Origin of the sequence: Microbulbifer sp. GL-2, from assembly GCF_007183175.1 — a bacterium.
Classification (GTDB): domain Bacteria; phylum Pseudomonadota; class Gammaproteobacteria; order Pseudomonadales; family Cellvibrionaceae; genus Microbulbifer.
Genome location: NZ_AP019807.1, coordinates 2,529,727 through 2,760,412, shown reverse-complemented (window position 1 = coordinate 2,760,412; position 230,686 = coordinate 2,529,727). Strand labels below are relative to the sequence as shown.

Here is a 230,686-nt window from a genome sequence, read left to right as displayed (position 1 = left end):
CCATTACCGGCTTCATGTTCACCTCGTTAAAGGTGGTCAGCATGGCGGTGGACTGGGAAGCGTCGAGCAGGCGCTCGGCGATTCGCTTGCGCATACGGGTCATGGGAACACGTTTTTCTACACGCTCACCCGGTGCAACCGCAACCTCGGCAGCAACCACAGGCGCCGCTGCCGCGGGTGTAGTGCCGGCCTTCATAACGTCTTCTTTGAGAACGCGGCCACCCTTACCAGTGCCTTCCACACCAGTCAGGTCAACGCCTTTTTCCGCCGCCATTTTCTTGGCGGACGGCATAGCGATTTTCTCGCCAGCAGCAGGTGCTGCGGCGGCAGGCGCCTCAGCCTTCTCTTCTGCCGGAGCGGCTGCGGCACCGGCACCCGCCTCAAACTTGGCGATCACTTCATTGGAGAGAACGGTATCACCCTCTCCCTTGATGATCTCGGAAAGTGCACCGTCTGCCGGTGCAACCACTTCCAGTACCACTTTATCAGTTTCAATATCCACGATCAGTTCATCGCGGGACACGGCTTCACCGGGTTGTTTGTGCCAGGTGGCGACAGTACCGTCCTGAACGGATTCCGGGAAAGTTGGCGCTTTAATCTCGATCGTCATTTTTCCTGTTTCCTGAGATTGTCTCTGCTTAAAATACTGCCGCCCGTTACTTGACGGTCAGCGCCTCGTTGATGAACTTATTCTGTTCTTCCAAGTGCGTGGACATATAGCCCGCCGCAGGTGCCGCTGATGGAGCGCGGCCCACATATTCCAGATCCAGCTTCGGATGCGTTTCCGCCAGCAAGCGACGCAAATGGTGCTGGCTGGCATACCAGGCGCCCTGGTTCATGGGCTCTTCCTGACACCACCCGACACTCTTGATCTTCTTGAATGCTGACACCGCTTCCACGAACTCTTCGTCCGGGAAGGGGTACAGCTGTTCGATACGCACGAACGCTACATCTTCCTGCTCGCGCTCCATGCGCGCTTCCAGCAGGTGGTAGTACACCTTGCCGGAACAAAGGATCAAGCGCTTGACCTTGGCCGGGTCCACGCCCTGATCCTGTATCACATTGTGGAAACGGCCTTCGGCCAGTTCTTCCAGACTGGACGTGGCCAGCTTGTGACGCAGAATCCATTTCGGGCTCATAATCACCAGCGGGCGACGCATTGGGCGCACCGCCTGGCGGCGCAGCAGATGGAAAATCTGTGCCGGGGTGGTGGCATTACATACCTGGATATTGTGCTCGGCACACAGCTGCATAAAGCGCTCCAGGCGCGCGGAGGAGTGCTCCGGGCCCTGGCCTTCATAACCGTGTGGCAGCATCAGCACCAGACCGCACATACGGCCCCATTTGTGCTCGCCGGAGGTTATGAACTGGTCGATTACGACCTGAGCACCGTTGGCGAAGTCACCGAATTGAGCTTCCCACACAACCAGGGATTTCGGTGTGGTAGTGGCATAGCCGTACTCAAATGCCAGTACCGCCTCCTCAGACAACAGGGAGTCGTACATGTAGAACGGCGGCTGGTCCTCAAACATGTTCTGCAGAGGCACGTAGCACTGACCGTCTTTCTGGCTGTGAATTACCGCGTGGCGGTGAGAGAAAGTGCCGCGACCTACGTCTTCCCCGGTGAAGCGGACCATGAAGCCCTCTTCCAGCAGGGTGCCGTAGGCCAGGGTTTCCGCCATGCCCCAGTTGAGCGGCAGTGCGCCACCAGCCATCTTGCGACGGTCGTCATAAATCTTGGAAACCTGGCGCTGCATCACTATGCCATCGGGCACAGTAGTCATGCGATTGGCCACGTCCTGCAGCTTCGGCATTGCAAAGCTGGTATCCGCAGGCACCTGCCAGTCATGGCCCAGGTAGGGGCTCCAGTCCACAAACATGGATGAGTCCGGTTTTTTTACCAGACCAGTGGCCACATCTTCACCGGCATCCAGCTTATCGCGGTAGTCGTTCGCCAGCCTGTCCGCAGCCGTTTTGTCCAGGATGCCCTCACCCACCAGTTTCTCAGAGTAAAGAGTGCGAGTGGTTTTATGCTTGCGGATGGTCTGATACATCAACGGCTGGGTGCCGGACGGGTCGTCAGTTTCGTTATGGCCGCGACGACGGTAGCATACCAGGTCGATAACAATGTCTTTCTTGAATTCGTAGCGGTAGTCCACAGCCAACAGCGCCGCTAGCACGACCATTTCCGGGTCGTCGCCATTTACGTGCAGCACCGGCGCATCGATCATCTTGGCGGGGTCGGTAGAGTACTCGGTGGAGCGGGCGTCTTCGCGCTTACTGGTGGTAAAGCCCACCTGGTTGTTCAGCACAATGTGCACAGTACCACCGGTGTAGTAGCCGCGGGTCTGTGACATCTGCAGGGTTTCCTGCACAACACCCTGGCCGGCAAAGGCCGCATCACCGTGGATGTTGATCGGCATAACCTTCTCGCCGGCAGCATCTTTGCGGCGGTCCTGACGGGCACGCACGGAGCCAACCACTACCGGCGCACTGATTTCCAGGTGTGACGGGTTAAAGGCCAGTGCCAGGTGCACTTCACCACCGGGAGTCATCACATTGGAAGAGAAGCCCTGGTGGTACTTCACATCACCGGAGGTATCCAGGGTTCTCTTACCCTCAAACTCCTGAAACAGATCCGCAGGGTTCTTGCCGAGGATATTCACCAGAGTGTTCAGGCGGCCACGGTGTGCCATACCAATCACAATTTCCTTCACCCCATAGGTACCGGAGCGACGGATCAGTGCGTCCATCATCGGAATCAGGCTCTCACCACCTTCCACACCAAAGCGCTTGGTGCCGGGGTACTTGGAGTCCAGATGGCGCTCCAAGCCCTCTGCGGCGGAAAGTCGCTGCAGGATTTCAATCTGGATATCGGTGCCGAAGTTGGCTTTGGACTGGCTGCGCTCCAGGCGCTGCTGAAACCACTGCTGCTCTTCCAGGTTGGAGAGATGCATGATCTCCGCACCCAGGTTGCCGCAGTAGGTGCTCTCCAGTCCCTCTACGATTTCACGCAGAGTGGCCTCTTCCTTGCCGAGAAACAGACTGCCGGTATTAAAGGTGGTATCGAAATCACCTTCAGTAAGGCCGTGATAGCTCAGCTGCAGATCGGGCACCTGTTCGCGAGCCATCAGGCCGAGCGGGTCCAGGGTGGCCTTCTTGTGACCGCGGTGGCGGTAGGAATCGATCAGCTGCAGAACCTTGATCTGCTTGCGCTCATGCTCAAGGTTGACAGAGCCGGAACCGGAGCCCGGCGCCGCTACCGGGCGGGCGCGATGCTTGCTGAGCAGTTCGAAGTGCTGGCGCACCGCGGCGTGGGAAACGTCACTGCTGCCACCAACGCGGGGGAGGCTATCAAAGTAATTGCGCCACTCCTCCGGTACACCGTTGGGGTCGTGCAGATAGGTCTCGTAAAGCTCCTCCACGTAGGCGGCATTGCCCCCGGAGATATGGGAGCTACGCCACAGCTGCTCCATGGTACTTTCGTGCATTTTGATGCCTACCTCGATTGCAGTGGGCTTCTGTTTGCCTAAGCCACTGCGCTTTCCTTTCACTCACAAAAGGGGAGGCGCATAAAGCCACCTCCCCTTTTCAATTAAGTACCGGCTTTCACCGGCTTTGTCATTAGATAAGCGCCTTACCTGGCACCGAACCCGCTACAAGCGGGCTCTAACGGGCCAATTGATGGCCCGGAGATCCCCTATACCGCACGGGTCAGAAGCATATTGCGAATATGACCAATGGCGCGTGTCGGGTTCAACCCCTTCGGACACACATTTACACAGTTCTGGATACCGTGACAACGGAACACACTGAAGGGGTCGTCCAGGTTGGACAGACGCTCGTCAGTAGCCAGGTCGCGGCTGTCCGCCAGGAAACGGTAGGCCTGTAACAGGCCGGCCGGACCGATGAACTTGTCCGGGTTCCACCAGAAAGAAGGACAGGCGGTAGAACAGCAGGCGCATAGAATACACTCGTACAAGCCGTCGAGCTTCTCGCGGTCCTCAGGGGACTGCAGGCGCTCAATGGCCGGGGCCGGAGTGTCGTTCTGCAGGTACGGTTCGATTTTCTTGTACTGCTCGTAGAACTGCTCCATATCCACAACCAGGTCGCGCACCACCGGCAGACCGGGCAGCGGGCGCAGCACCAGCTTATCTTTAGGCGCGGCCTCAGACAGTGGCGTAGTACACGCCAGGCCGTTGCGACCGGAAATATTCATGCCGTCGGAACCACACACACCCTCGCGGCAGGAGCGGCGGAAGGACAGGGTCGGGTCCTCGGCCTTCAGCAGTTCCAGTACGTCCAGCACCATCAGGTCTTTGCCCTTGGTGTCCAGCTCGTAGTCCTGCATGTACGGCGCTTTATCAGCTTCCGGGTTGTAACGGTAAATGCTTACTTTCAACATACTCTATTCCGCTCCCGAATCAGTAGGTCCGAGCTTTCGGTTCAAAGGCTTCCATGGTGTTCGGTGCAAAGTTTACCGCACGCTTGCCGACACGCTTTTCGGTCGGGAAGTACATGGAGTGACACAGCCAGTTTTCATCATCGCGTTCCTGGAAGTCTTCGCGGGCATGGGCACCACGACTTTCAGTGCGAGTCTCTGCGGCAACTGCGGTGGCTTCGGCAACTTCCAACAGGTTCTGCAGTTCCAGGGCTTCAACACGGGCAGTATTAAAGGCGCGGCTTCTGTCATCCAGGCGAACATTTTCGATACGCTCGCGCAGATCGGCCAGCTTCTTAACACCATCCGCCATATAGTCACCGCGACGGAATACACCGAAGTGATTCTGCATCACACCCTGCAGCTCTTTGCGCAGGTCTGCAGCCTTTTCACCGGTCTCATTTGTTTCGAGGCGATTCAGGCGCGCCATTGCTGCTTCGATATCAGACTCGGAAGCTTCGCGGTGCTCGATACCCTCACGCAGGGCTTTTTCGATAAACAGGCCAGAGGCGCGGCCAAACACGACCAAGTCAAGCAGTGAGTTGCCGCCCAGGCGGTTGGCGCCATGCACGGATACACAGGCAACCTCGCCACAAGCGTAGAAGCCATCGATAACCTGATCATTGCCGGCGGCATCCTGGGTCAGGGCCTGGCCGTGAACGTTGGTGGGAATGCCGCCCATCATATAGTGACAGGTGGGGACAACCGGGATCGGCGCTTTGACCGGATCGGCATGAGCAAAAGTCTTGGACAGCTCACAGATACCGGGCAGGCGGCTGTTCAATAATTCTTCGCCCAGGTGGTCGAGCTTCAAGTATACGTGATCGCCTTCCGGGCCACAGCCGCGGCCATCGAGGATCTCGAGGACCATGGAGCGGGCCACAACGTCGCGCGAGGCCAGGTCTTTGGCATTGGGCGCATAGCGCTCCATGAAACGCTCGCCATCCTTGTTTACAAGGTAGCCACCCTCACCGCGACAGCCTTCTGTCACCAGTACACCGGCACCGTAAATACCGGTCGGGTGGAACTGCCACATCTCAATGTCCTGCACGGGCATTCCCGCACGCAGGGCCATACCTACACCGTCACCGGTGTTGATGTGCGCATTGGTTGTGGAGGCGAAGATACGGCCTGCACCACCGGTGGCGAATACGGTCGCCTTGGATTTGATAAATACCACTTCGCCATCTTCGATGCACATGGCGATCACACCAACAACGGCACCGTCCTGGTTCTTCACTAGGTCAATCGCGAACCACTCGTTGAGGAACTCGGTTTTGTGCTTGACGTTGTTCTGGTACAGGGTGTGTAACAACGCATGGCCGGTACGGTCAGCCGCCGCACAGGTGCGCGCAGCCTGGCCGCCACGACCGAAGTCTTTGGACTGGCCACCAAAAGGACGCTGGTAAATACGACCTTCTTCGGTACGGGAGAAAGGCAGGCCCATATGTTCCAGCTCGAACACGGCTTCCGGGCCAACAGAACACATGTACTCGATTGCGTCCTGGTCACCGATATAGTCGGAACCCTTGACGGTGTCATACATATGCCAACGCCAATCGTCATTGGGGTCGGAACTGGCGATCGCACAGGTGATACCGCCCTGGGCGGATACTGTGTGTGAACGGGTCGGGAATACTTTGGTGATTACCGCAGTCTTATAGCCCGACTGGGCCATCTGCAGGGCCGCGCGCATACCCGCACCGCCGCCACCAATTACAATTCCGTCAAATGAAATAGTACGCATGTTCGCCATTGCTTATACACCCCAAAGAATTTCAATGCCCCATACCGTGTACAGCACGGCAACGGCAGCCAGCACCACCTCTACGAGCAAACGCAGCACAGTGGCTTTACCGCCCATCATCCGATTGGTGATGTAATCGGTAACCACAGACCAGAGGCCAATCCAGGCGTGAATAATGGTGGACAACAGGGCAACCAGACTGAATACGCGCATCCAGCGCTGGGCGAACAGCTCAGACCAGGCCTGGTAGCCAAAGTCTTTGGTGAAGAGGATAAAGCCCACTATAAAGAGGACATACGCGAGCAGTATAACTGCGGTAACTCGTTGATAGAGCCAGTCGAAAGTACCACTACGGCCAAAGCTGGTTACTGTTCTTACCACAACCATACCCCCACTAAAAGAATAAGGATTACACTCACCACCAGCACTGCGACGGCACTGCGGCGACCACCTTCGAGGCTCTCACCCATCCCCATATCCATAAACAGGTGACGCACACCCGCCAATAGATGGTAAATGAGAGCTGCCAGGGAGGCCCACAGGATGAGCTTGGCTGGGATACTATTAAATGCTGCCGCAACATCGGCGAAGCCCTGCTCTGATTCCAGGCTGGCATCGAGCATGCAGAGCAGAAGCGCTACAACGGCGAAAAGAACAACGCCGGAAATACGATGCAAAATGGAAACCAAAGCGGCAGCGGGAAGCTTTATAGTGGAAATGTCTAAATTGACAGGTCTGTTTTTGTTCACAGGAAAAACACCTTGTTGCCCTGAACGACCGGGCGCCCGTTAGCTTTTCAATGGAGGGACGAGCGGCTTGCTGATCACTTTGTACTCGACCTGATGAAGCCTTGTACAAAGTAGCCGTACCATGGCGCAAGCCGCGCGGATTATAGGCATTCAATACTCAAAACACAACGAACGCCTTGGAAAGTACTGGCTTTGAGTCGCCTGAAGACCTGTCATTTGGCGCCGCGGGATTTCCGCAGATTTTCACGCCTCACTCCAGGCAAAAGCTCTACAGGCCTGCCCCGTCGCCGGATATCCTGTTGCCCGCAGACTGATGGTCCACTCCTTTTGGTTTGACAATTTGAGGCCCGGCACTTAAGTTTGGCCCGCTCAAAAGGCTGCCAGCACCCGAAAAGACTAGGAAAAGGCTGCCATAAGAACAGTTTTAGGAGTCCGCAATGTCCGATAAAAAAGCGCAACTCACAGTCGATGGTATCGACGGCGCAATAGAAATGCCCGTTCGCTCCGGCACCCTCGGCCCCGATGTTGTCGATGTCGGCAACCTGACCGGCAAAGGCTTATTCACCTACGACCCGGGCTTCGTATCTACTGCCTCGTGCGAATCCAAAATTACCTTTATCGATGGTGGCAAGGGCCAGCTGCTGCACCGCGGCTACCCCATCGAACAACTTGCAGAAAAATCCGACTACCTGGAAACCTGCTACCTGCTGATGAATGGCGAACTGCCAAGCGCTGAACAGAAGAAGACCTATGTAGACACCATCATGTCTCACACCATGGTGCATGAGTCCCTGGTGAGCTTCTTCAAAGGCTTCCGCTACGACGCACACCCCATGGCCATGATGTGCGGTGTCGTCGGTGCTCTGGCCTCTTTCTACCACGACTCCCTGGATATCAACAATCCAGAGCATCGTGAAATCTCCGCCCATCGTCTGATTGCCAAAATGCCAACCCTGGCAGCAATGTGCTACAAACACTCTCAGGGCATGCCCTTCATGTACCCGGATAATAGCCGCAGCTATTCCGAAAACTTCCTGCACATGATGTTCGGCAACCCTTGTGAGACTAGCAAGATCGATCCGATTGTCGCCAAGGCAATGGATATCATCTTCCTGCTGCACGCAGACCACGAACAGAACGCCTCCACTTCTACAGTGCGCCTGGCAGGCTCCTCCGGTGCCAATCCATTCGCCTGCATCTCCTCCGGTATTGCCGCCCTGTGGGGACCAGCTCACGGCGGCGCCAACGAAGCGGTATTGAATATGCTGCAGGAAATTGGTGACGAGAGTCGTATTGATGAATTCGTGAAGCGCGCCAAAGACAAGAACGACCCCTTCCGCCTGATGGGCTTCGGCCACCGCGTCTATAAGAACTTTGATCCACGCTCCCGCGTAATGCAGGGCATTTGTGACGAGGTTCTGGGTGCCATGGGCGCTGAGAATGATCCACTGCTGAAGATCGCCAAGAAGCTCGAGAAGATAGCCCTCGAAGATGACTACTTCGTGGAGAAAAAGCTCTACCCGAACGTAGACTTCTACTCCGGCATTATTATGAAAGCTATCGGCATTCCCACCGACATGTTTACCGTGATCTTTGCCACCGGCCGCACCGCCGGCTGGATCGCCCACTGGAATGAAATGATTTCCAACCCGTACAAGATTGGCCGCCCTCGCCAGCTGTACACCGGCTACCCCCAGCGCGACTACACCCCATTGGAACAGCGCTAAACAGACCTGAAAAAAACCCGGCATTGCCGGGTTTTTTTGACTTCACGAAAATTATATATTCAAGACTATTTCAATAGCGCAACAACCATTCCCCAGGGGAGTGTGACGCACATCTCATTTTGTAAATTTTGCCCAAATCCTCTTATCTACCTGGCAGTAAAACTGCTGTCATCCAATGTAAAATCCGCGCTCCCGGGCTATAGAGAAATAGCGCTGCACTCCCACCAGGCAGCTGCTTTCCATCCGCGGAATTCCTTACTCGTACAAACAAAAAAGCACAATATCTATTAAGGGCACAGCACATGCTTAGCTTCATCTCCGGTATGTTCCGAAGTAGCAAGTCGGAAGAATCTACCGACCTGGAAGAAAAATACACCCGCAGTACTTATGCCAGCCCCAAAGGCGCACGTACAATTTCCTACGACCCAACATTAATTAAGGCCCTGGAAGATGATCACCGTCACCTCATCGGTATTTTCCAGCGTATGTGGTCCGAAGGCTTTGAGAAGCAAAACTATCGCCAGCTTTCACAGCTGTTGACCCAGTTTAAGTCCGGTTTCCAGGCACACCTGATCAAGGAGAACGTGCGCTTTTACGTTTATCTTGAGCAGGCCCTGGCCGGGGATGCCCATACCCTGCAGGTAGTCAAAGACTTCCGTACAGATATGAATGAAATTGCCAACGCCGTAGTACAGTTTTGCAAGCGTTATAATCACGAAGCGTTTACCCAAGAGATGGTGCGCGACTTCAAAATGGATTACCAAAAAATTGGCGAAGCTCTTACTCGCCGCACGGCCCTGGAAGAAAAAGAACTCTACGTGCTCTACCAGCCCTCCTAGCAAATACCCCTTAGGCCAGTGGGGTGTACTATTACTTCAGCCCCGCAGAAATTGAGCGCAAGCCGCTAAGTAAGCAACTACTCATTACACAAAATTCCACTGGTAAACCTCTGCAGCCCACAAGGACGGGGCGCATTTTTTCAACCAGCAACACCACTCCCACACTTTCGTTAATCAAATTTTCCCCGGAAATTAATTTTTCGCAAGCTTGCGAGCAAAATAGATTTTCAAAATCCATCACACAGGTATCCGCACAACTTTTTTTTGCAGCTTAACCAGGCCCCAAAAAAGTGCGTAATTACAAGAACTTAACAAAACTTTCCATCCAGACCTCCCTAAACTTCCTATTCTCTATCGTCATTACCATTCAACACTAGACGTTTATTTAATTTTGTTTAAACATAGAGGAATTAGAATTTAAAAAAACTTTTCGCGGTGGGATATTGGTCTAAGAAGTTCTGATAGCTTTATGGCTTAAAAACAAGAATGACAAACAGGCCAGTAGTAGAAGCCGGAGTACTTGGGGGAAACATGACTGAACTAGAAAGTTCAGCTGCTCGACAATATTCACCAGATAGCACCCACACTAATGACAGCAGCTATCCAATTTACGTGGTTGTTGGAACAGGACCTGTCGGTGTCCGATGCGCACAAAAACTTCTGGAATTCTGTGATGAAGCTCAAATTGTTATCTACGGAGCAGAAATAGAATCACCCTATAACCGGGTAAAGCTATCGCAGTACCTCTCCCGTCACGTAGACCGCGAGGAGCTCGACAACCCAATACTTGGTAAAAGTGACCATAGGCTCGCCGAATATATTGATCGCAAAGTTGTTGCTATAGACCGTGCAAAAAGAACGGTGACCGATGCCGAAGGTAACATACAACCCTATACCAAGCTGATCCTAGCTACAGGCTCCAACCCGACAATCCCCAAAATTCCCGGGGCGGACCTGCCAAGCGTTTACCCCTTTCGCAGTCTGCGCAACACCAATGACCTTATTGATTTGCGTGAGCGCCATGCCGATATTTGTGTTATCGGCGCCGGCGCGCTCGGCCTTGAGGCAGCAACCGCATTAAAGACCCCCAAAAATACCGTCACCCTGCAATCGCGCGGCAAATTACTCAGCGGACTGCTTGGCGAAGAAGGTGAAGAGTTCCTGCAGTCCTCCCTGTCAGCACTCGGTGTTCAGCTGAGAGTCGGTGATGTACTGGAATCAATTGAGCAGACTGGAGAGAAGTCCACGCTCTTTTTTGGAAACGGTGAAACCCTCAGAGTGGATGCCATAGTTCTCTGTACAGGCATTCAGCCCGAGGTAACTCTCGCCCAGCAAAATGGACTCGAAACCGATCGGGGAATTATCGTCAATGAGTGGATGCAGACCTCCGATCCGGATATCTATGCCATTGGCGAGTGTGCCGAATACGATCGCAAGGTTTACCAATTGGTCCGCCCGGGATATGAACAGGCCGAGAGTTGCTGCTCACATATCCGTCGCAATCACGGCGGTGAAATACTAGAGCGCCCTTACTCGGGAAGCTATACGGATATCCAACTCAAAATTGCCCATATTCCCTGCGCAATTATCGGTGATGTTGCCTCCAACAATCTCGAACAACAAGAAAATATGTGGAGCCATGTCTACCGGAACCGCTTCAAGGGAATTTATCGCCGCCTGTTCATCCGCGATGGAATTATCCTCGGTGCGGTATATATCGGCAGCTGGGATGAGGCCGTCAACCTGCGCCAGGCGGTCGCCCAGGAAGAAAAAGTCAGCCAGCGCGCGCTGAAGCACTTTGAAAGCGAAGGCCGTTTATTTGCTAAACAGCCAGCCAATAACATCAAGAGTTTCCCAGATAGCTATCTCGTATGCCAATGTAATTCCGTTAGCAAGGGCGAACTTTGTAAAGCTATCTCGGACGGCAAGCGCACTTTGAATGAACTACAACAGGCCACTACTGCCGGCTCGGTATGCGGCAGTTGTCGCCCACTAATGGCTGAACTGCTGGATGCCCCTGTTCCCAACCTGGTGATGCGTCATGCGAAAGGTATATTGATTACCTCAACTGTGTCACTACTACTAATTGTCCTCGCGATCTTGATGCCAGTCCCACCAGTATCCGAGTCAGTACAATCGGGACTATTCTGGGAAAAATTGTGGTATGACAATTTTTGGAAACAGGTTACCGGCTACAGTATTTTAGTGCTGTGCCTGTTTACTGCCGCTCTCAGTGTACGCAAGCGCTGGAAAAAACTTAGCGCAGGGCACATGGATCACTGGCGTTATGCGCATAGCCTGATCGGGGTAATTGCCCTCGCCACACTGTCAGTGCATACAGGGTTTCGCCTGGGACAAAACCTCAATCTGGCCCTGATGCTGGTATTTCTCGGCGTAACCGCAACCGGTTCACTTGTCGGTGTCTTTATGGCACGCAACCACCACTGGACAGATCTCAGGCTTCGCGAACACCGTAAATGGTGGTCTCGCGTTCACTACGCCCTGCTTTGGGCGCTGCCGGTACTCCTCGCTTACCATATTCTTGCTGTTTATTACTTCTAAATGAAATCTTATCAATTTAAATTCTGGCATTACGGTCTGTTACTGACATTAGCAGTTGGTTCCCTGGCAGCATATAACCTGAGTATTGCTGATAAGTCCCTGTTTATTACCGGGGAACCCACACATGGACATCACCAAATAGAGCTGGCCTGCACTTCGTGTCACGCCGATGGCTTCGCAGGAGAGGAGGCTATACAGCAGTCCTGCCTGAACTGCCATGCACAAGAGTTGGAACTCGCCGACGACTCCCACCCACGTAAGAAATTTCTCGACCCAAGAAATGCGCAATTATTGGAGACACTTGATGCGCGCCTGTGTGTCAGCTGTCATACAGAGCACAAACAGGAAATCACCCGGGAAATGGGCGTAACCCTGGCTGGGGATTTTTGTTATCACTGCCACAGTGATATCGCCGAGGAGCGCAGTAGTCACCAGGATATGGGATTTGAAACCTGTGCCAGTGCCGGCTGCCACAACTACCATGACAATGGCACCCTGTATGAGGATTTCCTACTCGCCCACGTAGGGCAGCCCGATCTCCTCGAGGATGCAAAGTTACCCGCACGCACGGCGATGCACTCCTGGCTACAGGGAAATCCAGACAAAAAACCCCTATCGTTGGAGCAAGCGGACCTGAAAACGAAAAGTAACACTGCGGAAATCACATCCGCCTGGGCGCTAAGTGCCCATGCGCAGGCAGATGTTAATTGCACCAGTTGCCACGCTGATGGAAAAATGCAATTTAGCAGTGTAGAAATTCTCGAGCAGTGCGCCGACTGTCATAGCGAACAGAAGGAGTCCTTCACCCAGGGCAAACATGGCATGCGCCTCTCCTCCAAACTTCCGGAGAATTTTACCGAACGGGTCGGGGCAATGTCCCCCCACTTGGCCCGGGTTCCCATGCAGACCGATGCTTCTGGAGAACTGAATTGTGTCAGTTGCCACGGCGCCCACGAAGTGGATGTGCAATTTGCTGCGGTAGAGGCATGTTTGAGCTGCCACAGTGATGAGCATAGCTTGGCCTATAAGGAATCCCCGCACTTTAATATCTGGAAAGCCAGTCCCGAGGACGGTGTCAGCTGTGCCAGCTGCCACCTTCCACGAGAAACTCATGGCGAACAAATCGTGGTAAACCACAACCAGAACCATAATCTCCGCCCCAACGAAAAAATGTTACCCGTTTGCCTGAGCTGCCATGGGGCGGAATTTTCCCTGGCAGCAATGGCAGACAAAAAGCTGATCTCACAAAATTTTAAACATAAACCTGCGGATAAACATGAAACATTTGACTTGATTCGTGACCGTATTGCGAAAATTTCCAACAGCAAAAATAAGCAAACCAAATCCCAATAGGAGGGGAACACTATGCGTATTACCGCTTGTTTTATCGCCGGACTGGCACTGCTCACTGGCTGTGAAAAAAACCAGGGAGTAGCGCCTGAGCGAATGGCGGATGCCATCTTTGCCGTTATTGAGGCCGATCGAGCGAACTACACTAACAAGGTAGTTAACCGTTTGCAGAATGAAGAAAAAATTCTGGATGCAGATGAGCACTGGCAGGATAAAAAATTGTTACCACTGCCCGCACAGATGATGCGGATGGGCGCAGAACGCGTTGCGGAAAAGGAATCCGGCTTTAACTACGCACTGTTATCGCTTTGGCCAGTGAACAAGCAAAATAAGCCACGCACCGAAATGGAAAAGGAAGGACTGCAATTTGTAATCGACAACCCCGGCAAAAATTTTTACGGCCGTGAAAATCTCGGCGATACCGAGTACTTTACTGCTGTTTATGCCGATGTTGGCGTTTCCCCGGCCTGTGTCAGCTGTCACAACGATCATGTGGATAGCCCGCGTGACAACTTCGAACTCGGTGAGACTATGGGTGGGGTTGTAATTCGCATCCCGCTTTAATCCAGGATTTCAAACATCGGGGGCTGTATAAAGCCCCTGACCTGCCGTTTTGGTCCGATACAGCAGCAGCCGGGCCCCAGTTTCTTTGCACCGAACCTCAGCCTGCATCACTATTTTCCATGCAACTAATGAAATTGTAAAAAGAACTTAAAAGCTTCGGGGAAAATTGAGGAGCTGTATTTTGGCGATCTGGAGTAGGAACTTATGATCCGGTTTTAACCCCTGGAATTAATTAGCGGCCGAAATCATTTCGACCGCTCCCTCTTTCAACTGACTGGCTCTACTCCCGCTGCTACCTCGCTGAAATCATTCAGACCAGTGGTCACCCGCTGTGGGCCTATTTCCGGGTAAGTCCAGTCTCCATTACGGACCGCTTGTTGTTAAGCTTCGCTCCGCGAAGCGCACCTAGGCATAACTATATTAGTCATACAACAGAGGGGATCAAAGACAAGCGCATTGGCTCAAGGCGCTCACTAACATCGCCTTCACTTCAGCGGGGTAATAAGGCCCTGCAACCCTTCAATCTTGATTTCCAGAGTCAAAGCCATCAACTGCCCCAGCCTGCCCACAGGAAACCCCTCCTTGGAAAACCACAGCAAATACTCTTCAGGAAGATCAATTAGCGGCCGCCCGGCATACTTGCCAAATGGCATGGGTGTTCGTGCTATCTCCACTAAGTGTTGTTTTTCAAACATCGCAAAACCTGCTAAAACTCCAATTCTGTGCTATGGCGGGTCTCCGCCCTAGAAATTTGTTGCTGCTTTCAGCCCACCCTACACTGGCTCCGAAATTGCTCGGCCTAATTCGCCGTTCCTATACCTCAAGCAATCAGTGACAGAGGTGCCTATGCGCATTAAAGCCATCAAATATCTCAGCCTGGCCGCAGTGCTCACTGCGAGTCTTGGAGGCCAGGGCTGTGCCAACATGAGTGATACCGACCGCCGAATAGGCACCGGAGTTGGCATTGGGGCCGTTACCGGTGCCCTGATCAGTGGCGGACGCCCCGGAGGTACCGCAGCTGGTGCGGTTATCGGTGCTGGAGCTGGTTATCTCTACGACAGGGATCGCAAACGTAGAGATTACTATCGCTACCGTGGTCGCTACTACCGTTATTAATTTCCAGGAAGGGATTAGACAGCCAGTCAATGCTGATCTACAAGCGGGTGTGGTTTAAGACCACACCCGTGCCCTTTCGATAAGTTCCACCTGTGCAATCAGCTTGAGAGGAGTACTGCCCTACATACAGGGCACTGCATTTCTGCGGGACACAACCTTTTTTAGAGCAGTTGTGTTTTGACTTTACCGCAACGCTCACAGCGGTATTCAGTGACCAGTTTTCCCTGTTTAACGTCAAACTTTCGCTCAGTAATCACCTTCCATTTATGAAAACCTTCACGGCATAGGGTTTTTCCCTTGTGCTTTTGCCAGGCGGTTTTTTTCTTGAAAGGAATTACATTCCCCATCAGGCAACTTCTCCTGCGGCATGTCCAGAGGCCCAGGCCCACTGGAAGTTAAAACCACCTAGCCAACCAGTAACATCGAGTACTTCCCCCACGAAATAGAGTCCCGCCTGATTTTTACACTCCATGGTACGCGAGGAGACCTGCTCAGTATCTACGCCACCCAGAGTAACTTCAGCCGTGCGATAACCTTCAGTGTCTGCCGGCACCAGCTTCCAGGTCTGCAATCCGCTGCCGATTTCACGTAGCTCGCTTTCCCCAAACTGCTTCAGGGGGCCGCTGGTAAGTTTTTTCCTCTGCAGGAAAAACTGTACCAGCTTTTTACTCCAGATATCCGCCAGCACACTGTGCAGGTGGCTTTCCGGATTCTGCTGGCGCCGCTGTTGTAACCAGTCTGGTAGATCGAAGCTAGGAGCCAGGTTAAAAACCACCTCCATTCCCTCCTTCCAGTGACTGGAAACCTGTAAAACCGCCGGGCCACTCAAGCCCCGATGGGTAAAAAGCATTTGCTCGTTAAAACTGCCCTCTCCACAGGATGCCGTTACCTCGAGGGAGCTTCCCGGCAGGAGGTTTTGCCATTCCAGTTGGCGCTTGTGCTGGGTAAAGGGCACCAGTGCCGGACGGGTGGCTACGATATCCAAACCAAATTGGCTCGCAATCTCATAACCAAATCCAGTGGCTCCCATAGTAGGAATGGACAAACCGCCAGTGGCCACCACCAGGGATTCACAAGTGACTGTACCCAGACTGGTTTTTACGCGGTAACCACTTGCCTTTGCTTTTATCGCGGAAACTGAACAGCGGGTGCGAATCTGGGCTCTGGCTGCACGACACTCAGCCAGCATCAGGTCAACAATATCCTTGGACTTGTTATCGCAAAAAAGCTGGCCAAGGGTTTTTTCGTGGTAAGGCACCCCATATTTTTCCACTAATGCAATAAAATCCCACTGGCTATAGCGCGCCAGTGCAGACTTACAAAAGTGGGGGTTGCGACTGTAGAAGTTATCCGAACTGGTATAGAGATTGGTGAAATTACATCGGCCACCGCCGGACATAAGGATTTTCTTGCCGACTTTATTGGCATGATCCAGCACCAGCACACTGCGGCCCCGCTGACCAGCGGTTGCCGCACACATCAAGCCGGCTGCCCCGGCGCCAATAATCAATACATCGACATGCTCGGGCAGCTGGCTGATCGGTACTTCGGTCATAGAAAGGTAGTTTGCCTAGCTGAATCGCTATTGCGATCAGGTACGCGGCAAAGTCACGCCGCGCTGTCCCTGGTACTTGCCACCACGATCTGCATAGGACACATCACAGACCTCATCGGATTCAAAAAACAGCATCTGTGCCACACCTTCATTGGCATAGATTTTCGCCGGCAGATTGGTGGTATTGGAGAACTCCAGGGTCACATGCCCCTCCCACTCAGGTTCCAGTGGAGTGACATTGACGATAATGCCACAGCGAGCATAAGTGGACTTACCCAGGCAAATGGTCAGCACAGAACGGGGAATACGAAAGTACTCCACAGTGCGGGCCAGGGCAAAAGAGTTTGGCGGGATAATACAGTACTCACCCTCTACATCGACAAAGCTGTTCTCGTCGAAGGTTTTGGGGTCCACGGTAGCAGAGTGCACATTGGTGAAGATCTTGAATTCACGGGCACAGCGCACATCATAACCGTAACTGGAGGTGCCATAGGATATGAGTCGCTCACCGTCATTACCATGGCGCACCTGACCCGGCTCGAAAGGCTCAATCATGCCGGACTGCTCAGCCATACGGCGAATCCACTTATCGGATTTGATACTCACTCCATCCCCCTGAAGACAATAGATTGGTGCTAGCTAAAAGAGGCGGAATCATAGCCGGTTTGCGCTGTGCAAAAAAGTGCCAATCCACCCTTTACACTCTTGTTGCCACCAACCAATTACTGTATAAATCAACAGTATAACTGTATGAACATACAGCCCACTGCCTGACAGTGGGCCAGGATGGAGTAGTGGAGTCGTGAGCAACGCAGAAAATCTCATTCAAAACAATCAGTTAGAATCCCAGTCAAAACACCAGAAGCTCGAACAGTTACTGGCCAGGGCAGATATATGGCAAGCGGCTAACGAGCAGCGACGCCAGCGCAATGGCATCCCAAGTGGCTTTAGAAGCCTGGATGCCTTACTCAGCGGCCACGGCTGGCCTCGTGGTGCCACCACAGAACTACTACTCGACCATACCGGCATTGGCGAAATGACCTTGTTGCTACCTACCCTGGCTCAGCTTACACAAACTGGGCAGATAGTGATTCTGGTCAATCCCCCCTTTACCCCCTACGCCCCATCATTGGCCAACAGTGGCATCCATCTGGAAAATTTACTGCTTTTGCACCCACGTGGCCAAAAGGACACTCTCTGGGCAATAGAGCAATCCCTGCAGTCTGGTAGTTGTGGTGCCCTGCTGTGCTGGCAGGGAAGAGAAACCCTTGGGGACAAGCAGCTGCGCCGGCTGCAACTGGCAGCCCGCAGCGGAGAGTGCCTGCACTTTCACTTTCGCCCTGTTTCCGAGTCCAGCAGCCCCTCTCCCGCCAGCCTGCGCTTGCAACTGGGCAGTGATGGGGAACAACTGGCCATAAAGCTACTGAAGCAACGAGGTGGCACCAGCGGCCAGCGCACGTATCTGGCACGGACAGCCAATTTGGTCCGCCGTGACCAGCCAATACACTGACTGCCACTGCGAGATTCAGCCCCATGCTTTGGCTCTGTATTCAATTCCCCAAACTTCCCTTGGAGGTTCTCACCCGCGCCCTGGATCAAGACATCCAGACAGCAAATCTCGCGGTGATAGAAAAACAGCTCGTTGTCGAGTGCAGTAAACCAGCTTGCGAGCTCGGTATTGAGCCCGGCCTCAGTATCGCCACCGCCTGTGCATTGAGCACCGACCTCCAGCTACTAGACCGGGACTTACAGCGGGAACAACAACAGCTTGAGCAACTGGCACAATGGGGCTACAGCTTTACTCCTGTCATCTCCACCCGGGCTGCAAGTACTATCGGGGATGGTGACAGCCACCCGGCTTGCTTGAACCTGGAGCTAAGCGGGTGTTTGAAAGCAAACGGTGGGCTCAGAATCCTGCTGGATCAGCTACAGAATGAGCTAAACCAGATGGGGATTGGCTGTGTTATGGGACTGGGGCACAGCCCCAGTGCGGCCCGCATGCTCAGCCAGCTGAAAGAACATCGCCTGTGGTTAGCACAAACTCATACCGTTCCCAGCCCACAGCAGTGGAAGCAATGGATCAGTTTTTCCCCAAGCAAACTACTCGACTGCGACAATAAAACCATTACCAAGCTCTATGCCTGTGGCATTAAGCGGGTAAGCCAATTACTGGCCATTCCCCTATCCGAAGTCGGCTCCCGTTTTGGTCGCTCCTTTGTGGATTATTTGGCCCGCCTGAATGGTAGCCGCCAGGACCCGATACCCAGCTATCACCCTCCAGCCAGATTTGATAGCGAATTGTTTTTCCCCAGCCCACTGGATAACAGTGAACAACTGCTTTTCCCCGCTGGCCGCTTGCTCAGAGAACTTTGCCAGCAGTTACAACGCCGCCAACTTTACACCCAGAAACTACACTGGTTGCTGGATTATGGCCAGGGTAAGAGCAAAGAGGTACTTTTAGAAATTTCCCACCCACAGCTCGATCCCCAACGTTTAATTGCATTAACCAGATTGCAGTTCGAGAGAACATCCCTGGAACATCCAGTACAAACACTGCGTTTAAGTAGTCAACAATTACATCCTTTGGTAGAAAGCGAGATAAGTGAGGATCTTTTTGATGAAGCCAACCAGGGCAAACATAGCCAGCAGCTTCTGGACAAACTCAAAGCCCGTCTCGGACATCAGGCCCTCTCTGGTATTGCCCTGAAAGAAAGTTATCTTCCCGAACAGGCCTGGCAGAGTGCCGACAGCTTATTATTGAGAAATAATCCGAAGAAAAAAGCTCATCAGCTTTATCCAATAAAAGCTCAACGCCCCACCTGGTTACTCTCCCGTCCCAACAAGTTACTGAGCCGTAATCAAAAGCTGTTTTATCAAGGAGAGTTACAACTGCTGCAAGGTCCGGAACGTATTGATGGCTACTGGTGGCAACACGGTCGTCATGGACGGGATTACTATATCGCGAGAGAGGGAGATGGCAGCCTCTATTGGATTTTTCAGGACCTGACGACCGAAGAGTGGTTTTTACACGGTATCTTTTCTTAAGAAAAGGTAGATGGCACTTATTAAGGTACTCGGGGAAAGCTTATTTTTTATGTAGGGCAAATATAAATTTTGGCTGAATTTTAGAACAGACAAGAGCATCAGCATGAGGTACGCAGAACTCTTTTGCCAGAGTAACTTTTCTTTTTTACAAGGGGCATCACACCCTTGGGAGCTCATTAAGACGGCTCACTCCCTGGGCTATTCGGCACTGGCGATAACCGATGAATGCTCCCTCTCTGGAGTAGTTCGCGCCTACAAGGAGCTAGGCAACATCAGGCACTCCCAAGAAAGTGAGCATAACAATAAGAAGGAGCCTTTCCCCTTTAAGCTAATCTGTGGAAGTTATTTTCACCTGCAAAGTGGCGAAAAGATTGTACTACTCGCCCCCAACAAAAGTGCTTACAGTGAGCTCTGCCAAATTATCTCCACCTCTCGATTAAGAGCAGAAAAAGGCAAATATAAAACCTTCCAGGAGGATCTAATAAAAATCAGCAGCAAGCTCATTGCAATCTGGCTGACAGGAACTGAAGAAATCAGCATACCCAAAGCGATTAAACAGCACTTTCACGATAGGTTGTATATCGCACTGAACAACAACCTGAGTGCAGACAGTAACCAAAAGACTCGGAGTCTTATCCAGCTCTCTAATCGAGAGAAGCTTCCCCTGGTGGCTACTAATTCTGTATTAATGCACTGTCGCCGAAGGAAACCCTTACAGGATGTGCTTAATGCCAATTTCCACAATTGCACTCTGGAGCAACTCGGTTACCAATTACAGCAGAACGCTGAACGCTATTTACGAAGCCTTGATGATATTGAAACTCTCTACCCTAAGGGGGCTATCGCTAATACTTTAGCTATCGTTGAGCAGTGTACCTTTTGTCTCAGTGAGCTGCGCTACCGATACCCATCTGAAGTTATCCCCTGCGAGAAATCTCCAGCAAGCTATTTACGGGAACTGGTAAAGCTAGGCCGTAAAATTCGCTGGCCTAAAGGGCCTGAAGAACGTATTGATATACTAATCGAAAAAGAGCTATCAATGATCGCCGAATTGGGGTATGAGCACTACTTCCTCACCATCTACGATATTGTCCAGTTCGCAAGAGATAAAAATATCCTCTATCAAGGGCGAGGATCTGCCGCCAATTCAGTTGTTTGCTATTGCCTGTTTATCACTGAAATTGACCCACATAAAATCGGTCTTTTATTTGAACGCTTTATCTCTCGCGAGCGAAATGAACCACCGGATATCGATGTGGACTTCGAGCACGAAAGACGCGAGGAAGTCATCCAATATATTTACCAGAAATACGGCAGGGATAGAGCTGGTCTGGCTGCCAGTAAGATTACCTACCGTTTTAAAAGCGCCCTGAGAGATATTGGCAAGGCACTCGGCATAGGTTCAGCTACGATTGAACAACTTATTGTCGAACGAGCCTGGTGGGACTCCCTGGACGACTTCCCTAAACAAATGCAAAAAGTCGGCATAGACCCGCAAAGTATTACTGGTAAAAAACTTCCCCAACTACTACAGCAGATATATGGGTTTCCCCGGCATCTATCCCAGCATGTGGGCGGCTTCGTAATAACCGAGCAGCCGCTACACCACTTGGTTCCTACTGAAAATGCCGCAATGGAAGGGCGCACTTTGGTGCAATGGGATAAAGAGGATATTGAAGACTTAAAGTTGATGAAGGTAGATGTACTCGCGCTGGGCATGCTGACCGCGCTACGTAAGTCCTTAAATTATATGGCACTTTATGGTCCTAAAATGTGCTTGCAGGATATCCCGACAGAAGATCCAAAGGTATATGAAATGATGTGCCGCGCAGATACCGTGGGGGTTTTTCAGATCGAATCCCGCGCACAAATGAGTATGCTGCCTCGGCTACAACCACGTAGCTTCTATGAACTCACCATAGAGATTGCCATAGTCCGCCCAGGACCAATCCAGGGTGGTATGGTACATCCCTACCTGAAACGTAAGCAGGGTCTGGAAGGAGTCAGCTACCCCCATAAAAACCTGCGCCCAGTACTGGAGCGCACCCTCGGCGTACCTATCTTCCAAGAGCAGGTTATCCAGCTTTCGATGGTTGCTGCTGGCTTTAGCGGAGGTGAAGCCGATGAATTGCGCCGCGCTATGGCCAGCTGGGGAAAAAATGGAGACCTGTATAAATTTAAAGACAAGCTGGTTAAAGGTATGCTGAAAAGTGGTTATAGGGCTGATTTTGCCAAACAGCTGTTTAACCAGATGAAAGGCTTCGGATCTTATGGCTTCCCCGAATCACACTCCGCCAGCTTTGCCCTCTTGGCTTATTTTTCTGCCTGGATTAAGTTTCATCACCCAGCGGCATTCTATTGCGGCCTGCTTAACAGCCAGCCTATGGGGTTTTATGCACCGGCACAGCTGGTTTACGATGCGCAAAGGCATGGAGTAAAGGTGCTGCCTATTGATGTACTTTATAGCTACTGGGATCACTGCCTGGAGCCACAAAAGCAAACAAAACCCACACAAAATAAAACCAAAGGCACACAGCCCGAAAAAACGAATCAAACAACGGTTTGCGAGGAATCAAAATTCTCCCCACCCTCACTACGGCTCGGTATGCGTCTGGTAAAAGGACTCAATGCTACTAGCGCTGAAACACTTATCGAACTCCGCAATCGTCAACAGCTTGAATCTCCCACTCAGCTTTACCAGTGCAAGAATCTATCAAAAGAGCAAATCGCTTTACTGGCGAGCGCCAATGCTTTTCAAAGTTTTAAGAGGGGGCGCTATCAAGATACCTGGTCATCTTTCGATAAAGACAACCACACTGAAAAAAGTACTTTCTTACCCATTACCACCGCTAAAGACAGCACTTACAGCGACTATACAAGCACCAGCCTAAGCTTAAATGAACACCCAATCGCACTGTTGCGTAGACATAAACAATTTCAAAACCATATCTCAGCAAGACAAATCGCTTACTGCAATGATGGACAACAAGTAATAGTAATCGGCCTGGTTACTTGCCGTCAGAGGCCAGAAAGTGCTTCCGGGGTAATGTTTCTTACTTTGGAGGATGAAAGCGGGACGACAAATATCGTTCTTTGGGAAAAAAAACAGGAGCGCTATAAGTCAGAACTTAAGCGAGGAAGTGTTCTGGAGGTGAGGGGAACTATTCAAATCAACCAAGAAAATAGGTTACGAGAAAGCGGGGTAACTCACTTAGTAGCACGGGAAATTTCTTGTATAAGCTGGCAAGAGATACAATCCATCAGAAGCTTTCACTAATACAATGCCAAGAACTATAGGAGACCCAGCCAAAGATGCAGGTAGTTGATCAACTTACCCATCCTCAATTTATCTGCTGATCTCCATACTGGTCCACTCTTTTCCGATAAGCTTCAACTTTAAATGGGTAGCATAACTGGCCTATCAAGCTAGCACCCACTCTATTAGAAACCCCTAGTCGTTTATTACATAAGCCCGGCACTCTATATGTGCCAAACCATTGGTCAAAAACAGAGAAAACGGTGGCAAAATTAGTGTGATGTGCGGCTTTTTCTTCCGCATGGTGCCAGCGATGCATTACAGGGGAGACAAAAATCTTCCCCCACCAGCCATAAGTCCAAGGTAAGTCCGCATGAATAAAAAAACCGTAATAATGACGGATCAGGCTATTTGCAATGACCGCATAAGGGGGAAAGCCAAGAAATAATAATAATGAACCATCAATCAAAAAAGTGGTTAGACGATTTACTGGATGAAAACGCTCAAGTGTAAGCCATGACATTTTCCTGTCGGAATGATGGATCAAGTGGCCCGGCCACAAAAATCTCGTATGCTCCAGCCTATGACGCCAATAACCTATAAAGTCTCCACAAAAAACAGCACAAAAAACCACGATAAAACTTGGCATACTCGACCAAAGCATCTCCATATAATCCAGTGTCACACCTGACAAACTCACCCAGCGATAGAGTAAAACCAATAACGGCGTCACGAGTACTGTGTTTAACGTCAACCAAAAAAGATTCTGTATATTCTCAGAAAAACAACCTTTTATAGCCTCAAAAGTATCTCTACCCTTAACAAGCAATGAAAAGAGAAAAAAAATAACTGCGGGAAGCAAAAGACTCGACAATGCCTTAGCAAGCGCCTCTGACGACATCACAAGTAGTTCAAACATCAGCTTAGCTTCTCCATCGGAGACGATCATCAACTAAAAAAAATCCCCGGAAGCCGGGGATTTTTTTAACTCGTTACTAATAGCCGCTTGCTAAATTATAAGCAACAACTAGGAAATTACGGAGTTGTTAGCGCAACACCAGCACCTTCTTCACACTGGTTTTGAGTAGCAGCTGCTGCATCTTTTGTATTGGCGGTATAAGTAACAGCACCATCTGCAGTAACAGCAGCAGTTACAGTACAAGTGCCATCATCCCAGGTCAAATCAACAGGTGTAGCTTCAGCTACAGTTGCTGACGCAGTCAAAGTGGCTTTATTGGCCGTGATCTCATCTCCCAAAGTTTTACATCCAATACCAGTCTGGATACAAGCCTGAGCCTTGGTGACAAATCCGCCCACACCTTTCATCGCCGCACCACCGTGAGAGGTAGCAACATACTCACGATATGCTGGAATCGCTACTGCAGCCAAAATACCGATAATCGCTACTACGATCATCAATTCAATAAGAGTAAAACCCTGTTGCTTTTTCATTGTAACCGTCTCCATACAGACTTTTTAAAAGTGAATCCCGTGAGGAAGTCGCCAAACAAGATACAAGGTTTGTGCCAAGTTTGGCAAGACGAGACACTCGCTTGTTTTCACAAGTGAGATGGCAATCACTGATACGGAATCTCACTTACAAGTTACAAAATTATTGACAGCCCAACTCAATAGCTGACAAAAAACGTCACTTTTCGACATCCATCGTATGTTGCAAGGTCCGCACAAATGCTTAGATTGGCTCAATAAACTTTATTCGCTATATTTGTCTCACTCTTAGCTCCTTTGTCACAATCATCATTGGAACAAAAATTAGACAGCAGCACCCTCGACTTAACTCAGCTTGAGAGTGCGGCAAAATAACAGCGGTTTCCTCCATGACTAGCTCCCCCCTTAGTGGCCTGGCAAAACGCCTGGTAGCAGACCAAATCCTCGATGAAACCACTGCCGCCTCCGCCTCAAAGGCAGCCCGCCGGGCAGGTCAGTCTTTTGCCCAGCATGCCGTTGAAGCCAAGCTGGTAAAAAGTCGCGAACTTGCCAATATTGCCTCCCTGGCCTTTGGCACACCGTTATTTGACCTCGGTTGTTATAACTTCGAAATGATTCCCAAGGGAGTGGTTGACGAGAAGTTGATCAGCAAGCATTTCGCCCTCCCTCTATATAAGCGTGGAAATCGCCTCTTTGTTGCGGTAGCAGACCCAACCAACCTGGCAGGGTTAGACGAGATTAACTTCAACACCGGCCTCAGCACAGACGCTGTTTTGGTAGAAGCCGACAAGCTTGGAAAGGCGATTGAAAGCTACCTCTCCGACGGCGGAGACATTAGTGCCGGCCTAGATGGTATCGATGATGAGGATCTGGACTCGCTCAATGTGGGGGGGAGCGAATCTGAATCCGACGATGAGAGCGAGCCGGGAGGAGATGAAGCCCCGGTTGTTCGCTTTGTCAATAAAGTTCTACTTGACGCCATTCGCACCGGAGCCTCCGACATCCACTTCGAGCCTTATGAAAAATCCTACCGGGTTCGCTTCCGCACCGACGGTGTACTGCATGAAGTTTCCAAGCCACCCATTCAGCTGGCCACAAGGCTATCTGCCCGTTTAAAGGTGATGTCGAAAATGGACATCTCAGAACGGAGAGTACCTCAAGACGGCCGGATTAAAATGAAGCTGTCCAAAACCAAGGCTATCGACTTCCGGGTAAACAGCCTGCCGACACTTTGGGGGGAAAAGATTGTTCTGCGAATTCTCGACCCCTCTTCAGCAAAACTGGGAATCGATGCGCTCGGTTATGAGGACGAGCAAAAAAAGATCTATATGGATGCCCTGGCCCAACCCCAGGGTATGATCCTGGTTACCGGGCCAACAGGCTCAGGCAAAACAGTTTCCCTCTATACCGGTCTCAACATACTCAATACTGCTGAACGGAATATATCCACCGCAGAAGACCCGGTGGAGATCAATCTGGAAGGGATTAATCAGGTCAACGTCTCTTCCAAAGTAGGCCTTAATTTTGCCGAGGCCCTGCGTTCATTCCTGCGGCAAGACCCTGATATCGTGATGGTGGGGGAGATTCGGGACCTGGAGACCGCGGAGATTGCCATTAAAGCGGCGCAGACTGGGCACTTAGTACTCTCAACATTACACACAAACTCCGCCCCGGAAACCCTCACACGCCTGATGAACATGGGAGTGCCTACTTTTAATATCGCCACTTCTGTCAGTGTTATTATCGCCCAGCGCTTGGCAAGGCGTTTATGTAGCGAGTGCAAAAAGGCCGCTACTCTTCCAAATGAAGTGCTGGAAGCAGAAGGCTTTTCTGCAGTAAGCATCCCCAATAGCGAATGGACAATCTACCAGCCGGTTGGCTGCGAACACTGCTCCAAGGGCTACAAGGGGCGCGTAGGCGTGTATGAAGTGGTTCGCATCACTGATAGCATCTCCAGAATTATAATGGAGGGCGGCAACTCGATTCAGATTGCCGACCAGGCTCGCAAAGATGGCTTTAACAACCTAAGAACCTCAGCACTGCGCAAAGTGGTGATGGGTATTACCAGTTTGGAAGAAGCCAACCGAGTGACCAAGGATTAAACATGTGAAGTAAGCCTCTACAAATTGAATTCTGTAGATAGATGAGGCAGGTATCTACACTGCTCGCCTTATCCCTGAGCTTCAGGGCTCTCCAGAGCAAAATAGATATCAGATATGGCGTAAGCTCCGCCAGAGAAAGAATCAGGAATAAATACTATGGCCAATGCTGCAGCAGTAGCGTATATCTATAAAGGCGTGGATAGCAAAGGGGCTAAGGTTCAGGGAGAAGTCAGCGGGACCAGTCCGGCACTGGTAAAAGCGCAGCTACGCAAGCAGGGCATTATCGCCAGTCGCGTACAAAAAAAACCTAAACCGCTATTTGGTGGGGGCAAGAAAAAAGTAAAACCGGGAGACATAGCCCTATTTACTCGGCAACTTGCCACTATGATGAAGGCTGGTGTTCCCCTGGTGCAGAGTTTCGAAATCGTCGCGGATGGTCTCGATAACCAAGGATTGAAAGACCTGATTTTTAAAATTCGTGATGATGTAGCTTCTGGTACTGCTTTTGCCGATGCCCTACGTAAACACCCACTTTATTTCGATAACTTATTCTGCAATTTAGTAGCCTCCGGAGAGCAATCAGGTGCCCTTGAAACCATGCTCGACCGTATTGCCACTTATAAGGAAAAAACGGAATCACTCAAGGCGAAAATTAAAAAGGCAATGACGTACCCTCTTGCGGTAGTTGTGGTCGCGATCATTGTTACATCAATCCTTTTAATAAAGGTTGTACCTCAGTTCGCTGAAACCTTTGCGGGCTTTGGTGCGGATTTGCCTGCATTTACTCAATTTGTAGTTAACATCTCTGAATGGATGCAAGCCTACTGGTTTATAGCTCTATTTAGCATAGTTTTTTCAGTGGGGGGGATTATCGAAGCTAAAAAGCGCAATAGAGGTGTAGCGCAATTTTTTGATAAGTTGATGCTTAAATTACCAGTGTTAGGGCCAATTACCTACAATTCTATTGCCGCTCGGTTTGCCAGGACCCTATCCACGACTTTTGCTTCAGGTGTTCCCTTAATTGATGCACTTAAATCCGTTGCAGGTGCCACTGGTAATTGTGTTTACGAAGAAGCAACTCTAAGAATACGCGATTCAGTTGCCACAGGTATCCCCCTCAATAGCGCAATGCGCCAATCTGGTCTTTATCCCGTCATGCTGGTGCAGATGACCTCTATCGGTGAGGAATCCGGAGCACTGGATGAGATGCTTAGTAAAGCTGCAGACTTTTATGAAGAAGCTGTTGATAATGCCGTTGATAATTTAACCACGCTTCTTGAGCCTATGATTATGTCTATTCTCGGTGTATTAGTTGGTGGCCTTCTTATTGCCATGTATCTTCCAATCTTCCAGCTCGGAAAAGTAATCTAGTTATTCATGATAGAACTTATCTCTAACTATCCTGCGCTGCTATTGAGCAGCGCTTTTATTTTTGGCCTGTTAATAGGTAGCTTCCTCAATGTGGTAATCCTGCGCCTGCCAGTTATGATGGAGCGGGAGTACAAGCGGGATTTTTACAGTTACTTCGACACAAAACCTGATTCCGCATCGCAGGAAGAGTTGAGTAAACCTTTCAATCTGGTATTGCCCCACTCCCATTGCCCCAAGTGCAAAACTGAGATCAAACCCTGGCAAAATATTCCGTTAATCAGCTACTTATTTTTGCGTGGCAGGTGCAGCTCCTGTGGTACAGCCATTTCCAAGCGTTACCCCATGGTGGAACTGGTCACCGGTATTCTCACCGCAGTTGTGGTGTGGCAACTGGGCTTTACTTGGCAGGCATTGGCTGGATGTGCGTTTACCTGGGTCTTGATCGCCCTCACTGGTATCGATTTTGACAAGCAGCTATTACCAGACAACCTGTCTCTGCCACTGCTCTGGGGTGGGTTGCTGATCAATTTGTGGGGCACTTTTGTTCCATTGCAGGATGCGGTTATCGGGGCGATCGCTGGCTATCTGTCGCTGTGGCTGGTATTCCATATCTTTAAGCTGGTTACTGGCAAAGAGGGGATGGGAGCTGGGGACTTCAAGATCCTCGCCGCTATTGGGGCCTGGTTTGGCTGGCAGATGCTGCCGTTGGTGATTCTTTTGTCTGCCGCCGTGGGCGCTATTGCCGGTATCACCTGGAGCCTGGCTGTGGGGCGGGACCACAGACTACCAATTGCCTTTGGGCCCTATTTGGCCGGAGCTGGTTGGATCGCCATGTTGTGGGGTGAGCAGATAGTAAGCTGGTATATGAGCTTCTCTGGACTTGGCAGCTGACGAGACCTGCCCAATTAGCTCTCACAGAGTAAGTGATTTAACATAAACCCGGCCCGGCAAAGGCCGGGTTTATTATTTTTTAGCCTCAAGTTTTCAGTTCAGGGAGACCGAATATTGTTTCGAGTAGGCTTAACCGGCGGAATTGGTAGCGGCAAGTCGGCCGCTGCCGAGTGCTTTCGCGAGCTGGGTATCCATGTAGTGGATGCAGACTGGGCCGCTAGAGTGGTTGTGCAGCCCGGCAAACCTGCATTGGAGCAGATTGCCCAGCATTTCGGCGCAGGTGTTTTACTGGATAATGGCGAGCTGAACCGGGCGCAGTTGCGTACCCTGATCTTTGACGCCCCAGAGGATAGAGCCTGGCTTGAGAGCCTGCTGCACCCCCTGATACGCGAGGAGATCCTCTCTTCCCTGGAACAGGGCTCAAGTCCTTATGCGATACTGGAGTCGCCACTGCTGATTGAATCGGGCCAGCACCAGCTGGTTGACAGAATCTGTGTGGTGGACCTGCCGGAGAGCTTGCAGGTAGAAAGGGCCAGTGCCAGGGATAAGAATCACAAGGAGCAGATTCGCAAAATTATGGCGGCTCAGTTGAACCGACAGGAGCGACTGGAAAAGGCTGATGACGTTCTGGACAACTCAGCTGGCTTGGCGGAGTTACGCAGTCAGATTGAAATACTGCATCAAAGATACTTACTGCAGGCGGCCTCCATTCAAAATTAGCCCCAAGGAAACTCTTGGCCCAATAAAGGCCGAAACTTCAATCTACAACCAAGTTAACAATACCCAGATCATATATGTCCAAGAGTAAAGAAACCCCGTCCCTGAACTGCCCCACCTGCAAAAAGCCCATTGAGTGGAGTAGTCAATTTCCGTTCAAACCTTTTTGTAGCGAGCGCTGCAAGTTGATTGATTTGGGGGAGTGGGCCAGTGAGGGCCACAAAATTCCAGGGGAATCCGTTTTCGATGACGTCCTCAGTGACGATCTGGACCCAACAAAGCAGCGCCCTAACTGAACATGACGCCTTGCAGGCTGGGCCTGCTGGGCGGTGCGCTGTTACACATGACACATTTATAGACTACAAAGGTTCAGCAGCTTTAATCGCCTCAATAATTGCCTGGTTGGCATCTGGAAATTGGAAATGGTCCAACTCCTGGACAGCCACCCAGGCAGTCTCCTGCCCTTCCTGGCCGGCGGCCTCGCCGGAAAATGCCGTTACCTGCCAGGTATCGAGCAGGACCGTCTTTTCCGGGTATTCGTGGCGAATTTCCACCAAGGGGGTCAACTCAATTACCTCAATCGCCACTTCTTCGTGTAGCTCACGGGAAAGCGCCTGCTGAACACTTTCCCCTTTTTCGACCTTGCCACCGGGAAATTCCCAGCGCCCCCCCATATGCACGTGATCAGGACGGCGGGCAATCAGGATTTTGCCATCACGGCGACGCACAACCCCCACGGCAACATGGATAACACGGGTCACTACAACTTCCTCAGGTCCGGTATTCGGCGTTGATGGTGACATACTCATGGGAGAAGTCACAGGTCCATATATGCTCATTACAAGCACCGCGGCCAAGTTCGATAAGGATGGTAAATTCGGGTTTAGAGAATACCTGCTCGCCCTGCTCTTCCCTGTAATTACCTGCTCGACCTCCCGCCTCTACCACCAGTACCCGATCCAAATAAATATTGACTTTATCTGTATCAAGGTCCCCCGGAATAGCATTGCCGATCGCCATTACCAGGCGCCCCCAGTTGGGATCGGAGGCGTAGAGTGCCGTTTTCACCAGAGGGGACTCTCCCACCTCAAATGCAACACGTAATGCCTCCGCACCGCTCCGGGCCCCCTCAACCTGCACAGTCACGAACTTGGTTGCACCCTCACCGTCTTTCACAACCGCTTTGGCCAGTTCTATATGAAGCTGGGTAATAGCTTCCATCAATTCTGGATAGCCATCATCTTCACAGGTCTCAATCCGGCTGCTACTGGCTCCGGTAGCTATAAGTACGCAGGCGTCATTGGTTGAGGTGTCTCCATCCACACTAACCCGATTAAAGGAGGCATTCACAGCATCTGTAACCATCTTGTCTAATAACGGTTGGGCAATATGTGCATCTGTGGCGACATAGGCCAACATTGTTGCCATATTCGGCTTGACCATACCGGAGCCTTTGGCAATACCAACGATAGTGATTTTCTCTCCGCCTATTTCCAGTGTGCGAACGACCGTCTTGGGACGGGTGTCAGTGGTCATAATGGCCTTCGCGGCCCTATTCCAGCCGCTTTCCGATAGCTGACCGGCAACACTGGGAATGGCATCCAGCAGCCGCTGCAGCGGCAGGTGCTCGCCAATCACACCCGTGCTAAAAGGCAGTACCTGCTCGGCACGAATGCTCAGCGCCTCAGCAACAGCCTCACAGCAAGCCTTGGTATCGCTGAGCCCCCTGGCTCCAGTTGCTGCATTGGCATTACCCGCATTTACCAACAAAGCGCGCACTGCCCCTTGAGAGAGATGCTCCCTCGCTACAATCACAGGCGCTGCACAAAAAGAATTCTGGGTAAAAGTGGCGGAAACCGACGCTCCCGCATCAATTTCCATCAGAAGCAGATCGTCGCGCTGCCAGTCTTTAATCCTGGCGGGTACGCTGGCGAGGCGAATGCCTCTTACTGGGGGAAGAGATAAGTCTGACATAACAGTAGCGCTTTTGAGGCTCCGAGGAGACCTGCTCCAAGGTCAAGAGTGGGTGAAAGGGCGCATTATTAAAGCCTATCGGGGGATAGGCAAGAAAAAACAGAGCTTAATGCGGAATTAATACCCATATCCGCAGAATATTTTTTACCGTATGTAAAAAATACCCCGCTAAGGGCGGGGTATTTCTCTACTCAAAGCTCTCTATCAAAACGCTTATAGACTGCTAGCTCTGAGGAGAGGAAGCCAGCTTGCCGTGGCATTGCTTGTACTTCTTACCAGAGCCACAGGGGCAAGGGTCATTGCGGCCTACTTTCGGCCCGCGGCGCTCAGGCACAAGAGCTGCCTGCTGCTGCGGTTCACTCTCAGGCAGGGCGGAAGCCTCAGCGTGCTGCAACTCTAGCTGCTGCTTGCGCTGCTCTTCCAGGCGACGCTGCTCCATTTCTTCCATCTGCTCGCGGGTCATCGGCTCTACATGGGCGAGGATACGCACCACTTCATGCTTGAGATTCTCCAGCATGCTCTGGAACAGGTGGAAAGACTCGCGCTTGAACTCCTGCTTGGGGTTCTTGTTCGCGTATGCACGCAGGCCAATGCCTGCTCTCAGGTGATCCATGCTGGAGAGATGCTCTTTCCACAACTGGTCCAATACCTGCAACATAATCTGGCGCTCAACCGTAGGCATCAGGTTTTCATCACCAGAGGATTCGCTGATACGTGCCACCTTGGTTGCATAGGCTTCCTGGGCCGCGGTAACTAGCTTCTCACGCAGGCTCTCTTCGTGTAGCGTGCGATCTTCATCCAGCCATTGCTGTACCGGCAACTCGATACCCAATTCGCCAGAAAGCTGCTTCTCCAGCGCTGGGATATCCCACTGCTCTTCCACGCTCTGCGGTGGCACAGAAGCAGAAATCACTTCGTTGACCACATCTTCGCGAATAGCGCTAATAGTATCGCTGATCTTGTCTGCTTCCAGCAGTTCATTGCGCTGGCTGTAAATTACCTGGCGCTGGTCGTTGGCCACATCATCGTATTCCAGCAGCTGCTTACGGATATCGAAATTGCGACCTTCAACGCGACGCTGCGCTTTCTCGATAGCATTGGAAACCATGCGGTGCTCGATGGCTTCACCGCGCTCCATACCCAACATCTGCATAAAATTTTTCACCCGATCAGAGGCAAAAATACGCATCAGGTTGTCTTCGAGGGACAGGTAGAAGCGGGTCATTCCAGGATCACCCTGGCGCCCTGCGCGACCACGTAGCTGGTTGTCGATACGGCGGGATTCATGGCGCTCGGTACCGATAATATGCAGACCACCAGCCCCAATTACCTGGTCGTGGCGTTTCTGCCAGTCCTCTTTTACTGCGGCGATTTCAGCCTCGGCCAACTCACGCCCTTTCTCCTGAGCCAGTTCAGCGGCTTCGGCCTCCCAATTACCACCCAGCACAATATCGGTACCGCGACCGGCCATATTAGTGGCGATAGTAACCGCGCCTGGGCGCCCCGCCTGGGCAATAATCTGCGCTTCCCGTTCGTGGTATTTGGCGTTTAGAACCTGATGCTGAATGCCCGCCTTTTGCAGCATGCGCGACATTTCTTCAGAGGTTTCAATTGAAGCAGTACCCACAAGGATCGGCGCCTGCTTCTCACGGCAGTGCTTCACATCCTCAATGATTGCTTCCATTTTCTCTTCTTGACTCAGGTAAACCAGGTCGTTGAGATCTTCCCGCTGAATATCCACGTTAGTGGGGATTACCACCACATCCAGGCCGTAAATCTGCTGAAATTCAAAGGCCTCGGTATCCGCGGTTCCTGTCATACCAGAGAGCTTTGGATAGAAGCGGAATAAGTTCTGGAAGGTCGTGGAAGCCAGAGTTTGGCTCTCGCTCTGGATCTGTACATTCTCTTTCGCTTCCAGAGCCTGATGCAGACCTTCAGACAAACGACGTCCCGGCATGGTACGACCGGTATGCTCATCAATCAGCACCACCTGGCCATTCTGTACGATATAGTCCACATCCTTGTTAAACAGTACATGCGCACGAAGAGCGGCGTGAACATGGTGCAGTAAACCCAGGTTACCGGGTGCATAAAGGGATTCATCTTCCTTCATCAGGCCACTGCGGGAAAGCAGCTCCTCAATCAGCAAATGCCCCTGCTCGGTCATTTCCACCTGGCGCGATTTCTCGTCCACGGTATAGTGGCCTTCACCACCCTCTTCTGCACGCTCCAGCTGAGGGATCAGCTTGTTCATGGCCATATAGAGGTGCGAGGAATCTTCAGCGGCACCGGAGATAATCAGTGGTGTGCGCGCTTCATCAATCAGGATGGAATCCACTTCATCCACGATGGCAAAATTCTGTGGGCGCTGGGTACGATCCTCCTTGCGCAACACCATATTGTCACGCAGGTAATCGAAGCCGAATTCATTATTGGTGCCGTAGGTAATATCGGCCTCATAGGCAGCTTTTTTATCGTCAGGGTGCTGCTGGGAAACAATGACGCCCACACTCAGGCCGAGGAATTCAAAAACGGGGCGCATCCAGTTGGCATCACGGGAAGCGAGGTAATCGTTCACCGTTACAATATGTACACCTTTGCTTTCCAGCGCATTCAGATAGGCTGGCAAAGTTGCCACCAGGGTCTTACCCTCACCGGTACGCATTTCAGCAATGCGACCTTCGTGCAGCGTCATACCACCGATCAACTGGACATCAAAATGGCGCATGCCCAGGGTGCGACGGCCCGCCTCGCGCACTGCAGCAAATGCTTCAGGCAGCAGCTGGTCCAGTGTCTCGCCATCCGCTATACGCTTTTTGAATTCATCTGTTTTAGCGCGAAGGGCTGCGTCATCCAGCTTTTGGAAATCCTCTTCCAAAGCGTTGACTTTTTCCACGACCCGTCGCATGCGCTTCAGCTCGCGGTCATTTTTTGAACCAAAGACCGATTTAATCAGTTTGCCAATCATTATCTAGAAACCACTTATCTTATGTGCGCTGTCGGCGCCAATACTGGGCAGATTGCTGCACCGACACTCCTTTATGCGTGGGGTGCAAGTAAACAGGAAGGCGCAACCGCTGGCAACTCTTATGCCAAGCTGCCGGCAATTACGCGTAAAGGAAGAATAGTTGTTATCTGCCGGTGCGGCGGATGTAGCTGGCCGGATCGACCGTGCGATTGTTCTTGAAGATTTCGAAGTGAACATGGGGCCCGGTTGAGCGGCCACTGGAACCCATCTGGGCGATAACCTGCCCCTTTTTTACAACATCACCAAGGCCAACCTTGAGGTTGTTATTATGCCCGTAGCGTGTTGAATAACCATTGCCATGGTTAATCTCCACCAGCTGACCATAGCCGTGACGCTCGTCAGCCCAGGTCACTACGCCAGCGGCAACAGAAACCACATCTGAACCCATTTTTCCGGCGAAATCGACTCCCTTGTGCCAGGTGCGACGCCCGGTAAATGGGTCGGTGCGATAGCCGTAGCGGGAGGACATCCAGCCCTTGGTAATCGGGCGCCCGGCGATAAACTGCTCATCCTCAAGCTTGAGATTTGCCATCAGGGACTCAAGCGTATTGAGCTGCATCTGACGATCATCAATCTGGTGTGACAAATCACCGATGACATCAATAAATTCGGGGGGGTGGTATGGGAGTTCTGAGGCACCGGCAATTCCGGGATCTTCTGGCCCACCGATAGCGGGGGCAGCGCTGAACTCGAACTCGCCCTCATCCAGATTCGCTGCCGCTGTGAGTCGCTCACCAAGGGCATCCAGACGGGTGAGGCGGGCCTGTAGCTCCGCCAGCTTTACTGTCAGGGCTGCCAGCTGCTCACGCGCTTCCTGGTCGGCTCCCTCAATCTCCTCCTGCTGCTTACGCAGGGCGCGCTCCCAGGCCTTGGCAGTACGCGCATCGAACAGGTCGCTTTTAGCTACCGGCAGGTTGGCGCCGAGAAAAAATGCACCGACAGGGAGACCGAGCAGGCACAGCCCCAGCAGCGCCTTACTCAAGCCGCCAAAATTTAAGCTGCGGGTTGCACCGCGCTCATTGACCAGGATTACTTTCATAGCAAGCGGGAGAAGTTCGACATATTGTAATTTTGATCGCCACTGATATGAGACGTTATCTCAGCGCTATACCTCATACCAATGATTTGGCAATTCCAATTAAATTAAGGATACCAGAATTGTCGCCGGCTTCTCTGTGAATCATGCACGTAAAAAAGCCGGCAATATGACGCCGGCTTTTTGCGGGAGCATCAAACTGCCAATATCGGTTTGATATAGGAGATAGGTGCCTCCTGCTCGCCCTCAAAGGTTACCATTTCCCAGGCATCCTTCTGAGTCATCAGGTGGCGCAGGGACTTGTTGTTCAGTGAGTGGCCGGATTTAAAGGCCTTGAACTCACCGATCACACTGGTTCCCAGAAGATAGAGGTCACCGATTGCATCGAGAATTTTGTGCTTCACAAATTCGTCTTCGTAACGTAACCCACCCTCGTTCAGAATACGATACTGGTCGATCACAATGGCATTGTCCACTGATCCACCCTGTACCAACCCCTTGGAGCGCAGGTATTCAATCTCGTGCATAAAACCGAAAGTGCGCGCCCGGCTTACTTCTTTAACAAAAGAGGTGCTGGAAAAATCCACAGAGGAGGTCAGGTTACGCCCCTGAAACACCGGGTGATCGAAGTCGATAGTAAAAGACACTTTGAAGCCGTCGAAGGGCAGGAAGCTGGCAACTTTATCGCCCTCTTCAACTGTAACCGGCTTTTTGATGCGCAGGAATTTCTTCGCTGCAGATTGCTCCTGGATACCTGCGGACTGAATCAGGAATACGAATGGGCCTGCACTACCGTCCATAATCGGCACTTCCTGGGCGGACAGCTCGACAATCGCATTGTCGATACCAAGTCCAGCCATGGCCGAGAGCAGGTGCTCAACGGTAGCAATACGTACATCGCCCTTGACCAAGGTGGTGGAAAGCAGGGTATCCCCAACATTCTCCGCACGGGCCTCAATCTCAACCACCGGGTCCAAGTCGGTTCTACGGAACACGATGCCGGTGTCTACGGGTGCTGGTTTAAGGGTCAGGACGACCTTTTTACCAGTGTGCAGACCTACGCCAGTGGCGCGAATAGCATTTTTAAGCGTGCGCTGTTTGATCATGAAACTATCTTTTCCCAGTCGGTGGTCTACGCATAAAGCGCAGCAAGCCGCCGATATTAGCATAATTGCGACGCCAATACCAATTATGAGCGGGTGGTCACTTCAACACACCGCCACCTACCTTTTAGGATAGCTCAAGCAAAGATTGGAGCGCCACGTCTCAGTCGCTAAGACAGCATTCTAAGATCTCAAGCTCCACGGGCACTGTAAAAAATTGTTAATTATCTTATTTTTATCGACCTGTCGGTCCCAGGGCTCTCGGAAGAACCACTATTTGAGAACCTTCTCACACTAAGGCCTGGAATAAGTCTGTACAGGTCGCACCACAGAGGCGACACCCGATTCTGGAATCGGGTGGACATGAGCGGTGTACTGCCTCTGTGGTACAGACGCTTAATCAGCCTGGCGACGAAGGAATGCTGGAATATCCAGGTATTCCATGTCAGCGTCAGCCGGATTGAGCGCAGGCGCAGGGCGCTTAGGGCGCTCAACATCCACCCGTGGGCGTGTATCTGCAGTTTCACGAGATACAAGCCCCGCAGCGCCATGGCTTTCACGCATATCACGCATATCACGCATATCGCGTGTTTCACGAGGCTCTCGGGCTTCAGCACGACGAGTGTTATCTACCACTTTTGCCGGGCGCGCCGCAGGAGTTCCTTCACCCAAGCCAGCAGCAACCACGGTCACGCGCATCTCGTCACCGAGCTTGTCATCTACCGCGGTACCGATCACCACAGTAGCTTCATCGGAAGCGATGTCCTGAACAATCTCACCGACTTCGGAGTATTCACCCAGGGTGAGTTCCTGACAGCCAGCCTCTTCACTGCCAGTAATAATATTTACCAGGATACCGCGAGCGCCAGCCAAATTGACATTATCCAGCAGCGGGCTACGTACGGCCTTTTCTGCGGCTTCGCGGGAGCGGTTCTCACCAACAGCCGAACCGGACCCCATCATCGCCATGCCCATTTCAGACATCACCGTGCGCACATCGGCAAAATCGACGTTCATGATACCCGGGCGGATCATCAAGTCGGCAATTCCCTGCACTGCACCCAGCAACACGTTGTCAGCCTCTTTATAGGCAGACTTCATAGTGATCTTACTGCCCAACACTTCAAGCAGGCGGTCATTAGGGATAGTGATCAACGAGTCAACTTTGTCACGCAGCTCGAGGATACCCTCTTCGGCTACCACAGTGCGTTTGCGCCCCTCAATTTTAAATGGACGGGTAACAACTGCGACCGTAAGAATTCCCAACTCTTTGGCAATCTCTGCAACAATCGGGGCACCACCGGTACCGGTACCACCGCCCATACCCGCAGTGATAAACACCATATCCGCTCCGGTCAATACCTCGGCAATACGATCACGATCTTCCAGTGCTGACTGACGGCCAACATCGGGGTTGGCTCCGGCACCTAAGCCCCGGGTAATTGTATTACCCAGCTGCATTATCGTTTGTGCCTGAATATCCTTCAGCGCCTGAGCGTCGGTGTTTGCGCAAATAAAATCCACGCCCTCAACGTCACTGGCAATCATATGCTTTACAGCATTGCCACCGCCGCCGCCGACTCCTATTACCTTGATGACAGGTTTATCCTGTACGCTATCAACTAGCTCGAACATCGCTGTTCCCCTTTCTTGCTCATGTCGAATTTTACAGCCACGCCTAAAAAAAATCCCTTATGGGACGGCTAATTCTGGTTGCACGCTATTACAAATTACCGCGAAACCAGTGCTTTACTTTATCCCACCACGGATTATCGTTACGCGTGGGCTGTATTCTGCCCTCAGCGGCCTCTTCCTGCTGCATCGCGTACATCAATAACCCAACCCCTGTGGAGTAAATCGGATTGCTCACAATATCAGTCAATCCGGCAATTCCCTGTGGTATTGCGAGTCTTACCGGCATATGGAAAATTTCTTCAGCCAGTTCAACTGCACCTTCCATTTTTGACGACCCCCCGGTTAAAACCACACCCGCTGCGCAAAGGTCTTCAAAACCACTGCGGCGCAACTCAGCCTGCACCAAAGTGAAAAGTTCGTCATAGCGCGGCTCGACTACTTCCGCCAGTGCCTGCCGGGATAAATCCCTCGGTGCCCGGTCTCCAACGCTCGGCACCTTAATGGTTTCACCTTCCCGTGCGAGTTTTGCCAGGGCGCAGGCATATTTTATTTTCAAATCTTCCGCATGGGGTGTCGGCGTACGCAGGGCCATAGCAATATCGTTGGTGACCTGATCACCCGCAATAGGAATCACCCCAGTGTGGCGAATCGAACCACCGGTAAATACTGCAATATCAGTGGTACCACCACCAATATCCACCATGCAAACGCCCAACTCTTTTTCATCCTCAGTAAGTACGGCATAGCTGGAAGCCAGCTGCTCGAGAATGACATCCTCAACTTCAAGGCCACAGCGGCGAATACACTTTTCAATATTCTGTGCTGCATTAACCGCACCGCTGACCAGGTGCACTTTTGCTTCAAGGCGCACACCGGACATCCCCAGAGGCTCCTTTACCCCTTCCTGACTATCAATCAGATACTCCTGGGGTAGCGTATGCAAAATTTTCTGATCGGCCGGGATAGCAACCGCCCGTGCCGCATCAATTACCCGATCGAGATCCTGCTGGGTCACTTCACGATCTTTAATGGCAACAATGCCATGGGAATTTAGGCTGCGAATATGGCTACCGGCAATCCCGGCATAAACAGAGTGAATCTCACAGCCTGCCATCAACTCCGCTTCTTCCACTGCGCGCTGAATAGATTGCACTGTGGACTCAATATTGACCACCACACCCTTTTTCATACCTGTCGACCGGTGGGAGCCAATACCGACAATATTCAGCTCTCCACTCGCGGATGCCTCTCCGACAATGGCGACCACTTTGGAAGTGCCAATATCCAGTCCTACAATCATGCGCTGATCGGATACTTGTGTCATTTTTGTTCCAACCTCGCTCGGCTGTCACCCAGAGCTATTTCAAAATTCCAACCGGGTACAGACTTCGCTTTTAAATTCTATATTCACCAGCAGCTTTCACTGCTTCCCTGTTTACTCTTGTTCGTTCTTCCACTGAACCGCTACCGCATTACCGTAGCGGGTATCTACCCCCGCTATCTTGTCTAAATGCGGCGCGAGCAATCCGCGACTCAGGAAAAGAAAGCGATTAACTCGCTCCAGTAGTGCATCATGCCCGAGTTTTAATTCAATTCCCGACACTAACTCCAGGTGCCAACCGCTAAGGTCATCAAATGACAAGCGTTTAACCTCCATATCCCGCGTAGTTAAAAGCCCCGCGAGGGCCTGGTACTGGGACATGATCTGTTCAACAAGCTCTACGTCTCCGGCGAGTTCAGGCAGTGCACCAACACGCATATGTGCTGGTCTCGGCAACAAGGCTCCACTGGCCACCAATAAGCGGTCTTTACCCCAGACTGCCAGCGGCTGGACCTCTGTAACCTCAACCACAACTCCCCTGGGCCAGCGCCGGTTGATTGTCACCGTAGATATCCAGGGATTGCCCATCATCGCCGTACGCATCGCGCGAATATCCGCAGAAAAAAAACCCTCCTGCAAATAGGGCAGCAAAATTTCTTTCAGCTGCTCCTCAGCCACTGCATTAAAAGGGCCGCGAACCTCGACCTGCTCCAACGCATCCATTTTGCTCAGCTGGATCGCTGGGAGACGCTGCCATAACCAATACCCACCACCCAACAGCCCAACTGCCAGGCTTACCATCAATAAAAATAACAGCCAAGGGCGCCAATTAATCGTACCTGCACTACCCTCGTCCACCAGTGGCCTGGCTCCACGAAGCGACTGACCCTTCTTTCGAGCTGGCTTTTTTCTCGCGGGCTTCACCTTTCATCAAGCCCCAGTGGTTTTTTCACCCAGGCGCCACTGTGCCAGTTTCTGGGACAATGCCCCCACATTACCTGCACCCTGGGTCAAAACTATATCGCCAGGCTCTAATAAATCCGCAAGCACTGGCGGAACCTGATCAATAGTTTCGACAAATATCGGATCAACCTGGCCCCGATTACGTAAGCTACGCGCCAGGGTACGGCCATCAGCTCCGGCGATCGGCGACTCACCCGCGCTATATATATCCAGCAAAATTAGCTTGTCCACCTCGGACAGAACCTGAACAAAGTCTTCAAACAGGTCCCGGGTTCGCGTATAGCGATGCGGTTGATAGATCATCACCAGCCGCCGCTCCGGCCAACCATCGCGCACAGTTTTTACCGTTGCAGCTACTTCTCGGGGATGGTGACCATAATCGTCCACCAGCATCACTTTTTCTGCGTTACCGTCGTCACTAATAGAGAAATTTCCATAAATCTGGAAGCGCCGCCCCACCCCCTGGAAACCCTCCAACCCTTTGCAAATCGCTTCATCGCTGACCCCCTCATCTGATGCCACAGCTATCGCCGCAGTAGCGTTGAGAACATTGTGGATACCGGGGGTATTTACCGATACCTGTAACAGGTCACCACCGGGTCGCTGTACAGTAAAGTGGCTTCGCAACGGCTCCTGGTTTACTTCGACGATACGGAAGTCATTACCCTCAGAAAATCCGTAGGTGAGCACAGGACGGGAAAACTTCGGTATCACTTCCTGCACATTGACATCGTCACCACAGACCACAGCAAGGCCGTAAAATGGCAGGTTGTGAACGAAATCAATAAAAATCTGTTTTACCTTTTCGAAGTCGCCACCGTAGGTTTCCATGTGATCCGCATCAATATTGGTAATTACGGTCACCATGGGTTGCAGGTGAATAAAAGACGCATCACTCTCATCGGCTTCAGCGATCAAGTAGCGGCTTTCACCCAGTGCCGCATTGGCACCGGCTGCATTTACCAACCCTCCGATTACGAAGGTCGGGTCCTTTTTATCTGCGGCAAAAATAGACGCGATCAAACTGGTTGTCGTAGTTTTACCATGGGTACCCGCCACGGCAATGCCATAGCGATAGCGCATCAGTTCCCCTAGCATCTCCGCTCGGCGTACCACCGGGATACGCTTTTCGTGGGCAGCTACCAGCTCGGGATTGTCCCCCTGTACCGCCGACGAATTCACTACTACATCTACACCATGAATATTCGCCTCACTATGCCCGATCTGAACCTTGATACCGAGTTTGCGAAGTCGCTCCGTCACAGAAGATTCGCGCAGATCTGAACCAGAAACCTCATAGCCCTGGTTTTGTAATACTTCCGCAATGCCACTCATGCCAGCACCGCCAACACCGATGAAGTGGATACAGCGGATGCGGCGCATCGCTGGAACAGCGTAGCTTTTATCTGCGTTTGTACGCTCAGAAGACATTCTTTTAACCTTCGTCCACTTATTATTTATTACCTAGCCAGGGCCAGTTCTTCACTGCAGGCGGCAATTACCTGATCAGTTGCATCAGTTTTAGCAACACGCCGTGCGGCCTCAGCCATCTCCAACAATTTCTTTGGGTTCGATAGAAATTCCTGCAGCTTTGCTGACAATTTCTCCGCATCCATTGCATTCTGCTGCATTACAACAGCGCCGCCCGCATTTTGTAGCCACTCACCATTGCGAGTTTGGTGATCATCAATCGCAAACGGAAACGGCACCATAATCGCACCCACACCAGCAGCTGCGATTTCAGAGACAGTCAGGGCACCGGCCCGGCAAATAATCAAGTCGGCCGAACTGTAAGCCTCAGCCATATCCTCAATAAAAGGCACAACTTCTGCGTCAATACCCGCTGTGCGATACGCTTCCCGGGCCAATCCCAAATGACGTTCGCCCGACTGATGTATCACCACTGGCCGCAGGGAAACCGGCAATTGCGCTATAGCTTTGGGCACCAGCTCATTAATGGCCACTGCCCCCAGGCTGCCTCCAAGTACCAATAACCGCAAAGGCGACTGGGTACCTATACGCAGTTGGGGCTCTGGCAAACGGACAATTTCGTTGCGTACGGGATTACCAACCTGTACAGCACGCGGCAAGCCACTTGAAAATGCTTCGAGAACCCGATTGGCGATTCGTGAAAGCAAGCGGTTAGTAGTACCGGCCACTGCATTTTGTTCATGAATAATCAGCGGAATTCCGCTGAGGCGCGCTGCTACCCCTCCGGGACCAGTAGCAAAGCCTCCAAAACCAAGTACTGCATCCGGCTGCACTTTTTTAACTACGGCACGCGCCTGAGCCAGTGCACGCATTATCTGCAGGGGCGCTTTTAACAGGGCCAATTTGCCTTTGCCACGCACTCCTTCTACAAGGATAAAGTGCAGCGGAATATCGGCCTCGGGAATCAAGCGAGCTTCAATGCCACGCTGGGTTCCCAACCATTCAACACTAGCGCCTTGCTCTTGCAGGGCCTTGGCAACCGCCAGCGCGGGGAAAACATGTCCCCCTGTTCCGCCGGCCATCACCAAGAATGTCTTGCCGGTAAATGCCATATTGCTTTGGGACATCAAGCCGCCTCCCCACTGGTCATTGAGCCGTTGGAGTGCTTCTGACCGAATATTGATAGCTGTCCGAATAGGCCAAGACTTTCATTACTGCCATCGGTTTGTTCGCGCAACTCATTGCGAATCCTCAACGCCAGCCCCAATAAAGCGCAGCAGATGATCAGGCTACTACCGCCGGAACTGACAAAGGGCAGGGTCAACCCTTTGGTTGGCAGCAGCCCCGAAGCCACTCCCATATTCACAAATGCCTGTCCGGCCAACTGCACGGCCATGCCAAATGCCAGTAGCGCAGCAAAGAATTTCTGCTGGGCCAAAGCATCACGAACCAGATTCAACAGCGCACAGGTCAAGGCTACAAAAAGACCTACCACTACCAGGCCGCCAACCATGCCCCATTCCTCAGCGAGAATGGCAAAAATGAAATCTGTATGTGCTTCGGGCAAATAAAATAATTTCTGCACACTATTTCCCAAGCCCACGCCAAACCACTCCCCGCGACCAAAAGCGATAAGTGACTGGGTCAGCTGATAGCCGCTGGCAAATTGATCGCCCCAAGGGTCCAGGAATGTCAGCAATCGCTGTAACCGATAGGGACTCATCAAGGCCATCAGGGCGAGCCCGCAGGCCGCCGCCGCCACCAGAAGAAAAGTATGTGGTAGTCGTGCCCCCCCCAGAAAAACCATCGCCAATACCGTGCCAGATAACACGACGACAGAACCGAAATCCGGTTGTAATAGCAGCAACAGCGCGACAATGCCCAAAATAACCACCGGCACCATAAAGCTACTCCAGTGGTGAAGCTGCTTGTTGCGACGAGTCAAAAAGCTGGCAAAAAATATCAACATGCAGAACTTGGCCACCTCAGCAGGCTGGATCGTAATTCCTGCAAAAACTAGCCAGCGGCGACTTCCATTTACCTCACGCCCGATACCCGGCACCAATACAACAACCAGTAACAGGCAGGAGAACAGTAACAGTGGCCAAGATAAGCGCGACCAAATAACCAAGGGGATCTGACTCACTATCAGTGCCGCTATAGCGCCGATCGCCAGGAATACCAAATGCCTCTTGAGGAAGTACCAGGGGTCCGCATAAATATCCGTCGCGAAAGCAATAGAAGCTGAAGCAACCATCACCACACCAATGCTGACCAGAGCCATTACGCTGAAAGGCAACAAACTGTCGAGAAAATCCCGGCGGTGGGAAAGTGGAAGGTACTCGCTCATTCGTTACCTCCGCATTCACACAAAGCGGTAACCACATTGCGGAATTCATCACCACGGGCTTCAAAATTGCGGTACATATCAAAACTGGCACAGGCTGGCGACAACAGTACATAGTCCCCGCTATGGGCCAGCTTTCGAGCTTCAGAAACAGCATCTGCCATCGACTTAGCCCGGCGGATTTCGCACCTGCGTTCAAAAACCTGTGCAATCCGGTCACCATCGACACCGATAGAAACCATTGCTCGCAACGTATTAACGCTACTGCGTAATGCGGAAAAATCCGCTCCCTTACCATCGCCGCCGGCGATCAAAACAATTTTACGAGTCTCTGTTGCCAGACCATCCAGCGCTGCCTGGGTTGCTCCAACATTGGTACCTTTGGAGTCATTGACATAAGTCACTCCGTCCAAGTCGGCAACCCGCTCGCAGCGATGTGGCAATCCACGGAAAGTATGCAACACTTCCAGCATTGCCCGCATAGGCAACTCAACCGCATTACCCAGCGCCAGAGCAGCGAGGGCATTGGCAATATTGTGCTTACCCACCATCGCCATTTCAGCTACCGGTATCAGAAGCTCAGTGCCCTGCACCAACCAACTCTGCCCATCGACAAGGCGAACACCAAACTGATTAAGGTCGGGCTGATCCAAGCCAAAACTCCACTCGCGTCTCTCCCGTGACAGGGGTCCCTGAGTCAACGGATCAGCGCGGTTGACCACAAACTGTTCGGCACCGCGATAAACCCTCTGTTTGGCACGGTGGTACTCCACCATACTGGGATAGCGGTCCATATGGTCCGCACTCATATTCAAAATGGTGGCAACGTTGGCGGCCAGTGAGTAGGTTGTCTCCAATTGGAAGCTGGAGAGTTCCAGGATAAACAACTGCGCTAATGGCTCCTGCAACAGGTCCAACACCGGTACGCCAATATTTCCCCCCACACGAGCATCTACACCGGCGGCTTCAGCCATCTTGCCAAGTAAAGTAGTTACGGTGCTTTTACCGTTGGAGCCTGTAATCGCCACCAGCTTCGCGGTGGACTTTTCCCGAGCGAGGGCCTGCGCAAACAACTCAATATCCCCGATCACAGGAATACCCTCGGCAACAGCCTGTTGCAGCACAGGTTCCGCCAGCGGAATTCCCGGACTGGCAATAATCAAACTGGCCGAGAGCAGAGTACTTGGCCGCAGTGAGCCGGTTTGCACCGGTACTTGAGGAAACTCTTCGTGAAAAGTATCAAGTCCAGGAGGGTGTTCACGGCTATCGACAACAATCGGTGTATGACCGTGACGCAGCAGGTAGCGCACCACCGATTTTCCGGTAGCGCCCAAACCAATTACCACTTTCTGCTGCGAAGAAGTCGCGATCAGGCTCATTTGTTTTATCGAAGTTTCAGTGTTGCCAGCCCAGCCAGAACCAGGATTACGGTGATAATCCAGAAACGCACAATCACTCGCGGTTCTGGCCAGCCTTTCAATTCAAAGTGATGGTGCAATGGCGCCATCCGGAAAATACGCTTACCGGTCAGTTTGAATGACGCTACCTGCAGGATGACGGAAACAGTTTCCATTACAAAAACGCCACCCATAATGAATAACACGATTTCATGTCGGGTAATTACTGCGATAATTCCCAGTGCAGCTCCCAGTGCGAGTGCGCCCACATCCCCCATAAATACCTGAGCCGGATAGGTGTTAAACCATAAAAACCCAAGCCCTGCACCACACAGGGCGGCACAGAACACCGCCAACTCACCAGCCCCGGCAATCGCAGGGATATGCAGGTAATTGGCAAACTCCACATGCCCAGACAGGTAGGCAATAATTCCCAAAGCCCCACCTACCATCACCGTAGGCATAATGGCGAGGCCATCGAGGCCATCGGTCAGGTTGACAGCATTACTGGAACCCACCACGACAAAATAAGTCAGCAAAATAAAACTTACCGGACCCAGGTTAATCGCAATATCTTTGAAAAAAGGTACAAAAAACTGTGTTTCCGCCGGGCTTGTTGCACTCATATACAGGTAAATTGCCGCACCCAGACCAGCAATGGACTGCCAGAAATATTTCCAGCGGGCAATCAAGCCACGTGGGTTTTTATGGACAACTTTTTTATAGTCATCCACAAACCCGACAGCACCAAATACAAAGGTCACCAATAGGGTTACCCACACATAGCGGTTACCCAGATCTGACCACAGCAGCGCAGAGGAAAAAATCGAGGCGAGAATTAACGCACCACCCATGGTTGGGGTACCGGACTTGCTGAGGTGGCTCTGAGGTCCATCATCACGAATGGCCTGCCCTACCTGCAAGTGGTTCAACCAGTTGATCATGCGCGGGCCCACTATCAGGGAGATCCCCAGGGCGGTCAAAGCAGCCAGAATTGCGCGCACAGTTAAATAATTGAACACCGCAAAGGTGCTCACATGTTGTTGTAATAATTCCGCTAGCCAAAGCAGCATTACACCTCCTCTCTGCTATTGCCAAGCAATGCTTGCGTTACCAGTTCCATACGGGCGCTGCGAGAACCCTTCACCAGTACAGTGGTATTGTTATCAAGTTCATGGGTCAGCGCCGCAATTAACGGCCCCCTATCCCGGTAATTGCGTAGAGACTCATCGCGCCCCTCGCTAAAAGCCATACTGGCGGCAGTACCCAGCGGTCCAAAAGTAAACAATGCATCGAGCCCGCGCTCACGTGCTAAGGCGCCGACACCACGATGCATTTCCTCGGCATCCGGGCCCAGCTCCCCCATATCGCCAAGCACTAAAATTTTCTTACCCGGTCGTTGCGCCAGTAATTCAATTGCAGCACCTACCGAACCTGGGTTCGCGTTGTAACTGTCATCAATCACCGTTGCCCCAGCGATCCCACGTTGCTCCTGTAAACGCCCGGAAACTCCACTGAGTTTTGCCAGGCCCTGGGCAATTTCCGCAGCCGGAATACCCGCGGCAAAAGCGCAACCGGCGGCAACCAGGGCATTGTGCACATTATGCTCACCCAATAATTTCAATTTGACCGGGTGTCTAACACCCTCGATAACCAAATCAAACGCAGCACAGCCGGTTTTATCCAACTCAATATTTTCAGCGTATAGCGCACATTGATTGGCGAGACCCACTTCTAAAATGCGCACACCTTCGGGTATCTGCCCTCGCCAATAGTCAGAATAGTTATCGTCAGTATTGATAATTGCAGTACCACCAATTTCCAGCCCGGTGTAAATCTGCCCTTTTGCCCTGGCAATGGCATCCACCGAGCCAAAACCCTCTACATGGGCAGGCATCACATTGTTGACGACGCTGACCAGGGGCTTGCCAACACTGCATAAGTACCCAATATCGTCTGGTCCACTGGCTCCCATTTCCAGAATCAGCACGTCGTGCCGATTTGAAATTCCAAACAGTGTCATCGGCAGGCCGAACTGATTATTCAAATTACCCCTGGTCACGCAGGGAGTATGGCGAAGGGAAAAAATAGCCGAGAGCATTTCCTTGACAGTGGTCTTGCCGCAGGAGCCAGTAATAGCGATTACCGGCCCCTGAAATTGCTCGCGGCACATCATGCCAATTTGGCCCAACGCCACCGTAGTATCTTTCACTCGCCACTGTGGCAGACTGCAACTGGACACTTCGCGGTCTACCACCAGCCCCAACACCTGGCCATCCAACTCGCCGACAAAATCATGCGCATCAAAGTTCTCACCCACCAATGCCACAAACAGGGCTTGGGGATTGAGCTTCCGGGTATCAGTACACACCTGTGAGAACTCGACAGAACCATTAATCAGTTCGCCACCAAAGCGTTTTTGTAATTCCAGCAGAGACAGCGACCTGATCACTGGGTTTTCCCCTCTATACCCTCGGCTTGCTCTGGCTTGCCCGCACGTAATCGCAGAGCCGCCGCAGCTTGCTCACGGTCACAGAAGTGAATTTTTTTACTGCCGATAATTTGGTAATCCTCATGCCCCTTGCCTGCGATCAGGACAATATCCCCTGGCTCCGCCGCAGCAACAGCTAGGGCAATCGCTTTAGCACGATCAATCTCCACCTCGATATTACTGGCGGCGCCTTCGAGAATATCGTCAATAATTTTTTGTGGCTCTTCACTGCGCGGGTTATCGCTGGTCACAATTGCGCGGTCAGCCATTTCCGAAGCTATGCGCCCCATTGAAGCGCGCTTGCCGGTATCCCGGTCTCCACCACAGCCGAATACACATAACAAATTGCCCCGGCAGTAGGGACGGGCCGCCGCCAGTGCCGCGCGCAGGGCATCGGGGGTGTGGGCGTAATCCACAAGCACTCCAACCTCATCGGCACCTTTTACCTGTACTCGCTCCATTCGGCCAGGCACCGATTTAATTGCGGGGAAAACGTTAAGGATTTCCTCAAAAGGCATGCCTGCTGCCGCCGCTGCCGCCACTACCGCAAGAGCGTTGTAAATATTGAAATCCCCGATCAACGGCGCGTTCAATTCACCGCGCCCCCAGGGTGAGTCGAGTTCAACAGAGAAGCCCTTTTCATGGCGGCGTAGATCGGTCACATGCAGGTCACCGGCCTGTAATCCGTACGTCAGCACGCGCAGACCTCGCAATTTGCAGCGCTCCGCCAGTTGGGCTCCAAAGGGATCATCCAGGTTAATAATGCCGCGCTTCAATTTCGGCAGGCCGAACAGTTTTTCCTTGGCGGCACCGTAGGCAACCATATTGCCGTGATAATCCAAATGGTCACGGGACAAATTCGTAAAGATGGCCGTATCAAAAATCAGCCCATGTACTCGCCCCTGAGAGAGCGAGTGGGAAGAAACCTCCATTGCCGCCGCACGCACTCCACGGTCCCGGTAATCGGCAAAGTCTGCCTGCAAGCGAACAGGGTCAGGTGTGGTAAGTCCAGTCTCTTGCAGCTCGATCTCACTATCATTCCAAATGCCATTACCGATTGTGCCAATCACAGCAGCACTACCAAAGTGATGGGCCAGCAATTGGGAGGTCAGGTAGGCGCAGGTAGTTTTACCGTTAGTGCCGGTCACTCCGACAAGATGCATCTCACCACTGGGATTACCGTGAAAACGGGCAGCAATCTCACCGACTCGCTTGGCCAGCCCTGGTACACTGACCACCTGAGTATCGCCGCGGCTTTTGTATTCCAGTTTGTCACCATCAGCCAGTACCGCAGCGGCACCCGCTTCTATCGCAGCATCAATATATTCGCGCCCGTCCACCACAGAACCGCGCAGCGCCATAAATACATCGCCGGCTTTCACTTTGCGACTATCCAGGGCAACACCACTAACGGCTATATCGGGAATACCCGCATAACCGGGCACTAATTCCTGTAAACCAATAAACTGTTTTTCGCGCTGAATCACGATTTTGAACCCCTCTCGCTTAGCTGCGCGGCCAGCCGCCGTTCCGCCGGCTCTACTCGTTCTGGCGGCACCTGTAGCAGTCGCATGGCCCCAGCCATCACCGCCCCAAACACCGGCGCGGCCACTTCACCGCCGGAATATTTGTCATGGCTGAGATCGTCAATCACTACAACCGCGGCAAGACGCGGTTTGTCGGCGGGTATAAAGCCCGCAAATACCGAGCGGTAGCGACTATCCTCATAACCACTGCGACCAACTTTATGCGCCGTGCCGGTCTTACCCGCCACGCGATAACCTTCGACCTTCGCACGACGGCCGGTACCACTGGCACCAATCACCGTCTCCAGCATGGCCGTCACTTGCTTTGCCAACGGGCCATCAATCACTCGCTCCGGCTCAACGTCAGCTTTATCCCCAGACAAAACCAGAGAAATCGGGCGCTTAAGCCCCGCATTAGCCAGTACGCTATAGGCCTGAGCCAACTGCACTGCATTTACTGTTAAACCGTAGCCGAAGGCAAAAGTAGCCCGCTCGATTGGATGCCAGCGGCTGCGGCTGGGTAGAATACCCGCTGTCTCTCCGGGAAATCCGCTGCCAACCGTCTCCCCCAAACCCAAGCGGTAAAAGAGTTCGCGCACTGTATTTGGTTCCAAGTCCAGAGCAATTTTTGTGATTCCCACCTGGCTCGACTTGGTGATAATCCGTGTCAGGTCCAGCTTGCCGTAATTTACCGGGTCCACCAGGGTTTTGCCTGGTACACGGATATAGCCGGGGCTGGTATCGATCTGGGTATGAGGCTGGTAGCGACCGCTTTCCAAGGCTGCCAGCACAGTAAGCGGCTTTACGGTAGAGCCGGGCTCAAACTGGTCGATCAAGGCACGGTTCCGCATGGCCGCTGCTTTCACACCCTGGCGATTATTTGGGTTGAAAGAAGGTTGATTGGCCATAGCCAGTACATCGCCACTGAGGGTATCGAGAACTACCATAAAGCCAGAGGCGGCACCATTTTCTGCCACAGCCCGCTTCAGCTCCCGATAGGCAAGATACTGCAGGCGCATATCGATCGACAGGCGCAAGTCCTGGCCCGGCTGCGCCTCCCGCTGGATCGCCAGTTCCTGCACAGTGCGGCCTTTCAGATCCTTGACCACTTGCTGAGCACCAGGTTGACCGGAAAGCCAGTTGTCGTAAGCCAACTCAAGCCCTTCTTGGCCGCGATCATCAATATTGGTAAAGCCCAAAACCTGCGCAATCACCTCGCCAGCAGGATAGAAACGCCGGTATTCCTTTTTGCTGAAAACTCCAGAAAGCTCCAGATCGAGTACCTTGTCAGCCTGCTCTGGTGTCAGGTGGCGACGGAGATACATGAACTCTTTATGGCGATATTTTTCCAGACGCGCGGCGAGCTTAACTGGACTTAGTTCCAGGGCCCTGGCTAATTGGCTTATCTTCTCGGCGCTGCTACCACTCAGGAGCTTCGGATTGGCCCACAGGCTGTGTACCGGTGTACTGACTGCCAGTAATTCGCCATTACGATCGACTATGGAGCCCCTGTAAGCGGCAATTTCCTCACTGCGAATAGTACGCGCGCGCCCCTGATCCTGCAGGAACTGGTAACCGCGCTCTGTGGCAGGAACAACCTGTAGGCGCGCCAGGTGTAATATCAGAGCCAAAGCAAGCAGGCACAACAGAGCTGCCACCAGCACAAAACGCCAGCGGGCAATTCCCGGTTGAACCTGTTCTTTCTTGACTGCGCCCATATCTTTCCAGTTGGCGTTATATTTTCACCCTGAGGTCTATTTCCTTGGGAACGCGGCTTGAACACTACGTCCCAAAAAACGCTTTTAACGTAAAATTCTTATGTTTATTCCAGTGACTGGTATTCAAAGCCCACAGGTGCATTAAATTCCCGCACCAACTCGTATAAAGCACACCGCGTTTAAATCAATCGAGTATTACCAACACCTGATCAGAGGGCGTTGGTACATGCATTTTCAACTCTTCTCGAGCTACCTTCTCAACACGGCTATAGGCAGACCAGGCTCCCCGCTCCAACAACAAACGTTCCTGCTCGTAGCGCAGTTCATCCTGGGCTTTTTGCGCTCTACCCAGCTCAGCGGTTAATTCCCTGCTGTGCTGAGTGGAATAAACCACAGATAGAGCCGAGGTTATTGCTGCCAGCCACAAACACCCCAAACCAACCAGTGTTTTGCCGCGCATACCCCTCAGTTCCCTGACAGCTTTTCCGCAACCCGCATCACGGCACTACGCGAGCGCAGGTTTTCATCAACTTCAACCTCTTTGGCCTTTACTGCTTTACCGACAGAGCGCAGGGATTTGGCAATCTGACTGTCCATCACCGGAAGCCCACGGGGCAGCTGCGGCCCACGCTCTTTTTCGCGAATAAAACGTTTGACCATGCGATCCTCCAGGGAGTGAAAACTGATGGTGACCAGTCTGCCTCCCGGCTCCAGCAGCTGCAGCGACTTCTCCAGCGCATTCCGCAGGTCATCCAACTCTCCATTGATATGGATGCGAATTGCCTGGAATACCCGAGTGGAGGGGTGCTTGCCTTTCTCCCACGCAGGATTGGCTTCCTTGACTACTTCAGCCAGATCCAGTGTGCGCTCAAAAGGTTTCTCTGCACGGCGACGCACGATAGCAGCAGCCATTCGACGGGCGAAACGCTCTTCTCCATACTCCTTGAATACCCTGACCATCTCGGCCTCATCCTCGGTATTCACCCACTGGGCCGCACTGATACCGCTGCTGGTATCCATACGCATATCCAGCGGACCATCCTGCATAAAACTGAAACCGCGCTCGGCCTGATCCAATTGCGGCGAGGAAACCCCCAGATCCAACAAAATGCCCTTGACCCTGCCCGCCTGTTCGGCGGCGGCGCTGTCCATATCGGCAAAAGAGCCGTGCCAAATTGAAAACCGCGACTCAGACTGGAAGCGTTGTTTTGCGTATTCAATCGCTTGGGGGTCCTTGTCGACCGCCAACAATTTCCCGTTGGGACCCAGCTGTTCGAGGATGGCGGCACTGTGACCGCCGCGCCCAAAGGTACCGTCTATGTAAAAGCCGTCCGGATCAGTTACCAGGGCGTCCACGGCCTCGCGCAACAACACACTGCGGTGCAATTCTTGAGACACCCGCTGTACTCCTTATAAAGAGAGGGAAGCCATTTCCTCAGGCATTCCCTCCTCGTCTTCACTGTCATCAAGCCAGGACATCCAGCGTTCCTCGCCCCAGAGTTCTAATTTTTTGCCCTGCCCAACCAGCATCAGTTTTTTTTCCAATCCGGCATATTCGCGCAGGGTGGGTGGAATCAATACACGGCCATTGCCATCCACCTGCAGCTCGCAGGCATAGCCGATTAATAGGCGCTGAGCGCGACGTGCCACTTTATTGAAGCTGGGCAGGGCCTCGATCTTTGGCAAAATCTGTTGCCATTGGGGCGCAGGGTAAACCAATAGGCAGCGCTCTTCGGTGTGAGCAGTAATCACCAGACAACCGGCGCACTCGTCCAGCAGCCGGTCGCGGACCCGCGCAGGTATCGCCAGACGCCCTTTGGCGTCCATATTGATTGCATGGCTGCCCAAATACACTTTGTGATTTTCGCTCGCTATCAGTTGCGCTTATCGCAGCAGATTCCATTTTGGCGGGCCGCTGACAGGAAAAGCCCAAACCTTGCTCGCGCGATGTAAACACCCACTTACTGGCCGCGAATAAACCACAAAGTTCCACGATTTTCCACTTTTCCCCACCTTTGACACTATAAAACTGGCCATCGCAAAGTCAAGGAAATCGACTCCAAAGTCCCCATAAGCCCCTGTAAATTCGCGGTATGTAGAAGAAATTTGGCGAGTGGCGGAAAAATCCTTTATGTAAGGCGCTGAAATAGTGCAAGCGCTCACTTACAAAATGATCGATTATTTTATGCTAACTACCAGAGGCGGGCGACACACGTCACATACTCCTAGTGCAACCCATTTACATGAATTAAGTGCCAGGTGCGAATTCCGGGACATGGAAAAGAAAAAGCCCGGCATATGCCGGGCTTTAAAAATTGTTGAGCTGGCCTGTAAGCCGGGTTCTGTCGAGGACAATCATTCATCTGGGATGCCTGTCACCAGACACCTCAAGCGACCTACCCGCCCTCAGTGCGGGTCACACCTGTAGAGGGCCTATTTGGTCTTGCTCCGAACGGGGTTTACCATGCCGCGAACTGTTACCAGCCGCGCGGTGCGCTCTTACCGCACCCTTTCACCCTTACCTGTGCTCCCAAAGAAGCCATCGGCGGTCTACTCTCTGCTGCACTTTCCGTAGGCTTACACCCCCCAGGCGTTACCTGGCGTTCCACCCTATGGAGCCCGGACTTTCCTCCATCGCACAAGGCGACAGCGATTGCCCGGCCAGCTCGCGGCGAAGAGTAATGAGGCGACAGCGGGATTGCAACAGGCAAACCCCAATTACAGGGAAATACGTGCGCCTTATTTCTGTTGCAGACTCCAGTTATACAGAACCTTCTTATTAACCCCTGTAATTTCCGCAGCGATAGCGGCGGCCTTTTTTGGTGGCAGCTCTGCAAGCAGTATTGACATCACCCTTTGCGCCTCATCATCCAGCTCGCTGTCGCGGCGACGCTCCGCGCCACGTACCAGTAAAACAATCTCTCCCCGCTGCTGATTGCTGTCCGAACGTACCCAGCTGGCCAGCTCACCTAACGGCATCAACTGGAAGGTTTCGAAGGCTTTACTGAGCTCGCGGGCAATTACTGCTTCGCGTTCAGCACCGAATACCTCCGCCATGGTGTCAAGGGTATCGGCCACCCTGTGTGGAGCCTCATAAAAAACCAAGGTACGGGTATCCCCTGCCAGCTCCTGCAGTACCCGTTCACGCGGCCCGGCTTTGGCCGGTAAAAAACCCTCAAAACTGAAGCGATCACTGGGCAGGCCAGCCGCACTCAGGGCCGCAACGAAGGCACAGGCCCCTGGAATTGGCACTACGCGAATGCCTTTCTCACGCGCCTCACGCACCAAACGATAACCGGGGTCCGAGATCAGGGGCGTGCCCGCATCGGAAATTAACGCTACCGTCTGTCCCTGTTCCAACCGGTGCAAAATTTGACTGGAGCGCTTGTTATCGGAGTGATCGTGGTACGCCATTAGTGGCGTATCGATATTAAAATGAGAAAAGAGTCTCTGACTGTGACGTGTGTCTTCCGCCGCAACCAGATCGGCGCATTGTAGAACTTCGACAGCTCGCGGTACCATATCGGCCAAATTACCAATGGGCGTAGCGACAATGTAAAGCAGCGCCTGATCCGGCCCCATAGTTGTTCACTCCAAATATAAATATTGCGGGAGAAGAATATGTCCGCCTCTTCCCGGCGCACCTCTACTGTGATCACCAGCATGGCAGCAGCCACACTGGTCCTGGCTCTGGCCGCCTGCCAGACTCCTGCCTCCCGACCCGGGGGGCACCAGCCAACCTACCCGGCGGGCCACAAGGCCAGCCGCGGTGATGCCGTGCGCATGCTGCGCAGTGCTGAAACACTGCCCGCACCAGCGCGCGATCAGCAGCGACTGCAGGCGGCCGCCATTCTATACGAGCTGGGAGAGAAAGAGACGGCCAAAGAGGCTGTTGTGAAAATTATTCCCGAACAGCTTGATAACGCCCTCTATGCCAGTTATGCACAGGTGTATGGCAGCCTGCTCGCAGATAGCGATGACTTTTTCGAAGCCCTAGATCTGGCCACCTCCCCGCGCCTTGATGATGTTTGGGCGGAACTGCCAAAAGCCACCTCATTACCGCTGCGAAACCTGCGAGCCAACCTCTGGGGGCTCCTGGGCAATCTCGATAGTGCCATTACCGAGCGCCGCGAGATTTCCTACCTGGCGCAATCCGATGAGGCAATCACCGAAAACAACAACGGTTTCTGGCAGCTGCTAACCCAACTGCCCTCCAGCGAGCTGCGGGATCGCGCCAACAAAAGCAGTGACACCCAGATGCGCGGCTGGTATCAGCTTGCACTACTCGGCCGGGATACCCAGACGGATATCAGCTCGCAGCTTTCCGCCTTGAGCCGCTGGCGTGAGCGCTGGCCGGCACACAGCGCGAACACACATGCCCCACAAGCATTGCAATTGCTTGAGCGCCTGGCGGCCCAGCGCGCAGACAGCATCGCCCTGCTACTCCCCCTAACTGGCTCACTTGGCAGTGCTGGTCGTGCAATCCGCGACGGTTTTATGGCAGCCCACTACACAGCCCTGAACGCCGGTGCCGCTACCCCAAGGGTCATGGTCTACGACACTGGCATCCAACAACCTTTCGAGAAGGTCTACCAGAGCGCTGTCGATGCTGGCGCCCAAATCATTATCGGTCCCCTGGACAAGAGTAAGGTTGCCAATCTCCTGGCCACGGAAAAACTGCCAGTACCTACCCTGGCACTCAACTATGGAGACCAGGGGCGACTCACCGATGACCTAGTACAGTTCGGCCTGGCCGTTGAGGACGAAGCTCGCCAGATTGCACAACATGCCTACCGCCAAGGTCACCGCCAAGCGATGGTACTGACGACCAACAGCAGCTGGGGCCAGCGGGGAGCAGAGGCATTCGAAGAGGAATGGCGAAACCTGGGAGGCTCAGTCAGTATCGGGAAAACTTTCTCTAACAACAGCAAATTTGCCAATCTGGTGAGTGATGCGCTGCTCATCCCCGCCAGTAAAGCGCGCAAGAAAGAACTGCAGGGCCGCATGGGCACATCATTGGAATTTACTCCACGCCGCCGCGATGATATCGATATGGTGTTTGTTGCCGCCCTGCCCCAGCAAGCGCGCCAGCTCAACCCCATGCTGACCTATTATTACGCCGGTGACCTACCGGTTTACGCCACCTCCCACGTATTCGGTGGCAGCGTCAATCCCAATCGCGATCGCGATCTCAATGGTGTGCACTTTACCGCCCTGCCCTGGCTGTTTGAGAACAATCAGACCAAGCAGGAAATCGAGCAGCAGGCCTCACCGGCACCGGCATTTGCCCGTCTCTATGCATTGGGCGCTGACGCCTTCCGCCTCTACCCGCGTATTCCCATGTTGCGCCAATTCCCACAACAGAAAGTACACGGTCTTACCGGCGCACTCAGCCTGAGTGCCGACGGCCGTATCGTACGCGAACAAATGTGGGCGCGGATCGAGAAAGGGGTGCCTGTTCCAGTCACAACCATAGAGCCTTTATCGATACCTCGCAAAGACACCCAGCTGACAGGGAACAGTGAAACTTTTTAATCGCTCCGCCAGTTCTGTTGGTGCCAGCATGGAGGACGCCGCAGCACATTACCTGCAGCGTGCAGGGCTCTCTGTGGTTGAACGCAATTACCGCAGCCGTCACGGAGAGATAGACCTTATCGCCCGCGAAAGCGATACTGTCGTGTTTGTGGAAGTACGCTTCCGCCGCAGCAACCGTTTTGGCGGTGCCGGAGCCAGCGTGGATACGCGCAAACAGCAAAAATTGCTGGCCACCGCACAAAGCTATTTGCAGCAACACAAACTGGACTGTCCCTGCCGCTTCGATGTCCTGGCCATAGACGGCGATGCGCAAAACATTCAGTGGATAAAGAACGCCTTTGAAGCCTGAGGCAAAAACCGAGATTTACCTTGCCAAGTTATGGCGAACTCAAGTTCGCCTGAATTAAGGACACAATGGAACAGCGAGTCGTAACCCTTTTTCACCACAGCCTGGAAGCCACCATGAACGCCGGAGAGATACTGGCGCCCCTGATTGCGGAAGCCAGCGAAATGGTGGTGCACACACTACTGGCGGAGAGCAAAATACTGCTCTGCGGCAATGGTGTCAGCGGCGCCCTGGCGCAGAGTTTCAGCTCGCAATTGACCGGTGGTTTCCAGCGCGAGCGCCCCGGCCTGCCGGCTATGGCGCTGAATAGCGACGGCGTCTCAATGGGTACAGTCACACAAAATCACGGTAGCGCGGATAGTTTTGCCCACCCGGTACGCGCTTTGGGCCAGCCTGGAGATCTGCTGGTAATCATCAGCAGCGACGGCCGCGACTCCAATTTAGTGCAAGCCATGCGTGCCGCGCGCGATCGCGATATGGGTATCCTGGCCCTGACTGGTGGGGATGGCGGAGATTGCGCCGCTTTATTGGATAACCACGATATTGAACTGCGCGTGCCATCTGATGTCGCAGCAGAGGTACACCAGGTACACCTTTTGACTATTTTCTGCTTGTGCGACCTGATCGACAGCAGCTTGTTCGGTGGCTACGAGGACTGAACCATGAAAAAAAAACTATCGACTGTTGGAATACACATCCTGGCTGCACTCGCCATCACTGCCCTGCTTGGCGGCTGCAGTACAGTTATGGAGGCCACTCATGATGGCCCCATCCAGCAAGACCCGGGCAAACGTTCTTTCGGCACCTATATCGATGACGAGAGAATCGAAACCATTGTCACGGTCAATATCAATAAGGCGCACCCCGACCTCAAAGCATCGAATGTTGATGTCACCTCCTTCAATGGCGTAGTGCTGCTCACAGGCCAAGTACCTGATCAGGAGCTGCGTATGCTCGCCGGACGCACCGCTGAACAAGTGCAGAATGTACGCCAGGTTTACAATGAGACCCAGGTGCGAGGAAAAGTCACCATACTCGCCTCCACCAGCGATGCCTGGCTGACGACCAAAGTCAAAACCAACCTGCTCGCCAACAAGGAAATCAATGGGGGCCGCATCAAAGTGGTTACCGAGAATGGTGTGGTCTACCTGATGGGACTACTGACTCCGGCTGAAGCGGAACGCGCGGCGGATGCAACCCGATCAATTGGCGGAGTACAGAAAGTAGTGAAAGCCGTAGAGTACATTAACTGAGACACTAAATACTGACTCTCCAGGCAACCTATTAATAAACCAATAAAAAACGGAGGCAAAGCCTCCGTTTTTTATTGGTAAAACACCAACGGGGAAGTTAAGGGCGCTCGATAGCAACCGCTGTAGCTTCGCCCCCGCCAATGCACAGACTGGCAACTCCCTTCTTCACATCGCGTTTCTCCATCGCTGCCAGCAGTGTGGTCAGGATACGTGCACCACTGGCACCCAGTGGGTGCCCCAAGGCACAGGCACCGCCGTTCACATTGACCTTGTTCCATGGCAGATCCAGCTCTCGCATGGCCGCCATGGTCACCACGGCGAAAGCCTCATTGATCTCAAACAGGTCCACATCGGCAGCTGACCAGCCGGCATTTTCCAACAACTTATGCATAGCGCCTACTGGGGCAATCGTGAACCACTCGGGCTCGCGGGCAAACTGGGCCTGCCCCTTGATAACTGCCAGCACTTTGAGGCCGCGCTTTTCCGCCTCACTCCTGCGCATCAGCACCAATGCTGCTGCGCCATCGGAAATGGAGCTGGAGTTGGCTGCGGTCACAGTGCCATCCTTTCTGAACGCCGGCTTCAGCTGCGGGATTTTATCCGGACGGGCACTACCAGGAGCCTCATCCACGCTGACCACGACCTCTCCACGACGGGAAGCCATGGTCACCGGAGTAATTTCACGGGCAAAATCACCGCTTTCAATTGCCGCCTGGGCACGCGCCAGGGATTCCAGGGCGAAAGCATCCTGCTCTTCACGGGTAAACGCATACTTGTCGGCGGTGCCCTCGGCAAAGGTGCCCATCAACTTGCCATCTTCAGCATTCTCAAGTCCATCGAGGAACATGGAGTCCTTAACCTCAGCATGGCCCAGGCGCATACCTGACCGAGCCTTGGGCAACAGGTAAGGGGCGTTACTCATGCTTTCCATACCACCGGCGACAATAACCTTGCCTTCCCCCAACAACAGTGCATCGCGGGCCATCATTACGGTCTTCATACCCGAGCCACACACCTTATTGACGGTGGTACAGGGAGTACTGCTGGGAATACCCGCCCCCAGAGATGCCTGGCGCGCAGGCGCCTGACCTACACCGGCGGGAAGCACGCAACCCATCAGGACTTCATCGACATCTGCGGGAGCCACACCGGCATCCTCCAATGCTGCGCGAATTGCTGCAGCGCCCAGCTTCGGGGCACTCAGTGCCGACAAGCTACCCTGCATAGCGCCCATTGGGGTACGCGCCATTCCGACGATCACTACAGGATCTGAAGTTACATCACTCATTCTGTCTGCTCCCAGTTCTGCACCGCCATTCCTGTTGTGGCGGCAATTGTTTTTTAGTCGCCGCATTATAGCCGAAGCACTACCCTGCTCCACCAGCGCCAGTTTCACTACCGCCGTCGCCTCATCAAGGGAGCGTGTTACTATCGACGCCAAGGATAAGAAGAATTGGCGAGGGAGTTTATGGAGATATCAAGCATCGTCGCGCTGGTGGTTGTTGCCGTGCTTTTATTTTATGGAATAGGGATTTACAACAAACTGGTTTCCCTGAAAAACCGCAACGAGAATGCTTTTGCACAGATAGAAGTACAGCTGAAGCGGCGCCACGACCTGATTCCCAATCTGGTGGAAACCGCTCAAGGTTACCTGAAGCATGAGCGGGAAACCCTCGAAGCGGTAACAAGTGCACGCAACACTGCCATCAGTGACCTCAAAGCGGCCGCATCCAACCCCTCGAGCGCCAGCGCCATCGACAAGCTGGGCCGAGCAGAGAGCACCCTAAGCGGAGCCCTGGGGCGCTTTAATGCGGTTATGGAGGCCTACCCGGACCTGAAGGCCAACCAGAATATGATGCAACTTAACGAAGAGCTGAGTAGCACAGAAAACAAGGTCGCTTTTGCCCGGCAGGCATTTAACGACTCGGTGACAAGCTACAACATCTATAAACAGAGCTTTCCCCCAGTAATACTGGCCGGTGTTTTTGGACATCGTGCCGATGCCCAACTGTTGGAATTTGCTGACTCCGAGGCCATTCAGGTTGCCCCTCGTATTGAGTTTTAAACGATGAATTTCTTTGAGTATCAGGACCGTGCCAAGCGCAATAGCGGCCTACTTGTGGGGTTATTTGCCCTGGCGGTAGTCCTATTAATCGGCCTCACCACAATGGTCGCCGCTGCCGCAGTCTCTCTCTCCCGCGGCCAGGCTTTCTCTCCTACCGACATTGATCAACTGCTCGGCTGGCAAACTGTAATCTCAATCGCCCTAACCATCGCTGCAGTTGTCACCCTGGGCAGCCTGTACAAGCTACACCAGCTCAGCGCCGGCGGCAGCGCAGTAGCCGAATCGCTGGGCGGGCGCAAACTCAACCTTGCACCGCAGAATCCTGGCGAGCGACGCGCCCTGAATGTGGTTGAGGAGATGGCAATTGCTTCGGGCACACCTGTGCCAGATGTTTACCTGATCGAAGATGAGGCTATCAATGCATTCGCCGCTGGCTCCAAATCCACCGATGCAGTGATCGGCCTCACCCGTGGCTGTGTTGAAAAACTTAACAGGGATGAGTTGCAGGGTGTAGTGGCACATGAATTCAGCCATATCCTGAATGGCGATATGGGTTTGAATCTTCGTATTGTGGGGCTGTTGAACGGTATCCTGATCATTGGTCTGCTCGGCCATTGGCTGGTACGCGGAGTTTACCTTGGCGAGCGCGACAGCCGAGGGCGCGCCGCACTGTTTGGGCTCGGTGCCGCATTGATGGTCGTGGGCTATACCGGGACTTTTTTGGGCAACCTGATTAAATCCGCAGTTAGCCGCCAAAGAGAATTCCTTGCAGACGCCTCCGCCGTGCAATTTACCCGTGACAATATCGGCATCGCCAGTGCCCTGAAAAAAATCGGTGGCTATGGTTCCAGCTCGACACTGGCCAGCGGCAAGGCAGCGGAATACAACCATATGTTTTTTGCCAGCGGCCTGAAGCGCTCTTTGTTTAACCTCTTTGCTACTCACCCGCCGCTGGCAGATCGCATAACCCGCCTTGACCCCGGGTGGAACGGTCTCTACCGCGATACCTGTGCCGGGACCTCCACTTCACAGCCACAAACCCTGCGACCTAGTGCCCCAGCACCGCTTTCCGCTGTCACACAATCTACCCCATTTCAGGTTGCCCTGGACGCTGTTGATAACAGCATTGCCAACCCGAGCGAGCAACAGGTGCAATACGGCTTCCAACTACTTCAGTCCATCCCTGCCAGTATTCAACAGGCTGCGCACGAACCCTTCACCGCGCGCGCACTGGTTTATCACTTGCTGCTGCACAAAGAGCCCTCCGAGCGACAGGCCCAGCGCCTGTTGCTGAATAATATTGCCCACCCGGCAGTGGTGCGCGAGATGCAAAAAATAGAAGCACAGTTGGAGAGTCTTCCCAACAGTGCGCGTCTGGCCTTACTCGATCTCTGCGTTCCCGCCCTGCGTGCGCTGGTCCCACAGCAATACCAGATTTTCAAGAGAAACCTGATCAAATTACTGCACAGCGATGGAAAGATTGAGATTTGGGAGTGGGCCCTGTACCGGGTATTGATGCATGCACTGGAGGGCACTCCTGATCGTCAGCGCCTCTCCAACAAAAAGGGCGCCAGTAAAGATGCCAGCCGCTTTCTTCTCGCCGCTATCGCCCATTCAGGTAATAGCGATTACCTGCCGGCGAAACGTGCTTACGAGCAGGGGCTTAAGGCATTGGGGATGGAGGCTACACCGCTGCCTAGCCACAAGGACATCAATTTACCGAGGCTGGACAAAGCTATCGCTATTGCCGGCCAAATGAAGCCACTGGTAAAACCTCTACTGCTGAAAGCGATGGTATTCACTTTAAGTCATAACGGTGTGATTAAAGCAGAGGAAATTGAATTGCTGCGAGCCGTGGCCGATAGCCTGGATTGCCCAATGCCACCGCTACTGCCCGTGCGTAAGTAAAGTAGTTTCCGTGAAAAAAAGCCTGCAATGCGGACTTTTTTATGCCTGCTGATATACAGGCCCTATTCCCACACTCCATAAAATCACGGATGTGATCAGTACAGTAACCATCATGACCAGTGCTACAGTCAGCACCGCACAGGCATAGAGAAAAGCCCGCTCCTTATTCATTTTCATCAAAATCGGAATACCAGCAAACACCAAGTAAATGGAGTAGATCCCGGCAATTCCCACTGCAGCCATAGTGAGCCAAGGGTGAGGGAATAAAACCACAATACTGGCGAGGAAAATCGGCGTAGAGATAAAAACTGCAAGCGCTGTGCCCTCATAATGCCGAGTAGGCTCATCTCCTTCGACACCGTAAGATCTGGCCATCCAGTTAATAAACTCCCCCAGGCAATACACGCCTGCCAACAGCGCGAAGTATGTAACTATCGACAAAACTGCCGCGCTCTCCGGGGTTAATTTAGCCAGATGCCCACCCACTTCGAACCCGACTCGGGTGACACCGAAATAGCCGGCAACCGTTGGAATCAGGGCAAGAAACGGAACATGAGTCAGGAAAACCTGGAAAAATGAATGGCGATCCGCCCGTATGGCTTTCCACTCTTTTTCCGGATTAGTAAGAATACCAATTGTGTGACTGAGTAATCGCACGCTGAAGCTCCCTTCAATACCCTGCTTTGCAGTATCGGGGGCCGGCGCGAAAATAACCAATGCGAATAAGAAATTAAGCGCCACTTTTAAATCAGGTTGATTTATATCAAGTGTGGACACACAGGCGATTTCGACCGCTCCGCTTCGCCTTATAAAGGGCTTGGTCCGCCACTTTGAGGACAGAATCAGACCTTTTTAGCTGCTTGCTCCGCTGGGCTAAACCGATGCTGACCGTCACCTTTATCTGTTGGCCTGAGCGGCGCTTTAAGCGCCAAAGTTGGCGCCCAGTAACACGCCCTCCTGAACGCATATACATGGGGTAAGTCGCTATTTTCTGCCTTATGAACTCCAGCTGCTTCTCTGCGGATGAGAGGTCACGACCCGGCATCACCAGTGCGAACTCCTCCCCCCATAACGAAATACCTGCCCATTAGCGTACCGGTTGATTTGTGTTGCCACCATACGCAACACCTGATCGCCAACCTGATGCCCAAAGCGATCATTCAGTTTCTTGAAATAATCCACATCAATCATGGCAATACAGTAGTGCCGACTTGGAGTAAGCATCTGATAGCGAAAAGCCCGTCGGGAGCACACTCCAGTCAGCTCATCTCGGAAAGCCAACTCATAGCTACTTCCCAGCAGTGAAACAATAAGAAGGAAACCCGCCACAGACATCAGAGGGATCAGGGGAATACCACTCCAAACCCCATAAAGTATTAACAAGTTGCAACTAAACAGACCCACAGCAGTGGGGACTGGGTAAAGAGCCACCAGCGCCAAAGCACCAACCGAAGCTGCCACACTTAGCAGAAGAGGCAGTGAAGGGGATAATTGTTCAAAGACTAACGGCCAGGCAGGTATATGCTGAAGTGAGAATTTATGTGTCAGAGGTCCACAGCATTCCTGCAACCAGAAAAGGCCCGCTCCCTGCACGAGCAGCACCAACAACCAAACAAAACCAAAATAACTCCAAACACTGCGATCGCGACTGCAGCTAAACAGCATCAGGTTAAGGCTTATCAACCCCAGATAGAGGGATTGGTCTTGCTCCTGGCCAGAAAATAAATCTAACCTGGCGAACCCATAAAAAATCATCAGTAGAATTGCAGCCAGGGCAACTCTACTTGAACGGAAGAAAAAGCTGAGTAGCAGGGCAGCGCCTAACAGAAGAATGGGCAAATTGAAGTTGTTTAAGAAGGCCAGATCAAGCCACGGTAATTTTTGGGCAAGCGGCAAAACCAGGAGCAGCCCAGGTAACCAGCTATAGCGTAGCCATTGCAAATACGACGGCATAACGAGTTGAGAGCAAGAAGTAACTGCCCATTGTACGCGCTTGTCACCAGTGCGATCCCAGACAGAGCGCACAAAAGCAGAAATCGATAGGAGTCAGGGAGAAAAAAGGGAGCAGAACTGCCCCCTGAAAAAATTGGTGGACTTACTTCACAACTCGCAATGCGGGCTTTTTCACAGACTTCTTACCCAGACTGGTGGGTGGGGTAGGCTCTGGAGGCTCCGGAGTCTCCTCCGCCTCGAATACCATGCCCTGGCCGTTTTCACGGGCATAAATTCCGACAACAGCACCAACTGGCACTTGAATATCAGTGGGAACCCCGCCAAACCGCGCATTAAACCGGATCGCATAGTTATCCATGGTGAGACCTGCGACAGCACTCTCAGAGACGTTCAGCACTATCTGGCCGTCATCATTCACATGCTGCTGTGGTACAAGCACCCCGGAAAGGTGCGTATCGACAAGAATATAGGGAGTGCACCGGTTATCGGTAATCCACTCGTAGAACGCCCGCAAAATATAGGGGCGATTGGATGTCATGTCCGGCTTACTCACCTAATTATCCTCAACGCATTTCCCGTTCATACTCGGTAAGACTTTGCTGGAAGGCTTCGCGAGCAAACAGGCGATCCATATAGTCCAGCAATGGCTTCACCTGTTTGGTCTTCGGCAGACTGATTTCAAACTGCTCGAGACGCCACAGCAGCGGAGCCATACAACAATCCACCAGAGAGAACTCTTCATTGAAGAAATACGGCAGTTCAGTAAACATAGGCGCTATGCCAACAAAACTATCACGCAGTTCCTTACGAGCGGAAGCTACATCCTTACCACCAGCAAGAATCTTATCTACCAGTGGGCACCAGTCACGTTCGATGCGGTGCATGATCTGGCGACTCTGAGCGCGGGCAACCGGATAGACTGGCAGCAGCGGTGGGTGCGGAAAACGCTCATCCAGGTATTCCATCATGACCTTGGTTTCAAAAAGCACCAGATCGCGATCAACCAAGGTAGGTAGCGAATTGTAAGGGTTGAGGTCAGCGAGCTCGGCAGGTTTATCATCCGAGTCCACATCTATGATTTCTACGGACACCCCTTTCTCGGCAAGCACAATACGCACTCGATGGCTGTAATGGCTGCGACCATCAGAGAAGAAGGTCATAGAGGAGCGCTTGTTGGTAGGCACACCCATGTTCAAACTACCTCAAACTTGTTGGTCGGCAAACGCCGACCTTTTATTCAAAATATAAAAGGGCGGCAGAGTTACCCCACCACCCATCAAAGAAAAACCTGCGAATCTTAGTGGTGTATGTCTTTCCAGTACTCGCGGTTCAGCAGCCAGGCGAAGATAAAGAATACAAAAATAAACGCCAACACATAGAAGCCAATGCGCTTGCGGTCTTCGGCCATAGGCTCTGCAATGTACTCCATAAAGTTAACCAGGTCATACATAGCCTGATCAAACTCTTCAGGATTCATGGAGCCCTTCACACTGCCGACCTTCAGGCTACCACAATTAGCGTCCATTATCGGATTACCCAACTCATCGCGGACAATTTTACCGTGGTCGCGCTTGGGGCCAGGGGCACACTCGGGCAATCCCTGCAGCTCCATCAATACATGCGGCATGGCTACACTGGGGAATACCAGGTTATTTACCCCTGTAGCACGACTGTCATCCTTGTAGAAACTGCGGAGGTAAGTGTAGAGCCATTCTGGTGAGCGAGAGCGGGCAACCAGTGTCAGGTCGGGCGGCGCGGCACCAAACCACACTTTGGAGTCATCCGGACGCATGGAGATCTCCATCAGGTTACCGATCTTGTCATTCCCCAAGATCAGATTCTCCATCATCAACTCTTTCGGGATATCCAGGTCAGTGGAAACACGCTCCCAACGGGAATAGTTGGCACTGTGGCAGCCCATGCAATAGTTAACGAAGTACTTGGCACCACGCTGCAGGGAAGGCTTATCCTGAAGGTCGATATTGATGTGATCCAGCTCAACACTGGACTCAGCACCCACCGCCTTGATCGGGATAAAGGTCAGCAGAGCAACAACAACAATACCGATAAACAGAATACCAAAGGTCTTACCACCAGATGGGCTGGTTACACGCTCGGGTTCCGGGTACACCTCATCGCGACTGGTAATCCAGGGCAACGCGGCAAAGAAAGCAGCAAGCAACAGAGCCGAAATACCCACAAAAGTATTTACAAATCCGTTTTTCTCTGGATCTTCATTACCAAAAGTAAAGTTTGCGAATGCCATCCATAGGAACAGTACACCAAAACCAATACTTACTACCCAGGAACCAATACCTTTACGGCTCTTCGGATTGGTCCAAACCGGCATGGTCAGGAAGAAAGCGAAGTAGAACAGAGTAGCCAACTGGGACAGGAAGTTACGATCTGGAGTTGGGGATTTAACACCCAGGTAACCCAGGATGATAAATACCGCAGCAAACAGGAGTAACAGACCTTTGGGCAGCCAGCCCTTATAACGGATCGAGCGTACCGGACTCTTATCCAGCCACGGTAGTACAAACAGCACCGCAATAGCAGCACCCATAGCTACCAGGCCAAGGAACTTAGCTGTAAGCGGACCAATGTCCATGGTTACAGCACGCAAAATGGCATAGAAAGGCGTAAAGTACCAAACCGGAGCGATATGTGGTGGTGTCTTCAGGGGGTTCGCTTCTTCGAAGTTAGCGTACTCCAGGAAGAATCCGCCCATCTCAGGGAAGAAGAACACCACGGTCGCGAAGATAAACAGGAAGACCGCAATACCCACCAGGTCGTGGACCGAGTAGTAGGGGTGGAAAGCAATTCCATCTTTGGGAATGCCATTCTCATCCTTGTTCTTTTTAATCTCGATACCGTCAGGGTTATTGGAGCCCACTTCATGCAGCGCAAGAATATGCAACACTACCAACAGCACCAATACCAGCGGCAGAGCGATTACGTGCAAGGAGAAGAAACGGGTAAGGGTAATACCGGAAATCAGGTAGTCACCACGAATCCACTCTACCAAGCTGTCGCCAATACCGGGAATTGCCCCAAATAGAGATACAATTACCTGCGCACCCCAGTAGGACATCTGCCCCCAGGGCAGTACGTAGCCCATAAAGGCTTCGGCCATCAGCACCAGGTAGATGCACATCCCGAAGATCCATACCAGCTCGCGTGGAGGCTTATAAGAGCCGTACATCAAGCCGCGGAACATATGCAGGTAGACCACCACGAAAAACGCCGAAGCGCCTGTCGAGTGCAGATAGCGTATCAGCCAGCCCCACTCCACATCACGCATGATGTATTCAACGGAAGCAAAGGCTCCTTCGGCCGATGGGTTAAAGCTCATAACCAGCCAAATGCCGGTCAGCAGCTGGTTAACCAGCACGAGCAGGGAAAAAACACCAAAGAAGTACCAGAGGTTAAAGTTTTTGGGCGCATAGTACTTGCCCATGTGTTTGTCCCAGGCCTGGTAGATCGGCAAGCGCTGATCTACCCAGTCACCGAAATCTGCTAGCCATTTCATGCAGTGCCCTCCTGGTCTACACCAATCACGATTACCTCATCGCTTTCATAGGAATAAGGCGGAACTTCCAGATTGGTAGGCGCGGGGACACCGGTATAAACGCGTCCAGCCATATCGTATTTTGATCCATGACATGGGCAGAAGAAGCCACCCATCCACTCTGCTCCCCCCAAATCTGCGGCGCCCACTTCCGGGCGGTACATAGGTGCACAACCGAGGTGGGTACACAAACCAACCAGAACTAACAGCTTCGGTTTGATAGAACGGTTTTCCGGATCTACATAAGCCGGCTGGATGGACTCCTCGGAATTGGGGTCGCGCAGCAATGGCTCCACCTTTTCCAGGTCTTGCAGTATCTCGTCTGTACGACGCACTACATACACCGGCTTGCCTCGCCACTCGACAGTGACCATCTGGCCCGGCTCAAGTTTGCTAACATTGTATTTAACCGGAGCGCCCGCGGCCTTTGCCTTGGCACTCGGATTCCAGGAAGCGACGAAGGGCACGGCCACCCCAACCGCACCCGCACCACCGACAACAGAGGTGGCAGCGGTTAAAAAACGGCGCCGTCCTACATTTACACCGTCATCACTCATGACGTAGTTCTCCCATCACAGCGACTCCGGACACACCGGAGATGCTGGCCCAAACCCAAAAAGTCTTGAAAGAAGTCCCGCTCCGGCAGATTGCCTGCGCGAATAAACCCCACAAATCAAGCGGATACAAATCCGCGCAATGTTAAAGAAAATGCCAATTTGATACAAGGCAAAGACACGGGGAACGTCGGGAATTGCGCGGCGAAACAGCGAGAAATCGAGCAAAGTCGTATGAGAACAGCTCGATACACACAGCGCCGGAAATAAAAAAGCCCGGCAGATGCCGGGCCAAAAAGAAAGCTTAACGCTTGGAGAACTGCGGCTTCTTACGCGCTTTGCGCAGACCCACTTTCTTGCGCTCAACCTCGCGAGCATCGCGGGTAACATAACCCGCAGCACGCAGCGGTTGACGCAGCGCTTCGTCATATTGCATCAAGGCGCGCGTCAGGCCGTGACGGATAGCGCCCGCCTGACCAAAAGAACCACCGCCCTTTACAGTTACAGTGATGTCGAATTTTTCGACCATATCGGCTCTTTCCAGCGGCTGACGCACGATCATGCGAGCCACCTGGCGACCGAAGTATTCATCCAGGGTACGGCCATTCACGCTGATCTTGCCTTCACCCGGTACGATAAATACGCGAGCGGTAGAGGTCTTGCGGCGGCCGGTACCGTAGTATTGAGTAGTTGCCATCAGATTTATTCCCGTTTAGATCGCCAGTTCAGTCGGCTGTTGAGCCGTGTGAGGATGTTCACTACCGCTGTATACTTTCAGCTTCTTGAACATGGCGCGACCCAGAGGACCCTTCGGCAGCATACCTTTAACGGCGCTTTGGATGGTGCGCTCTGGCGCTTTCTCGATCAACTTTTCAAAGCTGATGGACTTGAGACCACCGGGATAGCCTGAGTGGCTGTGGTAGATCTTGTCTTTGGCCTTATTGCCGGTCACGCGAACCTTCTCAGCATTGATTACAACGATGTAATCACCAGTGTCCACGTGGGGCGTGTATTCAGGCTTGTGCTTGCCGCGCAGGCGGTGGGCGATCTCGGCAGAAATACGGCCGAGGGTCTTGTCCGCAGCGTCAACAATGAACCAGTCGCGTTTTACCGCTTCTGGCTTGGCACTGTATGTCTTCATGTTATAAACACCTGTAATATGACCCCCTAACTCAGGGGCCGTCCCACAAAAGAGCGCGGATAGTACAAAACGAGTGCTCGCTTTTCAAGCGATTTCTCGCGCCCCCTCAAACCGTTGCTAATCGGGGCGATGCGCCCTTTCCAGGTACTCGCGAGACTGCATCTCCAGCAAGCGACTGACTGTACGTTCAAACTCAAACTGCAATTGGCGTCCGCCATAAAGCTGATCCGCAGGCACCTCCGCTGAAACCACCAACTTGACACAGCGATCGTAGAATTCATCTACCAAATTAATAAAACGCCGCGCCTGGGCATCCATCCTTTCATCAAACCTGGGAACGGCTGCGAGCAGCACGGTCTGGAACTCTCGGGCCAATTCGATATAGTCATTCTGTGAGCGCGGCCCATCACAGAGGTCGGTAAAGCTAAACCAAGCCACATCATCCGCCACCTTAAGTGCGCGAATAGGGCGCCCCTCCACCTGTAAATTCACATCACTACGAACCTCACAACCATCCACACTCAGCTGAGTAAAGCTGTGAGACAGGTTCACATCCGCCGCTTCATCCAAAGGCGCATGATAAAGCTCTAGCAGCTCAAGGGTTCGCAGGCGGTAGTCGGTGCCCCCGTCAACATTCACCACCTTGGTATGGCACTCAAGGAGTGCGATAGCCGGCAGAAAGCGCGCTCTCTGCAGGCCATCCTTATAAAGGCCCTCCGGCTCGATATTGGAGGTGGCCACTAAAGCCACCCCGCGGCGAAACAGCGCCTCCAGTAAACCAGCCAGAATCATGGCATCGGCGATATCGGAGACAAAAAATTCATCGAAGCAAAGCACCTGGGCCCGACCTGCAATCTTCTCGGCCACTTTTTCCAGCGGGTTCTTCTCACCGGCATACTGCTTCAAATCTCCATGCACTTGCCGCATAAAGCGATGAAAATGGGTGCGCTGTTTCTTGGCAAAAGGCAGGGACTCATAAAACGCATCCATCAGATAGGTCTTACCGCGCCCCACCCCACCCCAAAAATACAGGCCCCGTTCGGGGACAGCGTCGGCCCCGCGCAGACGAGTGAGAAGATTTCCGATAACACCCTTCCCTGCTTTCGCAACCAGGCGCTGATGCAAGTCCTGTAACTCCTGCACCGCCGCTCTCTGTGACGCGTCTTCAATGAAGTCAGGGCGCTGCAGGTCACTCTCATAACGCTCAACAGGGGTAAGAAATGGCGGATTGGCAGGGGGCATAGAGGAAAATATCTTCAACAACTGGATTACTGGCGCGCACTCTATCAAATTCAGCATAGAACCGCCTAGCTCATAGAATGGCCACCCAAATCCCTCCCCAGTCCAGACAACCCTGTACAATTCGCCAGGTGCCAGCGGAAATTCGGAACCGCAGACAAACCTGCGTGTCGCAACTTACCAACAGTGTTAATTGTCAGGTTAATAATCGCGTATACTGGGCCCACTAACATGGGGCTGATAGTCACTTGAGGGGGACTATCCGAGGCATGGGCAGTACCACTACTGCCCCAGCATCCATCGCGGATCGTCAGTGCCATATAAAAGCAAGTTGAGGAGGTAGTAAGTGCACTCTACATCGGTATTAATTCTAGTCGGCATCTTAGGTATGACCCTGGGCGCACTGCTGGCATTCCTCGCGGTTCGCGGGCGCACCAGCGTGGGCCGCTCCCAGGAGCTCGAGCAACGCCTGCGGGAAGCCAATAACAAAATGGAAGACTTCCAACTCCAGGTTAACGAGCACTTCGACCAGACATCTCAACTGGTTCACAACCTTACCGAGAGCTATAAGGAAATTCACGAATACCTTTCCAATAGCGCCTTGCGCCTCTCTAATCAGGATATCGGTCGGCAAATGCTTGAGGCTGGTAGCGGAAAACTGAAAGAAGACGATCAGCAGCTTCAGGAAATGGAGCCGCCGCGGGACTGGGCACCCAAAGAGCCCGGCGCCAAAGGCACCTTGGCCGAGGACTATGGCCTGGAAAAAGAAGCGCATGCTGGCAACTAAACCCGCTCACCCACAATAACTTGAGCGGTAAAACATAAGAAAAAAGGCGGGAAATCCCGCCTTTTTTGTTGAGGCCGTTACAGACTCTGGTAGTAGTCCATCAGAATCTGGGCCACTTCAGGGCGGGAGAACTCTGGAGGTGGAGCAACACCATCGCCCAGCATCTCGCGCACCTTGGTGCCTGACAACAGGATAAAGTCCTCCTTTGTATGATCCGGCACATCTCGCATCATCACTACCTTGTTTAGCTTCTTCGAGTAGGCGGTATGGTCCGCACGGAAGATCTCAATTTCCAATGCACCCTCCGGGACCTTTTCATCAAAGATTACCTGAGCATCGAAGGCGCCATAGTAATCACCAACACCGGCGTGATCGCGCCCTACGATCAAGTGGCTACAACCGCAGTTTTGACGGAATACAGCGTGCAATACCGCTTCTCGTGGGCCGGCATACAACATATCGAAACCATAACCCGTGACCATCACGGTATTTGCGGGGAAGTAGGCCTCTACCATTTTCCGAATTGCTGCATCGCGTACCGGGGCCGGTATATCACCGGGCTTTAACTGACCCAGTAGCATATGAATCAGCACCCCATCAGCTTCTACCGCTTCAAGAGCCATTTTGCACAGTTCTTCGTGGGCTCGATGCATCGGGTTACGGGTCTGGAAGGCTACTACTTTGCTCCAACCGCGCTCAGCAAACTCATTGCGGATCTCAACTGCTGTACGGAAGGTATCCGGAAAATCATTCTGGAAATAGCTAAAGTTAAGCACTTCAATCGGGCCAGAAATCAATTTGCGGCCTGCCGACTTAAAGGTGGATACGCCGGGATGCTTCTCATCAAGGGTCCCGAACACCTGCTCGGCCATCCTGTCCATCTGCTCTTCAGTAACGGGCTCGATAGACTCTACATCCATCACCGCCAGTACAGGGTTACCTTCAACATTGGGGTCGCGCAAGGCGATCCGGGAAACCCCCTCAATAGCACTGGTATCCTCAACCATGTTCAGGACAGGTACCGGCCAGAAAAGACCATCAGCGGTGCGCAAGGTCTCAGCCACACTCATGGCATCAGACAGATTCATATAACCGTGCAATGGATTGAAGTAACCAGCACCCAGCATCACCGCATTAGCCGCTGCAGCAGAACTGACCACAATAGAGGGCAGCGACTCTGCTTCGTGCATCAACTGGTGATGTCTTTCACTGTCGTACACAAAACGCGGCTGCAGCTCAACGCTACCATGAGGGCGAACTAGGGACATTCTGGTCTCCAAATACAAAAATTGCCGGTTAGTCTAAAATTTTCAACGGCTATTATACGCACTTGCAAGGATTGACCAATGCCAACCCATCACAGGAGATCTACCTCGTCAATTTTATATTTAAAATCACCTATCGGTACCTCAGATAAAGCAGAGGTCTATAAATATTTGATAACCAGCATTTTCTCAAAGCACAGAAACAACATTTAACCACTCCAAAACACCGATAGTTAAATCATCTCCTTCCACCCCCAAAAACCTACCTAGCCCCCCGGAGGGAGAGTTATACAAATTCAATTTGAACCGCTATTTAAAGTACAAAAATAAGGAATCACCAGCTTTATTGAATGTAAAAAACTGGTAATTAGTATTGAAAAACCCCCAGTTAAGATAACAGAACCACCTATTTTCTTAGGAGGCCTGAGTTCAATAAAGACATGGATCTTTAGCACTACTTAGTACCAGAGGTAAATCTATCGTGTGTTGGAATGGTTTGCCGCCAAACTAAAAGGTAAACGCTTAACAGCTATGCGTAAGCCTTGGGAAAAGCTCAAACTATCGTGCCCACCCTCAAAGTCACCGAACTCCAACCTATATTAAACACAGGCTCCACAAGCCAGAATCTATCGCAAACCATGGTGCCTCGATCGTTTATGTACATAAAGCTTTATCGAAGAAGCTGCAATAATAGACAGTGGACACAGAATCAGATGAGCCATTAAGGCACAAAATAGCCAAGTGCAGATCCCGCTTCCCTTCCCAAAACAGGAAACAACATCCCGCATCCCGGCGATTCCGCTCCGAGACGTGTGTATAATCAGCGCAAAGAGGAGTCGAGAGTGTCCCAAAATCGCTTTATTCAGGACTGGGCCTTACCCATTCTGGTAGGCCTGGCCATGGCGGCCTTGCTGTTAGTTCTATTCCCGCAATTGCGTGGCGCCGCTCCAGCCCCCAAAGAGGGGGAGTGGCAAGGCCCCGTATCCTATGCCCATGCAGTCAATGTTGCAGGACCCGCCGTGGTCAACATTTATACCCGCATGGCCCTGCCTCAGCGGCAGCACCCACTATTCAATGACCCCCTTTTCCGCCGTTTGTTCGACAATATGAATGTTCCCCAGCGGGAAAGAATGCAGTCAAACCTGGGGTCTGGAGTTATCGTTAGCGATAATGGTTACATTCTCACCAATCACCATGTGGTGGATCAAGCTGATGCCATAGTCATTTTATTGGCCGATGGCCGTGAAGCCCAGGCACGAATGGTGGGTAGTGATGCCGACTTTGACTTGGCAGTTTTAAAAGTCGAGCTTGATGGACTCACCTCAATCTCTGTTGGTGAACCACAATCCGCCCAAGTGGGTGACGTCGTTCTGGCTATCGGCAATCCTTTCGGAGTCGGCCAGACTGTCACACAAGGGATTATCAGTGCCAAGGGGCGCCATCTGGAAAACTCAGGAACCGGCAGTCATCTGCAAAACTTCCTGCAGACGGATGCCGCAGTCAACCCTGGCAACTCAGGTGGTGCATTAGTGGATTCCCGCGGCCGACTACTCGGCATCAATACTTCTATCCTCAACCAGTCCGGCTACTCTGGAGGGATCAGTTTTGCGATTCCCGCCAATATTGCCTTTAAAGTAATGCAGGACATTATTGCCTATGGCCGAGTCGTACCGGGCTGGCTCGGAATTGAAGCCAGCGCAATCAGCCCGCAGATGGCAAAAGAGTTCAATCTCACCTCTATAGGTGGGGTGATGATCACCGCTATCTACAATGAAAGCCCCGCGCATAACGCAGGCCTTAAGCCCGGGGATGTTATTACCCATATTGATGCCCTGCCCATTGGAGACGGCAAGCAAGGTGAGGCCACCATGGCTACTCTGCGCCCTGGGGATACAATTTCCATCACTTTTACCCGTGAAGGTGCTTCTCACACGGTGGAAGCAACAGTTTCCGTGAAGCCCGATACGGCAACAACAACTGAGTAACCACTGGAAGGAAGAAAAATGCGTGCAACTATCCTATTCATCCTCCTGTTACTGGCCTCCGGACAGTCCCATGCCGGTGATCGTGAGGAGCTACAAAAACTCCTGCATAGCTTTATTGGTAATGCCGCTGATAGCGTAAAAGCCCATAAACACTTTTGGGCGGAAGATCTTATCTATACGAGCTCTTCTGGCCAACGTTTCGGCAAAAGCCAGATTATGCAGGGGATGGAAAACCCTTCAACTGAACCGGTGACGGTAAGTTATACGGCAGAGGATGTAGATATTCGCTTACTGGGCGATACCGCAGTCATTGCGTTTAAGCTGGTAGCTAATGACACAGCTAAAGTTGAAATCAGCAATTATTTCAACACCGGCACCTTTGTAAAACGAAATGGTAAGTGGCAAGTACTCGCTTGGCAGGCGACAAAGATTCCCAGCAATGGAATAAAAGACTAACCTCCCCTCCGGGGCAGCGGAACCCAGCGGCTACCCCGTTTATTTCTTTTTAGTTGGCAGCTTGTTTCTCACGCCAATTCGCCCGTACCTTTGCCATAAATTGGGACTCACTCGGGACACCTGCCCTGGTAATCAAACCACGTGCAAATGCCTCCACCTCATCCCGGTTTCTCCCCACACCGGCAAATGATGCACGGACCTTGATAAATTTATCTTTTCTTACAAACAAATAAGTGTGAGTATCAAAACGCTCCCCATCAGCTGCCAGGAAATAACCGGAAAGACGTGTTACAGGCGTTGTCTCCCCCTGAACACTCCAAGTTTCAGAAACTTCTTCACCAAGATCTAGCCCCTGCCAGTGCGCCTCCTTTTCGACCAACGCCAACTCCCGCCGAATCCTATCCACTTCGCGAGTTTGCACCGACCGTGGATCCTCCCAGTCCCAATTGGGTATCGGATAAACAAAAACATCCACTGAGTCAAATTGAAATTGGCGATGCACGTAACGGGTCTGAGCACCAAAGAGAGGGTGATTAGCAAGAACTACGGGGTTGCTTACATATTCACCCACTGACTCCGGCAAATTGAGAGTGCGATGATAATCGCTGGCCCCTATCGTTTGATACAAATACTCAGGAGCCATAACCTGGTCCTGCTGCAGTCGAGAGATCAGCTCCGATGCAATTGACTTGGCAAGATCCTGTTCGGCCTGCCCGAGCGGGGTAAGTAAGCTTACCCTTGAGGTAAATGGGACTTCAAACTGGTAGCGCCTTAAGGGCAACCCATGCCATGTGAGTGTTGCATCGATATGGATATCCTGAGTAGTACTTAAAGGCGCCAGCATCATAGTTGCGCCTGCAATAACTGCTTCGCCGATATCCTCAACACCCTCCTCCATATATCCGGCCGAAGCAATCAGCAACTGGTAGGCAACCTCATCATCTCCCAATCGAACCAAATCAAAGATATCCGAGCCCTGTAGCTCCCGGTGAAGTTCCCGGTAATCAACAACATCGAACTGGCAGTGCTTGAGCAGAGACTCGCTGGCAAAATTATTACAACTTTGTTCAAAGTCCGCTTCTGGAATCTTGGCAAACAGTGTAAGAGGAGGCAGGCTTTGCTTGTCCTGTTTATATTCAGCAAGCACGAATTCATTGGTTGTCGCACAACTGACGACCAGTAGTGCGACAAAGCACAGAAGAGCTTTTTTCATCTTATGCCTTCCGGGAAGCAGTTTTCGCAAGGAAGCTGGCTGGATATCTAGCGCTTTACCCGAAAATCGGCAGAGCGCGCATGAGCCTCAAGTCCTTCACCACGAGCAAGGGCAGCGGCTACACGACCGAGCTTATCAGCCCCCTCTGGCGAACAGTAAATGATCGAACTGCGCTTTTGGAAATCATAAACTCCCAACGGAGATGAAAAGCGCGCAGTCCCACTGGTAGGAAGTACATGATTGGGACCAGCACAATAATCTCCCAGCGCCTCAGCAGTATAGCGGCCCAGGAAAATTGCACCGGCGTTGCGGATTTGCGGAAGCAGAGACTCCGGATCAGCAATTGAGACTTCCAGGTGCTCCGGGGCAATCCGATTGGAAATCTCGACTGCTTGCTCCAATGAATCAACCAAAACCAAGGCACCGCGATCAGCGAGAGACCTGGCAGCAATTTGGGCCCGCGGCAATTCCATCAACTGAGACTGCAGGGAGGCTTCTACAGTATCGAGAAACTCAGCATCTGGACACAGCAGGATTGACTGGGCCTGCTCATCGTGCTCGGCCTGGGAAAGGAGATCCATGGCAATCCAGTCCGGATCAGTGGCGCCATCACAAATCACCAATATCTCCGAGGGGCCAGCGATCATATCAATAGCCACATGGCCAAATACCGCTCGCTTGGCGGCGGCGACAAAGATATTACCGGGGCCAACGATCTTATCTACCGCTGGTATCGTCTCAGTACCATAGGCCAGAGCAGCCACCGCCTGGGCCCCACCAATGGTATACAACTGATCCACACCGGCGATTGCCGCAGCTGCCAGAACCAGATCACTAAGCTCTCCCTGTGGAGCAGGCACGACCATAATCACGGAATCAACACCGGCAACTTTTGCCGGAATCGCATTCATCAATACTGAAGAGGGGTAGCTGGCCTTACCACCGGGCACATAAATACCCACTCGCTCCATCGGCGTAATTTGCTGGCCGAGCACAGTGCCATCCGACTCAGTGTAACGCCAGGATTCCTGCCGCTGGTGCCGGTGATATTCGTCTACACGCTGTGCAGCTAGTTCCAGGGCTTCGCGCTCAACGACACTGATACGCTCAAGCGCTTCAGCCAGCGAAGCTGGTCCCAGTGCGAACTCTTCTGCCCGAACCAACTCGCGATGGTCAAACCGATTGGTATAATCGATTACCGCGGCATCGCCGCGACTCCGTACCTGCTGCAGAATCTCGGCAACAGTTGCCTCAACTCCCTGGTTCGCTACAGCCTCCCAGGCAAGCAGTTGCCCCAGCTGTATATCAAAATTCTTATCAATGGCATTCAGCCGGCGGATACTCTTGCTAGTCATGGCTTCCCAAGTTTTTCAACTTTATGCGACTGCCGCTGCCAGCTTCTCAATCAAGTCACTGATCGGCTTGTACTTCATTTTCATGGCCGCCTTGTTAACGATCAGACGGCTACTAATCTGCGCGATAGTTTCACGTGCCTCCAGGCCATTAGCCTTCAGGGTATTACCGCTATCGACAATATCGACAATTTCATCGGCCAGATCCATCAACGGGGCCAACTCCATTGCACCATACAGTTTGATAATGTCAGCCTGACGCCCTTTGGCCGCATAGTGGCGCTTGGCGCTCTCCACAAACTTGGTAGCCACCTTGATCCGGCCGTGGGGCAGTGCAGCCCCCTTTACTCCGGCAGTCATCAGGCGGCATCGGGCAATACCCAGGTCCAAAGGCTCGTAGATACCGTCGGAGTGGTGTTCGAGCAAAGTATCCTTACCGGCCACCCCCATATCCGCAGCGCCATGCTGTACGTAGGTAGGTACATCTACACCTCGAAGGAGAAGCAGGCGAACGCCTTCACAGTTGGTGGGGAAGATCAGTTTACGGCTCTTGCCGAGGTCCTCCAGCGGCTCCAGTCCTGCAGCGGCGAGTAACGGTAGGGTTTCCTGCAGAATTCGCCCTTTGGTCAGAGCGATAGTGATTTGCATAGTCATGATCAGGTCGGATTATTTTGGCTGCCGCCCCCGAAAAGAGACGGCAATTTTCCCTTTAACCGGGTACGCGGCGAATATTCGCCCCCAGCTGCTGCAATTTTTCCTCGATGCACTCATACCCACGGTCAATATGGTAGATACGATCAACAATAGTAGTGCCTTCAGCAACCATACCCGCAATCACCAAGCTCGCGGAAGCCCGCAAATCAGAAGCCATCACTGGAGCCCCCTTGAGTTTCTCAACACCGGTAACAAACGCTGTATTACCTTCCAGGGTGATATTGGCCCCCATGCGGTTTAGCTCATGTACCTGGATCAGCCGATTCTCAAAAATGGTTTCAACCACTGCACCTTTGCCCTCCGCCACTGCATTCATCGCCATGAATTGAGACTGCATATCTGTCGGAAATGCCGGGTAAGGGGCTGTTCGGAAGCTGACTGCCTTGGGTCGATTACCTTTCATATCCAACTCAATCCAGTCATCTCCGCAGCTCAGGTGCGCACCGGCCTCCTCAAATTTGAGTAACACAGCATCGAGGATATCGGCACGAGTATGCAGTAAGCGCACTTTTCCACTCGCCGCTGCAGCAGCCGCCAAAAATGTGCCGGTCTCGATACGATCAGGCATTACAGTGAACGTACAGGGCGCCAATTTTGGAACTCCATGTACACGCAAGGTATCGGTACCCACACCCTCAATTTGAGCACCCATGGCAATCAGGAATTCCGCCAAGTCGACAATCTCGGGCTCCCGCGCTGCATTGTGCAGAACGGTAGTACCCTCCGCCAATACAGCGGCCATTAGCAGGTTCTCTGTGCCGCCTACAGTCACTTTTTCCATGACAATGTTGGCACCTTTCAGGCGGCCATTGGAGCGCGCCCGGATAAAACCACCATCAATTGTGATCTCCGCCCCCATTGCCTCCAACCCCTTGAGGTGGATATCAACAGGGCGACTGCCGATGGCGCAACCTCCAGGGAAGGATACATTTGCAACCCCGTGACGAGCCAATAATGGGCCCAGCACCAGAATCGACGCGCGCATGGTTTTAACCAGCTCGTAAGGCGCCGTCAGGTCATTAACCGAACGGGGGTCTATTTCCACACCCAGTTTTTCATCAATTGTGACATCGCACCCCATGCAGCGCAGCAGGGTGATCATAGTGGTGATGTCATTAAGGTGCGGCAGGTTGTGGATATGTACAGGGCCATCAGCCAGTAGGGCTGCGGCTAAAATCGGTAGCGCAGAGTTCTTCGCACCAGAAATTCGCAATGTTCCAGATACTGGGCTGCCGCCCTCTATTATTAACTTATCCATTCGGCCTCATATTTCGGATGTCGCAGGTTGTACAGCAACAGGTTAACGACTGGCTTCTTCTGGAGTAAGTGTCTGCATCTGCACGGCATGCAGGGTACCGTCAGCAATTTTTTCATTGAGCGCAGCGTAAACAAGCTGCTGCTTTTTTAGACGACTCAAGCCTTCAAAGGCACTGCTGACCACAGTTACCAATACGTGACTGCCCTCAAAAGTGACATCGACATTACTCTCAGGAATATGACCCTCAATCAGGGCTTTGATTTCATCAGGTTGCATAGGCGGGATTTGCGTTGAGTTGAAAAAACAGCACGCAAGTGTACTTGAATCAAGCGGAGCGCGCAGCTGCGCGCCCCAAAGATCGCTAACTAGCTCACTTTATCAACAACATCCTGGCCGGCAGACCAGTTGGAAATGACCTTGTCGATATCACCATAGGTTTGCATGGACTGGGCAAACTGGCTGCGGAAGGTTTTCCCCAAATTGACCCCGTTCAGAATTACATTAATCAACTTCCACTGCCCAGCACGGTTCCGCACCAGTGTATAGGATACTTTGGTAATACCCTCTTCACTGCGCACTTCCTGCAAAACATTAACCCGGTTTCCCGAGGGGAGAGTACCGGGGTTGACCACCTTCACATCGAGGTCGCCAAAGTTTGCCACGCCTCGGGCAAAAGTGGCCACCAGATCGCGGCGAAATGTGCTGGTAAAACGTGAGCGCTGGGTTGCTGTAGCCTGCTTGGCATAGCGCCCCATTACTCCGCGCGCAATAAAATCAAAATCCACAACCGGGTTCAGGACCCCCTCAACCGCAGTGTAATATTTTTGTGGATCGGAATTGGCATATTGCGAATTTGTACGAATCACACCCAGCAACTTTTGGGAAACCCCTTCAATCATGGTGTAGGGATTTTGGTTGGCGTGCGCCACAGGAACCACAGCAGAAACCAATACTGCGCAGAGTAAAAAATTTAGCCACCGGGAAAAACCGTACCGACCAGCCCAAAATGATGTGTTCACAAATAATCTCCAATTAGCAAATCATTCCTTGGACGCACATAGCGTAAATAAGTGCCATGACGATGCTACTGCCCATTTCTCCCGCAGGAACTCCAGGAGCCTTGTCGATCGTCCGTTGAGTGACAGAGCTGACAGCAGCGGCGGCAGACTATACCATGGCCACGCCCGTAGTTGTGGCAGTGTACGAGCGTGTCATTTGGCGCCTATTGAACAGTCTGCAGACTCTTACAGAGTCAGTTATCCGCTAGTAATATAGATTAGCACGACAACAACAATGACCTGGCCACAGCCGAGACCTGGCTCCTGAGTTCGTCAGGGTAAAAGGCTGCTTTGATCAATACCTTACAGCTAACAGTGTTTAACCAGAGGTACTCGATGACCCAAGATCTCGTATTGCAAGCAGGGCGACGCACCGTCCGTATGGAGACGGAAGCTGTTGCCGAACTGGAACAGAGAATTAACAACGAATTCCAACGCGCTTGCGAGATGATTTTGCAGTGTCGTGGCCGCGCTATTGTCACCGGCATGGGGAAGTCCGGGCATATCGGCCGCAAGATGGCTGCTACACTGGCCAGCACCGGCACACCGAGCTTTTTCGTTCACCCCGGTGAGGCCAGCCACGGGGATCTAGGCATGATTACCCGTGATGACTTGGTAATCGCTATTTCCAACTCAGGCTCCTCTGCAGAAGTCCTTACCCTGCTCCCTCTGCTGAAGCGGCTGAGCATCCCGATGATTAGTATGACAGGTAAGAGGGACTCCCCTTTGGCGCAGGCGGCCGATGCCAACCTGGATATTTCCGTGCAAACAGAGGCCTGCCCTCTGAATCTGGCCCCGACCTCTTCGACAACTGTCACTCTGGTAATGGGCGATGCCCTGGCAGTAGCCTTGCTGGAAGCCAGGGGATTTACTGCCGAGGACTTCGCCTTCTCCCACCCTGGCGGGGCCCTGGGACGACGCCTGCTTCTAAAGGTAGAGGACGTGATGCACGCAGGGGACGAGCTGCCTCAAGTAAGCACTGATACCTTACTGTCCAAGGCCCTTCTGGAGATGACCAGCAAGGGATTCGGCATGACGACTATCGTCGACCCCAAAGGGGGACTTCTCGGCGTCTTCACCGATGGTGACTTGCGACGTGTCATCGACCAGAAAGTTGAGCTGGATAAGGCCACCATGGAACAGGTTATGAGCCGCCGGCCAAAGACAGTCTCCGCCGACACTCTAGCCGCAGAGGCATTGAGAATCATGGAGGATTATAAAATCACCGCCCTGGTGGTAGAGGATGAAGCGCACTTTCCAATCGGCGTGTTGCATATGCACGATATTCTCCGCGCCGGAGTAATCTGAGATAATCAACAGTTACTAAGCGGATAAGTACCGCCCACCGACAGCATGTAAGGACTACCTGGTGATTTCTGATCAAGAATTGAATATCGCACTTAAAAAGGTGCGCTGGCTGGTACTGGATGTAGATGGTGTTCTCACCGACGGCAAACTCTATTTCGATAACAGCGGCAATGAACTGAAGACATTCAACACACTGGATGGGCACGGCATTAAAATGCTGCAGAACTCCGGTGTGCGGGTGGCCATTATCACAGGGCGACGCAGTAATGTGGTCGAGCGCCGTGCTCACGACCTCGGAGTTCATAAACTGATCCAGGGGCGAGAGGACAAATTTACCGCTTTGCAGGAACTTCTGACCGATGAGCCATGCCGCCTGGAGGACATTGCCTACATTGGCGATGATTACCCCGATCTTCTGGTGATGACACGTGTTGGCTGCCCGATTGCGCCACCCAATGCTGCTCCGCCGGTTCGGGACCGCGCCCTGTGGATAACCAGTTCACGTGGAGGTGAGGGCGCCGTACGCGAAGCCTGTGATCGGATTATGCAAGCACAGGACACTTTTGACGCAGCACTTGCGCCCTATACCGGAGAGAAATAATGCGCACCTGGTTGCCACTATTATTGGTGGTAGCGCTTATTAGCGCCGGGCTATGGTTCTCTGAGAGCCCACCTGAAGAGCTGTTGGGTATACGCCCTACCCCCAGCAACATAGCCGCGCAGCCGACCTGGTTATCCGTGACGCCAAAACCCGCCATTTCAATGAGGACGGGAACCTTGCCTATCGGGTAGATGCCGAGCAGATCACCTATTACCAGTTCAAACGTCGAGACAGGGCTGAACTGACTGAGCCGCGCATGCTTTTCTACCAGGATGATCAACAAAAATGGCGCACAGAATCCAGGCAGGGGGCGGCATATAACCGCGGCGAGCGCATTGTTTTGAGCGGCGATGTAGAAATTGATGAACTCCCATCTCCTGGGGGCATCAAACTACAAACCCCTAGTATCACTATCCTTCCGGATAAGGAATTCGCCGAAACGGACAGAGTTGTTACTATTAGTTCCGGCCCCAACCAGACTAAAGGGAAGGGAATGCGCGTATACCTCGATAAAGACCGGGTGGAAATCCTATCCGATGTAAAGAGCAACTATGACCCCGACTAAACTTCGCCACTGGCTACTGAAGAGTTCTGCGTTAACTGTACTCCTGACCGTAACCTCGGTGGCAAATGCATTGCCAGAAGATCGCCAGCAACGTATTAATATCAGTTCAGATGCAATGAATGCCGGCTTAAGCAGCAACCTAGTTGTTTACAACAATAACGTAGTAATAACCCAGGGATCCCTGAAAATAGAAGCCGATAGAGTAGAGGTCTACTTCACCCCCGAAAAAGAAATTAGTCGTGTTATAGCAATCGGGAGGCCCGCACGCTTTCAGCAAAAGGTATTGGAGGGGGAAAATCCCGTTAAAGCCCGCGCCGAACGAATTGTATATGCAGTCAGCTCTGAAGAACTGCAACTTACAGGCAAGGCCTACGTGGACAGGGATGGCAACACCTTGACTGCGGAAAAAATTGACTATGACCTATCTACCGAGCAGATGAGTGCAGAGGGCCAAGCCGGTAAGCGAATAGAGATGATCTGGCAACCTGAGAAAAAAGAAGACAGCCAAGCTCCTGGCAACGGAGACAGCCCATAAAGGCTCCACCCGAATTCGCAAACAATACAAGATAATATTTAAAAATTTCTACACCCGTGGGCGCCCTGTACTCACGGCATGGATAGATTTCGGTACACACTATGCCAACGCTAAAAGCGTTACACCTAGCCAAGCAATACAAGAAAAGAAAAGTCGTTCAGGATGTGTCTGTCAGCGTCTCCAGCGGCCAAGTAGTCGGCCTGCTTGGCCCCAATGGTGCCGGTAAGACAACCTGTTTTTACATGATCGCCGGCCTGGTTCAGGCGGATGCTGGCCAGGTGCTGATTGACGACGAAGATATAACCCGCTTATCCATGCATGGACGCGCCAGGAAGGGAATCGGCTACTTACCCCAGGAGGCTTCTGTATTCCGCCGCCTGTCCGTAAGAGACAATATCCTCGCCATCCTGGAGACCCGCAAAGACCTGTCCCGTACCGAGCGCCAGCAACAGGCCCAGGAACTCCTCCAGGAGTTCAACATCACCCATATAGAGCACAGCCTGGGAATGGCCCTTTCCGGCGGGGAGCGACGGCGGGTGGAAATTGCTCGCGCCCTGGCAACCAATCCTAGCTTCGTCCTCCTGGATGAACCCTTTGCTGGGGTGGATCCCATCTCCGTAAATGACATCAAGGAAATCATCCGCCACTTGCGGGATCGAGGTATTGGCGTCTTAATTACCGACCACAATGTTCGCGAGACCCTGGATATCTGCGAGACCGCCTATATCGTCAGCGAGGGCCACATTATCGCTGCTGGCACCCCGGATGAGGTACTTGCCAACCAGCAGGTTCGCGAAGTGTATTTGGGACACGAATTTACTATTTAGGGATAGATCACTGCATTTGTTACCGAATACCGCAAAGAAACACAGCTTTGTCATAAATTTTTTCACTTTGCCATAAAAAGACAAACCCTGCCGGCACGCTTATTGCTTGTAATACTTTGGGGGGCGGGGTAGTCTGCGCCATCTCAGGTTACATAGATAAACCCCCTGTGGTATCAGTCTGCAGCACCCCAATATGAAGCAGTCTCTTCAGCTAAAGCTCGGCACCCAGCTGACCATGACACCCCAGTTGCAACAGGCGATACGCCTATTGCAACTATCGACATTGGATCTTCAGCAAGAGGTTCAAGCCGCCCTTGATGGCAACCCGATGCTTGAGACTGAAACTGAAGAATCAGCTCCCGATTCAAACACTCCAGAACCCCAAGCCAAGATTGAATCTCCAGCTGAGCCAGATACCCCTCCTGAGCAGGCCATTGAGGAGAGGGAGCTCGCCGAGGGTGACTGGAACCAGAGCATCCCTGACGAGCTACCCGTAGATTCCCGCTGGGATGATGTGTACACCAGCCACAATGGAGGTATGGAGAGCGAAGAATCCGGCTTTGAGCGCAACTCAACCACAGACAGCCTGCAGGATCATCTGCGCTGGCAACTCAACCTGACCCCCCTATCCGAACTAGATAAATCGATCGGTGAGAACCTGATCGATGGCATAGAGCCCAGCGGGCTGTTAAGCGCAGCCATCGAAGATATCGCAAAATCCCTTTCAGTAGATGAAGACGAGGTTGTCGCGGTATTGCGGGCCATCCAACAGTTTGAGCCCGCAGGCTGTGGAGCCCGCAACCTGCGGGAGTGCCTGCTGCTGCAATTACAGCAACTCCCCGTTGAAACGCCCTGGATAAAACAGGCGCAAAATATTATTGAGCGCTACCTTGAGCTGCTCGGCAAACGGGATTTTCGTCAGTTGAGCCGACGTACACGCCTGAATGAGACCCAGCTCGGCGAAGTCATCCGGTTGATCCAGACCCTAAACCCCAGTCCGGGCGATGGCTTTGCGCAGCAGGAAACAGCTTATGTGATTCCAGACATCATTGTTTCCCGCCGAGAGTTTCGCTGGCAGGTGGACCTGAACCCGGAAATCACCCCCAAAATCCGTATTAACAGTCATTATGCGTCCATGGTTAAACGGGCGGACAATTCCCGTGACAACAATTTCCTGCGAGATCACCTGCAGGAGGCGCGCTGGTTTTTAAAAAGTCTGCAAAGCCGCCATGAGACTCTGCTCAAAGTAGCAAACTGTATCGTCGACAAACAACAGGGGTTTTTTGAGGAAGGGCCTGAGGCCATGCGCCCTATGGTGCTGGCCGATGTGGCTGAAGCCATTGGTATGCACGAATCCACCATATCCAGGGTGACCACACAGAAATACATGCTCACTCCTCGCGGAGTCTTCGAGCTGAAGTACTTCTTCTCCAGTCATGTGAGCACCGATTCCGGTGAGGATGCCTCCTCCACCGCCATTCGAGCGCTGATTCGCAAACTTATTGATGGAGAAACACCCCGCAAACCCCTCTCCGACAACAAAATCACCCAGGAATTGGATAATCAGGGTATCAAGGTAGCTCGCCGAACCGTGGCAAAATACCGGGAATCCATGGGTATTCCCTCTTCCAGTGAACGAAAACGGCTGGTCTAACCTTTCATAAGCAAGTTTGCGACCTGACTTAATTCTTGAGTCACAAGCTGCCTGGCGTCATTTACCCCCTCCTCTACAACCAAACTCCAAACTTTGAGTGTATCCTTCCATTCTGGCCCACTTCCTAGTAGGGTTGCGACCCGAATGGGAGGCGCGCCGGTATGTGATGCACTCGATTAGGAGAAATCCATGCAGATCAACATTAGTGGTCACCACGTCGACGTTACCTCGCCTATGCGCAACTACTGCGAAAGTAAGCTGGAAAAGCTATCCCGGCACTACGACAACATCACTAACGCTCAGGTCATCCTGTCCGTTGAAAAACTGATCCAAAAAGCTGAAGCTCGAGTACATATTAATGGTCACGATCTTTGTGCCGGTTCGGAAGACAAAGACATGTACGCGGCCATTGATGCGCTTACCGACAAGCTGGACCGCCAACTGAAAAAGCACAAAGAGAAGTTGCAGAACCATCGCTAAACTATGACACTCGAAGCATTACTCTCCCCCCGCCTAAGCCTTTGCCAACTGGCGGGGAGCAGCAAAAAAAAATTACTGCTCAATATTGCCCAGGCTATCGCCGAACAATACCCGCAACATGATTCCGATACTACGTTCAACCAGTTGATCGCTCGTGAGCGCCTGGGCTCGACCGGAATTGGAGAAGGGGTAGCCATCCCCCACTGTCGCTTGCCTGGTTGTGAACGCCCCATTGGTGTTCTCTGCACCATTGAGCCGGCAGTTGATTTTGATGCTATCGATCGTCAACCTGTCGACTTGTTGTTTGTCCTGCTCGTGCCCGAGGATGCGGAGCAACAGCATCTGGAAACACTGGCTGAAATCGCCGCATTATTTTCCAATAGCCTGGTAAGAGATAAATTACGACAAGCCAAAAACAGCGATGAACTTTACGCGCTGGCCGTAGATAGCGCCGCAGCCGCCTAAGCCTGGTACTGAGCTTTACCACGGGCAATGCAGGGATAGATTGTGGAATCGGTAACAGTTATTTCGCGAGTAATATTAGCGAGACAAGAATTCCAACGAACAGTGGTGTACAGGCCTGACAAAGGGGATCTTCATGCGTTTGGTGATTATCAGTGGTCGTTCCGGCTCCGGTAAAAGTTCCGCCCTGCAACTTTTGGAGGATGAGGGCTATAACTGTATCGACAATCTACCTACCAGCTTACTTCCCGAGCTGGTCAAGCGGGTTGAAGAGCAACCACCAGGAGAAGAAGCCCGCTTGGCACTCGGTGTCGACGCCCGCAACCTGTGGCAGGATATTAAGCAGGCTCCCAGGGTTATCGAATCCCTGCGAGCCAGCGGTATAAAATGTGATGTGATATTCCTGGACGCGCGTGAACCCGTACTGGTTCAACGTTTTAGCGAAACCAGGCGCAAACACCCACTCAGCAACGACTGTACCCACCTTCTCGAAGCACTAAACAAGGAAAAAGAACTACTCACTCCTATCTCGGCAATCGCGGATATGGTGATTGATACCAGTAACCTGAGTTTGCACGAATTGCGTGGACTGATGAAAAGCCGGGTAGTAGGTGATAAGTCAGAAGGCATGGCAATACTTTTCCAGTCTTTCGGTTTTAAATATGGTGTTCCCGTTGACGCGGACCTGATATTTGACCTGCGCTGCCTGCCAAATCCTTACTGGCAACCAGCCCTGAAAGAAAAGACCGGCCTGGACCCGGAGGTTGCCGAATTTCTGCAAGCCCACCCCGAAACCAGTAAAATGCAGACGGACATCGCCAACTTCCTGGATAATTGGTTGCCTTTCTACCAGAAAAGTAATCGCAGTTATACCTGCATATCCGTTGGCTGTACCGGAGGGCGCCACCGCTCGGTGTATATGGTGGAGCAATTGGCCCAGATCTTCGCAAAAAAATTTAACAACGTTCAAATCCGCCATCGTGAGCAGCAGAAATAGCCCTCTATCAAGCACAACTCTCCTATGCAAAAACAGCGCCTCACCATTATCAACAAGCTCGGCCTACACGCACGTGCAGCCAGCAAGTTCGCCCAGACATCGGCACGCTTCTCTGCAGAGATCAAAGTACACTGCCAGGGTAAGTCAGTAGATGGAAAGAGTGTTATGGCGCTAATGCTGCTGGCTGCTGCAAAGGGAACTGAACTTGAATTGGAGGTTGAGGGTCGCGATGAGGACGATGCACTTGGCGCAATCTGTGAATTGGTAACGGATCGATTCGGCGAGTCCGAGTAGTTTGCAAAAGCAAACATCTCTGGATAGAGTCCCGCCATGGGCATAAAATCTCTGCTACCTCCCGGCAGCCAACGCCCCAACCACCGCTAAGCAGTAAGGATTAGTCGTGTCCAGCCCACCCCAAGCCGAAATCAAGTTCCGCGCCCAAAATCAGCTCAGTGAGCTGTTCGCCGCACTCGATAGTGGCACTGGGCAGGAAGTGCGGCGCATGCTCAAAACTCTGACTCCACAGAGCATTGCGCAATTGCTGGAGAGCTCTCCCCCACGCATTCGCCAGGTTCTTTGGAACTTAATCGACCGGGATGTCGAAGGTGAAGTACTGCAGGAGCTGACCGACGAAGTACGCAGCCAAATCCTCGACACCATGGATACCGAGGAGATGGTGGAGATTATGGAAGGGCTGGATGCGGATGATATTGCCGACATCCTCCAGCAACTCCCTGAGCGTGTGGTCTCGGAGGTCCTCTCCTCGATGAGCGAGACCGACCGTCTGCGGGTGGAAAGTGTACTCGCCTACGACGAGAACACCGCCGGCGGCCTGATGGACACCAATACCATCTCGGTGCGCCCGAACCTGAGTCTGGACGTCGTCCTTCGCTACCTGCGCCGCCACGAGCAGCTACCAGAATCCACCGACAGTCTGTTCGTAGTCAACCGTAAAGGGCAGTACATCGGGTTGCTGCCACTATCCAAGCTGCTTACCACGGACCCATTAGTAACTGTTCGCGAAGTTGTGAATACCGATGTGGAGCCCATCCCTGCGGATATGCGCGATACTGAAGTCGCCCGACTATTCGAGAAGTACGACTGGATTACAGCACCAGTAGTTGATGAGGATAACCGCTTGCTGGGGCGTATCACCATTGATGATATCGTGGATGTAATTCGTGAAGACGCCGACCACTCACTGATGAGCCTGGCGGGCCTAGATGAGGAAGAGGATACATTTGCTCCTGTGAGGCGAACCGCACGCAGGCGGGCACTGTGGCTGGGTATCAACCTGCTCACTGCCCTTCTCGCCTCCTGGGTTATCAGCTTATTCCAGAATACCCTGGAAAAAGTAGTCGCACTGGCTGTATTGATGCCCATTGTCGCCAGTATGGGAGGCGTGGCCGGGAGCCAGACTCTCACTGTTGTCATCAGGGGGATGGCGCTTGGGCAAATTGGTAAGAGCAATCTCAACTGGTTACTCTCACGCGAATTGGGTTCTGCTGCCCTAAATGCCCTTCTCTGGTCCCTGGTTATGGGAGGTATCACTGCCCTCTGGTTTAGCGATATCGCTATCGCCATTATTATTGTCGCTGCAATGGTGATTAATCTGGTTACAGCGGCGTTGGCCGGTGCGATATTACCGGTTGCTTTGCGCGCTATGCGCATCGATCCCGCGCTGGCAGGTGGTGTAGCCCTGACTACGGTTACCGATGTTGTGGGATTTATGTCCTTCCTTGGCTTAGCCACCTGGCAGTTTGGATGAGCCGAAAAAGCAATCCTACAGCGGCGCTGTAGGCTCGAACAATACCGGGGAGTCCCGGGTAAACACGCGGAATTCGAGATGTACGAATACGACGATTATGAAGATGACCTGCCGAAGAGCAAGACCCAGGTCAAACAGGAGATGCACGAATTACAAAAGTTGGGCAAGCAGCTTACCGAGCTACCCAAAGCACAGCTTGCCGAAGTGCCTTTGGATGAGGATCTGCGTGAAGCTATTGATACCCTGGCGCGTATCAAGTCCAACGAGGCTCGCCGCCGACAAATGCAATATATTGGCAAGCTGATGCGCAATACTGACCACGAAGCTATTGAGGCAGTTCTGAACAAATTCAAAGATCGAGACCAGCTTCATTTGCGCTTCGACAAAATGGCCGAGGAATGGCGCAAACGCCTGCTGGAGGAGGGCAACAGTGCACAGGGTGTATTGTTTGATCAGTACCCTCAAGTGGATCACCAGCAATTGCGCCAGCTGGTACGGGACTCCCACCGGGAGATCAAAAACAGTAAGCCCCCCACGAATCAGCGCAAGTTGTTCCGCTATTTGCGGGACTTCTTTATGCAAGACTCCTAGAAGTCCACAACAGTCCTATGGGGGCGGCTTCACTCCCGCCCCCATATCCCTCGTCGACAGAGCGAAGCTCCCACCGACCACTTGTCGCAGTTATTGCTTTTTCATTACTGCAGGCACGAAGTCCAGGGCAAGGGAGTTCAGGCAATAACGCAGGTTAGTTGGCGCAGGACCATCCTTAAACACATGCCCCAAATGTTCTCCGCACTTGGACAATACTTCGGTGCGGCGCAGGCCCCAGCTGAAATCATCCTTTAACACTATATTTTGCGGGTATGCCACCTCCCAAAAACTGGGCCAACCCGTGCCCGACTTGTATTTGTGTTTTGAACTGAACACAGGGAGACGACAGCCAGCCGTGACATAAGTCCCCTCCTCCTCGTTATAAAGCAGCTTCCCGGTAAAAGCTCGCTCAGTGTCCTTTTTCCACAGGACCTTATATCGATCCTCAGGGAGTATCTGCTTCCACACTGATTTGGGGATCTGCTCCAGACCTTTGCCATCGGAAATACGCTCTTTGGCTTCTCCAACTGTCATAGTCTGGATGCGTTGGTCATCGGCTTCTGAGCAAGCCGATACTGCCAGGGTCACCACCAACAGGGAGCCTAATAACCGGGATCCTGCCATCTGCAAAACTCCTTTCTCCAAGTGTGTTGTTATCACCATAAGATTAGAGCGCCCTGGACCGGTGCGGTTCAAAGAGGTTAATCGACTACTAGCTGCCGGTGCTCGCGCTCACCGGAGGTGCAGATTGGCTGCCTGGCCTCATCTCTTGAGCAGGTACGGCACTATCTCTTACAGAAGCGGCCCCTTGGCGCTCGGCTCCGCCCCCATCAAAGAGCCTTTCAAAGCGCATCTGCGGGTCTGCCCAGTCGCCACTAATACGGTAGCTGACACTCGCCACCTTTTTCACCTGCTTCTTAAAAGCTTTGCTAATCAGGTAAACCCCCGCTGCGGCAGGAAGGCCCCCAGCCAAGGCTGCCACCAGCGCGAGGTTATTACTTACTGGCAGGGTCGCCACCAAAGTAAGGTCCAAATCTTCACGCAGCAGATTTACCCTGCCCGCCATCTGCAACTCACTGGTGGGGCCTTCAACCTGAATCGGCACCGCAATCAACAATTGCCCGTCGCCTTCAAAAACCACCTCCCCTCGCACCCGATCAAAGGCCATGCCACTTTTGTAGAGATCGGAAAAATCCAGGCGCAAGCGGCGCGCCCAGGTATCAAAATTAAACAGGGACAACAGGCGTAATACCGTAGAGCCCGCAGTTCCTGTGGAGCGCAGGAAGCGCCCATCCCTGATATCGATCTTGAGTTCCCCAGACAAAAGACTTCCCTTAACCAGGGCGGGAGATCCATTCCAGCGCAGGGCGGTATCGAAGCTGGCGGACTTGCTCTCGATCAAGGGCTCATGCCCCATCAAGCGTTGGAAGTCGGCGAGATCATCGGCCACCAGGCGACCGATAAACTCAGATGAACTTTTGCCCTCAGCATCGCGCATCCAAATCAGCTGCGCATTCTGGCGTTTTTCCCCTTTGCCACGCCCTTCAATACGGAAGCCGCGCACGCTGCCGCGAATATCGCTCAGTACCAGCCGCTCTTTGGAGGGGCGCACATTGAAGGACCAGCGCCCCAGCTCCTCATCACCCAGCAGGAGACTCTCAGTACTGAAATCAATAGCAGGTAAGCTCTGAAAATCGAAGCCCGCCCAAGGGTCAGGGGCCTCTTCTGCAAAGGGCTCCAGGGCAAAAGGATCCTGCTGAATCACGCCCTTTTCCTCCGGGGTTGGCAGGCGCAAGTGGGCCAGTTGTAATTGTAAAGGCGCCTCACCTCCCAGAATTCCGCTCAACTTGCCCGCCGCCATCTCGCTGTCAAATTCCAGCCGCCAATCGGTCCCTGTACCGTTGCCGGTAATGTGTATATGTTCAATATTCACAGTACCCAATTCCAGGAGGTCAGAACTGAGGTCGATACTCACTGGCAATGGTTCAGCAAAATTAGCAGCTTCATCACTCGCGGGAGTATCAGCCAGTTTTCCAAGGCCAGTGAAACCTGCCACCCGGCTATCTACAGCTTCAACTTCGAATTGGGAGTCGCTCTTTCCAGGGGAGGATAGGTCGTCACTGTATACGCTCAGCAGCTGCTCCCAGCGGGGCAAATCAATGCTGGAAATATCACCCGTGATCGTCAGCCCCCGCGCCTTGGGAAGCTTTGCCTCTGCATTCAAGCCGATAGCGGCTCGATCAAGCGCCCCTTGCACCAACCAGAACTGTCCCTGCAGGTGCTCACCATAGTCAAGGTGAAACAGGCTACCCTGTTCACCAATCGGCGCCCGCAGTACAAAGTTCGTTTCGGTTTCAGAGGGTTTTCCCAATGGCTCAGGCAGCTTCACTTCGACACCGGCAAGGCTTGAAGTCAGCTCGAAAACTGCCGAATAGGGGGCTTCCTTTGCCTTAGCGGGAATGGTAACCAGGGCCTGGTAGTCCATGGCACCATCCAGCCATTTGAGCTCCGGCCTTTGACTCCAGGAGAAAATAGAATCTGTAGTGGCATTTCCGTCTACCACTACCTGGGTGTCCCGTAGTGTCCCCTTACCAAAATGGCGGATATGTGCGCTAACTGGCCTTCCCCACAACTTGCCACTCACTCGTGTACCTGTAAGACCGTTCTCGCTGTCATAGATTACTTTACCGAACAGCTCATCAGTTTGCAGACGCAGGTTTTTAAGCTCGAGTTCTCCACCACTTAACTGCAATTCAACCCGCTGGCTGACGTTTATATTCGCACCACCGAGAGCTTGGGTCAGGCTCAGCCGGCCATCGATATTCCCCGCCAGGCGCCAGTCATCGAAGGCACTGCCCAACTGTTGACGCAGAGGAGACTCCCTCAGTAGACGCAGGCCATCGGCTGCAGGGCCGGATAACTGGGCCTGCACATCCAGGCGCGACCCTTTGCTGGCAACTGGGGAAACCTCAACAAAAATATCTTCAGCATCAATATTCCAGAGTTTGGCCCGCTCAGCGCCGACAGAAACCACCCCATCATTGATCAATAAGCGACCATCTACATTATTCGCAGAAGGCCACTCAACAGCGTATTTCAGGCTGGCATCGACAAAATCCGCAGCTAACTGTACGGTTTGGCGGTTGCGGTGGGCCCCCAGAGCACGCAGTGAGTCCTCCTTACCATCAGAACGATAACTACTACCCCGGTAGATAAATGCGGCGCTCTCTACTCGACCGGAATTATCCACTCCCAAGCCCGTATTGAGCCAACTGCGCAAATCCTTGCTGACAGTAGTTGGTACCAACTGCTTTTGGGCGGTAACCGCAGCATCGCGCAAAGACAAAGCCAGTACCAGATCGACCGGACGACTCTGCGCACGAACAGGCAGGGACAGCAGGAACTGGCCATTAACTTCACCCAAGGCTCCATTCAGCCGGAGGGGACCTGACAGTATGCTTATCTCGTTTCCATCCCTGTCCAGACTCCAGGCCACGGTTCCGCTGGCTTGTTCAAAAGCAAAAGTATTTCGATACAAATTTGGGAACTGTGCCGTTAGAGGTGAACCATCCAGTTCGACCCGGCCATTTGCACCATCGAGCTCCAAATAACCACTCAGATCGGTAACCGCTGGCGCGCCACGAAATGCTTTGGCCTGTATACCCTGCAAGTTGGCCCGTAAACTAACAGTACCTTCTACAGTACGTAGCAGCTGAATCCGGCGCAGCTGGCCACTGGGGTCGAGAGCCCGCAACCAGTCATCCGCAGCCCCCTCAAGGACATTAAGCCGCTTGAGAATGTCACCCCAGCCGGCCAGATCAACCACATCAGCATTCAGGGACAAGCCTTGCTGGCCACTGCTTACTTGCAGATTCAGCGGGGGCATTTGTAGGTTTTGCCACTCGATCTGAATATCCTGTAAAGCCAGTCGCCAGTGCTTACCAGGCAACCAACGTCCTGATAGATCCCCAGAGAATGCGCGAAGTGGAGCCATAACATAGGCACCGGAGGGTGCAGCCTCTCCCTTGTCTTCCAGAACTTTGTCCAGGTTTTCCACTTGGGCGAGGTCGACTTGTCCAACCAAGCGATAACCACTTTTGGCATCGCTGTGTAACCACAAGCGGCCATCTGCCCATTTGCGACCGCTCCAGTGGAATCGATCCGGGAGTGGTGTCAACTCGTGCAGTAGAGTGACGATATCCTCATCCAGCAATAGCTCATTAAGCTGCATATAGCCACGCAGAGAGAAATGCTTTTTATTTCTCGGGTTCCCACGACCCTCGAGAACCAGGCGCAAGGTCTCAGAGTGCACATTTTCACTGTCCCCTTCACGGGAGATAAACGCACGGGCCACCAGGCGGTGGAAGTCACCCTGGTTTTCCAGCTGTATCTGCGGCAGGTTGATCTCGGCCAATTGGTCGTCCTGGAGCCGAATAGTAATGGCAGCATCCCGAATCTGGATTTTGGGGCTCAGCTGGAAAAGTCTCGCAGGATCTGCCGCTTCTGGATCGGCAACAACCCTGCCATCGGGCTTCAAGGAAATATCGGGGAAACCATCCAGGCGCCACTCTCCCTGCGCATTGCGACTCAGGCCGGCGGCAAAAGCGTTCATTTGCAGGTCTTTCCACACCAGTTCGCGATTCCACAAACTGGCGAGTAAATCCAACTGGAACAGACCGTGTCCCATACGAAGCTCGCCATTTTTGCCCAGCCGCAAACCATCCAACTGCAGGGCTACCTGTAATGCCTCCCAGCGCAGAGAAATCCTGTCCATCTGCACCGGCACACCCAGCTGGCCAGACAGCCAGTGGCTGATTTGCGGCCTGTATTCCTCCACCTGTGGGGACAACAGGCGGCCGGTCTGCACCAGTATCGCCAGGGCAATGACCAGACTGACAGATAGTAACCAGAACTTACGGGCAAGCCAGCGCATCACAGCCATTACCACTCTCCCCGGAGCGCGGGGCAGCCGTGAATATCTTCATAGTCCACGCTAGGTATCGGGGATAAAACGACTGGTAACTCACACAAGAACAATGTCGTACTGCTCCTGGTTGTAGATAGGCTCAACCTGAAATTGTATTGGGCGGCGAATAAACTCCTCCAGGTCGGCTACATTGGCCGATTCCTCATCCAGCAACAGGTCTATCACTACCTGACTTGCCAGTACCATAATTTTTTCACTATCGTAGGCTCTCGCCTCGCGAATGATTTCGCGGAATACTTCAAAGCAAACAGTCTCTGCACTTTTAAGGGTGCCACGGCCCTCGCATACCGGGCAGGCTTCGCACAAAATCTGCCCAAGAGACTCACGCGTGCGCTTGCGTGTCATTTCAACCAGCCCCAGCTCGGAAACACCGGTAATGCTCGACTTGGCATGATCCCGTTCCAGAGTCTTTTCCAGTGTGCGCAAGACCTGACGCTGATGTTCGGGGTCCTTCATATCGATAAAGTCGATAATGATAATGCCCCCCAGGTTACGCAGACGCAGCTGGCGGGCAATTGCCGTCGCCGCCTCCAGGTTGGTCTTGAAAATAGTTTCTTCCAGGTTACGGTGACCAACAAAGGCACCGGTATTTACATCGATTGTGCTCATCGCCTCAGTCTGTTCGACGATGAGATAACCGCCAGACTTCAGTGTTACCTTATTTTGTAAGGCGCGGCGAATTTCTTCTTCCACGCCATAAAGGTCGAACAGTGGCCGTTCACCGGGATAATGCTCCAGACGGCCGGCAATTTCCGGTGCATATTTACCGGCAAATTCCGCCGCGCGGCCATGTGCCTCGCGGGAGTCTATACGAATCTTTTCTGTATAGGGGCGTGCAAGATCACGTAGGGCGCGCATAAATAGCGGCAGGTCCTCATAGATGACTGAAGGCAGAGGGCGCACTTTGATACGTTGCTCCAGCTCCCCCCAGAGTTTGTAGAGGAAGGGGATATCCCGCAGCAGCTCTTCCTCGCTAACCCCTTCAGCCACCGTGCGTAAAATAAAGCCGCCATCTGCCGACAGCCCATCGTCGGCGAGACGGGACACAGCGGCCTCCACCAACTGCCGCAGGCGCTCCCGCTCGCTCTCATCTTCAATTCGATTGGAAATTCCAATATGACGAGTCTGCGGCATGTACACGAGGTAACGTGCTGATACAGACAAATGCGTGGTTAATCGCGCGCCTTTGCTGCTTATCGGATCCTTGACCACCTGCACCACCAGGGATTGCCCCTCTCGTACCAGTGCACGAATATCAGCGACTTCAGCATCCCGCGACTCCATCCCCTCATCATCCAGAGGGGCAATATCTGAGGCATGGATAAATCCAGCGCGCTCCAGGCCGATATCTACAAAGGCCGCCTGCATCCCAGGAAGAACCCGAATCACCTTGCCTTTGTAGATATTGCCAACAATCCCACGGCGCGCGCTACGCTCCAGGTAGACTTCCTGCAATACGCCATTTTCTACCAGCGCAACCCGGGTCTCTGTAGGCGCAACATTAATCAGCAGCTCTTCACTCAAGACCGAGTCTCCTGCCAGTAAGGGATACCCGCATTTTCGAGCATTGGAACCAGTGCCTCTAAGGGCAACCCTACGACATTGCTATAACTGCCGCTAATGGACTCCACCAGTGCAGCTCCCATTCCCTGGATGCCATAACCACCGGCTTTATCCACGGGTTCACCGGTCAGCCAGTAGGCTTCAATCTGCGCTCTGGACAAGTGGCGGAAACGAACACGTGTCTCAATCAAGCGGCTGAACTGCTGCTCCTGACTGCGCAAGCAGATTGCACTCAACACCGAATGCTCCACACCGGAAAGAGAGAGCATCATGGACTTATAGTCAGCATAATCTTGTGGCTTTTCCAATACTCGCTCACCGGCAAGCACTATTGTGTCAGAGCCCAATGCCCAGAGGCCATCGGGGCTTGCTGCCAGCCCCAGGCCGACAGCAGCCTTATCATGGGCCAGGCGCTGGATATATTCCTGGGGAGTCTCATCCGACTGTTTCTGCTCAGGGACAGAAGGGGTTACTTGACTAAAGGAAACGCCAATCTGCGCCAGCAGCTCGGCACGACGCGGAGAGCCCGAGGCGAGGAGAAGTCGATTTGAAATCGTGGTATTTGTCACTGTACTACATATTCCCTGTGGGCCAGCGGCTGATTATAGCGATATCGTTCGAAAAATGATCAATTTTTACATTGATTTACAGTGCTGACGCAATAGTCAGCGTATGTGAAGGCGATTACACAGACCTCTTAGGGGAGGTGTGACACAAGGCCAAAGCAGCGCTGTCGTGAGCGCCGGCCAAAGAAAGGTTAACCCTGGCACTGTTTTTCCCTCCAGCCCGTGTACCCAGTTACCTACCACCTGATTGATACCTACCAGCACAAAAACCCACAAGAGTTGTTGCGCCGGGTTGAAAACCCTGGTGCGCTGGTAGGTCAACAAGCTGAAATAGGCCAGCACAGACAATGCAAGGGCATGGGTACCCAGGCTTGCTCCGGTCACCAGATCCTCCAGGATCCCCACCAACCAGGCAAAACCCACACCGAGGACTTGAGGCATACGCGAGACCCAGAATATGACCAGTAAGGCAGGAAATGCCGGGCGAAACCAAAGCCACTGCTGTGGCAGGGGCATAACCACAAGCAGCATAGAGAGAAAAATGGTAGTGGCGATAAACCAGCGACTACTCGCTTGCAAGGCCCGACCCCCTGTCACTGATGACAGCCAGAACAAAGCGGCTGCGATTCATACGCCCACGGGGCAGCACTTCTGCCTCGGCAAAGGGCTTACCCGGATCTCGGGTGACCGACATCACCTCCCCCACCGGGTAGCCAGCCGGGAAGCGCCCCCCCAAGCCAGAGCTGAGTAGCAGGTCTCCTTCACGGATATCACTGGTATTAGCCAGATGCCGCAGCTTGAGCCGGTATAGGTCCCCAGTACCTTCGGCCACTGCACGCATGCTGTTGCGTAACACCTGCACAGGGATGGCATGGCTGGAATCTGTGATCAATAGGATTCGGCTGAATGAGTTTCCCGCTTCAATGACCTGACCAAGTAATCCGCCGGCATCCATCACCGGTGTGCCCACATCAATACCGTCATCCCGACCTTTATCGATCAGCAGCACATGTTCCAGAGGGTCCGGGGAAACACCGATAATTTGCGCGACCAGGACTCGATCATCGACCATTTCGGCCGAATTCATCAACTCTTTGAGCTGGGTATTTTCCGCCTTTACCGCAGCCAGCAGCTGGCTGCGCTGCTCCAGCAGTAATACCTGGCGCTTCAGACGATCATTTTCTTCCAGCAATTCGTCGCGGGAACGAAACTGCTCGCCCGCCCAGTCAGTCACGCGTTCTGGCGTGCCGGTTATCCAATAGAGGGGAGCGACAGCATCGAAAAGGCGCTCTCGGGCCGAATGGAGCCAGTCGGTGTAATAGCTCATCGCAAACAGGGAGATCGCCAAAATAGCCAGAGTAATCAGGCGGGTCTCTTGGGAGGGGCCGCGGGTAAATAGCGGTTTCAAAGGCAGCCCCCTTTGGACAGAACAGTTTTTATTGGTTTCACAATATATCGGATGTCACTGCAACGTGAAACTAACCGCCAGTGCGGAAGCCCGCTGATAAAATTGAGGACCGCCTTGGCCTCGATTAACTCAGTTAGACATCAGGTACAGGCGGCTGCGATCCAGCATATCCAGTGCCTTGCCGCCACCTCGGGCCACACAGGTCAAAGGATCGTCAGCGACGATCACCGGCAAACCGGACTCCTCCATCAGCAGCCGATCCAGGTCGCGCAACAGGGCACCACCTCCGGTCAGCACCATGCCACGCTCGGCAATATCCGAAGCCAGCTCAGGTGGAGACTGCTCCAGGGCACTTTTCACCGCCTGCACAATGCCGGTCAGAGGCTCCTGCAGGGCCTCAAGAATTTCATCGGAGTTGAGGGTAAAACTGCGAGGCACCCCTTCCGCCAGGTTCCGGCCGCGCACATCGATTTCACGAACTTCACTACCCGCATAGGCACAGCCAATTTCTTCTTTTATGCGCTCAGCAGTGGCATCACCAATAACACTGCCGTAGTTACGTCGCACATAATTGACGATGGCCTCATCAAAACGGTCACCACCAATGCGTACCGAGTCAGAGTACACCACGCCATTCAGGGAGATAATAGCGATCTCAGTGGTACCACCACCGATATCCACCACCATGGAACCGCTGGCCTCCTCCACATTCAGGCCTGCACCGATCGCCGCAGCCATAGGCTCTTCAATCAGGGACACTTCGCGCGCACCTGCACCCAGGGCAGACTCGCGAATCGCGCGGCGCTCCACCTCGGTAGACTGACATGGCACACATACCAGTACGCGGGGGCTCGGACGCATCCAGCTGTTTTCATGCACTTTCTTGATAAAGTGCTGCAACATTTTCTCAGTCACCTGAAAGTCAGCGATAACGCCGTCCTTCAGTGGGCGGATGGCCGTGATATTGCCAGGAGTCCGACCGAGCATACGTTTGGCTTCTACACCGACAGCCTCAACGATTTTCTGGCCATTGTAGTGACGGATAGCGACGACTGATGGCTCGTCGAGAACTACGCCGCGATCGCGAACGTAAATCAGCGTATTGGCGGTTCCCAGGTCAATAGAGAGATCACTGGAGAACATGCCCCGCAAACGTTTAAACATGGAATTCAATTACCTTGTACTAATTGTCAGCCCCCAGGTAGGGCACTGCGGGCGCGGCTTATATTATGGATACAAATCCTAGTTAGTCCGCGCAAATAATTCTGAGTTCCGAGCCGCATTTCGAATCGGAATTTACGCAACACGCCGGAGTCTCTCATCGCCCGGCAGGATTCGGCAAACTCTAACAACGGCACCGGTTCAGGGCAAGGCTGAAGCAGGGCTAATCGATTGCAACGAGCCGAGACCACTAGGATCGATGAGAATAGTGGACTGTTGTGCTAAATTTGCCGGTTCTGTTCGGGCGCCTGCCTGAGGCAGTCACAGATAGATTCGCAACTCATGCTGGAGGAGCCCCATAGCCATGGCAGTGGATACGCAAACCGTAGAAAAACTGGCGGAACTGGCCCGCATCGCCATATCCAATGAAACGATTGAGGAAGTCAGCGGCCGCCTTGGCGACATCCTGCAACTGGTCGACCAGCTGCAGGCTGTTAATACCGACGGCGTCGCTCCCATGGCACACCCACTCGATGAAGTGCAGACCCTGCGCAGCGATGCCGTAACAGAATCCGACCAGCGCGAGAGCCTTCTGGCTCTGGCACCCCTGGCAGAAGAGGGACTCTATCTGGTACCCAGGGTGATTGATTGAACCGCAGGTACCACCGTAAACCCACCTGAATACCAATAGTCCCCAGTCTGCCCAGAGTCTTTAAGGGAATAACATGCATCAGCTTACTATCGCCGAGATTATCCGAGCACTTCGGAGCAAAGAATTCTCCAGCACTGAGATAACCCGCCATTTGCTTGACCGCATCCAACAGCTGGATAGCAACTACAACAGCTTTATAACCGTAACCGAAGAGCTGGCCATGGCCCAAGCAAAAAAAGCCGACCAGCGTCTGGCAAAAGGTGAGGCACCGGCATTGTGTGGCATTCCCATCGCCCACAAGGACATTATCTGCACCAACGGAATACGTACCAGTTGTGCTTCAAAAATGCTAGATGACTTCATTCCTCCCTACGACGCGACCATTGTGGAAAACCTGAATACGGCGGGTACAGTCACTTTGGGTAAGACCAATATGGATGAGTTCGCCATGGGCTCTTCCAATGAAAGCAGTTACTACGGCCCAGTGAAAAATCCGTGGAATACCAGCTATGTACCCGGCGGTTCCTCCGGCGGCTCAGCCGCTGCGGTGGCCGCCTTACTGGTACCGGGTGCCACTGCTACCGATACCGGTGGCTCTATCCGCCAGCCGGCAGCCCTGACTAACACTACCGGGCTTAAGCCAACCTATGGCCGCATATCTCGCTGGGGCATCGTCGCATATGCCTCCAGCCTGGACCAGGCTGGACCTATCGCACGCAATGCGGAAGATACTGCCTACCTGCTGTCAGCAATGGCCAGCCACGATCCTAAAGATTCGACCAGCCTGGATCATCCACCGGCGGACTTTACCGCTGGGCTGAACAACTCTATTGACGGCATCAAGATCGGTATCCCCCGGGAGTACTTTGGCGAAGGGCTGAATACCGAAACTGCAACCCGCATTCAGAATGCGCTCAAGGAGCTTGAACAGCTCGGTGCACAATTGGTTGATATCAGCCTGCCCCACACTGAGCTGGCGATCCCCGCTTACTATGTAATCGCGCCAGCTGAAGCCTCTGCCAACCTGTCCCGCTTCGACGGTGTGCGCTACGGATATCGTTGTGAAAAGCCGTCTGACCTGCGCGATCTGTATATGCGCTCCCGCGGCGAAGGCTTTGGCGAGGAAGTTCAGCGCCGAATCCTGGTGGGTACCTATGCTTTGTCAGCCGGCTATTACGACGCCTACTACAACAAAGCACAGCAGGTGCGCCGCCTGATTAAACAGGATTTCGTACAGGCTTTTGAAAAAGTGGACGTCATTATGGGCCCCACTACCCCCTCCCCGGCCTTTGAGCTGGGTGCCAAAAGTGCAGACCCAGTAGCTATGTACCTCGAGGATATCTACACAATTGCCACCAACCTGGCCGGTCTGCCAGGAATGTCTATACCCTGCGGGCTGGTGGACAATATGCCGGTTGGCCTGCAAATCACCGGCAACTACCTGGATGAGGCACGCATGCTCAATATCGCGCACCAGTACCAGCAGGTCACCGACTGGCACAAAGCCAGTGCCGTATAAGGAGAAATATTGTGGAATGGGAAATTGTTATTGGGCTGGAAGTTCACGTACAGCTCTCCACCGAATCGAAACTTTTCTCCGGCGCGAGCACCCGTTTTGGCGCAGCTCCCAATACCCAAGCTTGCGCGCTGGACTTGGCAATGCCTGGAACCCTGCCTGTACCCAATGAGGAAGCCTTTCGCTATGCCGCAATGTTTGGCCTGGCTATGAATGCGGAAATCGGCAAGCGCTCCGTTTTCGAGCGCAAAAATTATTTTTATCCGGACCTACCCAAAGGCTACCAGACCACTCAGTTGGACCAGCCGGTTGTTGGAGACGGTGAAGTGGAAATTCACCTGGAGGATGGCAGCAGTAAGAAAGTACGTTTGCACCATGCCCACCTCGAGGAAGATGCCGGTAAATCCCTACATGAAGACTTCCATGGCATGTCTGGAATCGACCTCAATCGCGCCGGCACCCCGCTGATTGAGATTGTCTCCGAACCGGATATGCGCAGCGCCGCCGAAGCAGTCGCCTACCTGAAAAAAATTCACAGTATAGTGACCTACCTGGGAATCTCTGACGGAGATATGTCACAGGGCTCACTGCGCTGCGATGCCAATGTCTCCGTGCGCTTAAAAGGCGAGGAGAAACTGGGCACCCGCACCGAGTTGAAAAACATTAATTCATTCCGCTTCGTCGAGCGCGCAATTAAAGTGGAAGCTGAGCGCCAGATTGACATTCTCGAGGACGGCGGCAGCATCACTCAGGAAACTCGTCTCTACGATGCTGACAAAAATGAAACCCGCTCCATGCGCAGCAAGGAAGTCGCTAATGATTATCGCTACTTTCCGTGCCCTGACCTCCTACCGGTAGTACTCACCGAGGAGTACATCGAACAGCTGCGCAAGACGCTGCCGGAGTTACCGGATGCCAAGGCCAAGCGCTTCCAGTCCGAGTACAAACTCTCCGCCTATGACGCAGACCAACTGACCCAGGAGCGCGTCAGTGCAGATTATTTTGAAATCGTATGTAAGTCCTGTGACGAACCCAAGCTAGCCGCTAACTGGATAACCGGAGAGCTGGCAGCACTGTTAAATCGCAGGGAGATCGGCATTACCCAGTCCCCTGTTTCTGCCGAACACCTGGCTGGATTAATTTCACGTATAAAAGACAATACAATTTCCAGCAAGATCGCCAAACAGGTGTTCGAAGCAATGGCAGAAGGCGAAGGCAGCGCAGATACAGTGATTGAAAAGCGCGGCCTGAAACAGGTATCCGATACCGGCGCCCTCGAAAAAATGGTGGATGAAGTTATCGCCGCAAGTGGTGCCCAGGTGGATAATTATCGCAAAGCTGATGAATCTAAGCGCCCGAAGATGATGGGCTACTTTGTTGGCCAGATAATGAAGGCCTCCAAAGGGCAAGCAAACCCGCAGATAATTAATAAGATACTCAAGCAAAAGCTGGAAGCCCTGCTTTAAATATCAATTTTTTAAATACACGAGCCGGGCTTCAACCCAGTGACATTGAGAGAAGTAAGGATAAAATTTTGAGCCTGAAGAAAGACAAGCAGAAAGTCCTCGGGGAAGTTTTCGATAAAGAGCGCATCGCTGGATTCCTGATTGGTGAAGCTCCTGAAGGGGTCAATCGGGATTACCACCTGCTTGAGCGTGCCTATCGCAGTATGAAAGCGGAAAATTTCGCCACCTTTGTTCAACTATTCCTTGCCGAAAGCATGGATCTCAACAGCCTGGGCCCCGATGGCAAAACACTGCTTGCCCGAATTGATGAGCATCGCCAGAGTAGAGAGTACAGTGACATACTGAAAGCCGCCGGTGCTGGACAATAAATCCTGGCTCCACGCTAGTTAGAGGTAGATTTATGACATCAAATCCCGTTCACGGTATCAACGCATTGGTGCGCGGCGTCCATCTTATAACCAGACGCGAACTGCGACCCTTTATCCTGGTCCCACTACTGATCAACCTGGTGTTGTTCATTATTATTAGCGGCATCATGATTTCTCAGCTGGGCGGTCTCAGCGATTATATCGGCAGCCTGCTCTCTCACACTCCCGTCGATACGGAAAACATGTCATGGTGGGAATCTATCATGGCCAATGGCGCAGCCTGGACAGCCAGTATTTTTCGCTGGCTAGCCTGGATCATTGCGTTTCTGGTGCTATTTCTTTTTTTCCTCATCTACGGCTACCTGTTTGGCATTATCACTAACATTATTGCTGCGCCTTTTAACGGCATTCTCGCGGAAAAAGTGGAAGAACTCCTAACCGGCAAGGCCCCACCGGCAGAACCATTATTACAAATGATATGGCGAACCCTCGGGCGGGAACTGCGGAAACTGGGTTACTTTATTTTTTGGGGCTTGATTATTTTACTGGTTGCCACAGTCACTAGCTGGACAATTGTGATTCCGGCGCTATTAACCGCTGTCTGGGGCGCCTGGTCCATGGCCATCCAATACGTGGATTACCCTCTCGACAACCATCAACGGCCATTTGACGAGCTTAAAAAGGTATTGCGTCGTCGCAAACTGACCAGCCTCGCTTTTGGCGGTACCGTGATGCTGGCGAAGATGGTGCCCATTGTAAATATCTTTGTGATGCCTGCCGCTGTAGCCGGTGGTACTGCATTGTGGATCGAACGCCTGCGTAAGGAAGGGGATCCCGGCACAGATACTTTTCCCACACAGCAACCGGGTAACTCATCAGGCAAAAGCATTACCTGATTTCCTACACGGGGCTCACTATGGGCCCCACTTTCAAGTTTCTTCAATACAATTCGCGCTTACAGCAACTTCCATCTACCTTCCCGAGCGTTTTTTCTTTTTGAGCAGTCGATACCAGGGCTCTTGCACCTGGGCAACATGTGCTGTTGATGCAAGACATTGCACTAGTCCCTCCAATTCTTCCATCAAGGCAGCATCCATAAACTTTTCAGTCATTAGTGCCTGGATTCGACCTATCAACAGCGCATCGCGCAAACCAGCCGGATCCTTGATGCCAGCCACAAACATCTCGGGAAGCCATTGAGCCAGATCCTTCGCCCGCAGCCGGTCATTACCCTGATCGGGATATGCGCTGAAGTCGTTACTGAATGCCAGGCCTGACTTGTGTGGCAGAAAATGATTATTTAAAAGGTGATTTGAGGCCTTAAACCTCAAGAAAAACTGTTCTGCATCCCGACGGGAGGGGTATAACTCAGAGTCATCCGCTTTCATCATTGGTTTCAGCTTATTGATCTCCGATTCAGCAACTCCCAACTCAAGTAACTTGTGAGTTAACAAGAACTGCTTGCGACCAACCCCTTCATTGACGCGACAGCTGGGAATTTCTACTCGAGCCCCCAATAGCGCAGAAAAATCACTAACAATATCTCCCCCAACCAAAGCACTGCGTGAAAAATCCCTGACATGTAAAGAACCCCTGCCAAACACTTCCTCCCATAGTTTCAATTTTGCAAAATAGTCATAGTAGATTTTGATATTTTCATCAGAATCAGGAAAAGCCCCTTCTGAATGCCCCAATAACTTGCTGGAAGAGCTTAGGTTCAGAACCGAACTTCGCGCAGCCTGTTTTTTAAAGGAGATTGCTTGCAGATCCTGCCTGCGCAGATAAACAACGATCTGGATATGATCAAAATACTTCATGCAGATCTGGCGAATCCGCTCTATATCCTCATGGCGATAGAGAAAGCAGAGGTGCTCGGCTGAAACTATTGCCTCCTCACTACCACCCTTTGCTGCAGCAAAAAGCTCCTCAAGACGCCGGTTGGGTTGATACAACAGCCGGCCATCTTTTTTGGATACATCAATACAACCCGAAGAGTTGCCCCTTTTTCCAAGGGAAAGAAATTCAACTCCCGCAGACCTCAACTGTTGCGAATACTCTTTCATGGCGAGCTGTAGTGAGCTGGAGCCGGTTTTATGAAAACCGATATGCAGGTGCAGGGTTCGCATCCTAGATACAACAACTCTACATAGGGGAAAGAAAATCGAACGCAGATAAGCCGAGCTGCAACCTGCGTATTATTTGAGTAACAGTATTCAATTTAATTCTAGGACAAAACTGGAAGTTTAAATAGGCGACAAAAGTAAAGCTGGTACAGACGTCACAATCTTAGCCTTGAAGAATATTGGACCAACATTGGGAGGCCAGCAGGCCTAATCTTTTTTACCGAAAAGCACCAGACTGGTCTGCCGAAATATGATCCCGCAACCAGAGCAAAAGGAAAAACCTGATAAATGCTCCCGAACCGGGAGCGGCCAGGCATGTAGAAGAGGTTACGGCGGTAAACCGCAACTGGGGCACCAGAACCGTAAACAAGGCAGGTAGGATACGGTGAGCGCGACGCCCTTAAAGGTGTGCCAGGGAAAAACTACCCGCCAGTCCTGCATGGGCCAGCAGAACCGCTAAAGCACACAACCCGTCAGTGTCGCGCCGGCACCCAAGAATACTCACAAGCTAAAATCACTAACGCTCAAAATCGGTAGCAATTTCCGCTTTGGGATTCGCGTCATTCCTTAGTGGCGGCGGGGCCGGCGGTTGCCGCCACTGCTATGGCGCCCACCTCTATTATCATGGTGACTACGCTGCACTTTCACTCGCGGGGGTTCCACCAGCAACTCCTCAGGCGGCACCTCACACTTAAGCTTTCCACCCAGCAACTGTTCAATCGGCTCAAGTCGCATAGAATCATCTTCACAGGCAAAGCTGATAGAAGTACCGGTTTTACCGGCACGACCTGTACGGCCTATGCGGTGAACGTAATCTTCCGGCTCCTCCGGCAGGGTGAAGTTGACCACATGACTGATACCATCGATATGGATTCCACGGCCGGCAACATCAGTTGCTACCAATACTTTGGTTTTTCCTGATTTGAAGTCATCCAGGGTACGCACACGCTTATTCTGAGCGACTTCCCCGGATAGCAGGCCGGCGGAAATACCATGGGCGATAAGGTGCTCGTGCAAACGTCGGCACTGGTCGCGGCGGTTGGCAAACACGATCAGGCTGTCCACATCTTCACGCTGCAAGATGTTGTAAAGCAACGTATATTTTTCTTCGCTGGCAGCCAAGTAAACATGTTGCTCCACACTGTCGGTGGCAACACGCTCAGGCTCAATTTCCACAATCACCGGATCATCCGTCCACTGTTCAACAAGGGAGTCGACCTCTGGAGTGAAGGTCGCAGAAAAGAACATTGTTTGGCGGTGGGTTTTGCGGGGGGTTTGACGCACGATCCGGCGCACCTGGGGGATAAAGCCCATATCCAACATACGGTCCGCTTCATCAATCACAAGGACTTCTACCTGATCCAGATAGCAATCACGATTGCCGACAAAGTCCAGCAGGCGCCCCGGTGTAGCAACCAGAATATCTACCAAGCGCTCATTCAGATTGCGTTGCTGCTTGTCGTAATCCATACCGCCAACCAGAGTATGTATTTCCAGGTCGGTGTACTTACATAGAGCTTTAGCGTCGTCGGCGATCTGCATCACCAGCTCACGCGTAGGAGCAATAATCAGTGAGCGGGCCTCACCAGCGTAGCGCTCCCCCTCAAAAGGGTGGCGCAACAAGTCTTCAATTACAGTGATCAGGAAAGCAGCTGTCTTACCTGTGCCCGTCTGGGCCTTGCCCACCAGGTCGTGACCATTCAGCGTGTGGGGCAGTGAGCGCCCCTGGATAGGCGAGCAGTACTGGAAGCCGAGATCGTGAATACCCCGCATCAACTCCAGAGGCAGACCCAGGTCATGGAAGCGAACCTTGCCCTCCTCCGCGTGAACCTGGAACTCCTCAATAGACCAGGGAGTGGCCGCCATTTCCGCCTTTGGCTTACGATTGCGGTAGCGGCCCTTGTGGGAAGCTTTGCCGCTGCTCCGGCGCGAATTCCCCTCGCCTTGACCAGATTTACCCCGAGCGGATTGGCCTTTTGAGGCCCGATCAGTCGGGTTCTGGTCGTCTTTACGGCGCTTGGAGCGCTCGTCTCCCTGGCGGGGGCTCTTGTCCTCATTGGAGGAGGAACGACGGAACAACTTTCCTATCAAGTGATATACTCGCTCAAATGTTCAAATAATCGGCGAGTATACTATCACCCTAAGTGGATTCCCGCCTGCTTAAGTGGCGGCACAGCCAATAATCGAGGCTGAAGAAACGCCCCGCTCCACTGCAAAGCAGTGCTAGCAGCATAATGAAGTAGGTCGCTGAAAACTCAATACCATTCTTCAGGATCGTGACGCCGCCCGCCTCAGACAGCCACTCGTAGTTGCCGTGTTCTTTCAAGAGTTCAACAACCCTGTCCTTGCGGGTAATGGCTTCATCAATCAGATCTTCACGCCACTCCCAGGGAGCCACTAAAGTCTTGTCCGGCAAAGCTGACCACCCATTCTCCCAATGTGCTGTTACAGCGGCCACCGCCATCACAAACATCAGAGGAATCGCCACCAAGCGGGTAGCGAAACCAAACAGTAAAGCAATACCACCAAAGAACTCGACTAATGCAGCTGCCCAGGCCATAAACATCGGAGCCGGCAGGCCCAATCCCCAGTCGGGATTACCAAACCAGGCTGCCACATCATCAATACTGCCCATCTTATTGAGCCCGGCCATGATAAATATCGGTGCCAAGTAGATTCGCAGCGCCAAGGGCCCGAGCCAGTCGATTTTACACACGAAATGCAGAAAGCAACCGTACCAGCTGCTCAGGATATTCATCGCACTACTCATCCTTTTTCACTCTCTTTTCAGTATATTTGTTCACTTTAGTCGAGCGAGCAGGACACTTCTTACACAAGGGATCGAGCCCCCTGCTTACTATGCTTGTTCCTCTATAAGGCGAAATGGGAGCTGCGGGTGGGGAATACCTATCTACTGGTCCACGGTATGTTTCTCGGGGGCTGGTGCTGGGCGCGTGTAGCCAAGCACCTGACTGCTGCAGGGCATCGGGTTTTCACCCCCACACAGACGGGCCTGGGCGAGAGAAACCATTTACTTTCACCTTCTATAGGCATGGATACCTTTGTGCAGGATCTGGTGAACGTGATTGAATTCGAGGAGTTGGAACAGGTAATCCTGGTGGGACATAGCTTCGGCGGCATGGCGGCTACCGGGGCTGCCGATGCCCTGCCGGAGCGTATTCGCCACCTGGTCTACCTGGATGGTGCCATTCCGCAATCCGGTCACGCTTTTGCCGAACAATTACCCACAGAAATCCGCTCCAAACGCCTGGCCGCCTCGCGGAAAATAGGTAGTACCCTCTGTTTTATGCCAATGGCCCCCAGCCTGCTGGGAATAAAGGCCCCCGCCGATATCCACTGGTTAGCCAGGCGCATGACCCCCCACCCAGTCAAAACCTATCTGGACCCCATTCATTTGCGCCAAACAGTAGAGCAGGGCCCTGCCTGTACATATATCCGCTGTACCAACCCGCATTATTTACCAGCCAATATAAGCGGAGAACACGCACGCAGGATCCCAGGTTGGCACTATCGGGAAATTGCGGAAAACCACGGTTGCATTATCAATGCGGCACATTCAGTCGCCGAATTATTACAGGAAATTCCTCCGTAGCCGCTGGGCGGGAAGTGGTTTTCGCCGTAAAATAGCCGACCTTTTTGGCGACGGGTTACCTGTGCTGTAGATTCCCTTCAGCCACCCACCCAGCCTTGAAGGCCATTTGGCAACGCCAATAAATCCGATAAAACTGTATTGCCACAGTCTTCTGTTGGAATTGGCTGATACCTCACAATTATCCATAGACACAGTCCCAAGAAACCTGGTTCTTCCCTTGTTTAAGCTTTATCGACGCGCCATTTCAACCGAGCTATCCCACCTGACCACACTGGGCGGGCCACTAGTGGTCAGCAACCTGGCGGTGGTGAGCATGGGAGTTGTGGATACTATCGTTGCTGGTCGCGCTGGCGAGGTGAACCTGGCGGGTCTGGCACTGGGCTCCAGTATCTGGGCGGTGTGTGCGGTGACCCTGATTGGTCTCCTCGCCGCAATCTCTCCAGTCGTTGCCCACCTGCGCGGCGGACAGGATGAAGAAGGCTGCGCGAAACAACTGCACCAAGCCCTGTGGATCGCTCTTGTGGGGGGTATCCTTGTGCTCCTCGCTTTGCTTGCGGTACCGGTATGGAGCCAATGGATAGATACAGAGGAGCCCGTGCGCAAGGTTTTACAAGGCTATATTCTGGCCCTCAGCATCGGCACACTCCCCTTTGCCTTGGGCACCGCTCTGCGCGGTTACTGCGAGGGTATGGGACAGGTGCGCCCGGTGATGCGTATATATCTGGCTGCTGCCGTGCTCAACCTGCCGCTGGATATCCTCTTTGTATTTGGTGCCGGACCGATTCCCGCCATGGGCGGTGCCGGCTGTGGCTGGGCCACAGCCGTGGTCAGTTGCCTGATCGCCCTGGCACTGTTTTGGCATGCCGGCAACGATCCGGCCTATCACTCCCTGAAACTCAGATTGCTGCCTTCCAAACCTCACTGGCCAACCCTGCAACACTTGCTCGCTGTGGGCTTGCCGGTATGTGTGGGTGCCGCCGGCGAAGTAACATTCTTTGCCAGCCTCACGATATTGTTGGCGCCCTATGGCGCCGCAATTGTGGCCGCACATCAGATCAGCATGAGCGTTGGTTCTATTTTTTACCTGGTGGCACTCGCCCTGGCACAGGCACTCAGTATTCGCACGGCGCAACTACTCGGCCAAGGCCGCCCCAAGCGGGCTCTGTTTACCGGCAAGGTCGGTATCGGCACAGGAATGATTTATGCGTTGTGTACCGGCATTCTGCTGATCACCTTGCGTAGTCTGTTCGTGCAAGCCTATACAAGCAATACAGAAATAATCGCGGTAGCCACTAACCTGCTGCTACTTTGCGCCGCCTTCCAACTGGTGGATGTAGCCCAGGCCATGACCTGGGGGGCACTGCGAGGCTACAAGGACACCCGTGTTCCCATGTATATCCAACTGTTTTCATACTGGCTGGTGGGGCTCACCAGTGCTTACTGGCTGGGGGAAAACTACTGGGGTGTTTACGGCTACTGGACCGGCGTCTGTATTGGGCTTGGCACGGCTTCCATTTTAATGGTACTGCGACTTCGGCGCACCGGCCGCAAGGCAATACTCAGTGCCCATAGGGCTCAATAGTCCGCGATCTGTCACATTCTTGGGGAACGCTTTGACTATACTGGCGCTCAAAGTCCCCATATGTGCCGAATGCAAGTCAATAATCGACACAGCCTGCAATAAGAAGTTGACCGGAGTTACCGAATGATTTTGCGCCTCTCTCAGGCCAGGCCGCGCCGCCTGCTAAGCCTCGCCCTGTTTTTGACCTCGACCCAGGCAGCTGCCCTGAATGAGGGTGACAAAGAGCAGGAACAGGTTGTGCCCAAGGCGGAAAACCTGCAGCTGGACCAACCGGTAATTTCAGAGCTGGGCCCGCCAACAGGTACCGAAGACCGTGCCGAGCCTGTGGCAGCACCTGTAGAGAGTTCAGAAAGCGAAGAGCAACAAACCCTGCCAAAGGCAGAAAACCTGCAGCTGGATCAGCCGATCAGTGAGCTTGATGCTACCTCCAGCACGAAAAAAGAGCCGGAAGCTAAACCCACTGTGGAGCCAGCCACCCAGGCAAGGGAAACCTCAAGCGGAAGCCTCTCCATAGAAGTAGAGAAAGCCAAGCCACTGCGCCTGCTCGGCGCTGAGGTACCACCGGCCACCTCCACCCGACTGGCCTGGTCCCCAAGCCAGCATTTCGAAGGGGTTTACAGCCCTACAGCCGTGCTGGTGGTCAATGGTGCAAAACCTGGGCCGGTACTCTGCCTGACTGCTGCGGTTCATGGGGATGAGCTTAACGGCGTAGAAACAGTGCGAAGGGTTATGTATGACCTCGATGCCGAGCAGCTAAACGGAGCTGTTATCGGCGTACCTATTGTCAATCTACAGGGGTTCCACCGCAGCTCCCGCTACCTCACTGATCGACGCGATCTCAACAGACACTTCCCTGGCGACCCCAATGGCTCTTCCGCCTCTCGCATCGCCAATTCGTTTTTTCACGAGGTGATCAGCCATTGCAATGCGGTGGTCGACCTGCATACAGGCTCCTTTTACCGCACCAACCTGCCGCAGCTGCGTGGTGACTTGAGCAATCCCAAGATTGTGAAGATGACCAAGGGCTTCGGCTCCACCGTAGTGCTGCACAGCGCAGGGGCCAAAGGCACGCTGCGCCGCGCCGCTGTGGAGGCAGGCATTCCCACAGTGACCCTGGAAGCCGGTGCACCGATGGTTCTGGACGAGCGCTCAGTCAGTCACAGCGTGAAGGGGATACGCACCCTTCTGAACCAGCTGGGGATGGTGAGCAAATTCCGTTTGTGGGGGGACCCGGAGCCGGTGTACTACAACTCCACCTGGCAGAGATCCTCCAATGGCGGCATTATTTTCAGCGAAGTACAGCTAGGGGAGTTTGTACGTAAAGGGGATCTGCTCGGTACAGTCACCAACCCCATCACCAATGTGCGCACTGAGATTCGCTCAGAGCACAACGGGCGTGTTCTCGGTATGGCCCTCGATCAGGTAGTACAACCCGGCTTTGCCGCCTATCACATAGGTATCCAGGCTCCACAGGAACAGATCAGTAGGCCCCAGGAGGTAGTGGCGGAAGAGCCTATCAGTGAAAAACCCCCGGTGCAGGCGGGTAAAGCAGTGACAGCGCCCTCCTCCACTGACACCCCTGCGGAGTTACAGATCGAGGATGATTAAAAAGCCGTGAGCTTGGCCTAAGCCCCGCTAACCTTGTCGATAATAATGGCCTTGGCCTGCTCGATAGGCTCTGGCTGCAGGGTAATATGGTCGATACCAAAGCGCTTGATCAGGGTTTCCCGCAAGCGCTCCAATACCGCTGGCCAGGCTTGCAGGTCATCCACCACAATATGTGCTGACAGGGAGATGGTGCTGGAATCCAGGCGCCAGATATGCAGGTCATGCACCGAGCGCACCCCGTTAACCTGTGCCAGAGTTTCCCCCACCACCGGCAGGCTCAACTCGCGCGGCACTCGCTCCATCAGAACATCTACCGCATCGCGCAGCAGGCGCACACAGGATATCAGGATCAAAAAACAGATCAGCAGCGACAACAACGGATCGATGGGTACCCAGCCGGTAAAATAAATCACCGCACCCGAAATAAGTGCCGCCACTGAACCCAGCATATCCCCCATCACATGCAGTAACGCACCACGGATATTGAGTGTGCGTTCGCCACGATAGAGGACCCAGGCAGCCACAATATTAATCAACAAACCCACAAAGGCGATCAGCATTACTGTGCCGCCGTGTACCGGCTGTGGATTGTGTAAGCGATTGATCGCCGCAAAGGAAATAGCCGCAACAATTAACAGCATAATCAGGCCGTTGGTGACCGCCGCCAGTACCTCAGCTCGCCCCCAACCAAAAGACAATTCTCGGTCAGCTGGTTTTTTTGCCAATACTGCAGCAACCGCGCCAAGCGCCAGGGCAAAGGAATCCGTGAGCATGTGTCCTGCATCACTGAGTAGCGCGAGGGAACCCGACAGCCAGCCACCAACAGCTTCGACAAACGAAAATCCCAGCGTGAGAATCAGGGCAATAAGCAGCGGGCGCAAAGCGCCGTTGCCATTGCGATGGTGGACGTGATCGTGCATAGGTTCCCTCCCAATTCCCCTCGGGGACTGCTCATCTCTACTTATCGACCGCGGGCTATTTGCGCCCCTGCGTTATTCTCTCCCAGCCGGAGAAATCCTTGCGACTCTCCACATCCCGGTAACCGGCAGCAGTAAAGATTTCTCGAACCGCCTGAGCTTGCTGCCAGCCATGTTCCACCAGCAGCCAGCCATCTTCCCCGAGAAAGTCACCAGCCTGCGCGGCTATATGCTCGATATCTGCAAGCCCTTGCCGCTCCGCTACCAACGCTGTACTCGGCTCGAAACGCACATCGCCCTGGCTCAGATGGGGGTCGGCCGCATCGATATACGGGGGGTTGCTGACGATGAGGGAAAAATGCTGAAGTGGTAATTGTGCAAACCAATCGCTTTTAACAACTTTTACATTGGTAAAGCCAAGGCGTTCGCGATTGTCCTCGGCCAGCACCAACGCCGCCTCAGATTTCTCCGCAGCGACAATTTGCCAGCCCGGTTTTTCTGAAGCCAGTGCCAGGGCAATCGCACCGGTCCCAGTGCCCAGGTCGAGGGCATGCAAAGTACTTTGTGGGCAGAGCCGCAAAGCGGTTTCCACCAGCAACTCGGTATCTGGACGGGGAATCAGGGTGGAGGGATCGACCTTTAAAGTAAGTGACCAGAACTCCCGCTCACCGGTCAGGTGCGCCACCGGTTCACCCCTCTTACGCCGGGCCAGTAACGCCTCGAACTCACCCTGCTCGGCAGCAGTGAGTTCATATTCCGGCCAGGTGTAAAGCCAGGTCCGCTCACGGCCGAGAACATGGCCGAGCAGCACTTCTACATCGAGTCGCGCCGATTCACTATCGGTCAGCTCAGCACTGCGAGCGACATTTTCCTTGACGCTGGTCACCGGAAGGAGCTACCTGCAATGCACAAACTCACCATTACTGCCCCATGGCGGCCAGCTGATCCGCCTGATGCTCAGTGCGCAGCGGCTCAATCACTTCTTCCAGAGCGCCCTGCATCACTTCATCCAATTTATACAAGGTCAGGCCGATACGGTGGTCAGTCACCCGCCCCTGGGGATAGTTATATGTACGGATACGCTCGGAACGGTCACCGCTACCAACCAGGCTTCTGCGCGCATCGGAAATCTCTTGCGCCGCTGCCGCCTCTTGTTCGCTTGAGAGCTTGGCCTGTAACAGCGCCATCGCTTTGGCCTTGTTTTTATGCTGGGAGCGTTCGTCCTGGCACTCCACCACAATTCCCGTAGGCAGGTGGGTCAGGCGCACAGCAGAGTCAGTTTTGTTTACGTGCTGGCCACCGGCACCGGAGGCGCGGTAAGTATCCACACGCAGATCAGCCTTGTTAATTTCAATGGCATCACGCTCATCAGGCTCCGGCATCACCGCTACAGTGCAGGCAGAGGTGTGAATGCGCCCCTGGGACTCTGTTTCCGGGACCCGCTGCACACGGTGAGCACCGGATTCAAATTTCAATTTGGCGTACACATCTTCGCCGGCCACACGAGAGATAATCTCCTTGTAACCTCCGTGCTCACCAGCATTTTCGCTGACGATCTCGAGACGCCAGCCCTGTTTTTCCGCATAGCGGGAATACATGCGAAACAGATCGCCAGAGAAAATTGCCGCCTCATCACCACCTGTGCCAGCGCGGACTTCCAGGAAAACATTCTTGCGGTCATTGGGGTCGCGGGGCAGTAACAATGTCTGCAGCTCATGCTCCAACGGTTCTACCTGGGTCTCCGCCTCGCGCAGTTCCTCCTGGGCCATCTCACGCATTTCCGGATCGCTCTCGTTGAGCATTTCACGCGCAGCGGTCATGTCTTCCTTCAGCTGCTTATAGCGGCCATAGCATTTAACCACTTCCTCCAGCTCCGAGTACTCCCGCGATAACTCGCGGAACTGCTCTTGGTCGGAAATCACACTGGCATCGCCGAGCAGTGCGGACACTTCCTCGTGACGCTCCTGCAAAGTCTCCAGTTTATTCAGTAGCGATTCTTTCATCTGTGTTTTTTCTCTGATTCGATATCGGCGAGATCGTCCAGCCCGACAACTTCACGGGCGATACGCAGCCGCTCCAGGTCGCCCTCGGCAGTCGCTTTTTTGATGCTGATCGTAGGCGCGTGGATCAATTTATTGGTCAATGAGCGTGCCAGCTGCTCCAGTAGACGGCGCGGGTCCTCCCCCTTGTCCAGCTGCAGCATCACCCGCTCCAATTCAGTGCCACTAATCTGCTGAGCACGCTGTCGGTAACTGCGAATGGTATCCACAGCGCCAAGCGCACGGCTCTCTTTGGTAAATTCTGCCGCAGCGACATTGATAATTTCCCTGGCGGCCTCCGCCGCTCGCTCGCGGGAGCGCATACCCTCGTCGATTACACCGCGCAGATCATCCACGGTATACAGGTAAACATCGTCGAGCTCACCGACTTCGGACTCGATATCCCGTGGAACCGCGATATCCACCATAAACATCGGGCTATGTCGACGTTTGCGCAGAGCCGACTCCACCGCTCCCTTGCCCAAGATCGGCAACTGGCTGGCGGTAGAACTAATCACAATATCCGCACGGGCCAGGTGCTCGGGAATATCGGCGAGCAGGATGGCCTCGGCACCAAAATTCTCCGCCAGCAATTGCGCTCGACTCAGAGTCCGGTTGGCTACGATCAGCTGCTTGATGCCCTGGTCCAGCAGATGGCGAGCAACCAATTCCACGGTCTCGCCCGCACCGATCAACAGTGCGGTTTGTTTCTTCAGGTCGGTAAAAATACGCGAGGCAAGGGAAACCGCGGCATAGGCAACGGACACCGGGTTTTCGCCGATGGCCGTTTCTGTGCGCACCTTCTTCGCCACCGTAAACACTCGCTGGAACACTCGGTGCAACTCACTGCCAACACTACCGGACTCACGCGCCACCGCATAGGCAGACTTGATCTGCCCGAGGATTTGCGGCTCCCCCAAAACCATTGAGTCGAGGCCACAGGCGACGCTCATCATATGGCGTACGGCTTCTTCCCCGCTGTGGATATAACTGCAGCCTTTCAATTGCTCCAAGGGTACCTGGTGATATTCCGCCAGCCAATGCAGAAGGGGCTCAGCTTCCAGGTTCCCGTAGATCTCCGTGCGGTTACAGGTAGAGAGAATTGCAAGCTCCCGGCAATCGAGCGCCTTGCGCGCATCCCCCAGGGCACCGGGCATCACCTCGGGAGCGAAAGCGACCCGCTCGCGCACCTCAATGGGTGCACTATCGTGGTTGATCCCCAGGGTAAGAATTGGCATAGAGTTCCGTCGGCGTTAAATCTAGGAGTACATCATCCGTATTGGGGGCGCATTTTCACGGGCCGCCGCTTTGCTTGCAAGGTCGAAGGGCGGTTTAATTGTGCGCTGATTTGACCGAGCCGGCCGGAGCCCAGCGTCCAAAAGCGGATTCGCGACTAGAATTATATGGCGATAATCGTTTAAAACACGCCACTCGTACACCGCTTATGCGCAGCAGCAACGTATGGACACGATCTATGCTCCCACCCCGAAAGCCCAAATCGAACCACAAAGCCACTACCCCGCTATTCCTGCTCCTCTGCCTGCTGCTGGCATCCTGCTCACAGGTGCATCCGCAAAAGGTAACCTCAGACGGGCAGCCAGACATAACGCAGAACCAGATAGAGGATAGCGCCGCTGAATCCAGGGAGATTGAACCGCGCACTTTTCCCATTGATACCTTCTACACACTATTGGTGGCGGAGGTCGCCGGTATTCGTGAACGCTACGATGTGGCACTGGCCAACTACTACCATCAAGCGGAAATCACCAAAGATGCCGGCGTTGCAGCGCGAGCCACGCGTATCGCCCGCTTCCTGAATGCCCGCCAGGCCGCACTGCGCTCAGCACGACTCTGGGTTGAGCTGGAACCAGGCAACGCCGATGCCCAGCTGGCACTGACCGCGGAACTCACCTTGGCTGGAGAGCTGACACAGGCCCTGGTCCACGCAGAACAGGCACTCAAACTTGGGGGCAAGGCACCATTGCAGTCCCTCGCCGCCACCGCGATCGGTCATGAAAAACTCGACGAGCAGATCCGTGCAGAATTTGCCCGACTGGCACAGACTTACCCAAAAAACGACGAGGTAGCCCTGGCTCACGCCATGGTGCTACGCGCCAGCAAACAGTACAACCAAGCCCTGACCCTAGTGCGCCGTATCCAGGAGAACAATCCGGGGCAACTGGATGCCCCACTGTTACAGAGCCACCTGCTGGTAGATCTGGGCAAGCGGCGTGAAGCTATTGAGTTACTGGAGAAATTGGTCAGCGTACACCCCAGTGAAACTCGACTGCGCCTGCAATATGCGCGCCTGCTGATTCGGGAAGATCTTGCTCTGGCGCGCCAGCAATTTGCCGAATTAGTTAAGCAGCGCCCCGAGGATGGCAACCTGATTTTATCCTTGGCCCTGATCCAGTATGAAACCAACCAGCTGGATGCGGCCAAACCACTTTTCGACAGACTGCTGGAATTGGAACAACACCAATCGTCAGCCCACTTCTACCTGGGTGGTCTCGCCGAAAAACAGGGGGAGATCTCCACCGCTGTTAGGCACTTTCGCCAAGTGGAGCCCGGCAACGATTATGTGGAAGCCATTACTAAAGGCACAAAGCTGCTTGCCTCCACCGGTGAGCACGGTGAAAACGAAAAGTGGTTTACCAAACTTCGCCAGCAACATCCCAGACAGGAAGAACATTTCTTTCTGATGGAGGTCGAACTGCTACGCAAAAACGACGAGCCGCTGATGGCCCTGAAGCGGGTCGAACAGGGTCTCGCCGCGATAAGCGGTAGCGGCCGCCTGATGTACACTCGCGCGCTGCTCAATGACCAGCTTGGTAATGCTGCGGCTTTCGAACAGGATTTGCGTAACTTACTGGAACGTGATCCAGAAAATGCCACAGTGCTGAACGCCCTGGGTTACAAGCTGATCGATGATGATGCCCGCCGTGAGGAGGCTCTTGATTTGATCAGTAAGGCATTGGAGCTGGAACCTGAAGACCCTGCCATTATCGACAGTATGGGCTGGGTTCAATACCATCTCGGAAATTACCCTGCCGCGGAAAAATATTTACGCCAGGCCATGGAGAAATTGCCCGATCACGAAATTGCCGCACACCTGGGCGAGGTACTCTGGATTCAAGGTGATCGCGAGGGGGCACTGAAAATTTGGAACGACGGATTGAAAATCAATCCGCAGAGCAAGATTATTCCGGCTGCAATGAAACGTCTGCAAATTAAAGAGTCACTGGAACAGCATGTATCTGACAACTGAAACCACTGTCACGCGAAAATTTTATTTTTTACTGATAGCCGCTCTCACTTTGCTGGTATCGGCTTGTGCCGGGCAAAAAACCAAAGAGCAACCGGCTGCGGACACCCCGCAGGAGACTGCGGCGCCCACCTCCGTGGCCCAACTCAAACAGTGGACAATCAAAGGCAAACTCGGGGTGCGCTCCCCAGCGGATAACGGCAGCGCAAACCTGACCTGGCAGCAGAGCGGAGCACAGAATTTCCGCATTCACCTAAGCGGCCCACTCGGCGCCGGCACTACGGTAATCTCCGGTACCGCCGGTGGCGTCAGCCTGGTGCGCGGCAATGAAGCACCAGTTGTCGCGCGCAATGCGGCACAACTTACTCAGCAGACTTTGGGCTGGCCCCTACCCGCCAGAGAGATGTTTTACTGGGTGCGAGGCCTGCCCGCTCCAGGCCCAAAAGGTGCGGAGAGACACAATGACCAGGGTCAATTGCAGAGCTTGCAGCAGTCTGGCTGGACCCTGAGCTTCAGTGACTATCGTCAGAATGGCCCCTTCACCCTGCCCACCCGTATCAAAGCGCAAACCAACGCCGCTGCCGGGCCGGTCAATGTAACCCTGGTGATCAAGGAGTGGGGGTTTTAAATGCCTAAACCCCAGCATGCGGGTATTATGGGCCACCCTGAATTAACCGGCCCACCCCGTCCGTATGCTGAAGTTACCTGCTCCTGCAAAACTTAACCTGATCCTGCGCATTCTCGGCCGTCGCCAGGATGGCTATCATGAGCTGCAAACCCTTTTCCAGTTACTCGACTACGGCGATACGCTGGAGTTTTCCACGCGCGAAGACGGCATCATCAGCGTAGATGCCGGGGATCTGGATGTTCCCGAGCAAGACAACCTGGTTTACCGAGCAGCGCAATTACTTCGAAGGGAAGCCAGCTCCACAGTTGGCAAACTGCCGGGCGCTCACATCCACCTGACAAAAAATCTCCCACATGGTGGTGGCATCGGTGGCGGTAGCAGCGACGCTGCCACCACACTGCTCGGCCTCAATCACCTTTGGCACTGTAATCTGTCCGTCGAAACCCTGTCCGGGCTGGGACGTCAACTCGGCGCTGACATTCCCGTTTTTGTGCGCGGGCACACCGCCTGGGCCGAAGGTATCGGGGAAAAATTAACTCCGGTCGCCACGGAAAAACGCCACTATCTTGTGGTGTCCCCTGGTTGTGAGGTAAGCACCGCGAAAATTTTTCACGATTCACGTTTGACAAGAGATTCCGTCACAATTACATTAGCGGCCCTTCGCGAGGGGCAGCTCACAGAAATGCCGCTCAGCAGTGAAAAACTGGAAGCTTTTTCCGGTAACGACTGCCAGGCACTGGTGGAAAGTCTCTACCCTGAAGTTCGCGATGCCAGAGAATGGTTGCAACAATTTGCACCAGCATATCTCACCGGCACTGGAAGCTGTGTTTTTACAGCCTTCCAAACTAAGCAAGCGGCTCAAGTGGCACTTGCCAGGCTACCGCGAAAATGGCAGGGTTTTATAGCGAACGGTATCCAGGTTTCACCTGTACACCAGCAGCTCGCGAAATTAACCTCAAACAGTTGAGGAAAAATACTGGGGCGTAGCCAAGCGGTAAGGCAGCGGGTTTTGATCCCGTCATGCGAAGGTTCGAATCCTTCCGCCCCAGCCATTTTCTTTTGTATGCAGTGGCACAAGCATAAACCGGTCCCGACATGTTTCAGTCGACACTGACCCAACCGGCCCAGGCCACTTATACAGGGCTGAGAGCAGCCTCCCCCAACTCTATAAAGATGTCATAGACAAGCTTGTTAGCAAGCGCTCTTCGACAACCCGGAGGCCCCCCAAAGCTCAAAGCAACCACCTGGGTGATCAGGCAAAGCAGGGAAACAACTCTAACTTTGCCTCGCCTAACCCGGTATCCCCCAACACAAAAGTGGTGCTATCGCATCCCAACTGCTAGCGGAAAATGCAGGCATCTACACTTCAATTCACATCAAAACAGAATCAAAGGAACTCGCAGTGGCTGACTTAATGGTCTTTACCGGCAACGCAAACCCGGAACTGGCACAGAAAATTGTCGACCATATGGCGATCCCCCTGGGCGAAGCCGCGGTCAAGCGCTTCTCCGACGGTGAGATTGCAGTAGAAATTACCGATAACGTACGCGGACGCGACGTTTTCGTAGTGCAGTCCACCTGCCAGCCCACCAACCGCAATCTGATGGAGCTGATCCTGCTGGTAGATGCCCTGCGCCGCGCTTCCGCCGGCCGCGTCACCGCCGTAGTCCCCTACTTCGGCTATGCACGCCAGGATCGTCGCGTCAGATCCCAACGCGTCCCTATTTCCGCAAAAGTGGTTGCCGACATGATGGTGAGCGTGGGCATCGACCGCGTACTGACTGTCGACCTGCACGCTGAGCAGATTCAGGGCTTCTTCGACGTACCTGTGGATAACGTATACGGCTCCTCAGTACTGCTTGACGATATCGAGCGCCGAAAGTATGAAAACCTGGTGGTTGTATCCCCGGACATCGGCGGCGTTGTGCGTGCCCGTGCTGTGGCCAAAAGCCTCGACTGCGAACTAGCCATCATTGACAAGCGCCGCCCCGCCGCCAATGTTGCCGAGGTAATGAATATTATTGGTGAAGTCAGCGACCGCACCTGCCTGCTGGTTGATGACATGGTCGACACTGCGGGCACCTTGTGCAACGCTGCCAATGCCCTGAAAGAACACGGTGCACAGAAGGTTGTTGCCTACTGTACTCACCCGGTACTGTCCGGCAACGCCATCAGCAACCTGAACAACTCCGTACTGGATGAGCTGGTAGTCACTGACTCAATCCCTCTGGGTGACAAGATGGAGAAGGCCCCGAAAATCCGCCAGCTAACCCTGTCTGCCATGCTGGCCGAATCCATGCGCCGTATCAGCAACGAGGAATCCCTCTCTGCGATGTTCCGTTAAGGACGCGCAGCAGAGATTTCCCCAGGCAGATAGCAAAATGCACCGGCATCGAGACACTTTGCCTTTGCCCCCAATTCCCGTAGAATACGCGCCCGCCCGGCTCTGCCGGGCAATTACTTTTGGGCCAGAGGCCCAATTTACTTCAATACCAGAGCGGTCCGGTCGCAGGTCTCTCTGGACAGACAACCCGAGGTTTATCCCATGTCTGATATCAAACTGAACGTCAATGCCCGCAGCGATGAAGGGAAAGGTGCGAGCCGCCGCCTGCGTCGCCTGGAAGGCCGTGTACCCGGCATCGTTTACGGTGGTGAAGCTGAACCGCTGTCCGTTTCCATGCTACAAAAAGATCTGTTCAAAGCTCTGGAAAACGAAGCTTTCTTCTCTTCCATGCTGACCCTGGACATCGATGGCAAAGAACAGAAAGTCATCCTGCGCGATCTGCAACGTCATCCTGCCAAGCAACAGCTGCTGCACATTGACTTCCAGCGTGTTTCCGCCAGCACCAAGGTAAGCGTTAAAGTGCCTCTGCACTTCCTTAACGAAGAATCCAGCAAAGGCGTAAAAGCCGGTGGTATCGTTTCCCACACCCTGACCGAGCTGGAAGTGAATGCTCCTGCCGGTAAGCTGCCCGAGTTCATCGAAGTGGACCTGGCAGACTTGGATCTGGACGGTATCCTGCACATCTCCGACTTGAAACTGCCGGAAGGTGCCGAGTCTGTAGACCTGAGCCACGGCGAAGACCACAACCTGGTTGTAGCTTCTATCCACAAGCCTCGCGGCGCTGTGGAAGCTGATGCTGAAGCCGAAGCTGGCGAAGGCGAAGAGTAATTCGCCTTGGCTGCAGCACCGGACACCCCGATCCAGTTGATCGTCGGCCTGGGAAATCCTGGGCCGGAATACGACCGGACACGGCACAATGCCGGTGCTGACTTTGTTGTCGAGCTGGCCCGCCAACACGGCACCCAGCTCAGCCAGGACAGCAAATACCACGGCCTCACGGGCCGTGTGCGGATCGGCAGCCAGGATATACGGTTGCTGATTCCCACTACCTATATGAATCGCAGCGGCCAGTCTGTCGGCCCACTGGCGAACTTCTTCAAAATTCCCCCGGAAGCCATACTGGTCGCTCACGATGAGCTGGACCTAGCCCCCGGTGTCGCACGCCTCAAGGCTAGCGGCGGTCACGGAGGACATAATGGCCTGCGGGATATCATCGCCGCACTGGGCAACAACCGGAATTTTATGCGTTTACGACTCGGTATCGGCCACCCTGGCAGCTCGAGTGACGTATCCCGGTTTGTACTCCAGCGAGCCCCCAGGGCGGAACAGGAAACGCTGGCTGACGCCATCGATCGTTCAATCGATGTGTTGCCCATCGCCGCCTCCGGCGACTGGGGCGCAGCCATGAAATCGCTGCACACCGCCAAATAGATCCCACCGGGCGGCTTGCCTTTTGTCCCGGAAATCTCGATAGTGTGCTGCGCCAAATTGCCGGTATCTTCCCGGCTGGCCCGGACCATTTGGTGGCCGCGATACCCCGCCCACCCAGACTCCCGCCAGCGCAATCACTACCGGACCTCAAACGCAATTAGCAGAGCGCGCAATATGCGCCTCAGGCAAACGGAAAAATATCACCATGGGTTTTACTTGCGGTATTGTCGGCCTGCCTAACGTGGGCAAATCCACCCTATTCAATGCGCTGACCAAAGCGGGCATTGATGCAGAGAATTTCCCCTTCTGCACGATCGAGCCCAATGCCGGCGTAGTGCCAGTGCCGGACACCCGCCTCGACAAGCTGGCAGACATCGTCAAGCCACAGAAAGTTATTCCAACCACGATGGAGTTCACCGACATCGCCGGTCTGGTCGCGGGTGCGTCCAAAGGCGAAGGCCTCGGTAACAAATTCCTCGCCAATATCCGTGAAACTGATGCCATCGCTCACGTCGTACGCTGCTTTGAAGATGACAACGTAATCCACGTAGCCAATCAGGTTCATCCGGTAGCCGATATCGAAGTGATCAACACTGAGTTGGCCCTGGCCGACCTGGATACCGTGGAAAAGGCCCTGCAGCGCTTTACCCGCGCGGCCAAGGGACAGGACAAGCACGCTATCAAGATGAAAGCGCTACTGGAAAAGATCCAACCGCACCTGGATGAAGCCAAGCCGCTGCGCTCCTTCAGTCTGTCCGAGGATGAGCTGGCAGATTTGCGTGAGCTGAGCTTGCTGACCATAAAACCAACCATGTACATCGCCAACGTACATGAGGATGGCTTCGAGAATAATCCGCATCTGGATGCCGTTGCCGCCATTGCCGCGGAAGAGAATGCGGTATTAGTGCCTATCTGCAATAAACTCGAAGCGGAAATCGCCGAGCTGGAAGATGACGAAAGGCAGGAGTTCCTGGAAGAGCTGGGTACGGAAGAACCGGGCCTGAACCGCGTAATTCGCGCCGGTTATCAACTGCTGGGCCTGCATACCTACTTCACCGCCGGTGTAAAAGAAGTGCGCGCCTGGACCATTCCCCTGGGGGCTACCGCGCCCAATGCAGCCGGTAAAATTCACACCGACTTCGAGAAGGGCTTTATCCGCGCAGAAGTGGTCAGCTACAACGACTTCGTTACCAATAATGGCGAGGCGGGTGCCAAAGAGGCAGGAAAGTGGCGCTTGGAGGGCAAGGATTACATTGTTGCTGACGGCGATGTGGTTCACTTCCGCTTTAACGTCTAACCCCCTCTTCCTTTTCGCCTCCCCGCCAGCGGGGAGGCCTTTTCCACCAGCGTAGAAGCCATGGCGCAATCAAACTGGAAAGTGGGCCTTCCACTGGCCCTGATCACCGTGTTTATGTGGGCGGCACTGCCCATCGCCCTCAAAGGGCTACTGGAACACATCAGCCCCGGCACTGCCACCTGGTATCGCTTTGCCGGTGCAGCAGTACTGGCTGGCCTCTACTACGGCTCGGCACACAAACTGAAACTGGGACCGCTGTTCAGCCGCGGGCTCCTACCTTTCACATTGCTGGCTGTAACCGGCCTGCTGGTAAACTACCTTTCCTATGCCAGTGGATTAGATTACATCACCCCAGGTGCCGCCCAGGTGGTTATCCAGCTGGCGCCACTGTTGCTACTGAGCTCCAGCGTGTTGTGGCTGGGGGAGCGCTTTTCACCGCGCCAGTGGAGTGGTGTGGTTCTGGTGGTAATCGGCCTGCTGCTGTTTTTCAACCAGCGGCTGGAAGAACTCACTAGCGGCACTGGTGGCGACTACCTGCTCGGTCTCGGCTACATCCTGATTGCCGCCGTTACCTGGGCAATATATGGCTTCTTCCAGAAAAAGATTTTGAAGAGTGCCACGCCCCAGGACCTGCTGGTGGTGATTTATATCGCAGGCACCCTGTGCTTCCTGCCAATGGCAGATCCGATGAAAGTAACGCACCTGGGCTGGCTCGAATGGTCACTTATAGCCTTTCTTACCGCCAACACTTTGATCGCCTATGGAGCTTTCAGCAAGGCCCTTGCGCACTGGGAGGCATCCAGCGTAAGCGCTACTCTGTCCCTGGTGCCAGTCATTACTCTGTTGTTCAGCACCCTGATCAGTAGTATTTGGCCAGATTATATTGCGGTGGAGCCCCTCAACTGGATCAGCTGGGCCGGTGCAGGTGCCGTGGTAGTGGGCTCCGCCCTTGCTGCGATCCGCTCCAGGCGCAGTTCCAACCACTCCCCGGGTTCAGATAAAAAAAATCGCTAACTAACTGAAAAGAATACAGAAAAAGTATTGACACACCCGGCCCATCGATTAATAATGCGCGCCCTCGGTTAGGCCGAGACGACAAAAGAAATGGCAAGGTAGCTCAGCCGGTTAGAGCGCAGCACTCATAATGCTGAGGTCGGGAGTTCGAGTCTCCCCCTTGCTACCATTTCAAATCACAGAGACTATTCTTTGTGAATCTTGAAACTGGGGCGTAGCCAAGCGGTAAGGCAGCGGGTTTTGATCCCGTCATGCGAAGGTTCGAATCCTTCCGCCCCAGCCATATTCCAGAATTTATCCCGCAGGCCCGATCCAGGGCAGCAACTCAAATATCTAAAGCAGCATCTCAGGGACACACCTCTGCACCCTGTTACTTAAACCCCTGTACCAGTACCGTATCAGCTTCCACAGATTCATACTTCCCGTGCCCATGGTCCAACACTTGCCTACCCCGCTCGCGGCGCAAGCCCAGTGCCCGCAACCACTCAAACCCTGCCAGGCAGATTAGCAGCGCCAGTATTACCAGCACACCGCCGTAACCGCGCAGCGCCTCTTCTTCAGAGATACATGTCCATACGAGCTGCACCACGCACAGGGAAGCCACAATCAGCAGCGTGGGTTTGCGCCCAATTAGACTGACCACAAAAACGCCCAGGGGAGCCCCCAGAGCCACTACCGGCGCCGCTGCCAGCCAATTGCCAAACACCCCCGGCTGCCAGTCACCGGCCAGCGACTTCACCAGTACACCGAGTACCGAGCAAAAGGCCATAATCACAACCGACGTGGGAATCGCTACCTTGAGGTCTACACGGCTCAGCAGCACCAGCGCCGCATACACCAGCATATCTACACCCACCCCGGTCACCGCGACTACGCAAAACCCCGCAAAAGCCCCGAGTAACAAACCGACCCGGAAATCTGTTGGGCACTGCGGATCACCCTCATGCTCACAGTCGGTGATCTCACTGAGTCGATACAGGTGGAAAATCCCAAAACTTCCCCAGAGCACGGCAAAGGACAACTTTACCCACAACTCCGGGATCAACGGTGCAAACAGCAGGATACCTGCGGGTGTAGCCAGCAGGGAACCCAGCAGCGCCCCACGCAACATCGACCAGGCCAGCTGCTGGCGCCGGCAGAGAATAAACAGGCTGGCGCTGACCATACCGATGGACTGCACCGCAAAACTGAAATCACGGCCGAGACTGGCCGGCATATCAAACAGCAGCACCAAAACAGGAAACCCAACAGTGCCACCGCCCATTGGCGTAGACCCTGCGGCATAGCTACCGAGCGCCATGGCCAGCGCCATAGACCAGTTTTCCAAGGCCAAAGCCAGATTGTCACCCTGGGCAATCAGGAATAACCATACCCCATAAAAAAGGACCAACCAGGCAAACCAATAACGGAGAGAGAGCCGCGCTAGGTATTTCATCTTATTATTCGCGAACTAAAACATCAGAAGGGGCTAATAGTGGTACGACTATGAGAAGGGATCAAGACGGGATACAGAATGCTGATAACTGTATCCCGAAAACCTGGCAGAAGCGGACCGCCCGACAACCACAGTTACCGGGCAGATCAGGATCAGTTCAGGCGCTTCCTGCGGATCAGGTTTTGGACCTGCATGGAGGACATCATGGAGGCGTAGATTGCTGGCAATGCGCCACGCTTGCGCAGTTCCAGGAAATCCTCATCAGACAGGTTATTTAGTTTTTCCTCATCGATCACATAGAAACCGGTGAGGTCATAAGGTTTCTCATCTTCGCTAACACGCAGAGTCAGTTTTTTCTGGGTGAACAGATCCTTGGATTCCAGAAACTCAATAAATGACTCGGTAACGGTTACACGCTGCGCGGTTTCAACCACCGCCTGAGCGCGATTCTTCAGGTAATCAGTTTGTTCGCCCTCACCATCGAACAGAGCCTCACCTTCAGACTCGCTCAGCATGCTGGAATCCTCATCAATGCAAAGCACTGCCTGATCAGCATTTTCCGGGTTCTTAACCAGTACGAATGGGTAGGTACGAACCTGTAGCGGGACGTAGCTGCCGTTCCAGCCTTCGGCACCGGAGAACAGGTTCTCACCCGGACGCAGGCCAGTGAGCGCAACCACTTTGAACTGCTCGGTATTCTGGTCTTTTACAAACAGGATCGGGTAGCTCTGGGCCGCCTGCACAATCTCCTGAACCACCAACGGCAGAATATGATTGCCGCCTACATGATCAAAAGTGATGTCCTGGGTGAGTTTTAGGTTGGCATGTGCCTTTTTATCCAAAGCTTTGATCTGTGCCATAAATACAACTCCTAGCTACTTTTATAGTTACTTAATTTTCAGAGATACCCTAACGTACCACTTTATTGGCGCATTAACGATGACAAGTGCTTTCCCGCAGTCGCCGGAAACCAAAGCCAGCATTAAACAGCTAAGCGGGCCAACAGGCAAACACAGCCTGCGGTGAGCACCTTAAAGCAAAAATTAGTCGATTATAAAGGCAACTTTCAAGACATTCGTACCAATTACAATCACAGGCATCTCACGGAAACGGAACATAACCGATAAGCTGGTAATTCTTGTGCAAAGCTGCTGCATGTACATTCAAAACCTCTGAAGTACACTATCTAGCCCACTCAAGCATCCCGAGCCCCCATAACAACTAGGTCAATCCTTACGCACATAGAAAGAATGCAGCCTGCTAACCGAATTAACAGACACAGGCCAGCAGCTCACACCAGGGTGAATTAAAGCTCAGCCTGAAGCTCTCTCAGCGCCCTGTCGAGCACCTCATCCTCATCGGAACGTACAGTGGCCAGGGTACTCTCGACCAGGATATCGGGCTTAATACCATAGCCGACGAACTCCCGCCCATCAGGGTATGTATCCCGCTTGGTACATACCCTGAAAGTACCACCTCCCGGAAGATCTACAAAAATTGGCTGGCCGGTGCTGCCATATGTGGGCTCACCAACGGTTGTAAAGTGTTCGAGAGAATCCGCATACACCAAGAAATCTTCAGCTGCAGAAGCCGTATTTCGGCCAATCAGGACATAGGTTGGCACTATATGGCTGTTCTCCAGTTTGGCTTTAAGTACACCTGAAGAATCTTCGCTAAATTCACAGGAAGTACCCTCTACATAGGGTCAATACTCCTCATATTCTTCGAATTGATCAGCAATTGCCCCCAAGGCCTTGCAGGCAGCCACATGCTTGGGCGATTTCCAGATAGAGCCTGGCAAGTTCTGGTTGGCCAGATAGGAGATAATTTCTCCAGCGTTAATAGTACTGCCGCCCCCATTAAAACGCAGATCAAAAATCAAGCCTTTGGATTTGCTGATCTCACCATAGTGGGACTGAAATTGCTTAACGATCTCTTTATCATCGAAGCCATTTAAAGCCACATAGGCAATATCACTTCCCAACCACTTAAATTCCAACAACTCACCATTGGAAGCAGACTGCTTAATAAAGATATGTTCGATCTCCCTGCTACGGGCATCCCGCTTAACCAGAACATCTTTCACCCTGCCACTGGAGTCTCAATTGTGAATTCCTCTATGGTTTCCGGCTTGCCATATAGAACATTCCGAACTGCAGTATTCCAGAGAATATGCTGGGTCGAGCTGGCAATATAGGGCATGACTCGCTCCATTAAATAGGCCTGTAAATCCTGCCCATTTACCGCAACAATAATTGAACCCGGTGGGATTTCTGACTCCACCCCTTCTCAGCCCCTGTGACTATTGCTTGATGCCCAGCCTCAGCCCAGTGAACGGTTGGCCAACCCAAATACTGGACAGACAGGCCCTTGGAGTAATAAATCTTGGTGTGACCATTCTGCAGAAGTGCATTAAAACGCGTTAGCTCACGATAATATTCATAGGTATTTTGTGCAGCCAAGACCCACAGAATAAACTCCTGGTACCTCGCATCAAAATTAAGCTCAGAAACTTGATCAAAGAAAGCGAAGTTATAGCTAACCCCTTTCCAATAGAGAGATAAACCATATAACTTTTTTGCATTTATTGAACCGAGGGTGGTGAACTCTTATTAAAGATGCATCTGTGCCCTCCAGCCATTTGATAAGAAATGACCTGAAAGTGCCAAATCTGTGGGTCAGCCGGGGACTTGCGCGGCCATACGCACACCGCCGAGTTTGCCGTTGACAAATAATTCTGCATAAAAACTGTACAGGCTGTCCCAGTATGCGAAATGACTTTCACCGAATTTTGCAACTGTGGTATCTCGCAATGCTCGGTAGGACTCCAGGCGATCGATCAATTCCTTGGCCCAGGTTTTGGACAGGTCTTCACAGCTGAGAATCGTACACTGCTCAGCACATAATAATTCGGGATAGGTCTCAGCCACGGCAATGGATGCCGTGGCCAGCTCGCCACTCAATCGGTGTTTTTGCTCATCTGTCAGGGTGGACAGCAATATGATATCGGTAAAGGCCATTCTTGCCCCAGGTTTCAATACCCGGACACACTCCTGCACAAGCCTCGCCTTATCCGCAATATGTAACCATGACTCCTGGCTGATCAAGGCATCGTAGCTTGCATCGGGTAGCGGCATCGCCGTAGCATCACCGCAGACATAATCGACCAGTCCATCAAGTTGTACACGCCTGGTCAGACGCCTGGCAGATTCTACTCGGCTCACGGTTAAATCAACCCCGCTAACATGACAACCAATGGTGTGGGCTAGCCAGCGAGCCGGGCCACCCATACCACTACAAACATCAAGCACATGACTCGAATTACCTACCGCAGCCAATTCCCCCAGGGTCTCCACTGCCTGCACACCACAGTAGTGATCCTGGTCAAAATCCTTTAAATCCTCCTCGCTGAGCGCATCGAGATCCAGGCCTCTGGCTGCGAGTTCTGCCAGGATTTCCTCTTCGTTGATAGGATGTTCGTCATAAAAACGACACACTTGTTCTTTGTGGGTATCAGGCATTGCACACTCCTCGGGGCCTTTCACTGAATACCTTCGACCTTGGCCTGATATAGGCCGTTGGCGCTGACCAGACCGTGTCCTGAACCTTTGTGGCGCAATGCTTCCAATATTTGTGAATGGCATGCAGAGAGTAGTTGTTGCCAGGACCAGCGAAGAAAAGCAGCCCTTCGCTTAACGTGACCCTCTGGGATCAAGGGGCTAGATGCCCATAGCCTAGCAGGCAACCCGAACCGCACCGGGAAAGTAGCTGTATATGTCAAAAAAAATCGATAGCCTGCAGGGATAAATTGGTATGTTCCAGCAGAGTTGCGCTAGCCAGCTCAATTGCCGGTGGCCGATGCAGGGCATCACGCTCGGATATAAACCAGATATCGTCAAAGTCTACCTCCCTCGCAGGCAAATCAACTGAAGGAGATCGATGGCCATAATCACGGGCTTTACCCGCAATGTCCTCAGCAAGCAGAGGATTCATCTTCTTAGGATAGGGATAGCTTATGTAGCAATATTCAGTGGTTATGGTGCCGATGGATTCTGCCATCATCGCCTGACGTTGCTAGGCAACGGCGTCGGGTCGCCCCCTTCTTCATGGCGCAAGGTATTTCAATTAAGGGGTAGATATTAATGTGCTCGTAGAAGCCATGGGCCTGCTCGGCCGTATTGAGAGCACCTTTGTCATTCCCTAGGGCATCCGGCAAGCCTCGATCTATCTCCCACCTGGAGAATAGATCGAGGCTGTTGCATAGCCCGCCGAAAAAAGAGTTGAGCGTTTCCGCATCGGCGATCAACACTGCCTGGGCCTTTTGTCCTTGCCAACTATTTGCAACCTCTAGCAATAAGCGCTAGCACTTCTTTTACTACCATTTCAGGCTCATCATTTTGGGGATAGTGATAGCTCTTCTCAGTCAAAACAGCTTTACCTCGTGGAAACGCTTTAGCCCAATTCGAATGCAACTCCCCCCACATATCCCGGGCTTCATCAGTAAAGAAAAGAAGAGGAGGATTGTCATACTTTTTGACGGAGACAATTACTGTGACGGGGATGTCAGGGATTTGTGGATAGTCAGGTAAAGGGCGCTTGGACCAAAAATCCAGGTACTGATTCGACATGCCGTTTTTCATATCATCCAGTTTTACCTGAGCAATTTGTTCCTCGGCCAACTTCAAATCCTGCGAGCGCATAATATCCACATCATGTTCAGAAGAAGGTTCTATCAGCATCAACGCTGCCATTTTTTCAGGGTATTGCGCGGCAAAAGTTCGTGCTACATAAGCGCCATAGGAGTGGGCAATATAAGTAACTTTCCCTTTAACCCCCAAAGCCTCCAATAAAGCCCTGGCCCCTTGAGCATAATCCTCAGAGCTAAAGTGTTTCTTAATGGCCGTTGATTTTCCGTTGCCGACACGAGAATAACGTATTACTCGTGCATACTTCGCCAAGTCATCATAGATGGAGTCCCAATCCTGCATCCCGGCCGAACCCCCGGCTTCGAGAAACAAGGTGGCCTTACCAGAGCCTTTGATCTCATATTCAATATGATATTCACCAACCAATATTGTCTCTGAATTTACAAGTGCACTTAACGGCAGAGTAAATATCATTATTAAGAGAGCTACACGCATAAGAATTCCTATTTATTATTAAAAGTCCTGATCAAGAATTAGTACGGAGCAATTAAGTTACAGCTACTCCCTGCCCCAGACGCGCTTCGTTGCCTGGTCCAGGTTGCTCAGGCACTAATTGGGCCAAACCCAGAGAGACCAGAGCCATCAAAGATCCGGCAAAGAACACCATAGCTGGAGAGGTAAGCCAAATCAGGCCAAACAACACCGGGATAATAACTGCCGCAATGTGATTAATGGTAAAGCTGACGCCGGCTGATGAGGCAATATCCCGCTCATCAACAATCTTCTGGAAATAGGTTTTGATGGCAATGGCCATGGAAAAGAACAGGTGATCAATAACATAGAGCGCCGCTGCCAACATCGCGCTTTCCACCAGAGCATAACCGGCAAACACCAAGATCAAACCGACATATTCCAAGGTAAGGATACGACGCTCGCCAAAGCGCACAATAAACTGTCCAATCTTAGGCGCTATATATAAATTGAGCAGATGATTAACTGTATAGAGCGCAGCAATTTCACCAACGCTATAGCCAAATTTTTCAACCATCAGGAAAGCAGCAAAGACAATAAAGATCTGTCGACGCGCGCCGCTCATCATCGTCAACGCATAATAAAGCCAGTAGCGCTTACGTAGCACCAATTGCTTACGCTGGCTATGGGGTTGAGCAAACTGTGGGAAAAGTAACCAGGCAGCCAAAGCAATAAGCACAGTGATGCCACCGCCGATCAAATAAACCCACGAGTAGTCTAAGCCGGCAAAGTCCATCAGACACCAAACCAAACCGTAAGCTAGAAGCGCTGCAAATGAACCAGCAGCGGCCATCCGTCCCATCCAGATTGCCGATGTCTTTTTTGGAAACCATTGCAAAGCCAGAGAGGTTTGCAGGGTTTCATAGAAGTGAAAACCGATCGACATCAACAATGTCGTGAGTAGTAAACCCGTGAGAGATGGAAAAAAACCGGTCAGCATCACGCCAATCCCGGTCGCTACAAGTGAGAGAAGTGCCAAGCGCTGTTCCCGGATAAGCAGTAATACAAATATCACTGTAAACGCCAGGAACCCAGGTATCTCCCTAACACTCTGTAACAGGCCAATATCAGCTCCGGTAAATGAAGCCTTGGCTATCACAAAGTTATTAAGGAGAGTATTCCAGACAGAAAAAGACAGTGGCATTGAGGCTGCAAGGATTAACAGCAGAATTTCCGGTCGACGGAGGCGTTGTAACATGGAGGGACTCCTACACTAAGGGCAGCAATATACGCTATACCACGTTGACGTGTAAATTGAGGGTAATATGACTGCCAGGTACCGCAAAACCGCCTGTTAATTCTGCTTAGCTGTAAAGACAAAACCCTTCTCAATTAAGCTCCACAGACTCAATAAGAACTCGCCAAATAGAATTCTGGAGCTTTAGTATCTCTTTCGTGAATATAATCGGGTGCCCCGATTGTATTCCTGGCAACTAACAGGCAGTTTGAAACCACTCTTCTGCAAAATATTGATTTTATGAACCATTACAAATAAGGACCAATTATCACCTATGCTTTGACCAGGACTCAGCTCACTCATATTTTCGTGCTACGACATAAACGTATAAATTCCTCTTGACGTCTTAATCATTGGAACTGGCAAATGAATATCTACCTAAAGCTTTATACGCTGTCACTAAAAATCGTTATCTGCGCCACTTATCTCTTATTTACTCCAATAAATACTGTGGCACAAGAAAATAAACTGCCAGACCGACTCAAGTTAAACGAGTGGAAAGTACCTTGGCAGGGACTGCCCAGAGACCCTCATGTGGATAACAAACAGCAGGTTTGGTTCTGTGGACAGGCCGGAAACTATATCGGCCGATTTACTCCGTCCGATCAGCGGTTTAAAAAATTCGAGGTTCCTGAAGGAACCCACCCTCATAATCTGATAGTAGATAAGCAGGGCATGGTTTGGTATGCCGGTAACCGCAATGCACATATTGGGCGTATGGATGCAGAGACGGGTAAAATCACTCAATACGCAATGCCAAAAGGCGTAAATGATCCACATACACTGGTTTTCAACCATGATGGCAATATCTGGTTTACAGCCCAACAGAGCAACCGCATAGGCATTTTGGATGTCAATAGTGGAGAAGTGAAAATAGCCACACCTCAAACGGCCAACGCACGTCCTTATGGAATCAAGGTAGACTCACAAAATCGCCCCTGGGTTGCCCTATTTGGTACGAATAAATTAGCTTGGGTAGACCCTAAAACCATGATGGTAAACGAAATCTCAATTCCCCGGCCGAACGCTCGACCTCGCAGGCTGGAAATCGATACGTCCAACAATATCTGGTATGTAGACTATCCAGAGGGCTATGTTGGCAGATATACGCCCAGCACAAAAGAATTCAAGGAGTGGAAGCTCCCCACTGAGAACCCTCGCCCTTACGGAACCGCAATAGATAACAAAGGCCGGCTATGGGTAGCAGACACAGGTGATATTCCTAACATCATCTTTGCTTTTGATATAGATACACAAAAATTTGTTAGCCAAACTACTGTACCCAGTGGAGGAAACATTCGATATATGTATTTCGACAACAAAGATGGTAGCTTTTGGTTCGGTGTCGATGCTGGATTCTTGGATCAGGGAATACCAAAAAACTGAGCAGATCCAAGTTTAAAAAAATATTAACTCCCTAACCAAGCGATCCTCTATCGGTAAAAATAATTTTTTGAAAATTGTCAACCTCAAACTTTACTACCCCATCCGGTTATTTTATCTTCTTTCCAAATATAAAAATCACACAAGGAGATAAACGTGCCAAATAATCCCATAGGAGATAAAATTTATCCAACTGGAGGGGCCTCACCTTTAGTAGACGTTCTTATGAATAGAGGATCCGAAGGCGGGAACCCAATATATATTCACTACACAAGTCAAGCTGGATTTAATCAGATCTTAATGATAGACAAATTTATTAAAGGAACCCCAGATAGGACACGCCGGGGCCAGTCTGCTAAAACCGGAGTTTATCTAACACCTTCAACACAGTGCTTTAGCCCAAGCGATGCCCACACCCTACTTTTTTTCTCAGAAGATAGATATAAAAATAGTGCTACTCATATGTTTATTTTTATATTCAAGCAAGGAGTTGAACTTGAGGATTATACAGTTAGCTCCAGCAGCCCATATCGAGAACTAATTTATAGGGGAGATGTTGATTTTCGTGCAAACGGAAATGCAAAAATGCTGTACGGTGGAAGAAATCGATTTATTGACGGGAATCCCTGGAATTGAACCTACCAAAAAAATTATAAGCTCCATGAATAACCCTCGATATAGGGCCAGCTTTCCGAACCTTATCGAGGGGTTACTTTTCAACGACTTGCAACCTTTGATTTAAGAATTACTAATCATCATAAAAGGTTTCTTTGAATTAAATAAAGAGACACTAAGATATAATAAAAAACTTAACTACACAAAAAGTAAATATGCAGGTACCTACTCTGGCGGAGGTTGCCAATTGATCACAGCGGGATAGGCCTTATTCTCGCATAACCAAATCACTGCTCGAACCCCAGGCCTAAGTTCTGCTTGTGAATCAGTCACTTTTTCCCAGTCTCTCGCCAGAAACTCTTTCCCTTGTAAGCGGAACTGCCCTAGAAGTGCTTTCCAGCTAGGCATTGTCAACACTAATGATTCTTTAGTGTCGTAATCAGTGGAAATCCATACCTTAATACTGTTTCCTTCACGCACCAATTTTGTCACCTCTCCCTGCCAGGAAGTCAACTGGTTTCTATCACAAGTGACATAACCTGGCACAGCGAGCCTCTGGGCAGTTATATTAGCCGTACTCATCAATACCAAGGCACATAAGATAAATAATCGGATGCTGTTCATAATTGTCAGTGTATCGGGGGGAATAATCCCCCCGAAAAATTATTATAGGCCTCGATAGGTACTGCTTTGCTCATCAGCGCGAGTGGCCTGCCCCTCTGTAAATTCGTACATGCAGCTATCGTCCGTGTAATCCATAAAATTTGTAATCGGATCAAGACCGGCTGCGTTCCGTCCCCTTGTACAGGAATCCCTGCCTACTGGACACCCATAAGCCGGTGACCTTTCTGCAGGAGTATCAGAGACATAATCCCCATTTCCACCACAGCCGCCCTGAAAGGTGTGATACAAACCTAACCAGTGGCCAACTTCGTGAGTAAGGGTATCGCCCTCATTGTAAGGCGCAGCATCGCCGCCAGGTACAGAGCCGGTTAAAATAACTACACCATCATCCAGCGGATCTGAGGAATAGCTGCTAGGAAAAGTTGCCCACCCAAGTAGACCACCGCCGATATCTGCCACATAGATATTCAGATCTCCCGCATCACCAACACGCAATGAACTTTTCATAGCGCTTTCTGCGGAGGAACCATAACCAACGTTATACCAAGAGTTATTCGCCGTTACTGAAGTAGAAACCAAATTGAATGTGAACGGTGTACTAGCATAAGCATCATTAAGCACTGCCATTTGCGAATTAATTACATTGCTGGGTAGCGATCCATTGTTTGCGTTATCAGTAATAACATGAAAGTACACATCAATAGTTACAGAGCCAGCTGGACGTAGCGTATGACCTCCACTGGTTAAACTACGAGACTGTCCACGTAGTGCAGTAAAATGCTGCTCTTTCAAAGCAGCTTCCTGGATAGAAGGATGGTTAGTACCACAACGTTTAAATTTAGCGTTGTCATTAGCACGCTCAATTGATGAATCACTTTCAGCAAAACCGATAGCAGGTGATATTAGCAAACACAAAGATAATGCAGCTTTTATTGAAGTTGGAACATTAGCTTTTCTCATAACCTAAACCTTAATTTTTTTTATTAAATTAATAACCCCAGACAGCCCGATCACCTTCCACTCTAAAACCAACTCGTGTCAATAGTACCAAATACAAAAAGTATGATAATGACATCAATTTCTTTTATAGGGCATCAAGTTCAACATGAAAAACCAAACCACTCCAATACGGAATAATACCCAAACAAAAAAAGAAAATAGAAAAATACACCAATGACAGGAAAAATAGTTTCAAAAGAAATTATATATAGAACCCCATCAGGTAAATAATTAAGAGTGCAAACTAGCCCCCAATAAACGCGATCTTAGAAAATACACAAGCACCAAAAATCTTTAACAGAATAATATTCTTAGTAACCCTCTGGAAATAACACCGCAAAACATTCACCACACAACCATACTTTAATTACACGACCACCCATAAAAGCCACTCTAATTAGTACCGCCTTCAAGGTGCACTTGTATATTTTACTTATTGCAAAGTTAATCGTTTTGCAAATTCTATTGATGGCACTCATATAAATTATTGGAGTGATGCCCAGGTCACATACCACCCAGATAGAATGTTATGGAAATGGCTGTCATCGAGAGGAAGGAATAAAATCATTAGCACAGAAACTAGAACGAAAGAGAAATTCCCATCGTAATTTAGCTTTGGCATGAATGATGCTCTAGCGCTTGGTAATGCCTATTATTTATATGATTTAACTAATTACTACAGGACTAGCGAATAAAGGAGTGGCACTAGTCGTTGTAACGAAATCGATGCCTACAGTCTGTGGGATGCCGCACTAATCCTGTATGTTTATCTTCGACCCAGGCTTCAAGCATACATTGGATATCGCCCTGTGGGGTGCAAACCTCATCAATTTCAGTTGTATCATCACCGGGATGATTCAGGTTTACCCATTGATGATCCGATGAGCTTTGGTGTGGACGCTGCATACAGGTTTTAGTAATTTTCTGGTGCCCTAAAGTAAAGCGTAATAAACTCACTACCCCACTGTATTAAAAATGAGTCCAACTACTATGACAAAAAAAATATCCGTCATATTATTACTGCTGATATTACTTATTACCTATCTGCTTTTCTACCCGGTTCCTGTTGACCCCAAGCGCTGGCAAGTGGCTAAAAATCCTGGCTATTCTGGTGATTACACGCCGAACAATATTTTGAGTCAACTTGAAATCATTGATATCGGCAAGGATAGCGGGCCTGAAGATATCGCCATGGATGAGCAGGGAAATATCTATGTATCAACCCATGAGGGCAATATCCTGCGCATAAATCCAAAAAACCTGAATATCGAGCTGTTTGCCAGTATTGGCGGCCGTCCATTGGGGCTGGCATTCGATCACGCCGGCAATCTGATCGTTGCTGATGCGTTTGACGGCCTGGTAAAAGTCAGCCCAAACGGTAAAAAATCCAAATTACTTAGCGAGGTGGACGCTGAGCCTTTGAAATATTCAAATAACCTTGATATTGCTTCCGACGGCACCATTTACTTCAGTGATGCATCCTCAAAATTTGGCGCCAAAGCAAATGGTGGAAGCTACCCGGCTAGTCTGCTGGATTTGATGGAGCACGGTGGGCATGGCCGAGTATTTAGTTTTAACCCTGAGACAGGTAAGGTCACAACTCTGGTCAGCGGGCTGACGTTTGCCAACGGTATTGCTCTGGCACACGATGAAAGTGCACTCTATATCAACGAGACAGGTGAGTACCGCATACACAAACACTGGCTGAAAGGCCCCAAAAAAGGCCAGACGGAAGTTCTGATTGATGCATTACCCTCTTTCCCGGATAACATTACACGCGGACTGGGTGGGCGTTATTGGGTAGGGCTCGTCTCACCGCGTAACCCTCTGGTCGATAAACTATCAGACAAGCCCTTTATACGTAAAATCATTCAGCGCATGCCTGCATTTATCCGCCCGAAAGCTACCCTCTACAGTCATGTAATAGCCTTTGATGACAATGGCAACATAGTCGCCAATCTGCAGGACCCAAGCGGCTCCTACCCTACCAATACCAGTGTGTTGGAGACCGATAAATATATCTATATTGGCAGTTTGACTGCAAAAGATTTTGCGCGTCTAGACAAATCAGCATTGAATTCCATGAGCAATGATGGCTGATACACAACACATTTTCACGAACAGATAGCCTACCCGATCTCATTGCGGCCTGATTCATTTGTTAGAAAAACACGAACGGTGAATCCTATGACTACTACAAGTAATGTTTACAAGTGGTTTTGGTTGATTTACTTGGTCTTGTCATAGGGCACCTCTGCTGCGTAGTTTATCGCTAAAGAGAGTGTCCGTTTTTGGTGGGTAGGATCACTTCCACTCACTTAAAGTAGAAGCAATCCATGGTAACCGCTTTCCCACAAGATGCCTCATGCGAGAAGCCGTATTATGAGTATATAGAGATAGACTACAATCGAAATCGCCTGGCTATCTCAGCCCTGAGGTGTTTGAGGGACAACTAGTCGCTTAGTGGTGTGTCCGTTTTTGATGGGTAGGATCAACTATCCAGGCATTAAACAGCGTGCGAAACAGGAAGGCGCGGAGATCTACTGGGGCGACGAAACAGGCATACACAGCGATTGCCAGCATGAGCGCGGCTATGCACCAAAAGGAAAAACGCCCATTGTGAAGCTGAATGCAAAGCGTTGTTCACTCAATATGATCTCCGCGATTACAAATCAAGGAACAGTACGCTTTCAAATTTACGAAGGAAGTATGAATGCTGACAGACTTATCGACTTTCTCAAGCAATTGATCAAAACGGCAGGCCGCAAAGTTTTCCTCATTCTAGACAACCTTAGGGTATATCACGCTCGAGTCGTTAAAGCTTGGCTGAAAGAGCACGATGATGAAATAGAAATCTTTTATTTGCCATCATATTCACCTGAGCTGAATCCAGATGAGTATTTGAATTGCGATCTTAAAGGAGGTGTTTACAGTGGCATACCAGCGCGACCCAAGAAGAAGCTAAAAAGCAAAGTGCTTTCTTACATAAGAATGTTAAAAAAGAAACCCACGCGTGCAGCATCCTACTTCCGGTATGAATCGATTAAATCTGCAGCATAATGGAACTATTTTTCCGCCAGGTTAATAACACTTCAATCAAAATATTTATACCCGTTACAAAACGGGCCTGCTTCTTTGTCAAAATAAAATGAACAGGTTACATCATCTGTCACTCGCAGAGCTTGGATATTTTATTCTTAGCCGCATAAGCTGTGTCTCTTATCACGTTACTCCCCTTGCCATTTTTTTCGGGGTCTTATACCGCCAAACTAAAGTTCACCAACTCTTACTTAGATTTCCCTTAAGGAAAGAGTTTGAAATTCCTTAACTAAAACTTTAGATATTGAGACTGGGGGGCAGTTAATCTTGGATATCGATTCTCCCACCCTTGAATGATACGACCCCAGAAGAACCCAACACATTCACCACCCTCAAACAAACAATATATATCGAATTTCACACAAAAATATATTTTTGACAGACGCACTTATTTTTTGGGGCAACCACAACCGCCTCTCGAAAACCTAAAAAATTTTCACCGAAAAATTAAGCATCAATGCATCCTCATTAGAATTTCTTTTAATTGACTCCTTCCCCTCTCTGACTTTAGACACTCACTTGGTGTCTTGCCATCCAACGCATCAACTTTAGATGTTAACCAATTTTTATAGGTAGCCCGAAAATGATACTTTATCACCGCAGCAATTTCCTTATCCCCAACGTAATCTATTAACTCTCTATTTTCTTTTGTGTCATCAAATTCATCTAAAAATAAACCTGCATAATTAGCCCAAGCTTGATTGTCACTCATTTTAATAACCTGTAAATGAAATTAAATTAGAACCTTTAGAATCTCGTGCTGAAGGAGCTAAAATTCCATCAAATCCATGTTCCTTGGCAAAACGTCCAAGTGCATGAGTAGTTTCATAACTATCTCCTGTAATATCTTCTAGCGATACGTCTAATTGTTCTCGAATATTAGGGTCTGTAATATCCAAAATATTGTTCATCTGCACATCTTTTGAGACTAAAACTCTCCCTTCAAGCGCTCCATAATGGGCAATCTCAGCCTCAGCTGTTTTAGCACTTGTTCCTGCATAAACACCACTAATACCAGATTCTGTATATCTATGATTGGCTGCTTGATTATACTTATGAGCATCCCATGTTGTTTCTACTCGATCAGGCTGTTCGTATCGATAAACTGTACCTTCAAATTTTCGTCCATTTGGGATGGACAAAGTCGATATTTCTTTACAGCTTAGTCCGAAGGGATCTATCCACCTTATTGGATTCGGTACATATCTATAATTATTAATCCCTCCCAACAACCTAATCGGATCCTGCTGAGTAAACTCCCCAACCTCTGGATCATAGTACCTAAACCGGTTGTAGTGCAGACCGGTCTCTTCATCGAAGTACTGTCCCTGGAAGCGGATTGGCTGCTCTAGCTGAATTTCATGGGCTAAGGCAATATTGCCATAGCTCTTGTAAGCAACGCTCCAGACCACTTCACCTTCCTGATTGGTCAGGGTATCAGGCGTTCCCAGGTGATCCAGATGGTAGTGATAAACCTGCTCGTCTTCTTTTAACGCAACCGGTTTAAAGGTGCCCGGTTCGAAGTAATAGGTGCGGGTACTGAGATCCTGTTTGGTTTGGTTATCCGTTTTGTTTTCCTGTAGGAGGACATCGCTATCCCAGAGGAAGCCGGTTTGTTCGCTGTTTGTGGCTTTGCCAATACGGCGCCCCAGAGGGTCGTATTGGTAGTGGATCACCTGTTGGAACTGTTCTGTGCCCTTTTCTACCTTGAGCTTTTCTACACGGACCAGCTGTTGGCGGCTGTTGTAGTGGTAGCGGGTTTGCAGTTTTTGCCCTTTACCGCGCAGTTCAGCGATGCGGTTGCCGTGGATATCGTAGCGGTAGTGGGTATCACCGCGGAAGGCTAAACGGTTACCTTTGACCTGGGTGGCGCTGGCCTGTTGTTTAGCTTCGTCTTTCGAGTTGGCGGCCGCGAGAATATTGTGCGCGGGGTCGTGCACAAAGTATTCGGGATTGGGGCCGTCTACCTGGGCCAGGCGATCGAGGGCGTCGTAATGATAGCTGCGGGTTCCACGCAGGCTGTCTTCGATCTTGGCGATCTGGCCGGCTTTGTTGTACTGGTAACTGCGTTCCAGAATTGAGCTTGCGTCCTGGGTGGGATCGGACACCGGGCTCTGGTTTGCACTGCTGGTTTTGCCCAGGCGCAGCTTGTGCAGGCGGCCTTGTGGATCGTAGTCTCTTTGGCTTTCCAGTCCGTTGCCGTGTTGGCGCTGGCTTTCCCTGCCCTGTTCGTCGTGACTGATATTGGTAATCAGCTGATCGGTATCGCTGCCTAAGGGGCGGCGGTGCAGGCTTTGGAATTGGCCAGCAGGGTTAAAGGCGAAGTTAAGTACCTCGCCATCGGGTAGTGTGGTGGCGATACGGTTGCCGGCGGCATCATATTGGTGGCTGAGTTTATCTTTGCCCTGCCAGTCGGTGGAAACGCGGCCATTGGCATCGTATTCCCAGCGCAGTTTGCGGTGGGCATTTTCTGCTTCGATAAGTTGTCCGCTGCGGTTGTAGCGGAAGTTGGTGATTCCGTCCGGGGTGGTTTCTTCCAATAAGCGACCGAAGGGGTCGCGCTCGAAGATGGTGTCTACACCTTTACCGGATTCCGTATCAGTTACGGCCCTGGAACTGACCAGATGGCCGGCGCGGTTATAGGCGTAACGGGTAACGCGACCGTCGAAGCCAACTTCTTCTATCAGGCGTTCATTGAGGTCGTATTTAAGCTGGTAGCGCTCGCCGTTTTCGTTGGTAAGGCCAATTAAGTTACGCTCGCCGTCATAGTGATATTCCAGGCGGCTGCCGTCCGGGTTGGTGCGGGTCTTAACCTGGCTGAGACCGTCGTAGGCGTAGCAGGTACTGCGACCTTCAGAGTCAATGACTTCGGCAAGCAACCCTTGGGGGTAGTAACTGTATTGAGTGCGGGCACCATCTGGGGTGGTCACCGCATGGATCTGATCCTGGGCATCATATTCATAGCGGGTTATCTGGCCTGGAGCGTGTTGCACTTCAGCCAGGCGACGAGCACCGTCGTAGCGGTAGTGCTGGGCGCGGCGAGTTTACCCTCAGGATTCCACAAGTAGCGAGTGGTATTTCCCAGTGGGTCGGTAACACTGCCGATCAGACCAACGGGGTTATAGCCATACTGGGTACTGTTGCCGAGAGGATCTTTGGTGGCAGCGATCTGACCTTTTTTGTTGTACTCGCGTTGCCACTTATTGCCCGCAGGGTCCGTAACTTTTGCGGGCAGGCCTTCGCTATTGTATTCAATGCGGTGCTTATTGCCGGCGGAATCGGTTTTTTGTATCAGGCGGCCTTGATCGTCGTATTGATAAATCTCTTCGCGCAGGCTGCCATCGTCGCTTGGCAGCTGTACCTTAGTGATCTGGCCCAGGTCGTTGTAACTGTAAAGGGTCTCGGCACCTTCCGGGTCGCGGTGATAAATGGGCAGGGCGCGCTCATTGAAGCGGTAACGCTCTTTACCGCCGCGGGTATCAGTTACGGTGACACCCTTGCCATCATCATCCCAATCAAACTGGTAGTTGTAAGTGGCCTGCCCATCGATAGGATCGCCCCACTGGCGTACACAGCGGGCCGAGGGACCTTCGGCATCCCATTCGAAGTGGAAGCGGTAGCCGGTTTTTAGGGGTGGGAGTATTAGATGTCCACAAAAGTAGTCTATCTCAACCGAAACTTTAAAGTAGTTTTAAGGGCTTAATGGAACCAGCAGCAAGGCTTATAGGACCACTCTACAATTTGCCCTGGGTTTCCAAACTACACATTTAGATGTTTGAGCCCAACATGCTACTCCATTTCAAGCTCTTCGAGAATTTTTTTTAAAATCTCATTTCCTTTGCGGCAAGCAAAACTAGCATGCGTGTTTAATTTATCCTTATATTCATTCAAGGCACCTGCACTCTTAAACTTTAACAAGTAATTTTTTACAAGAGTAGACTCCAAAGAATCCATTTCTAAAAACAAATTGGACCCCGGTAATTTATGTGAACTTTTCTGAGCCACATATGATGAAAAATTTGCAAGAAAGTTAGATAGATCTGCTTCCGTGAGAGACAGGTCCTTTATAAAATTTATAAAAGAATCGTCAAACTTTTTGCCATTATCTGAAGATGCTTTTAAAAATGTATGCGCATGACCACTTATGTTTGCTCCATGTACATGCCCTTCGTAATCAGGACTTGGAACAAAGTAGACACCCTCTCCTCTAAAAAAGTTATCTGTTTCTTTATTATTTAGAGCCAATTCAAATAAATTAACCATAGAACTCACCGAATACGCTTGGATTTTGAAAAATTATTCATTAGTTCATCTGCGCTATTATCATGTGCAATTTTCTCAGAACCCACTAAAGCAGCCTCGCTAGTTCCACCTTTAGTTTTCCCTCCTGGGACCCATTCTCCCTCATATGCGCCAGCTTCACGACCATCAGGAATATCATAAGTAAACCTTGTATCTCCTGGTTCTATCACCACATAAACTATTTTCTCGTCACTCAAATCTACATTACCTAAACTCAGCTCATCCCTTAAAACCGTCCAATCACGGCCAGATGACTCATATTTTTCTATAACAGCATCCATTTCAGATCGTAAACCAACAAATTTACGTGGAGGGAGAGTTGGATATTCAGGGTTTTCCATCCAACCTTGAATAGCAATAAACCCAGCCCCTTCATTCTGAAATTTATCTAAATGAGCATTAATATAGGACTGCGGCAAGTAAGTTGACGGATCCGGTCGTTTAAGCTTTTCAGTGCGACCGCCCATCGCAGCCACTTCTTTCATTTTTTGATATGACTTAGCCGCTTCAGAGCTATTCGCAAAATGCCCTTTAGTGTCTCTCTGAAATTCATTCCAAGAATTCACTGGTGGACAATCTTTACTAGTTAGCCCGTAGGGATCTATCCAAGTAACTGGATTGGGTACATACCGATAATTATTAACTCCCCCCAGCAGCCCCACCGGGTCCTGCTGAGTAAACTCCCCAACCTGCGGATCATAGTACCTAAACCGGTTGTAGTGCAGGCCAGTCTCTTCATCAAAGTACTGCCCCTGGAAACGAATCGGCTGCTCTATCTGATTTTCATGGGCCAGAGCAATATTGCCATAACTCTTGTAGGCAACACTCCATACCACTTCACCATTTTGGTTAGTAAGGGTATCTGGGGTTCCCAGATGATCCAGGTGGTAGTGGTATACCTGCTCTTTCTCCTGCTTACTTTCTTTTAAAGCAACCGGTTTGAAAGTGCCCGGCTCGAAGTAGTAAGTACGAGTATTGAGATCCTGCTTAGTCTGGGTATCGACTTTATTTTCCTGCAGGAGTACGTCGCCATCCCAGAGAAAATCGGTTTGCTCGCTTTCACTCGCTTTACCAATACGGCGGCCCAAGGGGTCGTATTGGTAGTGAATAACCTGCTGGAATTGCTCTGTGCCGTTTTCTACCTTGAGCTTTTCTACACAGGCCAGCTGTTGGCGGTTGTTGTAGTGGTAGCGGGTTTGCAGTTTTTGCCCTTTACCGCGCAGTTCGGCGATGCGGTTGCCATGAATGTCGTAGCGGTAGTGGGTATCACCACGGAAGGCTAAACGGTTGCCTTTGACCTGGGTGGCGCTGGCCTGTTGCTTGGCTTCGTCTTTTGAATTGGCGGCGGCCAGAATATTGTGTGCGGGGTCGTGCACAAAGTATTCGGGGTTGGGGCCGTCTACCTGAGTAAGGCGGTCGAGGGCGTCGTAGTGGTAGCTGCGGGTTCCGCGCAGGCTGTCTTCGATCTTGGCGATCTGGCCGGCTTTGTTGTACTGGTAACTGCGCTCCAGAATTGAGCTTGCGTCCTGGGTGGGATCGGACACCGGGCTCTGGTTTGCACTGCTGGTTTTGCCCAGGCGCAGCTTGTACAGGCGGCCTTGTGGATCGTAGTCTCTCTGGCTTTCCAGTCCATTGCCGTGTTGGCGCTGGCTTTCCCTGCCCTGTTCGTCGTGACTGATACTGGTAATCAGCTGATCGGTATCGCTGCCTAAGGGGCGGCGGTACAGACTTTGGAATTGGCCAGCAGGGTTAAAGGCGAAGTTAAGTACCTCGCCATCGGGTAGTGTCGTGGCGATACGGTTGCCGGCGGCATCGTACTGGTAGCTGAGTTTATCTTTGCCCTGCCAATCCGCTGTCACACGGCCGTTGGCATCATATTCCCAGCGCAGTTTGCGATGGGAATTTTCCGCTTCTATCAGTTGCCCGCTGCGGTTGTAGCGGAAGTTGGTAATGCCGTCGGGGGTCACTTCTTCGAGTAGGCGACCGAAGGGGTCGCGCTCGAAGATGGTGTCTACACCTTTACCGGATTCCGTATCAGTTACGGCTCTGGAACTGACCAGATGGCCGGCGCGGTTATAGGCGTAGCGGGTAACACGACCGTCGAAGCCAACTTCTTCAATCAGGCGTTCATTGAGGTCGTATTTAAGCTGGTAGCGCTCGCCGTTTTCGTTGGTAAGGCCAATTAAGTTACGCTCGCCGTCATAGTGATATTCCAGGCGGCTGCCGTCCGGGTTGGTGCGGGTCTTAACCTGGCTGAGACCGTCGTAGGCGTAGCAGGTACTGCGACCTACAGAGTCAATGACTTCGGCAAGCAACCCTTGGGGGTTGTAACTGTATTGAGTGCGGGCACCATCTGGGGTGATTACCGCATGGATGCGATCCTGGGCATCGTATTCGTAGCGAGTGACCTGGCCAGGAGCGTGTTGTACTTCTTCCAGGCGGCGAGCGCTGTCGTAGCGGTAGTGCTGGGCGCGGCCCATGGGGTCTTTGACCGCGGCGAGTTTACCCTCGGGGTTCCACAAGTAGCGAGTGGTATTTCCCAGTGGGTCGGTAACACTGCCGATCAGACCAACGGGGTTATAGCCATACTGGGTACTGTTGCCGAGAGGATCTTTGCTGGCAGCGATCTGACCTTTTTTGTTGTACTCGCGTTGCCACTTATTGCCCGCAGGGTCCGTAACTTTTGCGGGCAGGCCTTCGCTATTGTATTCAATGCGGTGCTTATTGCCGGCGGCATCGGTTTTTTGTACCAAGCGGCCCTGATCATCGTATTGATAAATCTCTTCGCGCAAGCTGCCATCGTCGCTTAGCAGCTGTACCTTAGTGATCTGGCCCAGGTCGTTGTAACTGTAAAGGGTCTCAGCACCTTCAGGGTCGCGGTGATAAATGGGCAGGGCGCGGTCGTTAAAGCGATAGCGCTCTTTACCGCCGCGGGTATCAGTTACGGTGACACCCTTGCCATCATCATCCCAATCAAACTGGTAGTTGTAAGTGGCCTGCCCATCGATAGGATCGCCCCACTGGCGTACACAGCGGGCCGAGGGACCTTCGGCATCCCATTCGAAGTGGAAGCGGTAGCCGGTTTTTAGGGTACGCTGCTTAATAACATGCTGGCGGTACTGATACTGCTCGCTGTGGCCATCAGCATCGGTGGCTTTGATCAGGTCGCCCTCATCGCTGTACTCATAGTTGGCGAGTACTTTAATGTGGCCATCGCGGGTTTCTTTTTTCAGCTCACCAATATGCTGGCTGTTAGCCTGCCCTGGCGGCGGGCTGATATGCAGGGCTTCACCGATGCTGCTTTCGATACAGATCAGACGTTCGTCGACATAGTGGAACAGGTAATAATTGCCGTAGCCATCGCGGATTTCTGCAAGCCTGAGGGAGCCTTTATCTCCGGTGGCTTTAAAGTGTTTTTGTACACCTTTGGGGGCACCGTAAGGAGTCACTATCCAGTGATCGTCATTAATGCGGGTGAGGCTTAACTGCTCCACTACGTTGTGGCTGCGGCCGCTGTCTCCTGGGGCAGGCAGGCTGATCACCCGGCCTTCGGCATCGTGGAACTGCACTGCTTTACCCGGGCGCCATACCAGCTTTTCACCCAGGGTGTGGGTCCAGCCGTGGCCCAGGCCGAAGTCTTTGGAATTACTGCTGCGGTAGGTACGCGCCACGGTGAGTGGCAGTGGACCATCCAGTACGGCATCAACCAAAGTAAGGCGTTCTTCACCCGTTTTTAGGTTAATAGGTTCGCCACCTTCGCAAGCCTTGCCATTACATTGAGAGCTATCTCCGTTATGGTTTTTCCCGGTCTGGCTATTGGTTTTATCCGCTTCGCTGGATTGGCTGGTCTTACTGCTATCGCTAGCCTGAGAATTATTGCCGTTATTACCAGAGCTATTTCCGCTTTGGTTGCTGTTATTGGCACTAGAATTGCTGGAACTACCACTGGAATTCGAACTGCTCGAAGAGGGACCACTCGAATTGGATGGGGCGGCTGCATCGGAAGAACTCAGGTCAGAAAAGCTGGCTCCATTACCCTTGGCATTACCACCTCGCTTTTTGGAAAGCAGGTTACGTTGCTTTTTCAGCTTGGCGAAGTCGAGCATCAAATCGCCAATACCGCGGAAAGCCTTCAGCAAACGGGCATTTTTAACCAGGGATGCCACAGCACCGGCACCACCTGTTACTGCAGCCAAGACGATAGTAAGAATAATCTCGAATGCACCACCACCGGCCATCTCGGTGATTTCCAGGCTGTGCTGGGCTTTTACATAGTCCTGAGCGAAACGGAAAATCGTATCGCGCAGTGCCGGTTCGTCATAAATCACCTGGGCCACTTCGAGGGCCAGCTCCAGCTGCTGCTTGGTGATCTTGGATGGATCAAAGCCAAGCACATCAACGGCTTCCCGATGCACTGCAGAGAGGTACTCTTTGCCGGATTCCTCGAAACTCTTATCGTACAAAAGGTAGTTTGCTGTTGCCGTGCTGAGTTCCCTGGCCTGGCGCATGGGATTAACTAGCGCAGCTACCTCCATCACGTCCTTGCCCCAAACCGCCAGGCCCCAGGCGGCATTGCCTAAGCCGGTAGCACCGCGATCAACATAGGCGCCCACTTTTTCTAAGGTAGAGCGCTGCTCGTGACGCTGTTGGATTAGCGCCGCTTCAGCGCGTTCTTGGGCGATAATCCGCTGCAGTCCCATGCGGATCTTGGCAATCAGTTCTGACTGCTTGTCAGCAAGAGCCGTGGCTGCAAACGGAGCTTCTTCAATAATCAGGCGATTTTGGATCAGGGCCTGGTAAATTTCCTGCTCTCGACTGGAAAGATGGCCGGGCGCTTCACTCAGTGGCCCTAAGAAGACTGTGCCTGCCTGGCTTGATTGAATACTGACACTCAGCGCATTACAGGAGATACCATTCATGCCAAAGAAGTGTTCGTGAATCTTCTGGATTACGGCATCGTCGAACATCGACAACAGCTGGCTGGCATTGACCTTCAGGGGAATACCCATCTGGTACGCCCAACCAACTCTGACCATATAACGAACGCCTTGCCTGTTCTCGACACTTAGCTGCATGGATAATCCTTCAAACGCCGTAAGCCCGCTGTGCGCCAGCCTCTAGTTATCATTTCCTGACCCAATAAATCGCTTTGATTTATTTTTTGTCTTTGTATTGGGAATACCAACTCGAAGAGCCGGATTCATCTTTAACTTTTGGATTGCTCAATTTGCAATCAAAAATCCTATTTTCCGCACGGTTGAATACCCCTAGAAAACATATTGAATTAGGGTAATCGCAATTTGTGAAATCTTAAATAGTGAATACCATCGCCTGTTTGGCTTATGGAAATTCTACTTGCCAATAGTTCCAATTCACCGGCATTTGAATGGGGTGAGGCCAAAGCTACTGGCAGGAGATACCTGAAATTGCGACCTGTTGGAGCAGATTACCGCAAATTAGCTGGTTGGGATAGATAAGTGTCATTACACGAATAGCACAAATCAAAGAGCTAAGTTGGCATCGAAGACAAGGAAAGATAATCGAATTAAATTACCTAACTGTTTTCTTCAGGGGTTCAAAACTGTGGATAATTTATCCGGAAACACTCTATCGGAAAATAAAATTCAGGTTTAAAGCGCTAACACAAAATTACCTATGTTCGGGGTAAGTATCCTCAAGAGCACTGTCGTTCTCGAAAAAATATTAGGCATATTTATTCGCCTATAAAAGCAATGGATCGGTAAATAAGGAAGCAGTGTGGAACCAGCTTCTACTATTTCTGTACAAGAAACAGCCTGAATGTGAAAGGAAAAGCGAAAAATATATTTTGTATCCACAGCCGTGACATTGCATCAGCGGCTGCGTTGCCATCACCGACCCAGCCAGGTATCGGGTTAGTGATGGCTTCGAAAATTGCAGGTTATTCGATTTCTTTAATACGCATAGAGCTGGTGTGTCCGCCCACATTGAGGCGCTCACCCTGAGTAATCAGTACTCTCTGGCCTTTTTGCAGGTCGATACGTGAGCTGAGTACTTCGATAATAGATTCGGTCAGGTGCCCCAGGGGTACCGCAGCCGGATCGAAGCTGATGGGCTCAACACCACGCAACAGCACCAACTGACGTGCGATATTTGGGTGTCGCGTCATTGCATAAATAGGAAGACGGGTATTCGCGCGGGACATCATGCGCGGGGTGCGCCCCGACTCAGTCAAAGCCGCAACCGCACAGAGATTCTCCACACGTGAGGCCACATCGATTGCCGCCTGGGCGATCACCGTATCAATACGCTCTGATGCACCGTGCTCTTCTGGAGTGTAAGGCACACTGCCGAGATACTGCTCCGCACCGACAATCACCTCACTCATGGACTCCACAGCAGCTACCGGATAGTCGCCAGCGGCGGTCTCGGCTGAGAGCATGACCGCATCGGTACCATCCAATACGGCATTAGCCACGTCCATGACTTCCGCACGAGTCGGCGTCGGGCTGGTAATCATCGACTCCATCATCTGGGTCGCAGTAATCACACCGCGATTAAGCGCATTGGCGCGGTTGATCAGCTTCTTCTGCACGCCCACTAAAGCCGGATCACCGATCTCGACACCGAGGTCACCACGAGCGACCATAATGGCATCAGACGCGAGAATCAGGGCGTCCATTTCCGCATCATCAGCAACAGCCTCAGCCCGCTCTACCTTGGCCACAATCGCGGCTTGGCTTCCAGCCGCCTGCATGGCTTTGCGCGCAGTTTCCAGATCACCGGCACAGCGCGGAAAGCTCACGGCGAGGAAATCTACTGCAAGCTCAGCGGCCAGCTCGATATCCCGGTAATCCTTCTCGGTAAGTGCCGGCGCCGATAGGCCGCCACCGAGCAAGTTAATGCCTTTGTTGTTAGACAACTTGCCACCTTGCAGTACCCGACAGTAAAGCTTGCTCGGGGTGGTGCCGGTTACCTCAAGGCGGATCTTACCGTCATCCAAGAGAAGGATATTTCCGGATTCACAGTCGCTGATCAGACTGGGGTAATCTACGCCTACGCGCTGCTCATCACCGCCTTCTTGCGGGCAATCAAGGTCCAGCGTGAACTCGTCATTGTTCTCCAATTCAACACTGCCCTCTGCAAAGCGGGCTATTCGGATCTTGGGCCCCTGCAAATCGCCCAATACAGCGACAGTTTTACCTTGGGCAGTTGCGGCATCGCGTACCTCTTCCACTCGGCGGCGGTGATCATCAGCAGAGCCGTGAGAAAAATTCAAGCGCACAATATTTACCCCGGCACGAATCATTTCCTCGATTACGTGGGGCTTATCAGTGCCGGGTCCCAGGGTAGCAACAATTTTTGTATGGCGAATCATATGGTCCCGTCAGGTATTTAATGAGATGTAAAATTGTTCAAGCCGGCGAGCCTTACTCTCTAGTCGCTGTTGCCGACTTCTAATGTACAGGACGAACTCACAGGTTTTCCCGCACCTGTGTGCCAGCCCAGGGCCGGCTAATTGCAAAAGTTCGATCAGGCGGACTCGGCAACCGGCAGATCCAGATGCAACGCGGCCGCCATAGCCAGGCTGGTATCCAGCATACGGTGGGAGAAACCCCACTCGTTGTCATACCAGGCCATCACTTTCACCAGGTTGCCATTTACACGCGTGTGGTTGGCATCGAAATGGCTGGAAGCACTGGTGTGGTTGAAGTCCACTGATACCAGGGGCTGGTCACAGAAAGTAAGAACGCCATTGCTGGCCTCTGCGGCCTTCTGCATGATCCCATTCACTTCATCGACACTAGTGTCACGGCCAGCGATAAACTGGCAGTCCACCAATGATACATTGCTCACTGGTACACGCACCGCCATACCATCCAGGCGACCCTTTAGTTCAGGCAGGACCAACCCCACAGCGGCGGCGGCACCTGTCTTGGTAGGAATCATATTGTCGGCTGCGGCACGTGCCCGATAAATATCTGCGTGGACCGCGTCCTGGGTATTCTGGTCATTGGTATAGGCATGCACAGTAGTCATCACACCGCGCTCTATGCCCAGTTCGCGGTGCAATGCCTGGGCCACCGGCGCCAGGCAATTGGTGGTGCAGGATGCGTTGGAAACCACGCGGTGATCAGCAGTGAGGTTTGCATCATTAACACCGTACACTACTGTCAGGTCGGCATCTTTTGATGGTGCAGAAATCAGAACCGCAGCAGCACCCGCTTCAATATGTGCGGAAGCGGAAGCCTTATCCGTAAAGCGGCCAGTGCACTCCAGCACCAGATCCACACCCAGCTTTTTCCAGGGCAGTTTGGCTGGATCGCGCTCCTGGCAAACCTGTATGCGATCGCCACCTATTACCAGCGCGTCGCCATCCACTTTTACCTCAGTAGCAAAGCGCCCGTGGATGGTATCGAAACGGGTCAGGTGCGCATTGGATGCAACCGGGGCAAGATCATTAATCGCGACCAATTGGATCCGATCACTGTATCCGGACTCGTAGATGGCTCGGGTGACGTTGCGGCCAATACGGCCGTAACCATTGATGGCAATTTTAATTTTCATCTGGTTTTACCCTAATTATAAGCTTCTGATTTTCCGTTTTTCCGTGCTGCACCCATCAACGAATGCACCCTAGCGAACTTTTGTGACGATTAACCCTGCAACTCAACAGGCTGTCCATAACTTGTCGGACAACCGCGAAAAACTCCGCTCCAGGAATTAGTTCCCGCCCAGACCGACACTGGATCAAGACTTTAATGCAGCAGCCTGTTTTGACAGGCGGGTAATTTCCGCCCAGTTTTTCTCTCGCACCAAGGCGCTGGATGCCATCCAGGAGCCGCCCACACAAACCACATTGTTGAGAGCCAGGTAGTCCGCCGCGTTGCCAGGACTAACACCACCGGTCGGACAAAAACGGGCCTCCACCAGTGGACCAGCGAGGGACTTCAACATAGGCACACCGCCTGCAGCCTCGGCCGGGAAAAACTTCTGGTAGCGATAACCACGCTCATACAAACGCATAACCTCAGAAGCACTGGCGGCACCTGGCAACAGTGGCACATCGCTGCCTTCAGCAGCTGTAAGTAACTGGTCTGTAGCTCCGGGGCTGACCATAAAACTGGCTCCAGCATCAACTGAACGCCTCAGGTCGTCGCCATTCAATACAGTGCCAGTGCCCACATGAGCCTCAGGTAATTGCCTGGATATCTGCTCCACCGCATCCAGCGCGGCCTCCGTCCGAAGGGTAACCTCGAGTACACTCAAACCACCTTCAAGTAGTGCCGTAGCCAAAGGCAGCGCGTCTTCAGCCTGCTCTATAACCAGCACTGGAACAACGCCAGCAACCTGCAAAATGTCGGCGATATTTTTCTGCATCAATCAATTCCAATAATTCGTTAAGGCGCCCAATAAACAGTGACTGGTTTCAGTCCCTGCTTGAGAATACTGCGCACCGGCATTTCCAACTCATCACTACCTAGTAAAGCCTCGCGATAGACTTTCAGTTTTTCCTCACCAGTAATCAGTAGTTTGATATTTTTGGCCTGTAAAATCGCACTCAGAGTCAGTGACATACGTTCGGTATTTGTACCGGTTACTGCACTCTGCCTGGCAGTGATTGCACTACACAATTTTTCAGTTTCAGGGTTTAAAGCCTCTTCAAGGCCCTGTGCATGGGGAAACAGTGAGGCAGTATGGCCATCACTGCCCATTCCCAAAATACACACATCAAATGGGCGACTTAGCTCCGCATAGGCACGCTCACAATCAGCTTCACCCTTCGCTGCTGTTGCCTGTGGGTTTTTCATTCCCAGCAACGTGGCTTCCGCGGCATAATTCTGGATCAAACTGTTTTCAATAAATGCCTGGTTACTGCCACTGTGGGATTTGTCCACCCAGCGTTCATCCACCAATGCGGCAGTAATTTTTGACCAGGGCAAGGGCCGCCTGGAAAGCTCCCGGTATACCGGTTCAGGAGTGCTGCCACCGGAAACCAGGAAGGTGGCCTGTCCCTGCTCCTTAATACCTTTTTGCAGTTCGCCAGCACAGTCATGAACCAATGCCTGTACCAGTCGTTCGCGATCGGAATAAAATTTTTCTTCTGCCATGGATATTTCCATTTAATTCCTGGGACACTTGCCCACCTAAAGCAAGAGATATCCCGTAAACATTACTTGGCGTTAAACCAGTGGCGACCACTACCGGCCAGCAGATCACTAGCCTCCCTTGGCCCCCAGCTGCCAGCGGTATAAGGTTTTGGCTGGTTACTTGTCTCACGCCAGTGATCAATAATTGGATCGACCCAGGCCCAGGCCGCAGCCACTTCATCGCGATGAATAAACAAAGCTGAATTATTCGCTGCCGCATCCAGCATCAAACGCTTATAGGCATCACTGTGAAAACTATCGTAGGTATCCGAGAGGGTTAGATTCAATTCTGCCGGCTGTAACTCAGTAGTAAGGCTATCCATCTTCTTAGCCATTAATACCAACTTGATACTCTCTTCCGGCTGTAGGCGAATAACCAAACGGTTGGGAACAACATTACCGGCATTTTCGTCATAGACGTGGTGGGAGACATTTTTGTATTGCACCACAATTTCTGCACAGCGTTTTTCCATACGCTTGCCGGTACGCAGATAAAAAGGCACTCCGGCCCAGCGCCAGCTGTCGATATGCGCTTGAATAGCGACAAAAGTCTCTGTTGCGCTAATACCGCCTTCCAGTTCATCCAAATAGCCAGGTACCTGCTGGCCATCAATTTCACCGGCAACGTACTGTCCGCGCACTACATTTTTATCCACCCCTGAACCAGTTAGTGGACGCAGCGCTTCCAGTACTTTGATTTTTTCCGCACGAATATTTTTCGCAGACATGGTGTTGGGAGATTCCATCGCAATCAGGCACAGCAGCTGCAGCAGGTGGTTTTGCACCATATCGCGCAGTGCCCCGGTCTCATCATAAAAACCGGCGCGACCTTCAAGGCCGACGGTCTCAGAAATACTGATCTGGATATGATCAATACTTTTTGCATCCCACAGGTGCTCGAACAGCACATTACTGAAACGTAACGCCAGCAGGTTTTGTACAGTTTCCTTTCCCAGGTAGTGGTCGATACGGAAAATATTATTTTCCGGGAAATAACTGGCGATCTTGCTGTTAATTTCGTCGGAGGTCTGAGCGTTATAACCTAAGGGTTTTTCCACAACCACACGGGAATGATCAGAGATCAGGCCCTTGATAGAAAGGTTTTCACAGCAGGGGCCGAATACCGCAGGAGGAATTGCCAGATAGAAAATCCGCACACGCTCGGGATCAGTGCCAAGAATATCAGCCAGATGTTCCCATTGTGCATCGGGTACCGCTATATCCAGTGCAATCGGGCGCAGTAGCTGGCTGAAGCCGTCCCAGCTGGAATCGCTGTATTCACCATCACGCAAGTGTTGCTGTAAAGCCTGGTGGGCAGTCTGTAAGTATTGATCGGCATCTTCCTGGCGGCGACATACGGGAAGAATTCGGCTGCCATCGGCCAGGCTGCCCTCCCTGTATGCGCGGTACAGCGCTGGGATCAGCTTGCGTAACGCAAGATCACCACCACCGCCAAACAACACCATATCAAATGGGTTAAGCATAAATATCGCTCTGAGGTCGTTCTGTTGCAGTGCCATAAAACACTGCATTAATTAATAAAGAATACTGGCACCGCTCTCTGCACCACTGGCAATAGCGCGCATATTGGTGAAAAGCTCACGGCCCATGCCCCGTGCATTTCCTGACAGGTCGCACTGTGCGGCTTCACGTGCGGCAAATTCTGCTTCGTCCACATGTACCTGCAACACGCCCGCCTCTGAATCCAGCTCAATAACGTCGCCATCGCGCACCTTGGCGATGGGGCCACCTTCGACCGCTTCCGGTGACATGTGAATGGCCGCCGGCACCTTGCCGGAGGCTCCCGACATGCGACCATCGGTGACCAATGCCACCTTAAAACCGCGGTCTTGCAGCACCCCCAGCGTAGGCGTCAACTTATGCAGCTCCGGCATGCCGTTGGCCTGGGGGCCCTGATAACGTACAACGGCTACAAAGTCGCGTTCCAATTCACCAGCTTTAAACCGCTCCAGCAGCTCATCCTGGTTGTGCAGGACAATCGCGGGGGCTTTTACTTTGAGATGCTTTGACTTAATTGCAGACACCTTGATCACACTGCGGCCCAGATTGCCTTCGAGCAACTGCAGGCCACCGTGATGAGAGAAGGGGTCGCTCACCGGGCGGATAACCGAAGTATCAGCACTCTCCTTCGCGGTCGGGCGCCATACCACACCATCACCCGCATCATTGAAGAAGGGGTCGTTACAGTAGGATTTGAGTCCGGAATCGCCTAGCACTGTGTGCACATCATCGTGCAGCAGACCTGCGGAGAGCAGCTCGCGAATCAGGAACTGCATACCGCCAGCTGCGGCAAAGTGATTAATATCTGCGGTACCATTCGGGTACACATGGCACAGCAGGGGCACTACTTCGGAGAGATCTGCCATATCCTGCCAGGTTAATTGGATGCCTGCTGCACGGGCCATAGCCACCAGGTGCAGGGTATGGTTGGTGGAGCCACCGGTAGCCAATAAGCCGACAACACCATTTACAAAAGCTTTTTCGGTCAGGATTTTGGCGATCGATGTATGTTGGCTGGGCTCGGTAATTTTCGCCAACTGCGCTACCGCCGCTTCATTCAGGGCATCGCGCAGGCCTGTTCCCGGATTAACAAAAGAACTGCCTGGCAATTGCAGGCCCATGATTTCAACCAGCATCTGGTTACTGTTAGCGGTACCGTAGAAAGTGCAGGTACCAGCACTGTGATAGGAGGCGCTCTCCGCTTCCAGCAACTCTTCACGGCCAACCTTGCCCTCAGCATAGAGCTGGCGCACCCGCACCTTTTCCGCGTTGGAAAGGCCGGTGGGCATGGGGCCTGCGGGCACAAAAATAGATGGCAGGTGGCCAAACGCCAGGGCGCCGATCACCAAACCCGGGACGATCTTGTCGCAAATGCCGAGGAACATAGCGCCCTCAAACACATCATGGGACAGTGCCACGGCTGTGGACATGGCGATTACATCGCGCGAAAAGAGGCTCAACTCCATACCCGGCCGCCCCTGGGTGACACCGTCACACATCGCCGGTACTCCGCCTGCCACCTGGGCAGTAGCGCCGTGGCGCGCCGCTGCCTCTTTAAGGTGTGCAGGGTAAGTCCCGTAGGGCTGGTGGGCAGAGAGCATATCGTTGTAGGCGGTAACAATTCCCAGATTGGGCCCTCTCCCGGATGCAATCAGCTGCTTTTCCTTTTCAGGAGAGGCAGCAATCGCATGTGCCAGATTGCCACAAGACAAGTGCGCAGTAGCCCGGCCTTCAACATGAGCCTTTTCCACCTGCGCCAGGTACTGGGCGCGGGTCTCCTCACTGCGCTGGATAATGCGATCGGTAATTGCCTGAACCTTGCTGTGAACCATGACTCGTCCGTATTAATTCTGCTGTAACACCGTCACCAGCCCAGTCGCCAATGCCGTATTTCGGGGGTCTCTCAACCACCGGTGATCATTCATCCTTGAAAGGGGAATCCACCAGGGAGAACTCCGCTCCAACTACTGGGTTGTAGTGCGGCTGGCGACCTATCACCCAGTAACAGAACCAGGTGCTTGGAGAATCTGTTGCTCTCCAGAGGGTAAAACCAAAAATTCATTCCAGAAAAAAATAAATGCTGCGCCTGAAAGAGTATTTCTGGCGCCCTTGGAAGAACTTTCTTACTGAAAGCATGCAGCTTCCCGCCAGCAGTCATATCCAGGTTTGGCACCCCGCATGTTAATAAGGCAGCATGGTCTTCACCTCCTCCCCTGCAATGGGGTAGAAATTTCCCGCGCCCAAGGGGTCACCAAAATCCGGTTAAACGCAACCCAGCCTCAATTTGGAACATTATGTAGTAAAACTACAAAAACATTCAAGAACTTATGCTGAGTTTGGAGATTTCCTCCACTAGCCAGCAAAATTGCTGGATAGAGTGGCGTAAATTGCCACCTAAATACAAGTATGGGCACTTAATTTGAGATCTCTGCGGACAGACTGGCACTGACAGATCAGTCAAACTGTAAGAAAATTACATGAATTGCATGAGCTCCCAGGAATGAAGGTTTGTGTAAAAGCCAGTAAAAGAGGTGACCCGCTCAGGACCGGGGGTGGCACCGCCAACAGGCTGCAAGAATCCGCGCCCGCCAATACCGGCAAGATGCCAAACTGTTATCAGGTAACTTCAACACTAGGGATTCAAGCCGCAAGGATCGATATCAATGAAGGTCACTATTAATGACGTGGCAGAGCGCGCAGGCGTGTCGATCAAGACCGTCTCACGGGTCATGAATAATGAACCCTCGGTACGCCCGAGCACCAGGGAGCGTGTTCTGGAAGTGGTGCAAGCACTGAATTACCGCCCAAACCTGGCCGCGCGCAACCTGGCTGGGACACACTCTTATTCAATTGCCTTTATTTACGATAACCCCAACGCTTACTACGTTATTGATATGCAAAACGGCATCCTTGAAGCCTGCAGAGCGCAAGGCTACGAGCTGCTTATCCACCCGAGCAATGCCGAATCAAGGACTATTCACGATACACTGCACCGCTTGGTGGAGCAGAACAGGGTTGCGGGACTAGTGCTTACTCCACCCTTCTCTGAAAGTCCTGAAGTCATCGACACCCTTTGTGCCATGGACGTGGAATTTGTACGGATTATTTCATCCCACGGCAACGAATCGACTGAAAACAACAGTATTCTGATCGACGACACCGCAGCAGCTTTTACTATCACGCAACACCTGCTGGATTATGGGCACAAACGCATTGCTTACCTGAGTGGCGGTACCGAGCATTTCTCAACCCAGGGGCGCCTGGAAGGCTACAAAAAGGCTCAGCGAATGACAGGGCTTCCCTTTGATGAGCAACTAGTAATACCGGGGGAATATTCTTTTGATTCAGGTGTAGCCAATGCTACTGCCTTATTGCAGTCCAACAATCCCCCCACAGCTATTTTTGCCGGCAATGATGAAATTGCTGCAGGTGCATTGTTTGCCGCACGTATGCTCAATTTTGACGTACCCCGGCAACTATCTATCGCCGGTTTTGAAGATAGCCCCTTCTCACGCCAAACCTGGCCAAAACTCACAACCGCACATCAGCCCAACGACGAAATTGCGCGCTGTGCGACAGAGCTGGTACTGAAGCGTATTCAAAGTAAGTGCAATGGGGAAAGGAGTGGAAAAAGCAAAGAAGGCGCGAGTTCAGTAAATCGAGAACAAAAAATTACCCGTTATTTCACCCCCAAGCTCATCGTGCGGGAATCCAGTGGAGCAGCGCCGCAAAAAGCCATCAATAGCTGAGATTTATCCACACCGCCAGATGCAGAGTCTACCGGGTAAAAACCTGGCTACCACCAATCCAGGTTTTTTGCACTCGCCGGCTTTCATCCAATAAAATTAGATCAGCCCTGGCACCAGGAAAAATCCTGCCGACATGTAAACCAAGAAATTGCGCTGGGTACAGGCTTGCCATGCGCAGACCTTCATCAATTCTCAAATTACACCACTGGCAGATATTGCGTACTGCGCCAATCATATCCAGGTGTGACCCAGCCAGCTCCCCAGTACTAGAAGTCAATTTGTCGCCTTCGCGAGTCACCACCCGATCAAACAGGGGAAAGCTGTGCGCGTCACTCCCGACCAGGGACATTGCATCCGTGACCAGTATCAACTTGCCCTGGGGCTTGGTTTTTAAAGCGAGCGTTATGGCTTCGGAACAGACGTGGTGACCATCAGCAATCAATCCACACCAAGCGCTATCGCTGATTAAAGCTGTCCCCACCATTCCCGGCTCGCGCGAGCGCAAAGGTGACATGGCGTTATACAAATGGGTAAATCCCGTCGCACCAGCAGCCAGCGCCGCGCGTACGGTTTCCCCATCGGCATTGGAGTGCCCCAGGCACACGCAGACTCCCAGCGATACCAGGCGGTGGATATCCTCTACGGGCACAGTTTCGGGAGCCGGGGTGACGACTTTTACCCCCAGGTCATCGCGAGCATACAGGATCCACTCGGCATCGCTCAGGGGGCGAATCAATGACTGCTCATGAGTCCCTTTCTTGGGTACGCTCAAATGCGGCCCCTCAAAGTGAATACCGACTACCCCGGGAACCTCCTCCCGTAAAGCTTCACTAACCGCGTTTGCGGCATGACTCATTATATCGAAGCGGTCGGTGATCAAGGTGGGCAAGAAGGCAGTTGTACCAAATTGCGCATGCGCCATACCGATGGTGCGCAATCCATCGACACTGTGCTCCTGGTTAAACAATACACCGCCACCACCGTTAACCTGCACATCTATCAAACCGGGTGCCAGTAGTCCGGGGACATATTGCGCCCCGGCTGGAGTCTCTCCCCCGAGAGAAATAATGCGCCCGTGATCATCGACAACCAGCACCGCATCCTCATGCACCTGCTCGCCGTCAAACAATCGCTCTGCTACCAGGGCAAAACCCACGCTCCCCCTCCTCAATCACCTCCCCTTGGCGGGGCCGTGTGAGCAAATTACTACACGGTCTGGGTGACTTTTTTCAGTCCCGCAGGTTCGTCCGGATTAATTCCCCGACTGACAGCCACGTGGGCCACATCAATATAAAAGCGTTGCAGTAATGCCAGTGGTGCGACCCTTGGGTGCACCCCCTTGCTCGGCACATGTAAATTAATCAGGGCGCCTCCCCGGCGCACGATGTCATCAATCTGTTCGCTATGGCAGTAAAAAGATTCATCTTCAATAGGAACATTCACCACCGTCAACCTGTCTTCCACCAGAGTGACCGGACCGTGCAAAAACTCAGCACTGGAAAAGGATTCTGCGTGAATATTGCACACCTCTTTCAGCTTCAGAGCCAGCTCACGGGTAATGCCATAACCGGGCCCACGCCCGAGCACCACCAGGTTTTGTACCGCAGCCAGGTCTTCAGGTCGCAGCTGGATATCTGCCTGCACCGCAGTCTCCAGGGTCTCCGGTAATCTCTCCAAGGCCTGTTTGAGCGCCTTATCCTCTGTCCAAAAGGCCACCAATTGCAAAACCGCAGACAGGGTTGCCAGATAACTCTTGGTAGCCGCCACTGCATTTTCAGGACCCGCTTTTAAAGGAATAACCTGGTCGACAACGCCCTTAATCGGAGCTTGCTCATCGTTTACCAGAGCCACGGTATAGGCACCGCACTCCTTTGCCATGCGCGCCTGGGCAAGGATATCCGGGCTGCGCCCGGACTGGGAAATCACCAGCACCAGGGCTCCCTCCAATTTCAGTCTGCGCCCATAGACGCTGGAAACTGAAGGTGCCGCCGCAAAAGTCGGCGTGCCTGTTTCAATCTCAATCAGGTATTTGGCAAAAACCCCTGCGTGATCAGATGAACCACGCCCCACAATCATGACAAAGCGCGGGGGCTGCGCACGTAGTCGCTCCCCCAGGCGAGTCATGATTGCCGCATTATTTTGCAACTGCTCGGCAATCCTGGCCGGAGCCTCCCGGGCCTCAGCTTCCATAATGGTGGTGGCCATGCCGCCCTCCACTCGCAATGAAGATTTTTGTACAGCCCCACCCCCGATGTTGACCGGGGCCTAAAATGGAACTGCAATAATTAGTCTATGTGCTGCTCTCTCACAGACCATACCCAATTAGCACTATGATTTGCCATTGGTATATCTCTCTGCCAATCAAATGAGGGCCTCACTGCTGCTAAAATGTATAAAGCGCCATACAACAGCCCAATGCCCATCATCTATGCTTGGAGTTGACCCATCGGCAGCAGCCGAACAATTTCCATAGGAAAGAGTCGATGGCAAAGCCAGCTGGTACGCCAATAACGTATTTCTGGCGCAGTGTTGCGCTAATTGTCACCCTTCTATTGCTCAGTAGCTGCTCCAGTATTCAATTTGTCTACAACAATGTGGACTACTGGATACGCTGGAAAGCCAACGACTATGTCAGTCTGGACCGAACCCAGAAAGGCGAATTGCGAGCTGCATTACAAAGTTTTTTCCGCTGGCATCGACAGACACAGCTACCCCGTTACGCCGATTTCCTTACCCAGTTGGCAGACCGGGTTGACGAGGGTGGACTGGAAAACCCTCAGCTGGAACCTATTGAAAGACAGGTTGAGCACTTCCTGAATTCTGCTAGCGAAAATGTTTACAACTTGCTGTTACCAATAGCTGCACAATTGAGTGAGGAGCAGATTGATGAACTACAGAGTAATCTCCTGAAAAAGGATCAAAAAAGCCTGAGAAAGTGGCAAAGGTCCCCAGAGAAAATTCAACGTAAGCGGGATAAACAAATCCGCAAGGAGAGTGTACGCTGGCTCGGTAGCCTCACCGAAGAACAAAAAAACCTGATTGCCGCCATGGTATCCAAAATGGAATACAACCCCCTGCTACGCAGTGAGCAGAGACTGCTCTGGCAGGCAAAAGCCATGGAACTGTTGCGCACAAAACCTGAGGGGTATCTGGATAAGCTTCGTAGCCTGTTAGTTAGCCCAGAGCAGCTCTGGTCCCCTCAATACCGCCAGGCGCAGGAGAAACGCAAGCAACAGGCGCGAGATTTAGCCAAACAAATACTATCCAGCACCAGCCCAGCCCAGCGACACCACCTGAGTAAAACGCTGCGTGAATACGCCCAGGACTTCCGCACCCTCGCCAGCCAGTAACATCACATCCAAAAGAGCAAGCCAGAATCTTTAACTACAAATAGATGCATTAGAAACTATCAATCCCAGACATCAACAGGGCTGACGAAGCCACACACAGGCTGCTAAGCTCGCCTATTCCAATGACCAGCCAGGGGAAATCTTGTGCATATCGAATCCGCCAATAGTGCCCAACTAGCGGAGTGGGAGAAGGAATTAAGCGCCCATTATGAGCGTATCTGCCAACATGAACTGAGTTTGGATATTACCCGTGGAAAACCTTCGGCGGAGCAATTAAATTTATCCGATAAACTCGACGGCATCCTCGCTACTGATTACCGCGCTGCCGATGGCACAGATACACGCAATTACGGAGGCCTCATCGGCCTTACCTGTGCCCGGGAACTGGGCGCGGATATGTTGCAGGTACCCACAGATGAGGTCATTGCCGGCAGCAACAGCTCTCTCACCCTGATGTACCATGCAGTAGTAACTGGTTATTTGTTCGGTTTTGCCGGCAATCCCCCCTGGAGGGAATTAAAAGCGCCCAAATTTCTCTGCCCGGTTCCCGGCTACGACCGTCACTTCACCATCTGCGAGCAGTTTGACATTGGCATGATCAATATTCCCATGAGGGGAGATGGTCCCGATATGGATGCTGTGGAAAAGCACATCAAAGAAGACAGCGATATTATTGGCATCTGGTGTGTTCCCAAATATTCCAACCCCACCGGTGACACTTACAGTGGCGAAACTGTCGAGCGCCTGGCGCAATTGGGACAAATTGCCAATCCGGGTTTCCGTATATTCTGGGACAATGCCTATTCGGTTCACGACCTCGGCCACTATGTGAGCTTGCCCAGCATCCGCTCGGCCACCCTGGAAAACGATACCATTGATTCTGTCCTGCAATTCGCTTCTACCTCCAAGGTTACCCATGCAGGGTCAGGGATCGCTTTTGTCAGTGCCAGCAGCGCCAACCTTGACTCCCTAAAGCATCAGATGAAGGCCATGACCATCGGTCCGGACAAGGTAAATCAGCTGCGTCACTCCCGTTTTTTTACTGAGTTCACCACTTTAAAAAATCACATGCACAAACATGCTGATATTCTCAAACCCAAGTTCGATTGTGTTTTGGAGCATCTGCAAAATGGTCTGGGGGATTCCGACCTGGGACAGTGGGATAAACCCGAGGGTGGTTACTTTGTCTCTTTCAACACCCGCCCCGGCTGCGCTAAAGCCGTAGTAAAACTGGCAGCGGATGCCGGAGTAAAGCTCACACCGGCCGGAGCTACTTTCCCCTATGGCAAGGACCCTGAGGACAGTAATATCCGTATTGCTCCGAGTTTCCCCCCCCTTGAGGAACTGGATACAGCCATGGCCATATTTGTGCTCTGCGTCAAACTGGCAAGTATCCGGAACCGCCTGCAAGAAACAGGATAACCCTAAAATTTTGCACGGAGAATCCGATGAATCAAAGCGGCCAATTCGGCCGCTTTTTATTCCTGGTGAAAATGGCCGGCCAAATACCGTCTGGCAAATTTTTCGTCGGCGAGATGGAGATCAACGACCACCAGGCCATCGACGGAATCACAGAAATCCGGATCAATATTAAAAGCGTGGAAAGTGGTACCTCCTGGCTTGGTCAGGGATGCATACTTTTTAAAAAGTGGCGGAAGCACCACACCCTCCTCGCGCAGCACCTGTTTTAGCTGGAGCATATCAGAAACTGAATCCCCGCAAAGTAGTGGCAGGGATTCAGCAGCCTGAAGGAAAGGCAAACGTGCATCACCCAAGGAATTTTCCGGAGCAAAATAGTGAGAAAAATAGCGTACTATCGCTGACTTGGCCCGTACAGAGAAAGTCCCCGGCATAGATACCGGCCCAAACAGGTAGCGTACTTTATTCCGTAAAACCCACTGACCAATGGCCGCCCAGAGTAAATCCAGCCCTCGCCCACGCCAATATTCGGGCAACAGGAAACTTCGCCCGAGTTCCGCAGACGCGGGTAAACACTGACCAGGAGGACTTGGGTAATTAAATAAAGTCCCACTGTAAATTTCATCCTCGCCTAAAGCCTCTGTAGTCGCCAGACGATAGGCCCCGGCAATCACTTGGCGCTCACGATCCCATAATAATAAGTGCTCATAGTGGGCATCAAAGGCATCCCAGTCACGGCTCAGCCCGGTCCCTTCCCCCACTGCACGAAAAGCCACCTCTCGTACTCTCGCTAACTCACGCATCACCGGACAATCAGCTCTCTGGCGGTAAAGACGCACTGAGAATGCACCCTGTGCTGTCAACACCTCGCAATTCTCAATAACACTTGCCACTTCAGGCCGGGGTTCTGCAGCAGCTATTAATTCGGGGCCAAGAGCTGCTGGTGAGCGCTGCAACTTATACACATGTTTGCGCCAAAGAGCAGCCTGAGCACGCGGAGTCAATGGCCAGCTACGGAAATGTTCCGCCTCAAGTGGACGGCCAATTCGGATATCAATACCGCGACTGGACTGCTTGAACATTTCCCGAATTAACCAAAGTGTCGACAGGGGTTTATTCAGCATCGATAACCCGTAGAACCACCAGGAATTTCTACCTAGAACCTGCACAGGGAGAATTGGCGCATTCGCTTTTTCTGCAAAGCGGACAAACCCTGGATTCCATCGACCATCGCGCACTCCGTGGGGACTAAAGCGCGATACTTCCCCGGCGGGGAAAATAATAATGGCACCATCCTGCCCCAGGTGATCGTAAATTCCCTCAACATCCGTGCGGCGAGTGCGTCCTTGAAAATTATCCACAGGTAAGAAATGTGGGCGTAGAGGTTTGATATTCCAAAGTAACTGACTGGCAACAGCGCGTACATCCTTACGCACCCTGGTCACCATATCAATCAGCGCGAGCCCATCGAGACTGCCGAGAGGGTGATTGGAAACAATAACCAATGGTCCGCTGACAGGTATTCTTTCCAGCTCCGAGGGATTCAACTCATAACGAAAATTCAGCTCGGTAAATAACTGGCGAATAAAGTCAATTCCACCCAAGTGCGGATAGCGCCGTCCAAACTCCAGAATTCGCTCTTCACAGCAAATTTTTTTCAAGGTGGCGGAGACGATTTTACGAGTGGTTTTCTGCGGTGCCGCACTATACCAGGGGTTTCTTTGCAATAGTGTTTCCAATTGGATCATGCTGCCACCACCTCTGTCATTATGCTGGCAATTTTCGGTGCTCTGTACCAATGCAATAGCTCCAGGCTGCCGTCCTGCTGCTCCACTATCGCGCTCATGGAATCAACCCAATCTCCACAGTTGGCGTAAGTCACAGTGCCACTCCCGATCTCTTTTTGCCACAATGCAGGGCGGTGGATATGCCCGCAAACAATGCCATCCACCGCCTTTCCTATCGCCGCTTTTACAGCGATATTTTCAAAGTCACCCATCATTTGCCGGGCTGCGCCAACCCTGTTTTTTACTTGGCTGGCCAGGGACCACCAGGGTTTATCAAAACGGCTACGCCAATAGTTGATCCAGCGATTAAAGCGCAACATCAAGTAGTAACTGCGATCACCGATGTGGTAGCTGACTGGATGCACTTTTATATGGTGCTCAAATTGATCCCCATGGGTGGTCCAATAGCGGCGGCCATCAGAAGCTGTGTGTATCCAGTCTCGCTCAATACGAATATTGCCAAGACGCTTACCGGCCCAGCTGCGCATAGGGGCATCGTGATTCCCAGGGATATAAATCACTTCCTGTGCCAGGGAACTTAACTCGGAAAGCATTTCCAGCAGCATGGATGATGCTTGGCACCAGGTCCCTCGCCCCTTGGACAGAGCATGCATATCAAAAATATCGCCCACTAGATAAACCGTATCGGCGCGGTTCTGCGCCAGGAAATCGGCCAGCCGATGGGGCTCACTATCTCTACTACCCAAATGGACATCGGATATCCACAGTGCGCGGTAGCGATTGCTCATAGCAATATTCCAGACTTTGACCAGCTGTTAGCTGCGATGAGTTACTTTGCCGACATAAGGGAAATCAATTGCAGCTCACGCAGTGCCACACAGCCAGGAAAAAACAAGGGTTTACAAGCTGCGATCACACAGACATTGATATATGTGTTGATCGCCTGGGCAATCACTTTGCAGCGATTTGATGACAGTCAGGAGGATTTTTATTGAAGCTTATATTGCAGCGGAAAGGAAAAAACTGCGGAGGTTTTAATGTTCAGACCAGCGGGGCAATCGCCCGCCAGCCCGCAACCAGGGAGGAAGAGAATTACTCGGTATCCTGGGGATGCCTGATAGGAGGAGCAAAAGGGAACTTCGCTACCTTGTCACCCTTAACTTCGACTATCTTGCCGGTTCCCTCTTTCTCTACTTCATCTATGCGCACAATACTATGCATGGGAATGTAGGAACGGGTTACCGAAGCAAACTCGTTTTTCAGCTTTTCTTCACTGGGGTCCACAACCAATTGGGCCTTTTCCCCGAATACGAACTCCTCGACTTCGATAAAGCCGTACATATCGCTTTGATAAATAGCCCGGGCATAGAGTTCATACACCTGGTTTTGGTTGTGGAAAATCACTTTATATATCGGGTTGGCCATAAGTCTCTCAGGATGGGGAATACCCCGAAGCTCAAAATTGATCAGAAAGCGGGCAAAGCCCGAAAAAGCGCGCAAGAATAGCACAGGTTCTCAACCGCTAATATAGCCATCTATGCAGTACCGGGTCCTGTCGTTATAATGCCCCACCCGTTTAATTGACCAGTTTTTAACCAGGCACGATATGTCCGATACACCGGCTAAAAAGCTATACATCAAAACCCACGGCTGCCAAATGAATGAGTACGATTCCGCCAGGATGCGCGATCTGCTCGGCGAGTCCCACGCCATGGTACCCACCGACGACCCTGAAGATGCAGACGTGCTACTGGTCAACACCTGTTCTATTCGCGAGAAGGCTCAGGAAAAACTATTCCACCAACTCGGCCGCTGGAGACGCCTTAAGGAGAAGAATCCCGATCTGGTTATCGGCGTCGGTGGCTGTGTAGCCAGCCAGGAGGGCGAAGCCATCGCTAAGCGCGCTCCTTACGTTGACCTGATTTTTGGCCCTCAGACCCTGCACCGCCTGCCGGAGATGATGGAAACCAAGGAACAGAAAAACGGCGTAGTCGTCGTGGATATCAGCTTCCCGGAAATCGAGAAATTTGACCGACTGCCCCAGCCCGAAGCCGACGGTGCCACTGCCTTCGTCTCTATTATGGAAGGTTGTTCCAAGTACTGCACCTTCTGTGTTGTGCCTTACACTCGCGGGGAGGAAGTGAGCCGCCCCGTTGCCGATGTACTGGAAGAGGTTGCCCACCTGGCCGGCCAGGGGGTGCGAGAGGTAAACCTGCTGGGCCAGAATGTAAACGCCTACCGCGCAGCTGGCGAAGACGGCCACGAGGTGGATTTTGCTGAACTAATCACCTATGTGGCGGCAATCGACGGGATAGATCGTATCCGCTATACCACATCCCACCCGGTTGAGTTCTCCGACGCCCTGATTGATGTTTACGCAGAGGTGCCGGAACTCGTCAGCCATCTCCATTTGCCAGTACAGAGCGGCTCAGATCGTATCCTGATGGCAATGAAGCGCGGCCATACAGCGCTGGAGTACAAATCAAAGATCCGCCGTCTGAAAAAAATACGCCCGGATATCTGCCTCTCCTCCGACTTTATCATCGGCTTTCCTGGCGAGACCGACAGGGACTTCGAGGCCACTATGAACCTGATCCAGGAAGTGGGCTTCGATGTTTCATTCAGTTTTATTTACTCGCCACGCCCTGGGACACCGGCGGCAGACCTGCCCGACGACACCCCGGAGGAAGTGAAGAAACAACGCCTGCAGCTGCTCCAGAACCGTATCAACCAGCAAGCCGCAGCGATTGCCCGACGCATGGTGGGTAACACCGAGCGGGTCCTGGTGACCGGTGTATCAAAGAAAGACCCCGGGCAGCTTCAGGGCCGAACCGAAAATAACCGGGTAGTCAACTTCCGCGCCGATGACCTGGCATTGATCGGTAAGTTTGCCGATGTGGTAATTGAAGAGGCCCTACCCAACTCATTGCGCGGCATCCTGGTCACCTCAGAATTAGAAGAAGACCTTTTCTAATAGCCCGCAAGACTGCCCTCCCACCGGCAAGATATGCTTCTAAAGCACATCTTGCCGCCAAATTGACCTAGTAAACCCTATGAAATTACAAGGTGTAATTAAAATCGGGTAAAGTTAGAACCTATTGGTAGCACTCAAGACTTTCCCATATAGGGAAAATGGGTATACCCTAGCAGTGAACCCTACAAATTAAGGTGCCGGAAACCAATTTGGAAACGCATACCCTAGCTCACAACATCACCCTTGAGCCCAACGACGCCCGCCGTCTCGCAAATCTTTGCGGCCAATTTGACCAACATCTACGCCAAATCGAACAGCGACTGGATATTGAGATCCGCAACCGCGGTAACCAGTTTGCCATCTATGGCGAGTCCAAATCGGCCAGGGCTGCAGGTGAGCTGCTGAGCTTCCTCTACAAGGAAACCGACTCTCAGGATCACCTGACGCCCGATGAAATTCACCTGGCCCTGCAGCAGTCAGGTGTCGAGGAGCTGCTCAACAAGGGCGACAAGGAAGATTCTTCAGAGGCCGACCAAGTAGTCTTAATCCGCACCAAGAAGTGCTCCGTGCGTCCCCGTGGACTGAACCAGCGCAAATATGTGCATGCGGTTCAATCCAACGATATCAATTTCGGAATAGGCCCGGCGGGCACAGGCAAGACTTACCTGGCAGTGGCCTGCGCGGTCGAGGCTCTGCTCAAGGATCAGGTTGAGCGTATCCTGCTAGTGCGACCAGCTGTAGAAGCCGGGGAAAAACTGGGTTTTCTGCCCGGTGACTTGAGCCAGAAGGTGGATCCCTACTTGCGCCCTCTGTACGACGCTCTCTACGAGATGCTCGGCTTTGAGACGGTCGGCAAGCTAATCGAGCGCAATGTGATCGAAGTAGCTCCTCTAGCCTATATGCGCGGCCGCACCCTGAATAACGCTTTTGTCATTCTCGACGAGAGCCAGAACACCACACGTGAACAGATGAAGATGTTCCTGACGCGTATCGGTTTCGGCTCAACCGCAGTGATCACTGGCGACCCCAGCCAGGTAGACCTGCCCCGTGGCCAGGCTTCAGGCCTGCGCCACTCTGTTGAGGTGCTCAAAAAGGTTAACGGCATCAGCTTTACCCACTTTGGCGCTAAAGATGTTGTGCGTCACCCCCTGGTACAGCGCATTGTGGAGGCTTACGATATCCACGAGGCCGACCGGGAAATAGATGTTCCCAGCAAGGCTGGCGAAAATGCAGCCTGAGGCTCCGCTGTACACCTATGATTGATTTAACTCTGGATGTGCAGCGGGCTAGCCGCTGTACATACCTACCCTCCGATGACGACATCCGCTCCTGGGTTATCGCAGCATTGCCCGCTCATCGCAAAGAGGTCGAACTCGCTGTGCGTATTGTCGATGAAGACGAGAGCCAGCAGCTCAACCACCAGTACCGAGGCAAAGACAAGCCGACCAATGTTCTGTCCTTTCATACGGACTTTCCGGCGGAGCTGAATCTTCCCCTGCTGGGAGACCTTGTGATCTGTGCGCCAATTGTACAAATGGAAGCGGATCAACAGGGCAAATCGCTTCCCGCGCACTGGGCACATATGCTGGTCCATGGCACACTGCATCTTCTGGGCTATGACCATATCGACGACGCCGAGGCCGAGGTTATGGAACAGCTGGAGACAAAACTGTTGGCACAGCTGGGCTTTGCCGATCCCTATACACCTTTGGAGGAGGCAGGGTGACCCCCCGCCCCCCCACTTACCGATTAACTGAAATTGATTAGCAAGAGACGAGAGATACCCGGAGCATGGCCACTTCCATGACCACAGACGAGCCCCCAAGTAGTCACTCTTCAAGTAAACCCCGATCGAGTGAAAAAAACTGGCTGGAAAAGCTGTTCAGCGCGTTTTCCGCTGAACCAAAATCCCGCGATGAGCTGCTGGATATCATTAAAGACGCGGCTGACAACCAACTGGTAGACGCTGAGGCACTGTCCATCATCGAAGGTGCCCTGGATGTTTCCAGCCAGCAAGTACGGGAGATAATGATCCCCCGCTCGCAAATGGTAGTAGTGGGCCTGGAAGACAAACCCGAAGTATTCCTGCCCAAAATTATCGAATCAGGCCACTCCCGTTTTCCAGTTGTCGGTGAGAGCATCGACGATATCCGTGGAATCCTCCTGGCCAAAGACCTGCTCCCCCTACTCCTCAAGGGTGTCGGCGAATTCCAGCTCGAAGATATTATTCGCCCGGCCAATATCATTCCCGAGAGCAAACGCCTGAATATCCTCCTGCGGGAATTTCGTGAGAACCGCTACCACATGGCAGTGGTTATCGATGAATATGGCGGTGTCTCAGGCGTAGTCACGATTGAAGATATTCTCGAGGAGATTGTCGGTGAGATCGAAGACGAAACCGACGAGGAGGAAGAGGATAGCTTTATCCGCCGGGTTGGAGACAATGACTACATCGTCAAAGCGCTCACTCCGATCGAAGAATTCAATGCATTTTTTGAGTGTGAATTCAGCGATGAAGAATTTGACACTGTTGGTGGTCTAATCATGCAGTCTTTCGGCCATCTGCCCGGTCGAGATGAGGTAACCCGCCTGGGTGACTTTATGTTCCGTGTCCTCTACGCGGATAGCCGGCAGATCCACTTATTGCGCGTGTCTCATATGCACAAGCCGCCGGAAGAGGATTAACCAGAAGCCCCTCACTGAATCTCGTGCAAGGAGCTGATCATCAACAGCGCCCTACACGAGATTTCAGCTGTAAGGGCAGGAAATATCGGATGCACGGCCGCAGTGGTCGGTCATCAATTAAGCGAGTCTATGCGAAGATTACTTTTTCCCCTTGTCAGTGCTGGTGCTGGCGGGCTGATGACACTTTCTCTCGCCCCGTTCAATTACTGGGCCTGCGGTCTGTTGTCCCTTGCCCTGCTCGCCTGGCTATACCTGATGGCCTCCGGAGGAAAAACCCTGCGCGGGCGCACTACCCTGTGGCTGGCGTTTTGTTATGGTCTGGGCCTGTTTACCTCTGGCGGTTCCTGGGTATACATCTCGATCACAAACTTTGGCAATTCATCGGTTCCTCTCGGGCTCGCACTCACCGGCAGTTTTGTCGCCCTGATGGCGATATTGCTGGCCGCCCCCTTTTATTTCCTCGGCCGTTTCACCGATAACAAATTCAGCTTTGCCCTGGCCTTTGCCGCACTCTGGTTTATCAGTGAATGGTTCCGCAGCTGGATATTCACCGGCTTCCCCTGGCTCTTCTCCGGCTATGCACACCTGGAGACCTGGCTGTCGGGCTGGGCTCCAATAGTGAGTGTTTACGGTATCGGTTTGTTGCTAGCCTTTAGCGCAGCGGTACTCGCCCTCGCTGCCAGCGGTCGCCTGACACCACTTAAACAGCGCAGCCATATCGCTCTACTCAGTGTGGCCCTGTTCCCCTGGCCCATCGGCGCCGCCCTCGCCAATGTGGAGTGGACTCACGCCGAGGGTAAAATTATTACAGTGGGACTGGTACAGGCGAATATTCCACAGGAAAAAAAATGGCTACCGGAATTTCGCGGCGAAACTATCAGCCGATACCAGGATGGCACCCGCGCCCTGAGTGACAAGGATGTAGACGTGATCATCTGGCCGGAAGCAGCACTGCCGATGCTCTACGGCCAGGCTCCCAACCTGATGCGGGCACTGCAGCGCAATGCGGAAAAAACCGGGGTCGACCTGATCAGTGGAATTCTCTACGACATCCGTGATCCCAATGGGGGCAGCGGTGTTGTGCACAATTCGGCCGCGGTATATGGCCGAAGCCCCAGCGTTTACCACAAGCGCCATCTGGTGCCCTTCGGCGAGTATGTTCCCCTGGAGGATTTCATTCGCGGTACCATCGAATTTTTTAATTTACCAACTTCCTTTATCCGCTCCGGGCCCGAAGAGCAGCGCCCGTTAAACGCGGCAGGGGCCAGCTGGGCGCCGCTGATCTGTTACGAGATCGTCTACCCGCGCCTGGTTTCCAACAGCGCGCTCTCAGCTCAGGTGCTTCTCACAATCAGCAACGATGCCTGGTTTGGGGAATCCATAGGGCCACTGCAGCATATGCAGATGGCACAGATGCGCGCCCTGGAAACCGGCCGCTACCTCGTGCGAGGAACAAATACCGGGGTAACCGCGATCGTCGATCCGCGCGGACGTATCCTCAAGCAACTCCCGCAATTCGAGCAGGCCAATATGACTGGCGACATTCGTGCAATGCGAGGCTCGACCCCATTTATGCTGGCCGGTATCTCCATCGTATTTGCCCTGGCTCTGCCGATGCTGGCCCTGGCAGCTATTCTGCGTCGTAAAAGGGCCGACAAGACCGGCAACCCAGCCACTGGCGAAGTCACAACCAATAAGTAGCCCTCGCCCCTAGAATTCTTAGCCCCGGTTTAACATCGGGGCAGGAACAACTTCAGCCCGCCAGGTACAGGCCCCGATAGGGCCTGGCTGCTATGCTGCAAGCAAATTACCGGTAAATTCTTGGCAGGGATGCCCTCCTATGCATTGTTTAATCAGTGGTGGCACAGGCCTGATAGGCAGACTCTTTTGCCAGCGCTGGCTCGCCCGCGGCGACACAATCACCGTATTGAGCCGCCACCCGGACAAGGTGCGTACCCATTGCGGGGAAGCAGTCGGGGCCTGCAGTGAGCCAGAGGAGGTCAAAGAACCGGTTGATGTTGTAGTAAACCTGGCGGGAGAACCTATCTCCCGCCGCTGGACTGAGAAACGCCTAACTGAGATTCGCAGCTCCCGTCTGAATACCACAGAAAAATTGGTGCGCTGGGCCCTGGCCCAGAGGAAACGCCCGGATTACTTCCTGTCAGGATCAGCGATAGGTTACTACGGGGATCGCGGTGGCGAGCTGCTCAGGGAGGACAGCCCTCCCGGCGGCGGATTTTCCGCGCAATTATGTCGCGACTGGGAGGCAGCAACACTCCCACTACAAAGAGCCGGAATGTGTGTCGGGATCATTCGCACTGCCATAGTGCTCTCTACCCGCGGCGGTGCCCTGCCACAGATGTTACCGGCTTTCCGCCTGGGGCTTGGCGGCCCCATGGGCTCCGGAGAGCATTGGATGAGCTGGATTCACGAAGAGGATGAGGTGGGGCTGATACTGCATGCCATCGACAAGCGCCTCTGTACCACATTCAATGCCAGCGCCCCCGAGGCAGTGACCAATAACAGTTTTTCCCGGCTTTTGGCCAAACAATTGCATCGGCCATCTTTTATGCGCTCGCCAGCTTGGCTGCTAAAAATTCTTTTTGGGGACATGGCGGAGGAGTTGCTGCTGTCCAGCGAGCGGGTTGAGCCCCGCACCGCCCTCGACAGCGGCTACAGTTTCCAGTTTCCCACCCTGGAGCAGGCACTTGCCGACCTGATAAATGGCGGCAGCGCCGCCAGCAACGCACAGGCTTAGGCTCGATTCCAGATTGTGTCAGGCAACCAAAATTAAAGACGCCACTCAAGCGGCGGCCATACTACTCTCCAGTGCTTCGGAAAGGTAGCGTCGACTGGACTCACTGGTTACCAAATCTCCGTGGCATTCCATTGGCGCAGAGCCCACCCACTGAGCATGCCAGCGGTACCAGTGGTGTTCCTCAGCTCTTTCGCGCAGTTCAATAAATTCCACTTCTGATGGATCAAAACGATACTCGCGTACAATTTGTCCCGCAAAGGTTTCAAAATTTTTGCGTAGTTGAGCGCCACTCTCCGAGCCAGCACATAGAAATAATAGAGTTCGCCCATCCTGCTCCACGCGCTTGAAGCCAATCCAAACCGCCCGGTTCAAGCGATTGTGCAGTTGGATGGGAGTAAAAGAAACCGGGATGCCCTTCATCTTAAGGTTATCTCGTTTATTGTTATGTTTGTAATCCACAGTCGCTACTCCATGTTAAAAGATAATCAGCGGGTTAGTCCTGTGGCGCCAGTCATCCTAATTCCGGTGCAACTAGCATTCAAGAGTACTTTTTATCCGGCTCGACGCCTGTTCCCTCATTTCCTGTAGGCCTCAGAAATTCCGTTACCCTAAAAGTTCCTCAACATTTCCTGATTGGCGGCAGGGGCCTAAAACGATACCATGCTTGCCCCAGCAGCTCTCGCCAGTATGTCTGCGTACGCAGCAGGGCCGCAGCACTGGGCACCCGGCGCAACACTCCCCCCTGGGCCCTGGGCAGCAATTCCGCTGCACTGCCTACCGACAGCGGCTGCACCTGCAATCCAGCATCATTAAATACTGCGGCTGCCCGAGGCATGTGCCACCAATGGGTGACCAGGACAATACTTTTCACATCAGCACCACGCAATATCCCAGCGCTGTTTACCGCATTCTCTGCGGTAGTACGACTGCAATCATCGCGCCAACTTACCGTACGCGACAGTTTGTCTTCCAGCAGGGCCTCCATCAATTGCGACTCAGCTGCGCGCTCATCCCGGTAAACACGCCCACCGGAAACCAGTATCGGAAGCTTCTTTGGTGCTTGCTGGGCGGCCCACAATACTCGCTCCAAGCTTGTAGCAGACAGACGCTCACTGCCTGTTTCTCCATCCCTGTAGCGTCCTCCGCCGAGGATTACTACCGCCTCCGGAGATACGCCAGCGAGGTCCGGTGCGTCACCCAGGCGCTTTCCCAGCCAGCTGGAAAATGCCGGGGTGGCACTGATCCAGAGCACGGCAAAGGAAATGACCGCCAGCGGCAGGGCAAATCTGCCCAGCAGAGAGCCCTCAGGGGAAAAGCGCAGGAAAAATGCCAGCAACAATCCCAGCAATGGTGCCAGTGGCGGCATTAGTAGGTTGGTCATTACCGTGTGAAATTCGATCAATACTCGAGACCGCCCTCAATTTGGCGGAAACACCCGTACCCACAACGATGACAGGGGGTAATCTGGGTGTTCTCCGGTGGAAGAGCCCGATAGCCACACCCAAGGCATTGTAATTCCTCGTCCGCCCCCACGTATTCGCCAGCCAGTGCCCAGGGCTTACCCTCACGGATACAGCGCATCAGGTTGGGCCACGCTGTTTCTGTTGGATCTGCTGCATTCAACAGCCAGTCGCCACCGCGCTCCTCCAGGGTTCGTAACTCTCCCCCAAGACCTTGCAGGTAATCCGATGCACGGTGCAGGTCATCTTTTAACCAAGCGCGAAGAAAAGCAACTTTGTTGGCAGTAAGGTCCTCCACCGCCAGTTCTCCTTCAACCAGATTTTCAAGATCCTCGCGAAACTCATCGGCCAGATCATCCTTCGGTGGTAACTTTGGTTCCTTCGTCACGGTATCCCTCCTATAATCTCGCGTTTGTGCATCCTATAGGATGCCCTGGGGACGGCAATTGATCACGATCAATCCCATAGATTACAGATCACAGGCAGTCCCACCCAATATTTGGAACGGTTCCCCGCAAATTTTTGATCACAGAGTATAGGTCCCCAATCGATGGAAGAGCAGTACAACCCCTCCGCAGTCGAAGCTTCCGCCCAGGAATTCTGGGAGGCACAGAAGAGCTTTGAGGTTAAGGAAGACACCGGCAGGGAAAAGTTCTACTGCCTATCCATGTTCCCCTACCCCAGCGGCAAACTGCACATGGGCCATGTGCGCAATTACACCATCACCGACGTAATCACCCGCTACCAGCGTATGCAGGGTAAAAACGTGCTGCACCCGATGGGCTGGGATGCCTTTGGACTGCCAGCTGAGAACGCTGCAATCCAGAACAAAACCGCCCCGGCCAAATGGACCTATGCCAATATCGATTACATGAAGGGCCAGTTAAAAGCCCTTGGTTTTGGCTTCGACTGGTCACGGGAACTGGCCACTTGCCAGCCCTCTTACTACCGCTGGGAGCAGTGGTTCTTTACCCGCCTGTACGAGAAGGGCCTGGTTTACAAGAAGAACTCTGCCGTGAACTGGTGTCCCCACGACCAGACTGTGCTTGCCAATGAACAGGTAGAGGACGGGGCCTGCTGGCGCTGCGGCACTACAGTGGAGCGCCGCGAGCTGGCCCAGTGGTTTATCAAGATCACAGATTACGCAGAAGAACTGCTCGATGACCTCGACAAGCTGCCCGACTGGCCCGAACAGGTGCGCACCATGCAGCGCAACTGGATAGGCAAAAGCCGCGGTGTGGAACTGAGCTTCGCCCTGCCCAAGACAGTGGCTGGTATGGACCACTTCGATGTCTACACCACCCGCCCGGATACCCTGATGGGCGTGACCTATGTTTCCCTGGCCGCCGAACATCCTATCGCCCTGGAGCTGGCAGAGAGCAACCCGGAGCTGAAAGCCTTTATTACCGAGTGTAAAAAACAGTCTCTGTCCGAAGCCGATATGGCCACTATGGACAAGAAAGGCATGGATACGGGACTGAAAGCTGTTCACCCCATTTCAGGTGAGGAAGTCTCTGTTTGGGTAGCCAACTATGTACTGATGGATTACGGTTCCGGCGCCGTCATGGCAGTTCCGGCACACGACCAACGCGACTGGGAATTTGCCCAGAAGTATCAACTGCCCGTAGTACAGGTTATTGAAGCCGCCGATGGCCAAACCGTTGACCTGGAAAAGGAAGCCTTCACAGAAAAGGGCAGACTGGTAAATTCAGGCAGCTTTGATGGTCTGGATTTCGATAGTGCCTTTACCGCAATCTCCGCAGCACTGGTGGCTGCCGATAAGGGACGGGTGACCACCAATTACCGCCTGCGTGATTGGGGTGTTTCCCGTCAGCGTTATTGGGGTGCCCCCATCCCGATGTTCAACCTCGCCGATGGCGGAGAAATTCCGGTACCAGCTGAGAAACTCCCCATCCTGTTACCAGAAAATGTGGAGCTTGACGGTGTCCAGTCCCCGATCAAGGCCGATCCTGAGTGGCGCAAGGATGAACTCAACGGCACTCCTGTTGAACGTGAGACCGACACCTTCGACACCTTTATGGAATCCAGTTGGTACTATGCCCGCTACACCTGCCCGGATTTTGAGGAAGGTATGCTCGACCCGGATCGCGCCAACTACTGGCTGCCTGTAGACCAGTATGTGGGGGGTATTGAGCATGCAATTTTGCACCTGTTGTACGCACGCTTTTTCCACAAACTGATGCGTGATGAAGGTCTGGTAAACAGTGACGAGCCTTTCAAGCAGTTACTGTGCCAGGGCATGGTGCTAGCCGAATCTTTCTATAAAGAAGAACACGGCCATAAAACCTGGATCAACCCAGCCGACGTGGATGTCGAGCGCGATGAAAAGGGTAAGCCCACCAAGGCTATCGAACGTGCAACCGGTGAAGAGATTATTGCCGGTGGCGTGGTGAAAATGTCCAAATCCAAGAACAATGGCATAGACCCGCATGCGGCGGTTGAGCAGTATGGTGCCGATACGGTACGCCTGTTCACCATGTTCGCAGCCCCCCCGAACAAACCTTGGAATGGCACGACGCCGGTGTGGAAGGCGCCAGCCGCTTCCTGCGCAAACTCTGGAAAACCGTTCACAACCATGTTGCTGCCGGCTCCAGCGAAGCTGAGATTGATCAGCAGTCACTGAGCGACAAGCAGCAGCAATTGCGCCGCAAAGCCCACGAAACCATCCAGAAAGTGGGTGACGATTACAGCCGTCGCCAGACTTTCAATACCGCCGTTGCCGCAGTTATGGAGCTGCTCAATGAAGTGAATAAACTGGCAGAGCGCGATAGCGAACAGGGTCTTGCCGTTGAGCGGGAAGCTCTGCAGGCCGCGGTACTATTACTTGCACCTATCGCGCCGCATATCTGCCACCAACTGTGGCAGGTACTGGGCAACTCCAGTGCCCTGATTAATACGCCCTGGCCTCAAGTGGATGAAAAAGCACTTGTGCGCTCAACCATCACACTGGTGGTTCAAGTCAATGGTAAGGTCCGCGCCAAGCTGGAAGCTGCGGCCGATGCTGATAAAGAGAGCCTGGAAAAAATGGCCCTGGAAGATGAAAACGTGCAGAAATTTATTGGCGATGCCACAGTACGCAAAGTTATTGTCGTACCGGGTAAGCTGGTGAATATTGTTGCGAAATAGGTCGGTAACACAATGGCCGGGAGCACACTACTCCCGGCCCACTTTGGCCGTAGTTTACGATTAAGCCAGGTAGTTTATGAAGAAAATCGCAAGCCGGGTTATTGCCCTACTCGCCCTCATCACCATCGCCAGCTGTGGCTGGCACTTGCGCGGTGCACCAAAAAATTTCCCACCGGGCAGCACTATTTACATTTCCAGCGAGAATCCTCGCAGCGATATTGCTGATGAACTCAGCCGCCTGCTACACAATGGCGGAGTCCCTGTAGCTGCATCACCGATAGAAGCAGATTACGTAATGGTTATTAATAGGGAAATCGAACGCAAGCTGACCGTTGCCGTGGATTCGGAAGGCCGCGCGTCGGAATATGAGCTGATTACCAGTGCCATTTACAGCGTTCGCACCGGAAGCGGCGAAATCTTGTTAAACAAAGCCCAGGCTGATGTTTATCGTTCTCTTGAATGGGATGTTTCCGAAATCGTCAGTAAAGGCGAAGAGGAACGGTTGCTCCGCGATGAGATGCGCCGCGAACTTATCAGCCGAATGATTGACCGCCTGCGCCGTATTGATGTAGACGCTCCCCTGGAAGATAAAAGCTACTAGGTATTTATACGGCAATGCGCATTAACCCCCAGCAGCTACAACAGAACCTTAATAAAGGACTGGCACCGGTTTATATTATTTCGGGAGATGAGCCCCTGCTGGTCCAGGAGTGTTGCGACCAGATTCGCGTGGCGGCAAGAAAGTCCGGTTTTGAAGAGCGTGAACTTTTACATGCCGAGCACAATTTTGATTGGGGGCTGCTCCTTGCCTCTGCAGGCAATATGTCCCTATTTGCCCAGAAAAAGCTGATTGAAGTGCGCGCACCTGGAGGCAAACCAGGAGACAAAGGCAGTAAGGCACTACAGGAATTTACTGCTCTGTCCAGCCAGGATCTAGTCCTGCTGCTGATTCTTCCCAAACTGGACAGGTCCCAACTCAATAGTAAATGGGTGAAGACCCTGGAAAAAGAGGGGGTGCTAATTCAGGTCTGGCCGGTAACTGCACAGGAAATGCCGCGCTGGATCAACCAGCGACTCAGTGCTTCCGGCCTTACAGCTGAACCCGAGGCAATACAAATCCTGGCAGAGCGAGTGGAGGGTAATCTGCTTGCCGCGAGTCAGGAAATAGAAAAACTTAAGCTGCTAAACAACAATAAACCCATTACTGTCGACGTACTGGAGAATAGCGTTACCAGCTCCGCCCGCTACAGTGTTTTTGATCTTATAGATCGGGCCTTGGCTGGAGAAGCCAACAAAGCGGTAAGAACTTTACAGGGATTGCGTACCGAGGGCATTGAACCGCCAGTAGTACTTTGGGCCCTGGCTCGGGAAATCCGCTCATTATTGGAAATTGGGGAAAAACTCAATCAGGGCCAACCCCTGGCTCGCTTGGTGCGTATCCAAAAACGTCAACCACTGATTCAATCAGCCCTTTCCAGATTACCAACCCGCCAGCTTGAAACACTGCTTTTGAGGGCTCGCACTATCGACACAGCGATTAAAGGCGGAGCCGGGCAGCAATCACCCTGGACCGGGCTACTGGAACTTACCTTGAATTTAAGTGGTCAACGTAGTGTTTAGAACGGAAAACACTGCACACAAAAATATCCAACCATTACACCACGCGCTTATTCAGAAAGTACTTAACACATTAGAAACCTCCCCCAGCTAAAAGGGGAGGCCTATTAACTTCATGGCTCTGCTTCAGTAAATTAATTCTGGGAAATTGTAGCAACGTTGCTATCGCCTGTTTGAAAAACACTAACCATATTGTCAGCACTAGTTTGAGTAACCAAGGTCGTATTGCCATTACCAATCTGCCCAAGGTATGCACTGTGCCCAATACCATTCTGAGACAGAACGATTACGTTATCATTGCTGCTCGATTCGAGCTGGCCAACCTCGACGAGGTTCAACTCACCAACCTGATCGATATCTATACTATTGGCAACACCTTCACTGCCACCGAAGACTGAATTGCCACTACCCGTTTGATCGATAGTTGCCAAGTTTCTCTCCCCCCACTGATAGAAGTCAGCCATATTGACATCCCCTGTTTGAACCAAAGTGCTTGTATTACTGTCACCAAATGTCTGAATGAAACTAAAGTTATCAGCGCCGTTTTGAGCAGCCATCACTACATTATTATGGCCGCCCTGCCAAATCCTGCTAAAGTGCCCTGTGCCCTCCTGATTAAGAGTGACCGTGCTGTTATGGCTAGCTCTCTGTATGACATCGAACGAGTTGAAATCACCAGTCTGTAAAACGTTTGCAGTATTCTCAGTACCAAACTGCTCCAAAAAGCCAGTATTTTCATTACCTACCTGATTTACATGTAGAGTATTTGAATCAAATACCTGCCAACTCCAGAAGTAATTATTATCCCCATCCTGCACAAGAGAGGCAAAATTGTCATTACTAGCTACCTGCCACATTTCAGCGTGGTTATCATTTGCACCAGCGTATTGATCGAGGTATATGGTATTTCCATTTTCTTCCTGATGGGCATAGGCGAAATTTCCAGAACCACCCAGCTGCTGTACAGCCGCTATATTCCCCTCCCCTAACTGGTAAGTGATTGCATCAGAGCCTTGTTGATTCATTTGGCTGGTTTCAGCCCAGTTACCGTTACCAGCCTGGGTCTGCTCAATATAACTATCTTCCGAAAAGGATTGATCTGCATATGCACTGTTATTATCGCCTACCTGTTCCTGGTAAGCCCGATTATCAACTGATGAACTGACCTGACTGATATATAACTCATTGTCATTACCGGACTGTAACTGCTCTCCTAAATTGTTATCAGCAACAGCCTGTTGAGCACCAAAAATTACTGCAAAAACAACAAATATATTTATTCTCATTTAAGATTTACCTTCAGATTAATTAGAAAACAAAAAATGTAACATAAATCCACCGTGCTGAATGCACGGCACATACGTCATAGACTTTCAAAAAACAATCAAGATCATCCACGACCACATCAATAAATAATATATATAGGCCACATCAAAATCAGGCCAACATCAAATACCCCACCCAGAATCGCACTAATGGAAAAGGGCTAAAGACATGAAAATATAGCAACTCTGATTAACTCTCTTAGGGGCAATGAATGGCCACAAAAGAATTTAGAAATTACGCATATCCCCGCCGTCAAAAAAAATATAAACATAACAAGAATGGCAATCAATCAGAAAAAAGTTGTATTCCACTATCTAGCTGGTTGCATTGATATTGACGAACAACGAACAACTGTGGAAAAAACACCGAGAATGGACACCGGCAAGGTAATACAGATCATAGACAAGGCAGCTATCTAGTAGGCTTGCCGATCTCCCTCCAAGCAGCTGCTCTCTTATAGAGTACCCAACAAGACTAAAAGGCCAATAAGTGAATAATCAGACAAATGAAAAAGCCATTTAGAACAATACATTAAACCATATCATCCAATAAACGATGGGACTTTAGGGGCGCCAGTCGATTACGCAGAAACGAAGATACAAAATAAACTTTTAAAGCTCCATCTCTCTTGGGAGCGTAGGTTGAATGAGTTTATCAGTCAATGGATTAATTCAAGCCAAGCTTGACGCATCCTCTTAAATAAGAGGTATTTATCTTTATTGTCATACTTCACCTCGATAAGTAGATTTACCCTCTCAGCAAAGTATCTGGATGCTCATACAGAGGTGAACCAATACAAAGAAAATCATCAAAAAAACGAATGATAAAACTTCAAGGCAAAAAAAGCTGAACGCAAAATCTCGCAAACTGAGTTTTGCAGAGCAACCACTAAAAAGGGATAACTACCAAATCAAGCCTGAACTACTAGATCAGATGCCAAAGAAAATTCCTCACTTAAAAAATTTTACAACCACAATTTAAATAACTACCAAATAGAGGAGCTTGTTTATTCAGGATTCTCTGGGTATGAAAGATATCTCCTCGAACCCCAAAAGGCATAACCAAATAAAAGTCAATAATACTGGATCAGCAATGTGACCTGCAGCACATTTTTTCACAAAACTGTGTCTTAAATGTATTTTGTGATCCATCTCAAGGAATCCTAACTGAAATTTTTATTTAAATGTATATAGTACATTTGTATTATATTATGACTTTATGGCATTTTACTTAAATACTAAAGATTGAATTTTTACTCTCTTTATTACCCCCCATTGCGGGAAAACAATTAATCGAATAAATTTATTCCGCAGCTAAAAATAAAAATATTTTCTTATAAATGCCGCGTACTGGAGGAACCTAGATGAACTTGCGTAAGGAATATGGACACCTTAAAGTTTCTGCTTCAAGAGATAAATCCAGAGGCCCCATCGTTGCCCTCCTGACATCGACTATAAGTATTCAGACTTATATTTTTGCCGGAAGAATTGAGGAACAATTTGAAGCTAAGTGCTTAACATTTGAAAGCTCCTCACTTCCACCTTTTGAAAAATTAAAAATTGAATATCTCATTCTTGATTGCGTGGATCTCGCTATTGAAAATCTGGATCAGATACTGCGAAATATTCATTTAGCACCCTCTCCCCCCAATATAATTTTGCTAAACATTGTGGAAACTGAAGGATTGGACACCATTCTTCATTGGAAGAAGGTTCTAGGGCTGATGCCAGTTGAAAGCGATCCAAGTAAAATCATGGAGAGATTGAATCAAATATTTTCCGGAAAATCCTGGCTTTCCCGCTCAGTATTGAATAACCTTCAAAGAAATCACCGAAAGCCAAAATATAAACCTGATAAATCCTCCAATTTGACGCAAAGAGAGCGGCAAATATTACTATTAATTTGTGACTGCAATACAAATGCAAATATTGCAGAGACACTTTTTGTCAGTGAACATACAGTTAAAAGTCACCTCTATAAGATTTACCGAAAAATTGGCTGTAAAAATCGACTGGAGGCCAGCGGTTGGGCCAATCGCAACTTACAGATGAAATAAAAAAAAGATACTGCAAGCTTACCTTTACAATAATTTCCTGCCTAGGATCTCTATCTGCTCCATCTCAGGAAGAAGTGGGAAGTGAGGAAAGCCCCTCCTAACCGGACAGACATTGACAACACATATAGTGTTATTGGGCATGAATTCACTCGCTGAATATCTGGACATCTCATCTCAAATTTAACTGCATTTAATTACAATCTCACGATTGATGAGGTGCTTTCAACAAGGTGGGCAGTGTAGTTTGGCTGACATATGAGAAAAAAATATTTCGAGCGATGATTTACCCAAGGAACAGAAAACTGTGAAGGTGTCAGATCACGTAGCATCACAAATTAAAAGCAATATTAACCAGAAAAAATTACAGACATCACGGGTTCATTTAAGTTTAGCAAAGGATGAAGTTTGATGAAAAATTCCATAGTGATAGCTGCCTTTTTACTTTCTCTTATATCTTGGCGAGGAGCCTCATCTACAGAATTGATTTATACACCGGTCAATCCATCATTTGGTGGGAATCCACTAAATGGCAATTATCTTTTAAATAATGCAAGCGCGCAGAACAGCAAAAAGGACCCCGATTCTGGGGAATCTCCATATTCAACATCATCCGCACTGGATAGATTCACTGACACACTGGAATCCAGGCTCTTGTCACAACTTTTGACTGATGTAGGTGACGGGAATAATGGAACCCTAGTGACAGACGATTTTATTGTCAATATCTTGGATGTGGATGGAACATTAACGATAACTATCACAGATGCTGTCACTGGTGAAATTTCTGAAATTATCGTAGCTGGATTAAACCCGGGAAACTGATAACCATATGGTTATTAGATAAAATTTTTTGAGCTTCAGAGGTAGCTGGGATGTTGTCGAGAATACTGCTTGTAGTATTTATTTCCTTCTTGTGTGTTTGTAGTTTTTTACAGAAAACTGGAGAGGCTTTATTTGGTCCTAGTTACGAGAAGGCGACTTTGACTGATAGAATGAGTACTTATGCAGATCTATTGAATTTACCAGACCCCAGAGGAAAAATCGTTATAGCCGTTTATGGTTTTAGTGATCAAACGGGGCAATACCGGCCGGCTCCTTCGAGTTCATTCTCTACAGCTGTTACCCAGGGTGCGGCTTCCATGTTGGTTCGGGTTCTTAACGAGTCAGGGTGGTTTGTCACTCTGGAAAGAGAAGGACTGCAAAACCTACTTACTGAAAGAAAAGTAATTTGAGCCGCACTGAACGAGGAGGAAACACCACCGCCTTTTGAGTTGCCGTCCTTAATGTCCGCAAATATGATGCTTGAAGGTGGTATTGTCGCCTACGAAACCAATATAAAGACCGGGGGTACTGGAGCGCGGTATTTCGGCATTGGCCTTTCTTCACAATATCGTGTTGATGAAGTAACCGTAAACTTACGTGCAGTGGATGTTCGAACTGGTCGAGTGCTCAGTAGCGTTCTGACCAGTAAGAAAATATTTTCTAGGCAGTTACAGGGTGATGTTTATACCTTTATGGAGTATAAACGTTTGTTGGAGATTGAGGCTGGCACTACGACAAATGGTCCAGCTCAACTTTGTGTGCTTTCAGCCATTGAATCAGCAGTAATCCACCTAATTGCCAATGGTGTAAATGGAAAATTATGGGCTTTACAGGATAATAGTGAGTACCCCTTTTCTGTTTTGGATGAGTATTCTGAGAGTTCAGTAAAAATTCTCTAGCAGAGATAAATCACTGAATGTTGGCAAGGCATAATAAATGCCGTATTAATTTTGCTATATTTTTAATCAACATCCTATCAAGAGAAGTGTTAAACATTTAAGTTCAATAGATTTTAATAGAGAAACGGGTATTAATTATGATGGCAACCTTAAAGATGTGCCATAAAGTTGGAAGGTATAGGTAAGATATAAACAACTGAAGAAAGAAGCCTCCACTTCTGAGGAGGCCCCTTACTTACTATATCTAGTATAAGTTAATCAACATTAATTTTGAGTAATAGTAGCCATATTGTTTTCACCAAACTGATGAACGCTAGCCATATTGAAATCGCTGGTCTGGGTAACTAAAGTAGTATTGTTATTGCCGGACTGTCCTAAGTGGGCGCCATGCTCAAAGCCAGTTTGAGACAGAGTAATCATATTATCCCCACCCAGGTCCTGATGAACTTCTGCCAGGTTGAGTTCGCCAACTTGGTCGATATCCACCATATTAGCTACGCCTTCGCTGTAGCCAGAAGCTGAGTTGGCACTGCCAGACTGATCAATAGTCACCTGATTCAGATCGCCAGACTGCGAGAATTCGGTCCAGTTCATATCACCATTTTGAACCAGGGCAGCCGCATTGCTGTTGCCATACTGGTACATATCACCAATGTTGTTGGTGTCATTTTGGGTAATAGTGGTTAAGTTATCGTCACCATATTGCGCTGTGACGCTGGAGTTTCCAACACCATCCTGAGCAATAGTGGTAATATTACTAACACCAAATTGTGACATATCCAAATAATTGTAATCGCCAGTTTGCACCAGATTTGCGGTGTTTTCTGCACCACTCTGATTTGCGAAGCCCACATTACCCTCACCCACCTGACCACCCAGGAAACCATCTGCTGATGGGTACCAGGTGCTGCCCCAAACGCTGTTAGCATCACCGGTCTGAGTGCTCACAAACAGGTTGCCATTACCTTCCTGCTGCAGATAGGCCGTATTATCATTACCATCCTGCAATGCATCGAGGGCATTATCATGAGAGTCAGAGTATTGGTCCAGATGCATTACATTTTCACTGCCCATTTGGGTAGCAAAGGCTGAATTTCTAGCGCCATCCCACTGGTGTATTACTCCTTGGTTACCCTCTCCCTGTTGGAATGTGTAAGCCTCGGACCCTTCTTGATTACTCTGACTGGTAGTCGCATAGTTGCGATTTCCAACCTGAGTCTGATCAATAAAGTTGCTATCGGCATATGACTGCTCGGTAGAAGCGATATTATCATTGCCTTCCTGCCACTGATAAGCGGCATTGTTTGTGGACTCGACCACCTGATAAATATCAGCAATATTGTCGTTACCAGCTTGCAGCTGATCACCGTAGTTACTGTCGGCCATTACCTGGCCGGCACCTACGAGCATTGCAATTGCGGTAGCAAGTGAAAGCTTTTTCATTTCTGCTTCTCCCTAAGACTAAATAAATAAAATGCAAATAAAAAAACAGCGAGCTAGTCATACTGAACTACCTGCACTGCATGGTTGTCACCGAACTGCGCGACAAATCCGAATAGCCCATCACCATTTTGAACGATGTTGGCAGAATTCCCGTTTCCGACTTGATTAATAAGGGCAATATTATCTATACCATTCTGAACGGCAGTGGCTTGGTTGTAGGCTCCAGATTGAGAAATAGCCGCATAGTTATAATCACCGCTCTGGTGAATTACAGCCTCATTTGAGATTCCATCCTGAAGCAAAAAAACCTGATTATACTGACCTGTCTGTACCACTTCAGCTACGTTGTAATCCCCAAGCTGGCTCACCTCAGCCAACTGTCCATTAATGGAATCATCTCGCTGAAGAAGTAAGTCGAGAGCACCCTGGCCAGATAATAATTCATCGTGACCATCCAGGTCTCCAGCCCAAGCGCCCGAAATGGGCATCAGCATAAGGATTAGATAATAAATAGCCGCCCTAATAGCAGTCACTCAGCTCCCCTCAGTCAAATTAAATAAACTTTGTAAAGTTCACCTACAGAGAGCACTATAGAGACAATAAGAAAAGGAATAAATCAGAAGAAAGGGTATTTTTACAAACTAAAAAAGCTGCAAATTTGCAACTTTCGTATGACTCAAAAAAAACAGACTTAAAAAAGAAAACCAAGCTGCAGACAGAAATCTGAAGAAAGGAAATTACATTATATTACATGAAGATTCAACCCATAAAAAAACCGGAAAAGCCAAATCGAAAACTGTAACCATATTTGTCAGCCTTAGAAGTCCCCCTTAGTTACCTGGAATCACAAAGTATAAGAAAGGCACCACAAAAAATCAGAGAATTTTCACGGGACTTTCGGAATACTCATCCAAGATCGACGCTGGAAATTCACTACCTTCCTTTAAAGCCCATAAGTTTCCAGTAACGCCATTCGCAATAAGGTGAATAACTGCAGATTCAATGGCTGAAAGCACACAGAGTTGAGCCGGATCATTAGTCGTCATACCCGCCTCAATCTCCAGTAAACGTTTATATTCCACAAAAGTGTAAACATCACCCTGAACTTGCCGGGATAAAATTTTCTTACTAGTCAGAACACTACTGAGAACACGACCTGTTCTTACATCGACAGCACGTAAATTAACTGTAACCTCATCAACACGATATTGTGAAGAAAGGCCAATACCGAAATACCTCGCTCCAGCACCCCCGGTTTTTATATTGGTATCGTAGGCGACAATACCACCTTCAAGCATTATATTTGCCGACATCAAGGACGGCAGGTCAAAAGGCGGCGGGGTTTCCTCTTCCTTCAGTGCAGCCCGAATTATTTTCCTTTCGGTAAGCAGGTTTTGCAGTCCTTCTCTTTCCAGAGTGACAAACCACCCTGACTCGTTAAGAACCTGAACCAACATGGAAGCCGCACCCTGAGTAACAGCCGTAGAGAATGAACTCGAAGGGGCAGGCCGATATTGTCCCGTTTGATCACTAAAGCCATAAACGGCTACGACGATTTTCCCCCTGGGGTCCGGTAAATTCAATAGATCTGCATAAGTACTCATCCTATCGGTCAAAGTCGCCTTCTCATAACCAGGACCAAATAGAGCCTCGCCGGTTTTCTGAAAAAAACTACAACCACTTAAGATAAAAACAAATACTACAAACAATATTCTCGACAACATCCACACCACCCCTGAAACTCACAAAAATTTCATTCCATGACCGCATGACAGTCAATTTCCCGGGTTCAATCCTACTACGACAATTTCAGAAATCTCCCCAGTGACAGCGTCTGTAATAGTTATTGTTAAGGTTCCATCCACATCCAGAATATTCACAATAAAATCATCTGTTACCAGAGTTCCATCATTTCCATCACCCACATCCGTCAAAAGCTGTGACAACAATCTGGACTCCAAGGTATCTGTAAACCTGTCCAGGGAAGAAGAATCAGAGTACGGGGATTTATCAGATTTTGGGTCCTTTTTGCTATTCTGGGCACTTGCGTTATTCAGGAGGTAGTTGCCATTTAAAGGATTTCCGCCAAATGAAGGGTTGACTGGCGTATAAATTAATTCAGTAGCAGAACTTGCAACAGGTACAATTGATACAAAAATAAAAAAAACAATTAAAAAAATTTTCATTATATTTCCTCCCCAGCCAAATCCAAATTTTGCGAGAACAACTCCTGCAATCTCTGCTGGCGAACATTATTATTTATTTGCGATGCTGCTTGCGCCACTATTTCCCCAAACCGCCTACGCCCAGGATAAACTACAGTCCGAAATACCTGTTTATTTTCATAGGTAACCCACACGACGCTACCCCATCTGGCCGATGGTCTCTCATGGACAGTAAGGTTATAATCAAATTCTGTTAAATTACTGGTAATGTAAATGGAGAGAGAGCGGGTAAACTCGTGGCCGATACCACTTACCGTATTATCGATTACCAGCCCTGTAAGAAGGGAATCCTCTCCTTCTATAGACTCCAGCTCTTGTGACTGGGCAAGGGAAAATAATGACCAAAGCAGTATTGAGAGGAAAATCCTCTTAGGGAGATAAAAGTTTATATTCATCTTATAAGTTTTGGGTTGCCCAACTACTCGCTTCCAACCGGTTTTTACAGCCAATCTTCCGATATATTTTATAAAGATGACTCTTGACAGTATGCTCACTAACACACAAAGCTTCAGCAATATTTGCGTTAGTATGGCAATCGCAGATCAACTGTAGTATCTGCCTCTCACGCTGGGTCAGGTTTGAGGTTTTTCCTCTCCATTTTTTTGGCTTTCTATGTTGCCGTAGGAAATTGTGCAGCACATCTCTTGGAAACCAATACTCTCCAGAAAAAATTCTACCCAATCTATCCATGATTACTTTAGGATCGCACTCCGTAGGCATTAAGCCCAGGACTTTCTCCCAATGAAGAACAAAGTCCATATCACCAGTGCTCCCAACATTAATGAGAATAATATTGGGAGGATTTGAAATTGCGTGAATATCACGCAACAACTGATCAAGATCAGAAACAGAAAGGTCTGCACAATCCAGGAGAAGGTATTCAGTGTCGATATCATCAAAGGATGAAATTGACAATCGCTGAAATATGGAACACTTGGTCTTAAATTCATCCTCTATTCGACCTGCAAAGATCGAGGATTGAAGATTGATTGACGCAGTTAAAAAAGCAACTGCTGGTCCTTTGGACTCCTGATTCGGAGCTACAACTTTAAGGCGTGCATAATCCTTATGCAAATTCATCTGGGTTCCCCCAACATGCGGTCCTTTTAAGATCTTATTTACTATCTGTTTTGCTCTTATTTACTTTTATTTTGTGGCCGTCTTCGCTGTGAGCTAAATCTATTCGATCAACCCCCCGCCTGCAACAAGAAGTGATCTAGATATCAAAAATTCAATCTTAAGTGTGCCAGCATCATCACAAAAAGTCACTTTTCCATACAAAGGTATTATATTTTTTGCAACAAAAAACTTTTCTAAACATCCTTTGGTGTAGATTTAGAAATATACAAAAAATCCAATGAATATCGAGAAGTTTGTACTGGTCCACAAAATTAATAGATTTAAATCGACAAATAAGTCTAAAAATTCATGCGGCAGATTGAATATATGACGTAAGTCGTAAGTGCCACGCTGAATGCGAAAATCTAATTGCTTATTCGTATTCAACAAGTATCAATTAAAATCATGGGGCAATAAGAAATAATCAATATTAGTTTGAATAAAAGTCACGAAAAATATAATTATCAAAGTATCTTCATCATATTTTTTATGTCACCCCACAATACAACTCGTACAAATAGTAAACGCTTTTTAGATGTTTTATGCTCTTTATCCACACCTATCAACCTGAGTTTTCAACTTGAGACTGGGAAGATGGTACCGGTTAGACTATGAATCACACACAATTTTGCCCACTTCACATGGACTTAGGTCATGAGTAACATTATTCAACCCTCTGCACATGCATCCACCCACTTGGTAAATAACCAAGTTCCCACTTTATCTGGGCACAATTTGTATGCGGGAGATAAGGCCCTTCAGGAGTCAGTACATATCAATGGGGGCCATTGGGCCGAAGATGACTTACAACGTTACGGCGAGGTATGTGGTCGTCCAGAAATGATTGAACGGGGTTATGCCGCCAACGAGTTTAAACCCCTATTTGAAAGCCATGATCGGGTCGGTAACCGTATAGACTTGGTTCGCTACCACCCCTCTTATCACCAGCTAATGCAACTGGCTCTCTCTGAGGGATTACACAGCACTCCCTGGACTGACCCTCGCCCAGGAGCAAATGTAGCCAGAGCGGCAAAGAACTATCTACAGTGCCAGCTGGAGGCCGGTCACGGATGCCCGGTTACCATGACTTTTGCCTCAATACCCTCAATTCAACTTAACAAAGAAGTTGCCGATCAGTGGGTCCCCAAAATATTGAGTCGAGGCTATGACGGCAGCAACCGCCCATACTTTGACAAGTCCTCGTTGACAATCGGTATGGGAATGACCGAGAAGCAAGGCGGTTCTGACGTACGTGCCAATACCACATCCGCGATTCCCGTGGGAAATGGAATCTATGAATTGTTAGGTCACAAATGGTTTATGTCCGCCCCCATGTGCGATGGCTTCCTCGTATTGGCCCAGGCACCAGGAGGCCTCTCCTGCTTCCTGATTCCTCGCTGGCGACCAGATGGAAGTAAAAACCCCCTGGAAATCCAGAGGCTAAAATTGAAGGCTGGTAATGTCTCCAATGCTTCATCAGAGATAGAAATGCGGGGTGCCATGGGTTGGCTATTGGGAGAAGAAGGACGTGGCGTAAATGCTATTATCAAGATGGTAGCCATCACTCGCTTTGATTGCATGGTTGGCTCCTCAGGGGGACAGCGCCAAGCGGTTGTACAGGCTATTTATCACGCATCTAAAAGGAAAGCCTTTGGCCAGAAACTAATTAATCAACCCCTGATGAGAAATGTATTGGCCGATCTGCATTTGGAAGTTGAGGGCTCAATCGCTCTGGCAATGCGTATGGCCAGAGCTATGGACCAAGAGGATCAGGAACACGAGCAGATGCTACTACGTCTGGGTGCTGCGGTAGGTAAGTATTGGGTTTGTAAGCGCAGCCCCCATCATGCTTATGAAGCAATGGAGTGCTTGGGGGGTAATGGAGTCATCGAGAACTTTATAACCGCCCGCCTTTATCGAGATGCCCCAATCAATGCCATTTGGGAAGGATCCGGAAACATTCAAGCCTTGGATGTACTGCGGGCAATTACAAAAACTCCTGCTGTGATCAATCATTGGATGGACGAAATGGCTATCAGCCTAGGCAAAAATAAATATTATGATAAAGCTATAGATTTACTAAAGAAGGAACTTTCGGACTTGGATCAATTTGAATATCGGGCACGTAATATTATAGATCAAATGGCGATTACGATGCAGGCTCACTTACTTCTCCAGGCGAATAATGAGGCAGTAAGCGATGCCTTTATTCAATCAAGAATGGGTGGACAGGGTACCCACAGCACAGGCACCCTACCCAAAGGTGTCGATATCGAAACACTGCTCAGGCGCGGTGATCCACTTTCGATATAAGAATAATAACCCTTCAGGTCTATAGCTTTTAGAACCCGGTAATTGCCGGGTTTTTTGATGACATAGAAGGAAACTGTCAGTTAAAAAAAGCTATAGCGAAAACCCAACTGCCCACGAACTCCATAATACTCCACTTGTTTGGGTCTATCTTCATTACCAATGTAATATGTCAGAGGTTCATTAGTAAGATTTAAAGCTTCAGCAAAGATCACGAAATTATCATTAACCGTATAATTTGCACTCATATCCAAGCTAGTATAATCCCCATAGTATTGATCTTCGCTTTTGCTACCACCATGCTCCTCAACATATTCTCCCTTATGATTTTGAGCCAGGCGAATGGAGAAAGCACCGTTATCATAGTAAACAGAGAGATTATGTAATAAATCAGCCTGACGGGAAATTGGCACTGATTCATCACGGTCAGGAATATGCATTTTTGAATCCATCAGGGTGACATTCGCTGATATCCCGAAGTTTGAAAGGAATCCAGGCAGGAAATCCAGTCGGCGCACCAGGTTAAACTCCATCCCCCTCAGCCAGGCATCATCACCATTTTCCGGACTATAAATATCGACACCTGATGCACCGTTGTATTCACCTTCCTTCACATCTGTAAAAATAGGATCGGTAATCTCCTTATAGAAAAGCCCTGCAGAAAATATTCCAGTGTTATTAAAATAGTACTCATACATCACATCCAGGTTCCAGGAGTATGTTGGATCAAGATTTGGATTACCACCAATAAACTCATTATCGTGCTCAGCGTAGTAACCTCCTGGGTTAAGGTCACCAAAATCCGGCCTGGCAAACGTTCTGGTTAGAGCAAATCTTATGGTACTATCTTCCGTAAATGCGTACTTCAGATGAGCCGATGGTAACACTGATAAGTAATCTTTATCGCCATTAAATGGCATCAGATATCCACTGCCAGACTCATCGCTAACAAATATCTGGCTATCCATACTCGTTTGCGTCTGAGTGAGTCGCAACCCCATGACCAAAGTGGCTCTATCTAAAAGTTCATAAGTACCCATACCATAAGCAGATAAATGTCTCTCAGTCAGCTCAAAATTTCGCCCAAGAGCTCCTCCATTTTCTAGCAAGGCAGACTCTTCGGGGACCAAAATAAATTTATCCCGGTTTTCGTTCCAAAAGCTCTCCAGTTGGGACATTGAAGCAACCTGAGAGAATTGAGACTGATAATTAACATCCAGTTCAGACAAAAAGTCACTTCTACCTGGCTGGTCTGATAAGGTGAAATCAGCAAGCTCCGGAGCTGGACCATAATTTTCCTCATCCCAAGCGTAAAACTCGTCGGAGAATTTTGAAACCCTTTCCTTATCCCGATATTTCACCCCAAACTTTAAGTCTAATTCACTAGAATACTCAGAAGTAAAATCGAAAGTGAAAACTATTTTATCTTTTTCATTAACATACACTTTATATAGCTCAACCCAGGATAATCTGGACTGAGCCGGGTCCATTTCAAAATCATCGGGAAGATGAGTAGTAATATTTTCTGCTGGGTCAGTGCCCCCATCGATCCGATTGTAAACCAACCCATCATCATCCAAGCCAATAAATCCTACATCCGCTTGATCGAAGCGCACCACAAAGTAAGAACTATCATCTTTATTGGGTGTATTCCCATAGCGGAATTCATTATCATAGCTGGCTAAACTCCAATTAAGCTGGTTATCATCGCCGAAAAATTGCTCTCCACCAACTTCAACACCCTGCATACGTGTTATTAAAGTATTGTGGATATGTTGAAGTTCCATTCTATTTTTATCGAACCGCAGCCTGTGCTTGTAATGTATCTCCTCATCTTCTAATGTTCCATATAAACCACGAGCAAAAATCTTACCACCTTCTTCCAATCGGTACTCAGTAGCAAGGTTTAGCCCCAGGGTATCTCTAGTTCCGGTATAGTCTCGCAGTTCCAATCGATATATCCCTTCCCCTTTACGGCGGGGCTCGTAGTTATCTGTTGCCCAATCCCTGCTCCAACCAGTTACATTGGCCAAGAATCCCCATTTGCCATCTTCACTTCTATCTCCGTATAGAAGACTCATGGATTTAATATCACCATCTGCTTTATCTGCATATCCACCAGACATGGATACATCAAAAACACGTTCCTCAGGAGCAGTACGGGTGATAAAGTTTACATTACCTCCAATGGAATCTCCTTCCTGGTCAGCAGTAATAGCCTTGGAAACTTCGATACGTTCAATTAACTCTGATGGAAAGAAATCAAATGCCGTAGCCCTGCTGGTAGTTTCTTCTTCCGCAGATGGCAGTCGGTGGCCATTAAGACTGGAGGAACTCCACTGGGATGGCAGACCACGTACAGCTACGAAACGCCCTTCTCCCTGATCGCGTTCGATAGAAATGCCTGATACTCTCTGGACAGCCTCTGCAGCATTTCGATCCGGCAGTTTACCGATTGTATCGGCCGATACCACATTGAGGATACGATTAGATTTCCGTTGAACTTCCAGGGAGCGCAACTCTGTATCAAACATTCGTCCCAACACTACTACCTCTTCTATACCGCTGTCACCCTGGTAACTTTCCTTACTACTTTCCTGTGCATAAGTGTCACTTACCTGCCCCGCCAGCAAAGCAATCGCTGTGGGCAATAATTTGATACGAATCATTATCTATCCCCTGCCTCAATAAAAATGTGATTGGCAAATTTTTATCGAAACAGATTAAATTTGCTCGACCACCACCAAAATTCTGGACTAGACCAGAACTCTAGGTTTAATTTGTTACGTTTGCATAACAGGAACATGAATATTCCCTACCCTCACTAAAGTGATTTATTTTCAGTAATTATTTCTACACATTCGAGAAGACTCCTAACTTAACAAACAAACTGTCACAAAAGCGTAACCACCAATAACTAAAATCTGGTCTAGACCAAATATCAACAACTGGCTACTATGAAAACCATCGACAAGAGGCTGGTACCCACTCCCAGAATATTTAACAGTAGTGAGTTTTTACTGCTTATCTTTACTGGATTCGCAGCCTTCTTCACTTACTTCTGTATGTATGCTTTTAGGAAGCCTTTTGTGGCGGCCTCCTACTCTGAAATTACCGGATGGGAATTTATTCTCGACTATAAGTCCGCATTAATTATTTCCCAAGTACTTGGATATGCCTTTTCAAAGGTTGTCGGGATTAAAGTTATATCAGAGTTGCACCCAGTACAGCGAGGAAAGTTACTTATACTCCTGATACTTGCCAGCCACCTAGCTCTGGTGGCATTCGCGATAGTCCCAGCTCCCTATAATGTGGCCATGCTTTTTTTTAATGGCCTACCCCTTGGGATGGTGTGGGGATTGGTATTCAGTTACCTGGAAGGTCGTCGCCTTACTGAAGTATTAGGTGCAATTTTGTGTGTTAGCTTAATCGTTTCTTCAGGGGCTGTAAAAGCCGTGGCTGCCTACTTAATGCTGGAATGGAAAATTCCAGAAACCTGGATGCCAGCAACCGTGGGAGTGCTATTTTTACCAGCCTTGTTTCTATCAATATTTGTGCTCAGCAAAACCCCCCAACCCAGCCAAGCAGATATTAGTGCGCGCAAACAACGTATACCTATGAGTGCCAAAATGCGCTGGAGATTTCTTGGTGAAACTAATTTAGGCCTACTAGCTTTAATAACAGCTTATGTATTTTTGACTGCATTCCGAGATTTCACGGATAATTTTGCTGCGGAACTTTGGCAAGCTTTGGGGCACAGTGAAGCACCACATATTTTTCTTACTAGTAGCCTTCCTGTTGCACTGGTGGTACTAGGTAGCCTGGCGCTACTTGTCTTTGTTCGTAACAACTACCGTGCATTTCAACTAAATCTTTTATTAGTAGCGGCTGGAGGAGTTACTTGTATTACAGCAACCCTTGCCTTTGAGGGTGGAGCCATATCCGGGATTACCTGGATGATCGCAATTAATATCGGGCTCTATGTCGGCTATGTTCCATTTAACTGTCTACTATTTGAGCGCCTGGTCGCCTGCACGAAAAGCCTTGGCAATGCAGGCTTTGTTATCTATCTGGCAGATAGCTCAGGCTATATCGGCAGTATTGGTGTCATGCTATACAAAACATTCGCACAACCGAATTTAAACTGGTTACAGTTTACTCAGCAATTCTGCTATGCCACTGGTTTTGCATGCATACTGCTAATGCTGTTCTCACTCTTTTTCTTTACTCGCCTGAGCCGTAATTATTATTCACGGTCGGAGCATATTACCACTGTAGCATATTAGGGTTTTAGGGAATTTATGAAATTTGATATCGCCATTGTTGGTGCCGGTGTACTTGGTAGTTTCGCTGCATACCATGCACTAAAATCCGGGAAGAAGGTTCTGTTAATTGATGCCAGCACCAAGTCTCACGGTGCAACAGTACGCAATTTCGGGCAAATAGTACCATCAGGTATGAACCTCACCTTATGGCGCAATCTGGGGCGACGTTCTCTGGAACTATATAGAGAGTTGTCATCATTAATGCCCGATGCACTTTGGCAACAAGGTTCTCTTTATGTGGCCTCCTCTGAAGAGGAAGCAGGGCTTTTAGAAGAGATGCATGAGATTAATCGTGAGACTGACTACTCTTCTAAACTTATTACTCCTACACAGTGTCGTGAGCGTGTTCCCTCACTGTCCCAAGGCTACTGTCACGGTGGCCTCCTCTACCCTCAAGAAATGAGTGCAGAAAGTGTTTTATTGATGAAATATCTCTGGGAATTACTTGATGATCAACCGAACCTCTACTTTAAAAAAGCCTCTCCGGTTACTTCGATAGAAGAATTACCGAACGGAGTTGAAGTACGCTGCTCAACAGGAAATAAATTTATGTCAAAACACACATTGATTTGTTGTGGACATAATCTAAACCAACTGTTTCCACATTTACTACAGACGAAACAAATGCAGATCAGTAAATTACAGATGTTTCGAACTCGCCCAATCGAAGGAATTAAGATTCCAGGAAATCTGCTTACTGGTTTGACTATACGTCGCTATGAAGCATTCAAAAGTTGCCCCAACTATAAGAATTTATCGGCACCCAATGTTGACCCAAATTATGAAAAATTTGGAGTTCACCTGCTGTTTCGTCAGTCTGTCGATGGCAGTATCATCATCGGTGACTCCCATGAGTACTTCGCCGCTCGAGATACAGACACTTTGAGTTATGAAATCCATCAGGAAATTAACTCACTGATGATAGACGAAGCTAATCGCATCCTCAATCTTCCCCATTTAAATATAGACAGGATCTGGAATGGTTATTACAGCCAGGAGAACAGTCGAGGCGTATTTCTTAAATCTGCAACGGAGAATATCCATTTAGCCACAGGTATTGGTGGAAAAGGCATGACAGCCGGACCCGCGTTAATGGAGCGGGTGATAAAAGGTATTTTTAATGAAATCCCTCTGGAGGAGTGCCTACTCGATGAATACTAGTGTTGTGGATAAAATATACCAGTTATTCCTGCTCTATGGGAATATAACACTCGGTGAAAGCTGTACACAGCTACAACATGCATCTCAATGCGCTACTCTGGCCGAACGTTCTGATAACACCGACGAACTGGTTACTGCTGCATTTCTTCACGATATCGGTCACCTCTATGCCATAAAGAAAAAAATACCCGGCACAAATTCCGAGGGCTACAGTGAGCATGACAAAATAGGGGCAGATTTGCTGGAAAAGTGGGGATTTCCCACCTCAGTCACACAGCCCATTGCATTACACGTTCAGGCCAAGAGATTTATTATGAGTACGGATAGTAATTACAAAGCACGACTATCCGCTGCCAGCCGAAAAACTCTTACAAAACAAGGTGAAGCAATGAGTGACCAGGAGCAGATTAGATTTTTACAAAGCCCCTTCGCCAGAGACGCTTTGCTCTTGCGGGAGTGGGATGATGCGGGAAAAGTATCAGGAATAGATGAAGCCCCCTTATCTCACTGGCTAGCGATATGTGCAAAGGTCATCAATCAATAAGTATCCATTCAACTCCCACAAACACCAACTAAAGGAGATAAACCATGGAATCCCCACAACTTAAAGCTGTTATCCTAGACTGGGCTGGAACACTGGTAGATTTTGGCTCCCGCGCTCCCTTACAAGCATTTATGCAAATATTTTCTACTGCGGGGGTTACCGTCAGTGAGGAGCAAACCCGCATTCCAATGGGCACCGAGAAGAAACAACATATTCGGCAGATGTTACAACAGGAGTCCATTCAAACTGCCTGGCAAGAGGAGTATGGACGTCCTTCTCGGGAGTCCGATATCGAGGATCTGTATCGCCAGTTGGCCCCAATACAGATTCAGGAAATCGATAAGCACAGCCAAATAGTACCCGGGGCTGACAAACTATTTGCTCGTTTACGTGAGCGTAATCTACGTATTGGCAGTACCACCGGCTACAGCCGAATGATGATTGAGGGAATGCTGGCAAGTGCTCAACAACAAGGTCTAAAACCCGATTGTGTTGTTACTGCAGATGAAGCTATAGGCGCGAGACCAGGCCCCGCCGCCGCATTGAAGAACGTTATTGCAATGGAAATTCCCTCTGTCACTCAATGTGTCAAAGTAGATGATACCGCCGCAGGCATTCATGAAGGTCGAAATGCAGGCATGTGGACAGTTGCTGTGGTACTTTCTGGTAATGCTTCGGGATTATCTCTCGATAGCTGGGAAGCACTTACAGAAGAAGAAAAAAGAAACCACAGTAGTAGTGCCTATCAAAAATTGGAGAGTTGTGGCGCCCACTATTTAGTAGACGATATCAACAAGCTCGAACCTGTGTTGGTCGATATCCATCGTCGACTGGCTCTTGGACAACGTCCCTGATAGGCTATAAATCTACAAGGTTGTCCCTCAGTAACCCGGTCTAAGAGCAAGCTACGACCAAATCCAAGAGAAGTGCTGTGTCCTCCAGTTACGATGACATCAAGGCCCATGTTCAGTTGTTGATCGCTAATGGTCGCCTCGCTGCCAACCACAAGCTGCCCGCCGAGCGTGAACTGGCGGAGCAGCTACAGGTCACCCGTATTACCTTGCGCGATGGGTTAAATCGCCTTGAGGGGGAAGGACTGGTCTATCGGCAGAATCGACGCGGCTGGTTTGTCGCTCCAAGTCGCTTCGTAATGAATCCAGCCAAAAAAATCAACTTTAATTTGATGGCTCGGCGGCAGGGGTTCAAACCGACAACCAGAGTGCTTGGATTTCGTAAAATGACCGCGCGCCGTCATATTTATACAGCCTTTTCCTCAAATAAAAGCACTAAATATTTTGAGGTTCGAAGAGCACGTTACCTGGATCAGCGAGCGGTTATGGTTGAGGAAAGTTACTTACCAGCAGAGCGTTTTTACGGATTAGCTGACTTCGATTTATCCGGCTCTGTTACAGAAATATTGCAAGACAGCTACGCAGTAAGTATAGCCCAAGAGCGCTGTAACATTCAGGTCGCTAATTTGGAATTTCATTGTGCGGAGCCATTGGGCATCCCCGCTGGTACTACAGGCCTAAGAGTTTTAAGGCTCCGCTTTGATTCCGCTGAGCGTCTGATTGATTACAACATTGAGAACTGGCTGCCTCACGCTATAGAAATGGAAGTTGCCACCAGATAATTTTGTCCTTGCCTTGCCTAAAGAATTTTTTTGACTTTTTTCATGAAGGAGGGTTTGATAGTTGTTAGCTTTTAAGTAACAGTCTTTTCCCTGCAGTATCGCGGTAAAGATCTCTTCATTGGTATTTAACAACTATTGTTTATCCTAATCATTCTGGCCTAGACCAGAAAATAATTTATAATACAGGATATTCGATATGAAGATACTCATCTCCTTCCTGCTGTTGATCACGCTGGTTTCCAGCACCCAAGCCATTTGTGCTCAGAACAATAAGAAGGTACTTCTTATTGGCGTTGATGGTGTGCAGTACGAAAAGCTCAAAAATATAGACACCCCCAATTATGACCGATTAATTCTACACAAAGCCTATACAGGTGGCATTAAGGGCTCCCCAAGTCAACAAGACACTAAAAGTGGTCCTGGTTGGTCCTCTATTCTTACAGGAGTTTGGGTAGATAAACACAAAGTCAGCTCCAATGGTTCAGGACTGGCCAATGCAGAATTCCCAAGTTTATTCAAAAGAATTAAAGAGGCTGACAATAACCTTTGGGTGGGCAGCATATCTCATTGGAGTCCTATTAATACCAATTTTTTTACTGCCGACCTGGAGCAGGCAAACCTGGTTTTAAGTGGCCTTTCCGATGCAGAAGTCACCTCACGCGGCGTGCAGGAAATATCTTCAGGTCATGTGGATTTCCTTTTCCTGCACCTCGATGACCCCGATGGTGCCGGTCATAGCTCTTGCTTTGGAGATCGCTATAACCAAAGCATCCTTACAAGTGACTCTCAATTGGGCGCGCTGCTGGATGCCGTGGATACACGTATTGCTGCCGGGGAAGAATGGCTGGTAATGGTCACTACGGACCATGGTCGAGATACTCGTGGCTGTGGACATGGATCACAGACGACCAGTGAAAAAACCATTTTTATTGGCAGTAACCTGCCATTAAATATCGAGCATAGCGAATACGTTGAAGATATCCACAATAAAGAATTTGATGGGATTTATGGCTATGCGGCACAAACTTCGATTGCACCAACAGTGTTGCGTTTTATGGGTATTAACTTGCAAACAACTTGGAAGCTGGATGGCAATCCACTCATTGGCAGTCCAGGCACTCGTAAGGTGATGGCAGCCGATAATAGAACGATTAAATGGTATTCTGCGGTTAGCGGCCCTGTAGAGGTCCACCAAAACGATCAGCTAATTGACGTTATCGATGCTAGCTCGCAAAGCTGGACTGACTACACAGATACCCAGGGAATCCTGGATTATGTATTCGTTTATAATGACACCCCAGTAGCTATTCGCAAGTCCGCCCTGGAGGTGACCGCCGGTCTCGATTGGAGCGCTTCACGTGCTTACTACTTTCGCGGCGACAATCAATATATACGCTACAACAAAACCCTGGACAGGGCTGACAGTGGCTATCCACGTGTAACAGATAACGATACCTGGCCTGGTTTGGGAGACTATTCTGATCTGGTTAGTGCTGCATTTAAAGCCAGCGCTGAAAAAGGATATTTCTTCTTAAATGACGGGCGTTACCTACGCTATGATCTGGATGAAGATCGCGTGGACCCAGGCTACCCCAAACTGGTTGATAACAACAGCTGGCCGGGCATGGGCGACTACGCCACAAAAATTCGCGCAGCCCTTAAATGGCCCAATAGCAAAGTGTATTTCTTTCTCGATGACGGAAACTATTTGCGCTATGACTTGGACAACGATCAGCTTGATAGCGGCTATCCACAACCGGTCAATGACAGCACTTGGCCAGGACTCGGCGCCTATTCCACAGAAATTACTGCGGCTCACCAATGGAACATATTTCGTGCTTATTTCTTCCTGAAAAATCAGCGCTATATACGCTATTCCATTACATCAGACCAGGCATACAGCGGATATCCCCGAACAACCGATGATGATACTTGGCCCGGTCTGATGAATCCCTGATCTTTTACCAAGGCAGGCGACTACCATCCCAAAAAAACAGGTTGCCGCTATCAGCGGGGGCCAGTTGTTGTATTACATCTACAATACGCCCGGCACTCAGAGCCGGGCTGTACAATTTGCCCGGCGCCAGGTTGCCCTGGAAGGGTTTGGAAAGTGCCGTATCTGTGGTTCCCGGATGAATTGCCACCACACAGCTATTTTCCAGTCGGCGCCCCCATTCAATAGACAGGTTTTTTATCAGCATATTGAGCGATGCCTTGCTGATACGGTAGCTATACCAGCCCCCCAGCTCATTGTCGCCAATACTGCCCACTTTTGCAGACAGGGATACCCATAACAGCGGCTGCTTGCGCAGTAATTTCCTGTCCAATGCCTGGGCCAGGTGCATATGAGTGAGCAGGTTAGTACGCAGAGACTGTATCAGCCAATCATCTTCACACTGAGCCAGGGATTTTTCCGGTCCGTGGAACTCATCGTGTAACAGCCCACAGCAGTTAATGACCCAGTCTGGTGGAGAAGGAAATTCAGAAAGGAAGGTTTCAACGGACTTGATAGAGTGTTCGTCGGCAAGAGATACGGTTAAGTGTCGGCGTTCACCGACATGTCCCGGCACCCGATCCACGGCACCGCGGCTCAAAGTCACCAGAGTTATATCGGGATAGCGCCGAACAATTTCGGCGCCTATCGCGCGGGCCAGACCGCCCGACCCGCCAGCCAGTAATACTGTTTTTGGTTGATCAAACATACCGGCCTCCATGCCGGATAGCTCGTATAGATTTACTTTGCCTTTTTGCCGCCGGACTTTTTGCCTTTAGCTTCTACGGTGCCAGGCACTTCTTTAACCACACGCAGCATGGGCTCATCGGAACGGAAAATCAGGCCGTGAATTTCCGTCGTATTCTGCCCCTGCAGTAGCTGCTGCAGGTACTGCACAATCTGCGCGGAAATCTCCTGACCTGGCACAAGTACGGGAATACCCGGTGGGTAGGGCACAATCTCATCGGCGCTGGTGCGGCCGATCAGGTTCTGCGTCGCATCCACGCCGTTATCCATTAACGGAAGCTCTTCAGTCTCGGCAAAGTAGGCATCTGCCGGCAGGCAGGTAAAGCGGGTAAACTCCGGCAGTCGACGCGGAGTGCCAACATGAATACGCTTATGGGTATTGCCCGCCAGTTGCTTGAGCGCATGAATCAGGCGCAATAATTTGCTCTCTGTGCTACCCAGGGTCACCAGTACCGTGATGGTATTGTAGGTGGTCTTCTCCACCTGGATTCCGTACTGATCGAACAGCTTGATCTGCATCTCATTGCCCGAGTAACCACTGCGGGAGATATCGATGGTTACCTTGGTGGGGTCCAAGCCAATATTGTCACCGGCTAGGGGCTCAGCAATCAGATCGTCACGGGTCAGGGCGCGGAATACACCGGTTTCATTCACTGCGCGGCGCAGGGTTTCCACCATCTGCAGGCACTGCTTGAGACGTCCATAGCCCTCCATCGCCATTTGCTTACGTGCCACATCGAGGCTGGCGATCATGGCGTATTGCGGGCTGGTAGAGGCGTGCATATTCAGGTTTTCACGGAAGCGGAACTCGTCAAAGTCCGGGTCCTGTACATGGATCATACTGGCCTGGGAGAAAGCCGAAAGCATCTTATGGGTACTCTGGGTCACATAGTCGGCGCCGCACTCGAGTGCAGTGGGACGCAGCTCTGGGTGGAAGAAACCGTGGGCAAACCAGGCCTCATCGACCAGCACCTTAACACCACGCTCATGGGCGTAATCGATAATGGGCTTCAAATCATAGCGCAGACCATCGTAGGTGCAGGAAGTGATGACCAATAAGCGCGCATCGCTATGCTCATCCAGTGCCGCCTCGATATCGGAGCGCTTTACCGGGCCATAAATGCCAAATTCCGGGTGCAGCACCGACTTCAGGTACACCGGCTCACAGCGGTTCATCACTATCGCGTGGTGGACCGACTTGTGACAGGCCTGGTCGACGATAATCTTGCCGCCACCACCGAGGATCTGTTGAATCACTACTTTATTGGCAGTGGAAGTGCCATTGGTCAGGAAAAAAGTGTGGCGCGAACCAAACGCCTGTGCGGCGAGATCCTGCGCTTCCTGGATCACGGAATGCGGTTCCAGCAGGCTGTCCAGTATCTGTACCGAGACAGACAAATCCGTATTGAAAACGTGTTCGCCCATAAAGCGGTAGAAATCCCCCACCCAGGGGCTGTTGCGCAGACTGTCGCCTCCGGAGTGGCCCGGTGTATGCCAGGCATCGCGTGCGGAGAATACATATTCCTTCAGGGTATCGGCAAAAGGCGTAGAGGCACGGCGGGCAATAAACGCCTGCACCAGACGGAACATATGGTTGAAATTGCCTTCGCGGCGGTCAAACAGCTCGTCAAAGCGACGGCGCAGGTTGGCCAGAGATTTGGCTCCAACCTCTCCAGCCGGTGATGTGGCGCCGGCGATATCACTGTGGGCTACCAAGAAGATATTGAGCTGTGAGCGTAGTGAGTGGATACGATCAGCCAACTGATCTGCAGCTTCCAGGCCGCTGGCATCATTGCCAGCATCGACAATAATCGCCTGCAGGCGATCTTCATCTTGTGCCAAGCGCTCAACATCTGCCGGAGCTACCGCCTCAAAGTGCAACCCAAAGGGATTCTCATGGCGGGCAGCGGTGCTGTTCAGGGCACTGATCCAGTCCGCCGCCAATTTGCTGTCAGCACTCACCAGAGCGACATGACATTCCAGCTTCTGTGCGCTGTCATTGAGATTGCCCAATTCAGGCATTTTTAATTCCAAACCCATATTCTTATCCACCAGCATAGCCCGCTACTTGCTGCAGGTTGCCGCCTTAATTATTTAACTATTTGATTTTATTAACTTTTCTTAAGTCCTCCGGCCAGAGCGGAGGATCTGGAATTTTGCGGCTAAAAAGCCAGGGGGCAAATATTAATGGAGCAGGCGCGGGATTTCCGCGACCGCGGAGCATTTGGCGAAATTCGCCAAATGCATGGTGACCGACCAGATCTATTGCCAAGGAAGAGTGGAAAGTTAGAACTTTGCGCTGCATACACTGCCGTCAAACTCCAGGCAGTCCCTGACCCTGTGTCGTTGCACGTCGGAGAGCTGCTCCAGGGGAAAATACGCCATTTCAGAGTGCTCATTTGACAGGGTGATATGTCGTCTATCAACAAAACGGGCACGAAAGATAAAAACGTGGGAGTTGTACACCTTGTGGTAATAGATGCCACTCAAGTAATCGATATGTACATCCCGGCCCAACTCCTCACGGCACTCCCGCCGCAGGGCTTCGTGTACGGTTTCACCGGGGTCCAGGGCGCCACCGGGCAATCCCCAGCTGCGATTGGCATAGGTGGCCAGCAACTGCAGGACTTCGCCCACCTCATTGGTAATCACCGCATGCGCGCTAAGGCGGTAGCTGTCTTCAAACCCCATCGATCCGATCCCTGGCCGTTAGAGGCTGTTAGAACCCTTGGGCCAGGGTGAAACCAAAGCCCAAAGTCTGTACAGACTCATCGTAGTCGATCAGGCTCTCACCATAGCCGTTGAAATAGCGGATATAGCCATCCACCCGATTTCCCAGGGGAAAACCCCAGGTCAGCTCAACCGCACCACGATTATCCGAGCGCAGATTGTTGCGCACCATAATCGCGATTGAGTGGTCTCCATCCCGGTAGCGCCCGCCCAGCTCGAAATTACCCATATAGTGCTCGATATCCGGATTGTCATCATCCTCACGACTTTCCGGAACCCGATACCAGGGTTTGAGACCTATAGAGAAATTATCCCGCTCGAAGATAAAATTGGCGTAAATCCGGTTCCAGCTGCGCGAATAAGGTTCACTGCGGCCGTTTGACTGGTGGTTTAAAGCAATCTGGTTAGCGGTATTGCGCCAACCGAACACGCTCCAATCGTTCAACCAGGTCAAGATCAGCTCGGGCTCGTGGTTGGTTTCGCGAAATGGCGAGGAGTTATCGGAGTTGTAGGCTTGCCAGAAACTGCGGTTGGTGTAGGCCACACTCATAAAAGAGGCACTGCCGAGGAAGCCGCGCCAGACTGGCACCTGCACTGAGAGCTGGAACTGCACCTCTATATTATCCAGATCTCGGTCCTCATAATCGGTCAATCCCCCGGTCTCCGGCGAGGGATTATAAGTAAAAGGCAGCACATAGTTCGCCTTGTGAGACGCCAGGGTAAAGGGGTTACTGGCCGCATCACGGATCGCCTGGGCACGCCCACCCAGTAAAACCTCGTCGGTGGGGAGTTCTTCAGAATATTCTTCCACGACCGGCTCGATCTCGAAATAATCCTCTTCCAAACCCAGCTGGGCACGCACTCTTTCTGCGCAGAGTAAGCGGATTTCCCGCAGAGTTGTCTCGGCGGAAGAGATCAGTAGTTGTTCCTGCAGACATTGTTCCTGCTCGTGCTGCTGGTCCAGTTCCTTAATCTCTACCTCGCTATCTTCGCCAATACTGGCCACAGCGACATTAAGTGGTAGCTGTACAGCCATAACCAGGGAGGCGAACAGTCGGATTCCACTGCGGGTGTTGGATCTGATAAAAGGCAAAAGGCGCTCCCCCATTGGCACTCTGTAAAATTGACGCAAGCTTACACTGGAGTACAGAAAAAATCCTGCAGCATTAGTTCCCCTGTGTATTTGTAAATTAGTATCTTTGCCAGCTTGTTAATGAGTTTGAGGGAGGTCAAAAAACCGGGAAACAACGAAAAAATAAAGGCGGGGAGGTCGAAATTGTTACCAGTGCGAACTTGAGGTCATCAAAAATTTTATCCCTGTATAATCGTTATTCAGTCGATTGATAGGAATTCCTCATTCACGGTCATGTCCGACCAGAACCTAACTGGGGCAAACCAATCACTCATCAAGCCAGACTGGTCAGACACTGAGACCATTCGAGGTCCCTCAAACGAACTTGCCACAAGCGCCCAGTACTGGATGGCCAGTCATACCCCACCAACAAACTGCGGCTGTCGACGTAGCAGTGGGCATCTCGCTCCGCCTCATCCCCCTGATAGATGAAACCGCTGATATCCGGCCCCATATCCTGTGCACGTTGACTGGCCAGTTCCCCTACCATTGTCCGTGCACTGCGGTGACTGACTCTGGGAGAAAGCAACTTACCGCGCTGTGAGGGATCAACAATATCCGGAGAAACTACTTCCAACCCTTTCTCGTGCTGCACCAGCGTTTTAAGAAGAGGTCCCATAAAAACGCGCATAAGGGGAAATAGCAATCGGCTCTCACCTTGCAGCCGGGCCTGCTGCGGACCATTGGGCCCTTTCCAGGAGGCCTCAATTTCATCTCCCAGGCGCGGCCCATGCCCCTGCGGACTATTGAGCCGATAATGGGCGCTAACTTCATCAGTTTCGTCACGCCAGTGAACATGACACTCGTTAACCAACCCCGCACAAAGTATCGCGGAAACCTCAATTCCATAGCCTTGATCACCCACCAGACGACGGCTCACCAGGGTGCGGCGCCCCTCTGAATCGTGCCCTAACTGCCAGCTGTCCTGTACAGGCATTTCACGCCCATCACAGCTGTAGTGATACCGACCCTGCGCAAGGGTAGAGTTCAAACGCATTGCAGATTTCCTCCATGCTTACTGCAAGCACCAGACTGGTGGTTCAGTACCCGAAAAGTATTGCACATGGAGGATCAAGCACGCCTAGTTTGGCGCCAGCTTATTGAGGGAATTATTTTCTGGTTACAAACAACCTGATAGCCATGCACCTGCCAGGCAAAAAAGCATAGACCGGGTTAATACCCGCCCAAAAGTACTGTAAGACAATGAAATTGAATTACCCCCTGGAAGCTGTAACTTTATTGCAGAAGTAAAGTTAAGGAGTCATGAAACCAACAATACTTTCTTCAGCTTAATCGGCACTCAGGATTAATGGATAAATTATTTCTCAAAAAAGAAATCAATACAGATTCCCATAATTTACAAACAATAATAACTACCGCCCAGAAAAAATTTTATCAAGAAAAATTGTAACACAACTTCTATACAAATAATTATGACAAAACAAGCACATCATGAACAACCCATTACAGAATAATTGGTTAGCCAATCAAACAGATTGCATCAAACTTAGGTACTAAATTTTATTGGATAAATGAAAAGCACTGGCATTTTACCGACTTCCTAGTAATAGTAATTGCAAAATATAACCAACCCTTTTGATTCGAGATGAGTTGCTTCCATGCCTACTTTCGCATATCAATCTATTAATTCAAACTCCAGTACTAATCATGGAATCAGTGCTTCCAACAGTCAGCACTTTACTCGCATGACGCATAATCACCAGGCCGCCAACCAGGATCCCAGCCACCTTATTATGCCGACCGCCGATGGACTCGATCCCCATACTCCAATTTACGGCCCCGCTCAATTGGTTGCACAGGCCCCTCAAGGTTTTATGGCCAAGGGCCAACATAGTAATGCCCAGTTTCTGAGCATGATTGAAGGCAAGGCACGCCAGACTCTTCAGCACCTGTATCGCTCACTCGGACAGACCTGTGACCTGCTGGTTTATGGCGAGATGAATGGTGCCAATATTGAATGGAGTTCAATGCAGCAACATGCCGGCGGCTTGGTGGGGGCAAGCTCTACGGGAAAGGCTTGTAACAGTTTTAGTGTTCATGCGGCCAATACTACCCAGCACCAGATACTCGGTTCCGGCATGGGTTGGATTGCGGTTAAAAGCGGCAACGTCAATGCTGTATTCGTGCATGTACCTAATAGCATTGCCAAAAATGAAAGAGAAGCAGTTTTCTTTTATCGCACTATCAATAACCTGCTGATTCAGCAAGGGCATGGCGCGATTGATCTTGTAATGGGTGACACCAACCAGGGCAATGACAGTTTTACCCCCTCCGCACTCAGTGTGGCCACTGGCACTTTCTTTCGAGACGCACATACCGACGACGAGGTAACGCCCTCGGACACCTATCAAATTAGCTTTGCTGGTACCAACAGCACTGGCAGCAAAAAATACGATGTTGCCGCTTACAATACAAAGACGATTCGGGTGGCTAAGGTGGATTATATTTCACAGAACACCCCGGTTACCGTTAATGGTGCCAGCATGGCCGCCTCAGTAACTGATCACATGGGCATTTTTATTGATGTGACCAAGTGATAGCCAGAATAGCTATCACTCAGTGTAATTACTTCAAGGCAACTCCGCCACAGTGAGGAATATTGCAAAAGACCAGAAGTAAATTTGGCCACGAGAATTAAAATAGAATTAAGCTACGGCAATCTGCTGGGCCTGAGGAGTAATCCACTTCATAAGATTGCCACTTTGCTGATTATCGTACACTGTACTGCCATGCAGGTCGTTAACAACCTGCGCCGCACGCCAGGCAGACAGACTTAGCTGCGGCTCCGCAATACCATGGCTGGTTCGGCCAGTACCGAGGAAGTACAAACGACGGTCGCTGTCATCACCGCTCAGTTTTGTTGCGAAAGAATCATCCAGCAACAAACGCCCTTCTCCATCACGTGGAATCCGCTCCTGTAGAGGCGCCAGACAGGGTGGCAATGCTTCGCTTAAACCGGTGCAGAGAATAACGATATCAGCGTTAATCCACTCGGCACCATCGGTATCGCCGAGTAAATGATTCTGCAGCTGTAACTGGTAATCACCACGAGAGGACATGTCCACCAGCTCACGGTTGGGCATGAGTGTCACCCCCTCAGAATCTTTCTCCAAGTGTACTAGGCGATAGAACAGTTGATAGAGTTCCTTAAGGGTATCAGGGGAAATCCCATCGGATGCCAATTTTTGTTCAGCGACAACCTCTTCACGGCGACGTGGACTCAGCTGTCGGAACACATCGACATATTCCGGGGTAAACCAATCATTGGTGAAGGGAGTTTCATCCAATGGTAAATAATTACTACGGCGGGAAACCCAGGTTACCTGCTGCGGGCGCCCCCAATGTTTTCCCAGTAGATTAATAACCACCTCTGCGCCAGTCTGTCCACCACCGATTACCGCAACACGCTTACCGCTCACATCCGGATTACGCAGGGCAATTTCCAGCGCATGGAAGCAATTGTCAGAAAGCAGCGGGCGGCTGCACTCCGGAATATTAGGTTTTTTGCCCGCGGCAACACACAGGTTTTTGGCGAGAATCCGTTCACGACCACTGGGGCCATGCACATCCAATTCAAAGTACTCACCGTTATCCACCACGCTCTGTACGCGGCTGCTCATTTGGATGGAGTCCAGGCGACGCGCTGCCCAGGCCAGGTAATCAGCAAATTCCCTGCGAGTCACCGTGCGTTGTTCCGCATGAAGGAAATCATAGAAACGTTTGTTTTCCACCAGGTAAGCCAAAAAGCTACAGGGACTAGTGGGATCGACCGGCGTCACCAGGTCTTTCAGATAAGAGGTCTGCATCATTGCACCCGGCAACATTAAACCCGGGTGCCAGGAAAACTCCGCTTTAGCTTCGAAGAAACGATGGCTCAAGGATTTATCCCGCAATAAAGCGGCTACGGCCAAGTTGAATGGACCGGCTCCGATACCGGCGAGATCTAGGAAATTACTCATGGTTAAGCCTCTAAAGCGGAAGCAGTTTCTGGTTGAAGTTCGTGTTGTTGTAACTTTTGCTCGGCGAGCCAAAGGGGATTCTTGAGTTCACCACCAACAATGGGAACTGGACGCTCGGCACTGTCGTCGTAACCCTGACGCAGGCGCACTCGATTAATACAGACCCGCTCAATGTGGGGGCGGAACAGGTTGAACTGCTGAAAACGCGCTATCAAATGGGTGTTTTCCTGTTGTGCGGACGCCTGATAACGACGCAATACTCGAGCCAGGATTCCGTAAAAATCCAATTCCTTTAAGCGGATCTCAGTCATTAATTGAGCAGACAGATATCGCAGCACTGTTACGAAGTGGCCGGTGAACAGATCGTGAATAATGTAATTCGGCGGTAACTGGTCGAGTACTTCCGCCGCTGCTTCCGGCAGATCCGCGCGATCGGGAAAATCCCCCTGGGCGAGACGCAGGTCACCCTGGAAATCCTTCAGCAATACACGCACTACTTTGTTTTCGCGTAGCACCAATGTCAGGTTTTGCGAGTGTGCTACCAGCCCTATGCCATAGCGGCTGAGCAGGTGATAGAGCGGCACCACCGTGGCATCAAATAAATGTTCCAGCCACGCCTGTACCGAAAGATCTGAAGCTTCAATCAGGGCAACCGCGACAGATTTACCACTGGCATCTCTCTGCAGCAGTGCAGCCATTAAGAGGTGACGCTCTCCCTCCGCACACAGGCTCGCGGGGCTCTGCCGCCAGGTAGCCCCCAGTAATTCTCGGAAGCGATAAGGAGTACCATCGATCAACTCATGATGAAAATGTGGCACATGCAAGCCCGCCACTTCCTGTAAAACTCCCGTGCCGCGGGCTTGGAGCTGCCCATCGCGCTCACAGAGTCGCTGCATCCACTCAGACAGTGCCGGTCCACAACGCATAAATTTGCCCGGTATTCCCCGGTAACAGGAGGTATTCAGTACCGTTAAAGGCAGTTTCACATGCAGAGCGCTAGGGCGATCCAGATTTGACAAAGTACGCAGAGATACCTGAGGCAGGTACTCATCACCAAACTCACCCAGCAAGATCAAATCACCACGATAAATCTGTTGTGCATAATGCTGTCGAATATGGTGCTGCCATTGCCAAGGATGCACCGGCAGCGGTAAAAACGTCTGCCAGTCGATTCCTTTTTCACGACATACGTTATCCAACTGCTGCAGCTGTGATTCATTCAGACTTTCGGCCAACAGTTGTGGCCAGTCCCACGCTTCGCTATTACCATTGACCGCCAGTTCCCGCCTTACCGCCAGCCACTGGAATCGCACACCCCGGGCAGCCTCTGTGCCGTAAGTGTTAAATTCCTGCGCACCCCAGCCGATACGCCCTTTATTCACCATGGCCTTAGGATGTCCATCCAGCAGGCACTGCAGTTGCTCATCGGGCAGTTTCGCCAGAGTTTGTGCGTCGAGATTCTCACGCTTTTGCAGCAGAGCTACATCAGCCACCAAAGTGTTGGCGAGCTCATGCAGCAGATTTCCCAGAGTACTGGAGTTAGCTTCCAAGTCTTTGCCAGCATCGATAAAAAACTGTGCAGCATCATCAGCAGGCAGTGACTGCCCATCCTTCACACGTTCGATACTCTGTGCATCAATTAACAACCAGTCCCAAATCGTTAGCTGGCCGTTAAAGCGATATATAATTCCCGAAATGAGTTCTACAGAATATTGACCCTTTGATTCCTCTTTCGCAGTGAGTGCCTGCTCGTAGCAAAGCTCAGCCAGTGACTTTACCAACAGAGTTCTATTGGCCTGTACCCAGTATTGATCTCTACTCATACTCCCCCCATATTCTGAAAAAATTCACCCTTCTTGCACATCACCAGGGCAGCTCGCTTATGAGGAAAATCAAACTCTTTAATTTTTTTCCAACCAAAAGTACCATTGATATATTTTAGTACCGCACGATTATCCGCCCGAGGTTCTCCTACCAAGGTTTCAGTTCGCGTATCATCCAAGTACATAAAGTGGGAAACACCATTAAACCAAGCCGTAGCAAATTTCTTACCCAGGAAGCGCGCGTCGCCAACCAACATGTGAGCACCGCGATCAAATGGCTGGCAGTCATAGTAAGGCGCAATGCGATCTTCGAGGGCCCAATAAACTTCAAAGTATGCAAAGGGCTCGTCATCAAAACAGGCAATCAATGGATGTTTGTGAGGGTCCTGAATAACAGAATCGATAAACTGTCTCTGCTTTTCTACATCACCCTCTTCCTCCCAAAACTTTGCTACACGCTCCTGGTTCATCCAATCAGTAAAGCGTTCCAAGTCTTCTTGAGGATCCAGGTGGCGCAGACTGAACTCCATCCCCAGGGAGTGGAAATAACGTCGATACACCTCCCCTTTTGGCGGCTCTGCACGGAGGGGGTGGCGCACCCCCAGCTTATTTTCTACCCACTGCAGAGGAAATTTTCCTGCATTATTTCCGCAATACCAAAGCTCTGCCCGTTGATAAAATTCAGTGCGGGAAATCCGGCTAATAACGATGTCTGCTTCAGTTATATCCACATTTTGTAGCGCTGGATTCAATGCAAAGAGCCAGTCACACCAAAGGTCCAGTTCCGTAGGTGAAGTGTCACTGAGCGATAAAGTAAAACGCGCGAAATCCCGCCCCGGGATATAATCAATTTGAAAATATTTATCGCCATTAGATTGGCAGCGATATCCACCAGAGGACATTTCCCATAAACGCCCATCTGGGAGATGACCCCGTTCACCCTCGGATATTTCAAGCGCAGCTGTTGAACTGGTCATAAATTTTCCTTTCAATTTTTTCAACACATTGATCAGGATTAGGCAGCTTCGAGCTCTGCCGCGGTCATCAAGGGATTCACCATTGTGTGGTAGATCGAAAGCGGGTCTTCGGTCGTAGTTTCATTCATACCGATAACCGCACACTGGAAATTACCCTTAGCCCAAATCTCAGACGAATTGAGCAGGTATTCGAGGCAGCTATGATCCCGTCGTTGGCCTTCATTCAATAATTGCAGGCGCTCACGCAACTGGCGCAACAGCTCTTTCTCAGAAGATATACCTGCAGCTGAAAGTGCACTAATCAGGCCAAAGCAGCTGTTAACGACGAGGTAATAAACAAACAGGCGGTTTGCCATTTTTTCATCAATCACATTTTCGCTGTTCTGTGCCAGGTTGGGCAGGTAGGGTTTGAGGAGCTGCTCGCCAAGACGGCTATAGCCACTGCCCTGACAGTCCCTGAAGTAACCCTTTGAGGGCAAAGCTCCATCAAATGAGAGAATCAGGTTTTGCTGGTGGGCGCCAAATAAAATACCGAAATCGGCTTGGGCGATCAGGAGCGGTTCAATTACCGCATCGAGGAAAGCATTAAACCAGCGCCGGCTGGAGGCCTCGTCAGAAATATTCTCCTCTTCAGCAAGGCGCTGAATCAGCTGCGCGGCACGACAGGGGGACCCGTCCGGATGGTCCTGGGTCAGTGTGGCCAAGAGGCAGGTATTTTCCGCAGACTCACCGGGAAAAGGGTTTTCCCGAAACATCACCAGGCTTTCTATAATTTGCTCACCACTGTTATCAGCAAGCATCAGGTAAGCCGGTTCCGCCAATACCTGGAAGCGTGGATAGCGATTGGCAAACTCCTGCCCAACCGGAGTATCCCTTACTTTTAACACTTCAAGTCCACGAACCATTTCTTTCGGTTGTAGAGTGCGCACCGAATTGGTCAGCCGTAGGCTGAGGGAAAACTTAAGCATATAGGGGCTTCTGCCATTATAAATGGCGCGCAGAGAGGAGGTTGCCCGCCAGGGCTCACAACCCTCGCCCAGCTCAACTATTTTTCCATCCTCAAGTAATTCTACAATACGTGGATCTTCACACAGCTTGCGCCACTGCCAGGGATGCGCGGGAATGGCAATAAAGCCTTCAGGTGCCACTGGGCCACCATCTGTCTCACGCACCAAATCAGCAAACTGCGCTTCGCTGATTTCCGCCCCGCTTGCACCGCGTAAATATTGAGGGGCCACCCCAAGCCATACCAAAGTAAAACTATTGCCAAACTCCGGTGCGTAACGCTCTGCGTCCTCATCAGTAAATGGATCGCGGCTTTTTGGCGTTGGATGTATAGAATGGCCACATAAAAGTGCCTGTTCTGCTTCGGAGAAAGTGAGGGGTAGAGTAAATAGCTTTTCGATATCAGCACTACGCACAGCCAGTGCTTGAGCCATGTTTTTAACACTGACTGAAACTCTGCGGGTGAACTGTTCCCTGGATTCCGCAGTAGCACCGGGAAAAAACGATGGCTCTTCAGCAACCAGTTGAGCGGCTTCGGCCAGTTCAATCACCCTGCTGCTATCATCACTCGACCGAAACACTATGGGTAAATCAAATTGATGTCTGCCACACTCACTGCGGTAAGACACATTCAACCAAAGCTCAGCATTACTCGCCGGTAGAGCAATACTCACTGCCGGGATGTTGATTTCTTCGGGAAGCTGCTCTTCTGTCTGCATATGCCAGATACCAGTGTCAGTTTCTCGCAACAGCGCATTGAAAAAGCAGTTGGCTGACATTCGTTCAGCAAAAGCTTTGACCAGGCTAGATTCTTCAGTCATAAACATCTCTTGGGTACTAACTATGCCAGCAGTGCGGCTAGACTCAGCCGAACTGGGGTGGGGATTGTTCATAAATGGGATTATTTACCGAAGGTGGAATACGAATGATTTGTATTTAGAAAATCATGCGGGTAAAATTTCCGCTATTCAAGCTTTTTTTTGAAAAAAATATCTGGATGAGAAATTCTGCACAGAATTGGGCGTCTGTTTATCTGTTTATATTTCAACCCGCGGAGTACCTAATGCGGCGAACCCTTCACCTGCGAAAAATCAACTGGGTAGTAGCCAGCCAGGGAGCTGCCCAGGTTGTGCTGCTCACCCAGATCCCCTTGATTGTCGAGCGTTGCGGCTTGAGCCTGGCCAGTATTGGAGGCCTTGTTGCACTGGGCACCCTGTGCCTGATGTTGGCGGGGCCGGTATGGGGTGAGCTGGGTGACAGGATAGGCCGCAAGCCGGTACTACTGGCGGGATTAACCGGGGCGCTTCTCGCGCAGGGGCTGTTTGTGGCATTGCTGATAGCTATGGCACAAGGCCGATTGCCTGAAGAGGATGCAATATTAGCCCTGGCAGCAAGTCGAGTGGTGTACGGCTTGAACGCTGCAGCCATCTACCCCTGCTGCCAAGCCTGGGCAGTTGAGTTGGGCGAACAGGAAAGGCGCCTCTCGATACTCTCGGGCCTCAGTGCTGCAGCAAACCTGGGCCGGGGCCTCGGCCCCCTGCTAGCCCTGCCTGCGCTACTGGCTGGTGACCTGTGGCCGCTTGCCTGGCTTGTTCTGCTGCCTCTTACTGCACTGTGGTTAACACTGGGGCTGCCCCAAGCAGATGCGGAAAACTCCCCACCCGACTCCGATGGAAACACCGCCCTGCCTCCGGGAGCACTAGCACTGTTTGCCACAGCTCTACTCAGCACGGTCAGCGTCGGACAGCTGCAGGTAGTGATGGGGCCTGTGCTCAAGGATCTTTACAGTTTAAGTGCCTTGGGAGCTTCTTCCGCCACTGCCGTGTTACTGGCTGCGGTGGCTATCTGTGGGTTCCTGGTACAAGTAGGGTTGGTGCGAAAGCTCAAGGCACCGCAAATGAGCTTTATACTCGGGGTTATATCACTAGCCTCGGGCAGTATGTTGCTCTCCTCCACCCTGGGAAGCCTGCTTGCAGTTTTCGGTTTACTGGTTTTTGTGGTTGGTATCGCTTTCCTGGTACCCGGTTACAGCGCCCTGCTGAGCCAATCCAAACAGCGTGGCGGCAGGCTCTTCGGTCTTTTGGCGCTGATGCACACGGGTGGTTACACCATCGGGTTCGCAGTGGGCGGCTGGTTATATGAGCATCAACCCCAGCAGCCGCTGTTTGGGCTACAGCTCAGTGTGAGCCTTATCGCGGTATGTGCAGTAATTGCACTCTTCCTTGCTAAAAGAAAGAAGGAACAACAAGTGAATTTAGAATATTGACTAGTAAACGACCTTTCAGGCTCGGCATTAAGGCTATGTCGAGTCCCACTTCTGCGGAAACCAAGAGGGGAAGAGGGGGCCAATATAACTAACTATCTGCCCCCGGAATACTCTACAAGTAACGTTGCCAGAATTCTGCCTGGCCAAATTCTTCATCCAGGGTATAGGGCTTGAAGCCCACTTTACGGTAAGAGTTCTTAGCTGCGAGGTTTTTTTCCAGTACTTCCATCGTCAGTTTGCAGCAACCCCGTTTTTTTGCCTCATTCGCCACAAAATCCATCATAGCCAAGCAAACTCCCTGGCCGCGAGCGGTTTCACTAACGATCACATCGTGAATATTAATCAGGGGCCGGCAGGAAAAAGTGGAAAAGCCAGTAAAACAATTTATCAAACCCAGGGCCTGGTCCCTCTCATTGCTATAGGCCAGCACCGTAAAAGCGCCGGGAAACTCTGCCAGCTTTGGCAGGAGCTGGTGGCGGCATTGCTCAGGCAAAGGCTCTCCCCCACCGAAAGGATGGCGGGAGTACTCATCCATTAATGCGATAATATCGGCACCGTGACGGCTATCTGTATATTCCGCCATCACAATGCGCACGGCAGTGGATACCCCTGATGCTGCGAACTTCATCCATACTACTCTTTCTGTTTTTTTGATATCTACACTTTGGAAAAAGACCAAAGTATTCCAATTATAAAAACAGATTTCTTTTAATTTTGCGACTTGTTAATTTCCCAGGGCAGTTTGCCTGCATATTTTTCGATGTCTGCAAATAGTTTCGGTGTCCATGGTTTTCTTGACAGACTCTTTCTAATAGGAGTCTCCCTCAGTCTCCGCGCTCGCAGGTTCTTCTTGCACACTACCCCAGTCACCCCCGTCTTCATCAGCGGGACCGGATAAAGAATTGCGTAATCGGGCACGTCTAGCCTGTAATTGACGCATTCTCAAGCGATGACGGTCCATAAAACCTGAACGCAACAAGGTGCGCTGGCGCCTGCCGGGTCCGGAGTTTTTCTTCCTTGCCATTATTCTCACTCCTTTTATTGGCCCAAGCACAGTGCTTAGACTGATCTCAAGTTATTAGTCACAGTTTAGGTTAGACCAATCCCTCTTGGCCCGCATGAACAAAGCCGCTATCCTTCGGTCACAATGTCCAATTGGTCACATCAGGATACAACTGCATTGCACCCGCTCAATCATCTACTGAAAAATAACCAGCAATGGTCCGAAGCCACCCGAGAAGAAAACCCGGATTTCTTCCTCAAGCTGTCTAAACAACAAACACCGGAATATCTCTGGATAGGCTGCGCAGATAGCCGTGTGCCCGCCAATGAAATTGTGGGCTTATTGCCAGGGGAGCTGTTCGTACATCGAAATGTCGCCAACGTAGTCGTACACACCGACCTCAATTGCCTGTCGGTGTTGCAGTACGCGGTGGAAATTCTCAAGGTGAAACATATAATCGTGTGCGGTCACTATGGCTGCGGTGGCGTCCAAGCTGCCCTGCACAACGAGCAGCTGGGCCTGATCGACAACTGGCTGCGCCATATTCAGGATGTTCGCGATAAACACCACACCCTGGTCGATCTGTTTCAAGAACAGCAACGTACAGATCTATTGTGCGAACTCAATGTGCTGGAGCAGGTAATCCATATCTGCCAGACCACCATAGTACGAGATGCGTGGCGGGCCGGGCAGCAGCTCTCAGTTAACGGCTGGGTATATGGTCTGGAAGATGGCCTGGTACACGATCTCGGCATCTCTATTAGCCACCCCGGGGAAATTGCTGACACTTACCAGAGTGCCCTCACCAAAATAGCCCAACGCAACACCGAATAGCAGCGCCCCCTGCCGAACTCCCTTATATTTGCCCTTGTAAAAGACCCAGCCCCGACTGCTCTCCCGCAGTCAGGGCTACAAGGCTTGAACAGGGAACCGTCATGTCCGAATACCGCGTGTGGGAGTGCCAAAATTGTGGCTGGATTTACGATGAAGCCAAAGGCTGGCCCGAGGACAATATAGCTCCAGGCACCCGCTGGGAGGATATCCCCGCAGATTGGTGCTGTCCCGAATGCGGCGCCAGCAAGGGCGAATTCGCCATGCAGGAAGTCCCTTCTGGGAAACCAAGCCCCGCTACAGATAACAGCACCCACAACAATTCTCCTCTGCCCAAATCCACACTCACCTACCGCATCTGGGAGTGCATGGTGTGCGGTTGGGTATACGATGAAGCCAAAGGCTGCCCTGAAGAGGGTATAGCCCCCGGTACCCGCTGGGAGGATATTCCCCAGGACTGGAGCTGCCCCCAGTGCGGGGTAAGTAAAGAAGAGTTCGACATGGTACTGGTATCCAATGCACCAGTGGATGCCAGCCCAACACCACCAGTTGCGAACGCGCAAAAGCCTCTGGTTATCCTCGGCACCGGCCTGGCCGGCTACAACGTGGCGCGGGAGTTCCGCAAGCTGAACAGCGAATTCCCAATGCTGTTAATTACCGCCGATGATGGCGCCTTCTACTCCAAGCCTCTACTGTCTGCCTCTCTCTCTCACGGCAAGACTGCACAACAGCTGAGTCAGACCAGCGCCGAGGAAATGGCCAGGGAATTGGATGCGGAAATCCTGGTGCATACTTGTGTATCCTCAATCGAATCGAAGACCAGGACACTCACCCTGCACCAGGAAACCGGCGACCACAGCGCAAAGATTTGCTATGACCGATTGGTGTTGGCAACCGGTGCAAGCTGCCACACCCTCCCCAACATAGAGGGAGATGCCCACTCACGCCTATTCCGCATTAACAACCTGGGAGACTACCATCGCTTTCGCACAGCGCTGGTAGGGCAAAAGCGAGTGCTTCTGATCGGTGCAGGATTGATTGGCTGTGAATTTGCCAACGACCTGGTTCAAGCTGGCTTCTCGGTGGAAGTAGTAGAACCAATGGGGTGGCCTCTGGCATCACTGCTACCTGAGGAGGCTGGCAACGACCTGCGAAAAGCACTGGAAAAGTGCGGGGTACGCTTTCACCTTGGCACCTCTACTCAAGCACTTAAGCGTATTCCAGGGGGCCTGGAAGCCCTTCTCGATAACGGCGAAAGCCTGCAAGTGGACATTGCCCTCGCAGCACTGGGCCTGCAAGCGAATACTGCACTGGCGGAAATGGCCGGACTCACAGTCAAGCGCGGTATTAGCGTCGACCGGCATCTGCAAACCAGTGATAAAAAAATCTACGCTCTGGGTGACTGTGCCGAAGTGGATGGCCACCAGCTGTTCTTTGTCGCTCCACTGATAGCCTGCGCTCGCAGCCTGGCAAAAACCCTCAGCGGTGAAAAGACCCCAGTGCGTTATGGCGCTATCCCGGTCGCGGTAAAGACCACCATACACCCCACCACTGTTTGCCCACCCCACCCTGGTGCCGAGGGCCGCTGGCAGGTGTTCAAAGAAAATAAGGGGGTACGCGCTGAATTTCGTAGTCTTTCGGGGCAACTGCTCGGATTTGCTCTTACAGGCAGCGCCATTTCAGCACGCGACCGCCTCAGCCACGAGTGTGTTCCAATTATGAATAACACGTCACATTCGGCCTGATAACCGAGCTTCTTTCGCTAGTATTAGAGGCAAAGCGCGCAATGAGTAAACTTTTACCGTAAAATGGCGAGCTAGCACAGATTTTGTACAAGCAAGCTCCGTATGACGACAGAAAGAAGCCCCATCATTACACCATCTGCCCATCAAGGCCGCCTATTGCGCGACACACTGGGCCAGTTTGCCACTGGTGTCACCGTCATTACTACACAAGACACTAACGGCCAACCTGCGGGAATGACCGCCAACAGTTTTAATTCTGTATCCCTGGACCCTGCACTGGTGCTATGGAGTATCGATAAGCAATCCCTCGGCTACGAAGCATTTACCACCCGCGAGCACTTCGCTGTGCATGTTCTACGTGCCGACCAACAACATGTTTCCAACCTGTTTGCCGGTCGCGGAGCGGACAAATTTGGCCAGGTGCACTGGTACGAAGGCCCAAATGGTATTCCCCGCCTGGACGAGTGCGCGGCCTACTTCCACTGTCGCCGCCTACAGTGCATCGAGGGTGGGGATCACACTATTCTATTGGGTGAAGTATTAGAGTTTGCCGCTCCCGGAGGTGAACCATTGGTTTTCCATCGCGGCCGCTACCGCGCCCTGGCCGGTGATTAATCCCGCTTTGGTATCCTTTGGCAAGTAGCAAGTTATTTTTCAGGGGTTCGCAACGACCAGTTTTTTTACTCGGGCACTATTGAAAATACATTTTTATACTTAGACATCAATAAAAACGATAAACTTTGGTGGTGACATAACCCCTTCGTAATAATTCCATGGCAAGCTCCCGTAAACTTTCTGAGTGGATTCACAGGTAATGACTCCCGGCACCTTATTCTGCTTCGCGCACCGTGGTTACCCGCGCCGAGCCAGCGAAAATACCCTACAGGCTATTGGCCACGCACTGGAACTATCAGTCGGAGGTATTGAAGTTGATATTTGGAATGTGGGTGGCGAACTTCTAGTGAAACATGACCGGCGCCTGGGCCGTTTGCTTGCCGGCTCTGAGTTAATTACTGAGATGCGCCCCGAGGCACTACGGGAGAGACCCCTTCCCTGTGGTAATACCATTCCAACTCTTCAGGAAGTAATGGAACTGGTCGGTGACAGTGCCCAATTGAACATTGAAATTAAAGGCCCTGACTGCGCGGCCTTGCTAGCTCAGGAAATACGTGGCTTTGTCTCAGACAAAGGCACTACTTTCGATCAGTATATTATTTCCTCCTTCGATCACCGCCAGCTCTATGAGTGTCTGCGCCTGCTGCCAGAAGTGCGACGTGGAGTATTAATCAGTGGGGTGCCCCTGGACCTGGCCACTTGCACCGCGCCACTACAGGCCTACTCACTACACACCAACCTGGATTTTATTTGTGCAGATCTGCTTGCCGATGCCAGGCAACGAGGTCTTAAGAATTATGTATTTACTGTTAATAACCCCAGTGACTTGGCAATGCTGGCCGCACAGGGGGTGGACGGTGTCTTTTCTGATGAGCCACAAATAGTGCTGGACTTTAATACGCGGATACTTGCAGGTGGAGTGTCCGGCTAAGCCCCCCAGTAAATAATTTAAGATCAGACAAAAAATAAACCCGGCATTTTAGCCGGGTTTATTTTTCTCAGACTACAGCGTTGATAGTCGTTGCTGACAGCCCAATAAAATTTGGGAAATTTCCACCATCACATTGTAATTCTACTTTAGAAATCAGCACTGGCACGCAAATACCAGAAGCCGCCGTTGAAGCCAAAAGGTGAGGTCAATGCCTGATCTACGCCCAGGAACTGCAAGGTTCCATCCTGTTCGTCATCAGGCTGTACGTCAAAGATATTCTCACCACCGATGGCAATTTTGTAGTTCTCATAGAGCGTGAAGGTTGCCTCCAGGTCCACCAGTATCTCACTACCGTAGCTATAAACATCCGAAGCATCACCCGGCCCAAACAGCCCCCCTGTTGACTCCCAGCTACTATAACGATTCAGACGTAAATAACCGCTGAAGATATCTCCAGTATCAAAATCCAACGTTAGTGTGGTGCGATCACTGGGCACCTGATTTTCCAGGTCAAAAACCCTGGAGGCATTGATGGTATTTTCTGCCACATTACTCACTTCCTGCTGGTTATGATTATGGCGTAAATCTACTACTAATAAATTGCCCGCCACCTCAAAATCACTGGTAACTGCCAGGTCGATACCCGAAATCTCAGAGTCATAGGCGTTGACAAAATAGTTGGCATTACTACCACTCAAAAGTGCCGCATTTTCCACTCCCGCCCCCTGAAGGAGTTCAACTTCGGCATCCCCGATCGCATTATTACGCAAGGCCAGGCGATCCTCGATATCAATGTTGTAGTAATCGACAGTAATGCTGGTGTTATCAAACGGTGAAAAAACCGCACCCAAGGTAAAACTGGTGGATTCCTCTGGGCTTAACTCCGCAGCACCCAATGCCATAGCAACCGGGTGACTGACCGGATATGTACCATTCGGGATCAGGTTACCACTGGAATCTGCGGTTGTAGTGACATTCAGGGTGTTGACCTGCCCAGGAGTGGGCGCGCGGAAACCAGTATTTACAGTACCCCGCAGGGCGAGGCGCTCATTGATGTCATAGCGGGCTGAAATCTTCCAGTCGGAGGTAGACCCAAACTCATCATACTCTTCAAGACGCAATGCCGTACCTAGCGTCAGTGCATCAGTTACGTCCGCTTCTAGGTCAATATAAGCAGCAATACTCTCACTACTGTAACTGCCGACAGCCTCAGTGGGGAAGCCCTGGAATCCATCTGAGCCCACTCCAAAATAGGCTGCCGTCGGGCCCACTTCAGTGGAAGCAGAGTCACCGGCGCCGATTGAATAGGTTTCCTCTCTCCACTCAGCACCAAAGGCTACGTTTAGCGGTGAAGCTAAAAAAGCTAAATCCACAGGTTTCACAAAATCCGCATTAAGGCTGGACTCTTCCTGGGTAAGAGTGCCCGGCTTAAAACTGGTGGGCGACAACAAACCGAGGCTGGGGTTGATAGAATCTTTCAGTACATATTCCACCTCATTCTCCGCGACCCGCGCACGTAGGTCCCAGGTCAGTCCATTTTGCAATTCACCTCGAGCACCTACCACGGCGGAAATATCGTGAATTTCTGCACCGAACTGGGGGTTATAGCCGCCAGGGAACTGGGTGTAGATGGGGTTGCGCAACACATATCCACTGGGGCTGGAATTATCGGCTACCAAATAATCGGATGGGTTTAACCCCTGGCCAATAATGTAATCAATCAACGACTGCGGTGCCGGATCTGGCAAATAGTCGACACTTCCAGGGTCATTAGGATCACTGGGCATATCCACCTGTAAAGTACCGCGAGCGGTAAATTGATGTTCCGGGTCAAGTACTGGACCACGATAGAAGAAGTCTGAAATAGTATCGTTGGTTGAGTAACCAAAATTTCCGTACAGCTCGACATCATCATTAACATCCAAGCCGCTGTTTACAAAAAATTTCAATGTCTCCACATCTGGATCACCCCAGCGCTGGCCAAGCCCGTCGAGCGGCACCAGATCTTCTCCAACCACAGATCCGACAAATTCGGCATCGGGGCGGGCGACACCGCGCCAGGTTTTATCGGCCTTGGAATATTCCACAGTGCCATTGACAAAGCCCTTATCCCAGAGGTTAAAGCCTGCATTGGCCGCTAAGCTGTTACGGGCCCCATCTCCTTCAAAATACTCACCAGTTTGTGCAGAAAAGCCAAAACCTTCTGCATCATCCTTTAAGATAATATTCACTACTCCGGCAATAGCGTCAGAGCCATATTGGGCCGAGGCGCCATCACGCAGCACTTCTACCCTTTCTATGGCCATAGATGGCAGCGTGGAAAAATCCACAGCCTGGGCACCCTGGTTAACCGTTCCCAGCGGAGCAAGTTGTAAGTTTACAAGGGCTGAACGGTGCCTACGTGTACCGTTAACCAGCACCAGTGTCTGGTCCGGAGATAAGTTGCGCAGGGTCACTGGACGAATAAATGCTGTTCCATCCGCAATTGGGAAACGCTGGGTATTAAAGGAAGGGGCAATTTTTGCCAGAGATTCTGTCAGGTCAAAACTGGCCTGATCAGCCAGGTTATCACCACCGACTACATCGACTGGGGACAGAGTTTCTGTAGGAGAGACACCCTCCTTGCGGGTACCGGTAGTAATCACCTCTTCCATCGCCCGGTCATCGACAGCCGGGGATTGCTCGCTTTGCTCCTGCGCAAAGACGCCTGGAGCCGTAAGTGCGACAGCGATTGCCAGCGACAAAGGTTTTAGCAAATAGGTTTGCATGTTGCCCGTCCTCTCTTTTCATTATTAATTCGGACAGCACACCACTGGATAACCTTGAATAGTGATGCACAGTATTATTCTTGCGCGCACTGAGACCTACAGAGCACTGTTTATTGCTGTGGGAATATATCAGTCTGATCCGGCCACTGAAAATTTTGGCGTCAGTGCTAAAAGCCTCTTACTTTTTGGCATTTTCCCTCGTCTGATTAGACAACAGTTACCCTGGAAACCAAAACTCATGGCGTTTAAATTCATTTATGTTAATAGTTGACACACCTGACTAACAGTCATTGCTGTCAGATGTGTCAAGTTTTCAAATTTCCATTGGAAATTATTGATAGGAATCACGTGCCCAGAGAAAAAAGAATCCCTGGGCACTCGCTATTATTGCGGGGTATAGGTGACATCCAAATCAAAACTGGAACTCAGGCGACTGTATCCACGAACCATAATATAGGCCTCGCTGTCACCATTCGGCACCTGCAGTGTGCAGTTCTCGTCAGAGCCACTCTCATAAGGCCGACAGTCGTAATAGCGCCAGGTGGGTGCAGCCCCAAAACGCACATACAAATCAGCATCATTTGTTCCAGTCATATCCGCCACAAAATTTGTACCTGGCGTCACACTGAAAGGCCCATAATGCTTTTCTCCACCGCGTGAAACACTATCAGAGAAGTTTTCCGTCTGCTCTTGGCCCGGATCGGGATCGGGGTCTGGATCAGGGTCAGGACCGGGGTCGTCACCAATATATCCCTTGGCCAGCTCCCCCACATAGGCTGCCGCCAGCTTGCCAAATTTCACAGCATGGTTGGCATCCCCACCACTATTGGCGAGTGTGTCATTGATAGTGTGGATATAAGGGTTAGAGCCATTAAAGGTCGCCTCAAAAGGGAAAGACACTGCGTAGCCCTGATCATGCCAGGAGGCATGATCAGAACAGGCATAACCACAATTTGTAGTACCGACGCTAAGGTTCCCCTGATAAGTTTGCACCAAGTCCTCAAGAAATGAGTTCTGAGCGCTATTGGTGTAATCACCAATGATATAAATGTCACTGTTAGAACCGTAGTAATTGGTCATATCCAGCTGTAACACACCAATCACATTTTTGTTCTGGTTCTTGTAATCGGTGGCTATGTCATCGGAGCCACGTAAGCCAACTTCCTCAGCGGCATACCCCATAAATGACAGGGTTTTAGCCGGCTTGTAATCTGAAGTAACTATGGCGTTGATCACGTCAGTCAGAGTCGCAATGCCCGAAGCATCATCATCAGCTCCCGGTGCGCGGGTGCCCTCCCCAGTACCAAAGCCCACAGTGGAATCCAGATGTGCTCCCAATACCACTATCTCATCAGGATCCGTTTGCCCCTGGATAGTGAGAATAACCGAGGGTTGAGCCCAGCTATGACTATAGAGTTGTACCGACACATCACTGCGAGAACTGGTTAGGTCCTGCCACTTATCCCGAATCCACTCAGCACTATCTACTCCAGTTGTCGTAGTGTAATAACGATTGGTAAAACTCGACAGAGTTTCAATAGTTGAACGAATGTTGGCCTCAGAGATTTTTCCCTGCAGCGCATTGACCACATCGGCATTATCAACCGAGTAATTGGCAACGCTACTCACCGTGCTCACTAGAGGAGACAACTGTGCGGCCCGCGCCTCCTCCAGAGAATCATGCACCATAAAGCCACCACAACGATTGTGGCTATTATGCATAATGGTAGATATATCGGATAAATTACTCTCATTTACCTTCAATATCGTTATATCGTTGCGCTCTCCTTGTGCAACAAGCGGCTGCTTGGATGACAGTGCACTATTTTTTTTCAGGGTTTGATAACCGTCGCTACCAATGGTTATCCACAACTCCTGTGCCAAAGCAATGCCAGGCATTGCCAGAAGCCCTATCAGCGATGTACGAATCATTTTTTTCATTATCTTCTCCACATTGATTTATTCCCCCTGCGCAAATCGGCATATCCCAGAAAAACACAAGCGGGCACCGTACAGCCATGCAAAAAACTTGCACAAACAGCAATGCCGGAAATCAACAACCTTTAAATAATGAACATACTATCGAACTTGATGACGCAACCTGCCTTAAAAGGAAATACTACAGGTCATCCAGAATTATTTTTATTATTTAAATTTTTAAAAGCGCGGGAAAACAAGTAAAACCAACTTGATTAGCTGGCAACCCAAACCGTAACACAGACAAACAAATACTGAAATAATTTAGCAGTATTCATCAAAAAATAAATCATAAATTTTAAGAATAAACCAAAACCAGTAATTTAATAATATTAAAGAACTGCTAATAGCGATACGCACTAGGAATAACCCTAAAAAGCAACATCCAGAAATCTCACGCTTAGAAAAACCCCAATAAATAAGAGAAAAATAAAACATCTTCGAATATAAAATATGCCATGACCAAATCATTCGGGTAACTGCAATGCATAACTTATTTGATTAGTAAAATTGAGCGAGAAATTAGACATTAACCAGGAACACTTGAGTAGTTCCTGGTCACTCAGCTGCAATACACTCACCCACCCCACATAACATACTCAATAGTCAGTCAAGTTACTTTTGATACCTATAGTCATCGCTCACCAGCTGGCGTGCTTTCACATCATATATCCACTAGAAACTGGCAGGGATAGGTAGAAGCTGACTCATCCCTATTCTGGGTATACTCAGGAAAGCCTGCTCCCCACAGATAAAACTATCGATCTGCGGTATCTGCTCCATCTCCCTGCCTCCGGGTAATGCCCAACGGAGCGGCGTTGAGCCTGTATCACCTCAAGGAAAACCATCTACTTCAGCATCGTATTGCCATATGCCAATCTGAACCTCCCAAACCAGCTCAATATCTAACTCACCCAAAGCTTCTTCAATGATCTTCAGCCTACAGTCAGGTTCTCTCGATTAAGCTGCCCCAATATCCAGATAACAGGACGTAACAGTGCAGTTAAGATACGGAATCCTCCTCGCCGCCTTTCCCATTCTGATTACGGGTTGCGCCACAATGAGTAAAGATGAGTGCCAGCTGGCAGATTGGCAGGCTGTGGGATACGAGGATGGTGCTGCGGGCAAAGATTTGAGTTATATGGGTAGGCGCCGTGAGGCGTGTGCAAAATATGGTGTTCAGCTCAATAGTAATATCTATCGACGTGGACGCGATGACGGGCTTGAGCTTTTTTGTACCGAGCTACGCGGCTTTGCCGAAGGGCGCTCTGGGGAAAACTATAATGGTGTCTGCCCGGCAGACCTGGAAGGACTGTTTCTACGTGGTTATGATGCCGGTCGCAATATTTTTGTGGCACAAAGTGCAGTGGCAGAGCTGGAAGTAGCAATTCACGATTTAGAGTTGGAGCGTGAGCATATACAGGATGATATAACAGAGATGGGCACCCTTATCGTGCTTGATGAAACTAGCCGGGATGAGAGAATCACATTGCTGGCAGATATTGCCCGCCTGAAAGTACGTCACATAGAACTGGGACTCGAAATTGATGATCTCATTTTCTCCCTGGCCCAACGGCAAGCTGAGTACCAGAGTGTCCTCGCCAGCTCACCTTATCAATAATAATAACCTAGCAAAACCTCCCAGCTCTAAGGCATCTCATTTAAGGATGCCTTTTTCCACAGCTCGGTTAAGCTTCCCCTCTATCACCGACCATAAATCCCCACTGCCTTCACCAATTCGGCTATTCAGGGAAAACACTTGTTCTTTATTTATATCATGCGCCCTCCAAGTATGACCGTCACCATAGAGATTTTGCAGTAGCGGTGGAACCCGGTCAATCGCACGGGCAAAGCGTGATTCCGCGGTATCACCAGCCTCAAACTCCCGCCATAAATGCAGGTATTCCTCCCCATGGCCATCAGGCAACTTGGACAGTAAGCGTTTTACCCCCTCTTGTTCCAGCGCTTTTTGCTTGTCAGTTTCTGCCTGATATACAATCATATCGCCAGCATCTATTTCACCCAAATCATGGATTAACAGCATCTTGATGACACGGTCAATATTGATTGATTCATTGGCATAGTCTTTTAACATCAACGCAGCCAAACATACATGCCAGCTGTGCTCGGCTGAATTTTCACGGCGGTTTAGTCCTACAGGGCGGGTCTGACGCAATATATCTTTCAGTTTTTCCACTTCCACCAAAAATTCAAGGGTCTGTTCAATTTCCTTCATAACACATCCTTACCTTTCACTATCAGCTGAAATGTTAATCTATAATTTCCAGGTATCAATTTAGGCCGAAAGGCGCTTTCCCTCCAGACAAATCTTTAATCCTACTGAACAATGTACAGAACAAGAAAAACCTGAAACACCATAAGCAATAAAAATAATATTTAGCAGGCTTGTTATACCCCTCTCAAAAGTCAG

The 230,686-nt window shown here is 51.2% G+C and carries 200 protein-coding genes, 3 tRNA genes, 1 other RNA gene and 3 pseudogenes (1 of these 207 cut by a window edge); 90 read left to right on the top strand and 117 right to left on the bottom strand.

Annotated features, from left to right (window positions below; translation table 11 throughout):
- The 6 genes from odhB to sdhC form a co-directional block, all read right to left on the bottom strand.
- Nucleotides 1-610, bottom strand: partial view of a 2-oxoglutarate dehydrogenase complex dihydrolipoyllysine-residue succinyltransferase gene (gene odhB / locus GL2_RS12015; RefSeq protein ID WP_143730878.1) — the 5' portion only. Its footprint begins 578 nt before the window's first position; the window shows 610 of its 1,188 coding nt (coding positions 1-610); it begins with the start codon at nucleotides 608-610; its stop codon lies beyond the left edge, outside the window.
- 46 nt (nucleotides 611-656) lie between these two features.
- Nucleotides 657-3,491, bottom strand: a complete 2,835-nt coding sequence (locus GL2_RS12010; RefSeq protein ID WP_143730877.1) for a 2-oxoglutarate dehydrogenase E1 component — start codon at nucleotides 3,489-3,491, stop codon at nucleotides 657-659.
- A gap of 209 nt (nucleotides 3,492-3,700) precedes the next feature.
- Nucleotides 3,701-4,405 (bottom strand): succinate dehydrogenase iron-sulfur subunit, encoded by a 705-nt coding sequence (locus GL2_RS12005; RefSeq protein WP_143730876.1) that lies wholly within the window; start codon nucleotides 4,403-4,405, stop codon nucleotides 3,701-3,703.
- A gap of 19 nt (nucleotides 4,406-4,424) precedes the next feature.
- Nucleotides 4,425-6,197, bottom strand: coding sequence for a succinate dehydrogenase flavoprotein subunit (gene sdhA, locus GL2_RS12000; protein WP_143730875.1), 1,773 nt, complete (start codon nucleotides 6,195-6,197; stop codon nucleotides 4,425-4,427).
- 3 nt (nucleotides 6,198-6,200) lie between these two features.
- Nucleotides 6,201-6,569 carry a succinate dehydrogenase, hydrophobic membrane anchor protein gene (sdhD, locus tag GL2_RS11995; RefSeq protein ID WP_143730874.1) on the bottom strand — a complete coding sequence of 123 codons (369 nt, stop codon included), beginning with the start codon at nucleotides 6,567-6,569 and terminating at the stop codon, nucleotides 6,201-6,203.
- Complete coding sequence (gene sdhC / locus GL2_RS11990; protein WP_143730873.1) at nucleotides 6,563-6,937, bottom strand: succinate dehydrogenase, cytochrome b556 subunit; 375 nt, start codon at nucleotides 6,935-6,937, stop codon at nucleotides 6,563-6,565. The genes sdhD and sdhC overlap by 7 nt, the downstream gene beginning before the upstream one ends.
- 437 nt (nucleotides 6,938-7,374) lie before the next feature.
- On the opposite strand from sdhC, the gene gltA reads away from it, so the two are divergent.
- Both gltA and GL2_RS11980 read left to right on the top strand, forming a co-directional pair.
- On the top strand, nucleotides 7,375-8,664 hold the full coding sequence (gene gltA, locus GL2_RS11985) for a citrate synthase (protein WP_143730872.1): 1,290 nt from the start codon (nucleotides 7,375-7,377) through the stop codon (nucleotides 8,662-8,664).
- Between the two features lie 302 nt (nucleotides 8,665-8,966).
- Entirely contained in the window at nucleotides 8,967-9,503 is a 537-nt protein-coding gene (locus tag GL2_RS11980; RefSeq protein ID WP_143730871.1) for a hemerythrin domain-containing protein, read from the top strand.
- 31 nt (nucleotides 9,504-9,534) lie between these two features.
- Here GL2_RS11980 and GL2_RS11975 read toward each other — a convergent pair whose 3' ends face one another.
- Nucleotides 9,535-9,741: a hypothetical protein gene (locus tag GL2_RS11975; protein WP_143730870.1), complete on the bottom strand. Its 207-nt coding sequence runs from the start codon at nucleotides 9,739-9,741 to the stop codon at nucleotides 9,535-9,537.
- Between the two features lie 293 nt (nucleotides 9,742-10,034).
- On the opposite strand from GL2_RS11975, the gene GL2_RS11970 reads away from it, so the two are divergent.
- The 3 genes from GL2_RS11970 to GL2_RS11960 are packed head-to-tail and all read left to right on the top strand — an operon-like array spanning nucleotide 10,035 to nucleotide 13,979.
- The gene (locus GL2_RS11970) at nucleotides 10,035-12,065 is read left to right on the top strand and encodes an FAD-dependent oxidoreductase (protein WP_172621133.1); all 2,031 of its coding nucleotides are present in this window, start codon (nucleotides 10,035-10,037) and stop codon (nucleotides 12,063-12,065) included.
- Nucleotides 12,066-13,418, top strand: a complete 1,353-nt coding sequence (locus GL2_RS11965) for a cytochrome c3 family protein (RefSeq protein WP_143730868.1) — start codon at nucleotides 12,066-12,068, stop codon at nucleotides 13,416-13,418.
- A gap of 12 nt (nucleotides 13,419-13,430) precedes the next feature.
- Nucleotides 13,431-13,979, top strand: coding sequence for a DUF3365 domain-containing protein (locus GL2_RS11960; RefSeq protein ID WP_143730867.1), 549 nt, complete (start codon nucleotides 13,431-13,433; stop codon nucleotides 13,977-13,979).
- A gap of 485 nt (nucleotides 13,980-14,464) precedes the next feature.
- On the opposite strand, the gene GL2_RS11955 is transcribed toward GL2_RS11960, so the two are convergent.
- Nucleotides 14,465-14,674 (bottom strand): DUF3820 family protein, encoded by a 210-nt coding sequence (locus GL2_RS11955; protein WP_143730866.1) that lies wholly within the window; start codon nucleotides 14,672-14,674, stop codon nucleotides 14,465-14,467.
- Nucleotides 14,675-14,825: 151 nt separating this feature from the next.
- Between GL2_RS11955 and GL2_RS11950 the strand changes: the two genes are divergently transcribed.
- Nucleotides 14,826-15,095, top strand: coding sequence for a hypothetical protein (locus GL2_RS11950; protein WP_143730865.1), 270 nt, complete (start codon nucleotides 14,826-14,828; stop codon nucleotides 15,093-15,095).
- Nucleotides 15,096-15,256: 161 nt separating this feature from the next.
- Here the strand turns inward: GL2_RS11950 and GL2_RS11945 are convergent, their stop codons facing one another.
- The 3 genes from GL2_RS11945 to dcd are packed head-to-tail and all read right to left on the bottom strand — an operon-like array spanning nucleotide 15,257 to nucleotide 17,256.
- A complete protein-coding gene (locus tag GL2_RS11945) occupies nucleotides 15,257-15,442 on the bottom strand; it encodes a hypothetical protein (protein ID WP_143730864.1) in 186 nt (61 codons plus the stop codon).
- Nucleotides 15,442-16,650: an NAD(P)/FAD-dependent oxidoreductase gene (locus GL2_RS11940; protein ID WP_143730863.1), complete on the bottom strand. Its 1,209-nt coding sequence runs from the start codon at nucleotides 16,648-16,650 to the stop codon at nucleotides 15,442-15,444. The genes GL2_RS11945 and GL2_RS11940 overlap by 1 nt, the downstream gene beginning before the upstream one ends.
- A gap of 36 nt (nucleotides 16,651-16,686) precedes the next feature.
- Nucleotides 16,687-17,256 (bottom strand): dCTP deaminase, encoded by a 570-nt coding sequence (gene dcd, locus GL2_RS11935; protein ID WP_143730862.1) that lies wholly within the window; start codon nucleotides 17,254-17,256, stop codon nucleotides 16,687-16,689.
- 196 nt (nucleotides 17,257-17,452) lie between these two features.
- Here dcd and imuA point away from each other — a divergent pair, with 196 nt between their 5' ends.
- From imuA to GL2_RS11920, 3 genes are all read left to right on the top strand, one after another.
- A complete protein-coding gene (gene imuA / locus GL2_RS11930; protein ID WP_143730861.1) occupies nucleotides 17,453-18,160 on the top strand; it encodes a translesion DNA synthesis-associated protein ImuA in 708 nt (235 codons plus the stop codon).
- 23 nt (nucleotides 18,161-18,183) lie between these two features.
- Nucleotides 18,184-19,695, top strand: coding sequence for a DNA polymerase Y family protein (locus tag GL2_RS11925; RefSeq protein WP_143730860.1), 1,512 nt, complete (start codon nucleotides 18,184-18,186; stop codon nucleotides 19,693-19,695).
- A 103-nt stretch (nucleotides 19,696-19,798) separates the two neighbouring features.
- Nucleotides 19,799-22,972: an error-prone DNA polymerase gene (locus GL2_RS11920; RefSeq protein ID WP_143730859.1), complete on the top strand. Its 3,174-nt coding sequence runs from the start codon at nucleotides 19,799-19,801 to the stop codon at nucleotides 22,970-22,972.
- A 64-nt stretch (nucleotides 22,973-23,036) separates the two neighbouring features.
- Here GL2_RS11920 and GL2_RS11915 read toward each other — a convergent pair whose 3' ends face one another.
- Together GL2_RS11915 and GL2_RS22215 are read right to left on the bottom strand one after the other, a co-directional pair.
- Nucleotides 23,037-23,900 carry a sterol desaturase family protein gene (locus GL2_RS11915; RefSeq protein WP_197736446.1) on the bottom strand — a complete coding sequence of 288 codons (864 nt, stop codon included), beginning with the start codon at nucleotides 23,898-23,900 and terminating at the stop codon, nucleotides 23,037-23,039.
- Nucleotides 23,901-23,986: 86 nt separating this feature from the next.
- Nucleotides 23,987-24,403, bottom strand: a complete 417-nt coding sequence (locus tag GL2_RS22215) for a prepilin-type N-terminal cleavage/methylation domain-containing protein (RefSeq protein WP_172621132.1) — start codon at nucleotides 24,401-24,403, stop codon at nucleotides 23,987-23,989.
- Between the two features lie 386 nt (nucleotides 24,404-24,789).
- On the opposite strand from GL2_RS22215, the gene pilB reads away from it, so the two are divergent.
- The 5 genes from pilB to yacG all read left to right on the top strand — a co-directional run bounded on the left by pilB (nucleotide 24,790) and on the right by yacG (nucleotide 29,777).
- Nucleotides 24,790-26,502, top strand: a complete 1,713-nt coding sequence (gene pilB / locus GL2_RS11905; protein ID WP_143730857.1) for a type IV-A pilus assembly ATPase PilB — start codon at nucleotides 24,790-24,792, stop codon at nucleotides 26,500-26,502.
- A 156-nt stretch (nucleotides 26,503-26,658) separates the two neighbouring features.
- Nucleotides 26,659-27,873 (top strand): type II secretion system F family protein, encoded by a 1,215-nt coding sequence (locus GL2_RS11900; RefSeq protein ID WP_143730856.1) that lies wholly within the window; start codon nucleotides 26,659-26,661, stop codon nucleotides 27,871-27,873.
- A gap of 6 nt (nucleotides 27,874-27,879) precedes the next feature.
- Nucleotides 27,880-28,764 (top strand): A24 family peptidase, encoded by an 885-nt coding sequence (locus GL2_RS11895; RefSeq protein ID WP_143730855.1) that lies wholly within the window; start codon nucleotides 27,880-27,882, stop codon nucleotides 28,762-28,764.
- Between the two features lie 114 nt (nucleotides 28,765-28,878).
- Nucleotides 28,879-29,484 carry a dephospho-CoA kinase gene (gene coaE, locus GL2_RS11890; protein ID WP_143730854.1) on the top strand — a complete coding sequence of 202 codons (606 nt, stop codon included), beginning with the start codon at nucleotides 28,879-28,881 and terminating at the stop codon, nucleotides 29,482-29,484.
- Between the two features lie 74 nt (nucleotides 29,485-29,558).
- Nucleotides 29,559-29,777 carry a DNA gyrase inhibitor YacG gene (yacG, locus tag GL2_RS11885; RefSeq protein WP_143730853.1) on the top strand — a complete coding sequence of 73 codons (219 nt, stop codon included), beginning with the start codon at nucleotides 29,559-29,561 and terminating at the stop codon, nucleotides 29,775-29,777.
- Between the two features lie 63 nt (nucleotides 29,778-29,840).
- On the opposite strand, the gene mutT is transcribed toward yacG, so the two are convergent.
- The 21 genes from mutT to rsmI all read right to left on the bottom strand — a co-directional run bounded on the left by mutT (nucleotide 29,841) and on the right by rsmI (nucleotide 55,033).
- The gene (mutT, locus tag GL2_RS11880; protein ID WP_143730852.1) at nucleotides 29,841-30,242 is read right to left on the bottom strand and encodes an 8-oxo-dGTP diphosphatase MutT; all 402 of its coding nucleotides are present in this window, start codon (nucleotides 30,240-30,242) and stop codon (nucleotides 29,841-29,843) included.
- A 10-nt stretch (nucleotides 30,243-30,252) separates the two neighbouring features.
- Nucleotides 30,253-31,455, bottom strand: coding sequence for a bifunctional glutamate N-acetyltransferase/amino-acid acetyltransferase ArgJ (argJ, locus tag GL2_RS11875; protein ID WP_143730851.1), 1,203 nt, complete (start codon nucleotides 31,453-31,455; stop codon nucleotides 30,253-30,255).
- Nucleotides 31,456-31,678: 223 nt separating this feature from the next.
- Entirely contained in the window at nucleotides 31,679-34,423 is a 2,745-nt protein-coding gene (gene secA, locus GL2_RS11870; RefSeq protein WP_143730850.1) for a preprotein translocase subunit SecA, read from the bottom strand.
- 163 nt (nucleotides 34,424-34,586) lie between these two features.
- Nucleotides 34,587-35,522, bottom strand: a complete 936-nt coding sequence (locus tag GL2_RS11865; RefSeq protein WP_143730849.1) for a M23 family metallopeptidase — start codon at nucleotides 35,520-35,522, stop codon at nucleotides 34,587-34,589.
- Between the two features lie 191 nt (nucleotides 35,523-35,713).
- Nucleotides 35,714-36,625: a UDP-3-O-acyl-N-acetylglucosamine deacetylase gene (lpxC, locus tag GL2_RS11860; RefSeq protein WP_143730848.1), complete on the bottom strand. Its 912-nt coding sequence runs from the start codon at nucleotides 36,623-36,625 to the stop codon at nucleotides 35,714-35,716.
- 393 nt (nucleotides 36,626-37,018) lie between these two features.
- On the bottom strand, nucleotides 37,019-38,257 hold the full coding sequence (gene ftsZ, locus GL2_RS11855) for a cell division protein FtsZ (RefSeq protein WP_143730847.1): 1,239 nt from the start codon (nucleotides 38,255-38,257) through the stop codon (nucleotides 37,019-37,021).
- 88 nt (nucleotides 38,258-38,345) lie between these two features.
- Nucleotides 38,346-39,581 carry a cell division protein FtsA gene (gene ftsA, locus GL2_RS11850; RefSeq protein ID WP_143730846.1) on the bottom strand — a complete coding sequence of 412 codons (1,236 nt, stop codon included), beginning with the start codon at nucleotides 39,579-39,581 and terminating at the stop codon, nucleotides 38,346-38,348.
- A gap of 111 nt (nucleotides 39,582-39,692) precedes the next feature.
- A complete protein-coding gene (locus GL2_RS11845; protein WP_232053607.1) occupies nucleotides 39,693-40,436 on the bottom strand; it encodes a cell division protein FtsQ/DivIB in 744 nt (247 codons plus the stop codon).
- A 72-nt stretch (nucleotides 40,437-40,508) separates the two neighbouring features.
- Entirely contained in the window at nucleotides 40,509-41,972 is a 1,464-nt protein-coding gene (gene murC, locus GL2_RS11840) for a UDP-N-acetylmuramate--L-alanine ligase (protein WP_143730845.1), read from the bottom strand.
- Nucleotides 41,973-42,001: 29 nt separating this feature from the next.
- The gene (gene murG / locus GL2_RS11835; RefSeq protein ID WP_143730844.1) at nucleotides 42,002-43,099 is read right to left on the bottom strand and encodes an undecaprenyldiphospho-muramoylpentapeptide beta-N-acetylglucosaminyltransferase; all 1,098 of its coding nucleotides are present in this window, start codon (nucleotides 43,097-43,099) and stop codon (nucleotides 42,002-42,004) included.
- Entirely contained in the window at nucleotides 43,099-44,322 is a 1,224-nt protein-coding gene (ftsW, locus tag GL2_RS11830) for a putative lipid II flippase FtsW (RefSeq protein ID WP_143730843.1), read from the bottom strand. Before ftsW ends, murG begins: the two co-directional genes overlap by 1 nt.
- Nucleotides 44,319-45,698 carry a UDP-N-acetylmuramoyl-L-alanine--D-glutamate ligase gene (gene murD, locus GL2_RS11825; RefSeq protein ID WP_143730842.1) on the bottom strand — a complete coding sequence of 460 codons (1,380 nt, stop codon included), beginning with the start codon at nucleotides 45,696-45,698 and terminating at the stop codon, nucleotides 44,319-44,321. The genes ftsW and murD overlap by 4 nt, the downstream gene beginning before the upstream one ends.
- A gap of 5 nt (nucleotides 45,699-45,703) precedes the next feature.
- Nucleotides 45,704-46,789, bottom strand: a complete 1,086-nt coding sequence (mraY, locus tag GL2_RS11820) for a phospho-N-acetylmuramoyl-pentapeptide-transferase (RefSeq protein WP_143730841.1) — start codon at nucleotides 46,787-46,789, stop codon at nucleotides 45,704-45,706.
- Nucleotides 46,789-48,168, bottom strand: coding sequence for a UDP-N-acetylmuramoyl-tripeptide--D-alanyl-D-alanine ligase (murF, locus tag GL2_RS11815; protein ID WP_143730840.1), 1,380 nt, complete (start codon nucleotides 48,166-48,168; stop codon nucleotides 46,789-46,791). The genes mraY and murF overlap by 1 nt, the downstream gene beginning before the upstream one ends.
- Nucleotides 48,165-49,694, bottom strand: a complete 1,530-nt coding sequence (locus GL2_RS11810; RefSeq protein WP_143730839.1) for a UDP-N-acetylmuramoyl-L-alanyl-D-glutamate--2,6-diaminopimelate ligase — start codon at nucleotides 49,692-49,694, stop codon at nucleotides 48,165-48,167. The genes murF and GL2_RS11810 overlap by 4 nt, the downstream gene beginning before the upstream one ends.
- On the bottom strand, nucleotides 49,691-51,451 hold the full coding sequence (locus GL2_RS11805) for a penicillin-binding protein 2 (protein WP_143730838.1): 1,761 nt from the start codon (nucleotides 51,449-51,451) through the stop codon (nucleotides 49,691-49,693). The genes GL2_RS11810 and GL2_RS11805 overlap by 4 nt, the downstream gene beginning before the upstream one ends.
- A 184-nt stretch (nucleotides 51,452-51,635) precedes the next feature.
- Nucleotides 51,636-51,911 carry a cell division protein FtsL gene (gene ftsL, locus GL2_RS11800; RefSeq protein ID WP_143730837.1) on the bottom strand — a complete coding sequence of 92 codons (276 nt, stop codon included), beginning with the start codon at nucleotides 51,909-51,911 and terminating at the stop codon, nucleotides 51,636-51,638.
- A gap of 5 nt (nucleotides 51,912-51,916) precedes the next feature.
- The gene (gene rsmH / locus GL2_RS11795) at nucleotides 51,917-52,849 is read right to left on the bottom strand and encodes a 16S rRNA (cytosine(1402)-N(4))-methyltransferase RsmH (protein ID WP_143730836.1); all 933 of its coding nucleotides are present in this window, start codon (nucleotides 52,847-52,849) and stop codon (nucleotides 51,917-51,919) included.
- 12 nt (nucleotides 52,850-52,861) lie between these two features.
- A complete protein-coding gene (gene mraZ, locus GL2_RS11790; RefSeq protein WP_143730835.1) occupies nucleotides 52,862-53,305 on the bottom strand; it encodes a division/cell wall cluster transcriptional repressor MraZ in 444 nt (147 codons plus the stop codon).
- 461 nt (nucleotides 53,306-53,766) lie between these two features.
- Nucleotides 53,767-54,120: RNase P RNA component class A (gene rnpB, locus GL2_RS11785), an RNA gene on the bottom strand.
- A gap of 70 nt (nucleotides 54,121-54,190) precedes the next feature.
- Nucleotides 54,191-55,033, bottom strand: coding sequence for a 16S rRNA (cytidine(1402)-2'-O)-methyltransferase (rsmI, locus tag GL2_RS11780; RefSeq protein WP_143730834.1), 843 nt, complete (start codon nucleotides 55,031-55,033; stop codon nucleotides 54,191-54,193).
- Nucleotides 55,034-55,072: 39 nt separating this feature from the next.
- On the opposite strand from rsmI, the gene GL2_RS11775 reads away from it, so the two are divergent.
- The 4 genes from GL2_RS11775 to GL2_RS11760 all read left to right on the top strand — a co-directional run bounded on the left by GL2_RS11775 (nucleotide 55,073) and on the right by GL2_RS11760 (nucleotide 58,585).
- The gene (locus GL2_RS11775) at nucleotides 55,073-56,986 is read left to right on the top strand and encodes a penicillin-binding protein activator (RefSeq protein WP_143730833.1); all 1,914 of its coding nucleotides are present in this window, start codon (nucleotides 55,073-55,075) and stop codon (nucleotides 56,984-56,986) included.
- The gene (locus tag GL2_RS11770) at nucleotides 56,973-57,335 is read left to right on the top strand and encodes a YraN family protein (RefSeq protein ID WP_143730832.1); all 363 of its coding nucleotides are present in this window, start codon (nucleotides 56,973-56,975) and stop codon (nucleotides 57,333-57,335) included. Before GL2_RS11775 ends, GL2_RS11770 begins: the two co-directional genes overlap by 14 nt.
- 65 nt (nucleotides 57,336-57,400) lie before the next feature.
- A complete protein-coding gene (locus GL2_RS11765; RefSeq protein WP_143730831.1) occupies nucleotides 57,401-57,991 on the top strand; it encodes an SIS domain-containing protein in 591 nt (196 codons plus the stop codon).
- A 3-nt stretch (nucleotides 57,992-57,994) separates the two neighbouring features.
- A complete protein-coding gene (locus GL2_RS11760) occupies nucleotides 57,995-58,585 on the top strand; it encodes a BON domain-containing protein (protein WP_143730830.1) in 591 nt (196 codons plus the stop codon).
- 97 nt (nucleotides 58,586-58,682) lie between these two features.
- Here the strand turns inward: GL2_RS11760 and GL2_RS11755 are convergent, their stop codons facing one another.
- Nucleotides 58,683-59,873, bottom strand: coding sequence for an acetyl-CoA C-acyltransferase (locus GL2_RS11755; RefSeq protein ID WP_143730829.1), 1,191 nt, complete (start codon nucleotides 59,871-59,873; stop codon nucleotides 58,683-58,685).
- 180 nt (nucleotides 59,874-60,053) lie between these two features.
- On the opposite strand from GL2_RS11755, the gene GL2_RS11750 reads away from it, so the two are divergent.
- On the top strand, nucleotides 60,054-60,650 hold the full coding sequence (locus GL2_RS11750; protein ID WP_143730828.1) for a LemA family protein: 597 nt from the start codon (nucleotides 60,054-60,056) through the stop codon (nucleotides 60,648-60,650).
- A 3-nt stretch (nucleotides 60,651-60,653) separates the two neighbouring features.
- Complete coding sequence (locus GL2_RS11745; protein ID WP_143730827.1) at nucleotides 60,654-62,558, top strand: M48 family metallopeptidase; 1,905 nt, start codon at nucleotides 60,654-60,656, stop codon at nucleotides 62,556-62,558.
- Between the two features lie 39 nt (nucleotides 62,559-62,597).
- Here GL2_RS11745 and GL2_RS11740 read toward each other — a convergent pair whose 3' ends face one another.
- From GL2_RS11740 to zapE, 9 genes and pseudogenes are all read right to left on the bottom strand, one after another.
- Entirely contained in the window at nucleotides 62,598-63,215 is a 618-nt protein-coding gene (locus tag GL2_RS11740) for a Yip1 family protein (protein ID WP_143730826.1), read from the bottom strand.
- A gap of 106 nt (nucleotides 63,216-63,321) precedes the next feature.
- Nucleotides 63,322-63,782: pseudogene (locus GL2_RS22350) on the bottom strand (GGDEF domain-containing protein).
- Nucleotides 63,783-64,653: 871 nt separating this feature from the next.
- Entirely contained in the window at nucleotides 64,654-65,049 is a 396-nt protein-coding gene (locus tag GL2_RS11725; RefSeq protein WP_143732878.1) for a ClpXP protease specificity-enhancing factor, read from the bottom strand.
- A gap of 25 nt (nucleotides 65,050-65,074) precedes the next feature.
- Complete coding sequence (locus GL2_RS11720; protein ID WP_143730823.1) at nucleotides 65,075-65,701, bottom strand: glutathione S-transferase N-terminal domain-containing protein; 627 nt, start codon at nucleotides 65,699-65,701, stop codon at nucleotides 65,075-65,077.
- A gap of 107 nt (nucleotides 65,702-65,808) precedes the next feature.
- Nucleotides 65,809-68,043: a ubiquinol-cytochrome c reductase gene (locus tag GL2_RS11715; RefSeq protein WP_143730822.1), complete on the bottom strand. Its 2,235-nt coding sequence runs from the start codon at nucleotides 68,041-68,043 to the stop codon at nucleotides 65,809-65,811.
- A complete protein-coding gene (gene petA / locus GL2_RS11710) occupies nucleotides 68,040-68,639 on the bottom strand; it encodes a ubiquinol-cytochrome c reductase iron-sulfur subunit (RefSeq protein WP_143730821.1) in 600 nt (199 codons plus the stop codon). The genes GL2_RS11715 and petA overlap by 4 nt, the downstream gene beginning before the upstream one ends.
- A 301-nt stretch (nucleotides 68,640-68,940) precedes the next feature.
- Nucleotides 68,941-69,333, bottom strand: coding sequence for a 30S ribosomal protein S9 (rpsI, locus tag GL2_RS11705; protein ID WP_143730820.1), 393 nt, complete (start codon nucleotides 69,331-69,333; stop codon nucleotides 68,941-68,943).
- A 15-nt stretch (nucleotides 69,334-69,348) separates the two neighbouring features.
- Nucleotides 69,349-69,777 (bottom strand): 50S ribosomal protein L13, encoded by a 429-nt coding sequence (gene rplM, locus GL2_RS11700; protein ID WP_143730819.1) that lies wholly within the window; start codon nucleotides 69,775-69,777, stop codon nucleotides 69,349-69,351.
- A gap of 117 nt (nucleotides 69,778-69,894) precedes the next feature.
- Nucleotides 69,895-71,019, bottom strand: coding sequence for a cell division protein ZapE (gene zapE, locus GL2_RS11695; protein ID WP_143732877.1), 1,125 nt, complete (start codon nucleotides 71,017-71,019; stop codon nucleotides 69,895-69,897).
- Between the two features lie 343 nt (nucleotides 71,020-71,362).
- On the opposite strand from zapE, the gene GL2_RS11690 reads away from it, so the two are divergent.
- Complete coding sequence (locus GL2_RS11690) at nucleotides 71,363-71,803, top strand: YhcB family protein (protein WP_172621130.1); 441 nt, start codon at nucleotides 71,363-71,365, stop codon at nucleotides 71,801-71,803.
- Between the two features lie 77 nt (nucleotides 71,804-71,880).
- Here the strand turns inward: GL2_RS11690 and sat are convergent, their stop codons facing one another.
- The gene (gene sat / locus GL2_RS11685; protein WP_143730818.1) at nucleotides 71,881-73,071 is read right to left on the bottom strand and encodes a sulfate adenylyltransferase; all 1,191 of its coding nucleotides are present in this window, start codon (nucleotides 73,069-73,071) and stop codon (nucleotides 71,881-71,883) included.
- 839 nt (nucleotides 73,072-73,910) lie between these two features.
- Between sat and GL2_RS11680 the strand changes: the two genes are divergently transcribed.
- A complete protein-coding gene (locus GL2_RS11680) occupies nucleotides 73,911-75,053 on the top strand; it encodes a S1C family serine protease (RefSeq protein WP_197736445.1) in 1,143 nt (380 codons plus the stop codon).
- Between the two features lie 18 nt (nucleotides 75,054-75,071).
- Nucleotides 75,072-75,509, top strand: coding sequence for a nuclear transport factor 2 family protein (locus GL2_RS11675; protein ID WP_143730817.1), 438 nt, complete (start codon nucleotides 75,072-75,074; stop codon nucleotides 75,507-75,509).
- A gap of 49 nt (nucleotides 75,510-75,558) precedes the next feature.
- Here GL2_RS11675 and GL2_RS11670 read toward each other — a convergent pair whose 3' ends face one another.
- The 6 genes from GL2_RS11670 to GL2_RS11645 form a co-directional block, all read right to left on the bottom strand.
- Complete coding sequence (locus GL2_RS11670) at nucleotides 75,559-76,722, bottom strand: hypothetical protein (RefSeq protein WP_143730816.1); 1,164 nt, start codon at nucleotides 76,720-76,722, stop codon at nucleotides 75,559-75,561.
- Nucleotides 76,723-76,769: 47 nt separating this feature from the next.
- Nucleotides 76,770-78,077: a histidinol dehydrogenase gene (gene hisD / locus GL2_RS11665; RefSeq protein ID WP_143730815.1), complete on the bottom strand. Its 1,308-nt coding sequence runs from the start codon at nucleotides 78,075-78,077 to the stop codon at nucleotides 76,770-76,772.
- 21 nt (nucleotides 78,078-78,098) lie between these two features.
- Nucleotides 78,099-78,728 (bottom strand): ATP phosphoribosyltransferase, encoded by a 630-nt coding sequence (gene hisG / locus GL2_RS11660; protein ID WP_143730814.1) that lies wholly within the window; start codon nucleotides 78,726-78,728, stop codon nucleotides 78,099-78,101.
- A 55-nt stretch (nucleotides 78,729-78,783) separates the two neighbouring features.
- The gene (murA, locus tag GL2_RS11655) at nucleotides 78,784-80,046 is read right to left on the bottom strand and encodes a UDP-N-acetylglucosamine 1-carboxyvinyltransferase (RefSeq protein ID WP_143730813.1); all 1,263 of its coding nucleotides are present in this window, start codon (nucleotides 80,044-80,046) and stop codon (nucleotides 78,784-78,786) included.
- A gap of 42 nt (nucleotides 80,047-80,088) precedes the next feature.
- Nucleotides 80,089-80,322 (bottom strand): BolA family protein, encoded by a 234-nt coding sequence (locus tag GL2_RS11650; protein WP_143730812.1) that lies wholly within the window; start codon nucleotides 80,320-80,322, stop codon nucleotides 80,089-80,091.
- 89 nt (nucleotides 80,323-80,411) lie between these two features.
- Nucleotides 80,412-81,065 (bottom strand): phospholipid-binding protein MlaC, encoded by a 654-nt coding sequence (locus GL2_RS11645; protein WP_143730811.1) that lies wholly within the window; start codon nucleotides 81,063-81,065, stop codon nucleotides 80,412-80,414.
- Between the two features lie 375 nt (nucleotides 81,066-81,440).
- Between GL2_RS11645 and GL2_RS11640 the strand changes: the two genes are divergently transcribed.
- From GL2_RS11640 to yjgA, 12 genes are all read left to right on the top strand, one after another.
- Entirely contained in the window at nucleotides 81,441-82,412 is a 972-nt protein-coding gene (locus GL2_RS11640; protein ID WP_143730810.1) for a KpsF/GutQ family sugar-phosphate isomerase, read from the top strand.
- Nucleotides 82,413-82,473: 61 nt separating this feature from the next.
- Nucleotides 82,474-83,013 carry an HAD family hydrolase gene (locus GL2_RS11635; protein WP_143730809.1) on the top strand — a complete coding sequence of 180 codons (540 nt, stop codon included), beginning with the start codon at nucleotides 82,474-82,476 and terminating at the stop codon, nucleotides 83,011-83,013.
- A 127-nt stretch (nucleotides 83,014-83,140) separates the two neighbouring features.
- Nucleotides 83,141-83,578, top strand: coding sequence for an LPS export ABC transporter periplasmic protein LptC (lptC, locus tag GL2_RS11630; RefSeq protein ID WP_370452153.1), 438 nt, complete (start codon nucleotides 83,141-83,143; stop codon nucleotides 83,576-83,578).
- On the top strand, nucleotides 83,565-84,113 hold the full coding sequence (gene lptA / locus GL2_RS11625) for a lipopolysaccharide transport periplasmic protein LptA (RefSeq protein ID WP_143730808.1): 549 nt from the start codon (nucleotides 83,565-83,567) through the stop codon (nucleotides 84,111-84,113). The genes lptC and lptA overlap by 14 nt, the downstream gene beginning before the upstream one ends.
- 101 nt (nucleotides 84,114-84,214) lie before the next feature.
- Nucleotides 84,215-84,940: an LPS export ABC transporter ATP-binding protein gene (gene lptB / locus GL2_RS11620; protein WP_143730807.1), complete on the top strand. Its 726-nt coding sequence runs from the start codon at nucleotides 84,215-84,217 to the stop codon at nucleotides 84,938-84,940.
- A gap of 193 nt (nucleotides 84,941-85,133) precedes the next feature.
- Entirely contained in the window at nucleotides 85,134-86,594 is a 1,461-nt protein-coding gene (locus GL2_RS11615; protein WP_143730806.1) for an RNA polymerase factor sigma-54, read from the top strand.
- Between the two features lie 189 nt (nucleotides 86,595-86,783).
- Nucleotides 86,784-87,074: a ribosome hibernation-promoting factor, HPF/YfiA family gene (gene hpf, locus GL2_RS11610; RefSeq protein ID WP_143730805.1), complete on the top strand. Its 291-nt coding sequence runs from the start codon at nucleotides 86,784-86,786 to the stop codon at nucleotides 87,072-87,074.
- 3 nt (nucleotides 87,075-87,077) lie between these two features.
- Entirely contained in the window at nucleotides 87,078-87,539 is a 462-nt protein-coding gene (gene ptsN, locus GL2_RS11605) for a PTS IIA-like nitrogen regulatory protein PtsN (protein WP_143730804.1), read from the top strand.
- A 133-nt stretch (nucleotides 87,540-87,672) separates the two neighbouring features.
- Nucleotides 87,673-88,533, top strand: a complete 861-nt coding sequence (rapZ, locus tag GL2_RS11600) for an RNase adapter RapZ (protein WP_143730803.1) — start codon at nucleotides 87,673-87,675, stop codon at nucleotides 88,531-88,533.
- A 24-nt stretch (nucleotides 88,534-88,557) separates the two neighbouring features.
- Nucleotides 88,558-88,827 (top strand): HPr family phosphocarrier protein, encoded by a 270-nt coding sequence (locus GL2_RS11595; protein ID WP_143730802.1) that lies wholly within the window; start codon nucleotides 88,558-88,560, stop codon nucleotides 88,825-88,827.
- 106 nt (nucleotides 88,828-88,933) lie between these two features.
- Nucleotides 88,934-90,301: a magnesium transporter gene (mgtE, locus tag GL2_RS11590; RefSeq protein WP_143730801.1), complete on the top strand. Its 1,368-nt coding sequence runs from the start codon at nucleotides 88,934-88,936 to the stop codon at nucleotides 90,299-90,301.
- A 78-nt stretch (nucleotides 90,302-90,379) separates the two neighbouring features.
- Nucleotides 90,380-90,892 carry a ribosome biogenesis factor YjgA gene (yjgA, locus tag GL2_RS11585; protein ID WP_143730800.1) on the top strand — a complete coding sequence of 171 codons (513 nt, stop codon included), beginning with the start codon at nucleotides 90,380-90,382 and terminating at the stop codon, nucleotides 90,890-90,892.
- A gap of 90 nt (nucleotides 90,893-90,982) precedes the next feature.
- On the opposite strand, the gene msrB is transcribed toward yjgA, so the two are convergent.
- From msrB to GL2_RS11550, 7 genes are all read right to left on the bottom strand, one after another.
- On the bottom strand, nucleotides 90,983-91,516 hold the full coding sequence (gene msrB, locus GL2_RS11580) for a peptide-methionine (R)-S-oxide reductase MsrB (protein ID WP_143730799.1): 534 nt from the start codon (nucleotides 91,514-91,516) through the stop codon (nucleotides 90,983-90,985).
- An 88-nt stretch (nucleotides 91,517-91,604) separates the two neighbouring features.
- Nucleotides 91,605-95,834, bottom strand: a complete 4,230-nt coding sequence (locus GL2_RS11575; RefSeq protein WP_143730798.1) for a YhdP family protein — start codon at nucleotides 95,832-95,834, stop codon at nucleotides 91,605-91,607.
- 81 nt (nucleotides 95,835-95,915) lie between these two features.
- Nucleotides 95,916-97,403, bottom strand: coding sequence for a ribonuclease G (gene rng, locus GL2_RS11570; RefSeq protein WP_143730797.1), 1,488 nt, complete (start codon nucleotides 97,401-97,403; stop codon nucleotides 95,916-95,918).
- Complete coding sequence (locus tag GL2_RS11565) at nucleotides 97,400-98,011, bottom strand: nucleoside triphosphate pyrophosphatase (RefSeq protein WP_143730796.1); 612 nt, start codon at nucleotides 98,009-98,011, stop codon at nucleotides 97,400-97,402. The genes rng and GL2_RS11565 overlap by 4 nt, the downstream gene beginning before the upstream one ends.
- Before the next feature lie 96 nt (nucleotides 98,012-98,107).
- Nucleotides 98,108-98,587: a rod shape-determining protein MreD gene (gene mreD, locus GL2_RS11560; protein WP_143730795.1), complete on the bottom strand. Its 480-nt coding sequence runs from the start codon at nucleotides 98,585-98,587 to the stop codon at nucleotides 98,108-98,110.
- Complete coding sequence (gene mreC, locus GL2_RS11555) at nucleotides 98,574-99,416, bottom strand: rod shape-determining protein MreC (protein ID WP_143730794.1); 843 nt, start codon at nucleotides 99,414-99,416, stop codon at nucleotides 98,574-98,576. Before mreC ends, mreD begins: the two co-directional genes overlap by 14 nt.
- 129 nt (nucleotides 99,417-99,545) lie before the next feature.
- Nucleotides 99,546-100,580, bottom strand: a complete 1,035-nt coding sequence (locus tag GL2_RS11550; RefSeq protein WP_020412569.1) for a rod shape-determining protein — start codon at nucleotides 100,578-100,580, stop codon at nucleotides 99,546-99,548.
- Nucleotides 100,581-100,941: 361 nt separating this feature from the next.
- Between GL2_RS11550 and gatC the strand changes: the two genes are divergently transcribed.
- The 5 genes from gatC (at nucleotide 100,942) to cysZ (ending at nucleotide 105,475) form a co-directional block, all read left to right on the top strand.
- Complete coding sequence (gene gatC / locus GL2_RS11545) at nucleotides 100,942-101,229, top strand: Asp-tRNA(Asn)/Glu-tRNA(Gln) amidotransferase subunit GatC (RefSeq protein WP_143730793.1); 288 nt, start codon at nucleotides 100,942-100,944, stop codon at nucleotides 101,227-101,229.
- A 73-nt stretch (nucleotides 101,230-101,302) separates the two neighbouring features.
- A complete protein-coding gene (gene gatA / locus GL2_RS11540; protein WP_143730792.1) occupies nucleotides 101,303-102,748 on the top strand; it encodes an Asp-tRNA(Asn)/Glu-tRNA(Gln) amidotransferase subunit GatA in 1,446 nt (481 codons plus the stop codon).
- 11 nt (nucleotides 102,749-102,759) lie between these two features.
- Nucleotides 102,760-104,211: an Asp-tRNA(Asn)/Glu-tRNA(Gln) amidotransferase subunit GatB gene (gene gatB / locus GL2_RS11535; RefSeq protein ID WP_232053606.1), complete on the top strand. Its 1,452-nt coding sequence runs from the start codon at nucleotides 102,760-102,762 to the stop codon at nucleotides 104,209-104,211.
- A gap of 68 nt (nucleotides 104,212-104,279) precedes the next feature.
- Entirely contained in the window at nucleotides 104,280-104,579 is a 300-nt protein-coding gene (locus tag GL2_RS11530; protein WP_143730790.1) for a PA4642 family protein, read from the top strand.
- A gap of 32 nt (nucleotides 104,580-104,611) precedes the next feature.
- Nucleotides 104,612-105,475: a sulfate transporter CysZ gene (gene cysZ, locus GL2_RS11525; protein ID WP_143730789.1), complete on the top strand. Its 864-nt coding sequence runs from the start codon at nucleotides 104,612-104,614 to the stop codon at nucleotides 105,473-105,475.
- A gap of 75 nt (nucleotides 105,476-105,550) precedes the next feature.
- On the opposite strand, the gene GL2_RS11520 is transcribed toward cysZ, so the two are convergent.
- The 3 genes from GL2_RS11520 to GL2_RS11510 all read right to left on the bottom strand — a co-directional run bounded on the left by GL2_RS11520 (nucleotide 105,551) and on the right by GL2_RS11510 (nucleotide 109,460).
- Nucleotides 105,551-106,705 carry a hypothetical protein gene (locus GL2_RS11520; RefSeq protein ID WP_143730788.1) on the bottom strand — a complete coding sequence of 385 codons (1,155 nt, stop codon included), beginning with the start codon at nucleotides 106,703-106,705 and terminating at the stop codon, nucleotides 105,551-105,553.
- A 564-nt stretch (nucleotides 106,706-107,269) separates the two neighbouring features.
- The gene (rhlB, locus tag GL2_RS11515; protein WP_370452152.1) at nucleotides 107,270-108,568 is read right to left on the bottom strand and encodes an ATP-dependent RNA helicase RhlB; all 1,299 of its coding nucleotides are present in this window, start codon (nucleotides 108,566-108,568) and stop codon (nucleotides 107,270-107,272) included.
- Between the two features lie 274 nt (nucleotides 108,569-108,842).
- Nucleotides 108,843-109,460, bottom strand: a complete 618-nt coding sequence (locus tag GL2_RS11510) for a DoxX family protein (protein WP_143730787.1) — start codon at nucleotides 109,458-109,460, stop codon at nucleotides 108,843-108,845.
- Nucleotides 109,461-109,598: 138 nt separating this feature from the next.
- On the opposite strand from GL2_RS11510, the gene GL2_RS11505 reads away from it, so the two are divergent.
- From GL2_RS11505 to GL2_RS11495, 3 genes are all read left to right on the top strand, one after another.
- Complete coding sequence (locus tag GL2_RS11505) at nucleotides 109,599-110,315, top strand: alpha/beta fold hydrolase (RefSeq protein WP_143730786.1); 717 nt, start codon at nucleotides 109,599-109,601, stop codon at nucleotides 110,313-110,315.
- Nucleotides 110,316-110,532: 217 nt separating this feature from the next.
- The gene (locus tag GL2_RS11500; RefSeq protein WP_232053604.1) at nucleotides 110,533-111,897 is read left to right on the top strand and encodes an MATE family efflux transporter; all 1,365 of its coding nucleotides are present in this window, start codon (nucleotides 110,533-110,535) and stop codon (nucleotides 111,895-111,897) included.
- Nucleotides 111,898-112,020: 123 nt separating this feature from the next.
- Nucleotides 112,021-113,505 (top strand): succinylglutamate desuccinylase/aspartoacylase family protein, encoded by a 1,485-nt coding sequence (locus GL2_RS11495; RefSeq protein WP_143730784.1) that lies wholly within the window; start codon nucleotides 112,021-112,023, stop codon nucleotides 113,503-113,505.
- Nucleotides 113,506-113,522: 17 nt separating this feature from the next.
- Here the strand turns inward: GL2_RS11495 and GL2_RS11490 are convergent, their stop codons facing one another.
- Genes GL2_RS11490 through hemA form a run of 4 tightly spaced genes read right to left on the bottom strand, consistent with a single transcriptional unit; the run spans nucleotide 113,523 to nucleotide 117,699 of the window.
- On the bottom strand, nucleotides 113,523-114,425 hold the full coding sequence (locus tag GL2_RS11490) for a cation diffusion facilitator family transporter (RefSeq protein ID WP_143730783.1): 903 nt from the start codon (nucleotides 114,423-114,425) through the stop codon (nucleotides 113,523-113,525).
- A 55-nt stretch (nucleotides 114,426-114,480) separates the two neighbouring features.
- Nucleotides 114,481-115,308, bottom strand: a complete 828-nt coding sequence (gene prmC / locus GL2_RS11485) for a peptide chain release factor N(5)-glutamine methyltransferase (protein WP_143730782.1) — start codon at nucleotides 115,306-115,308, stop codon at nucleotides 114,481-114,483.
- 34 nt (nucleotides 115,309-115,342) lie between these two features.
- Nucleotides 115,343-116,425: a peptide chain release factor 1 gene (gene prfA / locus GL2_RS11480; protein ID WP_143730781.1), complete on the bottom strand. Its 1,083-nt coding sequence runs from the start codon at nucleotides 116,423-116,425 to the stop codon at nucleotides 115,343-115,345.
- The gene (gene hemA / locus GL2_RS11475; RefSeq protein WP_143730780.1) at nucleotides 116,422-117,699 is read right to left on the bottom strand and encodes a glutamyl-tRNA reductase; all 1,278 of its coding nucleotides are present in this window, start codon (nucleotides 117,697-117,699) and stop codon (nucleotides 116,422-116,424) included. Before hemA ends, prfA begins: the two co-directional genes overlap by 4 nt.
- A 236-nt stretch (nucleotides 117,700-117,935) precedes the next feature.
- Here hemA and GL2_RS11470 point away from each other — a divergent pair, with 236 nt between their 5' ends.
- From GL2_RS11470 to GL2_RS11420, 11 genes are all read left to right on the top strand, one after another.
- Nucleotides 117,936-119,729, top strand: coding sequence for a tetratricopeptide repeat protein (locus tag GL2_RS11470; protein ID WP_143730779.1), 1,794 nt, complete (start codon nucleotides 117,936-117,938; stop codon nucleotides 119,727-119,729).
- Nucleotides 119,713-120,354 carry a lipoprotein insertase outer membrane protein LolB gene (gene lolB / locus GL2_RS11465; RefSeq protein WP_143730778.1) on the top strand — a complete coding sequence of 214 codons (642 nt, stop codon included), beginning with the start codon at nucleotides 119,713-119,715 and terminating at the stop codon, nucleotides 120,352-120,354. The genes GL2_RS11470 and lolB overlap by 17 nt, the downstream gene beginning before the upstream one ends.
- 64 nt (nucleotides 120,355-120,418) lie before the next feature.
- The gene (gene ispE / locus GL2_RS11460; protein WP_143730777.1) at nucleotides 120,419-121,321 is read left to right on the top strand and encodes a 4-(cytidine 5'-diphospho)-2-C-methyl-D-erythritol kinase; all 903 of its coding nucleotides are present in this window, start codon (nucleotides 120,419-120,421) and stop codon (nucleotides 121,319-121,321) included.
- Between the two features lie 10 nt (nucleotides 121,322-121,331).
- Nucleotides 121,332-121,406: transfer RNA gene (locus GL2_RS11455), tRNA-Gln, on the top strand.
- A gap of 362 nt (nucleotides 121,407-121,768) precedes the next feature.
- A complete protein-coding gene (locus tag GL2_RS11450; RefSeq protein ID WP_143732873.1) occupies nucleotides 121,769-122,698 on the top strand; it encodes a ribose-phosphate pyrophosphokinase in 930 nt (309 codons plus the stop codon).
- A 201-nt stretch (nucleotides 122,699-122,899) separates the two neighbouring features.
- Entirely contained in the window at nucleotides 122,900-123,526 is a 627-nt protein-coding gene (locus GL2_RS11445) for a 50S ribosomal protein L25/general stress protein Ctc (protein WP_143730776.1), read from the top strand.
- A gap of 6 nt (nucleotides 123,527-123,532) precedes the next feature.
- The gene (gene pth, locus GL2_RS11440; RefSeq protein ID WP_143730775.1) at nucleotides 123,533-124,129 is read left to right on the top strand and encodes an aminoacyl-tRNA hydrolase; all 597 of its coding nucleotides are present in this window, start codon (nucleotides 123,533-123,535) and stop codon (nucleotides 124,127-124,129) included.
- A gap of 205 nt (nucleotides 124,130-124,334) precedes the next feature.
- Entirely contained in the window at nucleotides 124,335-125,426 is a 1,092-nt protein-coding gene (gene ychF, locus GL2_RS11435) for a redox-regulated ATPase YchF (RefSeq protein WP_143730774.1), read from the top strand.
- Between the two features lie 60 nt (nucleotides 125,427-125,486).
- Nucleotides 125,487-126,440 (top strand): DMT family transporter, encoded by a 954-nt coding sequence (locus GL2_RS11430; protein ID WP_143730773.1) that lies wholly within the window; start codon nucleotides 125,487-125,489, stop codon nucleotides 126,438-126,440.
- A 92-nt stretch (nucleotides 126,441-126,532) separates the two neighbouring features.
- Nucleotides 126,533-126,609: transfer RNA gene (locus GL2_RS11425), tRNA-Met, on the top strand.
- 39 nt (nucleotides 126,610-126,648) lie between these two features.
- A tRNA-Gln gene (locus tag GL2_RS11420) sits at nucleotides 126,649-126,723 on the top strand.
- 87 nt (nucleotides 126,724-126,810) lie between these two features.
- Here the strand turns inward: GL2_RS11420 and GL2_RS11415 are convergent.
- From GL2_RS11415 to GL2_RS11370, 9 genes are all read right to left on the bottom strand, one after another.
- The gene (locus tag GL2_RS11415; protein ID WP_143730772.1) at nucleotides 126,811-127,875 is read right to left on the bottom strand and encodes a sulfite exporter TauE/SafE family protein; all 1,065 of its coding nucleotides are present in this window, start codon (nucleotides 127,873-127,875) and stop codon (nucleotides 126,811-126,813) included.
- A 152-nt stretch (nucleotides 127,876-128,027) separates the two neighbouring features.
- Entirely contained in the window at nucleotides 128,028-128,735 is a 708-nt protein-coding gene (locus GL2_RS11410) for a SapC family protein (protein WP_143730771.1), read from the bottom strand.
- Between the two features lie 446 nt (nucleotides 128,736-129,181).
- Complete coding sequence (locus GL2_RS11405; protein ID WP_172621128.1) at nucleotides 129,182-129,499, bottom strand: S41 family peptidase; 318 nt, start codon at nucleotides 129,497-129,499, stop codon at nucleotides 129,182-129,184.
- 81 nt (nucleotides 129,500-129,580) lie between these two features.
- Nucleotides 129,581-129,961: a S41 family peptidase gene (locus GL2_RS11400; protein WP_143730769.1), complete on the bottom strand. Its 381-nt coding sequence runs from the start codon at nucleotides 129,959-129,961 to the stop codon at nucleotides 129,581-129,583.
- Entirely contained in the window at nucleotides 129,958-130,158 is a 201-nt protein-coding gene (locus tag GL2_RS11395) for a hypothetical protein (RefSeq protein WP_143730768.1), read from the bottom strand. The genes GL2_RS11400 and GL2_RS11395 overlap by 4 nt, the downstream gene beginning before the upstream one ends.
- A 395-nt stretch (nucleotides 130,159-130,553) precedes the next feature.
- Nucleotides 130,554-131,396, bottom strand: a complete 843-nt coding sequence (locus GL2_RS11390) for a methyltransferase domain-containing protein (RefSeq protein WP_172621127.1) — start codon at nucleotides 131,394-131,396, stop codon at nucleotides 130,554-130,556.
- A gap of 256 nt (nucleotides 131,397-131,652) precedes the next feature.
- Nucleotides 131,653-131,937, bottom strand: a complete 285-nt coding sequence (locus GL2_RS11385) for a hypothetical protein (RefSeq protein WP_172621126.1) — start codon at nucleotides 131,935-131,937, stop codon at nucleotides 131,653-131,655.
- A gap of 272 nt (nucleotides 131,938-132,209) precedes the next feature.
- Nucleotides 132,210-133,016 carry an alpha/beta fold hydrolase gene (locus tag GL2_RS11375; protein ID WP_143730764.1) on the bottom strand — a complete coding sequence of 269 codons (807 nt, stop codon included), beginning with the start codon at nucleotides 133,014-133,016 and terminating at the stop codon, nucleotides 132,210-132,212.
- 52 nt (nucleotides 133,017-133,068) lie between these two features.
- Nucleotides 133,069-134,250 carry an MFS transporter gene (locus GL2_RS11370; RefSeq protein WP_143730763.1) on the bottom strand — a complete coding sequence of 394 codons (1,182 nt, stop codon included), beginning with the start codon at nucleotides 134,248-134,250 and terminating at the stop codon, nucleotides 133,069-133,071.
- Between the two features lie 573 nt (nucleotides 134,251-134,823).
- On the opposite strand from GL2_RS11370, the gene GL2_RS11365 reads away from it, so the two are divergent.
- Together GL2_RS11365 and GL2_RS11360 are read left to right on the top strand one after the other, a co-directional pair.
- Nucleotides 134,824-135,675 (top strand): lyase, encoded by an 852-nt coding sequence (locus GL2_RS11365; protein WP_232053603.1) that lies wholly within the window; start codon nucleotides 134,824-134,826, stop codon nucleotides 135,673-135,675.
- A gap of 153 nt (nucleotides 135,676-135,828) precedes the next feature.
- Complete coding sequence (locus GL2_RS11360; protein ID WP_143730761.1) at nucleotides 135,829-136,308, top strand: hypothetical protein; 480 nt, start codon at nucleotides 135,829-135,831, stop codon at nucleotides 136,306-136,308.
- Between the two features lie 645 nt (nucleotides 136,309-136,953).
- On the opposite strand, the gene GL2_RS11355 is transcribed toward GL2_RS11360, so the two are convergent.
- On the bottom strand, nucleotides 136,954-137,871 hold the full coding sequence (locus GL2_RS11355; RefSeq protein ID WP_143730760.1) for a zinc metalloprotease: 918 nt from the start codon (nucleotides 137,869-137,871) through the stop codon (nucleotides 136,954-136,956).
- A gap of 744 nt (nucleotides 137,872-138,615) precedes the next feature.
- Complete coding sequence (locus GL2_RS11350) at nucleotides 138,616-138,867, bottom strand: hypothetical protein (RefSeq protein WP_143730759.1); 252 nt, start codon at nucleotides 138,865-138,867, stop codon at nucleotides 138,616-138,618.
- Nucleotides 138,868-138,900: 33 nt separating this feature from the next.
- Here GL2_RS11350 and GL2_RS11345 point away from each other — a divergent pair, with 33 nt between their 5' ends.
- The 3 genes and pseudogenes from GL2_RS11345 (at nucleotide 138,901) to GL2_RS11340 (ending at nucleotide 140,970) form a co-directional block, all read left to right on the top strand.
- The gene (locus GL2_RS11345; protein ID WP_172621125.1) at nucleotides 138,901-140,010 is read left to right on the top strand and encodes an SMP-30/gluconolactonase/LRE family protein; all 1,110 of its coding nucleotides are present in this window, start codon (nucleotides 138,901-138,903) and stop codon (nucleotides 140,008-140,010) included.
- A gap of 208 nt (nucleotides 140,011-140,218) precedes the next feature.
- Nucleotides 140,219-140,366 (top strand): annotated as a pseudogene (locus GL2_RS21925) (IS3 family transposase); the annotation flags it as partial.
- A 25-nt stretch (nucleotides 140,367-140,391) separates the two neighbouring features.
- On the top strand, nucleotides 140,392-140,970 hold the full coding sequence (locus GL2_RS11340) for an IS630 family transposase (protein ID WP_143730757.1): 579 nt from the start codon (nucleotides 140,392-140,394) through the stop codon (nucleotides 140,968-140,970).
- A 493-nt stretch (nucleotides 140,971-141,463) separates the two neighbouring features.
- Here the strand turns inward: GL2_RS11340 and GL2_RS11335 are convergent, their stop codons facing one another.
- The 3 genes from GL2_RS11335 to GL2_RS21920 are packed head-to-tail and all read right to left on the bottom strand — an operon-like array spanning nucleotide 141,464 to nucleotide 144,301.
- Nucleotides 141,464-141,721: an MbcA/ParS/Xre antitoxin family protein gene (locus tag GL2_RS11335; RefSeq protein WP_143730756.1), complete on the bottom strand. Its 258-nt coding sequence runs from the start codon at nucleotides 141,719-141,721 to the stop codon at nucleotides 141,464-141,466.
- Between the two features lies 1 nt (nucleotide 141,722).
- Complete coding sequence (locus tag GL2_RS11330; RefSeq protein WP_197736443.1) at nucleotides 141,723-144,002, bottom strand: RHS repeat-associated core domain-containing protein; 2,280 nt, start codon at nucleotides 144,000-144,002, stop codon at nucleotides 141,723-141,725.
- Nucleotides 143,978-144,301, bottom strand: coding sequence for a hypothetical protein (locus GL2_RS21920; RefSeq protein ID WP_232053840.1), 324 nt, complete (start codon nucleotides 144,299-144,301; stop codon nucleotides 143,978-143,980). The genes GL2_RS11330 and GL2_RS21920 overlap by 25 nt, the downstream gene beginning before the upstream one ends.
- A gap of 21 nt (nucleotides 144,302-144,322) precedes the next feature.
- On the opposite strand from GL2_RS21920, the gene GL2_RS21915 reads away from it, so the two are divergent.
- A complete protein-coding gene (locus tag GL2_RS21915; RefSeq protein WP_232053602.1) occupies nucleotides 144,323-144,640 on the top strand; it encodes a hypothetical protein in 318 nt (105 codons plus the stop codon).
- Nucleotides 144,641-144,798: 158 nt separating this feature from the next.
- On the opposite strand, the gene GL2_RS11325 is transcribed toward GL2_RS21915, so the two are convergent.
- From GL2_RS11325 to edd, 8 genes are all read right to left on the bottom strand, one after another.
- The gene (locus tag GL2_RS11325; protein WP_143730755.1) at nucleotides 144,799-145,272 is read right to left on the bottom strand and encodes a hypothetical protein; all 474 of its coding nucleotides are present in this window, start codon (nucleotides 145,270-145,272) and stop codon (nucleotides 144,799-144,801) included.
- 5 nt (nucleotides 145,273-145,277) lie between these two features.
- Nucleotides 145,278-150,386: an RHS repeat-associated core domain-containing protein gene (locus GL2_RS11320; protein ID WP_232053601.1), complete on the bottom strand. Its 5,109-nt coding sequence runs from the start codon at nucleotides 150,384-150,386 to the stop codon at nucleotides 145,278-145,280.
- Nucleotides 150,387-151,231: 845 nt separating this feature from the next.
- Nucleotides 151,232-152,668: a pyruvate kinase gene (pyk, locus tag GL2_RS11315; RefSeq protein WP_143730754.1), complete on the bottom strand. Its 1,437-nt coding sequence runs from the start codon at nucleotides 152,666-152,668 to the stop codon at nucleotides 151,232-151,234.
- Nucleotides 152,669-152,823: 155 nt separating this feature from the next.
- Nucleotides 152,824-153,858 carry a type I glyceraldehyde-3-phosphate dehydrogenase gene (gap, locus tag GL2_RS11310; protein ID WP_143730753.1) on the bottom strand — a complete coding sequence of 345 codons (1,035 nt, stop codon included), beginning with the start codon at nucleotides 153,856-153,858 and terminating at the stop codon, nucleotides 152,824-152,826.
- 183 nt (nucleotides 153,859-154,041) lie between these two features.
- Nucleotides 154,042-154,671 carry a bifunctional 4-hydroxy-2-oxoglutarate aldolase/2-dehydro-3-deoxy-phosphogluconate aldolase gene (locus GL2_RS11305; RefSeq protein ID WP_143730752.1) on the bottom strand — a complete coding sequence of 210 codons (630 nt, stop codon included), beginning with the start codon at nucleotides 154,669-154,671 and terminating at the stop codon, nucleotides 154,042-154,044.
- 20 nt (nucleotides 154,672-154,691) lie between these two features.
- Complete coding sequence (gene pgl / locus GL2_RS11300) at nucleotides 154,692-155,402, bottom strand: 6-phosphogluconolactonase (protein ID WP_143730751.1); 711 nt, start codon at nucleotides 155,400-155,402, stop codon at nucleotides 154,692-154,694.
- Between the two features lie 62 nt (nucleotides 155,403-155,464).
- Entirely contained in the window at nucleotides 155,465-156,961 is a 1,497-nt protein-coding gene (gene zwf / locus GL2_RS11295; RefSeq protein WP_232053600.1) for a glucose-6-phosphate dehydrogenase, read from the bottom strand.
- Between the two features lie 15 nt (nucleotides 156,962-156,976).
- Nucleotides 156,977-158,794: a phosphogluconate dehydratase gene (gene edd, locus GL2_RS11290; RefSeq protein WP_143730750.1), complete on the bottom strand. Its 1,818-nt coding sequence runs from the start codon at nucleotides 158,792-158,794 to the stop codon at nucleotides 156,977-156,979.
- 831 nt (nucleotides 158,795-159,625) lie between these two features.
- Between edd and GL2_RS11285 the strand changes: the two genes are divergently transcribed.
- On the top strand, nucleotides 159,626-160,711 hold the full coding sequence (locus GL2_RS11285) for a LacI family DNA-binding transcriptional regulator (protein WP_143730749.1): 1,086 nt from the start codon (nucleotides 159,626-159,628) through the stop codon (nucleotides 160,709-160,711).
- A 28-nt stretch (nucleotides 160,712-160,739) separates the two neighbouring features.
- Here GL2_RS11285 and nagA read toward each other — a convergent pair whose 3' ends face one another.
- Nucleotides 160,740-161,867 (bottom strand): N-acetylglucosamine-6-phosphate deacetylase, encoded by a 1,128-nt coding sequence (nagA, locus tag GL2_RS11280; protein WP_143730748.1) that lies wholly within the window; start codon nucleotides 161,865-161,867, stop codon nucleotides 160,740-160,742.
- 50 nt (nucleotides 161,868-161,917) lie between these two features.
- Nucleotides 161,918-162,916 (bottom strand): glucosamine-6-phosphate deaminase NagB-II, encoded by a 999-nt coding sequence (nagB-II, locus tag GL2_RS11275; RefSeq protein WP_143730747.1) that lies wholly within the window; start codon nucleotides 162,914-162,916, stop codon nucleotides 161,918-161,920.
- Between the two features lie 278 nt (nucleotides 162,917-163,194).
- On the opposite strand from nagB-II, the gene GL2_RS11270 reads away from it, so the two are divergent.
- Together GL2_RS11270 and GL2_RS11265 are read left to right on the top strand one after the other, a co-directional pair.
- Nucleotides 163,195-164,061 carry a DUF6279 family lipoprotein gene (locus GL2_RS11270; RefSeq protein ID WP_143730746.1) on the top strand — a complete coding sequence of 289 codons (867 nt, stop codon included), beginning with the start codon at nucleotides 163,195-163,197 and terminating at the stop codon, nucleotides 164,059-164,061.
- Between the two features lie 144 nt (nucleotides 164,062-164,205).
- Nucleotides 164,206-165,483 carry an aminotransferase class I/II-fold pyridoxal phosphate-dependent enzyme gene (locus GL2_RS11265; protein ID WP_143730745.1) on the top strand — a complete coding sequence of 426 codons (1,278 nt, stop codon included), beginning with the start codon at nucleotides 164,206-164,208 and terminating at the stop codon, nucleotides 165,481-165,483.
- A 56-nt stretch (nucleotides 165,484-165,539) separates the two neighbouring features.
- Here GL2_RS11265 and GL2_RS11260 read toward each other — a convergent pair whose 3' ends face one another.
- The 3 genes from GL2_RS11260 to GL2_RS11250 form a co-directional block, all read right to left on the bottom strand.
- Nucleotides 165,540-167,228 (bottom strand): lysophospholipid acyltransferase family protein, encoded by a 1,689-nt coding sequence (locus GL2_RS11260; RefSeq protein ID WP_143730744.1) that lies wholly within the window; start codon nucleotides 167,226-167,228, stop codon nucleotides 165,540-165,542.
- Nucleotides 167,225-168,016, bottom strand: a complete 792-nt coding sequence (locus tag GL2_RS11255; RefSeq protein ID WP_143730743.1) for a UDP-2,3-diacylglucosamine diphosphatase — start codon at nucleotides 168,014-168,016, stop codon at nucleotides 167,225-167,227. Before GL2_RS11255 ends, GL2_RS11260 begins: the two co-directional genes overlap by 4 nt.
- 304 nt (nucleotides 168,017-168,320) lie before the next feature.
- Nucleotides 168,321-168,653 (bottom strand): DUF1820 family protein, encoded by a 333-nt coding sequence (locus GL2_RS11250; protein WP_172621124.1) that lies wholly within the window; start codon nucleotides 168,651-168,653, stop codon nucleotides 168,321-168,323.
- Nucleotides 168,654-168,834: 181 nt separating this feature from the next.
- Here GL2_RS11250 and miaB point away from each other — a divergent pair, with 181 nt between their 5' ends.
- The 6 genes from miaB (at nucleotide 168,835) to GL2_RS11220 (ending at nucleotide 175,645) form a co-directional block, all read left to right on the top strand.
- Nucleotides 168,835-170,202 (top strand): tRNA (N6-isopentenyl adenosine(37)-C2)-methylthiotransferase MiaB, encoded by a 1,368-nt coding sequence (gene miaB, locus GL2_RS11245; RefSeq protein ID WP_143730742.1) that lies wholly within the window; start codon nucleotides 168,835-168,837, stop codon nucleotides 170,200-170,202.
- Between the two features lie 209 nt (nucleotides 170,203-170,411).
- Nucleotides 170,412-171,440 (top strand): PhoH family protein, encoded by a 1,029-nt coding sequence (locus GL2_RS11240; protein WP_143730741.1) that lies wholly within the window; start codon nucleotides 170,412-170,414, stop codon nucleotides 171,438-171,440.
- A 17-nt stretch (nucleotides 171,441-171,457) separates the two neighbouring features.
- Nucleotides 171,458-171,928: an rRNA maturation RNase YbeY gene (gene ybeY, locus GL2_RS11235; protein WP_143730740.1), complete on the top strand. Its 471-nt coding sequence runs from the start codon at nucleotides 171,458-171,460 to the stop codon at nucleotides 171,926-171,928.
- A gap of 65 nt (nucleotides 171,929-171,993) precedes the next feature.
- Complete coding sequence (locus tag GL2_RS11230) at nucleotides 171,994-172,887, top strand: HlyC/CorC family transporter (RefSeq protein ID WP_370452056.1); 894 nt, start codon at nucleotides 171,994-171,996, stop codon at nucleotides 172,885-172,887.
- A gap of 129 nt (nucleotides 172,888-173,016) precedes the next feature.
- Nucleotides 173,017-174,588 (top strand): apolipoprotein N-acyltransferase, encoded by a 1,572-nt coding sequence (lnt, locus tag GL2_RS11225; protein ID WP_143730739.1) that lies wholly within the window; start codon nucleotides 173,017-173,019, stop codon nucleotides 174,586-174,588.
- Nucleotides 174,589-174,727: 139 nt separating this feature from the next.
- Complete coding sequence (locus tag GL2_RS11220) at nucleotides 174,728-175,645, top strand: TIGR01777 family oxidoreductase (RefSeq protein WP_143730738.1); 918 nt, start codon at nucleotides 174,728-174,730, stop codon at nucleotides 175,643-175,645.
- Between the two features lie 45 nt (nucleotides 175,646-175,690).
- Here the strand turns inward: GL2_RS11220 and GL2_RS11215 are convergent, their stop codons facing one another.
- From GL2_RS11215 to GL2_RS11205, 3 genes are all read right to left on the bottom strand, one after another.
- Nucleotides 175,691-176,104 (bottom strand): hypothetical protein, encoded by a 414-nt coding sequence (locus GL2_RS11215; protein WP_143730737.1) that lies wholly within the window; start codon nucleotides 176,102-176,104, stop codon nucleotides 175,691-175,693.
- Nucleotides 176,105-176,264: 160 nt separating this feature from the next.
- Entirely contained in the window at nucleotides 176,265-177,047 is a 783-nt protein-coding gene (locus tag GL2_RS11210; RefSeq protein ID WP_232053599.1) for a YdcF family protein, read from the bottom strand.
- On the bottom strand, nucleotides 177,044-177,493 hold the full coding sequence (locus GL2_RS11205) for a hypothetical protein (protein ID WP_143730736.1): 450 nt from the start codon (nucleotides 177,491-177,493) through the stop codon (nucleotides 177,044-177,046). The genes GL2_RS11210 and GL2_RS11205 overlap by 4 nt, the downstream gene beginning before the upstream one ends.
- 162 nt (nucleotides 177,494-177,655) lie before the next feature.
- On the opposite strand from GL2_RS11205, the gene leuS reads away from it, so the two are divergent.
- The 4 genes from leuS to holA all read left to right on the top strand — a co-directional run bounded on the left by leuS (nucleotide 177,656) and on the right by holA (nucleotide 181,872).
- Nucleotides 177,656-179,749: a leucine--tRNA ligase gene (gene leuS, locus GL2_RS11200; protein WP_232053598.1), complete on the top strand. Its 2,094-nt coding sequence runs from the start codon at nucleotides 177,656-177,658 to the stop codon at nucleotides 179,747-179,749.
- A complete protein-coding gene (locus GL2_RS21910; RefSeq protein ID WP_370452151.1) occupies nucleotides 179,650-180,252 on the top strand; it encodes a class I tRNA ligase family protein in 603 nt (200 codons plus the stop codon). Before leuS ends, GL2_RS21910 begins: the two co-directional genes overlap by 100 nt.
- A gap of 76 nt (nucleotides 180,253-180,328) precedes the next feature.
- Nucleotides 180,329-180,853 carry an LPS assembly lipoprotein LptE gene (gene lptE / locus GL2_RS11195; protein WP_143730735.1) on the top strand — a complete coding sequence of 175 codons (525 nt, stop codon included), beginning with the start codon at nucleotides 180,329-180,331 and terminating at the stop codon, nucleotides 180,851-180,853.
- Between the two features lie 14 nt (nucleotides 180,854-180,867).
- Nucleotides 180,868-181,872 carry a DNA polymerase III subunit delta gene (holA, locus tag GL2_RS11190; protein ID WP_143730734.1) on the top strand — a complete coding sequence of 335 codons (1,005 nt, stop codon included), beginning with the start codon at nucleotides 180,868-180,870 and terminating at the stop codon, nucleotides 181,870-181,872.
- Between the two features lie 131 nt (nucleotides 181,873-182,003).
- Here holA and GL2_RS11185 read toward each other — a convergent pair whose 3' ends face one another.
- Entirely contained in the window at nucleotides 182,004-183,155 is a 1,152-nt protein-coding gene (locus GL2_RS11185) for a hypothetical protein (protein ID WP_143730733.1), read from the bottom strand.
- A gap of 1,403 nt (nucleotides 183,156-184,558) precedes the next feature.
- On the opposite strand from GL2_RS11185, the gene GL2_RS11180 reads away from it, so the two are divergent.
- From GL2_RS11180 to GL2_RS11170, 3 genes and pseudogenes are all read left to right on the top strand, one after another.
- On the top strand, nucleotides 184,559-185,251 hold the full coding sequence (locus GL2_RS11180; protein ID WP_143730732.1) for a helix-turn-helix transcriptional regulator: 693 nt from the start codon (nucleotides 184,559-184,561) through the stop codon (nucleotides 185,249-185,251).
- A gap of 408 nt (nucleotides 185,252-185,659) precedes the next feature.
- Nucleotides 185,660-186,073 (top strand): curli assembly protein CsgF, encoded by a 414-nt coding sequence (locus GL2_RS11175; RefSeq protein WP_143730731.1) that lies wholly within the window; start codon nucleotides 185,660-185,662, stop codon nucleotides 186,071-186,073.
- 50 nt (nucleotides 186,074-186,123) lie between these two features.
- Nucleotides 186,124-186,972 (top strand): annotated as a pseudogene (locus tag GL2_RS11170) (CsgG/HfaB family protein).
- Between the two features lie 264 nt (nucleotides 186,973-187,236).
- On the opposite strand, the gene GL2_RS11165 reads toward GL2_RS11170, so the two are convergent.
- From GL2_RS11165 to GL2_RS11140, 6 genes are all read right to left on the bottom strand, one after another.
- The gene (locus GL2_RS11165; RefSeq protein ID WP_143730730.1) at nucleotides 187,237-188,415 is read right to left on the bottom strand and encodes a hypothetical protein; all 1,179 of its coding nucleotides are present in this window, start codon (nucleotides 188,413-188,415) and stop codon (nucleotides 187,237-187,239) included.
- Nucleotides 188,416-188,468: 53 nt separating this feature from the next.
- Nucleotides 188,469-188,948 (bottom strand): curlin minor subunit CsgB, encoded by a 480-nt coding sequence (locus tag GL2_RS11160; protein ID WP_143730729.1) that lies wholly within the window; start codon nucleotides 188,946-188,948, stop codon nucleotides 188,469-188,471.
- A 342-nt stretch (nucleotides 188,949-189,290) separates the two neighbouring features.
- On the bottom strand, nucleotides 189,291-190,139 hold the full coding sequence (locus GL2_RS11155; protein WP_143730728.1) for a CsgG/HfaB family protein: 849 nt from the start codon (nucleotides 190,137-190,139) through the stop codon (nucleotides 189,291-189,293).
- A gap of 51 nt (nucleotides 190,140-190,190) precedes the next feature.
- A complete protein-coding gene (locus GL2_RS11150; RefSeq protein ID WP_143730727.1) occupies nucleotides 190,191-190,601 on the bottom strand; it encodes a curli assembly protein CsgF in 411 nt (136 codons plus the stop codon).
- The gene (locus GL2_RS11145) at nucleotides 190,601-191,035 is read right to left on the bottom strand and encodes a CsgE family curli-type amyloid fiber assembly protein (RefSeq protein WP_143730726.1); all 435 of its coding nucleotides are present in this window, start codon (nucleotides 191,033-191,035) and stop codon (nucleotides 190,601-190,603) included. Before GL2_RS11145 ends, GL2_RS11150 begins: the two co-directional genes overlap by 1 nt.
- 1 nt (nucleotide 191,036) lies before the next feature.
- The gene (locus tag GL2_RS11140; protein ID WP_143730725.1) at nucleotides 191,037-191,720 is read right to left on the bottom strand and encodes a helix-turn-helix transcriptional regulator; all 684 of its coding nucleotides are present in this window, start codon (nucleotides 191,718-191,720) and stop codon (nucleotides 191,037-191,039) included.
- Nucleotides 191,721-192,413: 693 nt separating this feature from the next.
- Here GL2_RS11140 and GL2_RS11135 point away from each other — a divergent pair.
- Nucleotides 192,414-194,072 (top strand): acyl-CoA dehydrogenase family protein, encoded by a 1,659-nt coding sequence (locus GL2_RS11135; RefSeq protein WP_143730724.1) that lies wholly within the window; start codon nucleotides 192,414-192,416, stop codon nucleotides 194,070-194,072.
- An 80-nt stretch (nucleotides 194,073-194,152) separates the two neighbouring features.
- Here GL2_RS11135 and GL2_RS11130 read toward each other — a convergent pair whose 3' ends face one another.
- Nucleotides 194,153-196,738: a TonB-dependent receptor gene (locus GL2_RS11130; protein WP_143730723.1), complete on the bottom strand. Its 2,586-nt coding sequence runs from the start codon at nucleotides 196,736-196,738 to the stop codon at nucleotides 194,153-194,155.
- 288 nt (nucleotides 196,739-197,026) lie between these two features.
- Between GL2_RS11130 and GL2_RS11125 the strand changes: the two genes are divergently transcribed.
- From GL2_RS11125 to GL2_RS11100, 6 genes are all read left to right on the top strand, one after another.
- Nucleotides 197,027-198,355 (top strand): DUF5690 family protein, encoded by a 1,329-nt coding sequence (locus tag GL2_RS11125; protein ID WP_197736442.1) that lies wholly within the window; start codon nucleotides 197,027-197,029, stop codon nucleotides 198,353-198,355.
- A 15-nt stretch (nucleotides 198,356-198,370) separates the two neighbouring features.
- A complete protein-coding gene (locus GL2_RS11120) occupies nucleotides 198,371-199,555 on the top strand; it encodes a TIGR03364 family FAD-dependent oxidoreductase (protein WP_143730722.1) in 1,185 nt (394 codons plus the stop codon).
- Nucleotides 199,545-200,099, top strand: a complete 555-nt coding sequence (locus tag GL2_RS11115; RefSeq protein ID WP_172621123.1) for an HD domain-containing protein — start codon at nucleotides 199,545-199,547, stop codon at nucleotides 200,097-200,099. The genes GL2_RS11120 and GL2_RS11115 overlap by 11 nt, the downstream gene beginning before the upstream one ends.
- A 44-nt stretch (nucleotides 200,100-200,143) precedes the next feature.
- Nucleotides 200,144-200,953, top strand: coding sequence for a phosphonoacetaldehyde hydrolase (gene phnX, locus GL2_RS11110; RefSeq protein WP_143730720.1), 810 nt, complete (start codon nucleotides 200,144-200,146; stop codon nucleotides 200,951-200,953).
- A 77-nt stretch (nucleotides 200,954-201,030) separates the two neighbouring features.
- Complete coding sequence (locus tag GL2_RS11105) at nucleotides 201,031-201,732, top strand: UTRA domain-containing protein (protein ID WP_143730719.1); 702 nt, start codon at nucleotides 201,031-201,033, stop codon at nucleotides 201,730-201,732.
- Nucleotides 201,733-201,928: 196 nt separating this feature from the next.
- On the top strand, nucleotides 201,929-203,689 hold the full coding sequence (locus tag GL2_RS11100) for an alkaline phosphatase family protein (protein WP_143730718.1): 1,761 nt from the start codon (nucleotides 201,929-201,931) through the stop codon (nucleotides 203,687-203,689).
- Between the two features lie 4 nt (nucleotides 203,690-203,693).
- Here GL2_RS11100 and GL2_RS11095 read toward each other — a convergent pair whose 3' ends face one another.
- From GL2_RS11095 to GL2_RS11075, 5 genes are all read right to left on the bottom strand, one after another.
- The gene (locus tag GL2_RS11095; protein WP_143730717.1) at nucleotides 203,694-204,434 is read right to left on the bottom strand and encodes an SDR family NAD(P)-dependent oxidoreductase; all 741 of its coding nucleotides are present in this window, start codon (nucleotides 204,432-204,434) and stop codon (nucleotides 203,694-203,696) included.
- A gap of 32 nt (nucleotides 204,435-204,466) precedes the next feature.
- On the bottom strand, nucleotides 204,467-206,512 hold the full coding sequence (locus GL2_RS11090; RefSeq protein ID WP_232053597.1) for an aminotransferase class I/II-fold pyridoxal phosphate-dependent enzyme: 2,046 nt from the start codon (nucleotides 206,510-206,512) through the stop codon (nucleotides 204,467-204,469).
- Between the two features lie 246 nt (nucleotides 206,513-206,758).
- The gene (locus GL2_RS11085) at nucleotides 206,759-207,163 is read right to left on the bottom strand and encodes an NUDIX hydrolase (protein WP_143730715.1); all 405 of its coding nucleotides are present in this window, start codon (nucleotides 207,161-207,163) and stop codon (nucleotides 206,759-206,761) included.
- A 28-nt stretch (nucleotides 207,164-207,191) separates the two neighbouring features.
- Nucleotides 207,192-208,295, bottom strand: coding sequence for a phospholipase A (locus GL2_RS11080; RefSeq protein WP_232053596.1), 1,104 nt, complete (start codon nucleotides 208,293-208,295; stop codon nucleotides 207,192-207,194).
- A 313-nt stretch (nucleotides 208,296-208,608) separates the two neighbouring features.
- Nucleotides 208,609-209,331: a hypothetical protein gene (locus tag GL2_RS11075; protein WP_143730713.1), complete on the bottom strand. Its 723-nt coding sequence runs from the start codon at nucleotides 209,329-209,331 to the stop codon at nucleotides 208,609-208,611.
- Between the two features lie 622 nt (nucleotides 209,332-209,953).
- On the opposite strand from GL2_RS11075, the gene GL2_RS11070 reads away from it, so the two are divergent.
- On the top strand, nucleotides 209,954-210,892 hold the full coding sequence (locus GL2_RS11070; protein ID WP_143730712.1) for a hypothetical protein: 939 nt from the start codon (nucleotides 209,954-209,956) through the stop codon (nucleotides 210,890-210,892).
- Nucleotides 210,893-211,000: 108 nt separating this feature from the next.
- Here GL2_RS11070 and GL2_RS11065 read toward each other — a convergent pair whose 3' ends face one another.
- From GL2_RS11065 to GL2_RS11050, 4 genes are read right to left on the bottom strand one after another with little or no spacing between them, the layout of a single operon-like run.
- Nucleotides 211,001-212,314 (bottom strand): lysine N(6)-hydroxylase/L-ornithine N(5)-oxygenase family protein, encoded by a 1,314-nt coding sequence (locus tag GL2_RS11065; RefSeq protein ID WP_143730711.1) that lies wholly within the window; start codon nucleotides 212,312-212,314, stop codon nucleotides 211,001-211,003.
- Nucleotides 212,315-212,316: 2 nt separating this feature from the next.
- Nucleotides 212,317-214,137: an IucA/IucC family siderophore biosynthesis protein gene (locus tag GL2_RS11060; RefSeq protein ID WP_143730710.1), complete on the bottom strand. Its 1,821-nt coding sequence runs from the start codon at nucleotides 214,135-214,137 to the stop codon at nucleotides 212,317-212,319.
- Complete coding sequence (locus tag GL2_RS11055; RefSeq protein ID WP_143730709.1) at nucleotides 214,134-215,114, bottom strand: GNAT family N-acetyltransferase; 981 nt, start codon at nucleotides 215,112-215,114, stop codon at nucleotides 214,134-214,136. The genes GL2_RS11060 and GL2_RS11055 overlap by 4 nt, the downstream gene beginning before the upstream one ends.
- 38 nt (nucleotides 215,115-215,152) lie before the next feature.
- Nucleotides 215,153-216,940: an IucA/IucC family siderophore biosynthesis protein gene (locus GL2_RS11050; protein ID WP_172621122.1), complete on the bottom strand. Its 1,788-nt coding sequence runs from the start codon at nucleotides 216,938-216,940 to the stop codon at nucleotides 215,153-215,155.
- A 242-nt stretch (nucleotides 216,941-217,182) separates the two neighbouring features.
- Between GL2_RS11050 and GL2_RS11045 the strand changes: the two genes are divergently transcribed.
- On the top strand, nucleotides 217,183-218,385 hold the full coding sequence (locus tag GL2_RS11045) for an MFS transporter (protein WP_172621121.1): 1,203 nt from the start codon (nucleotides 217,183-217,185) through the stop codon (nucleotides 218,383-218,385).
- A 112-nt stretch (nucleotides 218,386-218,497) separates the two neighbouring features.
- Here the strand turns inward: GL2_RS11045 and GL2_RS11040 are convergent, their stop codons facing one another.
- A complete protein-coding gene (locus GL2_RS11040; RefSeq protein ID WP_143730706.1) occupies nucleotides 218,498-219,013 on the bottom strand; it encodes a GNAT family N-acetyltransferase in 516 nt (171 codons plus the stop codon).
- 180 nt (nucleotides 219,014-219,193) lie between these two features.
- Complete coding sequence (locus tag GL2_RS11035) at nucleotides 219,194-219,409, bottom strand: hypothetical protein (RefSeq protein WP_143730705.1); 216 nt, start codon at nucleotides 219,407-219,409, stop codon at nucleotides 219,194-219,196.
- A 156-nt stretch (nucleotides 219,410-219,565) separates the two neighbouring features.
- On the opposite strand from GL2_RS11035, the gene can reads away from it, so the two are divergent.
- From can to GL2_RS11015, 4 genes are all read left to right on the top strand, one after another.
- Nucleotides 219,566-220,222, top strand: a complete 657-nt coding sequence (gene can / locus GL2_RS11030) for a carbonate dehydratase (RefSeq protein ID WP_143732868.1) — start codon at nucleotides 219,566-219,568, stop codon at nucleotides 220,220-220,222.
- A 101-nt stretch (nucleotides 220,223-220,323) separates the two neighbouring features.
- Nucleotides 220,324-221,964: an FAD-dependent oxidoreductase gene (locus tag GL2_RS11025; protein ID WP_143730704.1), complete on the top strand. Its 1,641-nt coding sequence runs from the start codon at nucleotides 220,324-220,326 to the stop codon at nucleotides 221,962-221,964.
- Between the two features lie 102 nt (nucleotides 221,965-222,066).
- On the top strand, nucleotides 222,067-222,579 hold the full coding sequence (locus GL2_RS11020) for a flavin reductase family protein (protein ID WP_143730703.1): 513 nt from the start codon (nucleotides 222,067-222,069) through the stop codon (nucleotides 222,577-222,579).
- 199 nt (nucleotides 222,580-222,778) lie between these two features.
- Nucleotides 222,779-223,510 carry a glycerophosphodiester phosphodiesterase gene (locus GL2_RS11015; protein WP_143730702.1) on the top strand — a complete coding sequence of 244 codons (732 nt, stop codon included), beginning with the start codon at nucleotides 222,779-222,781 and terminating at the stop codon, nucleotides 223,508-223,510.
- 146 nt (nucleotides 223,511-223,656) lie between these two features.
- Here GL2_RS11015 and GL2_RS11010 read toward each other — a convergent pair whose 3' ends face one another.
- Both GL2_RS11010 and GL2_RS11005 read right to left on the bottom strand, forming a co-directional pair.
- Complete coding sequence (locus GL2_RS11010; protein ID WP_143730701.1) at nucleotides 223,657-226,278, bottom strand: TonB-dependent siderophore receptor; 2,622 nt, start codon at nucleotides 226,276-226,278, stop codon at nucleotides 223,657-223,659.
- Nucleotides 226,279-226,662: 384 nt separating this feature from the next.
- The gene (locus tag GL2_RS11005) at nucleotides 226,663-228,219 is read right to left on the bottom strand and encodes a M28 family peptidase (RefSeq protein WP_143730700.1); all 1,557 of its coding nucleotides are present in this window, start codon (nucleotides 228,217-228,219) and stop codon (nucleotides 226,663-226,665) included.
- 1,033 nt (nucleotides 228,220-229,252) lie between these two features.
- Between GL2_RS11005 and GL2_RS11000 the strand changes: the two genes are divergently transcribed.
- Nucleotides 229,253-229,876, top strand: a complete 624-nt coding sequence (locus GL2_RS11000; protein WP_143730699.1) for a DUF2799 domain-containing protein — start codon at nucleotides 229,253-229,255, stop codon at nucleotides 229,874-229,876.
- Nucleotides 229,877-229,912: 36 nt separating this feature from the next.
- On the opposite strand, the gene GL2_RS10995 is transcribed toward GL2_RS11000, so the two are convergent.
- On the bottom strand, nucleotides 229,913-230,491 hold the full coding sequence (locus tag GL2_RS10995) for an HD family hydrolase (protein WP_143730698.1): 579 nt from the start codon (nucleotides 230,489-230,491) through the stop codon (nucleotides 229,913-229,915).
- Nucleotides 230,492-230,686: the final 195 nt, after the last annotated feature.

What these genes read in the sequence shown, in the direction of transcription:
- GL2_RS11865 (WP_143730849.1), bottom strand. Translation starts at nt 35,522, where the DNA reads ATGAAAGTAATCCTGGTCAATGAGCGCGGTGCAACCCGCAGCTTAAAT.
- GL2_RS11185 (WP_143730733.1), bottom strand. Translation starts at nt 183,155, where the DNA reads ATGAGAATAAATATATTTGTTGTTTTTGCAGTAATTTTTGGTGCTCAA.
- GL2_RS12010 (WP_143730877.1), bottom strand. Translation starts at nt 3,491, where the DNA reads ATGCACGAAAGTACCATGGAGCAGCTGTGGCGTAGCTCCCATATCTCC.
- GL2_RS11085 (WP_143730715.1), bottom strand. Translation starts at nt 207,163, where the DNA reads ATGGGGTTTGAAGACAGCTACCGCCTTAGCGCGCATGCGGTGATTACC.
- GL2_RS11370 (WP_143730763.1), bottom strand. Translation starts at nt 134,250, where the DNA reads ATGTTACAACGCCTCCGTCGACCGGAAATTCTGCTGTTAATCCTTGCA.
- GL2_RS11955 (WP_143730866.1), bottom strand. Translation starts at nt 14,674, where the DNA reads ATGTTTGAAAAACAACACTTAGTGGAGATAGCACGAACACCCATGCCA.
- sdhA (WP_143730875.1), bottom strand. Translation starts at nt 6,197, where the DNA reads ATGGCGAACATGCGTACTATTTCATTTGACGGAATTGTAATTGGTGGC.
- GL2_RS11950 (WP_143730865.1), top strand. Translation starts at nt 14,826, where the DNA reads ATGCGCATTAAAGCCATCAAATATCTCAGCCTGGCCGCAGTGCTCACT.
- nagB-II (WP_143730747.1), bottom strand. Translation starts at nt 162,916, where the DNA reads ATGGCCACCACCATTATGGAAGCTGAGGCCCGGGAGGCTCCGGCCAGG.
- GL2_RS11090 (WP_232053597.1), bottom strand. Translation starts at nt 206,512, where the DNA reads ATGGGTTTGGAATTAAAAATGCCTGAATTGGGCAATCTCAATGACAGC.
- GL2_RS11325 (WP_143730755.1), bottom strand. Translation starts at nt 145,272, where the DNA reads ATGGTTAATTTATTTGAATTGGCTCTAAATAATAAAGAAACAGATAAC.
- ybeY (WP_143730740.1), top strand. Translation starts at nt 171,458, where the DNA reads ATGATTGATTTAACTCTGGATGTGCAGCGGGCTAGCCGCTGTACATAC.
- hemA (WP_143730780.1), bottom strand. Translation starts at nt 117,699, where the DNA reads ATGCCAATTCTTACCCTGGGGATCAACCACGATAGTGCACCCATTGAG.
- hpf (WP_143730805.1), top strand. Translation starts at nt 86,784, where the DNA reads ATGCAGATCAACATTAGTGGTCACCACGTCGACGTTACCTCGCCTATG.
- GL2_RS10995 (WP_143730698.1), bottom strand. Translation starts at nt 230,491, where the DNA reads ATGAAGGAAATTGAACAGACCCTTGAATTTTTGGTGGAAGTGGAAAAA.
- GL2_RS11925 (WP_143730860.1), top strand. Translation starts at nt 18,184, where the DNA reads ATGCTTTGGCTCTGTATTCAATTCCCCAAACTTCCCTTGGAGGTTCTC.
- ftsL (WP_143730837.1), bottom strand. Translation starts at nt 51,911, where the DNA reads ATGCGCGGCAAAACACTGGTTGGTTTGGGGTGTTTGTGGCTGGCAGCA.
- GL2_RS11915 (WP_197736446.1), bottom strand. Translation starts at nt 23,900, where the DNA reads ATGATCGTCTCCGATGGAGAAGCTAAGCTGATGTTTGAACTACTTGTG.
- GL2_RS11180 (WP_143730732.1), top strand. Translation starts at nt 184,559, where the DNA reads ATGAACTTGCGTAAGGAATATGGACACCTTAAAGTTTCTGCTTCAAGA.
- gatC (WP_143730793.1), top strand. Translation starts at nt 100,942, where the DNA reads ATGGCAGTGGATACGCAAACCGTAGAAAAACTGGCGGAACTGGCCCGC.
- GL2_RS11760 (WP_143730830.1), top strand. Translation starts at nt 57,995, where the DNA reads ATGAAAAAAAAACTATCGACTGTTGGAATACACATCCTGGCTGCACTC.
- GL2_RS11550 (WP_020412569.1), bottom strand. Translation starts at nt 100,580, where the DNA reads ATGTTTAAACGTTTGCGGGGCATGTTCTCCAGTGATCTCTCTATTGAC.
- GL2_RS11165 (WP_143730730.1), bottom strand. Translation starts at nt 188,415, where the DNA reads ATGAAAAAGCTTTCACTTGCTACCGCAATTGCAATGCTCGTAGGTGCC.
- rsmI (WP_143730834.1), bottom strand. Translation starts at nt 55,033, where the DNA reads ATGGGGCCGGATCAGGCGCTGCTTTACATTGTCGCTACGCCCATTGGT.
- GL2_RS11145 (WP_143730726.1), bottom strand. Translation starts at nt 191,035, where the DNA reads ATGAATATAAACTTTTATCTCCCTAAGAGGATTTTCCTCTCAATACTG.
- GL2_RS11270 (WP_143730746.1), top strand. Translation starts at nt 163,195, where the DNA reads ATGGCAAAGCCAGCTGGTACGCCAATAACGTATTTCTGGCGCAGTGTT.
- GL2_RS11135 (WP_143730724.1), top strand. Translation starts at nt 192,414, where the DNA reads ATGAGTAACATTATTCAACCCTCTGCACATGCATCCACCCACTTGGTA.
- GL2_RS22215 (WP_172621132.1), bottom strand. Translation starts at nt 24,403, where the DNA reads ATGAAAAAGCAACAGGGTTTTACTCTTATTGAATTGATGATCGTAGTA.
- rapZ (WP_143730803.1), top strand. Translation starts at nt 87,673, where the DNA reads ATGCGTTTGGTGATTATCAGTGGTCGTTCCGGCTCCGGTAAAAGTTCC.
- GL2_RS11010 (WP_143730701.1), bottom strand. Translation starts at nt 226,278, where the DNA reads ATGCAAACCTATTTGCTAAAACCTTTGTCGCTGGCAATCGCTGTCGCA.
- GL2_RS11775 (WP_143730833.1), top strand. Translation starts at nt 55,073, where the DNA reads ATGTCCGCCTCTTCCCGGCGCACCTCTACTGTGATCACCAGCATGGCA.
- GL2_RS11055 (WP_143730709.1), bottom strand. Translation starts at nt 215,114, where the DNA reads ATGACCAGTTCAACAGCTGCGCTTGAAATATCCGAGGGTGAACGGGGT.
- GL2_RS11965 (WP_143730868.1), top strand. Translation starts at nt 12,066, where the DNA reads ATGAAATCTTATCAATTTAAATTCTGGCATTACGGTCTGTTACTGACA.
- pgl (WP_143730751.1), bottom strand. Translation starts at nt 155,402, where the DNA reads ATGGCAGAAGAAAAATTTTATTCCGATCGCGAACGACTGGTACAGGCA.
- GL2_RS11175 (WP_143730731.1), top strand. Translation starts at nt 185,660, where the DNA reads ATGAAAAATTCCATAGTGATAGCTGCCTTTTTACTTTCTCTTATATCT.
- gatA (WP_143730792.1), top strand. Translation starts at nt 101,303, where the DNA reads ATGCATCAGCTTACTATCGCCGAGATTATCCGAGCACTTCGGAGCAAA.
- gltA (WP_143730872.1), top strand. Translation starts at nt 7,375, where the DNA reads ATGTCCGATAAAAAAGCGCAACTCACAGTCGATGGTATCGACGGCGCA.
- miaB (WP_143730742.1), top strand. Translation starts at nt 168,835, where the DNA reads ATGTCCGATACACCGGCTAAAAAGCTATACATCAAAACCCACGGCTGC.
- GL2_RS11510 (WP_143730787.1), bottom strand. Translation starts at nt 109,460, where the DNA reads ATGAATATCCTGAGCAGCTGGTACGGTTGCTTTCTGCATTTCGTGTGT.
- msrB (WP_143730799.1), bottom strand. Translation starts at nt 91,516, where the DNA reads ATGGCAGGATCCCGGTTATTAGGCTCCCTGTTGGTGGTGACCCTGGCA.
- GL2_RS11070 (WP_143730712.1), top strand. Translation starts at nt 209,954, where the DNA reads ATGCCTACTTTCGCATATCAATCTATTAATTCAAACTCCAGTACTAAT.
- GL2_RS11060 (WP_143730710.1), bottom strand. Translation starts at nt 214,137, where the DNA reads ATGAGTAGAGATCAATACTGGGTACAGGCCAATAGAACTCTGTTGGTA.
- hisD (WP_143730815.1), bottom strand. Translation starts at nt 78,077, where the DNA reads ATGACTAGCAAGAGTATCCGCCGGCTGAATGCCATTGATAAGAATTTT.
- GL2_RS11975 (WP_143730870.1), bottom strand. Translation starts at nt 9,741, where the DNA reads ATGGATTTTGAAAATCTATTTTGCTCGCAAGCTTGCGAAAAATTAATT.
- GL2_RS11745 (WP_143730827.1), top strand. Translation starts at nt 60,654, where the DNA reads ATGAATTTCTTTGAGTATCAGGACCGTGCCAAGCGCAATAGCGGCCTA.
- GL2_RS11345 (WP_172621125.1), top strand. Translation starts at nt 138,901, where the DNA reads ATGACAAAAAAAATATCCGTCATATTATTACTGCTGATATTACTTATT.
- GL2_RS11670 (WP_143730816.1), bottom strand. Translation starts at nt 76,722, where the DNA reads ATGAAAAAAGCTCTTCTGTGCTTTGTCGCACTACTGGTCGTCAGTTGT.
- lnt (WP_143730739.1), top strand. Translation starts at nt 173,017, where the DNA reads ATGCGAAGATTACTTTTTCCCCTTGTCAGTGCTGGTGCTGGCGGGCTG.
- rpsI (WP_143730820.1), bottom strand. Translation starts at nt 69,333, where the DNA reads ATGGCAACTACTCAATACTACGGTACCGGCCGCCGCAAGACCTCTACC.
- GL2_RS11100 (WP_143730718.1), top strand. Translation starts at nt 201,929, where the DNA reads ATGAAGATACTCATCTCCTTCCTGCTGTTGATCACGCTGGTTTCCAGC.
- zwf (WP_232053600.1), bottom strand. Translation starts at nt 156,961, where the DNA reads ATGGCACTGCAACAGAACGACCTCAGAGCGATATTTATGCTTAACCCA.
- GL2_RS11115 (WP_172621123.1), top strand. Translation starts at nt 199,545, where the DNA reads ATGAATACTAGTGTTGTGGATAAAATATACCAGTTATTCCTGCTCTAT.
- GL2_RS11980 (WP_143730871.1), top strand. Translation starts at nt 8,967, where the DNA reads ATGCTTAGCTTCATCTCCGGTATGTTCCGAAGTAGCAAGTCGGAAGAA.
- phnX (WP_143730720.1), top strand. Translation starts at nt 200,144, where the DNA reads ATGGAATCCCCACAACTTAAAGCTGTTATCCTAGACTGGGCTGGAACA.
- GL2_RS11470 (WP_143730779.1), top strand. Translation starts at nt 117,936, where the DNA reads ATGCTCCCACCCCGAAAGCCCAAATCGAACCACAAAGCCACTACCCCG.
- GL2_RS11650 (WP_143730812.1), bottom strand. Translation starts at nt 80,322, where the DNA reads ATGCAACCTGATGAAATCAAAGCCCTGATTGAGGGTCATATTCCTGAG.
- GL2_RS11015 (WP_143730702.1), top strand. Translation starts at nt 222,779, where the DNA reads ATGACTCCCGGCACCTTATTCTGCTTCGCGCACCGTGGTTACCCGCGC.
- hisG (WP_143730814.1), bottom strand. Translation starts at nt 78,728, where the DNA reads ATGACTATGCAAATCACTATCGCTCTGACCAAAGGGCGAATTCTGCAG.
- GL2_RS11615 (WP_143730806.1), top strand. Translation starts at nt 85,134, where the DNA reads ATGAAGCAGTCTCTTCAGCTAAAGCTCGGCACCCAGCTGACCATGACA.
- cysZ (WP_143730789.1), top strand. Translation starts at nt 104,612, where the DNA reads ATGACATCAAATCCCGTTCACGGTATCAACGCATTGGTGCGCGGCGTC.
- gap (WP_143730753.1), bottom strand. Translation starts at nt 153,858, where the DNA reads ATGAAAATTAAAATTGCCATCAATGGTTACGGCCGTATTGGCCGCAAC.
- GL2_RS11640 (WP_143730810.1), top strand. Translation starts at nt 81,441, where the DNA reads ATGACCCAAGATCTCGTATTGCAAGCAGGGCGACGCACCGTCCGTATG.
- GL2_RS11075 (WP_143730713.1), bottom strand. Translation starts at nt 209,331, where the DNA reads ATGCGTTTGAACTCTACCCTTGCGCAGGGTCGGTATCACTACAGCTGT.
- edd (WP_143730750.1), bottom strand. Translation starts at nt 158,794, where the DNA reads ATGGTTCACAGCAAGGTTCAGGCAATTACCGATCGCATTATCCAGCGC.
- lolB (WP_143730778.1), top strand. Translation starts at nt 119,713, where the DNA reads ATGTATCTGACAACTGAAACCACTGTCACGCGAAAATTTTATTTTTTA.
- GL2_RS11260 (WP_143730744.1), bottom strand. Translation starts at nt 167,228, where the DNA reads ATGATCCAATTGGAAACACTATTGCAAAGAAACCCCTGGTATAGTGCG.
- GL2_RS11725 (WP_143732878.1), bottom strand. Translation starts at nt 65,049, where the DNA reads ATGACATCCAATCGCCCCTATATTTTGCGGGCGTTCTACGAGTGGATT.
- leuS (WP_232053598.1), top strand. Translation starts at nt 177,656, where the DNA reads ATGGAAGAGCAGTACAACCCCTCCGCAGTCGAAGCTTCCGCCCAGGAA.
- GL2_RS11320 (WP_232053601.1), bottom strand. Translation starts at nt 150,386, where the DNA reads ATGCAGCTAAGTGTCGAGAACAGGCAAGGCGTTCGTTATATGGTCAGA.
- pilB (WP_143730857.1), top strand. Translation starts at nt 24,790, where the DNA reads ATGACTAGCTCCCCCCTTAGTGGCCTGGCAAAACGCCTGGTAGCAGAC.
- GL2_RS11355 (WP_143730760.1), bottom strand. Translation starts at nt 137,871, where the DNA reads ATGAGAAAAGCTAATGTTCCAACTTCAATAAAAGCTGCATTATCTTTG.
- GL2_RS11230 (WP_370452056.1), top strand. Translation starts at nt 171,994, where the DNA reads ATGGCCACTTCCATGACCACAGACGAGCCCCCAAGTAGTCACTCTTCA.
- GL2_RS11430 (WP_143730773.1), top strand. Translation starts at nt 125,487, where the DNA reads ATGGCGCAATCAAACTGGAAAGTGGGCCTTCCACTGGCCCTGATCACC.
- ychF (WP_143730774.1), top strand. Translation starts at nt 124,335, where the DNA reads ATGGGTTTTACTTGCGGTATTGTCGGCCTGCCTAACGTGGGCAAATCC.
- GL2_RS11415 (WP_143730772.1), bottom strand. Translation starts at nt 127,875, where the DNA reads ATGAAATACCTAGCGCGGCTCTCTCTCCGTTATTGGTTTGCCTGGTTG.
- GL2_RS11495 (WP_143730784.1), top strand. Translation starts at nt 112,021, where the DNA reads ATGATTTTGCGCCTCTCTCAGGCCAGGCCGCGCCGCCTGCTAAGCCTC.
- rhlB (WP_370452152.1), bottom strand. Translation starts at nt 108,568, where the DNA reads ATGGCGGCCACTCCCTGGTCTATTGAGGAGTTCCAGGTTCACGCGGAG.
- GL2_RS11130 (WP_143730723.1), bottom strand. Translation starts at nt 196,738, where the DNA reads ATGATTCGTATCAAATTATTGCCCACAGCGATTGCTTTGCTGGCGGGG.
- GL2_RS11750 (WP_143730828.1), top strand. Translation starts at nt 60,054, where the DNA reads ATGGAGATATCAAGCATCGTCGCGCTGGTGGTTGTTGCCGTGCTTTTA.
- murD (WP_143730842.1), bottom strand. Translation starts at nt 45,698, where the DNA reads ATGAGCCTGATCGCGACTTCTTCGCAGCAGAAAGTGGTAATTGGTTTG.
- zapE (WP_143732877.1), bottom strand. Translation starts at nt 71,019, where the DNA reads ATGCCCCCTGCCAATCCGCCATTTCTTACCCCTGTTGAGCGTTATGAG.
- GL2_RS11765 (WP_143730831.1), top strand. Translation starts at nt 57,401, where the DNA reads ATGGAACAGCGAGTCGTAACCCTTTTTCACCACAGCCTGGAAGCCACC.
- GL2_RS11255 (WP_143730743.1), bottom strand. Translation starts at nt 168,016, where the DNA reads ATGAGCAATCGCTACCGCGCACTGTGGATATCCGATGTCCATTTGGGT.
- GL2_RS11960 (WP_143730867.1), top strand. Translation starts at nt 13,431, where the DNA reads ATGCGTATTACCGCTTGTTTTATCGCCGGACTGGCACTGCTCACTGGC.
- GL2_RS11065 (WP_143730711.1), bottom strand. Translation starts at nt 212,314, where the DNA reads ATGAGTAATTTCCTAGATCTCGCCGGTATCGGAGCCGGTCCATTCAAC.
- lptE (WP_143730735.1), top strand. Translation starts at nt 180,329, where the DNA reads ATGAAGAAAATCGCAAGCCGGGTTATTGCCCTACTCGCCCTCATCACC.
- ftsZ (WP_143730847.1), bottom strand. Translation starts at nt 38,257, where the DNA reads ATGTTCGAGCTAGTTGATAGCGTACAGGATAAACCTGTCATCAAGGTA.
- sat (WP_143730818.1), bottom strand. Translation starts at nt 73,071, where the DNA reads ATGTCCCTAGTTCGCCCTCATGGTAGCGTTGAGCTGCAGCCGCGTTTT.
- GL2_RS11375 (WP_143730764.1), bottom strand. Translation starts at nt 133,016, where the DNA reads ATGCGTGTAGCTCTCTTAATAATGATATTTACTCTGCCGTTAAGTGCA.
- GL2_RS11305 (WP_143730752.1), bottom strand. Translation starts at nt 154,671, where the DNA reads ATGCAGAAAAATATCGCCGACATTTTGCAGGTTGCTGGCGTTGTTCCA.
- GL2_RS11045 (WP_172621121.1), top strand. Translation starts at nt 217,183, where the DNA reads ATGCGGCGAACCCTTCACCTGCGAAAAATCAACTGGGTAGTAGCCAGC.
- GL2_RS11005 (WP_143730700.1), bottom strand. Translation starts at nt 228,219, where the DNA reads ATGAAAAAAATGATTCGTACATCGCTGATAGGGCTTCTGGCAATGCCT.
- GL2_RS11120 (WP_143730722.1), top strand. Translation starts at nt 198,371, where the DNA reads ATGAAATTTGATATCGCCATTGTTGGTGCCGGTGTACTTGGTAGTTTC.
- petA (WP_143730821.1), bottom strand. Translation starts at nt 68,639, where the DNA reads ATGAGTGATGACGGTGTAAATGTAGGACGGCGCCGTTTTTTAACCGCT.
- GL2_RS11050 (WP_172621122.1), bottom strand. Translation starts at nt 216,940, where the DNA reads ATGACTGAAGAATCTAGCCTGGTCAAAGCTTTTGCTGAACGAATGTCA.
- murC (WP_143730845.1), bottom strand. Translation starts at nt 41,972, where the DNA reads ATGTCTTCTGAGCGTACAAACGCAGATAAAAGCTACGCTGTTCCAGCG.
- GL2_RS11390 (WP_172621127.1), bottom strand. Translation starts at nt 131,396, where the DNA reads ATGCCTGATACCCACAAAGAACAAGTGTGTCGTTTTTATGACGAACAT.
- GL2_RS11755 (WP_143730829.1), bottom strand. Translation starts at nt 59,873, where the DNA reads ATGAGTGATGTAACTTCAGATCCTGTAGTGATCGTCGGAATGGCGCGT.
- GL2_RS11150 (WP_143730727.1), bottom strand. Translation starts at nt 190,601, where the DNA reads ATGAAAATTTTTTTAATTGTTTTTTTTATTTTTGTATCAATTGTACCT.
- GL2_RS11140 (WP_143730725.1), bottom strand. Translation starts at nt 191,720, where the DNA reads ATGAATTTGCATAAGGATTATGCACGCCTTAAAGTTGTAGCTCCGAAT.
- ftsW (WP_143730843.1), bottom strand. Translation starts at nt 44,322, where the DNA reads ATGAGCGAGTACCTTCCACTTTCCCACCGCCGGGATTTTCTCGACAGT.
- GL2_RS11900 (WP_143730856.1), top strand. Translation starts at nt 26,659, where the DNA reads ATGGCCAATGCTGCAGCAGTAGCGTATATCTATAAAGGCGTGGATAGC.
- secA (WP_143730850.1), bottom strand. Translation starts at nt 34,423, where the DNA reads ATGATTGGCAAACTGATTAAATCGGTCTTTGGTTCAAAAAATGACCGC.
- GL2_RS11675 (WP_143730817.1), top strand. Translation starts at nt 75,072, where the DNA reads ATGCGTGCAACTATCCTATTCATCCTCCTGTTACTGGCCTCCGGACAG.
- GL2_RS11285 (WP_143730749.1), top strand. Translation starts at nt 159,626, where the DNA reads ATGAAGGTCACTATTAATGACGTGGCAGAGCGCGCAGGCGTGTCGATC.
- ftsA (WP_143730846.1), bottom strand. Translation starts at nt 39,581, where the DNA reads ATGACACAAGTATCCGATCAGCGCATGATTGTAGGACTGGATATTGGC.
- rplM (WP_143730819.1), bottom strand. Translation starts at nt 69,777, where the DNA reads ATGAAGACATACAGTGCCAAGCCAGAAGCGGTAAAACGCGACTGGTTC.
- mraY (WP_143730841.1), bottom strand. Translation starts at nt 46,789, where the DNA reads ATGCTGCTTTGGCTAGCGGAATTATTACAACAACATGTGAGCACCTTT.
- GL2_RS11715 (WP_143730822.1), bottom strand. Translation starts at nt 68,043, where the DNA reads ATGAAATGGCTAGCAGATTTCGGTGACTGGGTAGATCAGCGCTTGCCG.
- GL2_RS11025 (WP_143730704.1), top strand. Translation starts at nt 220,324, where the DNA reads ATGTCCGAATACCGCGTGTGGGAGTGCCAAAATTGTGGCTGGATTTAC.
- GL2_RS11040 (WP_143730706.1), bottom strand. Translation starts at nt 219,013, where the DNA reads ATGAAGTTCGCAGCATCAGGGGTATCCACTGCCGTGCGCATTGTGATG.
- holA (WP_143730734.1), top strand. Translation starts at nt 180,868, where the DNA reads ATGCGCATTAACCCCCAGCAGCTACAACAGAACCTTAATAAAGGACTG.
- GL2_RS11035 (WP_143730705.1), bottom strand. Translation starts at nt 219,409, where the DNA reads ATGGCAAGGAAGAAAAACTCCGGACCCGGCAGGCGCCAGCGCACCTTG.
- murG (WP_143730844.1), bottom strand. Translation starts at nt 43,099, where the DNA reads ATGTCCCAAAGCAATATGGCATTTACCGGCAAGACATTCTTGGTGATG.
- GL2_RS11720 (WP_143730823.1), bottom strand. Translation starts at nt 65,701, where the DNA reads ATGGGTGTGCCTACCAACAAGCGCTCCTCTATGACCTTCTTCTCTGAT.
- GL2_RS11490 (WP_143730783.1), bottom strand. Translation starts at nt 114,425, where the DNA reads ATGCACGATCACGTCCACCATCGCAATGGCAACGGCGCTTTGCGCCCG.
- yjgA (WP_143730800.1), top strand. Translation starts at nt 90,380, where the DNA reads ATGTACGAATACGACGATTATGAAGATGACCTGCCGAAGAGCAAGACC.
- prfA (WP_143730781.1), bottom strand. Translation starts at nt 116,425, where the DNA reads ATGAAAGAATCGCTACTGAATAAACTGGAGACTTTGCAGGAGCGTCAC.
- GL2_RS11895 (WP_143730855.1), top strand. Translation starts at nt 27,880, where the DNA reads ATGATAGAACTTATCTCTAACTATCCTGCGCTGCTATTGAGCAGCGCT.
- lptA (WP_143730808.1), top strand. Translation starts at nt 83,565, where the DNA reads ATGACCCCGACTAAACTTCGCCACTGGCTACTGAAGAGTTCTGCGTTA.
- GL2_RS11385 (WP_172621126.1), bottom strand. Translation starts at nt 131,937, where the DNA reads ATGATGGCAGAATCCATCGGCACCATAACCACTGAATATTGCTACATA.
- GL2_RS11920 (WP_143730859.1), top strand. Translation starts at nt 19,799, where the DNA reads ATGAGGTACGCAGAACTCTTTTGCCAGAGTAACTTTTCTTTTTTACAA.
- GL2_RS11335 (WP_143730756.1), bottom strand. Translation starts at nt 141,721, where the DNA reads ATGAGTGACAATCAAGCTTGGGCTAATTATGCAGGTTTATTTTTAGAT.
- GL2_RS11020 (WP_143730703.1), top strand. Translation starts at nt 222,067, where the DNA reads ATGACGACAGAAAGAAGCCCCATCATTACACCATCTGCCCATCAAGGC.
- GL2_RS11450 (WP_143732873.1), top strand. Translation starts at nt 121,769, where the DNA reads ATGGTCTTTACCGGCAACGCAAACCCGGAACTGGCACAGAAAATTGTC.
- GL2_RS11125 (WP_197736442.1), top strand. Translation starts at nt 197,027, where the DNA reads ATGAAAACCATCGACAAGAGGCTGGTACCCACTCCCAGAATATTTAAC.
- yacG (WP_143730853.1), top strand. Translation starts at nt 29,559, where the DNA reads ATGTCCAAGAGTAAAGAAACCCCGTCCCTGAACTGCCCCACCTGCAAA.
- GL2_RS11410 (WP_143730771.1), bottom strand. Translation starts at nt 128,735, where the DNA reads ATGGCACAGATCAAAGCTTTGGATAAAAAGGCACATGCCAACCTAAAA.
- GL2_RS11805 (WP_143730838.1), bottom strand. Translation starts at nt 51,451, where the DNA reads ATGGGCGCAGTCAAGAAAGAACAGGTTCAACCGGGAATTGCCCGCTGG.
- GL2_RS11940 (WP_143730863.1), bottom strand. Translation starts at nt 16,650, where the DNA reads ATGACCGAAGTACCGATCAGCCAGCTGCCCGAGCATGTCGATGTATTG.
- pyk (WP_143730754.1), bottom strand. Translation starts at nt 152,668, where the DNA reads ATGATTCGCCATACAAAAATTGTTGCTACCCTGGGACCCGGCACTGAT.
- GL2_RS11945 (WP_143730864.1), bottom strand. Translation starts at nt 15,442, where the DNA reads ATGGGGAATGTAATTCCTTTCAAGAAAAAAACCGCCTGGCAAAAGCAC.
- GL2_RS11595 (WP_143730802.1), top strand. Translation starts at nt 88,558, where the DNA reads ATGCAAAAACAGCGCCTCACCATTATCAACAAGCTCGGCCTACACGCA.
- GL2_RS12005 (WP_143730876.1), bottom strand. Translation starts at nt 4,405, where the DNA reads ATGTTGAAAGTAAGCATTTACCGTTACAACCCGGAAGCTGATAAAGCG.
- murA (WP_143730813.1), bottom strand. Translation starts at nt 80,046, where the DNA reads ATGGATAAGTTAATAATAGAGGGCGGCAGCCCAGTATCTGGAACATTG.
- lptB (WP_143730807.1), top strand. Translation starts at nt 84,215, where the DNA reads ATGCCAACGCTAAAAGCGTTACACCTAGCCAAGCAATACAAGAAAAGA.
- GL2_RS11575 (WP_143730798.1), bottom strand. Translation starts at nt 95,834, where the DNA reads ATGGCTGTGATGCGCTGGCTTGCCCGTAAGTTCTGGTTACTATCTGTC.
- ispE (WP_143730777.1), top strand. Translation starts at nt 120,419, where the DNA reads ATGCTGAAGTTACCTGCTCCTGCAAAACTTAACCTGATCCTGCGCATT.
- lpxC (WP_143730848.1), bottom strand. Translation starts at nt 36,625, where the DNA reads ATGATCAAACAGCGCACGCTTAAAAATGCTATTCGCGCCACTGGCGTA.
- GL2_RS11445 (WP_143730776.1), top strand. Translation starts at nt 122,900, where the DNA reads ATGTCTGATATCAAACTGAACGTCAATGCCCGCAGCGATGAAGGGAAA.
- GL2_RS11095 (WP_143730717.1), bottom strand. Translation starts at nt 204,434, where the DNA reads ATGTTTGATCAACCAAAAACAGTATTACTGGCTGGCGGGTCGGGCGGT.
- GL2_RS11250 (WP_172621124.1), bottom strand. Translation starts at nt 168,653, where the DNA reads ATGGCCAACCCGATATATAAAGTGATTTTCCACAACCAAAACCAGGTG.
- GL2_RS11220 (WP_143730738.1), top strand. Translation starts at nt 174,728, where the DNA reads ATGCATTGTTTAATCAGTGGTGGCACAGGCCTGATAGGCAGACTCTTT.
- ptsN (WP_143730804.1), top strand. Translation starts at nt 87,078, where the DNA reads ATGACACTCGAAGCATTACTCTCCCCCCGCCTAAGCCTTTGCCAACTG.
- GL2_RS11155 (WP_143730728.1), bottom strand. Translation starts at nt 190,139, where the DNA reads ATGTTGTCGAGAATATTGTTTGTAGTATTTGTTTTTATCTTAAGTGGT.
- GL2_RS11970 (WP_172621133.1), top strand. Translation starts at nt 10,035, where the DNA reads ATGACTGAACTAGAAAGTTCAGCTGCTCGACAATATTCACCAGATAGC.
- argJ (WP_143730851.1), bottom strand. Translation starts at nt 31,455, where the DNA reads ATGTCAGACTTATCTCTTCCCCCAGTAAGAGGCATTCGCCTCGCCAGC.
- GL2_RS11340 (WP_143730757.1), top strand. Translation starts at nt 140,392, where the DNA reads ATGGGTAGGATCAACTATCCAGGCATTAAACAGCGTGCGAAACAGGAA.
- GL2_RS11520 (WP_143730788.1), bottom strand. Translation starts at nt 106,705, where the DNA reads ATGCGAACCCTGCACCTGCATATCGGTTTTCATAAAACCGGCTCCAGC.